This is a genomic window from Pseudomonas triticicola (genome assembly GCF_019145375.1).
Classification (GTDB): Bacteria; Pseudomonadota; Gammaproteobacteria; order Pseudomonadales; family Pseudomonadaceae; genus Aquipseudomonas; species Aquipseudomonas triticicola.
On the sequence record NZ_JAHSTX010000001.1, the window covers coordinates 2,540,018 to 2,770,703 of the forward strand.

Annotated in this window: 204 protein-coding genes, 5 tRNA genes, 1 pseudogene and 1 riboswitch (2 of these 211 cut by a window edge); of the genes and pseudogenes, 93 read left to right on the forward strand and 117 right to left on the reverse strand. The window is 59.9% G+C overall.

Translation table 11 applies throughout. From position 1 onward, the window contains the following. The 4 genes from xdhA to guaD all read left to right on the forward strand — a co-directional run. Window positions 1-23 carry the 3' portion of a xanthine dehydrogenase small subunit gene (gene xdhA / locus KVG85_RS11245; RefSeq protein ID WP_217863897.1) on the forward strand. The gene continues 1,432 nt to the left of window position 1, outside the view, so the window shows 23 of its 1,455 coding nt (coding positions 1,433-1,455); its start codon lies off the left edge, out of view; it ends in the stop codon at window positions 21-23. Continuing rightward, window positions 16-2,415 (forward strand): xanthine dehydrogenase molybdopterin binding subunit, encoded by a 2,400-nt coding sequence (xdhB, locus tag KVG85_RS11250; protein ID WP_217863898.1) that lies wholly within the window; start codon window positions 16-18, stop codon window positions 2,413-2,415. Before xdhA ends, xdhB begins: the two co-directional genes overlap by 8 nt. Window positions 2,416-2,533: 118 nt before the next feature. Continuing rightward, a complete protein-coding gene (xdhC, locus tag KVG85_RS11255) occupies window positions 2,534-3,391 on the forward strand; it encodes a xanthine dehydrogenase accessory protein XdhC (RefSeq protein WP_217863899.1) in 858 nt (285 codons plus the stop codon). Between the two features lie 13 nt (window positions 3,392-3,404). Further along, window positions 3,405-4,709, forward strand: coding sequence for a guanine deaminase (guaD, locus tag KVG85_RS11260; RefSeq protein ID WP_217863900.1), 1,305 nt, complete (start codon window positions 3,405-3,407; stop codon window positions 4,707-4,709). Window positions 4,710-4,959: 250 nt separating this feature from the next. On the opposite strand, the gene KVG85_RS11265 is transcribed toward guaD, so the two are convergent. Continuing rightward, window positions 4,960-5,724: a GntR family transcriptional regulator gene (locus KVG85_RS11265; protein ID WP_007918375.1), complete on the reverse strand. Its 765-nt coding sequence runs from the start codon at window positions 5,722-5,724 to the stop codon at window positions 4,960-4,962. 358 nt (window positions 5,725-6,082) lie between these two features. Between KVG85_RS11265 and KVG85_RS11270 the strand changes: the two genes are divergently transcribed. Beyond that, on the forward strand, window positions 6,083-7,273 hold the full coding sequence (locus KVG85_RS11270) for a benzoate/H(+) symporter BenE family transporter (protein ID WP_217863901.1): 1,191 nt from the start codon (window positions 6,083-6,085) through the stop codon (window positions 7,271-7,273). 243 nt (window positions 7,274-7,516) lie between these two features. On the opposite strand, the gene KVG85_RS11275 is transcribed toward KVG85_RS11270, so the two are convergent. Next, the gene (locus KVG85_RS11275; protein ID WP_016773843.1) at window positions 7,517-7,861 is read right to left on the reverse strand and encodes a YggL family protein; all 345 of its coding nucleotides are present in this window, start codon (window positions 7,859-7,861) and stop codon (window positions 7,517-7,519) included. Window positions 7,862-8,095: 234 nt separating this feature from the next. Here KVG85_RS11275 and dacB point away from each other — a divergent pair, with 234 nt between their 5' ends. Next, window positions 8,096-9,556 (forward strand): D-alanyl-D-alanine carboxypeptidase/D-alanyl-D-alanine endopeptidase, encoded by a 1,461-nt coding sequence (gene dacB / locus KVG85_RS11280; RefSeq protein WP_024012313.1) that lies wholly within the window; start codon window positions 8,096-8,098, stop codon window positions 9,554-9,556. A gap of 159 nt (window positions 9,557-9,715) precedes the next feature. Here the strand turns inward: dacB and KVG85_RS11285 are convergent, their stop codons facing one another. Together KVG85_RS11285 and rlmKL are read right to left on the reverse strand one after the other, a co-directional pair. Continuing rightward, on the reverse strand, window positions 9,716-12,100 hold the full coding sequence (locus KVG85_RS11285; RefSeq protein ID WP_217863902.1) for a sensor domain-containing diguanylate cyclase: 2,385 nt from the start codon (window positions 12,098-12,100) through the stop codon (window positions 9,716-9,718). 144 nt (window positions 12,101-12,244) lie between these two features. Next, the gene (rlmKL, locus tag KVG85_RS11290) at window positions 12,245-14,515 is read right to left on the reverse strand and encodes a bifunctional 23S rRNA (guanine(2069)-N(7))-methyltransferase RlmK/23S rRNA (guanine(2445)-N(2))-methyltransferase RlmL (protein WP_024012311.1); all 2,271 of its coding nucleotides are present in this window, start codon (window positions 14,513-14,515) and stop codon (window positions 12,245-12,247) included. A 529-nt stretch (window positions 14,516-15,044) separates the two neighbouring features. Between rlmKL and rmf the strand changes: the two genes are divergently transcribed. Then, entirely contained in the window at window positions 15,045-15,260 is a 216-nt protein-coding gene (gene rmf, locus KVG85_RS11295) for a ribosome modulation factor (RefSeq protein WP_003223300.1), read from the forward strand. Window positions 15,261-15,558: 298 nt separating this feature from the next. Here rmf and KVG85_RS11300 read toward each other — a convergent pair whose 3' ends face one another. After that, window positions 15,559-16,578, reverse strand: coding sequence for a quinone-dependent dihydroorotate dehydrogenase (locus tag KVG85_RS11300; RefSeq protein WP_071171588.1), 1,020 nt, complete (start codon window positions 16,576-16,578; stop codon window positions 15,559-15,561). A gap of 218 nt (window positions 16,579-16,796) precedes the next feature. On the opposite strand from KVG85_RS11300, the gene KVG85_RS11305 reads away from it, so the two are divergent. The 8 genes from KVG85_RS11305 (at window position 16,797) to cobA (ending at window position 28,593) form a co-directional block, all read left to right on the forward strand. Further along, the gene (locus KVG85_RS11305) at window positions 16,797-18,008 is read left to right on the forward strand and encodes a CmpA/NrtA family ABC transporter substrate-binding protein (RefSeq protein ID WP_217863903.1); all 1,212 of its coding nucleotides are present in this window, start codon (window positions 16,797-16,799) and stop codon (window positions 18,006-18,008) included. A gap of 15 nt (window positions 18,009-18,023) precedes the next feature. Continuing rightward, on the forward strand, window positions 18,024-18,599 hold the full coding sequence (locus KVG85_RS11310) for an ANTAR domain-containing response regulator (protein WP_217863904.1): 576 nt from the start codon (window positions 18,024-18,026) through the stop codon (window positions 18,597-18,599). Between the two features lie 434 nt (window positions 18,600-19,033). Next, the gene (locus tag KVG85_RS11315) at window positions 19,034-20,245 is read left to right on the forward strand and encodes a nitrate/nitrite transporter (RefSeq protein ID WP_016773839.1); all 1,212 of its coding nucleotides are present in this window, start codon (window positions 19,034-19,036) and stop codon (window positions 20,243-20,245) included. Between the two features lie 7 nt (window positions 20,246-20,252). Next, on the forward strand, window positions 20,253-21,923 hold the full coding sequence (locus KVG85_RS11320; protein WP_217863905.1) for a bifunctional protein-serine/threonine kinase/phosphatase: 1,671 nt from the start codon (window positions 20,253-20,255) through the stop codon (window positions 21,921-21,923). Window positions 21,924-22,339: 416 nt separating this feature from the next. Next, window positions 22,340-24,793, forward strand: coding sequence for a nitrite reductase large subunit NirB (gene nirB, locus KVG85_RS11325; protein ID WP_217863906.1), 2,454 nt, complete (start codon window positions 22,340-22,342; stop codon window positions 24,791-24,793). Then, a complete protein-coding gene (nirD, locus tag KVG85_RS11330) occupies window positions 24,790-25,107 on the forward strand; it encodes a nitrite reductase small subunit NirD (RefSeq protein ID WP_016773836.1) in 318 nt (105 codons plus the stop codon). Before nirB ends, nirD begins: the two co-directional genes overlap by 4 nt. After that, window positions 25,107-27,818 (forward strand): nitrate reductase, encoded by a 2,712-nt coding sequence (locus tag KVG85_RS11335; RefSeq protein WP_217863907.1) that lies wholly within the window; start codon window positions 25,107-25,109, stop codon window positions 27,816-27,818. Before nirD ends, KVG85_RS11335 begins: the two co-directional genes overlap by 1 nt. Window positions 27,819-27,831: 13 nt before the next feature. After that, window positions 27,832-28,593: a uroporphyrinogen-III C-methyltransferase gene (gene cobA / locus KVG85_RS11340; RefSeq protein ID WP_217863908.1), complete on the forward strand. Its 762-nt coding sequence runs from the start codon at window positions 27,832-27,834 to the stop codon at window positions 28,591-28,593. Between the two features lie 102 nt (window positions 28,594-28,695). Here cobA and KVG85_RS11345 read toward each other — a convergent pair whose 3' ends face one another. The 8 genes from KVG85_RS11345 to ppsA all read right to left on the reverse strand — a co-directional run bounded on the left by KVG85_RS11345 (window position 28,696) and on the right by ppsA (window position 36,834). Continuing rightward, window positions 28,696-29,730, reverse strand: a complete 1,035-nt coding sequence (locus KVG85_RS11345) for an OmpA family protein (protein ID WP_016773833.1) — start codon at window positions 29,728-29,730, stop codon at window positions 28,696-28,698. Window positions 29,731-29,837: 107 nt separating this feature from the next. Then, window positions 29,838-30,428: an RNA polymerase sigma factor SigX gene (gene sigX / locus KVG85_RS11350; RefSeq protein ID WP_016773832.1), complete on the reverse strand. Its 591-nt coding sequence runs from the start codon at window positions 30,426-30,428 to the stop codon at window positions 29,838-29,840. Window positions 30,429-30,518: 90 nt separating this feature from the next. Further along, entirely contained in the window at window positions 30,519-31,343 is an 825-nt protein-coding gene (locus KVG85_RS11355; protein ID WP_016773831.1) for a mechanosensitive ion channel family protein, read from the reverse strand. 2 nt (window positions 31,344-31,345) lie between these two features. Beyond that, window positions 31,346-31,594, reverse strand: coding sequence for a hypothetical protein (locus tag KVG85_RS11360; protein ID WP_003223293.1), 249 nt, complete (start codon window positions 31,592-31,594; stop codon window positions 31,346-31,348). A gap of 63 nt (window positions 31,595-31,657) precedes the next feature. Beyond that, complete coding sequence (gene cmaX, locus KVG85_RS11365) at window positions 31,658-32,653, reverse strand: divalent cation transporter CmaX (RefSeq protein WP_123443118.1); 996 nt, start codon at window positions 32,651-32,653, stop codon at window positions 31,658-31,660. 21 nt (window positions 32,654-32,674) lie between these two features. Then, window positions 32,675-33,166 carry a ribonuclease E activity regulator RraA gene (gene rraA / locus KVG85_RS11370; protein ID WP_016773829.1) on the reverse strand — a complete coding sequence of 164 codons (492 nt, stop codon included), beginning with the start codon at window positions 33,164-33,166 and terminating at the stop codon, window positions 32,675-32,677. A gap of 210 nt (window positions 33,167-33,376) precedes the next feature. Continuing rightward, a complete protein-coding gene (locus KVG85_RS11375; protein WP_217863909.1) occupies window positions 33,377-34,366 on the reverse strand; it encodes an alpha/beta fold hydrolase in 990 nt (329 codons plus the stop codon). Window positions 34,367-34,464: 98 nt separating this feature from the next. Beyond that, entirely contained in the window at window positions 34,465-36,834 is a 2,370-nt protein-coding gene (gene ppsA / locus KVG85_RS11380; RefSeq protein ID WP_217863910.1) for a phosphoenolpyruvate synthase, read from the reverse strand. A gap of 174 nt (window positions 36,835-37,008) precedes the next feature. On the opposite strand from ppsA, the gene ppsR reads away from it, so the two are divergent. Next, entirely contained in the window at window positions 37,009-37,827 is an 819-nt protein-coding gene (gene ppsR / locus KVG85_RS11385) for a posphoenolpyruvate synthetase regulatory kinase/phosphorylase PpsR (protein ID WP_016773826.1), read from the forward strand. Between the two features lie 111 nt (window positions 37,828-37,938). Here the strand turns inward: ppsR and prpD are convergent, their stop codons facing one another. From prpD to KVG85_RS11415, 6 genes are all read right to left on the reverse strand, one after another. Then, window positions 37,939-39,423 (reverse strand): 2-methylcitrate dehydratase, encoded by a 1,485-nt coding sequence (gene prpD / locus KVG85_RS11390; protein ID WP_217863911.1) that lies wholly within the window; start codon window positions 39,421-39,423, stop codon window positions 37,939-37,941. A 186-nt stretch (window positions 39,424-39,609) separates the two neighbouring features. Further along, window positions 39,610-40,800 (reverse strand): 2-methylaconitate cis-trans isomerase PrpF, encoded by a 1,191-nt coding sequence (prpF, locus tag KVG85_RS11395; protein WP_217863912.1) that lies wholly within the window; start codon window positions 40,798-40,800, stop codon window positions 39,610-39,612. Window positions 40,801-40,852: 52 nt separating this feature from the next. Further along, a complete protein-coding gene (gene acnD, locus KVG85_RS11400; RefSeq protein WP_217863913.1) occupies window positions 40,853-43,447 on the reverse strand; it encodes a Fe/S-dependent 2-methylisocitrate dehydratase AcnD in 2,595 nt (864 codons plus the stop codon). Window positions 43,448-43,645: 198 nt separating this feature from the next. After that, entirely contained in the window at window positions 43,646-44,773 is a 1,128-nt protein-coding gene (gene prpC, locus KVG85_RS11405; RefSeq protein WP_130900793.1) for a bifunctional 2-methylcitrate synthase/citrate synthase, read from the reverse strand. A 137-nt stretch (window positions 44,774-44,910) separates the two neighbouring features. Beyond that, window positions 44,911-45,804, reverse strand: coding sequence for a methylisocitrate lyase (prpB, locus tag KVG85_RS11410; RefSeq protein ID WP_122602820.1), 894 nt, complete (start codon window positions 45,802-45,804; stop codon window positions 44,911-44,913). Continuing rightward, on the reverse strand, window positions 45,801-46,523 hold the full coding sequence (locus KVG85_RS11415; RefSeq protein ID WP_177180867.1) for a GntR family transcriptional regulator: 723 nt from the start codon (window positions 46,521-46,523) through the stop codon (window positions 45,801-45,803). The genes prpB and KVG85_RS11415 overlap by 4 nt, the downstream gene beginning before the upstream one ends. Window positions 46,524-46,927: 404 nt before the next feature. Between KVG85_RS11415 and rloA the strand changes: the two genes are divergently transcribed. The 4 genes from rloA to pabB all read left to right on the forward strand — a co-directional run bounded on the left by rloA (window position 46,928) and on the right by pabB (window position 51,638). Continuing rightward, window positions 46,928-47,464 carry a retropepsin-like aspartic peptidase RloA gene (rloA, locus tag KVG85_RS11420; protein ID WP_039762988.1) on the forward strand — a complete coding sequence of 179 codons (537 nt, stop codon included), beginning with the start codon at window positions 46,928-46,930 and terminating at the stop codon, window positions 47,462-47,464. Window positions 47,465-47,469: 5 nt separating this feature from the next. Continuing rightward, window positions 47,470-49,005, forward strand: a complete 1,536-nt coding sequence (gene rloB, locus KVG85_RS11425) for an osmotic stress tolerance membrane protein RloB (RefSeq protein ID WP_217863914.1) — start codon at window positions 47,470-47,472, stop codon at window positions 49,003-49,005. Further along, entirely contained in the window at window positions 49,005-49,991 is a 987-nt protein-coding gene (locus KVG85_RS11430) for an alpha-L-glutamate ligase-like protein (RefSeq protein ID WP_217863915.1), read from the forward strand. The genes rloB and KVG85_RS11430 overlap by 1 nt, the downstream gene beginning before the upstream one ends. A gap of 303 nt (window positions 49,992-50,294) precedes the next feature. After that, a complete protein-coding gene (pabB, locus tag KVG85_RS11435; protein ID WP_217863916.1) occupies window positions 50,295-51,638 on the forward strand; it encodes an aminodeoxychorismate synthase component I in 1,344 nt (447 codons plus the stop codon). Window positions 51,639-51,821: 183 nt separating this feature from the next. Here the strand turns inward: pabB and thrH are convergent, their stop codons facing one another. Continuing rightward, a complete protein-coding gene (gene thrH, locus KVG85_RS11440; RefSeq protein WP_016773816.1) occupies window positions 51,822-52,439 on the reverse strand; it encodes a bifunctional phosphoserine phosphatase/homoserine phosphotransferase ThrH in 618 nt (205 codons plus the stop codon). A gap of 165 nt (window positions 52,440-52,604) precedes the next feature. Between thrH and KVG85_RS11445 the strand changes: the two genes are divergently transcribed. The 3 genes from KVG85_RS11445 to KVG85_RS11455 all read left to right on the forward strand — a co-directional run bounded on the left by KVG85_RS11445 (window position 52,605) and on the right by KVG85_RS11455 (window position 56,242). Next, window positions 52,605-53,345 carry a phosphoadenylyl-sulfate reductase gene (locus tag KVG85_RS11445; RefSeq protein WP_122611940.1) on the forward strand — a complete coding sequence of 247 codons (741 nt, stop codon included), beginning with the start codon at window positions 52,605-52,607 and terminating at the stop codon, window positions 53,343-53,345. 574 nt (window positions 53,346-53,919) lie between these two features. Beyond that, the gene (locus KVG85_RS11450; protein ID WP_217863917.1) at window positions 53,920-55,458 is read left to right on the forward strand and encodes an NCS1 family nucleobase:cation symporter-1; all 1,539 of its coding nucleotides are present in this window, start codon (window positions 53,920-53,922) and stop codon (window positions 55,456-55,458) included. A 55-nt stretch (window positions 55,459-55,513) separates the two neighbouring features. After that, entirely contained in the window at window positions 55,514-56,242 is a 729-nt protein-coding gene (locus KVG85_RS11455; RefSeq protein ID WP_212615714.1) for an aspartate/glutamate racemase family protein, read from the forward strand. Between the two features lie 106 nt (window positions 56,243-56,348). Here the strand turns inward: KVG85_RS11455 and KVG85_RS11460 are convergent, their stop codons facing one another. Then, entirely contained in the window at window positions 56,349-57,272 is a 924-nt protein-coding gene (locus KVG85_RS11460; RefSeq protein WP_122700639.1) for a LysR family transcriptional regulator, read from the reverse strand. A gap of 125 nt (window positions 57,273-57,397) precedes the next feature. Here KVG85_RS11460 and KVG85_RS11465 point away from each other — a divergent pair, with 125 nt between their 5' ends. Next, complete coding sequence (locus KVG85_RS11465; protein ID WP_217863918.1) at window positions 57,398-58,144, forward strand: 3-oxoacyl-ACP reductase family protein; 747 nt, start codon at window positions 57,398-57,400, stop codon at window positions 58,142-58,144. 61 nt (window positions 58,145-58,205) lie between these two features. Here KVG85_RS11465 and KVG85_RS11470 read toward each other — a convergent pair whose 3' ends face one another. Continuing rightward, on the reverse strand, window positions 58,206-58,901 hold the full coding sequence (locus KVG85_RS11470) for an HAD-IA family hydrolase (RefSeq protein WP_038861408.1): 696 nt from the start codon (window positions 58,899-58,901) through the stop codon (window positions 58,206-58,208). Window positions 58,902-59,140: 239 nt separating this feature from the next. On the opposite strand from KVG85_RS11470, the gene KVG85_RS11475 reads away from it, so the two are divergent. The 3 genes from KVG85_RS11475 (at window position 59,141) to KVG85_RS11485 (ending at window position 64,820) form a co-directional block, all read left to right on the forward strand. Next, window positions 59,141-63,934, forward strand: coding sequence for an RHS repeat-associated core domain-containing protein (locus KVG85_RS11475; RefSeq protein WP_217863919.1), 4,794 nt, complete (start codon window positions 59,141-59,143; stop codon window positions 63,932-63,934). A 38-nt stretch (window positions 63,935-63,972) separates the two neighbouring features. Then, entirely contained in the window at window positions 63,973-64,326 is a 354-nt protein-coding gene (locus KVG85_RS26150; RefSeq protein ID WP_225926800.1) for an Imm50 family immunity protein, read from the forward strand. A gap of 119 nt (window positions 64,327-64,445) precedes the next feature. Next, window positions 64,446-64,820 (forward strand): UCP019853 family protein, encoded by a 375-nt coding sequence (locus KVG85_RS11485; protein ID WP_217863921.1) that lies wholly within the window; start codon window positions 64,446-64,448, stop codon window positions 64,818-64,820. Window positions 64,821-64,888: 68 nt separating this feature from the next. On the opposite strand, the gene KVG85_RS11490 is transcribed toward KVG85_RS11485, so the two are convergent. The 4 genes from KVG85_RS11490 to KVG85_RS11505 form a co-directional block, all read right to left on the reverse strand. After that, entirely contained in the window at window positions 64,889-65,056 is a 168-nt protein-coding gene (locus KVG85_RS11490; protein WP_217863922.1) for a hypothetical protein, read from the reverse strand. A gap of 118 nt (window positions 65,057-65,174) precedes the next feature. Further along, entirely contained in the window at window positions 65,175-65,594 is a 420-nt protein-coding gene (locus KVG85_RS11495) for a glycine zipper domain-containing protein (RefSeq protein WP_217863923.1), read from the reverse strand. A 135-nt stretch (window positions 65,595-65,729) separates the two neighbouring features. After that, entirely contained in the window at window positions 65,730-66,101 is a 372-nt protein-coding gene (locus tag KVG85_RS11500; protein WP_123418714.1) for a bacteriocin, read from the reverse strand. A 300-nt stretch (window positions 66,102-66,401) separates the two neighbouring features. After that, window positions 66,402-66,590 (reverse strand): hypothetical protein, encoded by a 189-nt coding sequence (locus KVG85_RS11505; RefSeq protein ID WP_024012286.1) that lies wholly within the window; start codon window positions 66,588-66,590, stop codon window positions 66,402-66,404. A gap of 221 nt (window positions 66,591-66,811) precedes the next feature. Between KVG85_RS11505 and KVG85_RS11510 the strand changes: the two genes are divergently transcribed. Next, the gene (locus KVG85_RS11510; RefSeq protein ID WP_056784095.1) at window positions 66,812-67,090 is read left to right on the forward strand and encodes a hypothetical protein; all 279 of its coding nucleotides are present in this window, start codon (window positions 66,812-66,814) and stop codon (window positions 67,088-67,090) included. A gap of 56 nt (window positions 67,091-67,146) precedes the next feature. Here the strand turns inward: KVG85_RS11510 and KVG85_RS11515 are convergent, their stop codons facing one another. From KVG85_RS11515 to KVG85_RS11530, 4 genes are all read right to left on the reverse strand, one after another. Beyond that, the gene (locus KVG85_RS11515; protein WP_016773801.1) at window positions 67,147-67,467 is read right to left on the reverse strand and encodes a YbjQ family protein; all 321 of its coding nucleotides are present in this window, start codon (window positions 67,465-67,467) and stop codon (window positions 67,147-67,149) included. A gap of 70 nt (window positions 67,468-67,537) precedes the next feature. After that, window positions 67,538-68,818, reverse strand: coding sequence for a Y-family DNA polymerase (locus tag KVG85_RS11520; protein ID WP_217863924.1), 1,281 nt, complete (start codon window positions 68,816-68,818; stop codon window positions 67,538-67,540). Beyond that, window positions 68,805-69,236: a LexA family protein gene (locus tag KVG85_RS11525; protein ID WP_217863925.1), complete on the reverse strand. Its 432-nt coding sequence runs from the start codon at window positions 69,234-69,236 to the stop codon at window positions 68,805-68,807. Before KVG85_RS11525 ends, KVG85_RS11520 begins: the two co-directional genes overlap by 14 nt. 247 nt (window positions 69,237-69,483) lie before the next feature. Next, window positions 69,484-69,573: transfer RNA gene (locus KVG85_RS11530), tRNA-Ser, on the reverse strand. A gap of 297 nt (window positions 69,574-69,870) precedes the next feature. Between KVG85_RS11530 and KVG85_RS11535 the strand changes: the two genes are divergently transcribed. The 3 genes from KVG85_RS11535 (at window position 69,871) to KVG85_RS11545 (ending at window position 72,608) form a co-directional block, all read left to right on the forward strand. Then, complete coding sequence (locus KVG85_RS11535) at window positions 69,871-70,560, forward strand: crotonase/enoyl-CoA hydratase family protein (protein WP_076566844.1); 690 nt, start codon at window positions 69,871-69,873, stop codon at window positions 70,558-70,560. A gap of 221 nt (window positions 70,561-70,781) precedes the next feature. Next, window positions 70,782-71,504, forward strand: a complete 723-nt coding sequence (locus KVG85_RS11540; RefSeq protein WP_024012238.1) for a 1-acylglycerol-3-phosphate O-acyltransferase — start codon at window positions 70,782-70,784, stop codon at window positions 71,502-71,504. 132 nt (window positions 71,505-71,636) lie between these two features. Further along, a complete protein-coding gene (locus tag KVG85_RS11545; RefSeq protein ID WP_016773794.1) occupies window positions 71,637-72,608 on the forward strand; it encodes a magnesium and cobalt transport protein CorA in 972 nt (323 codons plus the stop codon). Between the two features lie 69 nt (window positions 72,609-72,677). Here KVG85_RS11545 and KVG85_RS11550 read toward each other — a convergent pair whose 3' ends face one another. The 3 genes from KVG85_RS11550 to KVG85_RS11560 all read right to left on the reverse strand — a co-directional run bounded on the left by KVG85_RS11550 (window position 72,678) and on the right by KVG85_RS11560 (window position 76,873). Further along, window positions 72,678-73,406, reverse strand: coding sequence for an amidotransferase (locus KVG85_RS11550; RefSeq protein WP_122699011.1), 729 nt, complete (start codon window positions 73,404-73,406; stop codon window positions 72,678-72,680). Window positions 73,407-73,498: 92 nt separating this feature from the next. Further along, window positions 73,499-75,643 (reverse strand): 3-hydroxyacyl-CoA dehydrogenase NAD-binding domain-containing protein, encoded by a 2,145-nt coding sequence (locus KVG85_RS11555; protein ID WP_217863926.1) that lies wholly within the window; start codon window positions 75,641-75,643, stop codon window positions 73,499-73,501. A gap of 24 nt (window positions 75,644-75,667) precedes the next feature. Continuing rightward, window positions 75,668-76,873: an acetyl-CoA C-acetyltransferase gene (locus KVG85_RS11560; protein WP_217863927.1), complete on the reverse strand. Its 1,206-nt coding sequence runs from the start codon at window positions 76,871-76,873 to the stop codon at window positions 75,668-75,670. 577 nt (window positions 76,874-77,450) lie between these two features. On the opposite strand from KVG85_RS11560, the gene KVG85_RS11565 reads away from it, so the two are divergent. Then, a complete protein-coding gene (locus KVG85_RS11565) occupies window positions 77,451-78,272 on the forward strand; it encodes a c-type cytochrome (protein WP_217864970.1) in 822 nt (273 codons plus the stop codon). Between the two features lie 120 nt (window positions 78,273-78,392). Here the strand turns inward: KVG85_RS11565 and KVG85_RS11570 are convergent, their stop codons facing one another. The 10 genes from KVG85_RS11570 to KVG85_RS11615 form a co-directional block, all read right to left on the reverse strand. Continuing rightward, window positions 78,393-79,196, reverse strand: coding sequence for a transglutaminase family protein (locus KVG85_RS11570; RefSeq protein WP_016773789.1), 804 nt, complete (start codon window positions 79,194-79,196; stop codon window positions 78,393-78,395). Then, window positions 79,193-80,143 carry an alpha-E domain-containing protein gene (locus tag KVG85_RS11575; RefSeq protein ID WP_016773788.1) on the reverse strand — a complete coding sequence of 317 codons (951 nt, stop codon included), beginning with the start codon at window positions 80,141-80,143 and terminating at the stop codon, window positions 79,193-79,195. The genes KVG85_RS11570 and KVG85_RS11575 overlap by 4 nt, the downstream gene beginning before the upstream one ends. 12 nt (window positions 80,144-80,155) lie before the next feature. Beyond that, window positions 80,156-81,565, reverse strand: a complete 1,410-nt coding sequence (locus KVG85_RS11580) for a circularly permuted type 2 ATP-grasp protein (protein WP_016773787.1) — start codon at window positions 81,563-81,565, stop codon at window positions 80,156-80,158. Window positions 81,566-82,042: 477 nt separating this feature from the next. Then, a complete protein-coding gene (locus KVG85_RS11585) occupies window positions 82,043-82,390 on the reverse strand; it encodes a ribonuclease E inhibitor RraB (protein ID WP_003223226.1) in 348 nt (115 codons plus the stop codon). Window positions 82,391-82,599: 209 nt separating this feature from the next. Beyond that, complete coding sequence (locus KVG85_RS11590) at window positions 82,600-82,833, reverse strand: hypothetical protein (RefSeq protein WP_122506536.1); 234 nt, start codon at window positions 82,831-82,833, stop codon at window positions 82,600-82,602. A 221-nt stretch (window positions 82,834-83,054) separates the two neighbouring features. Next, complete coding sequence (speE, locus tag KVG85_RS11595; protein ID WP_016773785.1) at window positions 83,055-83,930, reverse strand: polyamine aminopropyltransferase; 876 nt, start codon at window positions 83,928-83,930, stop codon at window positions 83,055-83,057. 240 nt (window positions 83,931-84,170) lie between these two features. Then, window positions 84,171-84,362: a PLDc N-terminal domain-containing protein gene (locus KVG85_RS11600; protein WP_016773784.1), complete on the reverse strand. Its 192-nt coding sequence runs from the start codon at window positions 84,360-84,362 to the stop codon at window positions 84,171-84,173. A 71-nt stretch (window positions 84,363-84,433) separates the two neighbouring features. Further along, entirely contained in the window at window positions 84,434-84,964 is a 531-nt protein-coding gene (locus KVG85_RS11605; protein WP_122699014.1) for a hypothetical protein, read from the reverse strand. An 80-nt stretch (window positions 84,965-85,044) separates the two neighbouring features. Beyond that, window positions 85,045-85,563 carry an ankyrin repeat domain-containing protein gene (locus tag KVG85_RS11610; RefSeq protein ID WP_039763836.1) on the reverse strand — a complete coding sequence of 173 codons (519 nt, stop codon included), beginning with the start codon at window positions 85,561-85,563 and terminating at the stop codon, window positions 85,045-85,047. Between the two features lie 95 nt (window positions 85,564-85,658). Continuing rightward, window positions 85,659-87,497, reverse strand: coding sequence for a long-chain-acyl-CoA synthetase (locus tag KVG85_RS11615; RefSeq protein WP_217863928.1), 1,839 nt, complete (start codon window positions 87,495-87,497; stop codon window positions 85,659-85,661). Between the two features lie 385 nt (window positions 87,498-87,882). Between KVG85_RS11615 and KVG85_RS11620 the strand changes: the two genes are divergently transcribed. Next, window positions 87,883-88,161: a DUF3509 domain-containing protein gene (locus KVG85_RS11620; RefSeq protein WP_016773780.1), complete on the forward strand. Its 279-nt coding sequence runs from the start codon at window positions 87,883-87,885 to the stop codon at window positions 88,159-88,161. Between the two features lie 178 nt (window positions 88,162-88,339). Here the strand turns inward: KVG85_RS11620 and mtnC are convergent, their stop codons facing one another. From mtnC to aroC, 5 genes are all read right to left on the reverse strand, one after another. After that, the gene (gene mtnC / locus KVG85_RS11625) at window positions 88,340-89,023 is read right to left on the reverse strand and encodes an acireductone synthase (RefSeq protein ID WP_217863929.1); all 684 of its coding nucleotides are present in this window, start codon (window positions 89,021-89,023) and stop codon (window positions 88,340-88,342) included. Window positions 89,024-89,027: 4 nt separating this feature from the next. Further along, entirely contained in the window at window positions 89,028-89,573 is a 546-nt protein-coding gene (locus KVG85_RS11630) for a 1,2-dihydroxy-3-keto-5-methylthiopentene dioxygenase (protein ID WP_217864971.1), read from the reverse strand. Between the two features lie 91 nt (window positions 89,574-89,664). Next, window positions 89,665-90,291, reverse strand: a complete 627-nt coding sequence (locus KVG85_RS11635; protein ID WP_024012225.1) for a methylthioribulose 1-phosphate dehydratase — start codon at window positions 90,289-90,291, stop codon at window positions 89,665-89,667. After that, a complete protein-coding gene (locus KVG85_RS11640; protein WP_073472596.1) occupies window positions 90,288-91,433 on the reverse strand; it encodes an MFS transporter in 1,146 nt (381 codons plus the stop codon). Before KVG85_RS11640 ends, KVG85_RS11635 begins: the two co-directional genes overlap by 4 nt. Window positions 91,434-91,467: 34 nt before the next feature. After that, window positions 91,468-92,559, reverse strand: a complete 1,092-nt coding sequence (gene aroC, locus KVG85_RS11645; protein WP_024012223.1) for a chorismate synthase — start codon at window positions 92,557-92,559, stop codon at window positions 91,468-91,470. 130 nt (window positions 92,560-92,689) lie between these two features. Here aroC and KVG85_RS11650 point away from each other — a divergent pair, with 130 nt between their 5' ends. Next, a complete protein-coding gene (locus tag KVG85_RS11650; protein WP_122602888.1) occupies window positions 92,690-93,643 on the forward strand; it encodes an alpha/beta hydrolase in 954 nt (317 codons plus the stop codon). Window positions 93,644-93,742: 99 nt separating this feature from the next. Then, window positions 93,743-94,534, forward strand: coding sequence for a hypothetical protein (locus KVG85_RS11655; protein WP_110601262.1), 792 nt, complete (start codon window positions 93,743-93,745; stop codon window positions 94,532-94,534). Between the two features lie 100 nt (window positions 94,535-94,634). Here the strand turns inward: KVG85_RS11655 and prmB are convergent, their stop codons facing one another. Beyond that, the gene (gene prmB, locus KVG85_RS11660) at window positions 94,635-95,543 is read right to left on the reverse strand and encodes a 50S ribosomal protein L3 N(5)-glutamine methyltransferase (RefSeq protein ID WP_217863930.1); all 909 of its coding nucleotides are present in this window, start codon (window positions 95,541-95,543) and stop codon (window positions 94,635-94,637) included. Between the two features lie 239 nt (window positions 95,544-95,782). On the opposite strand from prmB, the gene KVG85_RS11665 reads away from it, so the two are divergent. The 5 genes from KVG85_RS11665 to KVG85_RS11685 all read left to right on the forward strand — a co-directional run bounded on the left by KVG85_RS11665 (window position 95,783) and on the right by KVG85_RS11685 (window position 98,554). Further along, a complete protein-coding gene (locus KVG85_RS11665) occupies window positions 95,783-96,373 on the forward strand; it encodes a cysteine hydrolase family protein (RefSeq protein ID WP_016773772.1) in 591 nt (196 codons plus the stop codon). A 130-nt stretch (window positions 96,374-96,503) separates the two neighbouring features. After that, window positions 96,504-96,824 (forward strand): hypothetical protein, encoded by a 321-nt coding sequence (locus tag KVG85_RS11670; protein WP_016773771.1) that lies wholly within the window; start codon window positions 96,504-96,506, stop codon window positions 96,822-96,824. Window positions 96,825-96,898: 74 nt separating this feature from the next. Continuing rightward, on the forward strand, window positions 96,899-97,456 hold the full coding sequence (locus tag KVG85_RS11675) for a Smr/MutS family protein (protein WP_016773770.1): 558 nt from the start codon (window positions 96,899-96,901) through the stop codon (window positions 97,454-97,456). Window positions 97,457-97,533: 77 nt separating this feature from the next. After that, window positions 97,534-98,079 carry a GTP cyclohydrolase I FolE gene (gene folE, locus KVG85_RS11680; RefSeq protein WP_016773769.1) on the forward strand — a complete coding sequence of 182 codons (546 nt, stop codon included), beginning with the start codon at window positions 97,534-97,536 and terminating at the stop codon, window positions 98,077-98,079. A gap of 103 nt (window positions 98,080-98,182) precedes the next feature. After that, window positions 98,183-98,554 carry a glutathione S-transferase N-terminal domain-containing protein gene (locus tag KVG85_RS11685; protein ID WP_217863931.1) on the forward strand — a complete coding sequence of 124 codons (372 nt, stop codon included), beginning with the start codon at window positions 98,183-98,185 and terminating at the stop codon, window positions 98,552-98,554. 137 nt (window positions 98,555-98,691) lie between these two features. Here the strand turns inward: KVG85_RS11685 and KVG85_RS11690 are convergent, their stop codons facing one another. Then, a complete protein-coding gene (locus KVG85_RS11690) occupies window positions 98,692-99,858 on the reverse strand; it encodes an aminotransferase-like domain-containing protein (protein WP_217863932.1) in 1,167 nt (388 codons plus the stop codon). An 81-nt stretch (window positions 99,859-99,939) separates the two neighbouring features. On the opposite strand from KVG85_RS11690, the gene KVG85_RS11695 reads away from it, so the two are divergent. The 5 genes from KVG85_RS11695 (at window position 99,940) to KVG85_RS11715 (ending at window position 108,394) form a co-directional block, all read left to right on the forward strand. Next, a complete protein-coding gene (locus KVG85_RS11695; protein ID WP_217863933.1) occupies window positions 99,940-100,386 on the forward strand; it encodes a MarR family winged helix-turn-helix transcriptional regulator in 447 nt (148 codons plus the stop codon). 291 nt (window positions 100,387-100,677) lie between these two features. Continuing rightward, complete coding sequence (locus KVG85_RS11700) at window positions 100,678-102,027, forward strand: NCS2 family permease (protein WP_024012217.1); 1,350 nt, start codon at window positions 100,678-100,680, stop codon at window positions 102,025-102,027. An 85-nt stretch (window positions 102,028-102,112) separates the two neighbouring features. Next, window positions 102,113-102,742 (forward strand): LysE family translocator, encoded by a 630-nt coding sequence (locus tag KVG85_RS11705; protein ID WP_217863934.1) that lies wholly within the window; start codon window positions 102,113-102,115, stop codon window positions 102,740-102,742. Between the two features lie 195 nt (window positions 102,743-102,937). After that, window positions 102,938-106,459 carry a calcium-binding protein gene (locus tag KVG85_RS11710; protein ID WP_217863935.1) on the forward strand — a complete coding sequence of 1,174 codons (3,522 nt, stop codon included), beginning with the start codon at window positions 102,938-102,940 and terminating at the stop codon, window positions 106,457-106,459. Window positions 106,460-106,555: 96 nt separating this feature from the next. After that, window positions 106,556-108,394, forward strand: coding sequence for a hypothetical protein (locus tag KVG85_RS11715; RefSeq protein WP_217863936.1), 1,839 nt, complete (start codon window positions 106,556-106,558; stop codon window positions 108,392-108,394). A 127-nt stretch (window positions 108,395-108,521) separates the two neighbouring features. On the opposite strand, the gene uraH is transcribed toward KVG85_RS11715, so the two are convergent. After that, on the reverse strand, window positions 108,522-108,875 hold the full coding sequence (uraH, locus tag KVG85_RS11720; RefSeq protein ID WP_041479332.1) for a hydroxyisourate hydrolase: 354 nt from the start codon (window positions 108,873-108,875) through the stop codon (window positions 108,522-108,524). A gap of 420 nt (window positions 108,876-109,295) precedes the next feature. On the opposite strand from uraH, the gene puuE reads away from it, so the two are divergent. The 8 genes from puuE (at window position 109,296) to KVG85_RS11760 (ending at window position 117,447) form a co-directional block, all read left to right on the forward strand. Continuing rightward, on the forward strand, window positions 109,296-110,222 hold the full coding sequence (puuE, locus tag KVG85_RS11725; protein ID WP_042608504.1) for an allantoinase PuuE: 927 nt from the start codon (window positions 109,296-109,298) through the stop codon (window positions 110,220-110,222). Next, a complete protein-coding gene (gene uraD, locus KVG85_RS11730; RefSeq protein WP_016773760.1) occupies window positions 110,219-110,734 on the forward strand; it encodes a 2-oxo-4-hydroxy-4-carboxy-5-ureidoimidazoline decarboxylase in 516 nt (171 codons plus the stop codon). Before puuE ends, uraD begins: the two co-directional genes overlap by 4 nt. A gap of 87 nt (window positions 110,735-110,821) precedes the next feature. Next, window positions 110,822-111,817, forward strand: coding sequence for an allantoicase (alc, locus tag KVG85_RS11735; RefSeq protein WP_217863937.1), 996 nt, complete (start codon window positions 110,822-110,824; stop codon window positions 111,815-111,817). Window positions 111,818-111,958: 141 nt separating this feature from the next. Then, window positions 111,959-112,462, forward strand: coding sequence for an ureidoglycolate lyase (locus tag KVG85_RS11740; protein WP_016773758.1), 504 nt, complete (start codon window positions 111,959-111,961; stop codon window positions 112,460-112,462). Window positions 112,463-112,513: 51 nt separating this feature from the next. Beyond that, window positions 112,514-113,827, forward strand: a complete 1,314-nt coding sequence (locus KVG85_RS11745) for a urate hydroxylase PuuD (protein ID WP_217863938.1) — start codon at window positions 112,514-112,516, stop codon at window positions 113,825-113,827. A gap of 162 nt (window positions 113,828-113,989) precedes the next feature. Beyond that, entirely contained in the window at window positions 113,990-115,342 is a 1,353-nt protein-coding gene (locus KVG85_RS11750) for a nucleobase:cation symporter-2 family protein (protein WP_130929264.1), read from the forward strand. A 162-nt stretch (window positions 115,343-115,504) separates the two neighbouring features. Beyond that, window positions 115,505-116,290 (forward strand): outer membrane protein OmpK, encoded by a 786-nt coding sequence (locus KVG85_RS11755; protein ID WP_217863939.1) that lies wholly within the window; start codon window positions 115,505-115,507, stop codon window positions 116,288-116,290. 371 nt (window positions 116,291-116,661) lie between these two features. Beyond that, window positions 116,662-117,447, forward strand: a complete 786-nt coding sequence (locus KVG85_RS11760) for an outer membrane protein OmpK (protein ID WP_217863940.1) — start codon at window positions 116,662-116,664, stop codon at window positions 117,445-117,447. A 91-nt stretch (window positions 117,448-117,538) separates the two neighbouring features. Here KVG85_RS11760 and KVG85_RS11765 read toward each other — a convergent pair whose 3' ends face one another. Together KVG85_RS11765 and KVG85_RS11770 are read right to left on the reverse strand one after the other, a co-directional pair. Then, entirely contained in the window at window positions 117,539-118,708 is a 1,170-nt protein-coding gene (locus tag KVG85_RS11765) for a patatin-like phospholipase family protein (RefSeq protein ID WP_217863941.1), read from the reverse strand. 34 nt (window positions 118,709-118,742) lie between these two features. Continuing rightward, window positions 118,743-119,675 carry a lipid A biosynthesis lauroyl acyltransferase gene (locus KVG85_RS11770; RefSeq protein ID WP_122505993.1) on the reverse strand — a complete coding sequence of 311 codons (933 nt, stop codon included), beginning with the start codon at window positions 119,673-119,675 and terminating at the stop codon, window positions 118,743-118,745. Between the two features lie 117 nt (window positions 119,676-119,792). Here KVG85_RS11770 and minC point away from each other — a divergent pair, with 117 nt between their 5' ends. The 7 genes from minC to KVG85_RS11805 all read left to right on the forward strand — a co-directional run bounded on the left by minC (window position 119,793) and on the right by KVG85_RS11805 (window position 126,619). After that, complete coding sequence (minC, locus tag KVG85_RS11775; protein ID WP_038861964.1) at window positions 119,793-120,530, forward strand: septum site-determining protein MinC; 738 nt, start codon at window positions 119,793-119,795, stop codon at window positions 120,528-120,530. Between the two features lie 169 nt (window positions 120,531-120,699). Beyond that, window positions 120,700-121,512: a septum site-determining protein MinD gene (gene minD, locus KVG85_RS11780; protein WP_007913953.1), complete on the forward strand. Its 813-nt coding sequence runs from the start codon at window positions 120,700-120,702 to the stop codon at window positions 121,510-121,512. Then, window positions 121,512-121,766, forward strand: coding sequence for a cell division topological specificity factor MinE (minE, locus tag KVG85_RS11785; RefSeq protein WP_003223146.1), 255 nt, complete (start codon window positions 121,512-121,514; stop codon window positions 121,764-121,766). The genes minD and minE overlap by 1 nt, the downstream gene beginning before the upstream one ends. Window positions 121,767-121,935: 169 nt before the next feature. Further along, window positions 121,936-122,571, forward strand: coding sequence for an RluA family pseudouridine synthase (locus KVG85_RS11790; protein WP_217863942.1), 636 nt, complete (start codon window positions 121,936-121,938; stop codon window positions 122,569-122,571). A 118-nt stretch (window positions 122,572-122,689) separates the two neighbouring features. Further along, a complete protein-coding gene (locus KVG85_RS11795) occupies window positions 122,690-123,979 on the forward strand; it encodes a M18 family aminopeptidase (RefSeq protein WP_217863943.1) in 1,290 nt (429 codons plus the stop codon). 232 nt (window positions 123,980-124,211) lie between these two features. Continuing rightward, window positions 124,212-124,388, forward strand: coding sequence for a hypothetical protein (locus tag KVG85_RS11800; protein WP_016773747.1), 177 nt, complete (start codon window positions 124,212-124,214; stop codon window positions 124,386-124,388). A gap of 74 nt (window positions 124,389-124,462) precedes the next feature. After that, window positions 124,463-126,619 (forward strand): mechanosensitive ion channel family protein, encoded by a 2,157-nt coding sequence (locus tag KVG85_RS11805; RefSeq protein WP_217863944.1) that lies wholly within the window; start codon window positions 124,463-124,465, stop codon window positions 126,617-126,619. Between the two features lie 47 nt (window positions 126,620-126,666). Here the strand turns inward: KVG85_RS11805 and KVG85_RS11810 are convergent, their stop codons facing one another. After that, window positions 126,667-126,921 (reverse strand): bacteriocin immunity protein, encoded by a 255-nt coding sequence (locus KVG85_RS11810; protein ID WP_217863945.1) that lies wholly within the window; start codon window positions 126,919-126,921, stop codon window positions 126,667-126,669. Next, a complete protein-coding gene (locus KVG85_RS11815; protein ID WP_217863946.1) occupies window positions 126,921-128,831 on the reverse strand; it encodes a pyocin-S2/colicin E7-DNase domain-containing protein in 1,911 nt (636 codons plus the stop codon). The genes KVG85_RS11810 and KVG85_RS11815 overlap by 1 nt, the downstream gene beginning before the upstream one ends. A gap of 304 nt (window positions 128,832-129,135) precedes the next feature. On the opposite strand from KVG85_RS11815, the gene KVG85_RS11820 reads away from it, so the two are divergent. Next, on the forward strand, window positions 129,136-130,470 hold the full coding sequence (locus tag KVG85_RS11820) for an amidohydrolase (RefSeq protein WP_217863947.1): 1,335 nt from the start codon (window positions 129,136-129,138) through the stop codon (window positions 130,468-130,470). 582 nt (window positions 130,471-131,052) lie between these two features. Here KVG85_RS11820 and phnR read toward each other — a convergent pair. Then, on the reverse strand, window positions 131,053-131,766 hold the full coding sequence (phnR, locus tag KVG85_RS11825; RefSeq protein ID WP_122611956.1) for a phosphonate utilization transcriptional regulator PhnR: 714 nt from the start codon (window positions 131,764-131,766) through the stop codon (window positions 131,053-131,055). A 351-nt stretch (window positions 131,767-132,117) separates the two neighbouring features. On the opposite strand from phnR, the gene KVG85_RS11830 reads away from it, so the two are divergent. The 6 genes from KVG85_RS11830 (at window position 132,118) to KVG85_RS11855 (ending at window position 137,505) form a co-directional block, all read left to right on the forward strand. Then, complete coding sequence (locus KVG85_RS11830) at window positions 132,118-133,185, forward strand: ABC transporter substrate-binding protein (RefSeq protein WP_217863948.1); 1,068 nt, start codon at window positions 132,118-132,120, stop codon at window positions 133,183-133,185. Between the two features lie 133 nt (window positions 133,186-133,318). Beyond that, window positions 133,319-134,125: an alkaline phosphatase family protein gene (locus tag KVG85_RS11835; protein ID WP_217863949.1), complete on the forward strand. Its 807-nt coding sequence runs from the start codon at window positions 133,319-133,321 to the stop codon at window positions 134,123-134,125. 5 nt (window positions 134,126-134,130) lie between these two features. Beyond that, the gene (locus KVG85_RS11840; protein ID WP_161984092.1) at window positions 134,131-134,967 is read left to right on the forward strand and encodes an ABC transporter permease; all 837 of its coding nucleotides are present in this window, start codon (window positions 134,131-134,133) and stop codon (window positions 134,965-134,967) included. Next, on the forward strand, window positions 134,954-135,754 hold the full coding sequence (locus KVG85_RS11845) for an ABC transporter permease (protein ID WP_016773742.1): 801 nt from the start codon (window positions 134,954-134,956) through the stop codon (window positions 135,752-135,754). Before KVG85_RS11840 ends, KVG85_RS11845 begins: the two co-directional genes overlap by 14 nt. Further along, a complete protein-coding gene (locus KVG85_RS11850) occupies window positions 135,751-136,740 on the forward strand; it encodes an ABC transporter ATP-binding protein (RefSeq protein ID WP_016773741.1) in 990 nt (329 codons plus the stop codon). The genes KVG85_RS11845 and KVG85_RS11850 overlap by 4 nt, the downstream gene beginning before the upstream one ends. A gap of 111 nt (window positions 136,741-136,851) precedes the next feature. Continuing rightward, window positions 136,852-137,505: an HAD family hydrolase gene (locus tag KVG85_RS11855; RefSeq protein WP_217863950.1), complete on the forward strand. Its 654-nt coding sequence runs from the start codon at window positions 136,852-136,854 to the stop codon at window positions 137,503-137,505. A gap of 91 nt (window positions 137,506-137,596) precedes the next feature. Here the strand turns inward: KVG85_RS11855 and KVG85_RS11860 are convergent, their stop codons facing one another. Then, window positions 137,597-138,559 carry a zinc-binding dehydrogenase gene (locus KVG85_RS11860; protein WP_217863951.1) on the reverse strand — a complete coding sequence of 321 codons (963 nt, stop codon included), beginning with the start codon at window positions 138,557-138,559 and terminating at the stop codon, window positions 137,597-137,599. A 138-nt stretch (window positions 138,560-138,697) separates the two neighbouring features. Here KVG85_RS11860 and KVG85_RS11865 point away from each other — a divergent pair, with 138 nt between their 5' ends. Both KVG85_RS11865 and KVG85_RS11870 read left to right on the forward strand, forming a co-directional pair. Beyond that, window positions 138,698-140,782, forward strand: coding sequence for a carboxy terminal-processing peptidase (locus KVG85_RS11865; protein ID WP_163018905.1), 2,085 nt, complete (start codon window positions 138,698-138,700; stop codon window positions 140,780-140,782). 118 nt (window positions 140,783-140,900) lie between these two features. Continuing rightward, window positions 140,901-142,688: a bifunctional diguanylate cyclase/phosphodiesterase gene (locus tag KVG85_RS11870; RefSeq protein WP_122699033.1), complete on the forward strand. Its 1,788-nt coding sequence runs from the start codon at window positions 140,901-140,903 to the stop codon at window positions 142,686-142,688. Window positions 142,689-142,725: 37 nt separating this feature from the next. On the opposite strand, the gene KVG85_RS11875 is transcribed toward KVG85_RS11870, so the two are convergent. From KVG85_RS11875 to bamJ, 7 genes are all read right to left on the reverse strand, one after another. Then, entirely contained in the window at window positions 142,726-143,136 is a 411-nt protein-coding gene (locus KVG85_RS11875; RefSeq protein WP_309475210.1) for a hypothetical protein, read from the reverse strand. Between the two features lie 14 nt (window positions 143,137-143,150). Next, the gene (locus KVG85_RS11880; RefSeq protein WP_217863952.1) at window positions 143,151-147,914 is read right to left on the reverse strand and encodes an RHS repeat-associated core domain-containing protein; all 4,764 of its coding nucleotides are present in this window, start codon (window positions 147,912-147,914) and stop codon (window positions 143,151-143,153) included. A gap of 239 nt (window positions 147,915-148,153) precedes the next feature. After that, on the reverse strand, window positions 148,154-148,561 hold the full coding sequence (locus tag KVG85_RS11885; protein ID WP_217863953.1) for an SEL1-like repeat protein: 408 nt from the start codon (window positions 148,559-148,561) through the stop codon (window positions 148,154-148,156). Beyond that, on the reverse strand, window positions 148,562-148,933 hold the full coding sequence (locus tag KVG85_RS11890; protein WP_003223109.1) for a hypothetical protein: 372 nt from the start codon (window positions 148,931-148,933) through the stop codon (window positions 148,562-148,564). Then, window positions 148,930-149,271, reverse strand: coding sequence for a helix-turn-helix domain-containing protein (locus KVG85_RS11895; RefSeq protein WP_016773735.1), 342 nt, complete (start codon window positions 149,269-149,271; stop codon window positions 148,930-148,932). Before KVG85_RS11895 ends, KVG85_RS11890 begins: the two co-directional genes overlap by 4 nt. A 112-nt stretch (window positions 149,272-149,383) precedes the next feature. Beyond that, window positions 149,384-149,839, reverse strand: a complete 456-nt coding sequence (locus tag KVG85_RS11900; protein WP_016773733.1) for a YkvA family protein — start codon at window positions 149,837-149,839, stop codon at window positions 149,384-149,386. A 292-nt stretch (window positions 149,840-150,131) separates the two neighbouring features. Next, window positions 150,132-150,848: a BamJ family beta-barrel-assembly machinery protein gene (gene bamJ / locus KVG85_RS11905; RefSeq protein WP_016773732.1), complete on the reverse strand. Its 717-nt coding sequence runs from the start codon at window positions 150,846-150,848 to the stop codon at window positions 150,132-150,134. 269 nt (window positions 150,849-151,117) lie between these two features. On the opposite strand from bamJ, the gene KVG85_RS11910 reads away from it, so the two are divergent. Both KVG85_RS11910 and KVG85_RS11915 read left to right on the forward strand, forming a co-directional pair. After that, window positions 151,118-152,929, forward strand: coding sequence for a di-heme-cytochrome C peroxidase (locus KVG85_RS11910; RefSeq protein ID WP_217863954.1), 1,812 nt, complete (start codon window positions 151,118-151,120; stop codon window positions 152,927-152,929). After that, entirely contained in the window at window positions 152,926-154,095 is a 1,170-nt protein-coding gene (locus tag KVG85_RS11915; protein WP_122691583.1) for a catalase family protein, read from the forward strand. Before KVG85_RS11910 ends, KVG85_RS11915 begins: the two co-directional genes overlap by 4 nt. 89 nt (window positions 154,096-154,184) lie before the next feature. On the opposite strand, the gene KVG85_RS11920 is transcribed toward KVG85_RS11915, so the two are convergent. The 4 genes from KVG85_RS11920 to KVG85_RS11935 all read right to left on the reverse strand — a co-directional run bounded on the left by KVG85_RS11920 (window position 154,185) and on the right by KVG85_RS11935 (window position 154,718). Further along, a tRNA-Asp gene (locus tag KVG85_RS11920) sits at window positions 154,185-154,261 on the reverse strand. Window positions 154,262-154,280: 19 nt separating this feature from the next. Continuing rightward, window positions 154,281-154,356 (reverse strand) — tRNA-Val (locus KVG85_RS11925). 190 nt (window positions 154,357-154,546) lie between these two features. Next, window positions 154,547-154,623, reverse strand: a tRNA-Asp gene (locus tag KVG85_RS11930). Window positions 154,624-154,642: 19 nt separating this feature from the next. Beyond that, window positions 154,643-154,718 (reverse strand) — tRNA-Val (locus KVG85_RS11935). 159 nt (window positions 154,719-154,877) lie between these two features. Here KVG85_RS11935 and rdgC point away from each other — a divergent pair. From rdgC to sugE, 3 genes are all read left to right on the forward strand, one after another. Further along, entirely contained in the window at window positions 154,878-155,798 is a 921-nt protein-coding gene (gene rdgC / locus KVG85_RS11940) for a recombination-associated protein RdgC (protein ID WP_024012190.1), read from the forward strand. A gap of 141 nt (window positions 155,799-155,939) precedes the next feature. Further along, a complete protein-coding gene (locus KVG85_RS11945; RefSeq protein ID WP_041479525.1) occupies window positions 155,940-156,905 on the forward strand; it encodes a bile acid:sodium symporter family protein in 966 nt (321 codons plus the stop codon). A gap of 120 nt (window positions 156,906-157,025) precedes the next feature. Beyond that, entirely contained in the window at window positions 157,026-157,340 is a 315-nt protein-coding gene (gene sugE, locus KVG85_RS11950) for a quaternary ammonium compound efflux SMR transporter SugE (protein WP_041479526.1), read from the forward strand. A gap of 114 nt (window positions 157,341-157,454) precedes the next feature. On the opposite strand, the gene KVG85_RS11955 is transcribed toward sugE, so the two are convergent. The 3 genes from KVG85_RS11955 to KVG85_RS11965 form a co-directional block, all read right to left on the reverse strand. Further along, window positions 157,455-159,326 (reverse strand): MFS transporter, encoded by a 1,872-nt coding sequence (locus KVG85_RS11955; protein ID WP_217863955.1) that lies wholly within the window; start codon window positions 159,324-159,326, stop codon window positions 157,455-157,457. A 96-nt stretch (window positions 159,327-159,422) separates the two neighbouring features. After that, window positions 159,423-160,574: a TDT family transporter gene (locus tag KVG85_RS11960; protein ID WP_217864972.1), complete on the reverse strand. Its 1,152-nt coding sequence runs from the start codon at window positions 160,572-160,574 to the stop codon at window positions 159,423-159,425. A gap of 114 nt (window positions 160,575-160,688) precedes the next feature. Next, entirely contained in the window at window positions 160,689-161,876 is a 1,188-nt protein-coding gene (locus tag KVG85_RS11965; protein ID WP_217864973.1) for an MFS transporter, read from the reverse strand. Window positions 161,877-161,979: 103 nt separating this feature from the next. Between KVG85_RS11965 and KVG85_RS11970 the strand changes: the two genes are divergently transcribed. Together KVG85_RS11970 and KVG85_RS11975 are read left to right on the forward strand one after the other, a co-directional pair. Further along, a complete protein-coding gene (locus KVG85_RS11970; protein WP_217863956.1) occupies window positions 161,980-162,522 on the forward strand; it encodes a TetR/AcrR family transcriptional regulator in 543 nt (180 codons plus the stop codon). Between the two features lie 210 nt (window positions 162,523-162,732). Next, window positions 162,733-166,203: a hybrid sensor histidine kinase/response regulator gene (locus tag KVG85_RS11975; protein ID WP_217863957.1), complete on the forward strand. Its 3,471-nt coding sequence runs from the start codon at window positions 162,733-162,735 to the stop codon at window positions 166,201-166,203. 349 nt (window positions 166,204-166,552) lie between these two features. On the opposite strand, the gene KVG85_RS11980 is transcribed toward KVG85_RS11975, so the two are convergent. Beyond that, window positions 166,553-167,917 (reverse strand): DNA recombination protein RmuC, encoded by a 1,365-nt coding sequence (locus tag KVG85_RS11980; protein ID WP_217864974.1) that lies wholly within the window; start codon window positions 167,915-167,917, stop codon window positions 166,553-166,555. Between the two features lie 175 nt (window positions 167,918-168,092). Next, window positions 168,093-168,416 carry an SEL1-like repeat protein gene (locus KVG85_RS11985; protein WP_024012181.1) on the reverse strand — a complete coding sequence of 108 codons (324 nt, stop codon included), beginning with the start codon at window positions 168,414-168,416 and terminating at the stop codon, window positions 168,093-168,095. 912 nt (window positions 168,417-169,328) lie between these two features. Here KVG85_RS11985 and KVG85_RS11990 point away from each other — a divergent pair. From KVG85_RS11990 to KVG85_RS12000, 3 genes are all read left to right on the forward strand, one after another. Beyond that, entirely contained in the window at window positions 169,329-169,553 is a 225-nt protein-coding gene (locus tag KVG85_RS11990) for a hypothetical protein (RefSeq protein WP_016773719.1), read from the forward strand. Window positions 169,554-169,824: 271 nt separating this feature from the next. Further along, window positions 169,825-170,307 (forward strand): hypothetical protein, encoded by a 483-nt coding sequence (locus KVG85_RS11995; RefSeq protein ID WP_024012180.1) that lies wholly within the window; start codon window positions 169,825-169,827, stop codon window positions 170,305-170,307. A gap of 146 nt (window positions 170,308-170,453) precedes the next feature. Continuing rightward, entirely contained in the window at window positions 170,454-171,725 is a 1,272-nt protein-coding gene (locus KVG85_RS12000; RefSeq protein WP_217863958.1) for an OmpP1/FadL family transporter, read from the forward strand. 210 nt (window positions 171,726-171,935) lie between these two features. Here the strand turns inward: KVG85_RS12000 and KVG85_RS12005 are convergent, their stop codons facing one another. From KVG85_RS12005 to cobO, 14 genes are all read right to left on the reverse strand, one after another. Next, window positions 171,936-172,496, reverse strand: coding sequence for a glutathione peroxidase (locus KVG85_RS12005; protein ID WP_217863959.1), 561 nt, complete (start codon window positions 172,494-172,496; stop codon window positions 171,936-171,938). A gap of 54 nt (window positions 172,497-172,550) precedes the next feature. Then, entirely contained in the window at window positions 172,551-172,673 is a 123-nt protein-coding gene (locus KVG85_RS26060; protein WP_024012178.1) for a hypothetical protein, read from the reverse strand. Then, window positions 172,670-173,878, reverse strand: a complete 1,209-nt coding sequence (locus KVG85_RS12010; RefSeq protein WP_217863960.1) for an MFS transporter — start codon at window positions 173,876-173,878, stop codon at window positions 172,670-172,672. The genes KVG85_RS26060 and KVG85_RS12010 overlap by 4 nt, the downstream gene beginning before the upstream one ends. Window positions 173,879-173,930: 52 nt before the next feature. Next, on the reverse strand, window positions 173,931-174,335 hold the full coding sequence (locus KVG85_RS12015; RefSeq protein WP_016773714.1) for a MarR family winged helix-turn-helix transcriptional regulator: 405 nt from the start codon (window positions 174,333-174,335) through the stop codon (window positions 173,931-173,933). Between the two features lie 174 nt (window positions 174,336-174,509). Continuing rightward, a complete protein-coding gene (locus KVG85_RS12020; protein WP_217863961.1) occupies window positions 174,510-175,232 on the reverse strand; it encodes an adenosylcobinamide-GDP ribazoletransferase in 723 nt (240 codons plus the stop codon). Window position 175,233: 1 nt separating this feature from the next. Then, window positions 175,234-175,809 (reverse strand): alpha-ribazole phosphatase family protein, encoded by a 576-nt coding sequence (gene cobC / locus KVG85_RS12025; RefSeq protein WP_217863962.1) that lies wholly within the window; start codon window positions 175,807-175,809, stop codon window positions 175,234-175,236. Next, window positions 175,806-176,861, reverse strand: a complete 1,056-nt coding sequence (gene cobT / locus KVG85_RS12030; RefSeq protein WP_217863963.1) for a nicotinate-nucleotide--dimethylbenzimidazole phosphoribosyltransferase — start codon at window positions 176,859-176,861, stop codon at window positions 175,806-175,808. The genes cobC and cobT overlap by 4 nt, the downstream gene beginning before the upstream one ends. Beyond that, complete coding sequence (gene cobU / locus KVG85_RS12035) at window positions 176,858-177,379, reverse strand: bifunctional adenosylcobinamide kinase/adenosylcobinamide-phosphate guanylyltransferase (protein ID WP_217863964.1); 522 nt, start codon at window positions 177,377-177,379, stop codon at window positions 176,858-176,860. Before cobU ends, cobT begins: the two co-directional genes overlap by 4 nt. Window positions 177,380-177,499: 120 nt before the next feature. Next, window positions 177,500-178,951 (reverse strand): cobyric acid synthase, encoded by a 1,452-nt coding sequence (locus KVG85_RS12040; RefSeq protein WP_217863965.1) that lies wholly within the window; start codon window positions 178,949-178,951, stop codon window positions 177,500-177,502. Beyond that, window positions 178,948-179,940: a threonine-phosphate decarboxylase CobD gene (cobD, locus tag KVG85_RS12045; RefSeq protein WP_122505967.1), complete on the reverse strand. Its 993-nt coding sequence runs from the start codon at window positions 179,938-179,940 to the stop codon at window positions 178,948-178,950. Before cobD ends, KVG85_RS12040 begins: the two co-directional genes overlap by 4 nt. Continuing rightward, window positions 179,933-180,841 carry an adenosylcobinamide-phosphate synthase CbiB gene (gene cbiB / locus KVG85_RS12050; protein WP_122751375.1) on the reverse strand — a complete coding sequence of 303 codons (909 nt, stop codon included), beginning with the start codon at window positions 180,839-180,841 and terminating at the stop codon, window positions 179,933-179,935. The genes cobD and cbiB overlap by 8 nt, the downstream gene beginning before the upstream one ends. Then, complete coding sequence (gene bluB, locus KVG85_RS12055) at window positions 180,838-181,488, reverse strand: 5,6-dimethylbenzimidazole synthase (RefSeq protein ID WP_217863966.1); 651 nt, start codon at window positions 181,486-181,488, stop codon at window positions 180,838-180,840. Before bluB ends, cbiB begins: the two co-directional genes overlap by 4 nt. Further along, on the reverse strand, window positions 181,485-182,867 hold the full coding sequence (locus tag KVG85_RS12060) for a cobyrinic acid a,c-diamide synthase CobB (protein WP_217863967.1): 1,383 nt from the start codon (window positions 182,865-182,867) through the stop codon (window positions 181,485-181,487). Before KVG85_RS12060 ends, bluB begins: the two co-directional genes overlap by 4 nt. Next, the gene (gene cobO / locus KVG85_RS12065; RefSeq protein ID WP_217863968.1) at window positions 182,864-183,475 is read right to left on the reverse strand and encodes a cob(I)yrinic acid a,c-diamide adenosyltransferase; all 612 of its coding nucleotides are present in this window, start codon (window positions 183,473-183,475) and stop codon (window positions 182,864-182,866) included. Before cobO ends, KVG85_RS12060 begins: the two co-directional genes overlap by 4 nt. A gap of 82 nt (window positions 183,476-183,557) precedes the next feature. Beyond that, window positions 183,558-183,787: riboswitch (cobalamin riboswitch) on the reverse strand. Window positions 183,788-183,950: 163 nt separating this feature from the next. On the opposite strand from cobO, the gene KVG85_RS12070 reads away from it, so the two are divergent. Together KVG85_RS12070 and KVG85_RS12075 are read left to right on the forward strand one after the other, a co-directional pair. Further along, entirely contained in the window at window positions 183,951-184,535 is a 585-nt protein-coding gene (locus KVG85_RS12070; RefSeq protein WP_217863969.1) for a hypothetical protein, read from the forward strand. Between the two features lie 66 nt (window positions 184,536-184,601). After that, window positions 184,602-185,915 carry a PQQ-dependent sugar dehydrogenase gene (locus KVG85_RS12075; RefSeq protein ID WP_136492229.1) on the forward strand — a complete coding sequence of 438 codons (1,314 nt, stop codon included), beginning with the start codon at window positions 184,602-184,604 and terminating at the stop codon, window positions 185,913-185,915. Window positions 185,916-186,048: 133 nt separating this feature from the next. Here KVG85_RS12075 and KVG85_RS12080 read toward each other — a convergent pair whose 3' ends face one another. The 5 genes from KVG85_RS12080 to KVG85_RS12100 all read right to left on the reverse strand — a co-directional run bounded on the left by KVG85_RS12080 (window position 186,049) and on the right by KVG85_RS12100 (window position 190,687). Continuing rightward, window positions 186,049-186,585, reverse strand: coding sequence for a C40 family peptidase (locus KVG85_RS12080; RefSeq protein ID WP_041479547.1), 537 nt, complete (start codon window positions 186,583-186,585; stop codon window positions 186,049-186,051). A gap of 215 nt (window positions 186,586-186,800) precedes the next feature. Then, window positions 186,801-187,418: a C40 family peptidase gene (locus KVG85_RS12085; protein WP_016773699.1), complete on the reverse strand. Its 618-nt coding sequence runs from the start codon at window positions 187,416-187,418 to the stop codon at window positions 186,801-186,803. 191 nt (window positions 187,419-187,609) lie between these two features. Beyond that, window positions 187,610-188,314 carry a DnaA regulatory inactivator Hda gene (hda, locus tag KVG85_RS12090; RefSeq protein WP_007919828.1) on the reverse strand — a complete coding sequence of 235 codons (705 nt, stop codon included), beginning with the start codon at window positions 188,312-188,314 and terminating at the stop codon, window positions 187,610-187,612. 206 nt (window positions 188,315-188,520) lie between these two features. Beyond that, window positions 188,521-189,594: an AI-2E family transporter gene (locus tag KVG85_RS12095; RefSeq protein ID WP_016773697.1), complete on the reverse strand. Its 1,074-nt coding sequence runs from the start codon at window positions 189,592-189,594 to the stop codon at window positions 188,521-188,523. A gap of 34 nt (window positions 189,595-189,628) precedes the next feature. Next, a complete protein-coding gene (locus tag KVG85_RS12100; RefSeq protein WP_217863970.1) occupies window positions 189,629-190,687 on the reverse strand; it encodes a DUF2066 domain-containing protein in 1,059 nt (352 codons plus the stop codon). Window positions 190,688-191,060: 373 nt separating this feature from the next. Here KVG85_RS12100 and purM point away from each other — a divergent pair, with 373 nt between their 5' ends. From purM to KVG85_RS12115, 3 genes are read left to right on the forward strand one after another with little or no spacing between them, the layout of a single operon-like run. After that, a complete protein-coding gene (gene purM, locus KVG85_RS12105) occupies window positions 191,061-192,119 on the forward strand; it encodes a phosphoribosylformylglycinamidine cyclo-ligase (protein ID WP_016773695.1) in 1,059 nt (352 codons plus the stop codon). Continuing rightward, window positions 192,119-192,769, forward strand: coding sequence for a phosphoribosylglycinamide formyltransferase (gene purN, locus KVG85_RS12110; protein WP_122611621.1), 651 nt, complete (start codon window positions 192,119-192,121; stop codon window positions 192,767-192,769). Before purM ends, purN begins: the two co-directional genes overlap by 1 nt. Before the next feature lie 8 nt (window positions 192,770-192,777). Continuing rightward, the gene (locus KVG85_RS12115) at window positions 192,778-193,491 is read left to right on the forward strand and encodes a DUF3108 domain-containing protein (RefSeq protein ID WP_016773693.1); all 714 of its coding nucleotides are present in this window, start codon (window positions 192,778-192,780) and stop codon (window positions 193,489-193,491) included. Window positions 193,492-193,731: 240 nt separating this feature from the next. Here the strand turns inward: KVG85_RS12115 and KVG85_RS12120 are convergent, their stop codons facing one another. Both KVG85_RS12120 and KVG85_RS12125 read right to left on the reverse strand, forming a co-directional pair. Then, window positions 193,732-195,357 (reverse strand): methyl-accepting chemotaxis protein, encoded by a 1,626-nt coding sequence (locus KVG85_RS12120; RefSeq protein WP_217863971.1) that lies wholly within the window; start codon window positions 195,355-195,357, stop codon window positions 193,732-193,734. 138 nt (window positions 195,358-195,495) lie between these two features. Next, window positions 195,496-196,542, reverse strand: coding sequence for an amidohydrolase family protein (locus KVG85_RS12125; protein WP_150741312.1), 1,047 nt, complete (start codon window positions 196,540-196,542; stop codon window positions 195,496-195,498). Window positions 196,543-196,671: 129 nt separating this feature from the next. Between KVG85_RS12125 and KVG85_RS12130 the strand changes: the two genes are divergently transcribed. Then, on the forward strand, window positions 196,672-197,088 hold the full coding sequence (locus KVG85_RS12130) for an OsmC family protein (protein WP_217863972.1): 417 nt from the start codon (window positions 196,672-196,674) through the stop codon (window positions 197,086-197,088). 61 nt (window positions 197,089-197,149) lie between these two features. Then, window positions 197,150-198,016, forward strand: a complete 867-nt coding sequence (locus KVG85_RS12135) for a pirin family protein (protein WP_217863973.1) — start codon at window positions 197,150-197,152, stop codon at window positions 198,014-198,016. A 194-nt stretch (window positions 198,017-198,210) separates the two neighbouring features. Here the strand turns inward: KVG85_RS12135 and KVG85_RS12140 are convergent, their stop codons facing one another. The 4 genes from KVG85_RS12140 to KVG85_RS12155 form a co-directional block, all read right to left on the reverse strand. Further along, entirely contained in the window at window positions 198,211-198,939 is a 729-nt protein-coding gene (locus tag KVG85_RS12140; protein WP_217863974.1) for a dienelactone hydrolase family protein, read from the reverse strand. 69 nt (window positions 198,940-199,008) lie between these two features. Next, window positions 199,009-200,913: a molecular chaperone HtpG gene (gene htpG, locus KVG85_RS12145; RefSeq protein ID WP_071171478.1), complete on the reverse strand. Its 1,905-nt coding sequence runs from the start codon at window positions 200,911-200,913 to the stop codon at window positions 199,009-199,011. Between the two features lie 82 nt (window positions 200,914-200,995). Further along, window positions 200,996-201,448 (reverse strand): PaaI family thioesterase, encoded by a 453-nt coding sequence (locus tag KVG85_RS12150; RefSeq protein ID WP_217863975.1) that lies wholly within the window; start codon window positions 201,446-201,448, stop codon window positions 200,996-200,998. Further along, complete coding sequence (locus KVG85_RS12155) at window positions 201,445-201,921, reverse strand: PaaI family thioesterase (protein WP_217863976.1); 477 nt, start codon at window positions 201,919-201,921, stop codon at window positions 201,445-201,447. The genes KVG85_RS12150 and KVG85_RS12155 overlap by 4 nt, the downstream gene beginning before the upstream one ends. A gap of 158 nt (window positions 201,922-202,079) precedes the next feature. Here KVG85_RS12155 and KVG85_RS12160 point away from each other — a divergent pair, with 158 nt between their 5' ends. Further along, window positions 202,080-202,316, forward strand: a complete 237-nt coding sequence (locus tag KVG85_RS12160) for a hypothetical protein (protein ID WP_007959016.1) — start codon at window positions 202,080-202,082, stop codon at window positions 202,314-202,316. 62 nt (window positions 202,317-202,378) lie between these two features. Here KVG85_RS12160 and KVG85_RS12165 read toward each other — a convergent pair whose 3' ends face one another. The 12 genes from KVG85_RS12165 to sdhC all read right to left on the reverse strand — a co-directional run bounded on the left by KVG85_RS12165 (window position 202,379) and on the right by sdhC (window position 216,897). Then, window positions 202,379-202,780, reverse strand: coding sequence for an MAPEG family protein (locus KVG85_RS12165; RefSeq protein ID WP_056783897.1), 402 nt, complete (start codon window positions 202,778-202,780; stop codon window positions 202,379-202,381). Next, window positions 202,780-203,517 (reverse strand): DUF599 domain-containing protein, encoded by a 738-nt coding sequence (locus KVG85_RS12170; protein WP_217863977.1) that lies wholly within the window; start codon window positions 203,515-203,517, stop codon window positions 202,780-202,782. Before KVG85_RS12170 ends, KVG85_RS12165 begins: the two co-directional genes overlap by 1 nt. Window positions 203,518-203,784: 267 nt before the next feature. Beyond that, window positions 203,785-205,098 (reverse strand): branched-chain amino acid transport system II carrier protein, encoded by a 1,314-nt coding sequence (brnQ, locus tag KVG85_RS12175; RefSeq protein ID WP_016773681.1) that lies wholly within the window; start codon window positions 205,096-205,098, stop codon window positions 203,785-203,787. A gap of 438 nt (window positions 205,099-205,536) precedes the next feature. Beyond that, a complete protein-coding gene (sucD, locus tag KVG85_RS12180; RefSeq protein WP_016773680.1) occupies window positions 205,537-206,421 on the reverse strand; it encodes a succinate--CoA ligase subunit alpha in 885 nt (294 codons plus the stop codon). Next, the gene (sucC, locus tag KVG85_RS12185) at window positions 206,421-207,587 is read right to left on the reverse strand and encodes an ADP-forming succinate--CoA ligase subunit beta (protein ID WP_016773679.1); all 1,167 of its coding nucleotides are present in this window, start codon (window positions 207,585-207,587) and stop codon (window positions 206,421-206,423) included. The genes sucD and sucC overlap by 1 nt, the downstream gene beginning before the upstream one ends. A gap of 182 nt (window positions 207,588-207,769) precedes the next feature. After that, entirely contained in the window at window positions 207,770-209,206 is a 1,437-nt protein-coding gene (gene lpdA / locus KVG85_RS12190) for a dihydrolipoyl dehydrogenase (protein WP_016773678.1), read from the reverse strand. 108 nt (window positions 209,207-209,314) lie between these two features. Then, on the reverse strand, window positions 209,315-210,541 hold the full coding sequence (gene odhB / locus KVG85_RS12195) for a 2-oxoglutarate dehydrogenase complex dihydrolipoyllysine-residue succinyltransferase (RefSeq protein ID WP_217863978.1): 1,227 nt from the start codon (window positions 210,539-210,541) through the stop codon (window positions 209,315-209,317). 44 nt (window positions 210,542-210,585) lie between these two features. Beyond that, window positions 210,586-213,417: a 2-oxoglutarate dehydrogenase E1 component gene (locus tag KVG85_RS12200; RefSeq protein WP_042607586.1), complete on the reverse strand. Its 2,832-nt coding sequence runs from the start codon at window positions 213,415-213,417 to the stop codon at window positions 210,586-210,588. A gap of 251 nt (window positions 213,418-213,668) precedes the next feature. Beyond that, entirely contained in the window at window positions 213,669-214,373 is a 705-nt protein-coding gene (locus KVG85_RS12205) for a succinate dehydrogenase iron-sulfur subunit (RefSeq protein WP_016773675.1), read from the reverse strand. An 11-nt stretch (window positions 214,374-214,384) separates the two neighbouring features. Next, entirely contained in the window at window positions 214,385-216,157 is a 1,773-nt protein-coding gene (sdhA, locus tag KVG85_RS12210; RefSeq protein WP_042607585.1) for a succinate dehydrogenase flavoprotein subunit, read from the reverse strand. A 3-nt stretch (window positions 216,158-216,160) separates the two neighbouring features. Continuing rightward, window positions 216,161-216,529 (reverse strand): succinate dehydrogenase, hydrophobic membrane anchor protein, encoded by a 369-nt coding sequence (gene sdhD, locus KVG85_RS12215; protein WP_008049683.1) that lies wholly within the window; start codon window positions 216,527-216,529, stop codon window positions 216,161-216,163. Then, window positions 216,523-216,897, reverse strand: a complete 375-nt coding sequence (gene sdhC, locus KVG85_RS12220; protein ID WP_016773673.1) for a succinate dehydrogenase, cytochrome b556 subunit — start codon at window positions 216,895-216,897, stop codon at window positions 216,523-216,525. Before sdhC ends, sdhD begins: the two co-directional genes overlap by 7 nt. Before the next feature lie 363 nt (window positions 216,898-217,260). On the opposite strand from sdhC, the gene gltA reads away from it, so the two are divergent. Then, window positions 217,261-218,550 carry a citrate synthase gene (gene gltA / locus KVG85_RS12225; protein WP_217863979.1) on the forward strand — a complete coding sequence of 430 codons (1,290 nt, stop codon included), beginning with the start codon at window positions 217,261-217,263 and terminating at the stop codon, window positions 218,548-218,550. Between the two features lie 1,016 nt (window positions 218,551-219,566). Here the strand turns inward: gltA and KVG85_RS12230 are convergent. The 3 genes from KVG85_RS12230 to KVG85_RS12240 form a co-directional block, all read right to left on the reverse strand. Then, complete coding sequence (locus tag KVG85_RS12230) at window positions 219,567-221,225, reverse strand: cation acetate symporter (RefSeq protein ID WP_217863980.1); 1,659 nt, start codon at window positions 221,223-221,225, stop codon at window positions 219,567-219,569. After that, entirely contained in the window at window positions 221,222-221,533 is a 312-nt protein-coding gene (locus KVG85_RS12235) for a DUF485 domain-containing protein (RefSeq protein ID WP_016771016.1), read from the reverse strand. The genes KVG85_RS12230 and KVG85_RS12235 overlap by 4 nt, the downstream gene beginning before the upstream one ends. Window positions 221,534-221,774: 241 nt before the next feature. Next, window positions 221,775-222,626: a glycine betaine ABC transporter substrate-binding protein gene (locus KVG85_RS12240; RefSeq protein ID WP_024012148.1), complete on the reverse strand. Its 852-nt coding sequence runs from the start codon at window positions 222,624-222,626 to the stop codon at window positions 221,775-221,777. 297 nt (window positions 222,627-222,923) lie between these two features. Here KVG85_RS12240 and KVG85_RS12245 point away from each other — a divergent pair, with 297 nt between their 5' ends. Further along, window positions 222,924-224,519, forward strand: coding sequence for a glycoside hydrolase family 17 protein (locus KVG85_RS12245; protein WP_217863981.1), 1,596 nt, complete (start codon window positions 222,924-222,926; stop codon window positions 224,517-224,519). A gap of 120 nt (window positions 224,520-224,639) precedes the next feature. Here KVG85_RS12245 and KVG85_RS12250 read toward each other — a convergent pair whose 3' ends face one another. Continuing rightward, the gene (locus tag KVG85_RS12250; protein ID WP_217863982.1) at window positions 224,640-225,008 is read right to left on the reverse strand and encodes a hypothetical protein; all 369 of its coding nucleotides are present in this window, start codon (window positions 225,006-225,008) and stop codon (window positions 224,640-224,642) included. 224 nt (window positions 225,009-225,232) lie between these two features. Between KVG85_RS12250 and KVG85_RS12255 the strand changes: the two genes are divergently transcribed. Further along, entirely contained in the window at window positions 225,233-226,531 is a 1,299-nt protein-coding gene (locus tag KVG85_RS12255; RefSeq protein ID WP_016771020.1) for a serine protein kinase PrkA, read from the forward strand. Further along, complete coding sequence (locus KVG85_RS12260) at window positions 226,524-227,312, forward strand: MlaA family lipoprotein (protein WP_024012144.1); 789 nt, start codon at window positions 226,524-226,526, stop codon at window positions 227,310-227,312. The genes KVG85_RS12255 and KVG85_RS12260 overlap by 8 nt, the downstream gene beginning before the upstream one ends. 127 nt (window positions 227,313-227,439) lie before the next feature. On the opposite strand, the gene KVG85_RS12265 is transcribed toward KVG85_RS12260, so the two are convergent. Continuing rightward, window positions 227,440-228,354 (reverse strand): DUF808 domain-containing protein, encoded by a 915-nt coding sequence (locus KVG85_RS12265; RefSeq protein WP_217863983.1) that lies wholly within the window; start codon window positions 228,352-228,354, stop codon window positions 227,440-227,442. A gap of 135 nt (window positions 228,355-228,489) precedes the next feature. Here KVG85_RS12265 and KVG85_RS12270 point away from each other — a divergent pair, with 135 nt between their 5' ends. Beyond that, window positions 228,490-229,098: a TetR/AcrR family transcriptional regulator gene (locus tag KVG85_RS12270; protein WP_041479604.1), complete on the forward strand. Its 609-nt coding sequence runs from the start codon at window positions 228,490-228,492 to the stop codon at window positions 229,096-229,098. 102 nt (window positions 229,099-229,200) lie between these two features. Here the strand turns inward: KVG85_RS12270 and KVG85_RS12275 are convergent. Both KVG85_RS12275 and KVG85_RS12280 read right to left on the reverse strand, forming a co-directional pair. Next, window positions 229,201-229,659: pseudogene (locus KVG85_RS12275) on the reverse strand (REP-associated tyrosine transposase). 211 nt (window positions 229,660-229,870) lie between these two features. Then, complete coding sequence (locus KVG85_RS12280; RefSeq protein WP_217863984.1) at window positions 229,871-230,311, reverse strand: GlcG/HbpS family heme-binding protein; 441 nt, start codon at window positions 230,309-230,311, stop codon at window positions 229,871-229,873. 268 nt (window positions 230,312-230,579) lie between these two features. On the opposite strand from KVG85_RS12280, the gene gcl reads away from it, so the two are divergent. Next, on the forward strand, window positions 230,580-230,686 hold the start of the coding sequence (gene gcl, locus KVG85_RS12285; protein ID WP_042607573.1) for a glyoxylate carboligase. It continues 1,669 nt past the right edge of the window; only the first 107 of its 1,776 coding nucleotides appear in the window; it begins with the start codon at window positions 230,580-230,582; the stop codon falls past the right edge of the window.

A 230,686-nucleotide genomic window follows, 5' to 3' on the forward strand; every position in this document is an offset into this window, starting at 1 on the left:
CTCGGGTGACCGCTTATGTCTAATCATCACGCCGTAGAGAAGACCCAGGCTGAATTGGCCGAATTGTTCGCCAAGGATCTGACCACCGGTGTCGGTCGCAGCGTCAAGCACGACAGCGCCGCCAAGCATGTGTCCGGTGAAGCGCAGTACATCGATGATCGCCTGGAATTCCCCAACCAATTGCACCTGTATGCACGCCTGTCGGACCGCGCCCACGCGAAAATTCTCAGCATCGACACGTCGCCGTGCTACGCCTTCGAAGGCGTGCGCATCGTCATCACCCACGAAGACGTGCCGGGCCTGAAAGACATCGGCCCGCTGATGCCGGGCGATCCGCTGCTGGCCATCGATGATGTGCAGTTCGTCGGCCAACCGGTGCTGGCGGTAGCGGCGAAAGACCTGGAAACCGCGCGCAAGGCAGCAATGGCGGCGATCATCGAATACGAAGATCTGGAACCGGTGCTCGACGTCGTCGAAGCCCTGCGCAAGCGCCATTTCGTGCTCGACAGCCACACCCACCAGCGCGGCGACTCGGCCTCTGCACTGGCCACGGCTGAACACCGTATTCAGGGCACGCTGCACATCGGCGGCCAGGAGCACTTCTATCTGGAGACACAAATCTCCTCGGTGATGCCCACTGAAGACGGCGGCATGATCGTCTACTGCTCGACGCAGAACCCGACCGAAGTGCAGAAACTGGTCGCCGAAGTGCTCGACGTGTCGATGAACAAGATCGTTGTCGACATGCGCCGCATGGGTGGTGGTTTCGGTGGCAAGGAAACCCAGGCCGCGAGCCCGGCGTGCCTGTGCGCGGTGGTCGCGCACCTCACCGGCCAACCGACCAAGATGCGCCTGCCGCGCGTCGAAGACATGCTGATGACCGGCAAGCGCCACCCGTTCTACGTTGAGTACGACGTCGGTTTCGACAGCAGCGGCCGTCTGCACGGGATCAACATGGAGCTGGCCGGCAACTGCGGCTGCTCGCCGGACCTGTCCGCGTCGATCGTTGACCGGGCGATGTTCCACTCGGACAACTCCTACTACCTCGGCGATGCGACCATCAACGGTCACCGTTGCAAGACCAACACCGCCTCGAACACCGCTTATCGTGGTTTCGGTGGCCCGCAAGGCATGGTCGCCATCGAGGAAGTGATGGACGCGATTGCCCGGCACTTGAAGCTCGACCCGCTGGCGGTGCGCAAGGCCAACTACTACGGCAAGACCGAGCGCAACGTCACCCACTACTACCAGACCGTCGAGCACAACATGCTCGAAGAGATGACCGCCGAACTGGAAGAAAGCAGCCAGTACACCGAGCGCCGCGAAGCGATCCGTCGCTACAACGCCAACAGCCCGATCCTGAAAAAAGGCCTGGCGCTGACCCCGGTGAAATTCGGCATTTCCTTCACCGCCAGTTTCCTCAATCAGGCCGGTGCGCTGATCCACATCTACACCGACGGCAGCATCCACCTGAACCACGGCGGTACGGAAATGGGCCAGGGCCTGAATACCAAAGTCGCTCAGGTCGTGGCGGAAGTGTTCCAGGTCGAAATCGACCGTGTGCAGATCACCGCGACCAACACCGACAAAGTGCCGAACACCTCTCCGACCGCTGCCTCCAGCGGCGCCGACCTGAACGGCAAAGCCGCGCAGAACGCAGCACAGACCATCAAGCAACGCCTGGTCGAATTCGCCGCGCGGCACTACAAGGTCAGCGAAGAAGACGTCGAATTCCGCAACGGCCACGTGCGGGTGCGCGAGCAGATTCTGACCTTCGAAGCGCTGATCCAACAGGCGTATTTCAATCAGGTCTCGCTGTCGAGCACTGGCTTCTACAAGACCCCGAAAATCTATTACGACCGCAGTCAGGCCCGTGGGCGTCCGTTCTATTACTTCGCTTTCGGCGCAGCCTGCTGCGAAGTGATCGTCGACACCCTGACCGGCGAGTACAAGATGCTGCGCACCGACATCCTGCACGACGTCGGCGCCTCGCTGAACCCGTCGATCGACATCGGTCAGGTCGAGGGCGGTTTCGTCCAGGGCATGGGCTGGCTGACCATGGAAGAGCTGGTCTGGAACAACAAGGGCAAGCTGATGACCAACGGCCCGGCCAGCTACAAGATCCCGGCGGTGGCGGACATGCCGCTGGATCTGCGGGTGAAACTGGTGGAAAACCGCAAGAACCCGGAAGACACGGTGTTCCATTCCAAAGCCGTCGGTGAACCGCCGTTCATGCTCGGCATCGCCGCGTGGTGCGCGATCAAGGACGCGGTGGCGAGCCTCGGCGATTATCAGCATCAGCCGAAAATCGATGCGCCAGCCACGCCGGAGCGGGTGTTGTGGGGCTGCGAGCAGATGCGCCAGCTCAAAGCGGTGAAGGCTGTCGAAGCTGAAACCGAGCTGGCTCCGCTCTAGGACCGAGGCGCGGCCATTCGCGAGCAGGCTCGCTCCCACATTTGGAATGCATTGCCAATGTGGGAGCGAGCCTGCTCGCGAAGAGGCCGGCACAGACAACGAAGATGTCGAGGTGAACATGTACAACTGGATCGACGCCCTCGCCGACCTGCAGAATCAGGGCGAGCCCTGTGTGCTGGTGACGATCATCGAAGAACTTGGCTCGACGCCACGCAATGCCGGTTCGAAAATGGTCGTCAGTGCCGACCGCCTGTTCGACACCATCGGTGGCGGGCATCTGGAATTCAAAGCCATGCAGATCGCCCGCGAGATGCTCGCCAGCGGTAAGCAGGACACCCATCTGGAGCGCTTCAGCCTCGGTGCCAGCCTCGGCCAGTGTTGCGGCGGCGCCACGGTGTTGCTGTTCGAACCGATGGGCCGGGTGCAGGCACAGATTGCCGTGTTCGGTGCCGGCCATGTCGGTCGCGCCCTCGTGCCGCTGCTGGCCAGCCTGCCCTGCCGGGTGCGCTGGATCGATTCGCGCGAGGCCGAGTTCCCTGAACACGTCCCTAACGGCGTGCGTAAAATCGTCAGCGAAGAGCCGGTAGATGAAGTCGACGACCTGCCTGCCGGCAGCTACTGCATCGTCATGACCCACAACCATCAGCTCGATCTGGAACTGACCGCGGCGATTCTCAAGCGTAACGATTTCACTTGGTTCGGCCTGATCGGCTCGAAAACCAAACGCGCCAAATTCGAACACCGTCTGCGTGATCGTGGTTTCGACCCGAGCGTGGTGCAGCGCATGCGCTGCCCGATGGGCATCGGCGAAGTCAAAGGCAAACTGCCTGTGGAAATCGCCATCTCCATCGCCGGCGAAATCATCGCCACTTACAACGCCAATTTCGGCCAGCACAGCGCCCGCGCCGAACCGATTGCCCGATTGCTGCCCGCCTCGCGCCGCAGCCAGTCCGCCAAACTCAAAGCCTCAAACTGATTAGAGAACCCTCATGCCTCTGACTCGCAAAGCCTACCGCGCCGCCATTCTGCACAGCATTGCCGACCCTGCCGAAGTCGGCATCGAAGCCTCCTATGAATATTTCGAGGATGGCCTGCTGGTGATCGACGATGGCAAGATCAGCGCCCTCGGCCACGCCAGCGAACTGCTGCCGACCCTGCCGGCGGATATCGAGATCAACCATTATCAGGATGCGCTGATCACCCCGGGCTTCATCGACACGCACATTCACCTGCCGCAGACCGGCATGGTCGGCTCCTACGGCGAGCAACTGCTCGACTGGCTGAACACCTACACCTTTCCCTGCGAAAGCCAGTTTGGTGATAAGGCTCACGCCGACGAAGTGGCCGATATTTTCATCAAGGAACTGCTGCGCAACGGCACCACCACGGCGCTGGTGTTCGGCAGCGTGCATCCGCAGTCAGTCAATTCGTTTTTCGAAGCGGCGGAAAAGCTCGATCTGCGCATGATCGCCGGCAAGGTCATGATGGACCGCAATGCCCCGAACTATCTGGTCGATACCGCCGAATCCAGCTACGTCGACAGCAAGGCGCTGATCGAGCGCTGGCACGGCAAGGGCCGTTTGCACTATGCGGTGACGCCGCGCTTCGCCCCCACCAGCACCCCGGAACAACTGACCCTGGCCGGGCAATTGCTGACGGAATATCCGGATCTGTACATGCAGACCCACATCAGCGAGAACCTCAAGGAGATCGAGTGGGTCAAGGAGCTGTTCCCGGAGCGCAAGGGCTACCTCGACGTCTACGATCATTACCAATTGCTCGGCGAACGCTCGGTATTCGCCCACGGCGTGCACCTGTGTGACGAAGAATGCGCGCGACTGGCGGAAACCGGCTCGGCGATCTCGTTCTGCCCGACCTCGAACCTGTTCCTCGGCAGCGGCCTGTTCAACCTGCCGATGGCCGAGAAACACAAGCTCAATGTCGGCCTTGGCACCGACGTCGGCGGCGGTACCAGTTTCTCGCTGCTGCAGACGCTGAACGAAGCGTACAAGGTGATGCAACTGCAAGGCGCGCGCCTGAGTCCGTTCAAATCGTTGTATCTGGCGACCTTGGGTGGTGCGCGGGCGCTGCGCCTGGAAGACAGGATCGGTAACCTGCAACCGGGTTCCGATGCCGACTTCCTGGTACTGGATTACAACGCCACGCCGCTGCTGAGCTACCGCTTGAAACAGTCGAATAACATCGCCGAGACGTTGTTTGTGCTGATGACCCTGGGCGATGACCGCACCGTGGCGCAGACGTATGCAGCGGGGGCGCTGGTGCATCAGCGCTAGGTTTTCCTGCACTGATCGTTCCCACGCTCTGCGTGGGAATGCAGCCCGTGACGCTCCGCGTCACTGGACGCGGAGCGTCCCTAGAGGCATTCCCACGCGGAGCGTGGGAACGATCATCCCCGGTGGTGTTTACCCGTGGGATTTTTGTTGCCGGTCAGATTGTCTTCGCGAGCAGGCTCGCTCCCACCTTTGAAAATGCATTGCCCTGTGGGAGCGAGCCTGCTCGCGAAAGCCGCGACTCGGTTTCAGCTTAGAGCTTGGCCGCTGGACGCCCCGGCTTCTTGGTCTGCAACAAATGCGAGAACACCGCATGCAGATCATCCGACGCGCCTTCCTCGTCGAGGTTGAGCTTGCTGTCGATGTGATCCATGTGATGCATCATCAGGTTCACCGCCAGTTCGCCGTCGCGCTTTTCAATGGCGTCGATCAACTGCGTGTGTTCGTCGTACGAACAATGCGAGCGGTTGCCGCTTTCGTACTGGGCGATGATCAGCGAGGTCTGCGACACCAGGCTGCGCTGGAAGCTGATCAACGGTGCGTTCATTGCCGCTTCGGCCAGCTTCAGGTGGAATTCGCCCGACAGACGAATACCGGCACCACGATCGCCACGGGAGAAGCTGTCGCGCTCGTCGTTGACCATCTGCCGCAGTTCGGCGATCTGCTCGGCAGTGGCATGTTGCACCGCCAGTTCAGTGATCGCCCGCTCGACCAGACGCCGGGCGAGAAACACCTGACGCGCCTCTTCAACGCTCGGGCTGGCGACCACGGCACCACGATTGGGCCGCAACAGCACCACGCCTTCATGGGCCAGACGCGACAGCGCGCGACGAATGATGGTGCGGCTGACCCCGAAGATTTCCCCCAGCGCTTCTTCGCTCAACTTGGTACCGGGCGCCAGACGCTGTTCGAGGATGGCCTCGAAGATATGCGCGTAGACAATATCGTCCTGGGTTCCGCTGCGGCCGGCTTTGCCTGCTCGCGGTTGTTTCTTGAGGGGTTGCAACTGTTCGTTCATGGGCACTCGAGTCGGGAAAACTGCGGCGAATAGACCGTGACTGTAATACGGCACAGTAGGTCGCTGGCAAGTATCGCGTAAAAAACAGCGCGATTGTACACAATGAATGGTGGCAACACGACTGTACGGCTGTTTGCGCCTGCGGCTGTATTGCAACGGTGAGTTACGTTTGAGTTTAGGCTTGATCGCAGAATCCGCTGCATGACCGCAATCCCCCGTGGGAGCGAGCCTGCTCGCGAAAGCCATTTTACATTCACTATGAATGTTGACTGACCTACCGCTTTCGCGAGCAGGCTCGCTCCCACAGAGGTTCTGTGTTGTGGCGGACATCTCCATTGCTATAAGGAACATCGCCGTCATGACCGACGCCACCCACGCCCGCTTGCGCCCTCTGGCCGACACATCGCCTTCCGCCATCGTCGCCGGCTTCATCGCGATGATGACCGGTTACACCAGTTCGCTGGTGCTGATGTTCCAGGCCGGGCAAGCGGCCGGCCTGAGCAGCGGGCAGATTTCCTCGTGGATCTGGGCGATTTCGATTGGCATGGCGGTGTGCTCGATCGGCCTGTCGCTACGCTATCGCACACCGATCACCATTGCCTGGTCGACACCCGGCGCGGCGTTGCTGATCACCAGCCTGGGCGGTGTCAGTTATGGCGAGGCAATCGGCGCCTATGTCACCTGCGCGGTGCTGGTGACGATCTGCGGCCTGACCGGCAGCTTCGAACGGCTGGTAAAAAAGATCCCGGCCTCTCTGGCGGCGGCCTTACTGGCAGGGATCCTGTTCAAGATCGGCAGCGAAATCTTCGTCGCCGCGCAACACCGTACCGGGCTGGTGCTGGGGATGTTCTTCACCTATCTGCTGGTCAAGCGCCTGTCGCCACGCTATGCCGTGCTCGCGGCGCTGCTGATCGGCACCGCGCTGTCGGGCTTCATGGGGCTGCTTGATTTCAGCGCCTTTCATCTGGAAGTGGCCACCCCGGTGTGGACCACCCCGCACTTTTCACTGGCGGCGACCATCAGCATCGGCATTCCGCTGTTCGTGGTGGCGATGACCTCGCAGAACATGCCCGGCATCGCCGTGCTGCGCGCCGATGGCTATAACGTCCCGGCCTCGCCACTGATCACCACCACCGGCATCGCCTCGCTGCTGCTGGCGTCGTTCGGCTCCCACGGCATCAACCTCGCGGCGATCAGCGCAGCGATCTGCACCGGCCCGCATGCCCACGAAGATCGCAACAAGCGCTACACCGCAGCGGTGTGGTGCGGGGTGTTCTACGGCATTGCCGGGGTGTTCGGCGCGACGTTGGCGGCATTGTTTGCGGCGTTGCCGAAAGAACTGGTGCTGTCGATTGCCGCGCTGGCGCTGTTCGGCTCGATCATCAATGGCTTGAGCATCGCCATGAACGAGGTGAAGGAACGGGAAGCGGCGTTGATCACGTTTATGGTCACGGCGTCGGGGTTGACGCTGTTTTCCATTGGTTCGGCGTTTTGGGGGATTGTTGCGGGGGTTTTGACGCTAGTGATTTTGAATTGGCGCAGAGCTTAAGATCAAAAGCCCTCACCCTAGCCCTCTCCCAGAGGGAGAGGGAACCGACCGTGGTGTTTTGGAAGAGGTGCGCCGACATGGGATACCGAGTCGAACTCGAATCCTGAAAAGCCCAACAATCGGCTCCCTCTCCCTCGGGAGAGGGCTGGGGTGAGGGGCGAGTCCACCACCAAACCCAAGCCGTACCACCCAAACACCGGACGAAAAAAAACGGCGACCCTCAGGTCGCCGTTTTTTTCAGTATCACTTAGCCGCGTTGATCGGCTTTTCCGGATACCACACGTCCAGCAGCGGACTGACTTCGTACTTGGTCAGCTCGGAGCGGTTTTTCAGCCAGGCTTCAACGGCAGCGCGCTGCTCTTCGTTGACCGAGCCACGCTTCTGCAGGCACACCAGACCGAAGTCGTCGCCGCCAACATAACCCAGACCGTTGGCTTCCATGGCTTCTTTGATGAATGCTTCGAGGAAAGCGTCAATGGCTTCTTCGGACAAGTCTTCTTTGAAGTCCAGGTTCAGTTCGAAACCCAGCTCTTGAAATTCATCAACGCACAGTTTTTTGCGCAGACGCTGGGAACGGTTAGTCGCCATTGGAACAATCCTCTTAAGTAATAACGGCCGGCACTTTACCAGTTTAAGCCGGCGATTGCCCGACTCTCTGGTCGCTGCGGCCGACCGCCTGTAAAAAAATAAGCGATTGGCCGGGCCTGACACGGCACAAGCTGTTAAAGCTTGGGGCATAATGCCGACACTTTCATGACCACTGAGGGCCTTTTCATCCATGTCCTCGTCTTTTTTCCCCTCTTTTGCAGGGTTTTATTGCATATGATCAAATCGTTGCGTCCACTGTTTCTCGCCGGCCTTCTTCTGCCTCTGGCCCTGCCTGTCTCCGCTGCCACCATCAACACTTCCCTCACCCCGAACGTCGAAAAAGCCCTCAAGGCCAGCAAGCTGCAGCCCACCGCGCTGTCGCTGGTGATGGTGCCGCTTGACGGTCCGGGCACGCCGACCGTGTTCAATGCCGACGTCTCGGTCAACCCGGCCTCGACAATGAAACTGGTCACCACTTACGCGGCGCTGGAAATGCTCGGCCCCAACCATCAGTGGAAAACCGAGTTCTATACCGACGGCGATCTGAGCGGCGGCATTCTCAACGGCAACCTCTACCTCAAGGGCGGCGGTGACCCGAAGCTGAACATGGAAAAACTCTGGCTGCTGATGCGCGACCTGCGCGCCAACGGCGTGACCCAGATCACCGGCGACCTGATCCTCGACCGCAACTTCTTCGTGCAGCCGCAACTGCCGGAATTCAACGATGACGGTAACGACGACAACAAGCCGTTCCTGGTCAAACCCGACTCATTGCTGGTCAACCTCAAGGCCCTGCGCTTTGTTGCGCGCAATGACGGTGGCCGCGTACTGATTTCGGTTGAGCCGCCGATTGCCAGCATCCGCATCGAAAACACCGTCAAGGCGCTGCCGTCCAAGCAATGCACCGGCGGCGTGCGCTACAACCCGGTGCCGCAGGCCGATGGCAGCGTGACCGTGACCGTCGGCGGCCAGTTGGGCGAAGGCTGCAGCTCGCAGACTTACCTGTCGCTGCTCGACCATGCGACCTACACCGCCGGCGCCGTGCGGGCGATCTGGAAGGAGCTGGGTGGCAGCATTCAGGGCAAGGATCGTCTGGCACCGACGCCGAGCGGCGCCAAACTGCTCGCCCGCGCGTACTCGCCGGATCTGGCCGAGATCATCCGCGACATCAACAAATACAGTAACAACACCATGGCCCAGCAGCTGTTCCTCAGTCTTGGCCAGCGTTTCCGCAACGATGCCGATGGTGACGACGCCCGGGCTGCGCAGCGCGTGGTGCGGCAGTGGCTGGCGAAGAAAGGCATCACCGCGCCGCATCTGGTGATGGAAAACGGCTCTGGTCTGTCGCGGGCCGAGCGGGTCAGCGCGCGTGAGATGGCCAACATGCTGCAAGCCGCCTGGCACAGCCCGTACGCCGCCGAGTACATCAGCTCGCTGCCGATTGCCGGCACCGACGGCACCATGCGCAAACGTCTCAAAACCACGGCGATGCGCGGTGAGGCGCATGTCAAGACCGGCACCCTGAATACCGTGCGCGCGATCGCCGGTTTCAGCCGTGATGTGAATGGCAATACCTGGGCGGTGGTAGCGATCCTCAACGACAAGGCCCCGTTCGGCGCCTCGTCGGTGCTCGATCAGGTGCTGCTGGATCTGTACAAACAGCCGAAACTGCCGCAGACCGCTTCGGTGCTGTAAGCGCGGCAGATTCATTTGTGGGAGCGAGCCTGCTCGCGAAGGCGTCAGTTCAGGCAGCATGTTCAGTGACTGTCACACCGCTTTCGCGAGCAGGCTCGCTCCCACAGAAAATCAGCGCCAGGTCCCCTCTGCCCCACAGGGTCAGGTGTCAGGTTGGAATCAGCTCATCTCCCGCTCAACCCGATCCCGGCCATTCTGCTTCGCCGCGTAAACCCCTGAATCAGCGCGCAGCAACAACGCATCCGCGCCCTCCCCCGGGCGCCAGCTGGCGATGCCGAAACTCGCGGTGACCACGCCGACCACGTCCACCGGCGCGCTACGCAAACCTTCCCACAACTCCATCGCCAGCATATAGGCGTGTTCACCGTCAATGTCCGGGCACAGCACCATGAACTCTTCGCCGCCCAACCGACAGAACACGTCGGTGCGGCGCAGGCGATGGCCGATCCGCTCGCAGACTGCCTGCAGCACGCGGTCGCCGACGGCGTGGCCGAACTGATCGTTGATGCGTTTGAAGTGGTCGATGTCGAGCATGATCACCGACAACTCACCGCCGCCACGCTCGACCCGGGCCATTTCGGTGGTCAGGCGTTCCTGGAAATAGCGGCGGTTGTGAATGCCGGTCAGCGAGTCGGTGATCGACAACGCGCGCAATTCTTCTTCCACGCGCTTGAGATCGGAGATATCCGAGATATAACCGTGCCACAGCACTCCGCCGCCCGGCAGCTCTTCCGGTGTCGCCTCGCCGCGCACCCAGCGCAGACCGCGCTCGGGCAGTTGCACGCGGTACTCCTCGCGCCAGGGGCTGAGGTTTTCCGCCGATTCGCGGATCGAGCTGCGCACGCGAATCGCATCCTGCGGGTGGATACGACTGAAGATCGCCTCGGAGTCGAGCAGCAGCACATCCGGCTCCAGCTCGTAGATTTCGCGGATACCATCGCTGGCGTAGATCACGCTGAAGCGTCCGTCGAATTCCATCTTGAATTGGTAGATGCCACCGGGAACATGGGCGCTGAGCTTCTTCAGCAATGTGTCACGTGCTGCCAGCACTTCGTGCACGCGTTTGCGCTCGGTGATGTCGATGCAGATCGCCAGATGACCGACCCACAGGCCTTGCTCGTCAAGCACCGGGGTGGCGAGCATGTTCACCGGCAGGTGACTGCCATCGCTGCGCACCAGCGTCCACTCGCGCGCTTCATGGCCGCCGACTTCGCCGCCCTCGACCAGCATCGCGTGGCAAGTCGGAATACTTTTGCCGTAGCGCGCACTCAACTCTGCCGAACGCGCCGCCAATTCCCGGGGCAAATGCAGGTTCTCCAGGGTCATCCGCCCGACCACTTCGGCGCTGCTGTAGCCGAGCATCTGCTCGGCGCCGGGGTTGAAGGTGTTGATCACCCCGCGCAGATCTGTGGCGATGATCGCGACCTGAGTGGCGGCATTCAGCACGCCGCGCAACTGACCGTGGGTGCCGCGCAGTTCCTGCTCGCGCTCGTGCAATTCCTGGGTGCGCACCTCGACCAGCCGCACCGCGCGCTGGCGCTGGCTGACCAGCACGTAAAGCAAGGCGCTGAGCAGTGCGCTGAGCAAGCCGCCCAGAATGATCACGCTGCCCACCGACGAATGGTTGGCCTGCATGAACGCTTCGCTCGGCAGGATATCGACCTGATAGTCGTGATCGGCCATGCGCAGCAAACGCGTCGCCGCCAGATCGCCGGGCACCGCCTCGTTGCTCGATTCGAACAGCGCTTCGTGCTGATCCTGGGTCGACAGGTCGAGAATGCGCACCGACAGGTAATCGTGCAGGGCATCGGGCAGTCCGTCGGCGAGCAACTGGCGCATGCTGATCACCGCCATCACATAGCCGAATGGCTGCGACTCTCCAGCGCGACTGACCGGCGCCAGCAGCAGCACACCACGCGCATACGACGGCTCGATCCCGACCAGATGCATCGGTTGCGACACCGCCATGCTGCCGAGCTGGTCGGCGCGTTGCAGGGTTTCGCGGCGCAAGGGTTGGGCGAGCAAGTCGTAGCCCAGCGGTGGCGCCAGTCGGCTTTGGGTTTGCGTGTAGAGCACCGGCACGTATTCCTCGCGCGGCGCCGCCAGTTGCAGCTCGCCCTTGGCGTCCAGTTCGCGAATCGTGAACTCGCTCAGGCCTTCGTCACGCACGCGTTGTTCGAACGCGGCCCGATCGGCGCCAGCGACTCTCGGGGCGTAGGTGTAGGCCTGGGTGCGCAGCAACAAGGGGCGGGAGTAACCGTCGAATTCGGCGCGGGACACCGATTCGGAGTTGGCGAAGAACCGCCGCAGACCATCGAGACGTTGCTCCTGGTCCTGAAAACGTTCGGCGATGCGGCTGTAGCGTTCGTTGGCCAGCAGTTGAAAGCGCTGACGCGATTGTTGCTGAAACTGGTTGAAAGTGCCCCACGCGAGCAGCCCGGTGAGAATCCCGCCGGCAAGCAACACCAGCAAAGCGACCAGCCAGGCTGAGACGTCTTCACTGATGAAACCGAGGATTTTCGGGCGCACGGGGTGCAACGGCATAAGCACGACTCACTCCGCCAGATTTGCGGGAAAACCCCATTGGCGGTGTGTGAGTTATAGCTATTAGCCACTAATTTAGCTAGCACCGCTGGATCCACCGAGCCGTTAAAAATCAACGCTCTGTGGATCCAACCAGTGAAAGCGTCAACGAGCCGTGATTTTCCAGGCGCGGTGGATCTTGGTATTGCGGGCGAAATCCGGATCAATGGTCTGCGCACTGATTTCCTCGACCGCATAACGCTCGGCGAGGTTTTCCTCCAACTGGAACTTGCGGAAGTTGTTGGAGAAATACAGCACGCCACCCGGTGCCAGACGCGCCATCGCCAGATCGATCAACTGCACCTGATCGCGCTGCACATCGAAAATGCCTTCCATGCGCTTGGAGTTGGAGAACGTCGGCGGGTCGATGAAGATCAGGTCGTATTCGTCGCGACTGCTTTCCAGCCACGCCATCACATCGCCCTGCTCCAGACGGTTCTTGTCCGAGAAGCCGTTCAGCGACAGGTTGCGCCGCGCCCAGTCCAGATAGGTTTTCGACAGGTCGACGCTGGTGGTGCTGCGCGCCCCGCCCTTGGCCGCGTGCACGCTGGCGGTCGCGGTGTAGCAGAACAGATTGAGGAAGCGTTTGCCGGCCGCCTCTTTCTGAATGCGCATGCGCATCGGCCGGTGATCGAGGAACAGGCCGGTATCGAGGTAGTCGGTGAGGTTGACCAGCAACTTCACGCCACCTTCATTGACCTCGACGAACTTGCCCTGCGCCGCCTGACGCTCGTACTGCTTGGTGCCGCTCTGCCGCTCGCGGCGCTTGACCACCACGCGGTTCTTGTCGACGTTCAACGCTTGCGGAATGGCCGCCAGCGCATCGAACATGCGCGCCGAGGCTTTTTCCGGGTCGATGGATTTCGGCGCGGCGTATTCCTGAACGTGCACCCAGTCGTGGTACAGGTCGATGGCCATCGCGTATTCCGGCATGTCGGCATCATAGACGCGGTAGCAATCGATGCCTTCGCGCTTGACCCACTTGCCCATCGCCTTGAGATTTTTCTGCAAGCGATTGGCAAACATCTGCCCACCTTCGCTCAGGCGCGGCTGCTCGATCACTGGCGCCGGGGCTGGCGTCGGCTTGATCGGGTTGCCGTTCTTGTTGAACTTGCGCTCTTGCGGCTCGTCCGGGGTCTGATCGTAAGCCGCTTGCTCGCGCTCGGCCTGACGCTGTTCCGGAGTGCGGCGTTCGCCAGTGACGAACTGATCGGGCAGAACCTTGATCAGCAGCAGCTTGCACGGCAGCGCGCCGTTCCAGAACGAATACTGCTTATGGCTGCGGATACCCATGCGTTTGCCCAGATCCGGGGCGCCGGTGAACACCGCCGCTTCCCAGTTCAGGCAGGCCTGACGCAGACGCTCGCCCAGATTCTGGTAGAGATACAGCAGGCTGGCTTCGTCACCGAGACGCTCGCCGTACGGCGGGTTACAGATGACCAGACCTTTCTGGTTCTGATCCGGGCGCGGCTCGAAGGTTGCCACTTCGCCCTGGTAGATCTTGATCCACTCGCTGAGGCCGGCGCGCTCAACGTTGTTGCGGCCCGGCTGAATCAATCGTGGGTCGGCTTCGTAACCGCGAATCCACAGCGGTGGCTTGGCCAGACCGGCAGCGGCACGCTCGACGGCTTCTTCGTGGAGTTTTTTCCACAGTGCCGGCACATGACCGAGCCACGCGGTGAAACCCCACTGCTCGCGACGCAGGTTCGGCGCCATGTCGGCGGCAATCATCCCGGCTTCGACAAGGAACGTACCGACACCGCACATCGGGTCAGCCAGTGCGCCACCTTCGGCGGCAATGCGCGGCCAGCCGGAACGGATGAGGATGGCGGCGGCGAGGTTTTCCTTCAGCGGCGCCGCGCCCTGCTGCAAGCGATAGCCGCGCTGGTGCAGGCTGTGGCCGGAGAGGTCGAGGGACAGAATCGCTTCGCCGCGATCCAGACGCAGGTGAATGCGCAGGTCCGGGTTGAGTTTGTCGATGGATGGACGATCGCCCTGCGGCGTGCGCAGTTTGTCGACGATGGCGTCTTTGACTTTCAGCGCGCCGAAGTGGGTGTTGTCGATGCCCGAGCCGTGGCCGCTGAACTCGACGGCCAGGGTGCCGTCGCTGAGCATGTGATCCTGCCAGTCGATGTCGAGCACGCCGTGGTAGAGGTCTTCGGCGTCCTTCATCGGGAAACGCTTGAGCACCAGCAACACACGGTTGGCCAGACGCGACCAGAGGCACAGGCGATAGGCGGTTTCCATGGTCGCCATGCCACGCACGGCGGAGGTGTGCTCGCGCGCTTCTTCAAGGCCAAGCCCGACGGCTTCCTCGATGAGCAGGCCTTCAAGGCCTTTGGGGCAAGTGAGGAAGAGTTCGAAACGATCGGACATGGTAATTCCAGAGCCTTTGGCTAGTGGGCCGGCAACGCATTGCCGACCCGGTTTTCAATCAGGCGCTTTTCTGAAAGAGCGCCCGCGTGGCACGAAGGTGTGCCGTTCCACCCCGCTGCTCGGGTTAAAAGAGCTTAGATGCCGGGACAGATAAAAAAGTTGGTGCAACAAAAAGACTGAAAGCGACCCTTCGTCGAATAGTACCCAAGCGCAATCGTGGGTCATTCTCACTAAAGGATTAACCCGCTGACTCAGCGGGGCGCCGATCATACCGGGGTTTGTGCATTGAACGTTGAATAAATACGCGGTTACTTATCGCCATAGCATCCTTTACGTTACGTGCTTATGACAAAACGATCATTCCCTCGGTGTGACTCATTGGTTAGAACTGAGCACAGGTTGACGTCGCAACGGCGTCAACACCTTGGCTCGCCACGCCGGCAGCGAGCCGCACGATGGCAGGTTATTTCTGCCAGACCTCAATTGAGGTCAACGCGACACTACAGTCAACAAGTGAGGGAAACACCCTATGAGAAGACTTAAGCGTGATCCGTTGGAAAGAGCATTTTTGCGCGGATATCAATATGGCGTTGGTGGCAAATCCCGTGAGCTTTGCCCATTTACTCTACCGTCGGTACGTCAAGCCTGGATCAACGGCTGGCGAGAAGGACGCGGCGACAACTGGGACGGTATGACCGGCACTGCGGGAATCCACAGACTCAACGAACTTCACGCCGTCGGCTGACACAGGGCATTTATTCCGACACGACAATCTGAATTTGCAATGAATTAACCACGCACGTCCTTCCCGGACGGCGGGCTACGGCCCAGGGGCTCCTTCGAGGAGCCCTTTTTATTGCCTGAAAACAGGGTTAACAGAGATCCATGTGGCGAGGGGATTTATCCCCGCTCGGCTGCGCAGCAGTCGCGAAGTCCGAACTTCAATTTACCCGGCATATCAATGTGCAAGGTTTGGGGCTGCTGGGCAGCCCAGCGGGGATAAATCCCCTCGCCACAAAGGCTCCGACAAGCCTCGGCAATCCTCAGCGCAACGCAGCGATCGCATCCACCGATTCACGAATCAGCGCCGGGCCTTTGTAGATGAAGCCCGAATAGATCTGCACCAGGCTTGCACCGGCAGTGATTTTCTCTGCCGCGTGCTTGCCCTCGGTAATGCCGCCAGCGGCAATGATCGGCAAACGCCCGGCCAATTCGCCCGCCAGCACTTTCACGGTATGGGTGCTCTTCTCACGCACCGGCGCACCCGACAGACCGCCCGCCTCGTCGCCATGCTCCATGCCTTCAACACCGACACGGCTCAAAGTCGTATTGGTGGCGATGACCGCGTCCATGCCGGTTTCGATCAACGCCTGGGCAACCTGCGCAGTTTCTTCGTCGGTCATGTCCGGCGCGATCTTGATCGCCAGCGGCACATGCTTGCCGTGACGCAGGGCCAGTTCGGCGCGACGGGTGGCCAGATCAGCGAGCAATTGCTTGAGCGAGTCACCGAACTGCAGGCTGCGCAGGCCCGGGGTGTTTGGCGAGCTGACGTTGACGGTGACGTAGCTGGCGTGGGCGTAAACCTTGTCCAGGCAGATCAGGTAATCGTCGACCGCACGCTCGACCGGGGTATCGAAGTTCTTGCCGATGTTGATGCCCAGCACGCCTTGGTATTTTGCCGCAGCGACCCGCGCCAGCAGGTTATCCACACCGAGGTTGTTGAAGCCCATGCGGTTGATGATCGCCTCGGCTTCCGGCAGGCGGAAGATCCGTGGTTTCGGGTTACCCGGCTGCGGACGCGGGGTCACGGTGCCGATTTCGACAAAACCGAAACCCAGTTGCGCAAAGCCGTCGATGGCCGCGCCGTTCTTGTCCAGACCTGCCGCCAGCCCCACCGGGTTCGGGAACTCCAGCCCCATGACGGTCACCGGCATTTTCGCCGGCGCCTTGCACAGCAAGCCGTTGAGGCCCAAACGTCCACCCGCGCCGATCAGATCCAGCGACAGATCGTGGGAGGTTTCCGGAGAAAGTTTGAACAACAGCTGACGGGCCAGGGTGTACATGGGCGGCAATGACTCGGGCGGCGAAAAGAGGCGGCGATTATAGCCGGGCATCGTCCCCCGGCGCGAGGCGCCTGCGCGAATCAGGCGACTGGCATATGCCTTGCACCACCCCGCTCATCAGTCTGCCGACCAATGACGGCGCGCAGGCCAGGACAATGGCGTCGTCCCCGGGTTTTGCCTGCGCAGAATCCGCGACGACGTTTTTTTTGAGGTAGCGTATGAACGAAACGTCCTTGGGGCCTCTGGCCTGGGTCAATGGCAGCGATGCGCCGGAAAAGAGCGCGATCAATCTCGGCTTCATGGCGCTGAGCGACTGCGCCTCGGTGGTGGTCGCCGCCACTCAGGGCTTCGCCCAGCCCTACGGCCTGACCCTGAACCTCAAGCGTCAGGCATCATGGGCCAACCTGCGCGACAAACTGGTCAGCGGCGAACTGGATGCCGCGCACAGCCTGTACGGGCTGATTTATGCGGTGCACCTGGGCATCGGCGGCGTCGCCCCGACCGACATGGCGGTGCTGATGGGCCTGAACCAGAATGGCCAGAGCCTGAACCTGTCCCATGGTTTGCAACAGGCTGGCGTGAACAGTCCTGAAGCGCTCGATCGGCATGTGCACCAAAGCCGCGCAAAACTGACCTTCGCCCAGACCTTTCCCACCGGCACCCATGCGATGTGGCTTTATTACTGGCTGGCGAGCCAGGGCATTCATCCATTGCAGGACGTCGACAGCGTGGTGGTGCCGCCGCCGCAAATGGTTGCGCACCTGCAAGCCGGGCGCATCGACGGCTTTTGCGTCGGCGAACCGTGGGCGGCCAGCGCCGTGCAGCAGGATCTTGGCTTCACCCTGGCGACCAGCCAGAGCATCTGGCCCGACCACCCGGAAAAAGTCCTCGGCTGCACCCGGGAATTCGTCGAGCAATACCCAAACACCGCGCGGGCGCTGGTCATGGCCATTCTTGAGGCCAGTCGCTTCATCGAAGAAAGCCCGGAAAACCGCCGCAGTACCGCGCAATTGCTCAGCGCCACCGAATACCTCGACACCCCCGCCGCGTGCATCGAGCCGCGTTTTATGGGTGACTACGCCGATGGCCTCGGCAATCGCTGGCAGGATCCGCATGCGCTGCGTTTTCATGGCGATGGCGAGGTCAATCTGCCCTACCTTTCCGACGGCATGTGGTTCATGACCCAGTTCCGTCGCTGGGGTCTGTTGCGCGAGGATCCGGATTATCTGGCCGTCGCCCGCCAGGTTCAGCGTCTGGATCTGTATCGCGAGGCAGCGAGCGCTGTCGGTATTGCGGCTTCGCACGCCGACCTGCGCAGCAGCCAGTTGCTCGACGGCAAGGTCTGGGACGGCAGCGATCCGGCGGGCTATGCGCGCAGTTTCAAACTGCATGCCCTGAACGACGCCGCCCCCCTTCTCGCCCAGCGCTGACAGGAGACCGCGAACATGTTGCGCATTCTGCTGATCAACGACACCGCGAAAAAAGTCGGACGCCTCAAAGCGGCGCTGACCGAGGCCGGCTTCGAGGTAATCGACGAGTCCGGCCTGACCATCGACCTGCCGGCGCGCGTCGAAACGGTGCGCCCGGACGTGATCCTGATCGATACCGAGTCACCGAGCCGCGATGTCATGGAGCAAGTGGTACTGGTCAGCCGCGACCAGCCCCGGCCGATCGTGATGTTTACCGACGAACATGACCCGGGGGTGATGCGTCAGGCGATCAGGTCCGGGGTCAGTGCCTACATCGTCGAAGGCATTCACGCACAACGGTTGCAGCCGATTCTCGATGTGGCGATGGCGCGCTTCGAGAGTGACCAGGCTTTGCGCGCGCAATTGCAGGCCCGTGACCAGCAACTGGCCGAGCGCAAGCGCATTGAACTGGCCAAGGGTTTATTGATGAAGATGAAGGATTGCAACGAGGAAGAGGCCTATACGCTGATGCGCCGCCAGGCCATGAGCCGCCAGCAGAAGCTGATTCAGGTGGCGGAGCAGATCATTGCCATGAGTGAGTTGCTGGGCTGAAATCTTCGCTGCAAATCAAGAGTCCCCTCACCCTAGCCCTCTCCCGGGGGGAGAGGGGACCGATCGGGGGATGCTCTCGAAGTACGCCAACCAGTGATTTCTGCAGTGAATCCATAATCGACTCGGTCGTTCAGGTCGATGTTTGACGTCAGACACCTCAAGTCAGTCCCCTCTCCCTCAGGGAGAGGGTTAGGGTGAGGGGCTTTTGCTTTTCAGCTGTTGGCACAAATCTCGCTATGTAAACCGCACAGGTAACCAACGGCGGTTGCCCCACCTACGACAAAGACGTCGCTCACCCCGTTCGCCCCCCCGGCGAATCAGGTAGCGGCGTTTTTGCGTTTTGGCCCCACAGAGCGGGGCCGGTGGTGCGGCCGTGAGGCGCTCCACCTGCTGTGCATGACTCCTTTCGAGACTCTTTTCAGCCGAGGTGCGCGATGAATTCAAGCTTCTGGAAATCCGGCCATACCCCGACCCTGTTCGCGGCCTTCCTGTATTTCGACCTGAGCTTCATGGTCTGGTACCTGCTCGGCCCGCTGGCGGTGCAGATTGCCGCCGACCTGCACCTGACCACCCAGCAGCGCGGCCTCGTCGTCGCCACGCCGATTCTCGCCGGCGCGGTGTTGCGCTTCGCCATGGGCATGCTCGCCGATCGCTTGTCGCCGAAGACCGCCGGGCTGATCGGCCAGGTCATCGTCATCTGCGCGCTGTTCGGCGCCTGGAAACTGGGTATCCACAGTTATGAACAGGCGCTGATCCTCGGCCTGTTCCTCGGCATGGCCGGCGCGTCGTTCGCCGTGGCCCTGCCGCTGGCCTCGCAATGGTATCCGCCAGAGCACCAAGGCAAAGCCATGGGCATCGCCGGCGCGGGCAACTCCGGCACCGTGTTCGCCGCGCTGCTGGCGCCAGTGATTGCCGCCGCGTTCGGCTGGAGCAATGTCTTCGGTTTCGCCCTGATCCCGCTGGTTTTGACCTTGGTGCTGTTCGCCCTGTTGGCAAAAAACGCCCCGCAGCGGCCGAAACCGAAAGCCATGGCCGACTACTTCAAGGCCCTCGGTGATCGCGACAGCTGGTGGTTCATGTTTTTCTACAGCGTCACCTTCGGCGGCTTCATCGGCCTGGCCAGCGCCCTGCCCGGTTACTTCAACGATCAATACGGTCTGAGCCCGGTGACCGCCGGCTACTACACCGCTGCCTGCGTGTTCGGCGGTAGCCTGATGCGGCCATTGGGTGGCGCGCTGGCCGATCGCTTCGGCGGCATCCGCACTTTGCTGGCGATGTACACCGTCGCTGCCATCTGCATTGCAGCGGTGGGCTTCAATCTGCCAAGTTCCTACGCTGCGCTGGCGCTTTTCGTCTGCACCATGCTCGGCTTGGGCGCCGGCAACGGTGCGGTTTTCCAACTGGTGCCGCAGCGTTTTCGTCTGGAGATCGGCGTGATGACCGGGCTGATCGGCATGGCCGGCGGTATCGGCGGCTTCGCCCTCGCGGCGGGCATGGGCGCGATCAAGCAAAGCACCGGCAGCTATCAACTGGCGCTGTGGTTGTTCGCCAGCCTGGGTGTGTTGGCTTGGTTTGGCCTGCACGGCGTCAAGCGTCGCTGGAGAACCACCTGGGGCTCGGCGGCAGTCACAGCGGCGCGGGTCTGAGGCCTCAATGGCTCTGCAACTGAGCTTCGCCGAAGCCAGCGCCACCGGCCCGCGCGCGGAGAATCAGGACGCCCTGCGCTCGGTGACACCGGCGCCGGCACTGGCGGTGAGCAAGGGATATCTGTTCGCCATCGCCGACGGCGTCAGCCAGTGCGCCGATGGCGGCCTCGCCGCGCGTTCGACCTTGCAGGCGCTGGCGCTGGACTACTACGCGACATCGGAAACCTGGAGCGCGGCCCAAGCGCTGGATCGCCTGCTGCTCGCGCAAAATCGCTGGCTGCAGGCCAACGGCGGCGGGCAACCGTTGCTGACCACAGTCAGCGCGCTGGTGATGCGCGGTCGACGCTTCACCCTCGCCCACGTCGGCGATTGCCGGGTCTATCGCTGGCACGCCGAGCGCTTGCAGCGCATCAGCGAGGATCACGTCTGGGAGCAACCGGGCATGCAACACGTGCTCAAGCGTGCGCTCGGGCTCGATCAGCATCTGGTCCTGGATTTCCTCGACGGCGAACTGCGTGAGGGCGAAAGCTTCGTGCTGCTCAGCGACGGCGTCTGGTCGACCCTGGGCGATACCGCGATCGCCGCGATTCTGCGCGATCAAGTGGATCTGCCCAGCGCGGCGCAAACCTTGGTCAACGCCGCGCATCTGGCCGGCAGTCAGGACAACGCCAGTGCCCTGCTGGTGCGCGTCGATGCGCTGGGCGAAGCGAGCATCGGCGATGCGCTGGTGCAATTGCAGCAATGGCCACTGCCGCCAACGCTGAAACCCGGGCAAGCGTTTGAAGGCTGGCAGGTGCAAGGCATCATCGGCCAGAGCCAGCAATCACTGCTGTATCGCGTGCTCGATAGTCAGGGCCAGCCTTGGCTATTGAAGACGTTGCCGGCGCGGCTCGCCGACGACCCGCAGGCCGGGCAGGCGCTGCTGTCGGAAGAATGGTTCCTCAAGCGCGTGGCCGGCCGGCATTTTCCGCAAATCCATGCCTGCACTCAGCGTCAACATTTGTATTACGTGATGCGCGAATACGCCGGGACGACGCTGGCCGACGTGTTTCAACACAGCGGCCCGTTGCCTTTGGCGCAGTGGCTGGACATCGCCGAACGGCTATTGCGCGCGGTCGGGCTGCTGCATCGGCGGCAGATTCTGCATCGCGACATTAAACCGGAAAACCTGCTGCTGGATGACGACGGCGAGCTGCGCCTGCTGGATTTCGGCCTGGCTTATTGCCCGGGACTGTCCGAGGACGCGCCGTCGACCCTGCCAGGAACACCTAGTTTCATCGCCCCGGAAGCGTTTCGCGGCGAACCACCGAGTGCACAACAGGATTTGTATTCTGTCGGTGTCACTCTCTATTACCTGCTCACCGGGCATTTTCCCTATGGCGAAATCGAGGCGTTCCAGCGGCCCCGATTTGGCGTACCGGTGAATGCCAGTCGCTATCGCCCGGACCTGCCGGAATGGCTGGCGCAAAGTCTGGAACGCGGCGTCGCCGCCGATCCGCAGCAACGCTTTGAAACCGCCGAAGAGTGGCTGCTGGTGCTGGAACAGGGTGAGCGGCAAAGTTTGAGTGTGCGGCCCCGGCCTTTGTTGGAACGGGAGCCGTTGAAGGTCTGGCGGACCATGGCGCTTCTGGCATTGCTCGGGAATGTGGTGCTGCTGGTTTTGTTGTTTCACAGTTGAACCGCACCGCGCCATTCGCGAGCAGGCTCGCTCCCACAGAGGATTTGTGAACACCACAGCCCCCTGTGGGAGCGAGCTTGCTCGCGAAGGCGGCAGCCCAATCACCACAACTCTATGTGCCTGAACGCTCCACGAACGGGCAACCCGCTTCGATTCGGTGCAAAAAATCAACGCTATAACCGCGCCTAACCAATAAAACCGCGCTTCGCGTAGTTGGCACAACCACTGCATTACCCTTTTCACCATACATAAAGCCCAACCTTCAACGACGAAGGCTGCGCTTCCCGAGAGAACGGGACCAGGACAAAGGCGTCCTCGCTAGGCAACTAGCGGGACGCCTTTTTTTGTTTGCGCAAAATTTGTCGAGCAAGGCCCGACGGCCCACCAGAGGCCAGCCGCAGCTCCCGGAGAACCTGATGAAAAAACTCAAACTGGTGATGATCGGCAATGGCATGGCCGGGGTGCGTACCCTGGAAGAACTGCTCAAGCTGAGCGACGAGCTCTACGACATCACCGTCTTCGGCGCCGAACCGCACACCAACTACAACCGCATCCTGCTGTCGCCGGTGCTGGCCGGCGAGCAGACGTTCGAAGAGATCGTCCTCAACGACCTCGACTGGTACCTGGAAAACAACATCAAATTGCTGCTCAACCGCAAAGTGGTGGAGATCGACCGGGTCAAACGCCGAGTGATTGCCGAGGACGGCACCGAAGCCGAGTACGATCGCCTGCTGATCGCCACCGGCTCGACCCCGTTCATCCTGCCAATCCCCGGCAACACTTTGCAGGGCGTGATCGGTTACCGCGACATCGCCGACACCCAGGCCATGATCGACACCGCCAGGACCCACAAGCACGCCGTGGTCATCGGCGGCGGCCTGCTCGGCCTCGAAGCGGCCAACGGCCTGATGCTGCGCGGCATGCACGTCACCGTGGTGCACCTCGGCGAATGGCTGCTGGAGCGGCAACTGGACAAGACCAGCGGCCAGCTTCTCCAATCGGCGCTGGAATCCCGTGGCCTGCATTTTCGCCTGTGCGAACAGACCCAAGCCTTGCACGACGCCGGCAATGGCCGGGTCGGGTCGGTGCAGTTCAAGAACGGCGACATCATTCCTGCCGATCTGGTGGTGATGGCCGCCGGCATTCGCCCCAACACCGAACTGGCAGAAAAGGCCGGCATTCCGTGCAATCGCGGGATTCTGGTCAACGACACCCTGCAAACCTACGACCCGCGCATCTACGCAATCGGCGAATGCGCCAGCCATCGCGGCATCGCCTACGGTCTGGTTGCGCCGCTGTTCGAACAAGCCAAGGTCTGCGCCAATCACCTCGCGCAACTGGGTTTCGCTCGCTATCAGGGCTCGGTGACTTCGACCAAATTGAAAGTCACCGGCATCGACCTGTTCTCCGCTGGCGACTTCATGGGCGGCGAAGGTACCGAGACCATCACCCTCTCCGACCCGATCGGCGGCGTGTACAAAAAACTGGTGATCAAGGATGACGTGCTGGTCGGCGCCTGTCTGTATGGCGATACGGCAGATGGTGGTTGGTATTTCCGGCAGATTCGTGAGAATCACGCCATCGGCGAGATCCGCGATCACCTCATGTTCGGCGAAAACGCTTTAGGCGACGTAGGACATCAGGGCCAGGACAAAGCCATGGTCATGGCCGACAGCGCCGAAGTCTGCGGCTGCAACGGTGTGTGCAAGGGCACCATCGTCAAGGCGATTCAGGAACACGGCCTGTTCAGCGTCGATGAAGTCAAGAAACACACCAAGGCTGCCAGCTCCTGCGGTTCCTGCGCCGGCCTTGTTGAACAGATCCTGATCAATACGGTGGGTGGCGCGGCCGACGTCAAACCGAAAAGCGAAAAAGCCATCTGCGGTTGCAGCGACCTCAACCACGGGCAGATTCGTCAGGCGATCCGTGAGGAACACCTGCTGACCATCGCCGAGACGATGAGTTACCTGAACTGGCGCACACCCAATGGCTGCGCGACCTGTCGCCCGGCGCTCAACTACTACCTGATTTCCACCTGGCCGGGCGAGGCCAAGGATGATCCGCAATCGCGTCTGATCAACGAACGCGCCCACGCCAACATCCAGAAGGACGGCACCTATTCGGTGGTGCCGCGCATGTGGGGCGGCGTGACCAACCCATCGGAACTGCGGCGGATCGCCGATGTGGCCGACAAGTACAACGTGCCGATGGTCAAGGTCACCGGCGGTCAGCGCATCGACTTGCTGGGGATCAAGAAACAGGATCTGCCCGGCGTCTGGAAAGACCTCGACATGCCGTCCGGCCACGCCTACGGCAAATCCATCCGCACCGTGAAAACCTGCGTCGGCAGCGAGTTCTGCCGCTTCGGCACGCAGAACTCGACGCAACTGGGCATCGAACTCGAGCACGACCTGTTCAACATGTGGTCGCCGCACAAAGTGAAGCTGGCCGTGTCCGGTTGCCCCCGCAACTGCTCGGAAGCGGGCATCAAGGACGTAGGAATTATCGGCGTCGACTCCGGCTGGGAGATGTACATCGGTGGCAATGGCGGGATCAAGACCGAAGTCGCCGAGTTCTTCGTCAAGCTCAAGACTGCCGAAGAAGTCCGTGAATACAACGGCGCGTTTCTGCAGCTCTACCGCGAAGAAGCCTTCTACCTCGAGCGCACCGTGCATTACCTGCAACGGGTCGGCATGGAGCACATCAAGAAGAACGTGCTCGAAGACGCCGAGCGGCGCAAGGCCCTGAATGAGCGCCTGCAATTCTCCCTGTCGTTCGAACAGGACCCATGGAAAGAGCGCCTGGCGCAGCCGCAACTGAAGAAAGAATTCGACGTGATCCCCGTGAAAAACCTGGAGGTGCCCGCATGAACTGGCTCGATATCTGTGCGCTGGAAGAGATCAACGCCCTCGGTTCGCGGATCATTGCCGGGCCGAAAGGTGACATCGCGATTTTTCGTACAAGCGACGACGAGGTTTTCGCCCTCGATGACCGCTGCCCGCACAAGGGCGGCCCGCTGTCGCAGGGCCTGATCTATGGCAAGCGCGTGGCCTGCCCGCTGCACAACTGGCAGATCGACCTGGAAACCGGCGAAGCCCAGGCGCCGGACATCGGCTGTGCGCACCATCATCCGGCGCGGGTCGAGAATGGCCGGGTGCAACTGGCCCTGCGGGACGCCATCTGATGAACCGCCAGACGACCGCCTCGACCTGCTGTTACTGCGGGGTCGGCTGCGGCGTACTGATCGAGCATGACGGCGAGCGCATCCTCGGCGTCAGCGGCGATCCGGCGCACCCGGCCAACTTCGGCAAACTGTGCAGCAAAGGCTCGACGCTGCACCTGACCGGCGACCTCGCCGCCCGCGCCTTGTACCCGGAACTGCGCCTGGGCAAAGGCCTGGCGCGCAGCCGTACTGACTGGGATACCGCCCTCGACCACGCGACCAACGTGTTCGCCGAAACTATCGCCGAGCACGGCCCGGACAGCGTGGCGTTCTACATCTCCGGGCAGTTGCTCACCGAGGACTACTACGCCTTCAACAAACTGGCGCGGGCGCTGGTGGGCACCAACAACATCGACAGCAATTCGCGGCTGTGCATGTCTTCGGCGGTGGTCGGCTACAAACGCAGCCTCGGCGCCGACGCGCCGCCGTGCAGTTACGAGGATCTGGAGCTGAGCGACTGCGTGATGATCGTCGGCAGTAACATGGCCTACGCCCATCCGGTACTTTTCCGTCGGCTGGAGGAAGCCAAATCCCGTCGCCCGCAGATGAAAGTCATCGTGATCGACCCGCGTCGCACCGACACTTGCGATTTGGCTGACCTGCATCTGGCGATTCTTCCGGGCACCGATGTCGCGTTGTTCCATGGGATTTTGCATCTGCTGTTGTGGGAAGACTGGATCGATCGCGATTTCATCAAGGCGCACACCGAAGGCCTCGCCGAACTCAAGACGCTGGTCCGCGATTACACCCCGCAAATGGTTTCGCAGCTGTGCGGCATCAGCATCGAGCAACTGCAGCAATGCGCAGAATGGGTCGGCACTGCGCCGAGCTTCCTGTCGCTGTGGTGCATGGGCCTGAATCAGTCCAGCGCCGGCAGCGCAAAGAACAGCGCGCTGATCAATCTGCACCTGGCCACCGGGCAAATCGGCCGGCCCGGTGCAGGACCTTTCTCCCTCACCGGTCAGCCAAATGCCATGGGCGGGCGGGAAACCGGCAGTCTGTCCAATCTGCTGCCCGGTCACCGCGATGCCGCCAACCCGGAGCATCGCGCCGAGGTGGCGGCGTATTGGGGCGTGGAGAGCTTGCCCGAGGCGCCGGGCCTGAGCGCCATCGAGCTGTTCGAGAACTTGCGCAGCGGCAAAATCAAAGCGCTGTGGATTGCCTGTACCAACCCGGCGCAATCGATGCCCGATCAGAGCGCAGTCCGCGCAGCGCTTGAGGCCTGCCCGTTTGTGGTGTTGCAGGAAGCCTTTCGCACCACCGAAACCGCTGCGTTTGCCGATCTGCTATTGCCGGCCGCCAGTTGGGGCGAGAAGGAAGGTTCGGTGACCAACTCCGAGCGGCGCATTTCCCACGTGCGCAAAGCGGTTGTCGCACCGGGCGAAGCGCGACCGGACTGGGCCATCACGGTGGATTTCGCACAGCGTCTGGAGAAACGTCTGCGCCCCAAGCAGCCAAGCCTGTTCGCTTTCGATCAACCTTCGCAGTTGTTTGATGAATTCAAAGCGCTGACCCGTGGGCGAGACCTGGATCTGTCCGGGATCAGTCATGCCTTGATCGACGAGATCGGTCCGCAGCAATGGCCCTTCCCTGCCGGCGCCCGCCAAGGCACGCCACGCTTGTACGGCGACGGCATTTTTCCTACAGCCAATGGTCGCGCGCGGTTCATTGCCGATCCGTACCGCGCCGCCAAGGAACAACGCGACGCGCGCTTCCCGCTGACTTTGATCACCGGTCGCCTGCGTGACCAGTGGCACGGCATGAGCCGCACCGGCACCGCCGCGCAATTGTTCGGCCACGTCAGCGAAGCCGTGCTGAGCCTGCACCCTGACGAAATGCGTCGGCACCGCTTGCAGCCCGGCGATCTGGTCAATCTGAAAAGCCGCCGTGGCGCGGTGATTGTTGCGGTCGGCAACGACGACAGCGTGCGTCCGGGCCAGGCGTTTCTGCCGATGCACTGGGGCGATCGCTATCTCAAGGGCGGCGTCAACACGCTGACCTTGCCGGCGTTTGATCCGCTGTCCAAACAACCGGAGCTCAAGCACAGCGGCGTGCGTCTGGAGGCAGTCAATCTGCCGTGGCAACTGTTCGCCTTGATTGAGGGTGATGTTCAACGGCATTTCGAGACGCTACGACCGCTGTGCGAGGCGTTTTCCTACGTGAGCCTCAGCCTTGTCGGTCGTGAGCGGCCAGCGTTGCTGATACGCGCTGCACACGGCAAGGCGCCGGATCCACAGTTGCTGGGTGAGATCGACCAGTGCTTGTCACTGCTGGATGGCCCGGTTCTGGCCTATGACGATCCGCGTCGCGCCATTGGCAAGCGAGTGCGCATCGAAAACGGCCGTATCACTGCGATTCGCCTGGCCGGCGAAACCCTTGCGCAACACTGGTTGCAGAGCCTGTGGCTGGAGGGCCGCGCCGACCAACAACTGCGGCGCTGGCTGCTCGCACCGATGAGCGCGCCACCGGGCGCTGTCGGCGCCATTGCGAGCGACAAGACCTTGTGCAATTGCGAAAACGTCAGTCTCAACACGGTCTGCGCCGGCATTCGCCAAGGCCTGGATCTGCAAGGCCTGAAAAAAACTCTCCGATGCGGTACGCAATGCGGTTCCTGCGTGCCGGAAATCAAGCGTCTGCTGGCTGCCGAAGCGCGGCCGGTCGCGGTCATTTAACGAGGACAACACCATGAATGCGAAAGTCTGGCTGGTGGGCGCAGGCCCTGGCGATCCAGAGTTGCTGACGCTTAAAGCGGTGCGCGCATTGCGCGAGGCCGATGTGGTGATGATCGATGATCTGGTCAACGACGCCGTGCTGGAACACTGCCCGACTGCGCGGGTTATTCCCGTTGGCAAGCGCGGCGGCTGCCGCTCGACGCCGCAGGCATTCATTCATCGCCTGATGCTGCGTTATGCACGCCAGGGCAAATGCGTCGTGCGCCTCAAGGGCGGCGATCCGTGCATTTTCGGCCGAGGTGGCGAAGAAGCGCAGTGGTTGCGCGAGCGTGGCGTTGAAGTGGAACTGGTCAATGGCATCACCGCTGGGCTGGCCGGGGCGACCCAGTGCGATATTCCGCTGACGTTGCGGGGCGTGGCGCGCGGAGTAACGTTGGTGACTGCGCACACCCAGGATGACAGCCAGTTGAACTGGCAGGCGCTGGCGCAAGGCGGGACGACGCTGGTGATCTATATGGGGGTGGCCAAACTGGGCGAGATTCGTGATCAGCTGCTCGCCGGAGGGATGGCGGCGGATACGCCGGTGGCGATGATCGAAAACGCCTCTTTGGCGCATCAGCGTGAATGTCGCAGTGATTTGACTGCGATGGCTGAGGATGCCTCGGCGTTTGAATTGAAAAGCCCGGCGATTCTGGTGATTGGTGCGGTGGCTGCTGTCGTGGAAGAGCAAAAGATCGCAGCCTTCGGCAGCTCCTACAGGACACATATGATCTGAATGTAGGAGCTGCCGCAGGCTGCGATCTTTCAAGATTCAAAGCCAAATCGCAGACAAAGAAAAGCCCGGCCTGAGCCGGGCTTTTCCATCAGCGGCAGCTAATTACTTAGCTTGAGCTTCAACCTGCGCTTCTACGCGACGGTTTACAGCGCGGCCAGCGTCAGTTTTGTTGTCAGCAACTGGGCGGGATTCGCCGTAGCCAACAGACTGAACGCGGGACGATTCAACACCGTACTGGTTGGTCAGAACTTGCTTAACGGCGTTTGCACGACGCTCGGACAGTTTCTGGTTGTAAGCGTCAGGACCGACGGAGTCAGTGTGACCTTCAACAGTAGTGGTGGTGGATGGGTACTGCTTCATGAAGTCAGCCAGGTTCTTGATGTCGCCGTAGCTGTTAGGCTTGACTACCGACTTGTCGAAGTCGAATTTCACGTCCAGCTCAACACGAACAACTTCAGCAACTGCTGGGCAGCCATCAGCGTCAACGGTTACGTTGGCTGGGGTGTCCGGGCACTTGTCAACGTTGTCGCAAACGCCATCGTTGTCGCTGTCGGAGCAGACTTCAGCAGGTGCTGGAACTGGAGCAGCAGCTGGCTTGGAGCCGCCACCGAAGTTCACACCGATACCGACGCTAGGAGCCCACTCGGTGTCGCCCTGGTCGATGTTGTACTGAGCTTCAACGCCGGCACGGGCGTAGAAGTTCTCGGTGAAGTACAGCTTGGCACCGCCGCCAACGTTGGCGAAGGTGGAACGGTTACGACCGTTCGAACCGTTCTGGTCGATGCTCTGGTCAGAGAAACCGGCCGAAACGTATGGACGAATCATGTCGCCTGGGTTGTTGAAGTGGTACAGAGCGTCCAGAGCGGTGTTAGCGCCTTTGACGTTCTTGCCATCGTCGGCACGTACGTTGTGCACTTCGTCGTAGCCCAGACGCAGTTCAACGTCGTCGGTCAGGAAGTAACCGATCGAACCGCCGAACAGGTTGCCGTTGTTCTTGAAGTTACGAGCGCTGTCGAATTGTTCTTTCTTAGCGAAGCCTTCGATTTCAACTGCGCCTTGGCCTTGTGCCAGAGCGCCGAACGAAGTGGCGGCAATCAGAGAACCAATGGCCAAGCCCAAGGTGTTTTTCAGTTTCATCCGTTAAATCCCCATCTGGTGATTGTGAAGCAGTCCCGCAAACCGGGGGACAACTCGGCGGCAAGTCTATCAGAACTTGCCTACACGTAAGAGATATTTGCGCTGAACTAAGTTTCAGCAATGCCTGCAAATTTCTCACGCAATTTATCTAGAGCGCGTTTGTAACGCATTTTTGTCGCACTCAAACCCATGTGCATGATGTCTGCGATCTCCTGAAACTCCAGCTCTGCGACAAATCGTAGCACCAGAATTTCGCGGTCAATCGGATTCACATACACCAGCCAGCGATCAAGCCCACCCTTCTCCTCCGGCTTCGGCGCCTTTTCTTCAGACGCTTCTTCAAGAGGGTCCAGACTGAGAGCGTCCATCAAGCGACGCTTACGCCGTTCCTTCCGATACTGCGTGATGCATTCGTTGTAAGTGATGCTGTAAAGCCAGGTTTTGAACTTCGATTTCCCCTCGAAGTTCTTCAGGCCGTACAGCACCTTCAGCATCACTTCCTGACAGACATCGTCTGCGTCGCGATCGTTCCCGAGATATCTCGCGCAGACGTTAAATAATGTTCGCTGGTAACGCCGCATCAACTCTTCGTAGGCGCGCGTTACGTGAAACAGCTCGGTATGCGAGCGCGCGACCAACTCCTCATCAGAGAGCTCGCGGGGGTCGTAGCGCGTGGATAGCGGTTGGGCTTTATTCAAAACAAGTCGTGCCGACAGTCAGGTCAATGTCCGCCACAACCAGCCTCGGCTGGCATTTTGCGGCGGCATACATTAGCAGGGTTTGCCGGTTTAGCGGCTACTCACATGCTGTTCCAGCAGGATCCGATTGGAGAGAGAGACTAGCTCACCCTCATCGGTCAGCAATGTGGTTTTAACCGTGCCGATCTCTTCGATCTGGCCTTCGACCTCGCCAACACGCACTTGTTGCCCAACCTCGTACAGCTCACGCACATAGATTCCCGCAAGAATCTGACCGGCAATTTCCCGGCTTCCCAAACCCATGGCCAGCGCAACTGCCAGACCAACGGTAATCAATACGATGACGATCACATGGTTCAGCAGGTCGGTCTTGACCTCGAGCTGGCTGATCGCCACCGAGATGCTGATGATGATCACCAGTCCCTGCGCGATTCGTCCCAACCCCGAAGCGTAGTCCAGGCCTACGCCTTCTGCTGCGCCGCGCACCAGCCCGTTGGCCAGTTGCGCCAGCAGGACACCGACCAGCAGCACCAGCGCGGCGCCGAATACTTTCGGCAGATACAACGCCAGCATGTCCAGCGTAGCTGAAACTCGCTCAAGGCCAAGGGATTCTGCCGCAGATACCAGAAAAATCAGCAGAACGAACCAGTAGACGATTTTACCGATCAGCGTCGAGATCGGCACCTGCAGCCCGGCACGCGACATCAGCTTGGTCAGCCCGGTGCCGCCCATCAGGCGATCGAGGCCGAGTTTTGCGAGCAATTTGGAGAGCAAGGTGTCGAGCAGCTTGGCCACGACGAAACCCAACAGCAGCACAACCAGTGCGCCGAACAGATTCGGAATGAAGTTAGCGACTTTGGTCCACAACGCAGTCATTGCAGTGACGAGGCTCTGAGTCCAGAGATCAAGTTCCATATTCAATCAGCCTTATCAGCAGTGCGAGCAGTGGTTTTACGAAGACGGGAAACCGGCGAGACATGCGCCGAGCCATTGTTCAGGGCGATCATCAGCGCGGGCAGCCAGCGGCCCAGCAGGCTGAACAGATCACCGGCGCCGACCTGGCGGTTGGCGGTTTTGAGTACGCGGCCAAGGCACGCATCGTCGTCGCGGCTGGACGGCGAAGCGTTGAGCATGTCGCGCAAAGACTGTTCAAACGGATCGTGCATACGCACCTCTCGTGATGTCTGTGAAAGACGCGGGCAGATTTACTCGGGTCACATGCGCCATGTTCACACCCAGCGCAATCGACGGAACAACCACCACTGGCCGAATGCCAGGGCGAGCACCGTCAGACAGGCGATCAGGAAGCCATACGGGCTTTCGGCGAAGGGAATACCGCCGACATTTATCCCGAGCAGACCGGTGATGAAACTCATCGGCAAAAAGATGCAGGTAATGATGCCGAAGCGATACATGGTGCGGTTCATGTGCACGCTCAGACGCCGGTCTTCGGCCTCCAGCACAAGCCCCACGCGCTCTCGGGTCAATTCCAGCTCTTCCAGATAACGGGTCAGGCTGTTGTTCAATTCGTTCCAGTAGTCGGCGTCGTCTTCGACGAACCACGGCAGTTTGATCCGCGTCAGCTGTCCGAAAATATCCCGCTGTGGCGCGAGAAAACGCTTCAGCCCAGCGGCTCTGCGGCGGATGTGCAAAATCGCCCCATGCTCAGGCGTATACCGTTCGTCGGCGTCGAGCTTTTCTTCTTCCTCATCGACCACTTCCGACAGGCATGTGACCAGATCCTGCACTTTATTAGTGAGGAACTGCGCCAGATACAGCATCAATTCCGAGGAAGTTCTCGGCCCTTTGCCCTCACCCAGCAGCGCCAGCAACTCATCCGTAGCGCGCAACGGACGCAAGCGCAGGGAAATCACTCGCTGAGCCGAGGCGAAAATCCGCACCGAAACCATGTCTTCCGGCTCGGCGCCCGGGTTGAGATTGACCCCGCGCAGAAACAGCAACAGCTCGGAGTCGGGCAATGGCAACAGACGCGGGCGGGTATTCTCTTCCAGCAACAGATCGCAGGTGAATTCATTGAGCCCGCTGGATTTGCGCAGCCAGGTCTGGGTCTGCGGATGGCTGCGATCCCAGTGCAGCCACAGGCTTTCATGGGCCTGCAGCTGCAAATCGTCGAGCTCAGTCCGGGCTATCGAACGCGCACCGCCCTTGCCGTCCAGCACCAGGGCATGCACCAGCCCCCATTGCGCGTTTTCTTCCTCGAACATCCGCATCCCTTGTCGAAAAGCTTATTCAGGCATTTTCAGCGGGCTCGGCGACACGATCACGCCGTTGTTGTCCGCATAAATGTACTGGCCCGGGTGGAACGTCACGCCGGCGAAAGTCACCGGGACGTTGAGGTCGCCAATGCCGCGCTTGTCGGTTTTCATCGGATGGCTGGCCAGCGCCTGCACGCCGAGATCGGTCTGGGCGATGACGTCGACGTCACGGATGCAACCGTAGATGACCAGCCCTTCCCAGCCATTCTGCGCAGCCTTGGCGGCGATCATGTCGCCCAGCAGGGCGCGGCGCAGCGAACCGCCGCCATCAACCACCAACACCTTGCCCTTGCCATTGAGTTCGGCCTGCTCCTTGACCAGCGAATTGTCTTCGAAGCATTTGATGGTCACGATTTCGCCGCCGAAGGAATCCCGGCCGCCGAAATTGCTGAACATCGGTTCCAGCACCTGCACCAGCTCCGGGTAGGCGTCGCACAGGTCAGGCGTAAGGTAATGTTCCATCGAAAAACTCCTGTAACAAGGAAGACGATCAAGGATGCCGCATTCTGATGAGACGAGTTCCGGCGGTCGCTGTTTACCTTAGCCCATGCCATGGTCGCTGAGCGAACCTGAACCGCGGCTGAAACGTTATCGCTAAACAGTCACGAAATATGACCGGAACCGCACAATGCGTCATATCTTAGCCGCAAGCCAGGCTGAACGGAACGCCCCTCACACTGCAGCGGCCAGATCCGTCGTCTGCGCCAGCAATGGCGTCTGCTGATCGTTCAACCAGCGCGCCACCAGCGGCCACACCTCAGCCTGCGCCGCTTTGCTCACCAACATTTCGACATGGCCGAAATTGTCCGAGAAGCCCTGCTCGCGGCCCAGGTTGATGAACTGCTTGTGCTCGGAGCCGATCTGCTCGAACAGCTTGCGGCAGGCCCATGCCGGATCCTGATGATCGCCCGCTGCGGTCACGGCCAACACCGGCACCTGCACCTCGGCAAGCCCGGCCCACCAGTCCTTGTCCTTGTCGCCGAAGCGGCCGAACAAGCCGTACCAGCGCATGCTTTCGATGGCCAGGCCGATCGGCTCGTCTTCCGGGCCGCGTTTGAGGCGTGAGCCGGACAACTGCGCGAAACGCTTGAGAATAAAGCGCCCGCCCCACTCCACCGGTGGGATTTTCAACGGCCAGTAGGTGCGGCTGACCTGAGTGCCGAAAAACGCCGCCGAGGCCACGGCCGGTCCACCGAGATACTCGCCGCCGAGCGCTGCTGCCAGGGTGATGCCGCCCAGCGAATGGCCGATCCAGTGCGGGATCTGTCCGCTCTGTTCACGCACGAACGCGGCAATCGCCGGCAGATCGTAGCGGGCGTAGTCGGCCACACGATTGCGCCGGTAGTCCTCATTGCGCTGGGACAGGCCGTGACCGCGCATTTCCGGGATCCACACGTCGAAGCCCAGCCGCGTCAGATACGCGCCGAGCCCGAGGCCTTTGGGGGAAAACCAGAAGCGCCGATTGGAAAAGCTGCCGTGCAACAGAATCACCGGCACGCCGCGTGGCGCCGTGTCATCGGCCATGCCCAGGCGGGTGACGGCGATTTCCACGGACCAGTCCGGGCTGTTGCCGGGTTTCAATCGATAGACGTCTTCGCTCAGATCGCCGCGCCGCTCGGCGCTGATCAGCGCGACAGGAAACAGGTTGCTGCTGCTTTGCATAATGCTCTTGCACAAAAAAGGGCGGCATCCGCTGGAGCCCGCCCTACTTAAATCTCAAGGCCCGCTCCCACATGGGGCGCGGGCCAATTACATACTGATCAAGCCTGGCCTTCGGCGAGGAAGAACCAGGTTTCCAGCACGGTGTCCGGGTTCAGCGACACGCTTTCAATGCCCTGTTCCATCAGCCACTTGGCCAGATCCGGGTGGTCCGAAGGACCCTGACCGCAGATGCCGATGTACTTGCCGGCCTTGTTGCAGGCCTGAATGGCGTTGGCCAACAGCTTCTTCACCGCCGGATTCCGCTCGTCGAACAGGTGCGCGATGATCCCCGAATCGCGGTCCAGACCCAAAGTCAGTTGGGTCAGGTCGTTGGAGCCGATCGAGAAGCCGTCGAAGAATTCGAGGAATTCCTCAGCCAGAATCGCGTTGGATGGCAGTTCGCACATCATGATCACGCGCAGACCGTTCTCGCCGCGCTTCAAGCCGTTCTCGGCGAGCAGATCGACCACCTGGCTGGCTTCGCCGAGCGTACGGACGAACGGCACCATGATTTCAACGTTGGTCAGGCCCATCTCGTTGCGCACGCGTTTCAATGCGCGGCATTCGAGCTCGAAGCAATCGCGGAACGATTCGCTGATGTAACGCGAAGCACCACGGAAACCCAGCATCGGGTTCTCTTCTTCCGGCTCGTAGAGCTTGCCGCCGATCAGGTTGGCGTATTCGTTGGACTTGAAGTCCGACAGACGCACGATGACTTTCTTCGGCGTGAACGCTGCAGCCAGGGTGCTGATGCCTTCCACCAGTTTGTCGACGTAGAAGTCGACCGGGTCGCTGTAACCGGCAATACGCTTGTCGACGCTGTCCTTGATTTCCTGCGGCAGGCCGTCGTAGTTCAACAGCGCTTTCGGGTGCACGCCGATCATGCGGTTGATGATGAATTCCAGACGCGCCAGACCGACGCCGGCGTTCGGCAATTGGGCGAAGTCGAAGGCGCGATCCGGATTGCCGACGTTCATCATGATCTTGAACGGCAGCTCCGGCATGGCGTCGACGGAGTTCTTCTTGATGTCGAAGCCCAGTTCGCCTTCGAAGATGTAACCGGTGTCGCCTTCGGCGCAGGACACGGTCACGCCTTGGCCATCCTTCAGCAGTTGGGTGGCGTTGCCGCAACCAACCACTGCTGGAATGCCCAGCTCACGGGCGATGATCGCCGCGTGGCAGGTACGTCCGCCACGGTTGGTGACAATGGCGCTGGCGCGCTTCATCACTGGTTCCCAGTCCGGGTCGGTCATGTCGGATACCAGCACGTCGCCCGGCTGGACTTTGTCCATCTCCGAGACGTCTTTGATGATGCGTACTTTGCCGGCGCCGATGCGCTGGCCGATCGCACGGCCTTCCACCAGCACGGTGCCGGTTTCCTTGAGCAGGTAACGTTCCATCACGTTGGCCTGGGTGCGGCTTTTCACGGTTTCCGGACGCGCCTGGACGATGTACAGCTTGCCGTCGTCACCGTCCTTGGCCCACTCGATGTCCATCGGGCAGCCGTAGTGCTTCTCGATGATCATCGCTTGCTTGGCCAGCTCACTGACTTCGGCGTCGGTCAGGCAGAAACGCGCGCGTTCGGCTTTGTCGACATCGACGGTCTTGACCGAACGACCGGCCTTGGCCTCGTCGCCGTAGATCATCTTGATGGCTTTGCTGCCCAGGTTGCGGCGCAGGATGGCCGGACGCCCGGCTTCCAGCGTGCCTTTGTGTACGTAGAACTCATCCGGGTTGACCGCGCCTTGTACGACGGTTTCGCCCAGGCCGTAGGCGCCGGTGATGAACACCACGTCACGGAAACCGGATTCGGTATCGAGGGTGAACATCACGCCGGCGGTGCCGGTTTCCGAACGCACCATGCGCTGCACGCCCGCCGACAGCGCGACCAGTTTGTGGTCGAAGCCCTGGTGCACGCGGTAGGAAATCGCCCGGTCGTTGAACAGCGAAGCGAACACCTCTTTGGCGGCGCGGATTACGTTTTCCACACCACGGATGTTCAGGAAGGTTTCCTGCTGACCGGCGAAGGAAGCGTCCGGCAGGTCTTCGGCGGTGGCGGAAGAACGCACAGCCACGGCCACGTCAGGATTGCCGGCCGACAGCGCGGCGAACGCGGTGCGGATCTCGGTATTGAGCTTTTCAGGGAATTCGGCGTCCATGATCCATTGACGGATCTGCGCACCGGTCTTGGCCAGGGCATTGACGTTGTCGACGTCGAGCGCGTCGAGGGCCTTGTGGATCTGCTCGTTCAGGCCGCTCAGTTCGAGGAAGTCACGATAGGCCTGAGCCGTCGTGGCGAAGCCGCCGGGGACCGAAACACCGGCGCCTGCCAGGTTACTGATCATCTCGCCCAGGGATGCGTTCTTGCCCCCCACATGCTCAACATCGTGTTTGCCGAGCTTATCGAGGGAAACTACGTACTCTACCAAGGTGATCTCTCCACTAACTGTGTTGGAAAAGCTCAGAAACCGGCGGCCCGGGGGAGCCTTGGCCGGTTGTATGGCCTGGACCTGGAAAATAAGTGAGAATGCGGGCCAATGGCGGCCGGCAAATCGCGCCTATCATATCCAAGATTCGTTACTAGCTTAAGGCCCAAGGTGCAAATGAAACGATCTGCTTTCTTCATCTCCGATGGCACCGGCATTACCGCCGAAACCCTGGGTCAAAGCCTGTTGGCGCAGTTCGAAAACATTACCTTCAGCAAATTCACGCGGCCCTACATCGACAGCGTGGAAAAAGCGCGGGCCATGGTACAACAAATCAACAAAGCCGCTGAAACCGACGGCTTTCGCCCGATCATCTTCGACACCATCGTCAATCAGGACATTCGTGAGATTCTCGCAACGTCCAATGGTTTCATGATCGACATTTTCTCGACCTTCCTCGCGCCGCTCGAACAGGAGCTCACCGAGCACTCTTCCTACACCGTCGGCAAGTCCCATTCCATCGGGCACAACTCCAATTACATGGAGCGCATCGAGGCGGTGAACTTCGCCCTCGACAACGATGACGGCGCGCGCACCCACTATTACGACAAAGCCGATCTGATACTAGTGGGCGTGTCGCGATGCGGCAAAACGCCGACGTGTCTGTATATGGCCATGCAGTTCGGCATCCGCGCGGCCAACTATCCGCTGACCGAAGACGACATGGAGCGCCTGACCCTGCCGACGGCCCTGCGCGCCCATCAGCACAAGCTGTTCGGCCTGACCATCGACCCCGACCGCCTCACGGCGATCCGCAATGAGCGCAAGCCCAACAGCCGTTATTCGAGTTATGCCCAATGCGAATTCGAAGTGCGCGAAGTGGAGAACCTGTTCCGCCGCGAGAACATTCCGCACATCAATTCCACGCATTTCTCGGTGGAAGAGATTTCGGCGAAGATTCTCGTGGAAAAAGGCGTTGAGCGGCGGTTCAAGTAGTCCGGCGTCGCCTGATCTGACGCCTTCGCGAGCAGGCTCGCTCCCACAGTGGACCTGCATCGTAACGACTGTGGGAGCGAGCCTGCTCGCGAAGAACGATAACGCGGTCTGTCAGATCACAAACAGGTCGATGAATCGATTCACCGCTGTGGCTTCCAGCCGCGCCTGATCCTCACAGAGCGCAAATATTTCAGCGCAACGCTGCCCGGCAAACCGCGTGGCCAGATTGGCCTTGAATTTGTCCTCCAGCAACGGAATGCCCTCGGCGCGGCGGCGGCGATGGCCGATCGGGTACTCCACTACGACGTTGTCGGTGCTGCTGCCGTCCTTGAAAAACACCTGCACGGCGTTGGCAATCGAGCGTTTGTCAGGCTCAAGGTATTCGCGGGTGAAGCGCGGTTCTTCAACGATGAGCATTTTTTCGCGCAGCACATCGATGATCGGATGCGCCTTGTGGAAGTCGTCTTCGTAGTGCTCCGCCACCAGATTGCCGAATGCCAGCGGCACGGCGGTCATGTATTGCAGGCAATGATCGCGGTCGGCGGCGTTGGCGAGCGGGCCGACCTTGGAAATGATGCGGATCGCCGATTCATGAGTGGTGATGACGATGCCGTCGATCTCATGCAGCCGATTGCGAACCAGCGGATGCAAGGTCACCGCCGCCTCGCACGCCGTCTGCGCATGGAATTCGGCGGGGAAACTGATCTTGAACAGCACGTTTTCCATCACGTAACTGCCGAACGGCCGGGAAAAGCTGAAAGCGCGCTTGTCCTCGGGCTTGAGCGCCAGATCGTTGTTGCTGTGGCTGAACGATACGTCATAGAAACCCCACTGCTTCGCGCTCAACACACCGGGAATGCCCATCTCGCCGCGCATGGCGATGTCGGCCAGACGCACGCCGCGACTCGCCGCATCCCCCGCCGCCCAGGATTTGCGCGAGCCGGCGTTGGGCGCATGGCGATAGGTGCGCAGAGCCTGACCGTCGGCGAAGGCGTGGGACAGTGCCGACAACAGCTGCTCGCGATTGGCGCCCATCAGTCGGGCACTGACGGCCGTCGAGGCGACTTTCACCAGAATGACGTGATCCAGTCCTACCCGGTTAAAGGAGTTTTCCAGAGCGATCACGCCTTGAATCTCGTGGGCCATGATCATTGCTTCCAGCACATCGCGGACCCTCAGCGGTGCCTCACCGTTGGCGATGCGTTTCTGTGACAGGTGATCGGCCACGGCGAGGATGGCACCGAGGTTGTCCGATGGATGCCCCCATTCGGCGGCGAGCCAGGTGTCGTTGTAGTCGAGCCAGCGGACAATGCAGCCGATATCCCAAGCGGCTTTGACCGGATCGAGGCGATAAGGGGTACCTGGCACTCGTGCACCGAACGGTACAACCGTGCCTTCAACGATCGGGCCGAGGTGTTTCGTGCATTCGGGGAAACGCAGGGCCAGCAGACCGCAGCCCAGCGTGTCGATCAGGCAATTGCGCGCGGTGTTCAGCGCCTCGGCGGATTCGGGCTTGAAGGTGAGGACGTAGTCGGCGATGTCCTGCAGGACTGCGTCGTAATCGGGGCGGTTGTTCAGGTCGACGTTGGCGCTCATGTTCGATTCACTCGTGAAGTGGTTCGTTGATGGGACCTCGGTTCAGGGCTAACGATTTCTTATGATTGAAATGCAATCCCCTGTGGGAGCGAGCCTGCTCACGAAGGCTGAGCGTCAGTCAACATTTGCATGTCTGATGCATCGCTTTCGCGAGCAGGCTCGCTCCCACAAGAATATTGCTGTTGCTTAAAAGCAATCGCCGGGCACGCGGACATAGCCTTCCATTAGCACCCGCGCACTGCGGCTCATGATGGCTTTCTTCACCACCCATTCGCCATTCTCCAGCGTCGCCTCGGCGCCCACGCGCAACGTACCGGACGGATGTCCAAAGCGCACGGCATTGCGTTCAACGCCACCAGCAGCAAGATTGACCAACGTCCCGGAAATCGCCGCCGCCGTGCCGATCGCCACTGCTGCCGTGCCCATCATCGCGTGGTGCAGTTTGCCCATCGACAACGCGCGCACCAGCAGATCAACGTCACCAGCGGCAATCGCTTTTCCACTCGACGCTACGTAATCCGCTGGCTTGGCAACGAACGCAACTTTCGGCGTGTGTTGCCGCTTGGCGGCTTCTTCCAGATTGGCGATCAGGCCCATGCGCAACGCACCGTAAGCGCGAATGGTCTCGAACATCAGCAGCGCTTGCGGATCACTGTTGATTGCGCCTTGCAGTTCGGTGCCGGTGTAACCGATGTCTTCGGCGTTGACGAATATCGTCGGGATCCCGGCGTTGATCATCGTCGCCTTGAACGTGCCGACACCCGGTACTTCCAGCTCATCGACCAGATTGCCGGTGGGGAACATCGAGCCACCGCCGCCCTCTTCTTCCGCCGCCGGATCCATGAATTCGACCTGCACTTCGGCCGCCGGAAAGGTCACGCCGTCGAGTTCGAAATCACCGGTTTCCTGCACTTCGCCGTCGGTGATCGGCACGTGGGCGATGATGGTCTTGCCGATGTTGGCCTGCCACACGCGCACCACCGCGACACCGTTTTGCGGGATGCGGCTGGCGTCGACCAGACCGTTGCTGATGGCAAACGAACCGACCGCCGCCGAGAGGTTGCCGCAGTTGCCGCTCCAGTCGACGAACGGCTTGTCGATCGACACCTGACCGAACAGGTAGTCGACGTCGTGATCGGCACGGGTGCTTTTCGACAGGATCACGGTTTTGCTGGTGCTCGACGTCGCACCGCCCATGCCGTCGATCTGCTTGTCGTAGGGATCGGGGCTGCCGATCACTCGCAGCAACAAAGCGTCGCGCGCCGGGCCTGGAACCTGCGCTGCTTCGGGCAGATCCTTGAGGCTGAAGAACACGCCTTTGCTGGTGCCGCCGCGCATGTAGGTGGCAGCGATTCTGATTTGTGGTGCGTGAGCCATGGTGCTCCTTACCGAAGGCATGGGACTTGAAATCCCATGCCCACACGTTGATTTAAACGGCGACCGCCGATCCTTCGAGGAAGTCCTGAGCAAAGCGCTGCAACACGCCGCCGGCCTCGTAGATCGACACTTCTTCAGCGGTATCGAGACGGCACGTCACTGGCACTTCGACGCGCTCGCCGTTCTTGCGATGAATCACCAGCGTCAGATCCGCACGCGGCTTGCGCTCGCCGATCACGTCGTAGGTTTCGCTGCCATCGATGGCCAGGGTGTGGCGGTTGGTGCCGGGTTTGAATTCCAGCGGCAACACGCCCATGCCCACCAGGTTGGTGCGGTGAATGCGCTCGAAACCTTCAGCGGCAATCGCCTCGACACCGGCCAGGCGAACGCCTTTCGCCGCCCAGTCACGGGACGAACCCTGACCGTAGTCAGCGCCAGCGATGATGATCAGCGGCTGCTTGCGTTGCATGTAGGTTTCGATGGCTTCCCACATACGCATGACCTGGCCTTCCGGCTCGACACGCGCCAGCGAACCCTGCTTGACCTTGCCGTTTTCCACGACCATTTCGTTGAACAGTTTCGGGTTGGCGAACGTTGCGCGCTGGGCGGTCAGGTGGTCGCCACGGTGGGTGGCGTAGGAGTTGAAGTCCTCTTCCGGCAGGCCCATTTTCGCCAGGTATTCGCCGGCGGCGCTGTCGAGCATGATCGCGTTCGATGGCGACAGGTGATCAGTGGTGATGTTGTCCGGCAGCACCGCCAGCGGGCGCATGCCCTTCAGCGGACGGGCGCCGGCCAGCGCGCCTTCCCAGTACGGCGGACGGCGGATGTAGGTGCTCATCTCGCGCCAGTCGTACAGCGGCGCGACTTTCGGCCCGGTGTCTTCATGCACGGCGAACATCGGAATGTAGACCTGACGGAACTGCTCAGGCTTGACCGACGACTTCACCACCGCATCGATTTCTTCGTCGCTCGGCCAGATGTCTTTCAGGCGAATTTCCCGACCATCGACCACGCCCAGCACATCCTTCTCGATATCGAAACGGATGGTCCCGGCGATCGCGTAGGCAACCACCAGCGGCGGCGAAGCAAGGAATGCCTGTTTGGCGTACGGGTGAATGCGGCCGTCGAAGTTGCGGTTGCCGGAAAGCACGGCGGTTGCGTACAAATCGCGGTCGATGATCTCTTGCTGGATCAGCGGATCGAGGGCGCCGGACATGCCATTGCAGGTGGTGCAGGCAAACGCCACAACGCCGAAACCGAGCTGCTCCAGCTCAGTGGTCAGCCCCGCTTCATCGAGGTACAGCGCCACGGTTTTCGAACCGGGCGCCAGCGAGGATTTGACCCACGGCTTGCGCGTCAGGCCGAGCTTGTTGGCATTGCGCGCCAACAGGCCAGCGGCGATGACGTTGCGCGGGTTGCTGGTGTTGGTGCAACTGGTGATGGCGGCGATGATCACTGCGCCGTTGGGCATTTGCCCCGGCACGTCATCCCACTGGCCGGAGATGCCTTTGGCCGCCAGATCGGACACCGCGACGCGGGCGTGCGGGTTGCTCGGGCCGGCCATGTTGCGCACCACCGAGGACAGATCAAAAGTCAGGCCGCGCTCGTATTGCGCGCCTTTCAAGCTGTCAGCCCACAGGCCAGTCAACTTGGCGTATTGCTCGACCAATTGAACCTGCTGGTCTTCACGACCGGTCAGTTTCAGGTAATCGATGGTCTGCTGGTCGATGTAGAACATCGCCGCCGTGGCGCCGTATTCCGGGGCCATGTTGGAAATTGTGGCGCGGTCGCCGAGGGTCAGCGCTGCTGCACCTTCACCGAAGAACTCCAGCCAGGCACCGACGACTTTCTGTTTGCGCAGGTATTCGGTCAGGGCCAGGACCATGTCGGTAGCGGTGATGCCCGGCTGCAGCTTGCCGGTCAGTTCGACGCCAACGCTTTCCGGCAGACGCATCCACGACGCACGGCCGAGCATCACGCTCTCGGCTTCGAGGCCGCCAACGCCGATCGCGATCACACCGAGCGCATCGACGTGCGGCGTGTGGCTGTCGGTGCCGACGCAGGTGTCGGGGAACGCCACGCCTTCGCGCACCTGAATCACCGGGGACATTTTCTCCAGGTTGATCTGGTGCATGATGCCGTTGCCCGGCGGGATCACATCGACGTTCTTGAAGGCCTTTTTGGTCCAGTTGATGAAGTGGAAACGGTCTTCGTTGCGGCGATCTTCGATGGCGCGGTTCTTCTCGAAGGCCTGGGCATCGAAACCGCCCGCCTCGACGGCCAGCGAGTGGTCGACGATCAATTGCGTCGGCACTACCGGGTTGACCTGCGCCGGGTCGCCGCCCTGCAAAGCGATGGCATCGCGCAGGCCAGCGAGGTCGACCAGCGCGGTCTGGCCGAGGATGTCATGGCAGACCACCCGCGCCGGGAACCACGGGAAATCGAGATCGCGCTTGCGTTCGATCAGTTGCTTGAGCGAGTCGGTGAGCGTGGCCGGGTCGCAGCGACGCACGAGGTTTTCCGCCAGCACGCGTGAGGTGTACGGCAGGGTGTCGTAGCTGCCAGGCGCAATCGCCTCGACCGCCGCGCGGGTGTCGAAGTAATCCAGCGGCGTGCCGGGCAGGTTCTTGCGGAATTCTGTGTTCATCGGGTCAGGACTCGGGTCACGGTGATTTCAAAGGGTGAGGCCAGACACCTGAGTTGCACACCGTCCACTGTGGGAGCGAGCCTGCTCGCGAAAGCGGTAGATCAGTCGACATCAATGTTGAATGTCAGTCCGTCTTCGCGAGCAGGCTCGCTCCCACAGGGTCTAGCGGGGTTCTCTGGTTCCGGGTCAGCTCACCATTCAGCGACGTTCGATTGGCACGAACTTGCGCTGTTCGACGCCGGTGTATTCGGCGCTCGGGCGGATGATGCGGTTGTTGGCGCGTTGTTCGAACACGTGCGCGGCCCAGCCGGTCAGGCGCGAGCAGACGAAGATCGGCGTGAACAGCTTGGTCGGGATACCCATGAAGTGGTACGCCGAGGCATGGTAGAAGTCGGCATTCGGGAACAGTTTCTTCTGCTCCCACATGGTCTTGTCGATGGCTTCCGAGACTGGGAACAACACCTTGTCACCGACCTCGTCCGCGAGTTTTTTCGCCCAGCCCTTGATCACCTCGTTGCGCGGGTCGCTGTCCTTATAGATCGCGTGGCCGAAGCCCATGATCTTGTCCTTGCGCTCGAGCATGCCCAGGGTGCCTTTGATCGCCTCTTCCGGTGAACCGAAGCGCTCGATCATTTCCATCGCCGCTTCGTTGGCGCCACCGTGCAACGGGCCACGCAGCGAACCGATCGCCGCCGTCACGCACGAGTACAGATCCGACAAAGTCGAAGCGCAAACCCGTGCGGTGAAGGTTGAGGCATTGAATTCGTGTTCGGCGTAGAGGATCAGCGACACGTTCATGACTTTGACGTGCAGTTCGCTCGGCTTCTTGCCGTGCAGCAAATGCAGGAAGTGGCCGCCAATGGTCGGCTCGTCGCTGACGCAGTCGATGCGCTTGCCGTCGTGGCTGAAGCGATACCAGTAGCACATGATCGCCGGGAACGCGGCGAGCAGACGGTCGGTCTTGTCGCGCTGTTCGGAGAAGTCTTTCTCCGGTTCGATGTTGCCGAGGAATGAGCAACCGGTGCGCATGACGTCCATCGGATGCGCGTCAGCCGGGATGCGCTCAAGCACTTCCTTGAGCGCTTGCGGCAGGTCGCGCAGCTTGCTCAGTTTGCTTTGATAGTCGGCCAGTTGCGCTTTGGTCGGCAGTTCGCCGTACAGCAGCAGATAGGCGACTTCTTCAAATTGCGCGTCGGCGGCCAGTTCACGCACGTCGTAGCCGCGATAGGTCAGCCCGGCACCGGCCTGGCCCACGGTGGACAATGCGGTTTGCCCGGCAACCTGGCCACGGAGCCCGGCGCCACTGAGTACTTTTGCTTCGGCCATTGTTGTCTCCAATCTTCTTGAATTTGTATGGGGAAACTTGTGGGAGCGAGCCTGCTCGCGAAAGCGCTGGATCAGTCGACATCAATGTTGGATGTCAGTCCGTCTTCGCGAGCAGGCTCGCTCCCACAGGGTTTTGTTCAGCCTTTCTTCTGTGCAAACAACGCATCGAGCTTCTGCTCGAACGTGTGGTAATCGATACGATCGTAAAGCTCCATGCGAGTCTGCATGGTGTCGATGACATTCTGTTGCGTGCCGTCGCGGCGGATCGCCGTGTAGACATTTTCCGCCGCCTTGTTCATCGCGCGGAACGCCGACAGCGGGTACAGCACCAGCGACACATCGGCGCCGGCCAGTTGTTCGGTGGTGTACAGCGGCGTTGCGCCGAACTCGGTGATGTTGGCCAGGATCGGTGCTTTCACACGGTTGGCGAACAGCTTGTACATGTCCAGCTCGGTAATCGCCTCAGGGAAAATCATGTCAGCGCCGGCCTCGATGCACGCCGCCGCACGATCAAGTGCCGATTCCAGACCTTCCACTGCCAGTGCGTCGGTACGCGCCATGATCACGAAGCTGTCATCGGTACGGGCATCGACGGCGGCTTTGATGCGATCGACCATTTCCTGCTGGCTGACGATTTCTTTATTGGGGCGATGGCCGCAGCGCTTGGCGCCGACCTGATCCTCAATGTGAATTGCCGCCGCGCCGAACTTGATCATCGACTTGACCGTGCGCGCGACGTTGAAGGCCGACGAGCCAAAACCGGTGTCGACATCCACCAGCAGCGGCAGGTCGCAAACGTCGGTGATACGGCGCACGTCGGTCAGCACGTCGTCCAGCCCGGTGATGCCCAGATCCGGCACACCAAGCGAGCCTGCGGCCACGCCGCCGCCGGACAGGTAGATCGCCTTGAAACCGGCGCGCTTGGCCAGCAGCGCGTGGTTGGCGTTGATCGCGCCGACCACTTGCAAAGGATGCTCGCTGGCGACCGCATCGCGGAAGCGCTGGCCCGGCGTGTTCAGGATGGAAGTCATGCATCACCTCGTTCAGTGGCTGTCTTGTTGTGGGCGCCGTCCTCGTAGTGACGGGCGATGTTGCGTTTCGAGGCGCCGATGTGGCGGCGCATCAACAGTTCCGCGAGCTCGCCGTCACGGTCGGCGATGGCATCGAGAATGCGGTGGTGTTCGGCGAAGGCCTGGTGCGGGCGGTTCGGCGTGGTGGAAAACTGGATGCGGTACATGCGCACCAGTTGATACAGCTCGCCGCAGAGCATCTGCGTCAGCGTGCGATTGCCGCTACCCTGGATGATCCGGTAATGAAAGTCGAAATCGCCTTCCTGCTGGTAGTAACCGACGCCGGCCTGAAACGCCGCATCGCGCTCGTGGGTTTCCAGCACCCGGCGCAGTTCGTCGATCTCCTCGACGCTCATGCGCTCGGCGGCGAGGCGGCAGGCCATGCCTTCGAGGGATTCACGGATTTCATAGAGTTCGATCAATTCGGCATGGCTGAGGGAGACCACCCGCGCACCGACATGCGGCACACGCACCAGCAAGCGCTGGCCCTCAAGACGATGGATTGCCTCGCGCAACGGCCCGCGACTGATGCCATAGGTGCGCGCCAGTTCCGGCTCGGAGATCTTGCTGCCCGGGGCGATCTCGCCTTTGACGATGGCGGCCTGAATGCGCCGGAAGACGTTTTCCGATAGCGTCTCGGAATCGTCACCGCTGATGACCGGGGGATCGAGTTGATCCAGCATGATTGTCGACACCTTTAAATCCAATGCGGCAAAAACTAGCCAATAAGACCGAATCAGTCAAAGGATAAATAGGTATTGTCGACAATCGTCTAATAACCGCTGCCAATCGATCATCTATTACTGTGGGAGCGAGCCTGCTCGCGAAGGCGGCAGGTCAGTCGGCTTCTGCATCGAATGACACAGCGCATTCGCGAGCAGGCTCGCTCCCACAAGGGTGGCACCCCTTGCAGGTTTTGGGTCGGCGCAAGCGCTGGCGCCATAAAACCACCGTGCTAGAATGCCGCCCGCATTTGCGGGTCTTTAGTACGGCTTGCCATAAAAAGCTGCCAGGCACACGCGGGGGCTTGCGCACGGTTGCGCGGGCACCTGAACCGATAACGGAACGCTGCGCACCAGGATTTATGAGACTCAAGCCTTTCCCCACCTTTTTTGCTCTGTTTTGCCTGCCCGGCCTCGCCGCCGCGGGGGAAAAAACCGTGTACGGCCTCAACGAATACGCTTCGCTTGACGGCATCAATCTCGAAGTTGCGGCCAAACTCGACACCGGGGCGAAAACCGCCTCGCTGAGCGCCCGCGACATCAAACGCTTCAAACGCAACGGTGAATCCTGGGTACGTTTCTACCTGGCCATCGACGCCGCGCATTCACACCCCATCGAACGGCCGCTGGCGCGGGTCAGCAAGATCAAGCGCCGCGCCGGCGACTACGATCCGGAAGAAGGCAAGCAGTACACCGCCCGCCCGGTCATCGAGCTGGATATCTGCATGGGTTCGGCATTGCGCAGCATCGAAGTGAACCTCACCGACCGAAGTGCGTTCCAATACCCGCTTTTGATCGGCTCCGAGGCGCTGAAACGCTTCGACGCGCTGGTCGACCCCAGTCTTAAATACGCTGCCGGCAAACCTGCCTGCACCATCGCCGCTCACACCGCCGAGTAATTTCCATGCGTTCTCTAACCTTCCACCTGAAAATCCTGATCGCCGTACTGGTGCTGCTGGGCGTTTCGGTTACGGCCTATCAGATTTTCGTGCTTGGCATCCCGGTGACCGAAGACGCCACCGACGACCTGTGGAACATCGATGCCAAGGTCGAGTTCGTCGCCAGCACCAAGGATCCGGTGAAGATCCAGATGTTCGTGCCGCCGTTGAGCCGCGACTACGTCAGCCTCAACGAAAGCTTCATCTCCAATAACTACGGCGTCGCGGTGAACCGCATCGACGGCAACCGCAAGGTGACCTGGTCGGCCCGCCGCGCCAAGGGCAACCAGACCTTGTATTACCGTCTGGTGCTGACCAAGCGCTACACCGCGGAAAAATCCAAGATCAAAGGCCCGACCTTCCGTGACAGCATGGTCATCGAAGGCCCGGAAAAAATCGCCGCCGAAGCCCTGCTCGCGCCGATCCGCCAACACTCGGCCGACGTCGAAACCTTTATTGGCGAGGCGATCAAGCGCGTCAACAATGTCAACGACGACAACGTCAAATTGCTGCTGGCCGGCGATCCGTCGACTTCGCACAAAGCCAAGATCGTCGAACTGCTGCTGTCGATTGCCCACGTTCCGGTAGAAAAAGTCCACACCATCCGCCTCGTCGCCGATCAGCCCCAGACACCCGAACTGTGGCTGCGCAGCTTCAACGGCAACGACTGGCTGTACTTCAATCCGGAAACCGGTGAGCAAGGCCTGCCGACCGACCGCCTGCTGTGGTGGACCGGCGATGAAAACCTGATCACCGTCGACGGCGGCAAGAAAGCCAACGTGACCTTCAGCCTGAACAACAGCGAGATGAACGCGATTCGTCTGGCCAAGCTGACCGACGAAAACACTGACGCCAACTTCCTCGATTATTCGCTGTACGGCTTGCCGCTGCAGACCCAGCAGACCTTCATGATCATGGTGATGATCCCGATCGGCGTGCTGGTGATCCTGATCCTGCGCAACCTGGTCGGCCTGCAGACGCTGGGCACATTCACCCCGGTGCTGATCGCCCTCGCCTTCCGCGAAACGCAACTGGGCTTCGGCATTCTGCTGTTCACTGTCATTACCGCGCTGGGCCTGTCGCTGCGCTCGTATCTCGAACATCTGAAACTGCAAATGCTGCCGCGCCTGTCGGTGGTGCTGACGTTCGTTGTGGTGTTGATTGCGGCGATCAGTCTGTTCAGCCACAAGCTGGGGCTTGAGCGTGGCTTGTCGGTAGCGCTGTTCCCGATGGTGATTTTGACCATGACCATCGAACGCCTGTCGATCACCTGGGAAGAACGCGGCGCCAACCATGCGCTGAAAGTCGCCATCGGCACGCTGTTCGCCGCCTCCCTGGCGCACCTGATCATGACTGTGCCGGAGCTGGTGTACTTCGTGTTTACCTTCCCGGCGATCCTGCTGATTCTGGTCGGTTTCATGCTGGCGATGGGTCGCTATCGCGGCTACCGCCTGACCGAACTGGTACGTTTCAAGGCCTTCCTGAAGAAGGCTGACGCCTGATGTTCGGTTTCTGGAAGACCTGGAAGGCCCTCGAGGCGCGCGGCATCATGGGCATCAACCGCCGAAACGCGGACTACGTGCTCAAGTACAACAAGCGCAGCCTGTACCCGATCGTCGATGACAAGATCCTCACCAAGGAACGCGCCATCGCCGCCGGCATCCACGTGCCGGAGCTGTACGGGGTGATCTCCACCGAGAAGGAAATCGACAAGCTCGACGAGATCATCGGCGGGCGCAGCGACTTCGTGATCAAACCGGCGCAGGGCGCGGGTGGCGACGGCATCATCGTCATCGCCGACCGTTTCGAAGGCCGCTATCGCACGGTGTCGGGCAAGATCCTCGCCCACGAAGAGCTGGAGCATCACATCTCCAGCATCCTCACCGGCCTGTACTCGCTGGGCGGCCACCGCGACCGCGCACTGATCGAATACCGCGTGACCCCGGACCAGATCTTCAAAAGCATCAGCTACGAAGGCGTGCCGGACATCCGCATCATCGTGCTGATGGGTTACCCGGTGATGGCGATGTTGCGTCTGCCGACCCGCCAGTCCGGCGGCAAGGCCAACCTGCACCAGGGCGCCATTGGCGTTGGTGTGGATCTGGCCACCGGATTGACCCTGCGCGGCACCTGGCTGAACAACATCATCACCAAACACCCCGACACCACCAACGCGGTGGATGGCGTGCAACTGCCCTACTGGGACGGTTTCATGAAACTCGCCGCCGGCTGCTATGAGCTGTGCGGGCTGGGTTATATCGGTGTGGACATGGTGCTCGATCAGGAAAAGGGTCCGTTGATTCTCGAACTGAATGCACGGCCGGGGCTGAACATTCAGATCGCCAACGATTGCGGCCTGACCTTGCGCACTCACTCGGTTGAAGCGCGGCTGGAAGAGCTGAAGGCGCGGGGCGTTAAGGAATCGGTAGAAGAGCGGGTGGCGTTTACCCAGGAGATGTTTGGGCATATTCCTGCGGTCGAGGGCTAAAAGCTGAAAAGCCCCTCACCCTAGCCCTCTCCCGGAGGGAGAGGGGACTGACCGTGGTGGATGCGAGAGCTGCGCCGACCTGAAATACCCGGTCGAACTCCGGCCTTGAAAAGCATGAAGATCGGCTCCCTTTCCCGAAATAACGAGCGGATTTGGGATCTTGAAAAGCATGCAGATCGGCTCCCTTTCCCCCTCGCCCCCTTGGGGGAGAGGGCTGGGGTGAGGGGGAGGCTTTTGACTTTGATCTGGCAGCGCAGAGGACTACAATCCCCACCCCGCCTCAACGGCCGATCTGCCCCGCCCATGCTGACCTGCTCCGTACACCCACTGCCCTACCGCGCCAACCCCGCCGACTATTTCGCGGCCATTCGCAACGCACCCGGCGCCGTGCTGCTCGACAGCGGCCGGCCGAGCGCTGAACGCGGCCGTTATGACTTGCTCAGCGCCTGGCCGCTGGAACAACTGGCGGTGTTGCCGGAGGAAAGCGGTGCGAATTTCCTCCAGCGCCTGCGTGACCATCTCAGCCGCCTGGGCGAAGCTCAGTTGCCTACCGGGTATGAATTACCATTCGCCGGCGGATTGATCGGTTATCTGAGCTACGACTTCGGCCGCCATCTGGAAAACCTGCCAAGTCAGGCGCTGGATGACCTGCAACTGCCCGATGCGCGTTTTGGCCTGTACGACTGGGCGTTGATCAGTGATCACCACGGGCAAACCAGCCAATTGGTCTTTCATCCAACGCTTGTCGACAGTGAACGGCAGCGATTGGTCGCGCTGTTCACTCAGCCTCAAGTTGACGCGCTGGCGCCCTTCAAACTGAACGCCCCGATGGCCGCTGATCTCTCGGCCGACGATTACCGTCAGGCCTTCGAACGCATTCAGGACTACATCCAGGCCGGCGACTGCTATCAGGTCAACTTCGCGCAACGCTTTCGTGCGGAATGCCAGGGCGATCCGTGGCTGGCTTACTGCGCTTTGCGTCAGGCCTGCCCGACGCCGTTCTCCGGGTTCCAGAGCCTGCCCGACGGCGGCGCAGTGCTGAGCCTGTCACCGGAACGTTTCGTCAGAGTCAGCCAGCGCCAAGTCGAAACCCGTCCGATCAAGGGCACCCGCCCCCGTGGCGTCACCCCAGCCGAGGACGCTGCCAACGCCGCCGAACTGCTGGCCAGCCCCAAGGACCGCGCGGAAAACCTGATGATCGTCGACCTGCTGCGCAACGACCTCGGGCGCACCTGCCGCATCGGCTCGGTGCGGGTGCCGGAGTTGTTCAGTCTGGAAAGCTATCCGAACGTGCATCACCTGGTCAGCAGCGTGACCGGTGTACTGGCGGCGGATCGTGATGCGCTGGACCTGATCGCTGGCAGTTTCCCCGGCGGCTCGATCACCGGCGCACCGAAGATTCGGGCGATGCAGATCATCGACGAGCTGGAGCCGACCCGGCGCGGTCTGTATTGCGGCTCGTTGCTGTATCTGGACGTGCGCGGCGAGATGGACAGCTCCATCGCCATTCGCAGTCTGCTGGTCAAGGATGGCCAGGTGTGCTGCTGGGGCGGCGGCGGGATCGTCGCTGATTCGGACTGGCAGGCGGAGTATCAGGAGTCGATGACCAAAGTGCGGATCCTGCTCGATACCCTGCAGAACCTCTGAAGCATCGCGAGCAGCCTCCCACACCGATCGTTCCCACGCTCCTGCGTGGGAATGCAGCCCGGGACGCTCCGCGTCCCTTTCAGAAGCCGAACGCGGAGCGTCCGATGAGGCGTTCCCACGCAGAGCGTGGGAACGATCATCGTGTGGGAGCGAGCCTGCTCGCGAAGACGTCCTTCCAGACGACTACAAACTCAACTCTCTATTAGAGGCCTTGAGAAATTCCTGCTTCAGCTCTTCAAACGTATGCACCGCCGGAAACTGCGGAAACTCGCGAATCACGTTGTCCGGCGCGTGAAACAGAATCCCCGCATCCGCCTCGCCGAGCATGGTCGTGTCGTTGTACGAATCACCCGCCGCGATCACCCGGTAGTACAGGCTCTTGAACGCCAGCACCGACTGGCGCTTCGGGTCTTTCTGGCGCAGTTGATAGCCCGTCACCCGACCGCTTTCGTCAGTGATCAAGCGATGGCAGAGCAAAGTCGGGAAGCCCAGCTGGCGCATCAACGGCTGCGAGAATTCATAGAAAGTGTCCGAGAGAATCACCACCTGGAAACGCTCGCGCAGCCAGTTGACGAACTCCACCGCGCCATCCAGCGGTTTCAGCGTGGCGATGACTTCCTGAATGTCCGAGAGCTTGAGGCCGTGCTCATCGAGTATGCGCAGGCGCTGCTTCATCAGGACGTCGTAATCGGGAATGTCCCGAGTGGTGGCCTTGAGGGAGTCGATTCCGGTTTTTTCGGCGAAGGCGATCCAGATTTCCGGTACCAGTACCCCTTCAAGATCCAGGCAAGCAATTTCCACAAGACACTCCCGTTTGTAGTGATTATTTGAGTCAAGCGAGGCCGAACTCTAGCGTCTGCACCAGACGCGCGCAACGCAGAGGACGCCCCGGCCCCGGCAGCTTTTTGTTACCATCGGCCCCCTATAGAGCGCCCGAGCGCCATTGACCTGTAGGAAGCCGCCCTGATGAGCCCATCGTTCGACGTCGTGGAACTCGCCACGACCTATGCCAACAAATCCGCCCAGGACATCCTCAAGCTCGCCTTCGCCGAGTTCGGCGATGACTTGTGGATATCTTTCAGCGGCGCCGAGGACGTGGTGCTGGTGGACATGGCGTGGAAGCTGAACAAGAACGTCAAAGTGTTCAGCCTCGACACCGGCCGCCTGCATCCGGAGACCTACCGCTTCATCGAGCAGGTGCGCGAGCATTACCAGATCGACATCGAAATCGTCTCGCCGGACTACACGAAACTCGAACCGTTCGTGAAGGAAAAAGGCCTGTTCAGTTTCTACAAGGACGGCCACGGCGAATGCTGCGGCATCCGCAAGATCGAGCCGCTGCGCCGTAAGCTGTCCGACGTCAAAGCCTGGGCCACCGGCCAGCGCCGCGACCAGAGCCCGGGCACCCGCAGCGCTGTGGCGGTGCTGGAAATCGACACGGCGTTCTCGACACCGGAACGCACCCTGTACAAGTTCAACCCGTTGGCGCAGATGACCAGCGAGGAGATCTGGGGTTACATCCGCATGCTCGAACTGCCCTACAACAGCCTGCACGAGCGCGGTTTCATCAGCATCGGCTGCGAACCCTGCACCCGCCCGGTGCTGCCGAACCAGCACGAGCGCGAAGGCCGCTGGTGGTGGGAAGAAGCCACGCAGAAAGAATGCGGGCTGCATGCCGGGAATATCATCAGCAAAAGCAAGGTTTGATCCCCCATTTATAGAAGGACCTGTGCGAGCGAGCCTGCTCGCGAAAGCGCCGTTCCAGTCAACGTTTCAGTTGCCTGATCCACCGCATTCGCGAGCAGGCTCGCTCCCACATTGATAGGTGCCAGGCACATAAAAGGTGTACACAAGGTTGTCACCATCGGTGCCATTTATGTGTGCACTTTCAGTTCTGACGCCCTGAAAAGTTACACTCCCCAGCAGAATCCCCATCTGCTTGCCTCTCTGCAAACTCCCTCCCCTGAAAAAAATTCCTGCCCGATCGATCAATTTATATCGCCTGTTTTTCAGCCACTTATGCCGCATTGATAACTATTCGAAATGAGCCCTGCCGCTTATAGATTGGCAACTGGCACAAATCTGGCTTTATCGCATACATGTTTTGTATACAAAACTGCGAAACATGCACACTTTCGATCCGCAAGCCTGAAGCGCCCTATCCCGTACAGGCTGCAGATGCCCCGTAACCAGTGATGCCTTCACCGTCGCGACGAAGAGTTGTCGAGCCTGAGCGCTCATGCACAGTCATCGCGGGAGTGAACGTCAGGAGCCTGCCGGAATGCGTACAAGTCTTTCGAATAACATCGCGCTGAATCTGCCCTCCGCCACGCTCGATCAACCGTTGCCCGATGACGGACTGAACGAGCCGCTGCAACTGAGCCCGCGTCTGCACAACAGCGATCTGGCGCCGACCAAAGCCGAAGGCCGGCGTTGGGGCCAGTACAGCATCTTCGCCCTGTGGACGAACGACGTACACAACATCGCCAACTACTCGTTCGCCATCGGCCTGTATGCGTTGGGCCTGGGCGGCTGGCAGATTCTGCTGTCGCTGGGGATCGGCGCGGCGCTGGTGTACTTCTTCATGAACCTGTCCGGGTACATGGGGCAGAAAACCGGGGTGCCGTTTCCGGTGATCAGCCGGATCAGTTTCGGCATCCACGGTGCGCAAATCCCTGCATTGATCAGGGCGGTGATCGCCATCGCCTGGTTCGGTATTCAGACGTACCTCGCCTCGGTGGTCTTCCGCGTCTTGCTGACTGCCGTGCATCCGGGCTTCGCTGAATACGATCACAACTCGATTCTCGGCTTGTCGACTCTGGGCTGGGTGTGCTTCGTTGCCATCTGGCTGGTGCAACTGGCGATCCTCGCCTACGGCATGGAGATGGTGCGTCGTTACGAGGCATTTGCCGGGCCGGTGATTCTGCTGACCGTTGCTGCCCTTGCCGGGTGGATGTATTTCCAGGCCAACGCGACCATTGCCTGGTCGATCCGCGAGCCGCTGACCGGTGGCGAGATGTGGCGCAACATCTTTGCCGGCGGCGCGTTGTGGCTGGCGATTTACGGCACGCTGATCCTCAACTTCTGCGACTTCGCCCGTTCTTCGCCGTGCCGCAAAACCATCAAGGTAGGAAATTTCTGGGGCTTGCCGGTGAACATTCTGGTATTCGCCGCGATTACCGTGTTGCTGTGTGGCGCGCAGTTCCAGATCAACGGGCGAATCATCGAAAGCCCGACCGAGATCATCGCCTCGATCCCCAACACGTTCTTCCTGGTACTCGGCTGCCTGGCTTTTCTGATCGTCACCGTCGCGGTGAACATCATGGCCAACTTCGTCGCCCCGGCGTTCGTCCTCAGCAACCTGGCGCCGAAGTACCTGACCTTCCGCCGCGCCGGGTTGATCAGCGCGACCATCGCTGTACTGATCCTGCCGTGGAACCTCTACAACAGCCCGCTGGTGATCGTGTATTTCCTGTCGGGCCTCGGCGCCCTGCTCGGCCCGCTCTACGGGGTGATCATGGTCGACTACTGGCTGATCCGCAAAGGCCGGATCAATGTGCCGCAGCTCTACAGCGAAGACCCCAACGGCGCTTATTACTACAGCCGCGGCATCAATTTCCGCGCGGTGGCGGCGTTTATTCCTGCAGCGCTGATCGCCATCGTCCTGGCCCTGGTACCTGGTTTCCACAGCGTTTCGCCGTTCTCCTGGCTGATCGGTGCCGGTATCGCCGGCATGCTTTACCTGATCATCGCCAAACGCCAGACGCATTACGCCGAAGTCAGCGGCGAGTGCATCGCTGTGGATAACGTCAGCCACTGATCCCTTCGCGGCCCGGTTTTTCGGGCCGCACCACTGCCCGCAATAAGGATTTTCCATGCGTATTCTCGTGGTCAACGTCAACACCACTGAATCCATCACCGACGCCATCGCCCGCTCGGCACAGGCCGTCGCTTCGCCCGGTACCGAAATCGTCGGCCTGACGCCGTACTTCGGCGCCGAATCGATTGAAGGCAATTTCGAAAGCTACCTGGCCGCCATCGCCGTGATGGACCGAGTGATGGCCTATGACCAACCCTTCGATGCGGTGATCCAGGCCGGCTACGGCGAACATGGCCGCGAAGGCTTGCAGGAATTGCTCAACGTGCCAGTGGTAGATATCACTGATGCGGCGGCCAGCACCGCGATGTTCCTCGGCCATGCCTACTCGGTGGTGACCACGCTGGATCGCACCGTGCCGCTGATCGAGGATCGACTGAAATTGTCCGGCCTGTGGGATCGCTGTGCCTCGGTGCGCGCCAGTGGTCTGGCGGTTCTGGAGCTGGAACACGAACCGCAGCGCGCACTGGAAGCGATCGTGCAGCAGGCCGAACTGGCGGTGACCCAGGACAAGGCCGAGGTGATTTGCCTGGGCTGCGGCGGCATGGCCGGACTGGACGAGCAGATCCGCCGGCGCACCGGCGTGCCGGTGGTGGATGGCGTGACGGCGGCGGTGACGATTGCCGAATCGCTGGTGCGCTTGAAGTTGTCGACGTCGAAGGTGCGCACATATGCCACGCCACGGCCGAAGAATATTGTTGGCTGGGCGCAGCGCTTTGCTCGATAGACCGAGTTGCCTTTTTCGCGAGCAGGCTCGCTCCCACATTTGCACCGCGTCTCCCTGTGGGAGCGAGCCTGCTCGCGAATGAAAACGACTCGGTCCCAAGCCCTACTCAAATAGCACTAAACCGCCGCCCCAGTCCCTGCTCAGCAAACTGTTCAATCACGAAATCCACAAACGCCCGGGTCTTCCCCGGCAACAATTTATGCTCGGCGTAATAGATCGAAATGTTGCCGTCGTCGACAAACCAGTCCGGCAGCACCCGCTGTAACGTCCCTGCCTGAAGGTACGGCACCGCAAAGGGCATGCTCACCAGCGCAATGCCCAAACCTTGCATCGCCGTTGCACAGGCAGCCTCGGAATCACTCATGGTCATCCGTGCCCGCAACGTCAGCGGGCTGTGTTGCTGATCGCGGTGAGTCAGTTGCCAGGAGCGCACGCGCCCGGTCTGCGGTGAGCGAATCAGAATGCCGTCGTGTTGCCTGAGGTCATCGGGATGGCTGATCGGCGCATGTTTTTGCAGATAGTCCTCAGATGCCACCAACACCCGATGTGCCGGCGTAAGCTTGCGCGCAACCACGCCTTGCGGCAGTTCAAAGCCGCCGCCAATCGCCGCGTCGAAGCCCTGCCCGATCAGATCGACCTGGCGGTTATCGAAATGCCAGTCCGGGTTGATCGCCGGATAGCGCCGCAGAAACTCACCAAGCAGCGGCACGATATACAGACGGCCGAACACCGTGCCCATGCTGACTTTCAGCGTGCCGGCGGGTTGTCCTCCGGCACTGGCCAGATTGGCCACGGCATTCTGGATGGTGGTCAGGCTGGCGCTGACTTCACTCAAAAACAGCTGCCCCGCTTCGGTCAGGGTCAGGCTGCGTGTACTACGCTGGAACAGCCGCACGCCAAGCCGCGCCTCCAGTTTCGCCACGCTTTTGCCCACTGCCGCCGGGGTCAGGCTCAAGCGTCGCGCGGCTTCGGCAAAGCTGCCGACTTCGGCGCTGCGCACAAAGCATTCGATACTGCTGAATGTTTCCATGGTCGCCACTATAAACTTTTGGTTTACACAGACTATAGCAATCATGGTCTACCCGGTTGTCGATGCCACGCCGATACTCGGCACCAACACCAAGGCATTCCGCCTTGAACACTTGGAGATCGAACATGACCACTCAACACCTCAGCGGCAAAGTCGCTCTGATTCAAGGCGGTTCGCGCGGCATCGGCGCAGCCATCGTCAAACGCCTGGCCGCTGAAGGCGCCGCCGTCGCTTTCACTTACGTCAGCTCCGCCGCCAAAGCCGAAGAACTGCAGAACAGCATCACCGGCAACGGCGGCAATGCCTTGGCGATCAAGGCTGACAGCGCCGATGCCGGCGCGATTCGCCACGCCGTCAGCGCCACCGTCGAAGCGTTTGGCCGGCTGGACATTCTGGTCAACAACGCCGGCGTACTGGCCATCGCGCCGCTGGAAGATTTCAAACTCGAAGATTTCGATCAGACTTTGGCCATCAACGTGCGCAGCGTGTTCATTGCTTCGCAGGAAGCGGCGAAACACATGGGCGAAGGCTCGCGGATCATCAACATCGGCAGCACCAACGCCGACCGCATGCCCTTCGGCGGTGGCGGCGTGTACGCGATGAGCAAATCGGCACTGGTCGGCCTGACCAAAGGCCTTGCCCGCGATCTCGGCCCTCGCGGCATCACCATCAACAACGTGCAACCTGGCCCGGTCGACACCGACATGAACCCGGCCCATGGCGAATTCGCCGACAGCCTGATCCCGCTGATGGCCGTCGGTCGGTACGGCACCGCCGATGAAATCGCCAGCTTCGTCGCCTACCTGGCCGGGCCGGAAGCCGGTTACATCACCGGTGCCAGCCTGACCATCGACGGTGGTTTCGGCGCCTGACAGACCGGCAAAAAAAAACGCCGCCCTTCTTTATAGAAGGACGGCGTTTGTGTTTAAGCGGTCAAGCCAGTTCCAGCATCGGCAGGCCAAATACGCTGGGCGTGAAATCTTTCAGCGAGCGGATAATGCCGTCAGCGTGGGCATATTTCTCGTCTGCCATTGCTGCGTCGGGGATGGCGATTGCGGTCATGCCTGCCGCTTTCGCTGCGGTGACGCCAAACGGCGAATCCTCGAACACCAGACAATCCTTGGGCGCAACGCCCAAACGCCGGGCGGCGGTGAGGAAAATATCCGGCGCCGGTTTGGCCGCGCCGACTTCCGGATCGTCCGCCGTGACGATGAAATCGAACAGCGCAAACCACTCACGGTGCAAGGTGGTTTTCTGCCCGAACGACTGGCGCGACGAACTGGTGCCCACCGCGATCGGGATGTTGTGCGCTTTGAGGTGACGCACCAGCGCTTCGGCCCCCGGCATCGCCTGCGCCTTGGGGAAACGCTCGCGCATCAGCGGCTCGCGGATCTGCAGAAATTCTTCCGGAGTGATCGGTAACTCCAGCGCCTGCACCACGTAGTTGGCCAGGTCATTGGCACCGCGACCAATGATGTTTTGTTTGACGCTCCAGTCGAAGGTTTTCCCGTAGCGCCCGGCAATCAGCGAGGTGACCTCGGTGTAAATGCCCTCGGTATCGAGCAGCAAACCGTCCATATCGAAAATCACGGCCTTGATCGGGCCGAACGTCTTCAGCGGTGCATTCATCATCGGATCCGTTAACAAAGACATCCCGGGCGACAGGCAACGTGCCGCAACGCGGATCTGATTAATGGGTTCAGCAGCATAGCGAGGCCGATGGACATTGAGCAACGGGCAATGCCATCGACGCCTTTTCGCATTTAGCGAAAACTCCTACAGACACTGCCTACTTCCCCGACTTCTTTCCTTTTTGATCCCCCGCAAAGTCCGCGCTCCCGTTTTTTCACATGCGCGAGCGACTGCGAATGTTTCAACCCGATCAGCTCCTGGCCCTGAACAACAGCATCGGACTGCTGGTTGTGGCCGCCCTGAATCCCCAGCAGCCCGATTTCGAAGCGCTGATCGATGAGTTCCGCCTGTGCCTGAACAACTACGACGCCTGGGCCGAGCAGTTCTGGACCGGGACCGCGCTGGACATCGAGCAGGTGTTCAAGGTTGGCAATGACGTACAACTGAGCGCGCCGATCACCTCGCGCGCACCTGTCAGCTCATCGGTGGTCATGTGTCCGGCCAGCGGGCCGCTGACCTTGGTGCACCTGTTTGAAGCGGCGCGCTTTGTGCCGATCGGCGACACCCCGGTGACCCTCGAACCGCTGCTCAGCGACGTCGACGGTGTGCTGACCTTCGGCGAACCACTGCGCTACACCATCGGCCCGAGCGGGATCCTCGAGGTGACCGATTGCGTGCGGAGCCAGCGCTACCGCGTCACCTTCTTTCCCGATGTTTCTACCGACCATGTCCGCGCCCTGTATGCCTCATATGAAGGCGTGATTGCCGGTCTTGAAGGCTGGCTGCGCAGCGAATGGACAGGCTTCCAACCGCAATGGACGGAGTTTTCCAGCGCCGGTTTTCTTGATCGTTACGGGCAGTTGCAACGAGCCGATTGGCGCGGTCTGGAAAAAGCTTTGAATGGCGTATGGGATGACATTCAACAACTGTTCGCCCTGCTCGCCGATCTGCAGGAGCACAGCGCGAAGCTCCTGGAATACCTCAGCGAAGTCGAACTTGAGGCGCTGCTGGCGGCTTCCAGCGAGGCGATTGCCAACGCTTTGTTGATGCTCAGCGACGAGCCGTTGCTGTTCATTCATCTGGCCGCGTTCACCAGTTGGCTGAAGATGCTGCCGCCGCAATACCTCGCCGAGGTGGTGGCCGAAGTTCGCACCGAGTTGCTGATCAGCTTCCTGTTGATGCGCGTGGCGGGCGGTGCCGGCGTATCGCTGCGTTTGAGCAGCAAGGTCCTGGCGAAGATCAAGTCGCCACGGGCGCGGGAATGGCTGGCGGCTTCTGCTTTACGCCTGGCGGAACTGACTTCGACGCCGGAGCTCAAGCAGCACGCGAGCGCGCTGAAGCCGCTAATGTTTCATGCCCGCGAGGTGGAGCTGAAGCCGACTCCATCGATTCCGCTGAACATTCGCCAAGCCGATGAAGTTGTGTTGAGCGTGCCGAATCCGGCGCCACTCGCGCGGGACAAATCTCAAAACATGGCGCGCCTTGAGCGCCATGAGCCACACGACGACGTCCCCGACCAATCGAAAAACCCCAACGGCGACGCCGCCGATTGCGTGCCCAAAACCTGTACCAATGGCTGCCCGGTGTCGATGGTCACCGGCGAAGAACTGCTGACCCTGACCGACGCGGTGCTCGACGGCGTGCTGCCGTTCGAGTTCACCCGCTTGTACCGCAGCAGCGCCGTCGAGATCGACATCGGTCTGGGTTTCGGCTGGAGCCACACGCTCGCCCATCGCCTGGCCTTCGACGGCGATGGCGTGATCTGGATCGACCACGAGAACCGCCGCACCCGCTTTCCCCTGCCCAACGTCGCGCGCCCGGCGATTCACAACAGCCTGTCGCGGGCGGCGATCTTTCTCGGTGATGAGCCGGAAGAACTGATTCTGGCGTTGGCCGGCGACAACGCGCGCTTCTATCACTTTCGCGCCGGCCGGCTGACGGCAATCAGCGATGTCTACGGCAATCGTCTGACCCTGCAACGCGATCGCTCCGACCGCATTCAGCGTCTGGACAACGGCGCCGGCCGCGCCCTGCTGTTGCGCTATGACCGCACGCAACTGGTGGCGGTCGATTATCAGGTGTTCGTCCAAGGCGAGTGGACCACCGAGCAAAATCTTGCCACCTACAGCTTCGATGCCCGGCAACGCCTACTGGTCGCGACCAACGCGGTCGGCGACAGCGAACGCTACGACTACGACGATCAACACGTCATCCTCCAGCGCCAGTTGACCGGCGGCGCGAGCTTCTTCTGGGAGTGGCAGCGTGAGGGCAAAGCCGCCCGCTGCGTGAGGCACTGGGCTTCGTTCTCGCAGATGAACACCCGTTACGTCTGGAACGATGACAACGCCAGCGTGACCGTGCATTACGTCGACGGCACCGAAGAAGTCTACGTCCACGACGAACGTGCGCGGCTGGTGCGGCAGGTCGCGGCCGATGGCGGCGAGCAGCACAAGGCCTATGACCAGCAGGGCCGCTTGATCGCCGAGCAGGATGCGTTGGGTGCGGTCACCGAATATCGCTACGACGAAGTCGGACGGCTGATCGCGCTGATTCCGCCGGACGATGCACCAACGTCCTACGAGTACCGCAACGGTTTTCTCTACAAGCGTTGCCGAGGCGACGCGGTGTGGATCTATCGGCGCAACGCTGAAGGTGCCGTTACCGAAGCGGTCGATCCCGACGGCCAGGTCACCCATTACTACTACAACCTGCGCGGGCAATTGCTGTCGCTGCGTTATCCGGACAGCAGCCGCCACCGCTGGGTGTGGAACGAGCTGGGTCAGCTCATCGAAGAAACCCTGCCCGATGGCGGCGTGCGGCGCTTTTCCTACGATGCGCTGGGCCGGCGGATTACCACCCAGGACGAATTTGGTGTTGTCAGTCGTCAGCAGTGGGACGCGGCCGGCCGACTGATCCTGACGACTTCTCCTACGGGCAGCACGCGCGCCTACAGCTACGGCGCCTACGGCCAGATCACCGCCGAACGCGATGAACTGGGGCGCATCACCCGCTATGAATATGACGATGATTTGCACCTGGTCTCGCGGCGGATCAACCCCGACGGCACCCGCGTGCAGTACCGCTACGACCATGCGCGGCTGTTGCTGACCGAGATCGAAAACGAGTCAGGGGAAAAATACTGCCTGGATTACACGCCGACCGGATTGATCCGACAGGAAACCGGGTTTGATGGGCGGCGTACGGCTTACGTCTACGACCTCAACGGGCACCTGCTGGAGAAGACCGAGTTTGGTGATTTCGGCCCCAGTCTGGTCACCCACTACGAGCGCGATAAGGCCGGGCGTTTGCTGGTCAAAACCCTGCCCGATGGCGCCAAGATCCGCTACGACTACGACCGCCTCGGTCGGTTGGTTGCCGTTGATGACGGGCAGAACCATCCGCTGGCCTTCGAGTATGACCGTCAGAACCGGCTGATCACCGAGCATCAGGGCTGGGGCACCTTGCGCTACGCCTATGACGCCTGCGGTCAGCTCAAACGCCTGCGTCTGCCGGACAACAGCAAGCTCGATTATCACTACGCCAAGGGCGGTGCGCTGTCGGCCATCGACCTCAATGGCACGCCCCTCACGCGTCACGTCTACCAGTCCGGTCGCGAACAGCAACGCCAGCAAGGTCTGCTGCTCAGCGAATACTCCTACGACGATCAGGGCCGTTTGCTCGCGCACGCTGTGGGCCATCGCCACGCTTCGCTGTACCGCCGCGATTATGCCTACAGCGCCAACGGCAATCTCGAGCACATCGCCGACAGCCGCCACGGCCAGCGCACCTACGGCTACGACGCCCTCGACCGGTTGATCCGCGTACGTCACTCGCGCGACGAACTGCCCGAATCCTTCGCCCACGACCCGGCCGGCAACCTGCTGATGCAGGATCGCCCCGGTCCCGCGCAGATCAAAGGCAATCGCCTGCTGATGCAGGGCGACCGCCATTACGACTACGACGCCTTCGGCAACCTGATCCGCGAACGCCGAGGCCACGGCCAGACCCTGGTCACCGAATACCACTACGACTGCCAGCACCGCCTGATCGGCCTGACCCGCCCGGATGGCCAGACCGCCACTTATCACTACGACGCCTTCGGCCGGCGCATCCGCAAAACCGTCGACGGCGCCGTCACCGAATTTTTCTGGCAAGGCGAGCACCTCGTCGCCGAAAGCAGCGCCACGCAATACCGAAGCTTCCTCTACGAACCCGGCACCTTCCGCCCACTGGCGATGCTCGACGGCAAAGGCCCGAAAAAGGCCTGCCCGTTCTACTACCAACTCGACCACCTCGGCACCCCGCAAGAGCTCACCGACTACAGCGGCGAAATCGTCTGGTCCGCGCAATACGACGCCTACGGCAAAGTCGCCGCCGTCACCCTCGCTGGCGAGGATTACCTCGACCAACCGCTGCGGTTTCAGGGGCAGTATTTCGATGTTGAAAGTGGGCTGCACTACAACCGCCATCGGTATTACGACCCGAGATTGGGGCGGTATCTGACACCGGACCCGGTGAAGCTCGCGGGCGGGTTGAATCAGTACCAGTACGTGCCGAATCCGACGGGGTGGGTGGATCCGTTGGGGTTGACGTCCAATTGCCCTCCAAAAGGCCGAAAAACGATTGGCTGCCCAAAATCTGATGAAGTCGAGCCCCCGCAGGTTTCTAGACGAGGCGCATTTAGGCAGGCAAAACTTGATGCGGGAATACCAAAAGGACAGCAGCCCGACATTCAAGTCGACGAGGTGAGCGGCAAGCAGAAGCAATTCACCTATGCCAACATGACGGATAGGAAAGGCAATAACATCCTGAACAGTCGTGGAATGCCCATCATAACTAGAGAATATAGATACACCAGAGAGGATGGATTTATATTGGTACTCCAAGATCATTCCGCTGGCCACAAGTTTGGCGATACAAATAATCGAGGAGACCAAGGGCCTCACATAAATGTGCGGCCTGCGGATGACACGCGAAACGGCAAAGTAAAAAACACAAGTGATCATTATCCATTCAGGAGGGCCCGATGAAGTATTGGAATGAGCTAGAGGGCAGCAAACTTTTCAATATGGTATTTAGCCGAAACATACCTATCGGAGAGATTAAGCTATTCGCCCTGAACATTGACAACAATCTATCCACACTGACCTTGGCATTTGACATCAGGGAAATCCCCGACACCCCTCCCAAGAAATGGGACCTCATAGGGTACAATGCTTGCCGGATTGGAATAACGTGCAATAAAGTTAAGAATCTAACAACATCCAACATCCCAACTCAACAAATATTAAACCTGTCCATCCAACTCATTGGGAATGAGTACTCAGTTTCAGCCACCTCCAATACTTCAGAGGTAAAATTCATTACATCAGCATTAAGATTGAGAGAGCCTAGTGTGTATTTAACAGAATCTTCTTTTTAGAGTTTTGGACCAAAGGCCTGCTGACCCAGGCCCTATGCCAAAATGCAACTCTCGGCTCACCGCCCCCTTCACCCATCATTTGCATCCTAAGATGAAAATACAAACAGTGAGTCCCACCGATGACTAAAAAATACTCAGCGCATATTGTCGAGATCGACCCAATCATTGAGGAAATGATCCTGCTCAGCGTCAACGGTGTGACTGTGAGATGTTTCGCAGGCCACTGCCCCTCAGTCATTGAAGTAGGTGAGAACTACTCAGCCGAGTTCGAAATGGTACTGCCGGACGAAATTGACATCGCAAAATGTGAAAACAGCGAAACATATGTCGAGATGCTTGACGACGGTTTCTCATGCGAGATCCAGGGGCGCTTAGAAGGCGATACGCTCAAGTCGTTCGTCGAATTTGCGGATCAAGATATCCACTTCGATTTTCCGCACCTCAATGGTCAGTTTGTAAAAATCAGAGCACAAAGAATCGACGTCTCATTCTGAGGAACAGATTTTCTGTAGGGCCTGCGGAGTCAGGCCCTTAAACCATCATTCAAAACCTCAACCCCACCTCACTGCTCATCCCCATCCTCCTCATACTCCATATCCGCCTCATCCGCATCACTCAACGGCACCGTCGCATCATCCATCAGCGAGCCCGGATCTTCATTCCCCGGATCATTGATAAACGGCACCCCATTAGGGCCCTTCTCTTCTTTGCCTTCGGTTTCAGGAGTCATGGCGCACCTCTTGAGCGTGTGGGATGTATGACGTTCGAAAAGCCCTGCCGCCAATCGTTCCTCTGCCTGACGGCCAGACACAAAAAACCCGGCACCAGACCGGGTTTCCGTTGATCAATCAGCGATTTTTATTTTTGTGTTTGTTCTTGTGCTTGTGGCCGCCGGAATGAGATCCGCCGTCGTCGCCGCCAAGATTGTTACCTACCGCGCCGCCTGCTGCGCCGCCCAGGCCCGCTCCGATGGCGGAGCCGGTGGAGCCGCCGAGGCTGTTGCCGACGACCGAGCCGCCTGCTGCGCCAAGACCGCCGCCGATCGCGGCTTCGGTGCGGTTGCGTTTGTTCGCGCCGACGGCACTGCCGGCCGCGCCGCCAACACCTGCGCCGACCGCTGCGCCCGTGCTGCCGCCGAGTTGTCCGCCAACCACATTACCCAGCGCACCGCCGAGACCACCGCCTACGGCAGCGGTGCCATCTCCGGCCGCCATCGCGCCCTGCGCCACGACCAAGCCAAAAAACAGTGCAGATAATGACAATCGCATATGAACCTCGCAGTTCCCGAAACGGGACAATCCGCCCAAGCGGGGCGTATGCAGATTGGAGATGATTTCGCACGAAACGTTCAGCCATGAAAAAGCCCGACATCGAGTCGGGCTTTTTCTGACAGGCAATCAGTCTCAGTGGCGCTTGTGACCTTTGCCCAGGTTGCTGCCGACGGCACCGCCGGCCGCGCCGCCCAGACCTGCACCGATGGTGGCGCCGTTGCGGCCACCCAGGCTGTTGCCGATCACCGAACCACCGGCTGCACCGACACCGCCGCCGATCGCCGCTTTGGTGCGGCTACCCTTGCGTGCTGCGACTGCGCTGCCCGCTGCGCCCGCAACGCCAGCGCCAATTACGGCGCCGGTGCTGCCGCCCATTTTCTGACCGACCACGTTACCCAGCGCGCCACCCAGGCCACCGCCCAGCGCCGCGGTGCCATCACCGGCAGCCATCGCACCTTGAGCAACCAAAAGGCCAAGAACCAGAGCAGGCAGTGTTAAACGCATGACGAAAACCTCAAATAAACGGGATGACGAGAAGGAGCCGGATTTAATGCGCTCGGCGCAGGAAAGTCCAGACGCCGGCGACAGCGTCGATTGGACCGCGATCAGGGAAAAGGTTTTATGCCGGGCAAAAAAAAGCCCGCTGGGGAGACGGGCTGGAGACTTGCTTTCTAACGGATGGCTTCACACTACGTTGGCCAACGTGAAAAGTTTGTGAAAAAAAACCGACATTAATGTCAACGCCCGCCCCCTCATTCCTGCGCCCATAAAAAACCCCGTTCAGTGACGGGGTGCGGGATGAAATCACTTTCTGGTCCTTGCCGTGACCTTGGGCAGGAATTTCGCTTTCGGCCCTTTGGGGGCTGTGGATTTGATTTTGCCGATGCTGACCGGATCCTCGCCAAATCCCGACTGATACTCCGACTGACCGCAGCGCACACAGTTGTTGAATGAAAACTCAGCGCCATCATCTTCGATAAATGGACCTGACATAGACTCTCCCCTACGCAACCGGGCCGACACCGGCAAAACAGTTTTGCCTGGAAAATATCGTCCCTCAGTGCTTTTGAGACTAGCTGGTCACTACTGGACTTGCTGTTCAGAAAGACTGATCACCGACGAATGGAAAAAAGTGTCGCGAGCGATCATTCGCTAAAGATTTCCATCGAACGGCCGCTGCCCTTACTCCTACAAATGAATCTCAAGGAGAGATCATGCAGATCAATGGATTCCCGAACATGCCAGTCGTAAAACTCACGGACGAGCAGATCGCTGCCGGCAAGGCCGGTGCGGAAAAACTCAAGGAAAAGATCGCCTCGGGTGAAATCACCATCAAATACCCGGACAAACCGCTTCTGCAGCCGGGCGTCGTCTACCATCCCAGCGAGCCCGCACCATCGGCGCAGCCTGACGGGACACCGCCCCTCGTTGCCATCGATACACCGCTGACCTATGACTCAAGAGGCGCTGTGTTGCTCAAGCCTCAAGGCTGATAGACGCGAAAAAAGCCCATTCCTCGTGCGAGTGGGCTTTGTCTTCATAGCAATGATCAGCGCAGCTTCACCGCCGTTCCGGTGACAAACACCACGACCATGCCACCCTTGCCTGCCGGCATGCTGATCTCAAAATCCACGCCAACCACAGCATCAGCCTGCAATGCCCGCGCCCGATCTTTCAATTCATCGGTTGCCTGAATGCGTGCTTCTTTAAGAGCCCGCTCCAACGTCTGCGACCGCCCGCCAAAGAAGTCGCGCATGCCGGCGAACATATCGCGGATCACGTTGACCCCTTGCACAGACTCGGCGCTGACAATGTCCAGATAGGCCGTGATCTGCCGCCCCTCGACGGAATGAGTGGTGGAAATGATCATGAAAGTCGTCCTTTTACTGCAAAAGTGAAGGCGGCGATTGTAGCGCGGCACCAGGCCTGGCGCCCGTGCCTCAATTGGATTTAACGACCCACAATTGATCCAGCTTCGTCGTAAAACTCGAGCTCATCATCTCCCGCCGCATGCCCCAGGCCGGATCAGCCGGCACACTCCCCGCTCGCAACGTTCCATGCCCCCAGCGCTGATTGATCTGGTCCAGCACGCCCATCACCCTCTCCGCCGCTTGAGGTTGGGACTGTGCAAACAGGTCTTCGGTAAATTCTCCGGGCTGTCGCAGATCCATCAACAGCACCTCAGCCTTGCTGTACTTGAACCCCGGCCGGAACAATCGATCAACCGCCTCGCTCGCCACCTTGCTCAGCAATCGCACATCATTGGTCGGATAAGGCAACTCGATCAGCGCGCCATTGGCGTACTTCGCCTCTTCCGGATTGAACATGCCGGTGCGGATACTCACGCGGATCTTTTTGCACAGCGAATTCTGCGCACGCAGCTTTTCCGCCGCTCGATGCACATAAGTAGCAACGGCTTCCTTGATCGGTTCGATGGTAGTCAAACGATTGCCAAACATGCGGCTGCTGCAAATTTCCTGCTTCGGCGGTTCCGTCTCGGACAGTTCCAGACAGGATGTGCCACCCAGTTCGCGCGCGGTCTTCTCGATCACCACGCTGAACTTGCGCCGCAGCGTCCACGGATCGGCCTTCGCCAGGTCCATCGCACTTCTGATCTGCATGCTTTCCAGATGAGCTTTCATCCGCCGCCCGACGCCCCACACTTCACCGACATCGGTATTGCGCAACACCCAGTCGCGTTTGGACGGATCGCAGATGTCGACCACGCCACCGGTATGCGCTTGCAAGCGTTTGGCAGTGTGGTTGGCGAGCTTGGCCAGCGTTTTCGTAGGGGCGATGCCGACGCCGACCGGGATGCCGGTGCGCTTATAAACAGCAGAGCGGATGGTGCGGCCAAACGCGGTCAGGTCCCCAGGGATGCCGCTGAGATCGGCGAACGCCTCATCAATGCTGTACACCTCGACGGCCGGCACCATGGATTCGATGATCGTCATCACCCGTTCGCTCATGTCGCCGTACAAGGCGTAATTACTGCTGAACACCTGAATGCCGTGGCGGCGCAAATCATCGCGAATCTGGAAATACGGCGCGCCCATTTTCACAAAGGGCTTGGCGTCATAACTCCGGGCAATCACGCAGCCATCGTTATTGCTCAGCACGACAATCGGCGTCTTCGCCAGATCGCGCCGGAACACTCGCTCACAGCTGGCATAGAAGCTGTTGCAATCGATCAGCGCGAAGACCTGCTCACGGTTTGCCATGGTCGCGCACGCTGTAAGTCACCACACCCCAGATCACCAGCTCATCCCCTTCCATCACGTAGCGAGGCGGATATTTGCTGTTGGCCGAAAGAAGGATGATGGTGTTGTCGCGCATGTGCAGGCGCTTGCAGATGGGTTCGGAGTTGAGACCGGCGATGACGATATCGCCGTGCTCGGCATTCAGGCTGCGATCGACGATCACCAGATCACCGCAAAATATCCCGGCGTCCTGCATGCTCTCGCCTTCGATCTTCGCCAGATAAACGTGCGGCGCACGAATATCGAAGATCTCATCAAGCGAAATGTGCTTTTCAATGTGATCAGCCGCCGGCGAAGGGAAACCGGCGGGAATCCGAAACGAATACAGCGCAAGCTTTTCGCCCGCACCTGACAAAGGGCCGAGGATGGTGACGCTCATGATACGAACCTGATAGTGAATTTACTGTATGCGCATACAGTAAACTCGGGACGGTTCGGAGGGTCAATGAGGCGTGTAGGAGATTTCGACGGGTGACAGGGTTTTGTATAGCTTTGGAGAGAATGATCGCCAAGACACATTCATAGATGCCGAACATCAACGGTCCCACGTCACCATTTTCCAGACGCCAAAAACCACAAACCCCCGACTTTCTCTAGGAAAATCAGGGGTTTGTGTTTACTGAATGTGGCGGTGAAGGAGAGATTCGAACTCTCGATACAGTTTCCTGTATACACACTTTCCAGGCGTGCTCCTTAAGCCACTCGGACACTTCACCGTATCTCTGCAGACATGTTCTGTCTGTCGAGGCGCGCTAATGTAGTCGAAAGCTTTTGCGATGGCAAACTTTTTTTCAGAATTTTCATGCGCTTAAGAGAGCACGCTTCATTCTGCCAAAGCGGGTAATGGCAAACCCGCCAATCTCGGGTAAGCCGCCACGCTTCCTTTATAGCAGGCAACACGCGCGCGACGCTGGCCGAAGCGCAAAACGGTGACTGGCAGGTCAGTCACGGCGCTTTACCTGGCCTGCGGCGGTGGGTAACGTCTGCCCATCTTTCTAATAAGGAATAGCGTCATGAGCGAGTTGATTGCCTACCACCTCGAAGACGGTATCGCGACCCTGACCCTGAACAATGGCAAGGTCAACGCGATTTCTCCGGATGTGATTGCGGCGTTTAACGCGGCGCTGGATCAGGCGGTGGCGGATCGCGCGGTGGTGATCATTACCGGGCAGCCGGGGATTCTCTCCGGTGGTTATGACCTGAAGGTGATGACCGCCGGCCCGAAAGAGGCGGTTGCGCTAGTGACGGCCGGTTCGACCCTGGCCCGCCGCCTGCTCTCTCACCCGTTCCCGGTGATCGTTGCTTGCCCGGGGCACGCTGTGGCCAAGGGCGCTTTCCTGCTGTTGTCCGCCGATTACCGCATCGGTGTCGACGGCCCGTTCAGCATCGGCCTGAACGAAGTGCAGATCGGCATGACCATGCACCACGCCGGTATCGAGCTGGCGCGTGATCGCTTGCGGCGTTCGGCTTTCCATCGTTCGGTGATCAATGGCGAGATGTTCGATCCGCAAAGTGCCGTTGATGCAGGCTTCCTCGACAAAGTCGTCACTGCCGAAGAATTGCAGGGCGCCGCGCTGGCTGCCGCGCGGCAGTTGAAGAAGATCAACATGCTCGCGCACAAGAACACCAAGCTGAAAGTGCGCAAGCAACTGCTGGAAACTCTTGACGATGCCATCCTGCAGGATCAGCAACATCTGGGCTGACTCGTCCAGGATCTGCCGGTAAGTGAATAGCCCGACCCTCGTGTCGGGCTTTTTCTTACGTCACACGTCGAAGATTCGCGGAAAGCTCTAGGACGCGCCTGACAGGCAAGACTGAAACATGCGCTTAAACATCGGCCATCTCCGGACTCTATAGCGGCAATTGCCGAAAACAGTGCACATCCGTACACTGCGCCACCTTTTGTCCCGGTGGGCCTGCAAAAATGCTGTTTGTGTTTCGTATGTTGTTGATGGGCCTGCACTTTATTCTGGCGGGCGTGCTCGGTGTGATCCTCGGATTGTGCCGCCCGTTCAACCCGGACAACAGCCGACTCTGCGCCCGCCTCTACGCTTTGCCGGCGATGTGTATCTTGCGTTTGAGGGTCAGGTCCGAGGTCAACGGCTTGATGAACAAGCCCGACAGTTGCGTGATCATTGCCAACCATCAGTCCAACTACGATCTGTTCGTGTTCGGCAATGTCGTCCCCCGCCGCACCGTGTGTATCGGCAAGAAAAGCCTGAAGTGGGTGCCGTTGTTCGGCCAGTTGTTCTGGCTGGCCGGCAATGTGTTGATCGACCGTGGCAATGCGCACAAGGCGCGGCAGTCGATGCTGACGACGACCCACACCTTGCAGAACGAAGACACCTCGATCTGGGTGTTTCCGGAAGGCACCCGCAACCTCGGTGAAGATTTGTTGCCGTTCAAGAAAGGCGCGTTCCAGATGGCGATTGCCGCCGGCGTGCCGATCGTTCCGGTGTGCGTGAGCAGCTATATAAAGCACATGCGCCTGAATCGCTGGCGCAGCGGCAACGTTCTCATACGTTCCTTGCCGGCGATTCCTACAGTCGGATTGACCATGGACGACATGCCCATGCTGATCGAGCGATGCCGCGAGCAGATGCGCGAGTGCATCGAATCGATGGATCGGCAACTGCAAGCCGCTTGAAACAAGACCCGCCCTGCGCGGGTTTTCTTTTGCCGGGTGAACTGTAGAAGTTTCACTGACTCTCAAGCAGCGACACGGCTAAGCTGAAGCCTTGTTCCCCTGCCATCTGCCAAGAAGAAGTGAATCACCACCATGGGTCGAGTTGTTGCCGCTGCGGTGTACAGCGAGGGTAAGAAAGTCACCAATATTGCGCTGGACGAAGGTGCTGCCTGGGCGGCCAAACCCGGCCACTTCGTGTGGATCGGCCTGGAAGAACCGGACGCACAGGAATTATCCAACCTGCAACGTCAGTTCAACCTGCATGAACTGGCCATCGAAGATGCGCTGGAAAAACACAGCCGGCCAAAACTGGAAACCTTTGGTGACGCTCTGTTTATCGTCACCTACTCGCCGGTGCGCGAAAACGGCGTTTTGCAATTCATCGAAACGCATATCTTCGCCGGCAGGGGTTACATCATCACCGCACGCAACGGCCATTCCGCGTCTTACGCCTATGTGCGGCAGCGCTGTGAAGCGCGCCCGCTGTTGCTCGAGCACGGGGAGGATTTCGTCCTGTATGCGCTGCTCGATTTCGTCATCGAGAACTATCAGCCGGTAGGCGAAGCGATCCACGCCGAGATCGATGAGCTGGAGCGCAACGTCTTGTGTAGCGCCCTCAACGAGCGTGACATTCAGAAGCTGCACGGTCTGCGCCGTGACGTGGTGCGCTTGCGTCGATATGCGGCGCCGATGGTGGAAATCGGCGAAGAGCTGCAAAAGCTCAGCTTCCCGTTCATCGACAAGAACATGCGTCCGTACTTCCGCGATGTGCAGATTCACGTGACGCGGCAAATGGAGGACCTGAGCACGCTGGCGGACATTGCCAGCCAGACCATCGAGATTGGCGTGTTGCTCGAGGCATCACGGCAGAGCGTGGTGCAGCGCAAATTTGCGGCGTGGGCGGCGATTCTGGCGTTCCCGACAGCGGTGGCGGGGATCTACGGGATGAATTTCCAGAACATGCCGGAATTGACCTGGCATTACGGTTATTTTGCGGTGCTGGGGTTTATTGCGGTGGGGTGTGTGAGTTTGTGGGCGAGCTTCAAGCGGTCGGGGTGGTTATAGCCGGGACCGCGTTGACCCGGCGATTCGCGATCAGCCTCGCTCCCACAGAGATTGTGGGAGCAGGCCCTTTCAGCGTTGAGCCGCTTCTGGCTTGTGCGCCACGAAGCGCATCATCCACTCCGCAACCGTAGCGCCATGATGCTCCTGCTCAAGGCTCGCGACCCCCTTGCTGTAGATCTGCGAACCCAGCGCTTCCTGGCGCAGATCAAGCAACGCGCGCGAGTAGTCGTGAATGAATTCCGGATGTCCCTGGAAGCACAGCACCTGATCGTTGATGTGATACGCCGCGAACGGGCAGAAATCGCTGGAGGCGATCACCGTCGCATTCTCTGGTAGCTCAGTTACCTGATCCTGGTGGCTGATCAACAGTGTCAGCTCTTCACGCACCGGACTCATCCACGGTGCCTTGGCCGCCAGCTGGTAGCTGTGCGTGCCGACACCCCAGCCTTGGGACGCACGCTCACTCTTACCACCGAGCAGCAGCGCCAGCAATTGATGGCCGAAGCACACGCCTAGCAGTTTGTCGCCGCGTTCGTAGCGATTCAAAAGGTAGGTCTTGAGGGTCTGGATCCACGGATCCGTGCCGAACGAATCGGCCTTGCTGCCAGTGACCAAGTACGCATCGAAAGTCTCATCGTCACTTGGATACTCACCCTTCACCACGTTATAGACAGTGAACTCAGCGGCAATCGGTTGCTGCGAGAACAGCCGCTGGAACATCTGCCCATAGCCCTGATATTGGTCAATCAATTCGGGTCGCAGGATGTCGGTTTCGAGAATGCAGATGCGCAGCGACATAAAAAATACCTGACACGTGATGGGAATAATGAACACCCCAGAGCCTGCCTTGAAACACGTGGCCAAGGCAAGCCCCGAAATGCTCGCCGGCCCTAGAACATTTCACCTTTCGCCGCTTTGTCCAGCAGCAGCGCTGGCGGGGTAAAGCGTTCGCCGTATTGCTCGGCCAGATACTGCGCGCGGGCGATGAAGTCCTTCAGGCCATACTGGTTGATGAACTGCAGCGCCCCGCCGGTCCATGCGGCGAAACCGATGCCGAAGATCGAGCCGACGTTGGCATCCGCCGTCGAGGTCAGCACACCCTCCTCCACGCAACGCACAGTATCGATGGCTTGTACAAACAACAGACGATCACGCACATCCTTCGCAGAGATCTGTCCGTCGGCCTTCTCGAAGCGCGTTTTCAGCTCCGGCCATAAATGCTTCTGGGCACCGGCTGGATACTCATAAAAACCGCCTCCGGCAGCTTTGCCTGGTCGCTTGAATTCATTGAGCATCAAGTCAATCACGGCGAAGGCCGGATGCTCAATCAGCGGTTTCCCTTCAGCCTGTAGGTCCTTGGCCGTCTGTTGACGGATATGGCTCATCAGGCTGAGGGAAACCTCGTCTGAGATTGCCAGAGGCCCGACCGGCATCCCGGCCTTGCGCGCTTCGGTCTCGATCATCGGCGCACTGACGCCCTCGCCGAGCATGGCAATGCCTTCGTTGGTGAATGTGCCGAAAACCCGTGAGGTGAAGAAGCCGCGACTGTCGTTGACCACGATCGGAGTTTTCTTGATCTGCAGAACGAAATCGAAACCGCGAGCGAGAGTTTCGGCGCTGGTCTGCGCACCCTTGATGATTTCCACCAGCGGCATTTTTTCTACCGGACTGAAGAAATGCAGGCCGATGAATTTGCTTTGATCGGCCACCGCCGTCGCTAGACCGGTGATCGGTAGCGTCGACGTATTGGAAGCAATCACCGCTTCGCCGCCCACGACCTGTTGCGCGGCGGCGGACACCCTGGCTTTGAGTTGGCGATCCTCGAACACCGCTTCGATGATCAGATCGCAACCGGCCAGATCGGCATCGCTTTCGCTCGCAACGATTCGCGCCAGCACCGCTTCGCGCTGTTCGGCTGTCATTTGGCCACGGGCAACTTTCTTGTCCAGCAGCGCTGCGGAATGCGCTTTGCCCTTCTCGGCAGAGGCAAGGTTGATGTCCTTGAGGACGACGTCGATACCGGCCGAGGCGCTGACGAACGCGATGCCTGCGCCCATCATTCCGGCGCCGAGCACACCGACTTTGCGGGTTTTATAGGGCGCAAAACCTTGCGGTCTTGAACCGCCGCCGTTGATCTCGTTCAACTGGAACCAGAACGTACCGATCAGGTTTTTCGAGATTTGCCCGGTCGTCAGCTCGGTGAAGTAGCGGGTTTCGATCAGGTGCGCGGTGTCGAAATCGACCTGAGCGCCCTCCACCGCCGCGCACAGAATCTTCTCCGGCGCCGGCAGGGTGCCGTGGGTTTTCGCGCGCAGGATCGACGGCGCAATCGCCAGCATTTGCGCCACTTTCGGGTTCGATGGCGTGCCGCCAGGAATCTGGTAACCCTTGACGTCCCAGCGCTGCACTGGCGCCGGATTGGCGAGAATCCAGGCGCGCGCCTTGGCCAACAGCTCATCGCGATCCGCTGCCAGGTCATCAATCAGCCCGGCCTGCAACGCCTGTGGCGGGCGCACCTTCTTGCCTTCAAGCAAGTACGGCAGCGCTTTTTCGATGCCGAGCATGCGCACCATGCGCACCACCCCGCCGCCGCCCGGCAAAAGACCCAAGGTCACTTCCGGCAGACCGAGTTGCACCGAGGCGTCATCAACAGCAATGCGATGGTGACAGGCCAGACAGATTTCCCAGCCGCCGCCCAGCGCAGCACCGTTGATCGCCGCGACCACCGGTTTGCCGAAGGTTTCAAGGCTGCGCAATTGCGCCTTGAGGGTCAGCACCATGTCGTAGAAAGCTTTGGCTTCGGGTTTGCCGACCTTGATCAGCTCATTGAGATCGCCGCCGGCGAAAAAGGTTTTCTTCGCGGAGGTGATGATTACTCCGGCAATGCTGTCTTTCTCTCCCAGCAAGCGGGCGACGCAAGCGGCCATGGCCTCGCGGTACACGGCGTTCATGGTGTTGGCGCTCTGGCCCGGCATGTCCATGGTCAGCACGACGATACCGTCATGGCCTTTTTCGTAACGAATGGCTTCGCTCATAACAAGGTTCCTTGAAGTCGGGGCTCAGAGGCGTTCGATGATGGTGGCAATGCCCATGCCGCCGCCGACACACAGCGTCGCCAGGCCGTAGCGCAGATGCCGCGCTTCCAGTTCATCAAGCAGGGTGCCGAGGATCGCGCAACCGGTGGCGCCCAGCGGGTGGCCCATGGCGATCGAGCCGCCGTTGACGTTGACCTTGCCGGGATCGACGGCCATGTCCTTGATGAATTTCAACACCACCGAAGCAAATGCTTCGTTGACCTCGAACAGATCGATGTCCTCCACCCGCAGTCCGGCCTTGGCCAGCGCTTTGCGGGTCGCCGGCGCCGGGCCGGTGAGCATGATGGTCGGGTCGGTACTGGTGACGGCCGTGGCAACGATGCGCGCACGAGGCTGCAGCCCCAACGCGCGGCCCTTGGCTTCGGAGCCGATGAGCATCAGCGCCGCACCGTCGACAATTCCGGAACTGTTGCCCGGCGTGTGCACATGGTTGATCCGCTCGACATGGCTGTAGACCCGCAACGCCGTGGCGTCAAAGCCCATCTGCCCGATCATTTCGAAACTCGGCTTGAGCTTGCCCAGGCCTTCGAGGGTCGATTCGGCGCGGATGAACTCATCGTGATCAAGCAGGATGATGCCGTTCTGATCCTGCACTGGCACCAGCGACTTGTTGAAGGAGCCGTCGGCCCGCGCTCGTGCGGCTTTTTGCTGCGAGTACAGCGCGTAGGCATCGACGTCCTGCCGGCTGAAGCCTTCGAGGGTGGCGATGAGATCGGCGCCGACCCCTTGCGGGGTGAAATGGCTGTGCAGGTTGGTCTGCGGGTCCAGCGCCCAGGCGCCGCCATCGCTGCCCATTGGCACCCGCGACATCGACTCGACGCCGCCAACCACCACCAGATCCTCGAAGCCCGAGCGCACTTTCATCGCGCCAAGATTCACCGCTTCCAGACCCGAAGCGCAGAAACGGTTGATCTGCACACCGGCGACGCTGACGTCCCAGTCGGCCACTTGAACCGCCGTCTTGGCGATGTCCGAGCCTTGATCGCCAATCGGCGTGACGCAGCCGAGGACAACATCATCGACCTGACTGGTGTCCAGCGCGGTGCGCGTCTGCAAGGCGCTCAGCAAACCGGCCACCAGGTTGACCGGCTTCACGCTGTGCAGCGCGCCATCGGCCTTGCCTTTGCCACGCGGGGTGCGCAACGCATCGAAAATCAAAGCTTCAGTCATGACGTCCTCGGACCTGATTAATTGTCACTTCACTTTCGCCCTGCGCCGACTGGCAAGCAATGACCACATTGCTCAAAGCGCTTGACGCACACGCTCAGACGGACGGTCATCCGTCATCAGGTGAACCGGTTCAGGTCACCGAGTTGTCTAGCCAGCGGGCGGCAAAGAAGCTGGCAATACGCCTCATGCTTTTTTAAAAGCTTTTTTTAAGATCACCATATGAAATGGATCTAAGCGAAGGCTGACGTGGGCTCTAAGGTGAAGATGTACGCCATCGTCGTCGGGTTTTGCCGAGACGGGCGTCCTTCAACAGGAAGTGCAACGCGTGCCGTCAGGGATATGCAGTCAGGCATGCATCAGGAAATAACAATAAAGGCGGTCAAGCCATGTTCAAACAACCGAAAGTACGTCAAGCAGGACTCATTCTTTTCGCCACGACGCTGTTGTTGATCTTGCCGAATCTGACCAAGGTCATCGGCTGATTCAAACGTCGCGTGCTGTATATCGCCACTGAAAATGTGACTGGCCCGCTACCCGGGCCAGCGTGGTTGTGCCAACCTTTGCGCACTCCCACGACATGGACGGCGATCATTTGAAAACGCTCATTGCGCTCGGTGCCTTGCTGCTGAGCTTGCCCTTGTCCGCCGCACAACTGGATCTGCAGTTGGGCGCAAACAGCCGCACCTGGCAGACCGAAGAGCTGCTCAAGCATCCTCAGCTGCAAACTCTCACGATCAACAATGATGTTTCCTACAAGAAGGACATGACCTATCAGGCGGTGCCGCTGGCCGCATTGCTGACGGGGGTCAAGCCGGAGGATCACTTGCAGGCGGTGGCGCTGGATGGCTTTGCCGCAGAGTTGGCCGCCGCGCCCTTGCTGAACAAGGACGGAGCACGCGCATGGCTGGCAATCGAGGACCCGGCGCGGCCGTGGCCACCGCTGTCAGCCGGCAAGCACAGCGCCGGGCCGTTCTATCTGGTCTGGACCGATCCGCAGGCCGGTAATATCAGCCCCGAACAGTGGCCGTTCGAAGTCGCCAGCATCAAGCTGATGGCGCCGGTGGCCCAACGATTCCCTGCCCTGCTGCCCGATCCTGCCTTGAAGGCCGATGATCCGGTGAACAAGGGTTTTGCCCTGTTTCAGAAAAACTGCCTGGCCTGTCACCGGTTGAATGGTGCCGGAGACGCGCAGTTCGGTCCGGATCTGAATATTCCGTATAGCCCGACCGAGTATTTTGGGGCGGATTACTTGAAGCGCTACATCCGCGATCCGCAGAGTTTGCGTCAGTGGCCGCAGGCGAAGATGCCGGGGTTTTCCGCGCAGGTGTTGCCGGATGTAGACCTGGAAATGCTGGTGGGCTATCTCAAGCACATGGCCGGCCGCAAAGCCAAGCCTTGATGCAGTCAACCTGGTGGGAGCGAGCCTGCTCGCGAAGGCGGAGTGTCAGTCGCTGACTGGCTGGCTGATGAACCGCTTTCGCGAGCAGGCTCGCTCCCACAGGGCTTTGCGTGCGTCGATCTATTGTTGCTGCACGGAAATAACCGGCGTCGGCGAGACGAACACCTTCGCATGCATCTGCTCGCAGCCGCCGCCCCGGCGCATGCCGCGGACCGGGCAGGCATCGAGATAATCCAGACCCACCGCCAGCTTCAAGTGTCGCTCCGGGCGCGCCAGTTGGTTGGTCACGTCGAAGCTGTACCACGCGTCATCCAGCCACGCTTCTGCCCAGGCATGACTGGCCAGATGCTCGCAATCTTCGCTATACAGATAACCCGACACGTAACGCGACGGCACGCCGAGGCTGCGCGCGCAGGCCAGAAACGCATGGGTATGATCCTGACAAACCCCGGCGCGACCGGCGAAAGCTTCGGCGGCGCTGGTGTCGACTTCGGTGGAGCCCGGTGTGTAGGTCATGTGCTGATTCAGACCGTGCATCAAGTCGATCAGCGCGGTGCGATCACGCCGTTGCTTGCAGTTCTTCGCGGCAAACTCGCGCAAGGCTTCGTCGGCTTCGGTCAGGCGCGTGAAGCGCAGGAACGGCAGCGCCGACTGGCTCTCATGTTCGGCCTCGCGCAATTCGTCAATATCGACCTGACCACGGGCGCCGATGATGATCGCTTCGTGGGGCTCGTCCATGGTCAGCACATGCAGGATGTTGCCGAACGGATCGAGCTGCGCACGCACCGGACGCGGCAGGTCGAGTTGCCAACTGAGGACATGCTGGCGCTCGCTGTCGTGGGGCGTCAGGCGCAGGTACTGGATGCTCGCGCGCACCTGATCTTCGTAGTGATAGGTGGTCTCGTGGCTTATGGAAAGTCTCATGCAGCCTCCAGGTAGGAACTGTGAATGGCGTTGCCCAACTGGCGCACCAGCGGGATGAATTCGGTCAGCCAGGCGTGCAGGCCTTCTTCGAGGATTTCGTTGATGCCGGTGTAGCGCAGGCGCGCGTCCATTTCCGCCGCCAGGCGTTGTGCCGGTCGGCCGTTGGCGCCTGGCAGTTGCGCGAGGATCTGGTCGATCTCTTCGGTACAGGCACGCAGCGAACGCGGCACGTCGGCGCGTAACAGCAGCAGTTCGGCGACATGCCGGGCGCCGGGCGCGTCGCGGTAGATTTCGGTGTAGGCCTCGAATGAGGACAAGGCGCGCAGCAGCGCACTCCATTGGTAATAGGCGTGCGCCGTGCCGTCGCTGACTGCTTCGGCCTGATCGCCGGCCATTTCGTAACGGGCATCGAGCAGGCGCAGCGTGTTGTCCGCGCGCTCGATAAACGTGCCCAGACGAATAAAGCGAAACGCGTCGTTGCGCATGATCGTGCCGTATGAGGCGCCACGAAACAGGTGCGAACGCTCCTTGATCCATTCGCAGAAACGGCTCATGCCATAACGACTCAGGCCCTGTTCGGCGATGCCGCGAATCTCCAGCCAGGTCGCGTTGATGTTTTCCCACATATCCGCAGTGATTCGCCCGCGTACCGCATGAGCACTGGCCCGCGCTGCACCAAGGCAGCTGTAGATACTGGCCGGGTTGGCCGCATCCAGTGCGAAGAAATGCAGCAGACGCTCTGCGTGCAGGTCGCCGTGGCGTTCAAGGTAATCGTCCAGGGTGCCGGTGATCAGCAACGGCATGGCGAGTTCATGCAGACCATCGCCGCGCCCGTCCTGCGGCATCAGCGACAGCGAATAACTGATATCGAGCATGCGCGCGAGATTCTCCGCACGCTCCAGGTAACGCGACATCCAGTACAGATCCGAGGCAGTTCTACTTAACATGGCAAGCTTCCTTCAATCCTCGACTACCCAGGTGTCCTTGGTGCCGCCGCCCTGGGAGGAATTCACCACCAGGGAGCCTTCACGCAACGCGACACGGGTCAAACCGCCGGGCACGACCCGGGTTTCGCGACCGGACAACACAAACGGACGCAAGTCGATATGGCGCGGCGCGATGCCGTTTTCGACAAAGGTCGGACAGGTCGACAGCGATAGCGTCGGTTGCGCAATGTAGGCATGGGGTTTGGCTTTGATGCGCTCACGAAAGGCATCGATTTCCGCCGTCGTCGCGGCCGGCCCGACCAGCATCCCGTAACCGCCGGAACCTTGGGTTTCCTTGACCACCAGTTCCGGAAGATTGGCCAGCACGTGGGACAGCTCGGACGGGTTGCGGCACTGCCAGGTCGGGACGTTTTTCAGAATCGGCTCTTCGTCGAGGTAGAAACGGATCATGTCGGTGACAAACGGGTACACCGATTTATCGTCCGCCACGCCGGTGCCGATGGCGTTGGCCAGCACCACGTTGCCGGAACGATAGGACGACAGCAGCCCCGGCACGCCGAGCATTGAGTCCGGGTTGAATGCCAGCGGATCGAGGAAGGCATCGTCGAGGCGACGATAGATCACGTCGACCGCTTTCGGGCCATCGGTGGTGCGCATGAACACCTTGTCGTCACGCACGAACAGATCCGCACCTTCGACCAGTTCCACGCCCATTTCCCGAGCAAGAAACGCGTGTTCGAAGAACGCGCTGTTGAAGCGTCCCGGCGTCAACACCACCACGCTCGGATTGTCGATCGGGCTTGAGCTTTTCAGGGTGTCGAGCAGCAGATTGGGATAGTGATCGATCGGGGCGATGCGCTGGGCGGAGAACAGTTCGGGGAACAGGCGCATCATCATCTTGCGGTCCTCGAGCATGTAGCTGACGCCGCTGGGTGTGCGCAGGTTGTCTTCGAGAACGTAATAAGTGCCATCGCCATCGCGCACCAGATCGACGCCGGAGATATGCGAGTAGATGTCGCGGTGCAGATCCAGGCCCTGCATTGCCAACTGGTATTGCTCGTTGGCGAGCACCTGTTCGGCGGGAATGATCCCGGCCTTGATAATGCGCTGCTCGTGGTAGAGGTCGGCGAGAAACATGTTCAACGCCTTGACCCGCTGAATGCAGCCGCGCTCGACAATCCGCCATTCACTGGCGGGAATGCTGCGGGGAATGGTATCGAACGGAATCAGGCGCTCGGTGCCCTGCTCGTCGCCATAGAGCGTGAAGGTGATCCCGGCACGGTGGAACAGCAGATCGGCCTCGCGGCGGCGCTGCGCGAGCAGCTCGTCGGGCGTCTCGGCCAGCCAGCGGGCAAATTCCCGGTAATGCGGGCGGACCAGGCCGCCGGCATCGTACATCTCGTCAAAATAGGTGCGGATCATGCCGTACTCCTTGTCACTCCGGACATACAGGCCTTCGCAAGGCCCGTGCCATCGGCATAAACGCTTTGATTTCAATCGGTTGTAGATCCACGCCGAAGGCTGCGCACCATTCCTGTGCGGCAAATGCCCCGGCCCGATTGCCCCCGCTTCATTGCGACGCACTGCATCGCCTATCACCAGCATAGTCAGAGTTGATTTCACTGGCCGGCCGCGACTGCGGATAATCCGCGCATTCGCTGCAAAACTTCCCCGGCACGCCGCCGCGAAGTAGACAGCTCAACTGATCTGAACTGCCTTGGCAGCCCCGTCCCGACAGGACTTTACTGCATACCCGTCTTCCCTTTTAGCCACCCTCTCCGGTGGCTTTTTTTTGCCCTGGATTCTTGTTTCAGGGTTTTGCCACTGCGATATGCAGAAGCCAGAAACGACAACGGCCGACCCGAAGGTCAGCCGTTGCCCGACAGACAATGCGCAATATCAATTCAACCGGTAACGATTGCGCACCTCCTGCTTCACGCCCCAACCCTCGATAATGCCGCCCAGCGGTTCGACCACGGCTGAAAAGCCTTGCTCGAAATCGCCGATGTCGTCATAGGTTGCGTACATCACTTTGCTCAATTCCAGCGACCAGGCGCCGTCGTCGCGCGCACTGACCTGGGCATTGATGGATTCACCACGAAATTTGCCTGCTGCCCTGCGCGCCCGCTCCTCGTCCGGGAAAATCGCGTAGAACTCGATGGGATGGAACCGGGAAAAATCGAAACCGCCTTCTTTCATGCGGCGCAGAACGTTGCTGCTGATGTCTTCTTGATAGGCTGTGCTCATGAATCGTCCCCCTCGATTGATGGATAGACTTTCCGTATTCCCGCCCCGGGCCTTTTGGCCTAAGTACTACGGCAACGTGGTTGCGCGCGGGAAACAAGCATGTAGCTGACAAGACCAGACCTTAGCGATCCATTCGCTGATCTCGCTTGCAGAGTAGCCCCAAGAGAGCGCCGCTGCCAAGGCCTGGTTTACGAGATGACAGGAAGTGTTCAGACAGGGGTGATGCTGCGGATTTCGATGCCGTTCTGGGTCTTGAGGTTTTTCACCTCGGCATCGGTGGTGCGCCCTTGCAGGTCGTTGAGATCCAGCTTCGCGGCGACTGGAAGAAGCCGCTCCTTGATCAGCCGTGCGGCTTCATCATCGGACGGGCATTCCTCACGTTCGAAGACTTCATCAATAATTACGCCGTGATCATCCACGAAAGTGACTTTCCACTTTTGCATCAGTGCCTCCTCGATCAACCCGTAGATGGGCTTACCTCTATCTCGACTTTTTTCCGCGATAGTTGGTTCAAAAGGATTACAGCACTTAGTCAGGAAAAACCGATGAGCATTGTGGGAGCGAGCCTGCTCGCGAAGCCGGCGTGCCTGTCGACATTCAGTTGGCTGACACGGCGCTTTCGCGATCAGGCTCGCTCCCACAAGGAGGTTTTTGCGGGGAAGCCTTAGTCGTTGCTTGGCTTGTTGACCGCTTGCAGTACGTATTGCGGCAGAGCGAACGCGCCGATGTGAATTTCCGGGTTGTAGTAGCGGGTAACGATGCCGCTGCCGATGAAGCGCTGTTGCAGGGTTTCACGGCTGAGCTTGCGGTAGGCCGGGTTGGTCGAGCCCCAGGCGAAGGTCATCGAACCACCGATGTAAGTCGGCACGGCGGCCTGATAGAAATGCCAGTCCGGGAACAGGCTGCGCAGGCGGCCAGCGGTAGTTTTGACTTCGTCGATCTGCATGAACGGCGTGCCGTTCTGCGTAACGAGGATGCCGCCTTCGTTCAGGCAGCGGTGGCACGCCTGGTAGAAATTCTCCGAGAACAGCACTTCGCCCGGGCCGATCGGGTCGGTGGAGTCGGAGATGATCACGTCGAATTTTTCAGTGGTGGTGGCGACGAAACGCATGCCGTCATCAATCACCAGGTTCAGGCGCGGGTCATCGTAGGCACCGGCGGAATGGTTCGGCAGGAATTCCTTGCACATGTCGACCACGGTGCCGTCGATTTCAACCATGGTGATGTGCTCGACGCCGGCGTGCTTGGTCACTTCGCGCAGCATACCGCCGTCACCGCCACCGATGATCAGCACGCGCTTGGCGGTGCCATGGGCGAGGATCGGCACGTGGGTGAGCATCTCGTGGTAGATGAATTCGTCGGCTTCGGTGGTCTGGATCACGCCGTCCAGCGCCATGACGCGGCCCATGCGCGGGTTCTGGAAGATCACCAGGTGCTGGTGTTCGGTGCGCACTTCGTGCAGCAGTTTTTCCATGCGAAAACGCTGGCCGTAGCCTTCGTAGAGGGTTTCCAGGTACTCGCTGGTCTTGGTGACGGTCATGGTCAAGTGCTCCGATAAATGCGCGGGCGCCATCGTGGGGACGATTGCCCGGGAAAGGCGCGCATTCTACGTTGCCGAAGATGACAGGTCGAACCTCAGCTTGTTTTTACCAGCGCAAACCAATGTGGGAGCGAGCCTGCTCGCGAAAGCGGAGCGTCGGTTGCCGTTGATGGCGACTGACACAACGTCTTCGCGAGCAGGGTCGCTCCCACAGGGATAACAGTGTGATCGAAAATCAGCTCAGATCCGGACGTTGCCCCGCGGTCCGGCAATCGCCCAGATGATCAGGCCCAGCACCGGCAGGAGGATAATCAGCAACACCCAGACGATTTTCATCCCGGTGGAGGCGCCGCTTTTCAGCACGTTGATGATGGCCCAGATGTCGAGGGCAAGGATGATCAGGCCAATCAGACCGTTGAACGTGGAACCCATGGTGTCGCTCCAGAATAGTGGCATGCACTTTTAGGATAGACGGTCGCGCGCAGGGTTCCCTTTTATTGCGTTCAGACGTGAACGGCGACCTTCAAGGCTTCCAGCGCTGGCGCGGCGGCGATGCCAACCTCGGCGCATAACTCCAGCACGCGGGGCACATCGTTGCCGTAGACCAGGACCATTTGCAGTTCATCGTCGAGCAACTGGCTGAAATTCATCAACGTGTAACCGCCGTTTTCCTTGTTCAGGCTGCTCATCTGCACCTGGATGCGGTTGAGTGCAGTCAGCGCTTCGGTCTTGGCCAGTTGCTTGGGTTTGAGGTTGAAATCCACACCCGGTCCGAACGAAGCAACGATTTGTGCGAACAGATCGACGTAGGTGTCGGCCTGAAATAGCACAGTTTCCGGCAGGCTGCCGACCACTACCCACTCACCCAGCGGGATGGGGAAAGTATCGTCGTAGTTGATGTCCGGATTGGCGGCCAGAAAAGCCTCGGCATCGGCGTAGGCCTGAGCGGCTTCGTCGGCCACTTTCAGAATCTCATCCTCGCCCATGCAGCCGGAGCTGATTTTGCTGATGAGTTCGACGAGTGCGGCTTTCATGAGGGCGGATCCTGTGGCGGAGGTGAATTTTCAGGGCGCGAAGGATAGCGCATTCTGCCCTTCGCCACAGTCCGTGGACTTTACGCCAGCAACTTTTCCAGCTGCGCGGTGGTATCGACTGCGCCCATGGTCCGCGCCGCATCCAGCGCGGTCACGCCGTTGGCGTCCTTGGCTTTCGGGTCTGCGCCCTGGCCGATCAGGTAGTCGACGATTTCAACGCGGTTGAACATTGCCGCCATCATCAGCGCGGTACGGCCGTCGAAGGAAGAGCCTTCGATTTCGGCGCCCGCCTCGACCAGCGCCTTGACCACCGCCAGATCGCCTTTGAACGCAGCGCCGGCAATCGGGCTCTGGCCGTTGCCGTTACGCATTTCCGGATCGGCCTTGTGTTTAAGCAGGACCTTCACCGCATCAACATGGCCGTAGTAGCTGGCGAGCATCAGCAATGTGTCGCCCTTGCTGTTTTTCAGATTCACCGGCAGCCCGGCGGTGACCAGGCGATCAAGCATCTCGGCATCACCGTCGCGCGCCTTGTTGAAAACCTGCTCGGTGAATTCGGCAGCTTCTTCAGGGGTCATCTGGCGGCTTTGGTCGGACATGGGGCACTCCATTTCGGTCTATCGGAAAGCCGACAGTTTCCCGAGCGCGACGGTGGCTGTCACTCGGTTTTTTCCGAGCGTCCCGATAGCCACACTCAATATCGATGTTTGCCCTGTTGAATTTCAGCGAGGATTTGCTCACTGACATGCACGTAAGTTTCGCTGCCGGGCAACCAGGCGAAGATCGGGTCATCTCCGGTGAGCCCGGGGTCAAAGCCTTCCGTTTTCAGGCGAGTCTTCTGGTATTTGAAGGTCCCGGTGGTTTCCATTTTCACTTTCACCCGCAAGAACAACGGCACGGCATAAGCCGGCATGCGTTGCCGGGCGAAACTCAGCAGTTCGGCGAAATCCAGCGTGGCCAAGGATTCGGCGGGAGTGATTGCAGCCATCCCCGCACGCCCGTTGGTGTTGGGAATTTCCACACCGTAGGCCACGGCTTCAGCAATCAATGGATGTTGCAGCAACAGGTTTTCGACTTCGGTGGTCGACACGTTTTCACCCTTCCAGCGATAGGTATCGCCGAGGCGATCAACAAATTGCGCATGGCCGAAACCGATATTGCGCAGCAGGTCGCCGGTGTTGAAAAAGCGATCGCCCTTGTTGAACACATCGTGGAGGACGACGCGGGCGGTTTTCTGCGGGTCGGTGTAACCGTCCAGCGGTGCCTTGTCGTCGATCCGCGCCAGCAGCAGGCCCTGCTCGCCCTTGCCGACCTTGCGCATGAAACCATCATCGCCGCGCAATGGCTCGCCACTGTCATGGTCGTAAGCGACCAGTTCCCACGCCATCAGCGAAAACCCGACGGTGTTGTCGAAATTGAGGATGTTGGTGAAACCGATGTTGCCGTCGCTCGCCGCGTACAGCTCACAAATGTGCTCGACGGCAAAACGCGTCTTGAACTCGGCCCAGGCGCCAGGACGCAAACCATTGCCAATCATCTTGCGCACGTCGTGGCGGCTGTCATCGGCGCTGACCGGTTGCTCGACCAGGTAGCGACACAGCTCACCGACATAGCCGATGGTGGTTGCGCGATAGCGGCGCACATCATTCCAGAACTGGCTGGCGCTGAATTTGCGGCGGATGGCGAAACCCGAGGCGCCGTTGATCGCCGATCCCCAGCACACGCACAGGCCCGTGGCGTGATACAGCGGCAAGGTGCAGTAAACGACATCATCCGGGCGCATATCGAGGGCGATCATGCCGAAGCTCGCCGAACTGCGCATCCAGCGTCCATGCTTGAATACCCCGGCCTTGGGCAGGCCGGTGGTACCGGAGGTGTAGATGTAGAAACACGGATCGTCGAAGAATACTTGCGCGCTGCTCGGCGGGTTATCGCTGCTGGCGTCGGCACTGGCGCTGATCAGATTGACGTAACCCTCGGGCGCGATGCCCGGATGGCTGTATGTGTCCTGATCCGCGACAAACCAGGTGCGGGGCGCTGCGATCGCTACCTGATCACGCACGCCGGCATAGGCAGCGGTCAGTTCTTCGCCGACCACGATGGCCACAGGCGCAACCAGATTGATGCTGTGAACAAGCGTGTCGCGCATCAACGAGGTATTGAGCAGCGCACTGACCGCGCCGAGCTTGGCCAGCGCCAGGATTGTCACCAGCAATTCCGCACGGTTCTCGATGAACACCGCGACCACATCGCCTTTGCCGATGCCCTGCTCGCTCAGGTAATGCGCAATGCGATTGGCCCACTGGTTGACCTGCGTGTAGGTCAACGCAACATCGCCCTGCAACAACGCCACACCATCGGGATTGCGCAGCGTCGCCTGCTCGAACGTCCAGCCCAGGCCGCACGTTTGGGTCGGATCCGTGACGTTGGCCACCTTCATGCCTTTGACCACCCGGGGGATGGCCTTGGCGATCATCGGCAGTTTGCGGAGCATCATGCCCCAGGTAATCGTGTCGCTTGGTGCGTGACGCATGAAAGCTCCCCGTTCGATCTTGACGTGCAGACCGCTGTTCTTGTTATCGGGTAATGACTGCGACCGACGCGTTTACACCGTGGGTCGAGAAGGAAAGTACGTCAGTGCTCGCGGGGCTGTACACGCGGTTTTTGCAATGATTTGTATCCCGTCGCGCCTTCGGGGAAGAGCGGATTCTGGTACGGACGTTTGGTTCCGTTGTACGGAGAAAAATCACGCAAAATGCAGGATGCACGATGGCCATTCATGCAGATTGCACGACGCCTGCAAAATGCAATGCCTTCAACTTATTGATTTTAAAGGGATTTTATTCGCATCAATACTGGCACAAACGCTGCAACTACCTCCGCATGCTTGCCATTCAAGTACATACGGAGCTGATGACATGAGCCTGATTCAAGAAAAATTTACATCGCTGTTCTCCAACTACGAAGTCAGCACTGCCCCACGTCCTGACGGTGGCATCCTGCTCACTCTGCGTAGCAGCGACGGCAAAGTCTTCAAACGCGCCCTCTCGTATCAGCAACTGCATGCCGGTGACCAACTGTCGTGGGCGATCAGCGCGATCCGCCGCGACCTGGCCGAACAAGCCAGCGAGCTGCCGCAAATTGCAATGCTGCAGAGCCAGCAGCGTTTTGCTCTGCCGACCTATCACTCGCTGTAATTTGCTTTAAACAAAAACAGGCCGGGGAGCATGTGCTTCACGGCCTGTTTGTTTATGTCTGCCACATATTTACTGTGGGAGCGAGCCTGCTCGCGAATGCGGTATTGTCAGATACAAATTACTTTACTGACACACCGCTTTCGCGAGCAGGCTCGCTCCTACATTTTCCACTTCAGGGTCAGAACGCTTCCGGTTCGATTCCGGTAAAGCTGTCCACCGTCACGTGCCCTGCCAACTCCCCGCCTTCACGCGCCAGACCGCAGGTTTTCATGCCGGCCGACTGGGCAGCGTCGAGCTCTTCGACGATGTCGGACAGGAACAGGATTTCATCTGCCTCAACACCCACCGCCTGCTGAATATTGCGATAGGACTGCGCCTCACGCTTGGGCCCCGACGTGGTGTCGAAATAGCCGCTGAACAGCGGTGTCAGATCCCCCGCCTCCGAGCAACCGAAAATCAGTTTCTGCGCCTGGATCGAGCCGGACGAGTAAACGAACAGTTGATAACCCACCGCATGCCAGCGTTGCAGCGCTTCAACGGCATCAGGATAGACATGCCCCTTCAACTGCCCGGCCTGATAGCCCTGCGCCCAGACCATGCCTTGCAATGCCTTGAGCGGCGTGGCCTTGCGGTCTTCGGCGATCCAGCTCAAGAGGATTTCAACAACCCGTTCAACATCGGCCTGCGCCTCGTTGCTCTCGCGACGCACGGCGTCGAGCTGTTCGGCGACGTCAGCGCGGGACGCGTTCTGGCGCACGAAATCCGGCAAGTGTCTGGCGGCGTAGGGAAACAGCACATCGAAGACGAAACTCACCGCGCTGGTGGTGCCTTCGATGTCGGTGAGGATAGCTTTGATCGACACGGTTTCAGTCCTCCAGACGCGGGAAGCGGCCGGCGATGTCTTCGCCGGTAAAATTGGCAACCCAGCCTTCCGGGTTGTTGAACAGACGGATCGCCACGAAATGTGGATGCTCGCCCATGTCGAACCAGTGCTTGGTTCCGGCCGGAACCGAGATCAGGTCGTTCTTCTCGCAGAGCACGGCATAGACGTAATCGTCGATGTGCAGGGTAAACAAGCCACGACCGGCGACGAAAAATCGCACTTCGTCCTCGCCATGGCGATGTTCTTCGAGAAACTTGGCGCGCAGCTCGGCTTTTTGCGGGTGATCGCTGTTGAGGCTGATCACATCGACGGTGATGTAACCGCGCTCGGTCATCAATTTGTCGATCTGCTCTTTATAAGCGCTGATGACTTCTTCCTGACTGGCGCCGGGCTGGATCTTCGCGGCGGCTTGCCAGCGGTCGAACCGCACGCCCTGCTCGGCCAGCGTCGAAGCGATGTCTTCGAAATGGGTCAGCACCTTGTTGGGAACCTCAGGGCTGGAAACGTGATAAACGGACAGGCTGCTCATGGGCAATTCCTCGGTAGCGGCGGCGCCGTCCGGCTCTTGCAGACCGGTCGGGCGCAGCGTGTCATCAGGCAAACGGGCTGTTCGGGTGAATTCAGCCTTGGCGGTTCATGACGCTGCGGGTTTTCAACTCGCATTCAAACAGGAATTCAAAGGCCTCGATCTGCCGCAGCGCGTCGCTCATCTGCGCGCCCCAGGTGTACAGGCCATGGCCGCGAATCAGATAACCGACGCAGTCGGGATGGGCGTCGAGCCAAGGCTGCACCTTGGCGGCGAGGCGCGCAATGTCCTGATCGTTGTCGAAAATCGGCACGCGCACCCGCGATTCGTGAGTCGAAATGCCGCTGAAGGCCTTTTGCAGTTCGTAGTCTTCGAACTCGATGAAATCTTCCGGGGTCAGGCGCGACAGCACCGTGGCGTTGACCGAATGGGTGTGCAGCACCGCGCCGATTTCCGCGCGCCAGCTGTAGAGCTGGGTGTGCAGCAAGGTTTCGGCGGAAGGTTTCTTGCCCGGCTCCAGGCTATTGCCGGACAGATCGGTGGCGAGCACGTCATCCACACCCAACTGGCCTTTGTGCTTGCCCGATACGGTCAACAGCGCTTCGCTCGGCGACAGGCGCGTCGAATAGTTGCTGCTGGTGGCTGGCGACCAGCCACGGCCATATAGAAAACGCCCGGCGTCAACGATCTGCTGGGCGAGCTGTTCACGGCTAAGGCTCATGGCCTGTCCTCTTGCATACATGTGGCAATGATAACGGCAGCGGCAAGCGCTGCGAGACTGGCAATACTAAAGGTCAATGTCGCGCCGAGGGCATTCCAGCTGTAGCCGGAATACAGCGCACCGAGCGCCCCGCCGGTGCCGGCCAGTGCCGCATACAGCGCCTGGCCCTGGCCTTGCTGGCGGGCGCCGAAACTACGTTGCACGAAAGCGATGGCAGCCGCATGAAAGCTGCCGAAAGTCGCTGCGTGCAGCACTTGGGCGAACAACAGCACCCAGAGAAATTCAGCGAACGACCCAAGCAGCACCCAGCGCAACGCCGCCAGCAGGAAACTCGCCAGCAGCACCCGACGCAGGGAAAAGCGCGCCAGAATGCGGCTCATGGCCATGAACATCAGCACTTCCGCCACCACACCCACGGCCCAGAGCATGCCGATGACGCCACGGCTGTAACCGAGGCGTTCAAGGTGCAGAGTCAGAAAGGTGTAATACGGCCCGTGGCTGACCTGCATCAGCGCGACGCAGGCATAAAACGCCAACACGCCGGGATGGCGCAATTGCTTGAGAAAGCCCTCGCCCGCCGGCCGATTGCCTTGCGCCGGCTGCGCATTCGGCACCCACAAACTGCTGAGGACGATACCCGCCATGATCAGCACCAGCGCCGCCGGATAAATGTCCAGACTGAGCCATTCGAACAGCCGCCCCAGCACCACCACGGTGATAATGAACCCGATCGAGCCCCACAGGCGAATCTGGCTGTAGCGCGACGTTTGTCCTTGCAGATGCGCGAGTGTGATGACTTCGAACTGCGGCAGCACCGCGTGCCAGAAGAACGCATGCAGGGCCATGACCATCGCCAGCCAGGCGTAGGTCTGGCTGACGAAGATCAGCGAAAAGGTCAGCAACGTACAGACCGCGCCAAAGCGCACGATGGCCAGGCGTCTGCCGGTGTAATCGCCGAGCCAGCCCCAGATGTTCGGCGCCACGCAGCGCATCAGCATCGGAATCGCCACCAGCTCGCCGATGCGCGCAGCACTGAAGCCGAGGTGATCGAAGTACAGCGCCAGAAACGGCGCTGTCGAACCGAGCAAGGCGAAATAGAACAGATAGAAACTGGACAGCCGCCAGTAAGGAAGCGCCGCCACGCCGGTTATGCCGCGACGGCTTTGAGCGCAGCCATCAGAGCTGGCCCAGCACCGGCGTGCTCACGCGCACATCGGCGTTCTGCCCACGGTGGCGCAGCAGGTGATCCATCAGCACGATGGCCATCATCGCTTCGGCGATCGGTGTCGCGCGGATGCCGACGCATGGGTCGTGACGACCCTTGGTGATCACATCGACCGGGTTGCCATTCACGTCGATCGAGCGGCCCGGGGTGGTGATGCTCGAGGTCGGTTTCAATGCCAGATGCGCAACGATTGGCTGGCCGGACGAGATGCCACCGAGGATGCCGCCGGCGTTGTTGCTGAGGAATCCTTCCGGCGTCAGTTCATCGCGATGCTCGGTGCCGCGCTGGGCGACACAGGCGAAACCGGCGCCGATCTCCACGCCTTTGACCGCGTTGATGCTCATCAGCGCGTGGGCCAGTTCGGCGTCGAGGCGATCGAAGATCGGCTCGCCAAGGCCCGGCATGACCCCTTCGGCGACCACGGTGATCTTCGCCCCGACCGAGTCCTGATCGCGGCGCAACTGATCCATGTAGGCTTCCAGCTCCGGCACCTTGTCCGGGTCAGGGCTGAAAAAGGCGTTTTCTTCGACCGAATCCCAGGTCTTGAACGGTATTTCGATCGGGCCGAGTTGGCTCATGTAACCGCGAATGACGATGCCCTGACTGGCCAGATACTTCTTGGCGATCGCACCGGCCGCCACGCGCATGGCGGTTTCCCGCGCCGAACTGCGGCCACCGCCGCGATAATCGCGCTCGCCGTATTTGTGGTGATAGGTGTAGTCGGCGTGGGCCGGGCGGAACAGGTCCTTGATCGCCGAGTAGTCCTTGGACTTCTGGTCGGTATTGCGAATCAGCAGGCCGATCGAGCAACCGGTGGTGCGGCCCTCGAACACGCCGGAAAGGATTTCGACTTCATCGGCTTCCTGGCGCTGGGTCGTGTGGCGGCTGGTGCCAGGCTTGCGGCGATCGAGGTCGCGCTGCAGATCTTCCAGGGAAATCTCCAGACCCGGCGGGCAGCCGTCGACAATGGCGACCAACGCCGGACCATGGCTTTCGCCAGCGGTGGTGACAGTGAACAACTTGCCGTAGGTATTGCCGGACATGCAGGACGCTCCGTGAAATCAAACCCGAATTCTTGATGCGCGCCAGTATACGCAGGCTAACCGAGTAGTTCATCCTCGAACCTTAGTGGTGCCGGCGAGTCCAACCGGCACCTTGACCAATGATGGCGTGATGATGCTGCGAGTTCTGATCTTGAGTCTTACCCTCTTTACCGGCTTTGCCCAAGCGACAGTCCTACAGCGCCCGGTCACTCTGGACACCGGCAGTGGCGAACTTTTCGGTTCGCTGTTGCTGCCCAAGTCCGACAGCCCGGTGCCGATTGTTCTGATGATTTCTGGCTCGGGTCCTACAGATCGCGACGGAAACAACCCCGACGGCGGGCGCAACGACAGTCTCAAGCGCTTGGCCTGGGTGCTGGCCAAACACAACATCGCCAGCGTGCGCTACGACAAGCGCGGTGTTGCGGCGAGCCTGGCGGCCGCTCCCGATGAACGTGAGCTGTCAGTCGAGGGCTATGCGGCGGATGCCGTGGCCTGGGGGCAGAAACTCAAGGCTGATCCGCGTTTCGGCAAACTGATTCTGCTCGGCCACAGCGAAGGCGCGCTGATTGCCAGCCTCGCTGCGCCGAAGCTGGACGCAGCGGCGGTGATCTCGCTGTCCGGCAGTGCGCGGCCGGTCGATGAAGTGATCCGCGAACAGTTGGCGCGCAGCCTGCCGCCGCCACTGATGCTGCGCAGCAACGAACTGCTCGACAGCCTCAAGGCCGGCCACACCGATGACAACGTGCCGCAACCGTTGCAGGTGATCTTTCGCCCGAGCGTGCAGCCGTACCTGATTTCGCTGTTCCGTCAGGACCCGGCGCAAGCCTTTGCCCAACTGAAAATGCCGGCACTGATTGTCCAGGGCAGCAACGACATTCAGGTCGGCACCGAGGACGCGAAGCTGCTCAAGGCGGCGAAACCGGACGCGCAACTGACGGTGATCGAAGGCATGAATCATGTGCTGCGCATCGTCCACAACGATATGAAGCGGCAATTGGCCTCCTACAAGGACCCGAATTTGCCCCTGGCCGCCGAACTGGGCGCCGCCGTCATCGAATTTATTGACGGAATTCGTGCAAGTTAACTGCGTTTTACCCTCCAGCCTCACAGAAAACGGCCGATAAGCCTTTGTCGCCAGCGCAACGTCTGGCGGCAAGCAGGGCTTGGACAGGATCTCGCCGTTATGACTGAAACCCAGACTTCACCCGACACCAGCGCTGAAAAAGACGCACCGCCAGCGGTCGAACTGCCGTGGGCGGATGTTCAGGCCGAGCACCACAAGATGCTTCGCCTGGCGCCGTTGCAGACCGACCGCAACACCGGCGGCCGGCCGTTGCGCTTTGTCGAATTCGGTTACGCCGAGCGCAACAGCAAAGAGCGCAGCCTGATGCGCATGGCGATCAAGCTGCCCAACCAGCGCGTGCGCAAAGAGCAGAATCATCTCGATGTGTGGGTCGACCACGCGAGCAAACGAGTGAGTTTCGGTCCCGACAGTGGCTTGCAGATCGAACCGCTGAATCGCGGTATCGGCCGCTTCATGGCTGCGCAAGGCATCAATTGGGCGAAAAAGCGCTGGCCCGGCTACACCGTCGAAGGCATGGACCTGAACAACAAGGATGCGCTCAACGAAGACACTCGCTTGCGCCGCGACCATTTCCTGCGCGTGCACGGTTTCGATGTGGCTTACGCCGACGCCCAGCATTTGAAAGGCAGCATCAAGGCTGTGCAGGTCGGTGACCTGCTGGGTGACTGGAACAGCGAAAAACTGCAGATCGTCGAGATTCTTGAAGCCGCGCAGATGCTGCAGCAGGCCGAACAGAATCTCGCCGAGCAGGAAGTGAAACTGAAGAAGCAGGAAGAGAAAGTCAGCAAGTTCAAGCGTGAAGACGCCGGGTTGCGCTTCACCATTACGTGTCTGGTGGCGTTTGCGGTGTTTCAGGCGGGGTTGTTGATCTGGATTGCTACGCACCGTTGATGGCTTGAGACCGCGTCGCGGCCATTCGCGAGCAGGCTCGCTCCCACAAGGGAATGCATTCCAATGTGGGAGCGAGCCTGCTCGCGAAGCTTTTAACCGGTCAGACGCGGGACGCGAAAAGGGCCTGATGCGCGCGGCACTGCTCGGCTGTCAGCATGAACACGCCATGCCCGCCGCGCTGGAACTCCAGCCAGGCGAAATCGACTTCCGGGTACAACGCCTCGACATGCACCTGGCTGTTGCCCACCTCGACAATCAACAAACCTTTCTCGGTCAGGTGATCCGCCGCTTCGGCGAGCATGCGCCGGACCAGATTCAGACCATCATCACCGCAGGCCAGGCCCAGTTCCGGCTCGTGCTGATATTCGTCCGGCATGTCGGCGAAATCTTCCGCGTCGACGTAGGGCGGGTTCGACACGATCAGGTCGAAACGCTGACCCGGCAAGCCATCGAAACCATCACCCTGCACGGTATAGACGCGCTCATCGACGCCATGGCGCTCGATGTTCTGGTTGGCTACTTCCAGCGCTTCGAACGACAGGTCCGCGAGCACCACTTCGGCGTTCTGGAATTCGTAAGCACAGGCAATACCGATGCAACCGGAACCCGTGCACAGGTCGAGAATTCGCGCCGGCTCGCTGCCGATCCACGGCGCAAAGCGGTTTTCGATCAGCTCACCGATCGGCGAACGCGGGATCAGCACGCGCTGGTCGACGATGAACGACATGCCGCAGAACCATGCTTCACCGAGCAGGTAGGCGGTGGGAACGCGATCTTCGATGCGGCGCTTGAGCAAGCGCTGCAGATTGACCAGTTCGTCATCTTCCAGCGCGCAATCAAGATAGCTGTCGGCAATTTCCCAAGGCAGGTGCAAAGCGCCCAGCACCAGCTGACGCGCCTCGTCCCAGGCGTTGTCGGTGCCATGACCGAAAAACAGATCCTCCCCATGGAAGCGGCTGACGGCCCAACGGATGTGGTCACGCAGGGTACGAAGTCGGGAAGTGATCACGGCGTAGAACTCCAGAAAAAACGACTGGCGATTCTATCAGCCAAAACGCGCGACGACGACGCAGGAAAAACCGTGCGGCAACGGTAGGAGTTTTCTTTTTTTTGCATCAGGCATTGAACGGAACGTGTAACTTGACAAGGCTGCAGGCCAAGAACGACGGCGCCTACGATGGTAGCGATTCACAGAACCGCTCAGCCAGAGGACAATGTCGCAAAAGCCCCACCCCGAGGAGCCCCAGAATGTCCGTTCCAAAAACGATGTTTCAACTCAGCGGTCGCGGTTACGCAGCGGCCACCCTGAGCCATGCCACCGTGGTCATCATCGATGCCCAGAAGGAATACCTCAGTGGCCCGCTGGCCCTGAGCGGCATGGACGCGGCCGTCGCGAACATCAAACAAGTGGTTGCCGCAGCCCGTGCCGCCGGTCGGCCGATCGTGCACGTGCGTCATCTCGGCACCGTTGGTGGCCTGTTCGACCCGCAGGGCGAACGTGGCGAATTCATCCCCGGTCTGGAACCGCAAGGCGATGAAACCATTATCGGCAAACTGCTGCCGAGCGCGTTCCATGGCACCGAACTGCTCGAGCGCCTGCAGAACCTCGGCTCTTTGGATCTGATCGTTTGCGGGTTCATGAGTCACTCCAGCGTCAGCACCACCGTACGCGCGGCGAAGAACCTCGGTTTCCGCTGCACCCTGGTCGAAGACGCCTGCGCGACCCGCGATCTGCCGTTCAAGGGCGGCGTGCTCAGCGCCGAACGCGTGCAGGAAGCGGAAATGGCGATCATGGCTGACAACTTCGCCACGCTGGCCAAGACTCAGGACCTGATCTGATCCTGCCCTTGTGAGCGGTGCACGGCGCCGCTCATCCGCTATATCCGCTGATTTGCCGTAAATGCCATAGCCTCAGGAACAACCCGGTCAACTCCCGGTCGAAGGGCCGATACCATTGAGGAAGGTCGGAATGAAGTTATCCGATGGATTTGACGCACGCCGTTTGCGGCCCAAAGGCCAAAGCAACTGGCGTTTTCGATTTGGCGCGGCGATCTCGGCCATTCTGGCGACGTTCGGCGTGCTGCTGGCGATGGCCGGCGCCGCCAGCCTGCTCGGCCGCCCGCCGGCGCTGGGTGACCTGAACGCGTCGCCGCTGGGTTCGGCAATCATGCTCGCCGTCGGCTTGCTGTTTCTGTATTTCGGCGTTGCCCTGTGGCGCCGCTGCCGCCGTCGCGCACGGCAATCGCGGGAACTGAACATGTCCCCGCATCTGATGAAAAAACACGACTGACCCAACGGCCTGGCTTTTTGCCGGGCCGTTTTCTGTCGACTTGGGTAAACTGGCCGCCCTTCGCGGAGGCTGACATGCAAGACGACGATTTTTCTCTGTTCAAAAGTGCGATCCAGGGCGTCAAGCCGATCAAGCACGACCGCGCCGACACCGGCAAACCCAAGGCTGACCGCGCGCAGATCGCCAAGCTGCGTCAGTCCGCCACCGTGCGCAGCGACACCACCATCATTGACGGCTTGTCCGACCAGTTCGTGATCGACGTCGGCCCGGAAGACGAGCTGATGTGGTCCCGCGATGGCGTGCAGGAAAGCCAGATGCGCAAGCTCAAGGTCGGGCAGATCCCGTTCGAAGGCAGTCTCGACCTGCACGGCATGAGCGTGGAAAAGGCCCGGGAGACGCTTTGGGCCTTTCTCGCCGAAGCAACCAAATTCGAAATCCGCTGCGTGCGCGTGACGCACGGCAAGGCTGTGCGCCTGGATGGCAAGCGGCCGATGATCAAAAGCCACGTCAACACCTGGCTGCGCCAGCATGCGCAAGTGCTCGGCTTCTGCTCCTGCCAGGCCCGTCACGGCGGTGCTGGCGCGGTTTATGTGATGCTGAAACGGACGATGATGGAAGGTCGCGACGAATAAAGCCGTCACACCGAACTTGCAGGGTTGTGTCCGCCACCGTACCCTTGCCCTTTGCGAAAATCCCCACAGGTAGTTTCATGTCCCTGGAACAGAATTACACCGCGATTCTCGGCCAATTGGGCGAGGACGTGTCCCGCGAGGGCCTGCTCGACACGCCAAAGCGTGCCGCCAAAGCCATGCAGTACCTCTGCCGCGGTTATGCACAGACGCTCGAAGAGGTCACCAACGGTGCCCTGTTCAGCTCCGACAACAGCGAAATGGTGCTGGTCAAGGACATCGAGCTGTATTCGTTGTGCGAACACCATCTGCTGCCGTTCATCGGCAAGGCGCATGTCGCCTATATCCCGAGCGGCAAAGTGCTGGGCCTGTCGAAGGTTGCGCGGATCGTCGATATGTACGCCCGCCGCCTGCAGATTCAGGAAAACCTCAGCCGCCAGATCGCCGATGCGGTGATGCAAGTCACCGGCGCGCTGGGCGTGGCCGTGGTGATCGAAGCCAAGCACATGTGCATGATGATGCGCGGCGTCGAAAAGCAGAATTCGTCGATGATCACTTCGGTGATGCTCGGCGAGTTCCGCGAAAACGCGGCAACCCGTAGCGAATTCCTCAGCCTCATCAAGTAATTCACTACAGAGAAGAGCCGGCGTTGATCGCCGGTTTTTTTTCGCCCGTGAAAAATCGGGTAAGCTGCGCGCCTTTCTTCATTTGCACCGTGAGGCTTTCAACGTGTTCGTCAAAGCGCTTCGTGTCGGCCTCGGCCAACTGGTTATCTTCATCGACTTCATTACCCGCCCGGGCAAGAAAAAGCGCCCCGCTGCTGCTCAGGCGCAAGTCGACGCTGCCGCGAAAGATCTGACGCTGTATCAGTTTCACGCCTGCCCGTTCTGCGTGAAAACCCGCCGCGCCCTGCATCGTCTGAATGTGCCGGTGGCGCTCAAAGACGCGAAGAACAACGAGCAGGATCGCCAGACCCTGCTGGAAGAGGGTGGCCGAATCAAAGTGCCTTGCCTGCGTATCGAAGAGAATGGGCAAACCACCTGGATGTATGAATCCAAGGTGATAATCGATTATCTGGATAAGCGGTTTGCGGCGGTCTGATTTTAATGGGTTGGAGCGCTAGCCGCCTTGGCGAGCAGGCTCGCTCCCACCCTTGAAACGCATCCCGCCCTGTGGGAGCGAGCCTGCTCGCGATGAGGCCCACACTGACAACGCCGGCCCTTTAGCCGGCGTTTTTGCTAGGCCGCCCTCTCCATCTGCGCCCGCCGCACCACCGCCGCCAACCGCTTCAACCCCTCATCCAGCCGCGCCGGATCAATGTGGCTGAAGTTCAAGCGCAAATGCCCATGATGCTTGTCCGGCTCGGGAAAGAACGGCTCACCGGGCATGAATGCCACATCATTGGCCAACGCCTCATTGAGCAATGACCGGGTGTCCAGCGGTTGCTTCAACGTCAGCCAGAAGAACAGCCCGCCCTGGGGCATGTTCCACTCAGCCAGATCGGCAAAATGCTCCTCCAGCGCCAACTGAAACGCATCGCGCCGCTGCCGATAGAAATCCCGCAGCTCGCTCAAATGCTGTTGATACTTCTGCGAGCCGATCCATTGCAGCGCCTGCCACTGGCCGATGCGATTGGTGTGCAGGTCCGCCGATTGCTTGAGTTTGAGCAGGTGCGGGAACAGATCCGCACTGGCGATCAAGTAGCCGACACGCAGACCCGGGAGCAAGGTTTTCGACACGGTCCCGGTGTAGATCCAGCTGGCTTTTTTCAGGCGCGCCGCAATCGGCTTGGCACTGCCACCATCGAAGGTCAGTTCGCGGTATGGCTCGTCTTCAATCAGCGTGACGCCAAATTCATCGAGCAATGCCGCGACTGCGGCGCGCTTGGCCTCGCTGTAGCGCACGGCGGAAGGATTCTGGAAAGTCGGGATCAGGTAGATAAACGCAGGACGATGCTGTTCTAAACGGTTACGCAATTGCGCGAGGTTGGGGCCGTCAGCTTCCTGCGCCACAGTCAGGCAATCGGCGCCGAACAGTTGAAAGATTTGCAGCGCAGCCAGATAAGTCGGCGCCTCCAGCAAAATTTCCGTGCCCTTGTCGATGTACAGCTTGGCCGCCAGATCCAGGGTTTGCTGCGAGCCGCTGACCACCAGCACTTGACTCGCCTCGCATTCAAGGCCCAGCGCCCTCGCCTCTGCCGCCAAAGCCTCGCGCAAGACCGGCTCGCCTTCGCTCATGCCGTACTGCCCCAGCGACAGCGGCATCTCGTCCCACTCCACCTTCGGCAACATCACCTCAGCGGGCAAACCGCCGGCAAACGACATCACCTCTGGACGCTGGGCCGCGGCGAGGATTTCTCGGATCAAAGAACTTTTCAGGCGCGAGACACGTTCGGAAAAAGCCATGGAGGTCACCGTAGCGAGGCAGGTAAAAAATGAGTCAAACTGGTTGACTGAAACTACGACAGCTTGCGCGAGTACGTCAACATGCTTGACCTTAAAAACCCCTCCAGTCAGCAGCAGGCCATGGAAGCGTTCTTCTTCGGCTATCAGGCGTTCACGGCCAAGGCAGATGAAATGCTCGAGCGCCGCGGACTCTCGCGGGTGCATCAGCGCATCGTGTTTTTCATCGCGCGCTATCCGAACCTGAGTGTGAAAGAGTTGCTGGCCCTGCTGGGCGTGAGCAAACAGGCGTTGAACATGCCCCTGCGCCAGTTGCAGGAGATGCATCTGGTCGACAGCGTCGCTTCACAGACGGACAAACGTAGGCGCCTGCTTGAGTTGACAGCGGAAGGTGCGAAGTTCGAGCAAGCGTTGCGCCGCGAGCAGGTGAAATTGCTTGAGCGGGTGTTTGCAGAAGCAGGAGAAGCGGCGGTGAATGGGTGGTTGGCGGTGAATCTGGCGCTTGGGGGCAGTCAGACGCCTCTCGATTGACAGGACCGCCCTCTTCGCGAGCAGGCTCGCTCCCAAAGGGGAACGCTTTACAAAGGTGGGAGCGAACCTGCTCGCGAAGCCATCCTGGATGGCCATATATCCCTATCAGCAAAAAAATCGGCGACAAAAACCAAAACAATATTTGCTTTATTTGTACACAAAAGCATAATCCACTGCGTGCGAGTTCCTGACTACACGGTCAACAAATTCGCGTATGCCTCAAAGGGCCGCTGCCACCCCTCATGGGTCCGGCCCTGGAAATAACAATAAAACTCTTGAGGAGTACTCGCTGTGGAAAGCCGCAAATCCGAAGCACCGCCGCTCGAGCTCACGCCGCCATTACGCAATGGCCTGCTGGAGCGTCTGTTCAAACTCAGCTTGCATGGCACCACGGTGAAGACCGAGCTGATTGCCGGTCTGACAACCTTCATCACCATGGCTTACATCATTTTCGTCAACCCGAACATCATGGCCGATGCCGGGATCGATCACGGTGCAGCCTTCGTCGCCACCTGCATCGCCGCCGCGCTCGGCTGCCTGTTGATGGGGCTCTACGCCAACTGGCCGGTCGGCCTGGCGCCGGGCATGGGCCTCAATGCTTTCTTCACCTACACCGTGGTCGGCACCATGGGCTACAACTGGGAAACCGCCCTCGGCGCGGTGTTCGTCTCGGGCGTGCTGTTCATGTTCCTGACCTTTTCGCGGATTCGCGAGTGGCTGCTCAACAGCATTCCGGTCAGCCTGCGGTTTGCCATGGGCGCCGGTGTCGGTCTGTTCCTGGGCCTGATCGGGCTGAAGACTGCCGGTATCGTCGTCGACAGCCCGGCCACCCTGATCAAACTTGGCTCGCTGCGCGAACCCGGCCCACTGCTCGCCGCGATCTGCTTCCTGATGATCGCGATCCTCAGTTACCACCGCGTGTTCGGTGCGATTCTGATCAGCATCATCACCGTCACCCTCGCCGGTTGGGGCCTGGGTCTGGTCCACTACGAGGGCATCATGTCCGCGCCGCCGAGCCTGGCGCCAACCTGGATGGCAATGAACGTCGCCGGCGTGTTCAACGTCAGCATGATCAGCGTAGTGCTGGCCTTCCTCTTCGTGCACATGTTCGACACCGCCGGCACCTTGATGGGCGTCGCCCAACGCGCCAACCTTGTCGCCGCTGACGGCCGCATCGAAAACCTCTCGCGGGCGATGAAGGCCGACAGCGCGTCCAGCGTATTCGGCGCCGTGGTTGGCGTGCCCCCGGTGACAAGTTACGTGGAAAGTGCCGCTGGCGTCGCCGCTGGTGGTCGGACTGGTCTTACCGCCGTCACCGTGGGTGTGCTATTTATAGCGGCCATGTTTTTCGCACCGCTGGCTGGCATGATTCCCGCTTATGCCACTGCGGGCGCCTTGATTTACGTGGCGATGCTGATGATGGGCGGCATGGCTCACATTGAATGGGACGAAGCGACTGACGCGATTCCGGCGATCGTCACAGCGATCATGATGCCGCTGACCTTCTCCGTCGCCGACGGCATCGCGCTGGGCTTCATCACTTACGTCGCGTTGAAGGCCGGCACCGGCAAGTACAAGGAAATTTCCGTGAGCCTGTGGGTGCTCTGCGCGATCTTCATCGCCAAGTTCATCTTCCTGTAAGCGCTGCGCGGTTCAGGCATCAAACCAGCCTCACCCTCACGGGTGGGGCTTTTGCACATCTCGATAACAACAAAGGAGCAAAACGATGAGTCTGGAAACCTGGCTGCTGTTCAGTGGCGCTGCACTGGTGGTGATCCTGATCCCGGGACCACTGTCATTGTTGATGATCAGCAACAGTCTGAATTACGGTTTGCGCCGGTCGTACCCCGCGTTCCTGGGTGGCGTGATCGCCTCGATCTGCCTGCTCAGTGCTTCGGCACTGGGGCTTGGCGCTCTGTTGCTGGCCTCGGAACAGTTGTTCAGCGCATTGAAAATCGTCGGCGCGCTGTACCTGTTCTACCTCGCCTGGCAGAGCTGGCAGCAATCGCGCCAGCCTTCAACCGGGGCCGAAGTACCTGAGGCTGCACCGGTGCCGCGCTTTCGCACGTTGTTCGGGCGCGCTTTTGTACTCGGCGCAAGCAATCCGAAGGACATCCTGTTTTTCGCCGCGTTTCTGCCGCAATTTCTTCGCGCAGAACAACCTTTTCTGCCGCAATTGCTGATCATGATTGCGACCTGGGTGGTGCTCGATCTGTGCTGCAAACTTGCCTACGGTCTGGGCGCCCACGGCGCCGCACGTTATCTGCGCAGCGGCAAAGGCCAGAGTTGGTTCAATCGGGTCAGTGCCGGACTGTTTGGTGGTGCTGGCGCTGCCTCGTTGCTTGGCAGCCACTGACTGAAAAGCGCCACTATTGATCATCCTGCCGGAACGGACTTCGCGCAGGATGATGTTGTTCTGTATCCACCCAAATCGAACAACACTCCATGTTTGATATGCAATAGATAGCAACAACCCACCGATATACAGCTCTTCAAAGGCCAACGTAGTATTCCCGGCCTAAACAACAATTGCCGGAACAAGGAAGTTCTAATGGCCACCCTGATACGCGAAGCAGCAGTACAAACCGACCCTGCAATACATGCGGACATACAACCTGTTTCCGATACGGTTGTAATCATGGATTTGGAATTCGAATCCAACGCATACAAGTCCTCAACCATCGTTCAACACCGAACCAATGACAAATCCAATCAATTGCAGATGGTCGACGAAGTATTCGGCCCCTTTGAAATTGGCGACATTTCGATCACCCGTACAGCGCTCGACGGACTAGGCGCGACCATTGACGGCCAACCGTTGAATGGCAAGAACAGCTTCTTTCGGCGACCCAAACGTTCTTTTATCAATGGCCTGCAGTTCGACGCCAATAAAGTTGAGCACTTTCTGAAAACTTCAACGGGCAGCGATAGCTACTTGTTGCCCACGCTCCTGTTTGAAATGGCCAGCCAGCGCCCACTCACCGCTCCCCGGCTATTGAGGGAGAATGCTACAGAGACTGTATCCGGCAATTACCGCGACAAACTTGTCAAACTTCTGAGTGCAGCACAGTCGCTTGATCTGCAACACGTGCACGTCCCCAAACATCATCCCCGCTGGGCCGCATTGACCAAAAGTTACGCGACGCTGGGCTCCAGCGTGGGCATTCAGGGCTTCGGCATCTTCATGGGGATTCGCGGCGTTGTCGATGCGATCAAAGCCGAAAACACTGCTGAAATAGCGATAAACAGCGCAGGCATTGTATCGGAGCTGGGTTCCATCGCGGCCGATGTCGCGGTGAGCAAAATAGCCACGCAGATGCTCGAAGCCGGGCAAAGCGCTTATCGGGACTTCGCCAGAACCCGCTTTGCACTCAGATTGGGTCGATCGGGAGGATTGGTCGGCGGCATGCTGACACTGCCCTTCGACATCTTTACCGCCGTAAGGTCGATGAACGCCGCTCAGAATGCCACCGGCAAAGAAGCGATGGATCATTACGTCAGCGCAGGCCTGAGCATTACCAGTGCAGCCATGACTGTCATTCTCGGCACTGCCGCGATGGCCGGTTTCTCGTTTGCCGGCCCCGTCGGGCTTGCAGCCGGCGCAATTCTCGCCATTGGCTCGCAGGTCTACGGTGCGGTTCGTATCGTTGACGATATAGATGACTACATTGAATTGACCGTCGATGAACGGTGGCGTAGCGGATGGTTTTCGTTCTGCATGATGGACGTCGATCAAAGCGTTCAAAATCGCTACATCAAAGCAAAGACGCTGTTGCAGCACTCCCTGCAACTAAAGAAGACCGCCAGATCGCTGCTTGATGGTCCATTGAAAGAGACCACTGAAGCCATCGTCAATGGCAAGTTCGATGTGCGGCTGAAACCAACGCGGGTCTGGAAACGCAACTGGTGGACCAAACAGGATGCGTGGGAATCGGTCAATGTTCCTGAAGTGATAGGCACCGATGACATCATTGATGCACGCGCGGGGGTTACAAAAGATACCCCTGGCGCGGAGTTGGGGGTTGCCGCCGAGGGCAAGAACGTTCTCTGGTTTATCAGCGAGGGCAACGACTCGATCAAAGGGGTCGAAAAAAAACCCAATACCTTCCATTACAAGTCAGGAAAAAAACAACTTTCGGGAGGCGAAGAAAATGACCAGTTCCTGTTCGAGAACGCAGCGGACTTCCTTGAAAGGGATAGCCATGTCGCAGATTATTCGACGCTGAGCGGCGGTGCAGGAAATGACACACTGGTACTCGGCGGCCATTACTCCTCTCGGAATACCAACAGAACTGGCTATGACGTAGATTTGCTGGCTGGAACATTGCAGATCATCACCACCGATGTCGATGCCGACAACAACAGGATATCTATCCTGCACAGTTTGCTGGACAGCATCGAAAACGTTGAGACAGTCCATCGCGCGGCAAGCGTGGTAACGGGCTCCGCGCAAAACAACATCATCAAATCCCGGGGCAGCGACGTCATTGAAGCTGGCGCCGGGGACGACCAGATATTTCTCTCCCACGAAAGAGCAAAAGCGTCGGGAGGCGCCGGCACCGATCAATATTACATCGCGCATGTGGCGGGGCGTTTTTCCATTGTCGATGATGGTGAACAGACCAGCTACATCGTCATGAACTGGCGCAAGGATCTGATTGAATCCTGGGATATCGAGGGTAACGACCTGGTCATCCGTTCGGGCTTCGAAATGTCTGACCACCTCAAAAACGTGTTGACGATTCATGACGTTTATACGAACACCGAACACACTAGAAAGCTGAGCAACAAAAACCTGGTTTTCGTAACCAGCGATGATTTCCATTTCAGACTTGATCTGCCAGACACCGTCCCGGACGGCCAAACCGTAGAAATAACCGAAATTTTCCTCAAACGTGGAAAACCGGTAAACCCGATCATTATTTATGCACCGGAATGCTGGATCCGCCACCGCAAACCCGCTGCCTATTACGTCCCAAGAACCGGTAATACAACCACTTTTTACGCAGTTTTACGTTCTGATGTCATTACCCGGATATATCTGGATTTCAGCAGCGATGAGCTGACAAAAGCGGAGGCGCATTTTTTCTCGGACAAACCCAAGTCATATCACCTGACTGTTGGTTGCCATCTCGTCTATCACTTCGGCGCGAAAAGCATCAAGCTCAATTATTACTCCGCTGCCCGTAACGAAGACGATCACGACAATATTACGAAGATCCTGCGCACCATGGCTGTTCGCCCCTTCAGCCGTTACGTATTTATCTTCAAGGATGGCGTTGTGGCGGATGCCGAGCTTACAGCGCAAACCGAAATCGCACCTGCCTTTACGGACTTCACGGTATCGCGCGATTGGGTAACCCAGATGGAAGTGCCGCTCAAGGTTCGCTCTCGGCGCTACATTCATAATCTCGCTGAAAAAGCAGCTGAGCCAATGGGCCGTACGAGGGTTTGCGCAACGCCAATTCGACTGGCCGTGCAAACCGACATGGACAACTACGAAGGAGAAGGTTCGAGTTATCTCATCCACGTACTTCCTGACATGACCATCAAACTCTCGACTCCCGGCGCACTTGCCGATGCCAAAGTTCGCCTGCCCTATTCATCCACTTGGGAACTTGATGCAACGCAACTCGGCAATGTCGAAATAAGACTGGAAGAAAACCGGCTCTCCATCGGCACGACCACTTTTTATCTGCCGGTCTATGGAAGCGAAGATCTGATAGATCAAATCCGCGTTATTACAACCGGTGGAGTTGTGCACACGGTCGATCTGGTCTTTGATCGTATTTATCTGGATGGGCTCGATGCACGTTTTTTCGAAGAGCCCGACGCTTCAAAAGCGCTCCCGCCACATCTTGCCGCATTGGCCAACGAGGAAGTCAAAGTCTGGAACGTTATCTGCGTCACTGACGAAACCGCGCGCGTGGGCTATAACCTGGCCGCCCATGGCTGGGTATTGCGTGCCGACAAATCCCGCATCGAAAAATCTGCTTTAAGAGTAGTGAATCGCTGCAGTCACCAGACCAACATTTTCCGCCCCGTTTCGCTGATGAAAGTGCCTCCCGCGTAATTCGCGTTAACCCGTCAACAAACACCCTTTTTTTATCAGCGTACTGTCTACGCGGCACCCGCACGCGTCTGCGCGCTCTTTTTCCGAGTATTTCCCATGGCCAAATCACCCAAAAAAATCCCGACCATTAAATCGCCCGATTCGCCCGATGCCACACATCCCGTATCACCGCCCCTCGTCAAAAATGTGGGCCTGGACATGCCTGACGCCCTGCTCCTGGGCATTGATTCGCCGGCGATCAGCCAAGCGGCAGGCACCTCTGCCGCAGCCAACGCAGTGCCCACGGTCAGCCTTCATGCGTTGCCAGATGCAGCGCATGATTTCAGCGCCACTCGCAACGCAATCGCCTGGCCGCAAGAGCGTTTTCACGAACTGGTACCTGTGGCGCAGGACGATGGCTTGTTCACTGGACCGGATCAGCGCACTTACGCTCAAATCGCCCATGAAGGCCAGTTTGTCGTCGAGCAGGACGGGCAAGGCAATTATCATCTGCCTTTGACCTTTGCGCCCGGCGTGCCCGGCCTGCCCCTGACGCGAACCGAGGGTCAGGCGATCTGGCAAATCCAGCGGCCCGAGAGGCCCTCCAACCGGCCTGCTTCCTCCACGCCACACCTGCCCTCATACATCTCGCCGGCCGACGCCATGACGTTGACCAAGCCGGAAATGGCGACAGAAGGCCTTCGTTACAACCGACTCAGGCAGACCTTCGTGACCACGGTCGACGGCACAGTCATGGTGCGCAAAAACAAGGACGGTGAATATCAACAAGCGTTTTCCTCAACGACCAATGCACCCGACGTTTTCTTTGAGCAAATCCCCGGCACCGTTTTCTGGCGACGAAAAACACTCGGGTCAAAGCCATCCGATACCAAGCCCGAAGCCAGCCAGTCCGACGAAGCAGTACCCGGCCCGAGCAAGCGTCCACGACTTGTCGAGGCCACAGAAACGCTAACCGCGTCGAAAGCCACGACTCCACCTGACGAGCTGACCCCGTATTTCTGGCTTCCCTGGGGGCACCTCAACAAACCTGCGCACATCGAATCGGTACAGCTTGGCTGGCTGCATTATCCAATTGTCCCTGTTGGTTCGAATCCGACACCCCGAGTGTATTTCGTATGTCATCCCGAGTTTGTCCCGACAGATTTCAATACTTTCGAAAGCATGCTGACAAACATGCCCGAGCGACAGCCAGTAGCGACTTTTCGCATCGGCAGTGATCCGGGTGAAGTCCATCCGGGCAAACGCTTTTTTGAAGAACCGATATCAACGTCCGTCGCTCGGGCGTTCCCCGATTTCTCTGAAGCAACAGCAAGGGCCGTCGCCCGCAGGTTGTTCGAACTCGCCGATCATTCCCCGACGATTACCGGCACCGGCCTGATCAACGTTCAGGCCGTCTTGCATCAATGGAAACAACTGCCGTTTTCCACAGCGCCTGATTTTGCCGACCCGCTGAATATGCTCGCCATCGCGCCGGACATCGACCTGGGAAGCAAACGGCTTATTCCGATGCCTTCCCAGACCGACAGCGAATTGCAACGCCTGAGCTTCGATCCGCAGCATTTCCCCTCTGCCTGGAATCATTACAAGACCTATCCGTCGGATCTGAATCTGCGGCGATTGCTCGGCGCGTTGCTGGTCGGCTGTGGTTACGAGCTGTTTCCACTGACTTATGAGCACAGAATGCCGACGCTGGTCTTCAAACGAGCCGGTCGCGATCAGATCTTCTTTTTGAAACTGGGAGCAATCAGTCAGGCCGGCCTGACTCATGTGCCTGGCAACGAACTGACGGAACCGGGCTTGCCCGCCAGAATCGGTGAGGACGCCTTCAAGGCACTGACCGATGCAGCGGCGCAGAACAAAGTGGTATGGCTGATCGGGGGTGTATTGAAGGTCGCGTCCACGCCAGATTCGGTATTCATTATCCGCGAGCGATGAGCCGCTACCCACCTGCACCGGCGGTTGAGCTGTAAACAGGCATAAAAAAAGCCCGCAGTGTGAGCGGGCGAAAGACCAAAGAAGCTATATGCGCAGTCGCTTCCCGGTGGGGGCAGCTGCTTGGGGGTCAGCTGCCCCGATACGTGGAATAGCTGTAAGGCGAAATCAGCAGGGGCACGTGATAGTGCTCCTGCTCGGCGGAAATGCCGAAACGCAGTACGACGACATCGAGAAACGCCGGCTCGGGCAGTTGTACGCCACGGGCGCGGTAGTAATCGCCGGCATGAAACTGCACCTGATAAACCCCGGTGCGATAATCGTCGCCTTGCAGCAACGGCGCATCGACCCGGCCATCGCTGTTGGTTGTCGCACTGGCGACCAATTCCAGGTGCGATCCTTCAACGCGGTACAGCTCGACCTTGATCGAGCTGCCCGGGCAACCGTGTGCAGCGTCCAAAACGTGTGTTGTCAAACGTCCCATTGATTCTGCGCGCCTGCCCGCAACAAACGGTCAGACTTCGCGCCTCCCGAAGTCAGTTGAAAAGGAGACCGCACCGTTTCAGAGCACGAAACGCTGCGGCGAGCGACTGATTAAGACACTTTTCAAAAAAATTGTACACAATAAAAACGACATTTTTCGCCTCACCCCCGCCACCCGGGCGTTTATCGCCAATCAACCAGCAAAGCGCCTGATCATTGAACCTTCTATTCATTAGCTGACTGGCCAGGCAGGTTTCTTGCAGGCTTGAACCATTAGCAGCAAAAGATGACGGCCGGTGAAAAATGCGAAAATTCAGGCTTACAAAATGTAAATAAAGTTGTATACAATCAGCCCATCGCTGTGACGCCAGCCTGCCAGGCCGCCACACCAATCTGTCAACGTACAAGAAGGAAGACTGCAGTGAGCGCTGACTACCCACGCGACCTGATCGGTTACGGCAGTAACCCTCCTCACCCACACTGGCCGGGCAATGCCCGGATCGCCCTGTCCTTCGTGCTCAATTACGAAGAAGGTGGCGAGCGCAACATTCTGCACGGCGACAAGGAATCCGAAGCCTTCCTCTCCGAAATGGTCGCCGCTCAGCCGCTGCAAGGCGCGCGCAACATGAGCATGGAATCGCTTTACGAGTATGGCAGCCGTGCCGGCGTCTGGCGGATTTTGAAGCTGTTCAAGGAATTCGACATTCCGCTGACCATCTTCGCCGTGGCCATGGCCGCCCAGCGTCACCCGGACGTGATCCGTGCGATGGTCGAGGCCGGCCACGAAATCTGCAGCCATGGCTACCGCTGGATCGACTATCAGTACATGGATGAAGCGCAGGAACGCGAGCACATGCTCGAAGCGATCCGCATCCTCACCGAACTGACCGGCGAACGTCCGCTGGGCTGGTACACCGGCCGCACCGGGCCGAACACCCGCCGGCTGGTGATGGAAGAAGGCGGTTTCCTCTACGACTGCGACACCTACGACGACGACCTGCCCTACTGGGAACCGAACAACCCCACCGGCAAACCGCATCTGGTGATCCCCTACACCCTCGACACCAACGACATGCGCTTCACGCAAGTGCAGGGTTTCAACAAGGGTGACGATTTCTTCGAATACCTCAAAGACGCGTTCGACGTGCTTTACGCCGAAGGTGCCGAGGCGCCGAAAATGCTTTCGATTGGTCTGCATTGCCGCCTGATCGGCCGCCCTGGTCGCCTCGCTTCGCTCAAGCGCTTTATCGAATACGCCAAAAGTCATGAACAGGTGTGGTTCAGCCGTCGCGTCGACATCGCGCGTCACTGGCAGCAAACCCACCCGTACCAAGGGACTGCAAAATGAGCCGCTTTCAAACCCTGCAACCGTCGACCCTGAGCCGCGACGCTTTCGTCAAAGCCTTCGCCGACATCTACGAACATTCGCCATGGGTGGCCGAAAAGGCCTACGACCTCGGTGCGGACGCTTCGATCGACGAGATCGAAACCCTGCACCAGCGCATGAGCGATATCCTGTTGAGCGCCGATCATGCCAGCCAGCTGGCCCTGATCAACGCTCACCCGGACCTGGCCGGCAAAGCCGCCGTCCAGGGCCAACTGACCGAAGCCAGCACCAATGAACAGGCTGGCGCCGGTATTCACCAATGCACGGCCGAAGAGTTCCAGCGCTTCACCGAGCTGAACGACGCCTACAAAGCCAAGTTCAAGTTTCCCTTCATCATGGCGGTAAAAGGCAGCAACCGGCATCAGATCCTCGCGGCGTTCGAAACGCGCATCAACAATTCGGTGGAAGCCGAGTTCAAATGCGCGTTGGCGGAGATCAACAAGATTGCCCTGTTCCGTTTACTGACTCTTTAGCAAGCCTGGCCCGAGCGTGAATGAACGCGCAAACGCCCAGGGCCCTGCGAGCATCCCCAGCCAACTTATCAAAGGCAGACAAGAAGAATGAAAGCTTACGCCGTACCTTTCGAAAAATACGTCAACCTGGCCGACGCCCGTCTGGGCACCAAGATCATTTCGGTCACCGATGACTGGTTCGCAGACGCCAATCGTCTGTTCCAACCGACCCCGGCCGTATGGAAGGAGGGCGTGTTCGATGACAACGGCAAGTGGATGGACGGCTGGGAGTCGCGCCGCAAGCGCTTCGAAGGTTACGACAGCGCGGTGATCCGTCTGGGCGTACCGGGCTCGATCAAAGGCGTGGACATCGACACTTCATTCTTCACCGGCAACTACCCGCCATCGGCCTCGCTGGAAGCGTGCTTCCTGGCCTCGGGCGAGCCCGATGAAAACACTCAGTGGACCGAAGTGCTGTCGGCCGTCGAGCTGCAGGGCAACAGCCACCACTACCATGAAATCAGCAACGACCAGGCGTTCAGTCACCTGCGTTTCAACATCTACCCGGATGGCGGTGTGGCCCGTCTGCGCGTGTACGGCATTCCGTTCCGCGACTGGTCCGCTGTGGGCGACAACGAGCAAGTGGACTTGGCCGCAGCCCTCAATGGTGGCCGCGCCCTCGCCTGCTCCGACGAACACTTCGGCCGCATGAGCAACATCCTCAACCCGGGCCGTGGCATCAACATGGGCGACGGCTGGGAAACCGCACGTCGTCGTACGCCGGGCAATGACTGGGTAATCGTCGCCCTGGGTCATCCGGGCGAGATCGAGAAGATCGTCGTCGATACCCTGCACTTCAAAGGCAACTACCCGGACACCTGCTCGATCCAGGGCGCGTTCGTCAAGGGCGGCACCGACAGCCAGATCGAAACCCAGTCGCTGTTCTGGCGCGAACTGCTGCCAAGCCAGAAGCTGGAAATGCACGCCGAACACACCTTCGTCGAGCAGATCAAGGCACTCGGCCTGATCACCCACATCCGCCTGAACGTGTTCCCGGATGGTGGCGTGAGTCGCCTGCGTGTATTGGGCAAGGTCGCTAAATAACACCGCAATGATCGTTCCCACGCTCTGCGTGGGAACGCATCACTGGACGCTCTGCGTCCGCTTTGGATGTGACGCGGAGCGTCACGGGCTGCACTCCCACGCAGAGCGTGGGAACGATCTCTCAACGAAAAGAAGAACAGCATGCGCACATTGACGATTGAACCGCTGACCAAAGAAGCCTTCGCCCCTTTCGGTGACGTGATCGAAACCGACGGCAGCGATCACTTCATGATCAACAACGGTTCGACCATGCGCTTCCACAAACTGGCGACGGTCGAAACCGCTACGCCTGAGGACAACGCAATCATCAGCATTTTCCGCGCCGACGCGCAGGACATGCCGCTGACCGTTTGCATGCTGGAACGCCATCCGCTGGGCAGCCAGGCTTTCATTCCGCTGCTCGGCAACCCCTTTCTGATCGTGGTCGCGCCAGTTGGCGATGAACCTGTATCAGGCTTGGTCCGCGCCTTCGTCACCAACGGCAGGCAGGGCATCAATTACCATCGCGGCGTCTGGCACCACCCGGTGCTGACGATCGAAAAGCGGGATGACTTCCTGGTGGTTGATCGCAGTGGCACAGGCAATAACTGCGATGAGCATTTTTTCAAAGAGGATGAGCGGTTGATCCTCGCCCCCCACCAATAAGAGAAGGTCTGATCACTCGACAACAAGAGTGACAGGCGAGAGGTAAAGACTGTGGAAGCACATCTGTTGGAATGGCTGAACCTGAGCGTGCGCTGGGTTCACATGATCACTGGCGTGGCCTGGATCGGCGCGTCGTTCTACTTCGTCTGGCTGGAGAACAACCTCAACCGCGTCAACCCGAAAACCGGTCTGGCCGGTGATCTGTGGGCAATCCACGGCGGCGGCATCTACCACCTGGAAAAATACAAACTGGCCCCACCGTCCATGCCGGACAACCTGCACTGGTTCAAGTGGGAAGCCTACTTCACCTGGATGTCGGGGATCGCGCTGCTGTGCGTGGTGTTCTACTCCAATCCGGTGCTCTACCTCGTCGCACCCGGCAGCGGCCTCAGCGGTCCTGAAGGCGTGGCCATCGGTATCGGCTCGCTGATCGTCGGCTGGTTCGTCTACGACTTCCTCTGCGATTCGGCCCTGGGCAAGAAACCCGCCCTGCTCGGCTTTATCCTGTTCGTCCTGATCATTGCCGCCGCCTATGGCTTCAGCAAAGTGTTCAGCGGTCGTGGTGCGTACCTGCACGTCGGCGCGATCATCGGCACCATCATGGTCGGCAACGTGTTCCGCATCATCATGCCGGCGCAACGGGCACTGGTCGCGGCGATCGCCGAGAACCGTACGCCTGATCCGGCCCTGCCGGCCAAGGGCCTGCTGCGTTCGCGTCACAACAACTACTTCACCCTGCCAGTGCTGTTCATCATGATCAGCAACCACTTCCCGAGCACTTACGGCAGCCAGTACAACTGGTTGATCCTCGCCGGGATCGCGGTGTTGGCGGTATTGGTGCGTCACTACTTCAACACTCGTCACGACAGCCACAAGTTTGCCTGGACCCTGCCGGTGGCAGCGGTGGGCATGATCTGCCTGGCCTACGTCACCGGCCCGACGCCGATGTCGACTGCACCTGAAGTGGCCAAGGCACCGGCGAAAATCGAGTACCAACCGCTGCCGGAAACGGCACTGGGCGGTGGCGCGAAACCGGCCGAAGCGGCGCAATCTGCGGCACCCGCAGCCCCTGCGGCGGCACCCGCGCAAGCCTCGAATGCCGGCCCCGGTTTCGACAAAGTGCACAACGTGATTCAGGAGCGTTGCACGGTGTGCCACTCGTCCAAGCCAACCAGCCCGTTGTTCAGCGCAGCCCCGGCCGGTGTGATGTTCGACACCCCCGAGCAGATTCGCCAGAACGCGGCGCGCATTCAGGCGCAAGCCATCACCACGCAGATCATGCCACTGGGCAACATCACCCAGATGACCCAGCAGGAACGTGACCTGATCGGTGCCTGGATTGCCCAGGGAGCGCAGACCAATTAATCGTTGAAAGCATCGCGAGCAGGCTCACGCCTACAGAGATCCTGTGGGAGCGAGCCTGCTCGCGAATGGCCGCCGCAACGCGGTCTCCCCTGATGCAAAGAAACAGCTGCAAGCAACCCGGCAGCTGTTAATCACAAGAATAAAAAAGATCCGAGGTGTTGCATGTCCGAGCTGTCCAAAGCGCGCATCCCCGACGCACCCGCCATTCAGCGTTTGCCCCTTTTGCAACTGATCCTGGTCGGTCTGCAACATGTTCTGCTGATGTACGGCGGTGCCATCGCGGTGCCGCTGATCATCGGACAGGCCGCTGGCCTGAGTCGTGAAGAAATCGCCTTCCTGATCAACGCCGACCTGCTCGTCGCCGGCATCGCCACTATCGTGCAGTCGCTCGGCATCGGCCCGATGGGCATTCGCATGCCGGTGATGATGGGTGCCAGTTTCGCTGCGGTCGGCAGCATGGTGGCCATGGCCGGCATGCCCGGCATCGGTCTGCAAGGCATCTTTGGTGCGACGATAGCTGCCGGTTTCTTCGGCATGCTGATCGCGCCGTTCATGTCCAAGGTCGTGCGTTTCTTCCCGCCGCTGGTGACCGGCACGGTCATCACCTCGATCGGTTTATCGTTGTTCCCCGTGGCCGTGAACTGGGCCGGAGGCGGTGTCGAAGCCGCGCAATTCGGTTCGCCGATTTACCTGGCCATCGCCGCGCTGGTGTTGGCCACCATCCTGTTGGTTCACCGCTTCATGCGCGGATTCTGGGTCAACATTTCGGTGCTGATCGGCATGTGCCTGGGCTATGTATTGTGCGGCGTGATCGGCATGGTCGACCTCAGCGGCATGGCCAGCGCACCGTGGATTCAGTTCGTCACCCCGTTGCATTTCGGCATGCCGAAATTCGAGCTGGCGCCGATTCTGTCGATGTGTCTGGTGGTGGTGATCATCTTCGTCGAGTCCACCGGGATGTTCCTCGCGCTGGGCAAGATCACCGGCCAGGAAGTCTGCCCGCGCATGCTCCGTCGTGGCTTGTTGTGCGACGCCGGCGCCTCGTTCTTCGCCGGTTTCTTCAACACCTTCACCCACTCCTCGTTCGCGCAGAACATCGGCCTGGTGCAGATGACCGGTGTGCGCTGCCGTTCGGTGACCATCGTTGCCGGCGGTCTACTGATCGTCCTCAGCCTGTTGCCGAAAGCGGCGTTTCTGGTGGCATCGATTCCACCGGCGGTGCTGGGCGGCGCGGCGATTGCGATGTTCGGCATGGTCGCCGCGACTGGCATCAAGATCCTCCAGGAGGCGGACATCGGTGACCGCCGCAATCAGCTGCTGGTCGCGGTGAGCATCGGTATGGGCCTGATCCCGGTGGTACGTCCGGAATTCTTCGCCCACCTGCCGCTGTGGATGAGCCCGATCACCCACAGCGGCATCGCCATGGCCACCCTTAGCGCGCTGACGCTGAACCTGCTGTTCAACATCCTCGGCGGCAAGGAGCGTGCGGCGATCAATGATTGCCATGCGCACTGATTGAAACCACCACACCACCTGTGGGAGCGAGCCTGCTCGCGAAAGCGCTGTGTCATTCAACATTGATGGCGACTGACACAACCGCTTCGCGAGCAGGCTCGCTCCCACAGGGACTACGCAACTGCTTGTGCCTCAAACAATAAAAACAACAGGGAGCAACAGATGATCCGCACGCAAAGCAACGTTCTGTTGAGTGGCGGCCTGCTGGCCGCGAGTCAGGCCATGGCCGGCGATCTGCTGCTGTGGCAGAGCAACAGCCTCAGCTATCTGTACGGCAAGAACTTCGCGATCAACCCGTCGTATCAGCAGACGGTCACCTTCGAGTACGCCGACAAGTGGAAGTACGGCGACAACTTTCTGTTCGTCGACAAGATCTTCTACAACGGCAAGGAGGACCCGAACAAAGGTCCGCACACCTTCTACGGCGAGTTCACCCCGCGCCTGTCGTTCGGCAAGATCCTTGATCGCAAGATCGAGTTCGGCCCGATCAAGGATGTGCTGCTGGCAATGACCTACGAGTACGGCGAAGGCGAAAGCGAGGCCTACCTGATCGGTCCCGGCTTCGACCTCAAAGTGCCCGGCTTCAACTACGTCACCCTGAACATTTTCCGCCGCCAGACCGAAGGCCCGCGGCCCGGCGACGGTGTCTGGCAGATCACCCCCGCATGGTCCTACAGTTTCCCGCTGGGCAATTCCGATGTGCTGATCGACGGCTACCTCGACTGGGTCGTCGACAACGACGAAAACTCACGCGGCACCTACCACGCTAACCTGCACATCAATCCGCAGATCAAATACGACCTCGGCAAAGCCCTGGGCTGGAGTCAGAAGCAAGTGTACGTCGGCACTGAGTACAGCTTCTGGAAGAACAAATACGGCATTGAAAACAGCCACTCGTTCGATACCAACCAGAACACTGCCAGCCTGCTGCTGAAGGTGCACTTCTGAAATGGCCCGCAACCGTGCGCCATGCCTGTCGTCGGTGCTCTGTTGCGGGGCACTTGAGCCTTGGCCGAGGAGTCAGTATTCTCCGCGGCCTTCCGAATTCGCTCTAAAAAAAAGCCCGAATTCAATTTCTGACCGAAAAGCCAACTTATCCCGGCTGCGGTCAGTCCTGAGGCATCCCGAAAACACGCTCGTCGACTGTTTTTCAGCAGCCGAACGGGCGTTTTTTGGTTTTTCGAAAGCCTTGGCGCAGCTTTTGCTACCAGCATTCAAAGCTGACCGATCGGATGAAATTTGCGGTACGAAAAAAGGCGCCACATCAGAGCGCCGAACTTAAAAAAATAACGTGGAACACCTACTTTGGGAGCAACCGAATGAAACGTATGTGCACCAGCCTGATGCTGGCCGGATCGATGTTCGCCGGCGGCCAGGCGATGGCCGAAGGCCTGCTGCAGTGGCAGAACAACAGCCTGACCTACCTGTATGGCAAGGACTTCCAGGTCAACCCGCGCATTCAGCAGACCGTGACCTTCGAGCACGCCGATGCCTGGAAGTATGGGGACAACTTCCTGTTCATCGACAAGATCTTCTACAACGGCAAGGATGATGGCGGCGTCGGCTCCAACACCTACTACGGCGAGCTCAGCCCGCGCCTGTCGTTCGGCAAGATCTTCGATCAGAAACTGGCCTTCGGCCCGGTGACTGACGTGTTGCTGGCCATGACCTACGAGTTCGGTGAAGGCGATACCGAGTCGTACCTGATCGGTCCGGGCTTCGACCTGGCGATTCCAGGCTTCGACTACTTCCAGCTGAACTTCTACCAGCGTCACACCCAGGGCGCACGCGCCGGTGACAATGTCTGGCAGATCACCCCGGTCTGGTCCTACACCATCCCGGTGGGCAAATCGAACATCCTCATCGACGGCTTCATGGACTGGGTGGTCGACAACGACTCCAATTCCAAGGGCGACTACCACGCCAACCTGCACTTCAACCCGCAGGTCAAATACGACCTGGGCAAGGCGCTGAATTTCGGCGAGAAGCAGTTGTATGTCGGTGTGGAGTACGACTACTGGTCGGACAAGTACGGGATCAAGGACAGCCGGTACTTCAAGACCGATCAGAGCACCACAAGCTTCCTGGTGAAGTTCCACTTCTGACCCTGAAAGCTTCGCGAGCAGGCTCGCTCCCACATTCAGACCGAGTTCCAATGTGGGAGCGAGCCTGCTCGCGAAGGCCGCGCCGCAAATGTCAGGCTGAAACCGCTTCGGAAATCCGCAAAAACCGGCAAAGCTCCTCGCGCTTGGCCAGCGCATCCCGCCGCCCCAACTCGATCAACTCGCTGCAATACCCCGCCTCGAACAGCAGGTAACTGAGCACCCCCGCCCCGCTCGTCTTCGTCGCCCCCGGACCGCGCAGAAACAGGCGCAACGCTGCTGGCAGTTCCTGGCGATGCCGCGCGGCGATTTCGTCGATCGGCTGACTCGGCGCAATCACCAGCACTTCCACCGGCGCCACACCCAACGCGCGGGTTGGCGTGCCGGCCGGGAGCAAATGACTGAACTGATTCAGACGCTGCAGCAGCTCGATATCGCTCTCCAGACTGTCGATAAACGTGCTGTTGAGCATGTGCCCGCCAATCTGCGCCAGCGTCGGTTGCTGGCCGCTGTAGGCGCGCTCCAGCGGCTGCTGCGGATCAACGCCGCGCGGGTTGCCGCTGACGCCCACCACCAACACGCGACTGGCACCCAGATGCAGCGCCGGGCTGATCGGCGCCGACTGGCGCACGGCGCCGTCACCGAAATACTCCTCACCGATTTTCACCGGCGCGAACAAAAGCGGGATCGCCGAACTGGCCAACAGGTGATCGACCGACAATTGCGTCGGCACACCAATGCGGCGGTGCCGCAGCCAGGCGTCAATCGTGCCGCCGCCCTGATAGAACGTCACCGCTTGCCCCGATTCGTAGCCGAACGCGGTCACCGCCACCGCATGCAATTGCTTGCGCGCGATGGATTCGGCGATGCCGGGCAGGTGCAGTTTTTCCTCGAGCAGTTCGCGCAGCGGCGAACTGTTGAGCAGTGCCACCGGCATCTGCCGACCGAGGCCGAGCAGGCTGTGGCTGACGAAACGGCTGGCCTGATGGACCACGCCCGGCCAGTCGCTGCGCAGCACGCGGTGGCTGCGAAAGCCCTGCCAGAACTGGGTCAGGCGTTCGATGGCGGCGCGAAAATCCGTGGCGCCACTGGCCAGGCTGACCGCATTGATCGCCCCGGCCGAGGTGCCGACGATCACCGGAAACGGATTGTCCGCGCCGACCGGCAGCAACTCGGCAATCGCCGCCAGCACCCCGACCTGATAAGCCGCCCGAGCCCCGCCGCCGGAAAGAATCAAACCTGTGACCGGTTCAGCAGGACTCATCGCAACACTCCACGGTGCTTGTCAGATCGGCTAATCAACGACGCTTGGGATAAAGTTTCGGCTCACCCGGCGGGCGACTCTTGAAGCGCCGATGCGCCCACAGGTATTGCTCGGGGCAGGCACGCAAAGCGCTCTCGACCCACTGATTGATGCGGATGCAATCGGCCTCCTCGCTCTCGCCGGGGAAGTCATCCAGCGGCGGATGGATCACCAGGCGATAACCACTGCCGTCGGCCAGACGTTCCTGCGTGAACGGCACCACCAAGGCTTTACCCAGGCGCGCGAACTTGGTCGTCGCAGTGACAGTGGCGGCCTGAATGCCGAACAGCGGCACGAAGATGCTCTGCTTGGCGCCGTAATCCTGATCCGGCGCATACCAGATCGCCCGTCCCGAGCGCAGCAGTTTGAGCATGCCGCGTACGTCATCGCGCTCCACCGCCAGCGAATCGAGATTGTGCCGCTCGCGGCCACGGCGCTGGACGAAGTCGAACAAGGGATTTTTGTGTTCGCGGTACATGCCGTCGATGGTGTGCTGCTGGCCGAGCAGCGCCGCGCCGATTTCCAGCGTGGTGAAATGCGCGGCCATGAGGATCACGCCTTTGCCTTCGCGCTGGGCTTTTTGCAGATGTTCAAGGCCTTCGACGTGGGCCAGTTTCGCCAGACGCTCGCGCGACCACCACCAGCTCATCGCCATTTCAAAAAAGGCGATCCCGGTGGAGGCGAAGTTTTCCTTGAGCAGGCGTTTGCGCTCGGCGGCGGATTTTTCCGGGAAGCACAATTCCAGATTGCGCCGGGCGATGGTTCGCCGGTCGCTGGCGACGCGATACATCAACGCGCCCAAAACTCGACCGATGGTCAGCAGCGCCGGATACGGCAACTGCACGATCAGCCACAAAAGCCCCAGGCCGCACCAGAGCGGCCAGAAGCGCGGAGCAAGATATGCTTTTCGAAAACGCGGGCGATCCATTAAAGCTTCCGTAAATACAGTGGCCGCGCATTCTACATCGTTCGACCCGGCTTGCGGCTCGCGGGCGTTCTCGTTATAAGTCTCGGCACTTTTAGTGACAAGCCGTTGTATGCCGACATGAGCCAAACCGACCCGTTAGACCAAGATCCCGTATTCCAGCTCAAGGGCAGCATGCTGGCCATCACTGTGCTGGAACTGGCCCGTAACGACCTCGAAAGCCTCGATCGGCAATTGGCCGCCAAAGTCGCCCAGGCGCCGAATTTTTTCAGCAATGCACCGCTGGTCCTGGCGCTGGACAAACTGCCGCCGAACCAGGGCGCGGTTGACCTGCCGGGGCTGATGCGCGTCTGCCGTCAGCACGGTCTGCGTACCCTGGCCATTCGCGCCAGCCGCATCGAAGACATCGCCGCTGCCATCGCCATCGACATCCCTGTGCTACCGCCCTCGGGTGCCCGCGAGCGTCCGCTGGAGACGCCGGAAGTCGAAGTCAAAAAGAAGCCGGAAAAGCCACCTGAGCCGACGGTCAAACCGACCCGCGTAATCACCACGCCAGTACGTGGTGGCCAACAGATATATGCCCAGGGTGGCGATCTGGTCGTGGTCTCATCGGTCAGTCCGGGGGCGGAACTTCTCGCCGATGGCAACATCCATGTATACGGCCCGATGCGCGGCCGTGCGCTGGCCGGCGTCAAAGGTGACACCAAGGCACGGATTTTCTGTCAGCAATTGAGCGCTGAACTGATCTCCATCGCCGGTCATTACAAGGTCTCCGAGGATTTGCGTCGCGATCCGATGTGGGGCTCGGGCGTCCAGGTCAGCCTGTCAGGCGACGTGTTGAACATCATTCGGCTTTAACGGATACTGCCGCATTTTCCAAGCATCTCTAAAACGTAGCGAAAACGGCTCAAACGAAGTAGGAAAAAGGCTTAAAGCCAAATTCCAGCCAAGGCTGTCCGACTGCAGTAGTTTTCAAGAGATGTTTTTCAGGGGCTGAACAGTCCTTCTTCCTTAGGGGTGAAACACCTTGGCCAAGATTCTCGTGGTTACATCCGGCAAGGGTGGTGTGGGTAAGACCACCACCAGCGCCGCTATCGGTACCGGTCTCGCTCTGCGCGGCCACAAAACAGTGATCGTCGACTTCGACGTGGGCTTGCGTAACCTCGACCTGATCATGGGTTGCGAGCGCCGCGTGGTGTATGACTTCGTCAACGTGGTAAACGGCGAAGCCAACCTGCAACAGGCACTGATCAAAGACAAGCGCCTGGAAAACCTCTACGTACTGGCGGCCAGCCAGACCCGCGACAAAGACGCGCTGACCGTCGAAGGCGTGGAAAAAGTCCTGATGGAGCTCAAGGAACAATTCGAGTTCGTCGTCTGCGACTCCCCGGCGGGCATCGAGAAAGGTGCGCACCTGGCCATGTATTTCGCCGATGAAGCGATCGTCGTGACCAACCCGGAAGTGTCCTCGGTACGTGACTCGGACCGCATGCTCGGCCTGCTGGCGAGCAAATCGCGCCGCGCCGAACGTGGCGAAGACCCGATCAAGGAACACCTGCTGATCACCCGCTACCACCCGGAGCGTGTTGAAAAGGGCGAGATGCTCGGCGTTGAAGACGTCAAGGAAATCCTCTCGGTGACCCTGCTCGGCGTCATCCCGGAATCCCAGGCGGTGCTCAAGGCTTCCAACCAGGGCGTGCCCGTTATTCTCGACGACCAGAGCGATGCCGGTCAGGCTTACAGCGATACCGTCGACCGCCTGCTGGGCAAAGAAAAAGCCCACCGATTCCTCGATGTCGAGAAGAAGGGATTCTTCGAGCGCCTGTTTGGAGGTAGGTAATGAACCTTTTTGACTTCTTTCGTGCCAACAAAAAGCCAAGTACCGCCTCGGTAGCGAAAGAGCGTCTACAGATCATCGTGGCGCATGAGCGCGGCCAGCGCAGCACGCCGGATTACCTGCCAGCCTTGCAGAAGGAACTGGTCGACGTGATCCGCAAGTACGTCAACATCGGCAACGACGACGTACATGTTGCACTGGAAAGCCAGGGCAGTTGCTCGATTCTGGAACTCAACATCACCCTGCCCGATCGCTGAGTCGATTTGGCAGTCGCTACGGCGGCTCGGACTGTTGATGCTCGTGTAGGAGCTGCCGAAGGCTGCGATCTTTTGATCTTCAAAGTCAAAAGATCGCAGCCTTCGGCAGCTCCTACAGGGTTATCGGCAGCTCCGAGCCGCCGTTGGCATTTGTTACGAGGCTGTTTTAATGCCGCTGTCCAACATCCGTATCATCCATCAGGACGCCGCCGTACTGGTGGTCGACAAACCGACCCTGCTGCTCTCGGTGCCCGGTCGCGCTGACGACAACAAGGACTGCCTGATTACCCGCCTGCAGGAAAACGGCTACCCGGAAGCGCGCATCGTCCATCGTCTGGACTGGGAAACCTCCGGCATCATCCTGCTGGCCCGGGATGCCGACACCCATCGCGAGCTGTCGCGGCAGTTTCATGACCGCGAAACCGAAAAGGCCTACACCGCTTTGGCCTGGGGTCAGCCGGAGCTGGACAGCGGCAGCATCGACCTGCCCCTGCGCTACGATCCGCCGACCAAACCACGGCATGTGGTCGATCACGAATTCGGCAAGCATGCAATGACGTTCTGGAAGGTGCTGGAACGTTGCGGCGACTGGTGCCGGGTCGAATTGACACCGATCACCGGGCGCTCGCACCAGTTGCGCGTGCACATGTTGTCAATCGGCCATCCGCTGCTCGGTGACGGACTCTACGCCCACGAGCAAGCGCTGGCGGCCTGGCCCCGTCTGTGCCTGCACGCGAGCATGCTCAGCTTCACTCATCCGCAAACCGGCGAACGCCTGCGCTTCGAGTGCCCGGCACCGTTCTGACAGCCAGCACCGGCCCCATGGGTGAGCGAGCCTGCTCGCTCACCCATGGGGATCCGGTCCGGATTCAATTCCCCGGCCAATACGTTAAACTCCCGCCCATTGCTGTCTGGAGTTTCTTATGCGCGCAGAGTTGAACCAGGGCCTGATCGACTTTCTCAAGGCCTCCCCTACCCCGTTCCACGCCACCGCCAGCCTCGTTCAGCGTCTGGAGGCCGCCGGTTATGTGCGCCTCGACGAGCGCGAGCCATGGTCCACCGAGGCCAACGGCCGCTATTACGTCACCCGTAACGACTCCTCTATCGTCGCGATCAAAATGGGCCGCAACTCGCCACTGCACGACGGTATCCGTATGGTCGGCGCGCATACCGACAGCCCGTGCCTGCGGGTCAAGCCGCAACCGGAACTGCAGCGTCAGGGTTTCTGGCAGCTGGGCGTCGAAGTCTACGGCGGCGCGCTGCTGGCGCCGTGGTTTGACCGCGATCTGTCGCTCGCCGGCCGCGTGACCTTCCGCCGTGACGGCAAGGTCGAGAGCCAGTTGATCGACTTCAAGGCACCGATCGCGATCATTCCCAACCTGGCCATTCACCTCAACCGTGAAGCCAACCAGGGCTGGGCGATCAACGCGCAGACCGAACTACCGCCGATCCTGGCGCAATTCGCCGGTGACGAGCGCGTCGATTTCCGCGCCGTGCTCACTGATCAATTGGCCCGCGAACACGGCCTGAACGCCGACGTGGTGCTGGATTACGAGCTGAGTTTCTACGACACGCAAAGCGCGGCGGTGATCGGCCTGAACGGCGATTTCATTGCCGGTGCGCGTCTGGACAACCTGCTGTCGTGCTACGCCGGCCTGCAAGCGTTGCTCACCGCCGAGACCGACGAAACCTGCGTACTGGTCTGTAATGACCACGAAGAAGTCGGCTCCTGCTCGGCATGCGGTGCCGACGGCCCGATGCTCGAACAGACCCTGCGCCGCCTGTTGCCGGAAGGCGACGAGTTCGTCCGCACCATTCAGAAATCCCTGCTGGTGTCGGCCGACAACGCCCACGGCGTGCATCCCAACTACGCGGACAAGCACGATGCCAACCATGGCCCGAAACTCAACGCCGGCCCGGTGATCAAGGTCAACAGCAACCAGCGCTACGCCACCAACAGCGAAACCGCCGGCTTCTTCCGCCATCTGTGCATGGCCGAAGAAGTCCCGGTGCAAAGCTTCGTGGTGCGCAGCGATATGGGCTGCGGTTCGACCATTGGCCCGATCACCGCCAGCCATCTGGGTGTGCGCACCGTCGACATTGGCCTGCCGACCTTTGCCATGCACTCGATTCGCGAACTGTGCGGCAGCCATGATCTGGCGCATCTGGTCAAAGTGCTCAGCGCGTTTTATGCCAGCCGTGAATTGCCGTAAAGGCTGAAAAGCTTCGCGAGCAGGCTCGCTCCGACAATTGAACTGCATTTCATTGTGGGAGCCAGTCACCTCCCCTTGGAATGCCAATCAACCTGTGGGAGCGAGCCTGCTCGCGAAAGCGCCTGTGCAGACAGCAGAATCCTCTCGGCCTGATGCATTCCTGAGCCACATCACACCCTGCCTCGAAAACCCGCCTAGACTGCAAGAATCCTCTACAGACAAGGCAGTCTTCATGATCTCGATGTCCTCCTTCCACGCCATGCTCATTCCCATCCTCAGCGGAATGATCCTGCTGGCCATCGGCTTCAACTTCCGCGACAAGAACGCCGGGGTGTTCGCCATGTGGATCGGCATGCTGATGATCCTCGCCACGGTGGTCTACAAGATCCTCGCCAAACTCAACGAATGACCGCGCCCGGCTCGCATTGCGCCAAGGGGCCTCGTACACTCCAGCGCATCCGCCTATCGCGAGGTTGTCTTCTGGTGTTTGCTCGTCTTTTTGCTTTGCCCGGTCTGCTGCTTGTCTGCCTGATGACGCTGCTGCCGCTGGCGCCCGCCCAGGCAGTCGGTCTGCCCGGCCTGCTCAACACTTCCAAACCGCAGCCTGAAGCCGTGGAACCCCTCGGCCAGTCGCTGGACGAAGTGATCAAGTCGCTGGAAAACGACAAGCAACGCGCGCAGCTGCTCAGTGATCTGAAGAAGCTGCGCGACGCCACGAAGAAAGCTCAGACCACCCCCGAAGAAGGCGTGCTGGGCCTGATCGGCGGCACCCTCGCCAGCTTCGAAAAACAGTTTTCCGGCGCCGACAGCCCGATTACCCGCTGGTCCAACGAATTCGATCTGGCCAAGGACGAACTGACCAGCAAGCTGCTGCCGGCCAATGAATGGCTGCCGATCATCTTCGGTTTCGCGGTGATCCTGATGGTCTGGAGCCTGCTCGCCGCCGCGCTGATCTGGCTTGGCCACCGCGTGCGTCTGCGCTTCGGCCTCACCGAAGAACTGCCGCAACACCCCAAGGCCCTCGACATGCTGCGTTTTGCCCTGCGCAAGCTCGGGCCGTGGCTGATCGCGTTGGTGATGACGGTGTACATGAGCTACGTGCTGCCGTCGTCACTGGGCAAAAGCCTGGCGATGGTGCTGGCCTATGCGTTGGTGGTCGGCACCTGTTTCTCGGCGATCTGCGTGATCGCCTTCTCTCTGCTCGACGGCCCGCACCGTCATCGCGCGCTGTACATCCTGCGTCATCAGGCGTTTCGGCCGCTGTGGCTGATCGGCAGCTTTGCCGCGTTCGGTGAAGCGTTGAGCGATCCGCGCTTGGTCGAGAGTCTCGGCGTGCATCTGGCGCACACCGCCGCGACTACCGCCAACGTGCTGGCGGCGCTGTCGACCGGCCTGTTCATTCTGCGATTCCGCCGACCGATCGCGCACCTGATCCGCAACCAACCGCTGTCGCGGCGCCTGACGCGCCGCGCCCTTAGCGACACCATCGAAATCCTCGGCACCTTCTGGTACGTGCCGGCACTGGTGCTGGTCGGCATCTCGCTGTTCGCCACGTTTGTCTCCGCCGGCGACACCAGCACCGCGCTGCGCCAGTCGCTGATCTGCACGGTGCTGCTGGTGTTGTGCATGGTGATCAACGGCCTGGTGCGCCGCCATTCACTGAAACCGCAACGCGGGCCGAAACGCCATGCGCTGTACTCGGAGCGATTGAAAAACTTCTTCTATACCCTGACGCATTTGCTGGTGTGGCTGATCTTCATCGAACTGGGCCTGCGCGTGTGGGGCCATTCGCTGATCGCGTTCGCCGAAGGCGATGGCCATGACATCAGCGTCAAACTGTTCAGCCTGATCGGCACGCTGATTTTCTCCTGGCTGATCTGGATCCTCGCCGACACCGCCGTGCACCACGCCCTCACCCGCTCGCGCAAAGGCCTGGCGAATGCGCGGGCGCAGACGATGATGCCGCTGATCCGCAACGTGCTGTTCGTGGCGATCTTCATCATTGCGCTGATCGTCGCCCTGGCGAACATGGGCATGAACGTCACGCCGCTGCTGGCCGGTGCCGGCGTGATCGGTCTGGCTATCGGCTTCGGCGCGCAGTCGCTGGTCGCCGACTTGATCACCGGCCTGTTCATCATCATCGAAGACTCGCTGGCCATTGATGATTACGTCGACGTTGGCGGCCACCTCGGCACCGTCGAAGGCCTGACCATTCGCACCGTACGCCTGCGCGACATCGACGGCATCGTCCACACCATCCCGTTCAGCGAGATCAAAAGCATCAAGAACTACTCGCGGGAATTCGGCTACGCCATCTTCCGCGTCGCCGTGCCGTACAACATGGAAATCGACGACGCGATCAAACTGATGCGCGACGTCGGCCAGAAGATGCGCAGCGATCCGCTACAACGCCGCAACATCTGGTCGCCGCTGGAGATTCAGGGTGTAGAAAGTTTCGAGTCCGGCAGCGCGATTCTGCGGGCACGGTTCAAGACTGCGCCGATCAAGCAGTGGGAAGTTTCCCGGGCGTTCAATTTGTCGTTGAAAAGGCAACTGGATGAGGCGGGATTGGATCTGGCGACGCCGCGGATGAGTGTCCAGGTGATTACGCCTGGGGTGGAAATCAAAAAGGAAAGCTGAACAGAGATGGCCCCCTATTGGCAGGTAATACCAATAGGGGGCTAGTTTTATCTGGCTTTGAAACCAGGTTTTCCTGCGGCGGTCCGCCACCTTTTTACTTCCGCCACAATATTTTCCGGACCGCTTTTCCCCGATTCTGGGTAGTAGATTAAATCGGAACCCGCTGGATGTTCGCTCAGTCGTTCAAACTCCATTACAGCTGAGGTTTGCCCCTTCTCAGTCGCGTAATCCGATTGGTATATCTTTTGTACGAAATGCAAGAATTGCTCTTCGGACATTTCATTGATCATTATTTTTTTCATTACTCGCCTCCCTTATGGACTGCCAAATGCTGTTTCGGAGTTAGCAACCGCAGGTTGTCAATATCGTACAACTGCCCACCATCCGATAACGATGAGACGTGGTGCAACTCAAACTTCACTCGTTTACCAACCCGATCGCCCGCTTTCACATACGGTGATCGGCCTTTGCTCATTGCACTGAGACTACCTGGATCAAACGACATCGCCAGTTCCGCATCAGCGGCCACCGCTTTCCAGAAAGTCTCCCTGAATGCCCTGAAATCCTTGAAACTCTTGCCTCGCAATTGATCTGCAATTTTTGAGGGAATTGCCGCCCCCTCACCTTGCGTAGCCGCCTCCAGCCATCCACCCGCAACCGGCGCTCCATGACCACTCGCCACCCCTGGATCATTGCGTCGATCCCGGAACATGACGTACTGCGGTGGCAGGCCCGATTCCGACGGGAAGACCAGAATGAAGTCGTCGAAACGAATGTTGCCCCGCCCTGGGTAAGCGTCGATCCGTCCTTCAATCGGCACGAGGTTGCCGCCGATATATCGCGGTGGGGACGGATTCTCGATGGGGAATAGCGTTGAACTGTCTGCCGGCGTTACTGCGGGAGTCCAGACCGCGGTTGTCGGCGGGATGTCAGTGAGGGTCGCGCTGTAAGTGTTGTTCCCTGCGTTGAAACCAGCTGCAACCACGCGAACGCCGGAAGGCCGTTTTGTCCCCGCTACCGGAACGACAAGCAGTTCGGCGAGAGCGCCCGTCAGCGGCCGGGCGCTCAAACGCACCGGCAGATTCAGTCGTGCCCTTTCGCTTGCCAGCCTGTCCAGATCAGGCAGTTGACCGGGCAGCAGATCTGCCAGTGGGAGGCTGAGCAGAAAGCGTTCAGGCAATTCCCCATTGCCCAACACCGGGGAGTAGACAAACGCACTTACCCCCACCATCAGACCGGACGCCGTGCCAGCAGCCAGCCCCGATAAACCGGCCACCGCCGAGCGAATCGAGGCGGAAAAACCCGCCATCAGGTTGTCGGCAATCGCGACCGCACCAGCGGACGTCGCAAATACCAGTTGGGCGTGGCTGGTATTGCCCTGAAAGCGCAACAGGCTACTGTGCCCACCGGAGGTGTCCTGCCGGCGCTTTTCCTCAGCAACCCTGCGTGCTTCGGCTTCAGCCTCAAGCGCTGCCTGTTCCTCGGCACGCTTGCGTTCTAGTGCCTCAGCCGCCAAACGGGCATGTTCCTCTTCGAGCCGCCTGAGTTCATCGGCGGCGGCCTGCCGCGCCAGCTCCTCCGCCAGCCGCCGCGCTTGCTCCTGAGCAACGCGGGCCTGTTCCTGTGCAACCTGCCTGGCGTGTTCCGCCGCCAACCGCGCCTGCTCCTGAGCGATCCGCTCGGCTTCCTGCGCTTGCACCACGGCAATCATGCCCTTGACCGTGGCCGACTGGCTGTTCAACACGCCAATGCCTTCAACCAGTAACTTGGCGTTGAACAAGGCGCTATAGGCCTGCCGTACGCTGACGCTGGCGCTTCGCCGATTGACTTGCGGTAAACGACCTCCGTTGAAGAAAGTTTCAACCTGGGCGTGGCCAAAACGTTCGATGGCCACGTCCTTGGCCACCAAAAGCGCACCAAACTTCCTGGCGATCAGGGAATCCCTGAATCGCATCTCCCGCGCCAGCGCATCCAAAGGCGGCAATACACTTTGGTCGCCTGCTGCCCGCACTTCTGCCAGTTCATGTTCGATGACTTGAGCAATATTTCTGGAAGTATCTTTGTAGATACTTTCCATATCGAGTATGTCACCCAACGGCGCAAAGTTAATGCCTGGTCCCGAGCCGTCCCCTGCACCTAAGTAATGTAAATATTCATCTTGTTTATCCGGACGCACAACAATCGGCGGAAGCGTTATTCCATTACGCTGCATTTATAAGTCCTCCATGGACAATAGTTTTGTCGCACTGACCCGTTATCCTCAAACAGCCAATAACGTGACCGGTACCTGGAGAAATTTATGGAGATAGATGTTGTGCGGTGCGGTACATGGTTATCGCCCGCGTTTTATCTGTCACGCCGGACGGAACTGATAAAGCGGTAGGAGTTTTCGCTGATAACTTATGCTCAAACGTAAATCTGTCGGAGCGCATAGCGTTTTCCGGACCCGATCGCACTTGCGTGCAAAGCCTTTGTCACAGGCAAGGAAGCCAACAACAATAATCAAGGAGAAGCCCATGCAACTGACGCGCATTGCCCAGGCCCTATTGCTCACCCTGGTCGCCAGCCACGCCAGCGCCGCGACGATGGACAGCGCCCGCGCACGCATCGCCGAGCAGGCGCAGAAGCTCGAACCGGAGCTGCTGGAAACTCGCCGCGACCTTCACGCTCATCCAGAACTTGGCAACACTGAAAAACGCACCTCTGAACTGGTCGCCAAACAGCTGCAAGCCATGGGCCTGGAAGTGAAAACCGGCGTCGCCCGCACCGGCGTAGTCGCCATTCTCAAAGGCGCCCTGCCCGGCCCGACCGTCGCCCTGCGCGCCGACATGGACGCGCTGCCGGTCAAGGAAGGCTCCGACTTGCCGTTCGCTTCGAAAGCCAAAGGCACGTATCTCGACAAGGAAGTCGACGTCATGCACGCCTGCGGCCACGACGCCCACACCGCAATCCTGCTCAGCGCAGCGAAAATTCTGACCGGCATGCGCGACACCCTGCCCGGCACCGTGGTGTTCTACTTCCAGCCCGCCGAGGAAGGTCCGAGCGATTTTATTCCCGACGGCAAAAATACCTGGGGCGCGAAGATGATGGTCGAGGAAGGCGTGATGAAATCGCCGAAACCCGACGCGGTGTTCGGCCTGCACGTCTGGGCCGGCGTCCCCGCCCGCCAGATCGCCTACCGCCCCGGCCCGACCCTGGCCAGCTCTGACGACCTGCGCATCAAGATCCACGGCAAACAAACCCACGCCGGCCGCCCCTGGGACGGCATCGACCCGATCACCGTCGGCGCCCAAACCATCGTCGGCCTGCAAACCGTGGTCAGCCGCCGCACCGACATTTCCTCTTACCCGTCAGTCGTCAGCATCGGCACCATCAACGGCGGCACCCGCTACAACATCATCCCCGAATCGCTCGACATGGCCGGCACCATCCGCTCCTACGACTACGGCATCCGCCAGAAACTGCACAGCGACGTGCGCCAGACCATCGAGAAAATAGCGGAAAGCGGCGGCGCGAAGGCCGACGTCACCATCATCGAAAAATACGACCCGACGATTAACAACCCGGCACTGACCGAAAAAATGCTGCCGACGTTGAAGTGGGCTGCCAAGGATGACGTGGTGCAGGGACCGCTGGTGGGTGGGGCGGAAGATTTCTCGTTCTTCGCCAAAGAAGCGCCGGGGTTGTTTGTGTTTCTTGGGGTGACGCCGCAGGATCAGGACATGAGCAAAGCTGCACCGAATCATAATCCGGGGTTCTTCGTCGATGAGTCGGCGTTAGTGGTCGGGGTGAGGACATTGGCTTCGTTGGCGTCGGATTATTTGTATGGGAATGCGGGGGTGGGCAAGTAAATCCCAGGTGGCTGGAATCCTGAAGATCAAAAGCCCCTCACCCTAGCCCTCTCCCGGAGGGAGAGGGGACTGACCGCGGTGATCGCCAGAGCTTCGCCGTCCTGAAATATCGAGTCGAACTCAGGTTTTGAACGGCCCACAAATCGGCCCCCTCTCCAGGGGGAGAGGGCTGGGGTGAGGGGAAGCCACACCACAAAACCAAAGCCAACCACCCGCTTCTAACCACTCAACAATGAGCGCAAGCTTGAGTGCCCTTGATCTTGATCTTGCCTAACCAGCGACATCGGAAGGCTGAGTGGAGGGATCGATCCGGGCGTGGGAGCGCAGCGACCGTCTGGCGCAGCCAGACACAGCGCAAGGAGGTGCAGCGAAGCAAACCGTAACCGCTGCGCCCGGATCGGTCCCGGAGCGAAGGGACCCGAGCCTGCGAGGGCCGAACACAGGAGCAAAGCCTTTTGGTTCCTTTTTGGCGTTTGAAAAAGGGACTCGCCGTAAGGGCGAAACCGCCATCAGCACCACCCGAAGCAACGGATAAACACCCGAAAACAACCAGAACCTGGTCGGCCCAGAGGCCGCCAAGGATCAAACCACATCAACCCCTACGTGAATCGCATCATGCCGCCAAAACTCCAGATCACAATCAATCAACCGCCCATGCTGATCATAATTGACCCGAGCAATCCTCAGTCCCGGACTCCCCACCGACACCCGTAAAGCCGCCGCCGCATCGACAGATAAAGACGTAGGCACGATCTCGAACCGCACCCGCCCATAGTGCAAATCGAAATGCCGCGCATACAACTCGGTGATCGACTGATTCAAATCGAAATCAAGAATCCCCGGAAAAAACTGCGGATTCAGATAGTGCTCCACATACAACACCAGTCGCCCATCAATGCGCCGCGAGCGGCAAATCTGAATCACGCTCGACAACGCCGGCAACTGCAACCACGCACACACCGCCGCCGAAGCCGGCTGCAACCGCGCCGAAATCACCTCGGTCGAAGGTTCGCGCCCCTGCGCACTGACCATGGCGTGAAAGTGACTGCGCTGCATCAGGTTGTACGCCAGACGCGGCGGCGACACGAACCAGCCGCGCCGCTCCTCACGGTAAATCTGCCCCTGCGCCTCAAGCTGCAACAGCGCTTCACGCACAGTGATCCGCGTCGTCCCGAACAACTCGCTCAGCTTGCGTTCAGCGGGCAACTTGCTCCCGGCCGCCAGCAAACCGTGATCGATCTGCTCCTGCAGCACCTGGCCAATCGCTGTCACCGCTTTCGTTGCCTCATCGCGCATCAACGTTACCTATCTGGACTAGACCAGCACTGTTTCGGGGCAAATCCGAACGCCGATCAAAGCGCCTTCGTATGTTGCAAGCCTAGGCAGTGCAGATGACCGACAGATGACAAAACTACCGAACGGTCGCTTTCACGGCTTGCAATACATCGGCCAAGTCCCCTGCTCCACGGGCTTTTGAGCATGGTCTACGCTGATCTGGCACCTTCCTGACAATGGATGATAAAAGATCAGCCACGAGGCCATCGACATCAAAATGTCATCCAGCCGACCTAAATTGGCTCAGGTATTGCTGACCTAGACCAACACCAACCGCAATCGCAGCGTTGAACACGACCAAGGAGCTTCGGAATGAAACAGCTTTTCCTGGCAACACTGTTAGGCTCGACCATCGCTATGTGCACCGCCGCCATGGCGGCCGGCACCGATCTGAAAACCCTCGAAGCCGCTGCGAAGGCGGAAGGCGCCGTGAACAGCGTCGGCATGCCCGATGACTGGGCCAACTGGAAAGGCACCTGGGAAGATCTGGCCAAGAAATACGGCCTGAAACACATCGACACCGACATGAGCTCGGCCCAGGAGATCGCCAAGTTCGCTGCTGAAAAAGACAACGCCACCGCTGATATCGGCGACGTCGGTGCCGCCTTCGGCCCGATCGCGGTCAAGCAAGGCGTGGTGCAACCGTACAAACCAAGCACCTGGGATCAGGTGCCGGACTGGGCCAAGGACAAGGACGGCAACTGGGCACTGGCATACACCGGCACCATCGCCTTCATCGTCAACAAGAAGCTGCTGCACGGCTCCGACGTACCGACCAAATGGGCTGACCTGAAAACCGGTAAATACAAAGTCTCCATCGGCGATGTAAGCACCGCCGCCCAGGCTGCCAACGGTGTCCTCGCTGCCGCACTGGCCAATGGCGGTGACGAGAAAAACATCAAGCCTGCCCTGCTGTTGTTCGCCGATCTAGCCAAACAGGGTCGTCTGTCGATGGCCAACCCGACCATCGCCACCATGGAAAAAGGCGAGATCGAAGTCGGCGTGGTATGGGACTTCAATGGTCTGAGCTACAAGGCCAAGATGGCCAACCCGGATGATTACGCAGTGCTGATTCCATCGGACGGCTCGGTGATTTCCGGCTACACCACGATCATCAACAAGTACGCGAAAAACCCCAACGCCGCCAAACTGACCCGCGAATACATCTTCAGCGACGCCGGCCAGACCAACCTCGCCCGCGGCAACGCCCGGCCGATCCGCGCCGAACACCTGCAACTGCCGGAAGACGTGAAAGCCAAACTGCTGCCAAACGAGCAGTACAAGAAGGTCACGCCGGTCAAGGACGCCGAGGCGTGGGAAAAGACCTCCAAAGCCCTGCCACAGCAGTGGAACGAAGAAGTCATCGTCGAGATGAAGTAATCCTTCATCTGTAGGAGCTGCCGAAGGCTGCGATCTTTTGATCTTGCCCTTTAAAAGCAACATCAAAAGATCGCAGCCTCCGGCAGCTCCTACACAGATTGGTTCCAGATTTGCTTTCGGAGTTCTCGCCCATATGAAGCACACCGTCATCCTTGTCGTGCTCGACGGCCTCAACTACGAGGTTGCGTGTTACGCCATGGGGCATCTGCAGGCTTATGTTGGCGCAGGACGCGCGGCGCTCTATCAACTGGAGTGCGAACTGCCGGCCCTGTCCCGACCGCTTTACGAATGTATTCTCACCGGCGTGCCGCCGATCGACAGCGGCATCGTCCACAACAATGTCTCGCGCTTGTCCAACCAGCGCAGCATCTATCACTACGCCCGCGATGCCGGATTGAAAACCGCCGCTGCGGCGTATCACTGGGTCAGCGAGTTGTATAACCGCTCACCGTTCGTGGCTGCGCGCGACCGCCACACCAACGATCCGACGCTGCCGATCCAATACGGTCACTTCTACTGGAACGATCATTATCCGGATTCGCACCTGTTCGCCGACGCCGAAAGCCTGCGCCTGCGCCACGCGCCGGATTTCCTCCTGATCCACCCGATGAACATCGACGACGCCGGGCACAAGCACGGCCTCGACAGCTCGCAATACCGCAACAGCGCGCGCTCGGCTGACGTCATCCTCGCCGACTATCTGCAGAGCTGGCTCGACGCTGGTTATCAGGTATTGGTGACCGCCGACCACGGTATGAACAACGATCGTTCGCACAACGGCCTGCTGGCGGAAGAACGTCAGGTGCCGCTGTTCGTCCTCGGTGAGGCGTTCAGCCTCAACCCTGACGCCACGCCGACGCAGACCGAGCTCTGCGGCACAATTTGCGAACTGCTCGGCGTACCCCACGACAAACCTGTGTGCCGGGAGCTGCTCAAGTGAATGCCATGAATCGCGGCAAATGGCTCGCGGCGCTGTGTCTGGTGCCCTTCGCGCTGTTCTTTATCGTCTTCGAAATCGCCCCGCTGGTCTGGGTGATGATCAACAGCCTGCAATCGGAAGAGTCCGGCTGGGGCCTGGCCAACTTCAGCAAGATCTTCGGTTCGAAGTTCTATCGGCAGGCGATCCAGTACAGCCTGGAGATCAGTTTCTGGTCGAGCGTATTCGGCATCATCATCGCCGTGCTCGGTGCGTACTCGTTGCGTCGAGTGGATTCGAAGCTGCGCAACTTCGTGAATGCCTTCGCCAACATGACCAGCAATTTCGCCGGCGTGCCGCTGGCGTTCGCCTTCATCATCCTGCTCGGTTTCAACGGCAGCATCACCATCATGCTCAAGCAGTCGGGGATCATTCAGGACTTCAATCTGTATTCGAAAACCGGCCTGATCATCCTCTACACCTACTTCCAGATCCCGCTCGGCGTGTTGCTGCTCTACCCGGCTTTCGACGCTCTGCGTGAAGACTGGCGCGAGTCCGCCGCATTGCTCGGCGCCAACGGCTGGCAGTTCTGGCGGCACATCGGCCTGCCGGTATTGACCCCTGCGTTGCTCGGCACGTTCGTGATCCTGCTGGCCAACGCCCTCGGCGCCTACGCCACGGTTTATGCGCTGACCACCGGCAACTTCAATGTTCTGCCGATCCGTATTGCGGCGATGGTCTCCGGCGACATTTCCCTTGACCCGAACCTGGCCAGCGCCCTGGCCGTGGTGCTCGTGGCGCTGATGACCATCGTCACTGTCGTGCATCAACTGCTGTTGAAGAGGAGCTACCATGTCTCGCGCTGAATCCGGGCCGGCCGGCCTCTACCACCGCGTCGTGGTTTATCTGCTGTTCGCCATTCTGCTGTTGCCGCTGCTGGGCACGCTGGTCTATTCGATCGCCAGCAGTTGGTCGGCAACGATTCTGCCCAGCGGTTTCACCTTCAAGTGGTACATCCAGCTGTGGAGCGATCCGCGCTTTCTGCATGCATTCGGTCAGTCGCTGATCGTCTGCGTCGGCGCGCTGGTGTTATCGGTGGTGCTGATCCTGCCGTTGCTGTTCGTCGTGCATTACTACTTTCCGAAACTCGATGCGCTGATGAACATCCTCATCCTGCTGCCCTTCGCGGTGCCGCCGGTGGTGTCCTCGGTGGGTCTGTTGCAGTTGTATGGTTCCGGGCCGATGGCGATGGTCGGCACGCCGTGGATTCTGATCGGTTGCTACTTCACCGTGGCCCTGCCGTTCATGTACCGGGCAATCACCAATAATCTGCAAGCGATCAACCTGCGAGACCTGATGGACGCCGCGCAACTGCTCGGCGCCAGCACCTTTCAGGCGGCGTTTCTGGTGGTGCTGCCGAATCTGCGCAAAGGCCTGATGGTGGCGCTGCTACTGTCGTTCTCGTTCCTCTTCGGTGAATTCGTGTTCGCCAACATCCTCGTCGGCACGCGCTACGAAACCCTGCAGGTGTACCTGAACAACATGCGTAACAGCAGCGGCCACTTCACCAGTGCGCTGGTCATTTCGTATTTTTTTTTCGTGCTGGTCCTGACCTGGATCGCCAACATCTTGAACAAGGACAAAAGCGAATGAGCTACGTCAGCGTCCAACACCTGCAGAAAAGTTATGCCGGCACCACGGTGTTCAGCGACATCGATTGCGAAATCAACAAAGGCGAGTTCGTCACCCTGCTCGGCCCGTCCGGGTGCGGCAAGTCGACTTTGCTGCGTTGCATCGCCGGGTTGACCCCGGTGGATGGCGGCAAGATTTTGCTCGATGGCGTCGACATCGTGCCGTTGAGCCCACAGAAACGTGGCATCGGTATGGTCTTTCAAAGCTATGCGCTATTTCCAAATATGACCGTCGAACAGAACGTCGCCTTCGGCCTGCGCATGCAAAAGGTCAACGCCGATGACAGCCACAAGCGCGTGGCAGAAGTGTTGAAACTGGTTGAACTGCACGACTTCGCCAGCCGCTATCCGCATCAACTGTCCGGTGGTCAATGCCAGCGCGTCGCCCTCGCCCGCTCACTGGTAACCCGCCCGCGCTTGTTGCTGCTGGATGAGCCGCTGTCGGCGCTCGACGCACGGATTCGCAAACACCTGCGCGAACAGATTCGTCAGATCCAGCGCGAACTCGGCCTGACCACGATCTTCGTGACACACGATCAGGAAGAAGCGCTGACCATGTCGGACCGGATTTTCCTGATGAATCAGGGAAAGATCGTCCAGAGCGGCGACGCCGAAACCCTCTACACCGCGCCGGTTGATGTCTTTGCCGCCGGCTTCATCGGCAACTACAACCTGCTCGACGCCGATGCCGCCTCAAAGCTGTTGCAACGGCCGATCAACCACCGCATCGCCATCCGCCCGGAAGCCATCGAACTGAGCCTCGACGGCGAACTCGATGCGCAGATCCGCAGTCACAGCCTGCTCGGCAACGTCATTCGCTATCGCGTCGAAGCGCGCGGGGTGGAACTGGTGGTCGACGTACTCAACCGCTCCGCCGCCGATCTGCATCCGGACGGACAACGCCTGGCACTTTCCATCGATCCGACGGCCTTGTGCGAAGTAGCATAAAAGCAGCTGCAAGCTTCGAGCTACAAGCTTCAAGTTGTAGACTGCGGTCCACCTGATTTTAATTCTTGCAGCTTGAGGCTTGTAGCTTGCAGCTGTTCTCGGAGAGAACCGATGGCTTTGGCAATTTTTGATCTGGACGAAACGTTGATCCACGGCGACTGCTCCTCGCTATGGAGTGAGCAGATGGTCCGCCTCGGCTGGGTCGATGGCGAGTCGTTCATGCAGCGCGACAAGGAACTGATGGATGCCTACGGCCGCGGACATCTGGCGATGGAAGACTATATGGCTTTCAGTCTCGAACCATTGATAGGCCGCACCCCTGAGGAAATCGAGCACTTGGTTGGCCCGTGGGTGGAAGATTTCATCGAGCCGATCATCTTCAGCGACGCGACCAAAACCATCGCCGCCCACCGCAAGGCCGGTGACCGGATTCTGGTGATCTCGGCGTCGGGTATCCATCTGGTCAAGCCGATCGCCGAACGATTAGGTATTGATGAGGTTCTCGCCATCGAACTGGAAGTAGCCCACGGCGCATACAGCGGTAAAACCGTCGGCACCCTGACTTACCGCGAAGGCAAAATCACCCGTTTGCTGGAATGGCTGGACGCCGAAGAAGAAAACCTCGAAGGCGCGAGTTTTTATTCCGATTCGCGCAACGATCTGCCGTTGTTGCTTAAGGTGGACTTCCCCCACGTGGTCAATCCGGATCCGGTGCTGCTTGAGCACGCAGAAAAGGCCCGCTGGCCGATCCACCTCTGGAAATAAAAGCAAAAGATCGCAGCCTTCGGCAGCTCCTACTTTTGGAATGCGTGCCTCTGTAGGAGCTGCCGAAGGCTGCGATCTTTTGACCTTGCTGTCAGCTCAAGCCCTCATCGATCACCAACACCAACTTGCCCGCCACCGTATTGCTCGCCAGTTCGGCAAACGCTGCTTCGGCATCCTTCACCGCAAACGCTTTGGCCAATTGCGGACGCAAGCGGCCCTCGGCAAACAGCGGCCAGACATGCTGGCCCAGATCACTGAGCAGATCGGCCTTGAACTGATCGTCACGGCTGCGCAACGTCGAACCGAGCAGTTGCACACGCTTGGCCAACACCTGCGCCAGATCCAGTTTCGCCTCGCGCCCGCCCATCAAACCGATCAGCACCCAACGCCCGTCCAGCGCCACCAGCTTGAGGTTCAATGCTGAATAATTGCCGCCCACCGGATCGAGAATCACGTCGAACGGCCCGAAGTCGCGCAGGCTCTCCAGATCATCGGTGCGCACCACGCCGCCCTGCGCACCCAGCGCTTCGCAGTAAGCCAGGCGCTCGGCGGAACCGACGCTGACCCAGCACGGGTTACCGAAGGCTTTGCACAGCTGAATGGCGGCTGAACCGATTCCACTTGCGCCGGCGTGCAGGAGAATTTTCTCACCGGGCTTCAACGCTGCAAGTTGAAACACATTCAGCCAAACGGTGGCGTACACCTCGGGCAATGCCGCCGCCTCGATCAGCGAAACACCTTCGGGCACCGGCAGCACGTGCCGTCCGTCGACGACCACCTCTTCGGCCATGCCGCCCCCGGCCAGCAAGGCGCAAACCCGATCGCCGACCTGCCAGGACGAGCCCGCACCGACTTCGCTGATCACCCCGGAGCACTCAAGACCGAGCACGTGGCTGGCACCGGGGGGCGGCGGATAAAGTCCTGCCTTCTGTAATAAATCGGCGCGATTGAGGCCGGCTGCCGCCACCCGGATGCGGACTTGTCCTACATCGCAGGTAGGACTCGGCTCTTCAACCCATGCCACTTGACCTTCAACGCCTTGCAATGCCTTCACACTGCCTCCATAGTGAGTCTGGACTGAGCCCGAAGCTGTAGCGCCGGGCTTTTTGCATTATGCGACCGGCTCTCAAAGAACCGGCGACTTCAAAGACGGCCTAATATGCGTTATCAATTGTCCCCGCGTCGAATCAGCATGAAGCATCTGCTCCCCAGCACCGCCCTCGCTCTTTTCATCGGTATCGGTCTGTTGCCGGTGTCGGGCACCACATTCGCAGCCAACAGCTGGGACAAGTTGCAGCCTGATCGCGATGAAGTCATCGCCAGCCTGAACGTCGTCGAGTTGCTCAAGCGTCACCACTACAGCAAGCCGCCGCTCGACGATGCGCGCTCGGTGATCATCTACGACAGCTACATCAAGCTGCTCGACCCGTCGCGCAGCTATTTCATGGCCAGCGATATCGCCGAATTCGACAAGTGGAAGACGCAGTTCGACGACTTCCTCAAAAGCGGCGACCTCAACGCCGGGTTCACCATCTACAAGCGCTACCTGGACCGCGTCAAGGCGCGTCTGGACTTCGCCCTTGCCGAGCTGAACAAAGGCGTCGACAAGATGGACTTCAACACCAAGGAGACCTTGCTGATCGATCGCAAGGACGCGCCTTGGCTCAAGTCCACCGCGGAACTGGACGACCTGTGGCGCAAACGCGTCAAGGACGAAGTGCTGCGCCAGAAGATCGCCGGCAAAGACCCGAAGCAGATCCAGGAAACCCTGACCAAGCGCTACAAGAATCAGTTGGCGCGTCTGGACCAGACCCGTGCCGAGGACATCTTCCAGGCGTACATCAACACCTTCGCCATGTCCTACGACCCGCACACCAACTATCTGTCGCCGGATAACGCGGAAAACTTCGACATCAACATGAGCCTGTCCCTCGAGGGCATTGGCGCCGTGTTGCAGAGCGACAACGATCAAGTGAAAGTCGTGCGTCTGGTGCCCGCAGGCCCGGCGGACAAGACCAAGCAAGTCGCTCCGGCCGACAAGATCATCGGCGTTGCCCAGGGCAATAAAGAGATGGTCGACGTGGTCGGCTGGCGCCTGGACGAAGTGGTCAAACTGATTCGCGGTCCGAAAGGCACCGTGGTGCGCCTGGAAGTGATCCCGGCGAGCAATGCGCCGAACGACCAGACCACCAAGATCGTGCCGATCACCCGTGAAGCGGTGAAGCTCGAAGACCAGGCCGTGAAGAAGTCGATTCTCAGCCTGAAACAGGACGGCAAGGACTACAAACTCGGCGTGATCGAGATCCCGGCCTTCTACCTCGACTTCAAGGCCTTCCGTGCCGGTGACCCGGATTACAAGAGCACCACCCGCGACGTCAAGAAGCTGCTGACCGAGCTGCAAAAGGAAAAAGTCGACGGTGTGGTCATCGACCTGCGCAACAACGGCGGCGGCTCCCTGCAGGAGGCCACCGAACTGACCAGCCTGTTTATCGACAAAGGTCCGACCGTGCTGGTGCGTAATGCCGATGGCCGTGTCGACGTCCTCGAGGACGAAAACCCGGGCGCGTTCTACAAAGGCCCGATGGCGCTGCTGGTCAACCGCCTGTCCGCCTCGGCCTCGGAAATCTTCGCCGGCGCCATGCAGGACTACCACCGCGCGCTGATCATCGGTGGTCAGACCTTCGGCAAAGGCACCGTGCAGACTATTCAGCCGCTGAACCATGGCGAACTGAAACTGACCCTGGCCAAGTTCTACCGTGTCTCCGGGCAGAGCACCCAGCATCAGGGCGTACTGCCGGACATCGACTACCCGTCGCTGATCGACACCAAGGAAATCGGTGAAAGCGCCCTGCCGGAAGCCATGCCGTGGGACACCATCCGCGCGGCGATCAAACCAGCGGCCGATCCGTTCAAGCCGTTCCTCGCCCAGCTGAAGTCCGAACATGACGCGCGCACCAACAAGGATGCCGAGTTCGTGTTCATCCGCGACAAGCTGGCCCTGGCGCAGAAACTGATGGAAGAAAAAACCGTCAGCCTCAACGAAGCCGATCGTCGTGCCCAGCACGCCGACATCGACGCCAAGCAGCTGGCGATGGAGAACATCCGTCGCAAGGCCAAAGGCGAAGAACCGCTCAAAGAGCTGAAGAAAGAAGACGAAGACGCACTGGCCGCTGCCGAGCCGGACAAGGTCAAACCGGAAGACGATGCCTACCTGAGCGAAACCGGGCGCGTGCTGCTGGATTACCTGAAACTGAGCAATCAAGTGGCCAAGAAGTAAGTGATGGCAATTTAGTGCTGACGATCCCCGGATCGTCATCAAACAGTCATCATTCTGTCGTGCAATAAAGGACCGGGAGCAAGCGCTCCCGGTCCTTTTTTTATCGCCAGAGACTGCCATGACCACGACCGAACAGCTGAGCGCGTTGAGCTCGATCCTGACTCAAAGCGGTTTACACAGCCTGTTCCAGCCGATCATCTGTCTTTCCGAACGCCGCATTCTCGGTTACGAAGCCCTGACCCGTGGCCCGTCCAACAGCCCTCTTCACTCGCCGATTGCCCTGTTCGCCGTCGCGCGGCAGGCTGGACGATTGAGTGAACTGGAAATCGCCTGCCGACAAAGCGCCTGCCGCCGGTTCAATGAGCAGCAACTGCCGGGCAAGCTGTTCCTTAACGTGTCTCCAGAATCCTTGCTCGAAGCCGCGCACCAACCCGGACGAACGTTGCAACTGCTGCAGGACTTGGGCATTGCGCCGAGCCAGGTGGTCATCGAGCTCACCGAGCAGACCCCGATCGATGACTTTCAGTTGCTGCAAACCGCTCTGCATCACTATCGGGCGATGGGTTTTTCCATTGCGCTGGACGACTTGGGTGCAGGGTATTCGAGCCTGCGCCTGTGGTCGGAATTGCGTCCGGATTACGTGAAGATCGACCGGCATTTCATTGATGGCATTCATCAGGATGCATTGAAAAGAGAGTTTGTCGGTTCGATTCTGCAAATCGCCAAAGCCTCGCGCGCGCAGGTGATTGCCGAGGGGATCGAGTTGCCGGAAGAACTCGCGGTGCTGACTGAAATGGGCGTCGACCTGGTGCAGGGCTACCTGCTCGGCCGCCCTCAGGAACATCCGTCCCGCGACGCTCGCGCCTTGATGCCCAAACACGATAGCAGCGCTGTCGCGCTGAATGACGAAGGCAGCGACCTCAGCGCCCTGCTCAACGACCAGCCCGCCGTGCAACGCGATACGCCCACCGCGACGGTACTGGAAGCCTTCCGCCGCCAGGCCAACCTCAATTCGCTCGCCGTGCTCGACGAACAAGGCCAGCCCTGCGGCATCGTCCATCGCCACTCGCTGTCGGACGCACTGCTCAAACCGTTTGCCACGGACTTGTTTGCACGCAAACCGATCAGCCGCCTGATGAACGATGATTTCCTCGCCGTGGAAATCAGCCAGTCGCTGCAGCAAGTCAGCCGCCTGATCACCAGCCGCGCCCGCCAGCGCATCGAAGAAGACTTCATCATCACCCTCAACGGCAGTTACCTCGGCCTCGGCCGGGTGATCGACGTGCTGAAACTGATCACCGAACTGAAAATCCAGCAGGCACGCTACGCAAATCCCCTCACCCTGCTACCGGGCAACGTACCGATCCAGCAATGCCTCACGCGCCTGCTGCAACAGGCCCGCGAGTCGATTATCTGCTACGTCGACATCGACAGCTTCAAACCCTTCAACGACATCTACGGCTACGGCCGTGGCGACGAAGTCCTGCTCTGCCTCGCGCAATGCCTCAACGAACGCATCGACCCCACCCGCGACTTTGTCGGCCACATCGGCGGCGACGACTTCCTCCTCGTCCTCGGCCCCGAAGACTGGCGCAAACGCCTCAACCAACTGCTCGACGACTTCCAAAGCCAATGCCGCCGCTTCTATCGGCCTGAACACCTTGAGGCGGGATGTTTTATTGCGCCGAATCGCCAGGGTGTGCGGCAGGAGTTTGCGTTGTTGTCGTTATCGATTGGGGTAGTGCATTTGCGACCTGAGGCTTGTGCAGCGCTTGATGCCAGCCAACTTGCGGAGATGGCTTCGCAGGCTAAGCATCATGCGAAGGGGGTTGTGGGGTTTAGTGTGCACCTGATTGATAGTTTCGCCTTGGGCGATCAACAACTGCAGTTAGTGGAGCAATGTTAATCTGTTCAAATTTACGAAACGACGAGACAACTCAACGTCACCATTGACTCTGATCCTCAAGGCTCGCCCGAACCAGATCATCCTTCCACGACTCACTCGCGATCTCGAATACATGTTCAAAAAAACCACGAGCATCCATTATTTCCGTCTCATCCCATGCCAGTGTTCTGGGATCTTCATAGTCGCTCTCAAATTCTTTAGAAAAATCAAAATCAGCATCATGCAAATGGCTTTCAAGAAGTTTAAAAATCACAAACCTATGGCGATAGGTTAAATAATCAAAATCGGGAATAATGAAGTCATTAATTATTTTTTTTTGGTCTTCATAACTATTAGGATTGTAAATCCACAACGCCTCACCAAGCGTTTCTTCTCGATCGTAGATCGATATTCCACCCAAAACATGAGAGAGTTTTGGCTCATATGGAAAGTTTGTGAATGGCTGCATCAACATAATTCCACCTATCTCGGAAAGCCAGTAAACGGCCGCTTAACATCTCGTTTATCAAATTTTACTTCCGCCCCATCCAAGCTTTCTACGTAACGAGGATTACTTGGATTTCTTTCATTGGGCTTGTACCCACGACCCGCTCCTGGCAGTTTCATCCTAACAATAGGGTTTCCGTCTGCATCATATCCTGTCGGCTCAGGTATTTTTTTATGCATTCTGGATAAAGCGAAATGCAACGCTCTAAATTGCATCATCCAACTACTGAATTGCGAACTCGGGCCCACTGGGCCTCTAACGCCTTTTTTTGTTGGATGTGAGCCGTCTATTGATCTTTGCTTTAAAGCTGAATCATCGATCTCTGGGCCATGTTTTTCTACTGAGTGCATTCTGTATTGTCTGTTCCAAGCTAATACCCGGCGCTTAGCTTCAGCTTCATTTTGCGGTCCATCTTTGCCAACATCCGGAACGGTCGGTAACCCTTGATTTACATTCGGCCTGTTAGCTAGAGTCGGTGCTTGGCACCTCTCGGGCCTATTAGTTTTCGGCGGCGGGCAGTTCGACGTCAACCCCAACGGATCCACCCACCCCGTCGGATTCGGCACGTACTGGTACTGATTCAACCCGCCCGCGAGCTTCACCGGGTCCGGGGTCAGATACCGCCCAAGCCTCGGGTCGTAATACCGATGCCGGTTGTAATGCAGCCCACTTTCAACATCGAAATACTGCCCCTGAAAGCGCAGCGGTTGATCCAGATAGTCTTCGCCGGCCAAGGTGACGGCGGCGACTTTGCCGTAGGCGTCGTATTGCGCGGACCAGACGATTTCGCCGCTGTAGTCGGTCAGTTCCTGCGGGGTGCCGAGGTGGTCGAGTTGGTAGTAGAACGGGCAGGCTTTTTTCGGGCCTTTGCCATCCAGCATCGCGAGTGGGCGGAAGGTGCCGGGTTCGTAGAGGAAGCTGCGGTATTGCGTGGTGCTGCTTTCGGCGACGAGGTGTTCGCCTTGCCAGAAGAATTCGGTGACGGCGCTGTCGACGGTTTTGCGGATGCGCCGGCCGAAGGCGTCGTAGTGATACGTGGCGGTCTGGCCGTCGGGGCGGGTCAGGCCGATCAGGCGGTGCTGGCAGTCGTAGCGGTATTCAGTGACCAGGGTCTGGCCGTGGCCTCGGCGTTCGCGGATCAGGTTGCCGAAGGCGTCGTAGTCGTAATGGCGGTCGCCTTGCATCAGCAGGCGATTGCCCTTGATCTGCGCAGGGCCGGGGCGGTCCTGCATCAGTAGGTTGCCCGCCGGGTCGTGGGCGAAGGATTCGGGCAGTTCGTCGCGCGAGTGGCGGACGCGAATCAATCGGTCGAGGGCGTCGTAGCCGTAGGTGCGCTGGCCGTGGCGGCTGTCGGCGATGTGCTCGAGATTGCCGTTGGCGCTGTAGGCATAATCGCGGCGGTACAGCGAAGCGTGGCGATGGCCTACAGCGTGGGCGAGCAAACGGCCCTGATCGTCGTAGGCATATTCGCTGAGCAGCAGACCTTGCTGGCGTTGCTGTTCACGACCGCAGTGGTAGACGTGGCGCGTGAGCGGCGTGCCGTTGAGGTCGATGGCGCTCAGCGCACCGCCCTTGGCGTAGTGATAATCGAGCTTGCTGTTGTCCGGCAGACGCAGGCGTTTGAGCTGACCGCAGGCGTCATAGGCGTAGCGCAAGGTGCCCCAGCCCTGATGCTCGGTGATCAGCCGGTTCTGACGGTCATACTCGAAGGCCAGCGGATGGTTCTGCCCGTCATCAACGGCAACCAACCGACCGAGGCGGTCGTAGTCGTAGCGGATCTTGGCGCCATCGGGCAGGGTTTTGACCAGCAAACGCCCGGCCTTATCGCGCTCGTAGTGGGTGACCAGACTGGGGCCGAAATCACCAAACTCGGTCTTCTCCAGCAGGTGCCCGTTGAGGTCGTAGACGTAAGCCGTACGCCGCCCATCAAACCCGGTTTCCTGTCGGATCAATCCGGTCGGCGTGTAATCCAGGCAGTATTTTTCCCCTGACTCGTTTTCGATCTCGGTCAGCAACAGCCGCGCATGGTCGTAGCGGTACTGCACGCGGGTGCCGTCGGGGTTGATCCGCCGCGAGACCAGGTGCAAATCATCGTCATATTCATAGCGGGTGATGCGCCCCAGTTCATCGCGTTCGGCGGTGATCTGGCCGTAGGCGCCGTAGCTGTAGGCGCGCGTGCTGCCCGTAGGAGAAGTCGTCAGGATCAGTCGGCCGGCCGCGTCCCACTGCTGACGACTGACGACACCAAATTCGTCCTGGGTGGTAATCCGCCGTCCCAGCGCATCGTAGGAAAAGCGCCGTGCGCCACCATCGGGCAGGGTTTCTTCGATGAGCTGACCGAGCTCGTTCCACACCCAGCGATGGCGGCTGCTGTCCGGATAGCGCAGCGACAGCAATTGGCCGCGCAGGTTGTAGTAGTAATGGGTGACCTGGCCGTCGGGATCGACCGCTTCGGTGACGGCGCCTTCAGCGTTGCGCCGGTAGATCCACACCGCATCACCACGGCAACGCTTGTAGAGAAAACCGTTGCGGTACTCGTAGGACGTTGGTGCATCGTCCGGCGGAATCAGCGCGATCAGCCGTCCAAGTTCGTCGTAGCGGTATTCAGTGACCGCGCCCAACGCATCCTGCTCGGCGATCAAACGACCCTGCTGGTCATAGGCCTTGAGCTGCTCGCCGCCATCGGCCGCAACCTGGCGCACCAGCCGCGCGCGCTCGTCGTGGACGTAGACTTCTTCGGTACCGTCGACGTAATGCACGGTCACGCTGGCGTCGTCATCGTTCCAGACGTAACGGGTGTTCATCTGCGAGAACGACGCCCAGTGGCGCACGCAGCGCGCCGCTTTGCCCTCGCGCTGCCACTCCCAGAAGAAGCTCGCACCGCCAGTCAGCTGGCGCTGGAGGATGACGTGGTGATCGTCGTAGTCGTAGCGCTCGCTGTCGCCGACCGCGTTGGTCGCCACCAGCAGGCGTTGCCGGGCATCGAAGCTGTAGGTGGCAAGATTTTGCTCGGTGATCCACTCGCCCTGAACAAACACCTGATAATCGACCGCCACCAGTTGCGCGCGGTCATACCGCAACAGCAGCGCGCGCCCGGCGCCGTTGTCCAGACGCTGAATGCGGTCGGAGCGATCGCGTTGCAGGGTCAGACGATTACCGTAGACATCGCTGATCGCCGTCAGCCGGCCGGCGCGAAAGTGATAGAACCGCGCGGTTTCCCCGGCCAGGGCCAGAATCAGTTCTTCCGGCTCGTCGCCAAGAAAGATCGCCGCCCGCGACAGGCTGTTGTGAATCGCTGGGCGCGCGACATTGGGCAGGGGAAAACGGGTGCGGCGGTTTTCGTGGTCGATCCAGATCACGCCATCGCCGTCGAAGGCCAGCCGATGCGCGAGCGTGTGGCTCCAGCCGAACCCCAGGCCGATATCGATCTCGACCGCGCTGCTGCGGTACAAGCGGGTGAATTCGAAGGGCAGCACGCCATCGAGCACCGCGTCGGTCAGGGTCAGCAGTTCTTCGCCGGTGACCATCGACACCGGGCAGCCGTTTTTGCAGGTATTGGGCACGCAGTCGGCGGCATCGCCGTTGGGGTTCTTTGCTTGGTCGGGCGCGTCGTCGTGTGGCTCGTCTTTCTTCAACATGGCGTTGCGCTTGGCATCCCAGCGCAATTGCATCCGGCCCTTTTTCACCCCGGCGGCGATGCCCCGCGCGGCAACGGCTTTGTAGCGGTCGACGTATTCAATAAAGGCGTTGACGATGCTGAACAGCGCCTTGACCAGACGCTTGGCGACGTTGAACAGCTGCGTTGCGCGGTCAGCCAGACGCAGCGTCAGATAAGCGATCCCCGCCCCCGCTCCGACAAACGTCAGCACCACGCTGATCAAGACATCGATGATCAGTTGCACGATCATCATCGACGCCACTTCAGCAGACTTGCCGGCAACCTCGCTGGGCGGCAGCATGTCCAGCCACAGACTCGCCGACCGTAGCAGCAAGCACATCGCCGCTTCGTCACTGACCAGCAACTGCAGCTTTTCCATGAGATCCGGAGCGGTCTGCGCCAGCTCGATCAGCTCAGCCGCGCCACTGCCCAAACGCTCGGCAAACTTGCCGGGATCCTGGAGAATTTCCGAGAGCAGACCGAGGCTGTCCCATACCCCCTCGATGGCCGCCCAACTGCCGGCGAGCATGCCGTTGCTGGCTGCGATCGCCACCGACTGTGACCACTGCGGCTTGAAACCTTGCCACTCGCTACGCAGCCAGCGCTCAAGTTCGCCGGTCAAACCGTCGTAGGATTTGAACAGCTCGTCGACTTGACTGGAGGTGACAGCGCTGTGGACCAGAACGCGGTAGAACTTGCCCTCGTCGCCTCTGAACTCGCCCTTGCCCTGCTGATCAAGGGTGACCGGCGCGGTTTTGCCGCTATCCACGTCGACCACATCGACGGAAATGTTGCCCAGCGGGATGTCGTAGACCGATTCGAACTTGCTCTCGATTTGCATCAGCCCGCCGTGCGGGCACTGGACGACGCTGGAGGAAAATTCGTCGTCGCTGCTGCTGACCGACGTACTGCTATCGCCGAAGCGGATGATGCGCTCCATACCCACAAGCGATGGCAGGTCTACTGCCTCGCTGATCTGGTCCACTCTGCGACTGAGCCAGTGATCGAGCTGTTTGCGGTAGAGGCTGAGCGTTTGCGGAAAGCTGTCGAGTTCCTGCTCGATGCGCGCGATGGCTTCCATCAACACACGCGAGCAAACAAGGTGGACTGAAAAACGGGCTGAAGCATGAGCGGTCCCTCGCGCAAGAAATTAGTCGCGGGAACTGTGCGGGGGATCAAAGAGGAAAGAAGTCAGGCGAGTAGGCAAAGGATGTAGGACTAATCTGCAATCCAGCATCAAGCGAAAAACGTGCAGGCAAAAACGTAAACGCGGCGTGAGGAAAACCTCACGCCGCGTTTACTTAGAAGACATACATGGAATTACTGCTTTGAATCACCAGCCTTCAGCTGTTGCAGCTTCAGCTCGGCCAACGGGTGGCCGGTCTTGGCGGCCATGCTCCACCAACGAGCGGCCTCAGCGGGATCCGGCGCCTTGCTCGGCGTACCCGCGAGGCTGATCACGCCGACTTGATAAGCGGCTTTACCGTCGCCGGCCAACGCCGCCAGACGCAGCAGACGCACGCCTTCTTCACGCGCGCCTAGCCCGACGCCGCGAAAAGTCAGAATGTGCCCATAAAAGCTTTGAGCATCGACATCGCCGAGGTTGGCCATGCGCGCAAACTGGCCTTCAAGCCAGCGCCAGCCACGCGGCTGGCGAACGAACCACGACCAATGAAACAGCCGGCGGGCCAGCCAGTAACCGGCCCGCGCGTTGAGCCGCAGAAACACTCAGGCTTCCGCCGATTCCGGGTATTCGTATTCGAAGACCCGCACCACTTCCGACGCATGCCAGGACGCCGCCGCAACGCCATCCGAAGGCCCGGAAAAACGTCCCAGACGCTCGACACATTCAAAGAACCCGGTACGCGGCAAACGACTGGCGCCCTGACTGATGACCAGCGAACTGCGCAACGGCTGCTCGGCTTTGGCATCCAGTGCGGCCAGATGCTCCAGCGCAGCCGTCAATGTCTGCATGGCCGGCGTCGGCAGCTGCAAACGCTCAAGCAAGGCTCGATAGGTCAGAAGATGGCGCTGACGGCGCGCCTGGTCCAATTCCCCCAGCAATCCGTCCCAATGTTGACGGCTGATGCGTACGCTCACGATTCATCCCTCCAACCCGGCACCGTCAGTTCCCAGGCCAGGCTGCGGCGAATCGCGGCGTCGGGCTGACGCTCACCACTTTCGATCATGGCCAGGTAAGACGGGCTGATGCCTACCGTGCGGGCCAGCGCCTCGATGGCGATGCCCTTCCCTTCGCGCAAACTGCGTAATTGATCCAGACCCGGAAGAATCGGCTCCGGCGAGGTGGCGAGCGGCGCTGCTGGCTGCGGCGCCGGTGTTGCGTTGATCCCTGCTGCTTTCAGTAAAGCCTGATATTGAGCCCACGGCAGAACCGCGTATTCGGGTTCGCCATCGCGTGCAATTATCTGAATATCCATGACTACCCCGTAGGACAACACCACTTAGCGAGTCGGCACTTTTCCCTAGAAGTGTAATCCTAACAGCGGCTAAGGTCGCGAGGGGTATCTATCTGTAGGCAGACTTGGTCAGTCAGGGTTTTTTCGGGCCTTGCAGCTGCAATTGTTCAGGGGTATCAGGGAGGCGTTCAACCACCGCCAGCTTTTCGGGCTGCTGGCGTTTGCGCCACAGGCGAAAGGCGTTGAGCTCGTCATCGAGGGTTTTCATCAGCCAGGCGAGGACAGCGATGTCATCGAGCATGCCGAACATGGGAATGAAATCCGGAATGGCATCGACCGGGCTGAGGAAATACATCAGGCCCGCCACCACCGAAATCAGCGACTTGGCACTGATCGCGCGATACTCGCCACGCCAGTAGGCCAGGCATAACGACTGCAGCAAGCGCAGATCATCCTTGAGTTTGCCCAAGCGATTGCCTTGCGCGGCGCCTTTGCTGGCCACGGCAAACAACAGGGTCGGCAGGCGTCCACGGGCCAGCAGGCGACCGGCCAACGGCAGGAATCGAGCGAAATTCCACGGAGCTTTCATCTATTCTTCCCGTTGAAATGTTATCCACACAAATTGTGGATAACCTTGTGAACAGAGCTGCATTTCAGCGCTGAGAGCCCCGTTTCATAAGGGCTGCGCTCAGATCGGGCGTTTTTTACTCACATAAAAAAGCCCAATATTTCATTGACTTGGCAGCTCAGGGCGTCTAGCGCGGGCAGCCTCAAAGCTATGACTGTGCTGATCGCCGTCAGTTCGCTCTGTTTACCTTCCCTGACCTGCAGATGCAACAACGCCCCGCATAAGCGAGGCGTTGTTTTCGAGCCGTTGCGTGTTACTTGGCAGCGGCGTCTTCTTTGGCCGGATCCTTGATGGCCAACAGTTCCAGGTCGAAAACCAGAACCGAGTTGGCCGGGATTGCCGGGCTTGGCGACTGAGCGCCGTAAGCCAGATCGCTAGGGATGTACAGTTTGTACTTCTCGCCAACGTGCATCAGTTGCAGACCTTCAACCCAACCCGGGATCACGCCACTGACTGGCAGATCGATCGGGCTGCCGCGCTCGACGGAGCTGTCGAACACGGTGCCGTTGGTCAGCTTGCCGGTGTAGTGAACAGTGACGACGTCGGTCGGCTTAGGCTGTGGGCCATCGGCTTTCTTCACTACTTCGTACTGCAGGCCCGAAGCGGTGGTGGTGACACCGGCCTTCTTGCCGTTTTCTTCGAGGAATTTCTTGCCGGCGGCTGCCGACTCTTCACTCATCTTGGCCATACGCTCTTCGGCGCGCTTTTGCAGCGAGGCGAAGGCTTCGACCAGTTCTTCATCTTTCAGCTTCTGTTCTTTCTTGCCAACGGCATCTTCGATGCCCTGGGCTACCGCTTTGGAGTCCAGATCATCCATGCCTTCCTGGGCAAGGCTTTTGCCCATGTTCAGGCCGATGCCGTAGGAAGCTTTTTGCGCCGGGGTTTTCAGCTCTACGCTGGTCTGCGAGTCACAACCCGCGAGTACCAGGCTAACCAGGGCTACCGCCGCCGCCAACCGATGCTGTTTCATGCTATTTCCTTGTTCATGCGCCGAATGGGCAATCGAGTAAAGCCGCGAGCTTATCAGGCCGCCACGACCAATGGCTACCGGCATGAGAGCAGGAATCTTCCGATAAGTTCAGGGATTAAAACGCATTTGGGCAACGGCTGGATGAAGCTTCTGTCATTCACGGACGACAAGGCTCGTCGGCTCCTGACTCAGTATCTGGCGTAATGGCCACTTGCCCAGCCAGCGGCGCTCAGGCATAACAGCGCAACAATTCGACAAGGATGTTCAACTTGCGCCTCTTATCCCGCATTCTCGCTCTGCTGATCGTGCTGGCGGTAATCGCCCTCGCGGTGATCGTCTATTACGTCGCCAATCCGAAATTGCCCTTCTACATCCCGCCGCAACAGGTACGTTACCTGGATCAATGGAGCGAAGAGCAACGGCAGACCTACTACTTCACGCCCCAAGGTACGCAAGTCAAAGGCCTGCGTTACGAGTGGTTCCAGGCATTGGAATTGCCCTTCTCCGAGCAGCGCTTCGCCTCCCCTGAATATCTCGCCCGTTTCGGCTTCCTGGTCGACCCGCAGCAGAAATCTAGCCCGAACAACCCCGGCAACCTCCCCGTCGGTTTTGCCCGGCACCAGAATCCCGGCAACGCCTCCGAGCATTATCTGGACATCACCTGCGCCGCTTGCCACACCGGCGAGTTGCGCTTCAAAGGCCAAGCCGTGCGTATCGATGGCGGCACCGCACAGCACGTGTTGCCTTCCAGCGTTCCTACTTTGCGCGGTGGCAGTTTCGGACAGGCCCTGGTCGCCAGTCTCGCCTCGACTTACTACAACCCATGGAAGTTCGAGCGCTTCGCCCGCCAGGTGCTCGGAGATGATTACGAAGCGCGCCGCGAACAATTGCGCAAGGAGTTCAAGACCTCGCTGAACACCTTCGTCAAAGTGGCGTGGAACGACACCCATCGCGGCCTGTACCCGACCGAGGAAGGCCCGGGGCGTACCGACGCGTTTGGACGAATTGCCAACGCGACGTTTGGCGATGCGATTTCCCCTGCCAACTACCGCGTGGCCGATGCCCCGGTGGATTACCCGCAGCTGTGGGACATGTGGACGTTCGACTGGGTGCAGTGGAACGGCTCGGCTCAACAGCCAATGGCGCGCAACATCGGCGAGGCGCTCGGCGTCGGTGCCACGCTGAATTTCTTCGACGCCAATGGCCAGCCGCTGCAAGGCGCTGAGCGCTACCCCTCCAGCGTGCGCGTGCGCGATCTGCACGCCATCGAAGAAACCTTGCAGCAGCTGAAGCCGCCAACCTGGCCGGAAGATCTGTTCGGTGCGATCGACAAGCCGCTGGCCGCCAGAGGCCGCGCGCTGTTCGCGGAAAACTGCGCCGGCTGCCATGTCCCGCGCCAATCGCAGGAAGGCAAACGCTGGGTGCAGCACTTGCACATGCTTCCCGTGGAGGTGATCGGCACCGATCCGAATGCGGCCAACAACATTGCCAGTCACCGTTTCGACCTGAGCGCACTGCAATGGGATGTCAAAGAGCTGGAAAAAATGGACGTCAAACTGCACCCCGAACCCAAGGAGCCGCTTGATCTGAGCCAATTGTCGGTGGCCAAGGGCCTGGCTTACGTCACCGCATTCGTGGAAAACCGTGCCTATCGCGACGCGCAGATCACGCCGGAAGAAAAACCGCGCATGGATGGTTTCGGCCTGCCGATCGGCGTGCGCGAGAAAGTCGCTTACAAGGCCCGACCGCTGGCTGGCGTGTGGGCGACTGCGCCGTTTCTGCACAACGGTTCGGTGCCGAGCATCTATCAGTTGCTGTCACCGCAGGATGAGCGCGCCACTACTTTCTATAAAGGCACGCTCGAATACGATCCGCGCCACCTCGGCTATCGCACCGAGCCTTTCACCAACGGTTTTCTGTTCGACACGCGCATCAGCGGCAACCACAACAGCGGCCACGAATTCCGCGCCGGCGCTCGCGGCAACGGGGTGATCGGCCGACTCCTGCAACCCGAGGAGCGCTGGGCGCTGCTCGAATACCTGAAAGTACTGGGCGGACCACTGGAGGCGCAGTTGCCATGATCATGCCGACATTCAAAAAAGAACTGCCGCCACTGGCTCGCTTCTGGCTGTGGTTGGGGCGTTTGCTTGGCAAGACGCTGCTGATCCTGCTGGTCATCGCCCTGCTCGGCTGGGCCATCGCCACCGCATGGTTTGCCTGGCAGCATCGCGGGCCGGTGTCCGCGCAGGAACAGATTCCAGCAGGCGAAGCGGCGATGACCCAGGACGTCATCCAAACCGCAGTGCGCATCGTCGACCAGCACCGCGAACCCACGCGTTATCTGCGCGATGCTCACGCCAAGGCGCATGGCTGCGTGAAGGCGCAAGTGCAGGTGTTACCGGAACTGGCGCAATCGCTGCGACAGGGTGTGTTCAGCGAGTCGGGCAAGACCTGGCAGGCGCTGATCCGGTTGTCCAACGGCAATGCCTATCCGCAATTCGACAGCATTCGCGACGCGCGCGGAATGGCGATCAAGTTGCTTGAGGTTCCTGGCACGCAACTGCTCGGCAACCGCCAGGACCAGCATGAACAGGATTTCGTGATGTTCAGCCATCCGAATTTCTTTGTCAGCAATGTCGCAGAGTATCGTCAGAATGTGGCGGCGCAGGCTGACGGCAAGAAGGTCATGGCGTTTTTTCCGACATGGGATCCGCGCACCTGGCAGGTCCGTCATCTATTCATCGCGCTGGCTACGCTGTCAGCGCCGCCGGACAGTCCGACCGAGACCACATATTTCTCGGTATCGCCCTACAAGTTCGGTGAGGCCAATGCGAAATTCCGCGTCGTGCCGGATCCCGAGCGTTGCCCGGCGTATACGCTGCCCAAACAAAATCACGACTTGCCGAATTTCCTGCGCAGCGCACTGAATCAGCAGTTGTCGACGGATCGGGTGCCGGCGTGTTTTGCCCTGCAGATCCAGCGCCAGGACGCGAACAAGTACATGCCGATCGAGGACACGAGCATTGAGTGGCGTGAGCAGGATGCACCGTTTGAAACGGTGGCGCGGATCACACTGCCCGCGCAGGACTTCGACACGCCGGCGCTGAATCTGCAATGCGACAACCTGTCGTTCAATCCGTGGTTCGGCATCGAGGCGCATCGGCCGATTGGCGGGATCAATCGCTTGCGCAAGGCAGTGTACGAGGCGGTGAGCGATTATCGGCATGCCCGCAATGCGGCGCAGTAGCGCGGCGATTCTATAAATCGCAGACAGCAAAAAGCCCGCACAAGGCGGGCTTTTTGTGGTGTCTGGCGTTCAGTTCCAGATACCGAATATGGCGCAGCGGACGGGACTCGAACCCGCGACCCCCGGCGTGACAGGCCGGTATTCTAACCGACTGAACTACCGCTGCGCGAAACGCTTGAAACGAATGGTGGGTGATGACGGGATCGAACCGCCGACATTCTGCTTGTAAGGCAGACGCTCTCCCAGCTGAGCTAATCACCCTTCGCTTCGTTACGGGGCGTATTATGCCACATGTTTTCGTAAAGTGTTGATTTAATTGAATATTTTTCAAAAAAATCTGAAAACCGGTGAAACGATACATCCCGCGGGTACAACCTTGAGACAGAAAAAAACCCGCTTCAGCGGGTTTTTCCGTGGTGACCTGGCGTTCAGTGGTCCAGGTTACCGAATATGGCGCAGCGGACGGGACTCGAACCCGCGACCCCCGGCGTGACAGGCCGGTATTCTAACCGACTGAACTACCGCTGCGCTAAACACTTGAAACGAATGGTGGGTGATGACGGGATCGAACCGCCGACATTCTGCTTGTAAGGCAGACGCTCTCCCAGCTGAGCTAATCACCCTTCGCTTCGGTGTGGCGCGCATTCTACGGAGCACCCCAACCTCTGGCAAGCACTTTTTTAAATAATTTTCCGAGGCCTTCCAAAGGCTTAGAGAAGGGTTGGCCTATGCCCCGGCGAAGACAATAATGCCCCCCTTTGTATAAAGGAGTGACTCGCCCCATGTGGTTCAAGAACCTGCTGATCTATCGCCTGACCCAAGACCTGCCTGTCGACGCCGAGGCGCTGGAAACTGCACTGGCGACCAAACTGGCGCGGCCGTGTGCAAGCCAGGAGCTGACCACTTACGGTTTCGTCGCACCGTTCGGCAAGGGCGAAGATGCGCCGCTGGTACACGTCAGCGGCGATTTCCTGCTGATCTCTGCGCGCAAGGAAGAACGTATTCTGCCGGGCAGCGTCGTGCGTGACGCGGTCAAGGAAAAGGTCGAGGAGATCGAAGCCGAGCAGATGCGCAAGGTCTATAAGAAGGAACGCGACCAGATCAAGGATGAAATCATTCAGGCGTTTCTGCCGCGCGCGTTCATTCGTCGTTCGTCGACCTTCGCCGCGATCGCGCCGAAACAGGGCCTGATCCTGGTCAACTCGGCCAGCCCGAAACGTGCTGAAGACCTGCTGTCGACCCTGCGCGAAGTGATCGGCACCCTGCCCGTGCGTCCGCTCACCGTGAAAATGGCACCGACTGCGGTGATGACCGAGTGGGTCACCACGCAGAAAGCCGCCGACGATTTCTATGTGCTGGACGAGTGCGAACTGCGCGACACCCACGAAGACGGCGGCATCGTCCGTTGCAAGCGTCAGGACCTGACCAGCGAAGAAATCCAGCTGCACCTGAGCACCGGCAAAGTCGTCACTCAGCTGTCGCTGGCCTGGCAGGACAAACTGTCGTTCATGCTCGACGACAAGATGACCGTCAAGCGTCTGAAGTTCGAAGATCTGTTGCAGGATCAGGCGGAACAGGACGGTGGCGACGAAGCCCTGGGCCAACTGGATGCCAGTTTCACCCTGATGATGCTGACCTTCGGCGACTTCCTGCCCGCACTGGTTGAAGCGTTGGGTGGGGAAGAGATGCCGCAGGGGATCTGACTCTGTCGAGTATTTAACCTGTGGGAGCGAGCCTGCTCGCGGATGCGGTGTGCCAGCAACATTAATGTGTCTGGCTCACCGCATTCGCGAGCAGGCTCGCTCCCACAATGTTTTGTGGTGTAACCAAATAAGGATCAAGCCATGCGCGCACTGGCTGCACTCAGCCGCTTTGTCGGCAATACCTTCGCTTACTGGGTTCTGATATTCGCCGTCGTGGCCTTCCTGCAACCGGCGTGGTTCATCGGCCTGAAAAGCGCGATCGTACCGCTGCTGGGTCTGGTGATGTTCGGCATGGGCCTGACCCTCAAACTCGACGACTTCGCTGCCGTCGCTCGCCATCCGTGGCGGGTGGCGCTGGGCGTGGTTGCGCATTTCGTGATCATGCCCGGTGTGGCGTGGTTGCTCTGCCAGGTGTTTCACCTGCCGCCGGAAATCGCCGTCGGGGTGATTCTGGTCGGCTGCTGCCCGAGCGGCACCTCTTCGAACGTGATGACCTGGCTGGCACGCGGTGATCTGGCGCTTTCAGTGGCCATTGCTGCGGTCACTACCCTCCTCGCTCCGCTGCTGACCCCGGCACTGATCTGGCTGCTGGCCTCGGCGTGGTTGCCGGTATCGTTCATGGAGCTGTTCTGGTCGATCCTGCAAGTGGTGCTGTTGCCGATCGTCCTCGGCGTGGTCGCGCAGCGCCTGCTCGGTGACAAGGTGCGGCATGCGGTGGATGTGTTGCCGCTGGTGTCGGTGGTCAGCATCGTGATTATTGTCACCGCCGTGGTGGCGGCGAGTCAGGCGAAAATCGCCGAGTCCGGCCTGCTGATCATGGCCGTGGTCATGCTGCATAACAGCTTCGGTTATCTGCTCGGTTACTTCACCGGGCGCCTGTTCGGCCTGCCGCTGGCTCAGCGCAAGTCGCTGGCACTGGAAGTCGGCATGCAGAATTCGGGCTTGGGCGCGGCATTGGCCAGTGCGCACTTCTCGCCACTGGCGGCGGTGCCGAGCGCGCTGTTCAGCGTTTGGCACAATATTTCCGGAGCACTGCTGTCGACGTACTTCAGGCGCATGAGCGAAAAAGAAGACCGCGACAACCTCGCGCAACGGGCTGCCGATTGAGGCTGAAAACTTGATCCCCGGGTTAATGCTCGTCAGTATATTGCGCAACGCGGGGACGACCCTGCGGCTCGATCGAGTCATTAATCTGGGGACGACCCCGTCAATCGATGGAGGTCCTGCATGTCCTGGATCATTCTGTTTTGCGCCGGCCTGTTCGAAGTCGGCTGGGCCGTTGGCCTGAAATACACCGACGGTTTCACCCGCCCGCTTCCGACCGCCCTGACCGTTGCCGCGATGGCTATCAGTCTGGGTCTATTGGGCTTGGCGATGAAGGAATTGCCGTTGGGTACGGCTTATGCGATCTGGACCGGCGTCGGTGCCGTGGGCACGGTGATCGCCGGGATCATTCTGTTTGGTGAATCGATGGCGTTGATTCGGCTGGCCAGTGTGGCGTTGATCGTCACGGGTTTGATTGGCCTTAAAGTCAGCGCTTAAGCCGATACCGTCTTCGCGAGCAGGCTCGCTCCCACATCCAACCGCGTTCCGTCATTGGAACAGGGTCAACTGTGGGAGCGAGCCTGCTCGCGAAGGGGCCTTTTGATACACCGACTATCTAACAGCCCCGCGCAACTCCCCCACCAACACCTGCAACTTCGCCGGCTCCGTCCCTCCGGTAATCGCCGGCCCCGCCACCAGCGTCACCCGCGACCACAAGCGATGGAACAAACCCTTGTTCGGATCGCGACTGAAGAAACTCCCCCACAGTCCTTGCAGCGCAAGCGGAATCACCGGCACCGGCGTCTCCTCCAGAATGCGCGTCACGCCGCCGCGAAACTCGTTGATCTCGCCATCGGCGGTCAATTTGCCTTCCGGGAAAATGCACACCAGCTCACCGTCCTTCAGATACTGAGCGATGCGTGTGAAGGCTTTTTCGTAGATCTGGATATCTTCCTGGCGTCCGGCAATCGGAATAGCGCCCGCCGTGCGGAAGATAAAGTTCAGGACCGGCAAGTTGTAGATCTTGTAGTACATGACAAAGCGAATCGGCCTACGCACCGCCCCGCCGATCAGCAAGGCGTCGACGAACGACACGTGGTTGCACACCAGCAGCGCCGCGCCCTCGTCCGGGATCGCTTCAAGGTTGCGGTGCTCGACGCGGTACATGGAATGGCTGAGCAGCCAGATCATGAAGCGCATGCTGAATTCCGGAACGATCTTGAAGATGTAGGCGTTGACGCCGATGTTCAGCAGCGACACCACCAGGAACAGTTGCGGGATCGACAGCTTGGCGACGCTTAACAAGACGATCGAAACAATCGCCGACACCACCATAAACAGCGCGTTGAGAATGTTGTTGGCGGCAATCACCCGCGCCCGTTCGTTTTCAGCCGTGCGCGACTGGATCAGCGCGTACAGCGGGACAATATAGAAGCCACCGAAAATGCCCAGGCCAAGGATGTCGATCAACACCGCCCAGGTGTGAACGAAGCCGAGCACGGCAATCCAGCTATGGCCGCTGACGCTGTCCGGGATCCCACCGGAATGCCACCACAGCAACAGGCCGAACACGGTCAGGCCAAACGAGCCAAACGGCACCAGACCGATCTCGACTTTGCGCCCGGAGAGCTTTTCGCAGAGCATCGAACCCAGCGCGATGCCCACCGAGAACACGGTCAGGATCAGCGTGACCACGGTTTCGTCACCGTGCATCCATTCCTTGGCGTAGGCCGGGATCTGCGTCAGGTAAATCGCCCCGACAAACCAGAACCACGAGTTACCGACAATCGAGCGCGACACCGCAGGCGTCTGGCCCAGACCGAGTTTCAGCGTCGCCCAGGACTGGCTGAAGATATTCCAGTTCAGGCGCATTTCCGGCGACGAGGCCGCCGCGCGCGGAATGCTGCGGCTGGCCAGATAACCCAGCACGGCAATGCCGACGATCGCTGCGGAGACTACCGGCGCGTAGTGCTCGGACGACATCATGATCCCGGCGCCGATGGTGCCGGCGAGAATCGCCAGAAACGTGCCCATTTCCACCAGACCGTTGCCGCCGACCAGTTCATCGTCGCGCAAGGCCTGCGGCAGGATCGAATACTTCACCGGGCCGAACAACGCCGAGTGAGTGCCCATGGCGAACAGTGCCACCAGCATCAGCGACAGATGATCGAAGAGGAAGCCGATCGACCCTACGGCCATGATGGCGATTTCCGCGAGTTTGATCAGACGGATCAGCGCGTCCTTGGCGAATTTTTCCCCGAACTGCCCGGCCAGCGCCGAGAACAGGAAAAACGGCAGGATAAACAGCAGCGCGCAGAGGTTGACCCAGATCGAGCGATCACCCTCGATGGTCAACCGATAGAGGATGGCGAGGATCAACGACTGCTTGAACACGTTGTCGTTGAACGCGCCGAGCGACTGGGTAATAAAGAAGGGCAAAAAGCGCCGGGTGCGCAACAGGTTGAACTGTGAGGGGTGACTCATCTTCCGTGTTTCCTGATGTTAGGTAGTGAGGCCTGGGTGCTTGTTATTGGAATCCCGCACCACGATCCAGGCCACACCTTACCTAAACTTTTCGGATTATTTCTTCAAACCTGCAATACACGGCGAGACAAACAGCTCGCCTCGCCACGCGCCCTGCACGGTGCGCTTGCCGACGATCAGCCACATTGCCGCCAACAAAATCACCAGCGCCGTACCGAACACACTGAAAAATGTCAGGTTGAGGATACTTGCCAGTTTCAGCGTCGCCAGCGAATACACGCCCAATGGGAAGGTGAAGCCCCACCAGCCGAGGTTGAACGGAATGCCGTCACGCAGATAACGTACGGTGATCAACAGTGCCATCAACATCCACCACAGACCAAAACCCCACAGCGTGATCCCAGCGACCAGACCCAGGCCCGAAGCGATTTCACCGACGCCGGGCAGACCATTCGCGGCAAAAATCGCTGGCGCCTCACCGCCCAACAGCAACATGCCAAGGGCACCGGTGCCGATCGGACCCAGCGCCAGCCAGCTCGACGCGGCCATGTTTTCGTGGGGCAGTTTGTGCAAGGCCATGCGCAACAACAGGATGGTCAGAATGCTGAACGCCACCGGCAGGGAGAATGCCCAGAGCACATAGCTGGTAGTCAGCACGATCAGTTGCCCATGGGCGTCGGTCAGATGCGGCGCGAGCAGGCCGCCGCTGGCCGCTGCCACTTCCGCCGCCACTACCGGCAGCAACCAGACCGCGGTCATCTGATCGATGCTGTGTTCCTGACGGGTAAACATCATGTACGGAATCAACACACCACAGGCCAGCGACATCGCTACATCGATCCACCACAACACTTCAGCGAGCTGAATGACACCGTCGCCCCAGCGCGGCAGCCCGAACAACAGAAAGCCGTTGATGATCGTCGCCAGGCCCATGGGAATGGTGCCGAAGAACATCGATACGGTGGAATGACCGAAAATCCGCCGCGCCTCGTCAAAGAACAAAATCCAGCGCGCGGCGTAGGCAGCGGTAAACAGGCTGAACAACAGAATGTTGAACAACCACAGCCCCTCGGCCACGGCGCGCAATCCGGGAATGGCCAGCGGCAACTGGGCCAGCGCCAATGCCAGCACACCGGTACCCATGGTCGCGGCGAACCAGTTCGGCGTGAACTGGCGGATCACTTCGCGCGGATGCTGAAGCTGTCTGAAAGGTTTGTAGCCAGGGGTGACGCTGTTGGGGCAAATCATCATGAACTCCTGTCCTCTGGTGAGGTGGAACCCATGGTAGATCCGAATCGAATATCGATATAACGGGTAATATCTCTAACTGTTATCTGTTTTGCAGATAAGCGTCCACACGCGCTAAGGAGCGCTGCAAACTCTGCCCGCCTGCGGACGCAGACTGAGCAGCAGTGCAGCCACGGCCAGCACAATCAAAACAGTACCGTAACCATCGGTGGTCGCCAGCAGTCCAAAGTTGCGCGCCAGATACCCGGCCAGCAACGCCGGCAGACAGAACGCCAGATAACTGAGCACGTAATACGCCGACATCAACCCGGCTCGTTCATGCGGCAAAGCCAGCGGTACCAGGCTGCGCACCGCGCCGAGAAATCCCGAACCGAAGCCGCAACCGGCGACCAGTGTGCCAAAGAAAAACAACGACAGACTGGCGCCATGCACGCCGAGCAGAATCAGCACTAGCCCGACCGGCAGCAGGCTCGCGCCCAGCCGCAGCGCCTGAGCGGCAGGACGATTGCGCATCATGAAAATCATCAACGCGCCGGTCACGGTGAGCGCCGCGACCGTAGCGCCGCCGATCAGATTGGAGGTAGAGCCAGTGGCCGTGCGCACCAACGACGGTGCCAACGAGGCGTAAAAACCACCGAGCGCCCAGGTTGCGGTGTTCAGTGGCAGCAAGTGCCACAACGTTGAACGCGCTTGCACTGGTACGTGCAAAGTCGGTCGCAACGACGCCAGCGCCCCACCTTGCCGCGAAACACTCTCCGGCAGGCGCCAGACATACACGCTTTGCAACACGAACAGTGCCAACAGTAACCAGTAAGTCAGCTGTAACGGCGCCGGCGCGAATTCCGCCAGCAAGCCACAACCCAAACCGCCCAGAGCCATCCCGAGTAACGGCGCGACACTGTTGATCAGCGGCCCCTGCTGCCGGTCGGTGTCGAGCAGCGTTGCGCTCAATACGGCAGTGGCCATGCCGGTGGCGAAACCTTGCAACACCCGTGCGCCGATCAACCAAGCCACGCTATCGGCATAGATGAACAGCAACATGGCCAGCGCATTGAGCAACACGGCGGTAAAGATCACCGGTTTGCGGCCCAAATGGTCGGAAAGCGAGCCCACCGTCAGCAATGCCGCCAACAGACTCAAAGCGTATACGGCAAAAATCAGCGTGAGCATCGCTGCCGAGAAATGCAGTTGATCCTGATACAAGTGATACAACGGCGTCGGCGCGGTGGAAGCGGCGAGAAAACTGAGTAAGGTGATCGCCAGAAACCACAAGCTCGACCGGTGGGAAGCGAAATTATTCAAGGGGCTGGTCATGGGCACACTCCGCAAAAGCTAATTTTTTGCTTTTGCGCAGTGTGCTACCGCCTAGCGCTTAAAGCAAATTCTTTGTGTTAAGGTCTGCCGCATGGCTATTAAAGAAGGTTTACGCCCCGGCGGCCGCAGTGCCCGGGTGCAGGAGTCGATTCATTCGGCGGTCAATGCGCTGCTGCAAGAGCAGGAACGTTCCACCGTGACCGTTCCGCAAATCGCCGCCCGCGCGGGGGTTACGCCGTCGACGATTTATCGACGCTGGGGTGATCTGGCGGCGTTGCTGGCGGACGTCGCCCTCGCCCGCATGCGCCCGGACAGCGAGCCGGCGAACACTGGCAGCCTGCGCGGCGATATCCGTGCGTGGGCCGAGCAGTATCTTGACGAGATGAGTTCAGAGGTCGGGCGCAACATGATGCGCGACGTGCAGGCCAGCGCTACGCCGGGCTATTGCGTGGCGATCATTGGTGCGCAGTTGCAGACCATTGTTGATCGCCATCGGCATGAGAAGGCGCCGAGTGTCGATCGCTTGATCAATCTGGTGGTGGCGCCGGTGGTGTTCCGGATTCTGTTTTCGGCGGCGGCGCTGGAGGTTGATGAGCTCCATCGCCTGATCGATATTGCGCTGCGTCTGGACTGACGCGCTCGCTCCCACAAGGAAATGCATTCCAATTGTGGGAGCGAGCCTGTTCGCGAAGAGGTCCTCCCAGTCACCACAAGAACCACCCGGTACCCCGCCTGCGACACCCCGCCACGCCACGACCTTGGTCGACACTGACTAACCGCCGCGCGCGTGCGAGACTGTCCGCCCGGGCAGGAGTGCCGGGGAGTCTTTTGTCGGGAGTGCTGCATGTCGTTGTCCACCGGGCTGATTGCCGTCGTTGCCCTGGCCTACATGGCCATCATGTTCGCCATCGCCTTCTACGGCGACCGTCGCAGCACGCCGTTGCCGCCGCGGGTGCGCGCCTGGGTGTACAGCCTGTCGCTGGCAGTCTACTGCACCAGTTGGACTTTCTTCGGCGCGGTGGGTCAGGCGGCGGAACAACTGTGGTCATTCCTGCCGATCTACCTCGGGCCGATCCTGCTGCTGGTCGGCGCGCCGTGGGTCCTGCAGAAAATGGTGATGATCAGCAAACAGGAGAACATCACCTCCATCGCCGACTTCATCGCCGCGCGCTACGGCAAATCGCAATCGCTGGCGGTAGTCGTGGCGCTGATCTGTCTGGTCGGCGTGTTGCCCTATATTGCCCTGCAACTCAAAGGCATCGTCCTCGGCGTGAACCTGCTGATCGGCGCCGGCGCCGATGCCATGGGCACCCGCGCTCAAGACACGGCGCTGATCGTGTCGCTGGTGCTGGCGTTGTTCACCATCGTCTTCGGTACGCGCAACCTCGACGCCACCGAACACCACCGTGGCATGGTGCTGGCGATTGCCTTCGAATCGCTGGTCAAGCTGTTCGCCTTTCTCGCCGTCGGCGCCTTCGTCACGTACGGCCTGTATGACGGTTTCGACGACCTGTTCAATCAGGCAATGCTCGCCCCGCGCCTTGAGGCGTACTGGAAGGAAACCATCAACTGGCCATCGATGGTGGTGCAAACCGGCGTGGCTATGATGGCGATCATTTGCCTGCCCCGGCAATTTCACGTGACCGTAGTGGAGAACATCGACCCGCAGGATCTGCGTCTGGCGAAATGGGTGTTCCCCGCCTATCTGGCTTTGGCCGCATTGTTTGTAGTCCCTATCGCCCTTGCCGGTCAAATGATGCTGCCCAGCGATGTGCTGCCCGACTCGTTCGTGATCAGCCTGCCGCTGGCCCAGGCCCATCCGGCGCTGGCGATGCTGGCGTTTATTGGTGGCGCATCGGCAGCGACCGGCATGGTGATTGTCGCCAGCGTCGCCCTGTCGACCATGGTTTCCAACGACATGCTGTTGCCGTGGCTGTTGCGCCGCAACAATGCCGAGCGCCCGTTCGAAGTGTTCCGCCAGTGGATGCTCTCGGTGCGCCGCGTGAGTATTGTGGTGATTCTGCTGCTGGCCTATGTCAGTTATCGCTTGCTCGGCTCGACCGCAAGCCTGGCGACCATCGGCCAGATCGCCTTCGCCGCGGTGACGCAACTGGCGCCGGCCATGCTCGGCGCGCTGTACTGGAAACAGGCCAACCGCCGGGGCGTGTTCGCCGGCCTCGCCACCGGCACCTTCCTCTGGTTCTACACGCTGGTGCTGCCGATTGCCGCGCACAGTCTCGGCTGGTCGCTGGCGAGTTTCCCCGGCTTGGCGTGGCTGCACAGCAATCCGCTGAACCTGCCGATCACCCCGCTGACCCAAGGCGTGGTGCTGTCGCTGGCGGGTAACTTCACCCTGTTCGCCTGGGTCTCGGTGCTGTCGCGCACGCGGGTTTCCGAGCACTGGCAGGCCGGGCGTTTCATCGGTCAGGAAATCAGCGCACGACCTAATGCTCGTTCGATGCTGGCGGTACAGATCGACGATCTGCTGCAACTGGCGGCGCGTTTCGTCGGCGAAGAACGTGCGCGACAGAGCTTCATTCGCTTCGCCTACCGTCAGGGCAAGGGCTTCAACCCCAACCAGAACGCCGACAGCGAATGGATTGCCCACACTGAACGCTTGCTCGCCGGTGTCCTCGGCGCTTCTTCGACACGGGCCGTAGTAAAAGCCGCCATCGAAGGTCGGGAAATGCAGTTGGAGGACGTAGTCCGAATCGCTGACGAAGCCTCGGAAGTGCTGCAGTTCAACCGCGCCCTGCTGCAAGGCGCGATCGAGAACATCACCCAGGGCATCAGCGTGGTCGACCAGTCGCTGAAACTGGTGGCGTGGAACCGTCGTTATCTGGAGCTGTTCAACTACCCCGACGGCCTGATCAGCGTCGGCCGGCCGATTGCCGACATCATTCGCTACAACGCCGAACGCGGTTTGTGCGGCCCCGGCGAAGCGGAAGTGCACGTCGCGCGACGCTTGCACTGGATGCGTCAGGGCCGCGCGCACACTTCCGAACGGCTGTTCCCCAATGGCCGGGTGATCGAGCTGATCGGCAACCCGATGCCCGGCGGCGGATTTGTCATGAGTTTCACCGACATTACCGCGTTCCGCGAAGCCGAACAGGCGCTGACCGAGGCGAACGAAGGGCTGGAACAACGGGTCAGCGAACGCACCCAGGAACTGTCGCAACTCAACGTTGCGCTCACCGAAGCCAAGGGCAATGCCGAGGCGGCCAACCAGTCGAAAACCCGCTTCCTCGCCGCCGTCAGCCACGACTTGATGCAACCGCTGAACGCCGCGCGACTGTTCTCCGCCGCCCTCTCCCATCAGAACGAAGGCTTGAGCGCAGAGGCGCAACAACTGGTGCAACACCTCGACAGCTCGCTGCGTTCGGCGGAAGACCTGATCAGCGATCTGCTGGACATCTCGCGCCTGGAAAACGGCAAGATCAACCCGGACCGCAAAGCCTTCGCCGTCAATGAACTGTTCGACACCCTCGGCGCGGAATTCAAGGCACTGGCCCAAGAGCAAAAACTCACGTTCCGGGTGCGTGGCAGTCAATTGCGCATCGACAGCGACATCAAACTGCTGCGGCGGATTCTGCAAAACTTCCTCACCAACGCGTTCCGCTACGCCAAAGGCCCGGTGCTGCTGGGCGTGCGTCGGCGCGGTGGTGAGTTATGTCTGGAAGTCTGGGATCGCGGCCCGGGCATTCCGGAAGACAAACAACAAGTGATTTTCGAAGAATTCAAACGCCTCGACAGCCACCAGACCCGCGCCGAAAAAGGCCTGGGCCTGGGACTGGCGATCGCCGATGGCTTGTGCCGCGTGCTCGGGCACACCCTGCGCGTTCGCTCCTGGCCGGGGCGCGGCAGTGTGTTCAGCGTGACGGTGCCCATTGCCCGTACACAAACGCCTCCGGCAAGTGCCACCGTGGAACTGAACGGCAAACTGCTCAGCGGCGCGCAGGTACTGTGCATTGATAACGAAGACAGCATCCTGATCGGCATGAACAGCCTGTTGAGCCGCTGGGGCTGCCAAGTGTGGACGGCGCGCAATCGCGAAGAATGCGCAGCGATATTGAATGAAGGTGTGCGGCCACAACTGGCGCTGGTCGACTATCACCTCGACCACGGCGACACCGGCACAGAGCTGATGGCCTGGTTGCGCACGCGCCTGGGTGAACCCGTGCCCGGCGTGGTGATCAGCGCGGATGGACGCCCGGAGACCGTGGCGCAAGTGCATGCGGCGGGCCTGGATTACCTGGCCAAACCGGTGAAGCCGGCGGCGTTGCGGGCGCTTTTGAGTCGGTATTTGCCGTTGTAGAAGGTGACCTTGCAGGCGCCTTCGCGAGCAGGCTCGCTCCCACATAAAAGCAAAAGCAAAATCAAAAGATCGCAGCCTTCGGCAGCTCCTACACAATGAGCGTTAGCTCGAGTACCGCTTTTGATCTTGATTCACCGGCGACGTCGGAAGGCTGAGCGGATTGATCCCGGAGCGAAGGGACCCGAGCTTGCGAGGGCCGAACGTAGGAGCAAGCGTTTTTTTGCTTATTTTTTTACTGGGCCGGCATTCCGGGCGTTTGTAAAAAAGTGAGTCGCCGTAAGGGCGAAACCGCCAGCCGCCATCACCGCAGCAACGGATATGCCCCCAAAATCAGCCCAAAAAACGACGCCTATTCAGGCAACTCAACCAACCCATCAACATCCGTCATCGCCCGTTCGAGCAAATCCGCCGGCAAGCTCTTGCTTGCCCGCGCACCGAGCAACTTCAACTGCTCACTGCGGCTGACCAGATTACCGCGCCCCTCTGTCAGCTTGTTGCGCGCTGAGCTGTAAGCCTTGTCCAGTTGCTGCAGACGATTGCCCACTTCGTCCAGATCCTGAATAAACAACACGAACTTGTCGTACAGCCAGCCCGCGCGCTCGGCGATTTCCCGGGCGTTCTGGCTCTGCCGCTCCTGCTTCCACAGACTGTCGATCACCCGCAGCGTGGCCAACAGCGTAGTCGGGCTGACGATCACGATATTGCGGTCGAAAGCGTCCTGAAACAGCGACGGCTCAGCCTGTAACGCAGCCGAAAATGCCGCCTCAATCGGCACGAACAGCAAAACGAAATCGAGGCTGTGCAGGCCTTCCAGACGTTTGTAATCCTTGCCGGCCAGACCTTTCACATGATTGCGCAGCGACAACACGTGCTGCTTGATCGCGATCTGCCCCAACGTGTCGTCATCAGCCGCAACATATTGTTGATAGGCCGTGAGACTGACTTTCGAGTCGACCACCACCTGCTTGTCGCCGGGCAGGTAAATGATCACATCGGGCTGGAAGCGTTCACCGTCCGGGCCTTTGAGATTGACCTGAGTCTGATACTCGCGGCCCTTCTCCAGACCCGCGTGCTCAAGAACGCGCTCGAGAATCAGCTCGCCCCAATTGCCTTGGGTTTTCTGGCCCTTGAGCGCGCGAGTCAGGTTGGTGGCTTCGTCGCTCAGACGCAGGTTCAACGCCTGCAAACGCTCCAGCTCCTTGGCCAGCGAAAAACGCTCGCGGGCTTCGGCCTGATAGCTTTCTTCAACGCGTTTTTCAAAGGACTGGATGCGCTCTTTCAACGGATCAAGCAACTGCCCGAGCCGCTGCTGGCTGGTTTCGGCAAAGCGCTGCTCCCGCTCATCGAAGATCTTGCCGGCCAGCTCGGCGAACTGCGCGCGCAGTTCATCGCGTGAGCCTTGCAGGTCGTTGAGACGTTGTTGATGGCTTTCCTGTTGCTCGCGCAGTTCGGCACTCAGCGAGGCAGCGCGGGCGTCGAGGCGGCGCAACTCAGCATCCTTGTTGGCGCGTTCGAGGTTCCAGGCGTGGGAGGCGTCGCGGGCATCGTCGCGCTCGATCTGCAGCAATTCGACTTCGCGGCGCAGCGCGGCGAGGTCTGCCTGTTTGGCGGCGTTGGCCTGGCCAAGATCGGCGATTTCATCGCGGCTCGCTTCAAGCTGCGCGGTGAGGCCGTCCTGGGCCAGTTGCGCCATGGCCAGGCGCTCTTCGAGCAAGGCCAGATCAGCCTGGGCGTTGCTGGCCCTGCGTTGCAGTTGCCAGGCCAGCGCCAACAGCGGCAACCCTGCCGCCGCAAGACCGAGCAATACGCTGGTCAAGTCCATAGCCATAGCGACTCCTGCCAATCGGATAAAGCCTGAAGGTTAACCAAGGTGTCAGGGCTTGGACAGCTCAGTCTTCGATCAGACCGAGTTCCTGCTGCGCGCGGCGGTCACCGGCGCGGGCGGCCTGACGCAGCAACTCTTGGCCGATACGCCGGTCACGGGCATTGCCGCACTCCCGGCAAATCAATTGGCCGAGGCGGCTTTGTGCGGCGACCACGCCTTCTCGGGCCGGTTGCTTGAGCAGACGGCCGGCCAGGTGCTTGGCGCTGGGACTGTCGCTCAGCCGCGGCGCATCGAGCAGCCATTCGGCCACACGCACGGAAAAACGCTTGGGAGCGGTAACAGAGGTCGGGTTGGAGGTAACAGAGTCTGATACTGAGCGAAACTTCATAAAGCACTGCGGGACAGATCGGAAGGCGCGCCACTTTACTCTCTTTTTCTTACAGGTAAAGTCGAAAAAAACCCGGCACGCCCGTCCTAGAGCAAGCGCTAGGGACAATCCACAGAAGCTGTGGATAAGTCAGTGGACAACCGCTCTCCGATCCCCGCAAAGCCTTATGGAATGGGGCTCGCAGTCAAACTGACGATTTTTTCACCAACAAAAAAAGACGATATTTTTCATTGACTTAAACTTTTGATACAGGCAGCGACTGGAGTCAGGATCGATGTGACAGTTGCGTTACGCTCTGCGCAACTAATGTGCACAAGTACCTGTGCGCCGGTTATATGCGTGCGCTTTTTCGGCTCATTTTGCGCAGCTGCGAGCGACCGAAAGGCTCTGCGAAAAGCATGCACGCCGACGGACGGTGCGACACGGACCTTTCCCTGTGATCCTTTTTTTGGTCAGGGGGTTTGCTTCGCCCGAACGGATCCGTTACTATCCGCGGCGTTAGTACCAAGCTGAAAGTCAATTCCGGTCGAATATCTCCCCACGGTCAACTTCCAACAGGAAGACACTGCCGAAAAAAGCGGGAACGACCCCTCGATGGTTTCCAGGTAAATCTTTTGACGACGCTGCCTTTGAACGAAAACAAAGGGCGTTGCGAAGAACACTTACTCTGACCGAACCAACCTGCAAATTGATCAGGATCTTCACCCCGGGCCCAGAACCTTTGCCCTCGCTGTGATGCCTGTCCTCCTAAGTACCTACCTGCCAGCCCAAGCGCGCTCACTTATCAGCGCTTCAAACTGGCTGCTTTGTTCCAGTCGGGTTCTTCGTTCGATCAATGGTGATCAACGTTACTGGAACGTTTTAACGTTGCACGGTTCTTATCCGTGTCATTTGTAGGAACACCTAATAACTATGTCTACTCAAATCCAGACTCAGGATGCCATTCGCACCCTAACCAACGCTTTTGCTCCAATGAACTGCCTGATCATGGCCGCTCGCAAAGGCTGCTTCAGCTTCACCGTGGTCAATGAACACGGCATCGCTCGTCACAGCGAGCGTTTGTACCCCGATCAATACTCCAGCGCCGAACCGCTGCAGGCCGTGATCGAGCGTACCCGTCAGGCACTGGTTGCCTGAAAGCCGGACAGGCTGCAAAAGCAAAGCCCTGCTGAAAAGCGGGGCTTTTTATTGCCTGATATTTCACTTTTAGCGCTGCGCTTCTAAGCATGTTCCGATCTAAGGCCCGGGATGCGATGACGGAAATATTTTAAAAACAGGCCTTTACACGCTGAATATGACACTACACTTCAACTCAAGCGGCTTGACCCGCTTGCGGCGAGCCTGAGTCGATCCACTGCTGCCAAGGCCCCTTCAGGACTCGCCCTCAACAACAAGAACCGAGGGTGTTATGGGTATCGCTGCCAGCGAACTGTGCCGCTATGTGATCCGTCCCACGCTGATTTATCTGGGACGCCACTGCGCAACTGCCGAATCCCTGCTGCTGGGTATCGCCGCCAGCCAGTCCGCCCTCGGGTCTGCCCTGCATGACCGCCGCGGCCACGGCCTCTACCGGATTGCCGAGCATCGGCATCAGGCCCTCTGGGATGATTATCTGGCGCTCGATCCGGAGCGCGCCAGCCTGGTGCGCGGCCTGGCCAGTCAGCACGCGTTCCTCAGCGGCCCGCATCTGGAACTGACCGTCAACCTGCGTTACGCCACGGCCATCGCCTGGCTGCTGGTAGAAGAACAAAACCCCACCCTCCCCGCTCCGACCGACCTGCTCGGCATGGCGCGTATCTGGCGCCAGACCTTTCAACCGCAAGGTCGTCTGCGCGACTTCACCTATGCCTGGCAAACCTGTGTTTCACCGCTGAATCAGGTCGCTTGCTGACCGGGCGGTTTCACAAGTTCTCCCATCAGGTCGCCATTTTGGTCGGATTGTCCTACAAAACCGCTCTAACTCAAGGCATACAGGCTATAGCGCTGGGACGAAAATGTTGGTAATTTTCGCCCCGGTGATCACCAGGAGTTCTAATAATGAAAAAAGTCATGCTCAAAACCACCCTTAGCCTCGCCGTTACCCTTGCCTCCACACAAATCTTCGCGGCAGGTTTTGCCCTCAACGAACAAAGCATCAGTGGGATGGGGACTGGTTTTGCCGGGCGATCTTCTTCTGCCGACGACGCAAGCACTGTTTATGGCAACCCGGCCGGCATGGCGCGCATCAAGCGCGAACAAGTCACCGGCGGTGTCGCCGTTGTCGATGCACACACCGATATCAGCAACGCCAGCTCCAGCCCTAACGGCGGCAGCAACAAAGGCGACATGGTGCCCTTCACCGCTGTACCTATGGGTTTCTATGTAAAACCGATCGATGATCACTGGGCATTCGGTCTCGGTGTGTACGTGCCGTTCGGTCTGATCACTGATTACGAAAACGGCTTCGCCGGTCGTTACTTCGGCAGCAAGTCCGAAGTGCAAGTCATCACTTTCCAGCCAACCGTCAGCTACGCCTTCAACGACAAGGTGTCGATCGGTTTCGGCCCGACCATCAACCGCATCGACGGCTCGCTGGAATCCAACCTGTCGATTACCCAGGCACTGCCGGATGGCAAGGTCAAGATCAAGGGTGACGACACCGCGCTGGGTTACAACGTCGGCTTGCTGGTCCAGGCCACTGACACCACCCGTGTCGGCCTGACCTACCACTCCAAGGTCGACTACAAGCTCGAAGGCGACACCAAGGTCAACTACGGCGCACTGGCCGCTGTTGGTTTGGGCGCCAACCAGAAGTACGACGCTTCGCTGAAGATCACCACGCCGGAATCCGTCGACCTGTCGGTCACCCAGGCGATCAACGATCGCTGGAACGTCTACGCCGGCACCACCTGGACTCGCTGGAGCCAGCTGGACAAGATCACCGTGAAGAACTCCGGCGTGCAGCCTCTGCTGGCCGGTCAGTTCGGTTCGATCAACGAAGACCAGAACTGGCATGACTCCTGGGCCTATGCCGTGGGTACCTCGTACCAGTTGAACAAGGAATGGGTACTGCGTACCGGTCTGACCTTCGACCAGTCGCCAACCAATAACGAAGACCGCTCGCCGCGTATCCCGACTGGCGACCGCACCATCTTCAGTATCGGTGCCGGCTGGAGCCCGACGGACGACCTGACCATCGACGTCGCGTACTCGTACCTGAAAGAAGAGTCGGTCAACATCCGCAACGAAAACGCGCGCGGCCAGACCTACGATTCCAAGTATGAAAACTCGGCAAACGGCTTCGGTGTCGGCGCGACATACCGCTTCTGATACACCGAGGCGAGGCTAACCCCTCGCACACGAAAAAGCCCCGCTCTCTTTGCAGAGGCGGGGCTTTTTCTTGCCTGCAACTTTTCACTGGAACGACAAAATCACCATTGTGGGAGCGAGCCTGCTCGCGAAGGCGGTATGTCAGATGTAGATATGCTGGCTGACACACCGCTTCGCGGGCAGGCTCGCTCCCACAGGGAACAGCATGAATCAGGGCTTCAGCGGCTTGGAGGCAATGGCCTTTTCGATCGCGGCGATAAACTCGGGATCATCCGGTTTGGTCAAGCTGGAAAAACTCGCCACCACCTTGCCCTGCCGGTCGACCACGTACTTGTAGAAATTCCACTTCGGCGCATTGCTCTGCGCGGCCAGCACCTGGAACAGATGCGTGGCGTCGTCGCCGCGAACCTTCTGCGGCTCGGTCATGTTGAAGGTCACGCCATAGTTGGCGTAGCAGACCTTGGCGGTTTCGGCGCTGTCCTTGGACTCCTGCTTGAAGTCATTCGACGGCACGCCAAGCATCTCCAGCCCTTGCGCCTTGTAGCGTTTGTTCAGCGCCTCGAGCCCTTCGAACTGTGGAGCGAAACCGCAGAAGCTGGCGGTATTGACCACCACCAGCGGCTTGTCGGCGTACTGCTTGCACAGATCGATGGATTCCTTGGCGCGCAGCTTGGGCAGCGAGCCTTGCAGCAGCTCAGGACAATCGGCGGCCTGGGCCAGGCCAGTCAACGCCATCAGCAACGCGGGAACAGCACAACAGCGCATCAACATGTCGAATTTCCTTGGGCAGTCATCAGGCTTCGACGTTACTCGCCACGCTGGCATCTAGCAAATACTCATGCCCAACTGCATCAGCGCCAGACCGCCGCGCTGCCAGCCCCACCACACCAGCGCCAACAGCGCAGCAGCCAGCGCGGTCACGGCGAATCGCGCGCAGATCCGGCTCATGCTGCGCTCGCCGCAGCTTGCAGGCGCGCCACCGGACGCTCGCGCACCGGCCAGTTCAGCGCCGCCGCCAGCAGACTCAAAAGCACCGCCACTTGCCAGATCAAGTCATAACTCCCGGTTCGGTCGTACACCACCCCGCCCAGCCAGCCGCCAAGGAACGAGCCGAGCTGATGGAACAGAAAGACAATGCCACCGAGCATGGACAAATTGCGCACGCCGAACAAGGTCGCCACCGTACCGTTGGTCAACGGCACCGTCGACAGCCACAGGAAGCCCATGGCCATGCCGAACAGATACGCCGTGGTGGTCGTCACCGGCAACCACAGGAACAGCACGATCACCACCGCGCGCAAGAGATACAGCGCAGTCAACAGACGCGGTTTCGACATGCGGCCACCGAGCCAGCCGGCGGTGTAAGTGCCGAAGATATTGAACAGCCCGATCAATGCCAGCACCGTGGTGCCGACGGTCGCCGGCAGATGCTGATCGACCAGATACGCCGGCAGGTGCACACCGATGAACACCACCTGGAAACCGCAGACAAAAAAGCCGAACGCCAGCAGCCAGAATCCGGAATGCGAGCAGGCCTCCCGCAGCGCTTCGCCAAGGGATTGCTCATGGCCGAGAACCGGCAATGGCTTGTCCTTGAGCATGCTCACCAGCGGCACAATCATCGCCACCAACAGGCCCAGCACCAACAGCGCGGTCGACCAGCCGAGCCAGCCGATCAGGCCCAGCGTGCCCGGTAACATCGCAAACTGGCCGAACGAACCGGCGGCGCTGGCAATACCCATGCCCATGCTGCGTTTCTCTGGCGGCACAGCGCGACCCACAACACCAAGAATGACCGAAAACGAAGTGCCCGAAAGACCGATACCGATCAGCAGGCCGGCACTGAGTGACAGAGTCACTGCCGAATCAGACAGGCCCATGCACACCAGGCCCGCCGCGTAGAGGATCCCACCGACCAGCACCACTTTCGCCGCGCCGAAGCGGTCAGCCAGCGCGCCGGTGAACGGCTGCGCCAGGCCCCAGATCAGGTTCTGCAGGGCGATGGCGAAGGCAAACACCTCGCGCCCCCAGCCGAATTGCGCGCTCATCGGCGACAGGAACAAACCAAAACCGTGGCGCACGCCCAATGACAACGCCAGGATCAGCGCACTCCCCATCAACACCCAACCGCACGTACGCCACATCGATGTCATTGTTATTCTCCAGTCGCGGGTATATACCCGCTTGAGCGCGAAGAAACCGGCGTCAGGCCAGTTCGTCGAGCAATTTGAGCAAGGTTTCGCGCTTCTCGGCACCGAGCCGGTCGATCAGCCGCTGTTGCGCCGCTTCCCACGCCGGCAATGCCGCTGCCAAGCGCTGCACACCGGTTTCGGTGAGGCGCACGATACGGTTGCGCATGTCCTCGCCTTCGGCCAGCGCCACCAGACCTTCGCCCTCGAGCACGCGTAAATTGCGCCCGAGCGTGCTGCGATCCAGGCCCATGGCCTCAGCCAGTTCGGAAATGCTCGGTTGCTCCAGCCGCTGCAGATTGCACAGCAGAGAATACTGGGCAACGTTGATCCCGAAGCCATCGAGAGCGCCGTCGTAATGCCTGCTGACGCCACGCGCGGCGCGACGCAGGTTGGTGCACAAACACTGAGAAGGAAGCATGATGCGTGTATATACCCGCGAGTGTGTTAAATCAAGTTACAGATGAGTTTACTCTGAACATCATTGTTGCCGGTGAGGCCGCCTTCGCGAGCAGGCTCGCTCCCACAGGGGATTGCATCCGGAGGTGGGAGCGAGCCTGCTCGCGAAGGGGCCGGCATCATCTCCGCAAATCCTTCAGACCAAAGCGAGCCCCACCAACACCCCCATCTCCAGCAATTCCAGCAACGCCCCCGCCGTGTCCCCGGTAGTCCCGCCCAACCGCCGCATCATCAAACGCCGCAGCCAGACAAACCCGACCAGCGAAATCAGCACCGCGCCAATACCGGCGATGAACACGCAGCCCAGCGCACTCAACCCCAGCACCCACCACCCCGCTCTACGCGGCAGATGATCGGCCAGTGCCTGACCCAAGCCACCCGCACGCACATACGGCGTGGTCAGAAACAACCCCAACAGCGCCGCTCGCCCGAGCACCGGCACGATGATCAGCGCCAGGGTATGCCCTTGTTCGATCAGTGCCAGCAGCGCGGCAAATTTGAGCAACAACACCAGCACCAGCGTGACCACCGCAATCGGCCCGCTGCGCGGATCTTTCATGATCTCCAGCGTGCGCTCGCGATCACCAAAACCGCCGAGCCAGGCATCGGCGCTGTCGGCCAGGCCATCGAGATGCAGCGCGCCGCTGAGCAATACCCACACGGTCAGCAACAGCGCCGCATGCAGCAACAACGGGGCGCCGGCCAACAACAGATTCAACGCGAAGAGGATCAGCCCGAACAGCAATCCCACCAGCGGATAAAACAGCAGCGAACGGCCAAGCTGTTGCGGCTCGGGCATGCCCGGCAGGCGAATCGGCAGGTTGCTGAGAAACTGCAAGGCGATCCACAGCGGCAACATCTCAGTGACCTTCCTTGAGCGCGCCGTCCGCAGCGACCGTTAGCGCAAACAGCGCGCCGTGGCCGACCTCGACATTGAGCAGTTGCTCGCGGGGCAAACTTCGGGCCTGCGCCAACAACAAACGCATTACGCCGCCGTGGCTGACCAGCAGAATCCGTTCACGGGCGTAAGCCGCGTGCAATCGCGCGACCGCCGCCAACACCCGCGCGGAAAACGCGCTGACCGGCTCCCCCTGCGGTGGCGTGAAGCCATAGGGATCAGCCCAGAACAGCCCCAGCGCTTCAGCATCCGTTTCCATCAACGCCGCCGCGCTTTGCCCTTCCCACGCGCCGAAATGCAGTTCCTGCAGATCCTTGTCCAGATGCACGGACAGGTTCAGTTGCTCGCCGAGTTCAGCGGCGAAGCGCGCGCAGCGCTGCAATGGCGAACTGACGATACGATCCCACGGCCCGCCGTCGACCACCGCCGCACGCATCTGCGTCCAGCCGTTTGCGGTCAGCGCATCGTCGAGGCTGCCGCGCAAGCCGCCGCCGAGTTCCGTTTCGCCGTGGCGCAGCAGATCCAGGCGCAGGCTCATGCCGGGCGATCCGCCACGGCTGCTTCGGCGAACGTCGCCATTTGCCCGTGCAGGTCACAGGCCAGACGCAACAACGGCACCGCCAACGCCGCGCCACTGCCCTCGCCCAGGCGCAGGCCGAGCTCGAGCAGCGGCTCGGCGCTCAAGGTTTCCAGCACATGACGATGGCCCGGCTCGGCACCGCGATGGCCGAACAACAGCCACTCGCGACAGGCCGGATTCAAGCGCACCGCGACCAGCGCGGCGACCGTGCAGATAAAGCCGTCAACCAGCACCGCGATGCCTTCCTGCGCGCAGGCCAGATAGGCGCCGACCAACGCGGCAATCTCGAACCCGCCGAGATTGAACAGCGTTTGCAAGGCATCGCCACGCTGTGCGGCATGCAGCGCCAGAGCGCGTTCGATCACTTGCGCCTTGTGGCTGACGCCAGCGGCATTCAGCCCGGTGCCGGGACCGGTCAGGTGTGCCACCGGGCAATCGAGCAAGGCGCAGGCCAGCGCACTGGCCGCCGTGGTGTTGCCGATGCCCATCTCGCCGCCGATGAACAACTGCGTGCCGGCGGCTTTCGCGCGCAAGACACTGTCGCGACCGGCCTGCAAGGCCGATTCGCCCTGCGCCTGAGCCATCGCTGCGCCCTGAGCGAAGTTCGCCGTTCCCGCGCCGATGTTCAGATGGCGCACGCCGGGCAGATTCAGCGTCGGATTCACCGTGCCCAGATCGACCACTTCCAGTTGCGCGCCGAGCTGACGTGCCAGCACGCTGATCGCCGCGCCGCCGCTGACAAAATTCAGCAGCATCTGCCCGGTGACTTCCTGCGGATAAGCCGAAACGCCCTCAGCCACTACGCCATGGTCGCCAGCGAAAATCGCGATCCAGACTTGCTCCAGCGTTGGCTTGAGCTGACCTTGCAGACCGGCCAGTTGCACGGCCACCGATTCAAGGCGCCCCAGCGAACCGGCCGGTTTGGTCAGTTGCTGCTGACGCTCGGTCGCTTGCGCGATGATGTCCGAGTTCACGGTTTTGCACGGATTCAGCCACCAGGTCGGGCTCATAACGCAGGTCCTTTCAAAGTCAGGGGCAGGCCGGCGACGGTCAGGACAACTCGCTGACAGCGCTCGGCCAGAGCTTGATGCAGCCAACCGGCTTCATCGACATAGCGGCGGGTTAATTCGCCCAGCGGCACGACACCCATTCCGGTCTCGTTGCTGACAAAAATGATTTCACCCGGCAACGACGCCAGGCAATCGAGCAACGCTTCACGCTCGGCGGCGAGACGTTCGGCGTCGTCGAGCATCAGCAGATTGGTCAGCCACAGGGTCAGGCAATCGACCAGCAGGCAGCGCTCGGCGCCAGCGGATTCGCGCAGTACGCGGGCCAGTTCCAGCGGCTCTTCGATCAAAGCCCATTCGACCGGGCGACGTGCGCGATGATGGGCGACGCGTTGATTCATTTCGCCGTCCAGCGGTTGGCTGGTGGCGATGTAGGTCACCGGCAGATGGCTGTCGCTGGCGAGTTTTTCCGCCAGACGACTCTTGCCGGAGCGGGCGCCGCCGAGGATCAGTTGGAGCATGGGTTCATCCAAAAATGTGTGGTTAGACAACCGGCCCCTTCGCGAGCAGGCTCGCTCCCACCGTTGATCGAGTCTCCCTGTGGGAGCGAGCCTGCTCGCGAAGAGGACAGCCCGGACAACTCAAATCCCACAGAGCTGACGCAACAGCCCGGTATCCAGATGCTTCTCCACCAGATCCGCCAGCCGCTCGATGTCGCGTTCGCGCAAGCCGTGGTAATCGACTTCCTGCACATCACTCAACCCGGCCCAGCGCAGCAACGCCGCGCTCGCCTCGGGGGATTCGAACAAGCCGTGCAGATAGGTGCCGAACACCTGGCCATCGGCACTCTGCGCACCATCGCAGCGACCGTCGTCCAGATGCACCGCCGGGGTTTCCAGCCCCGGCCCGCTGGTTACGCCAGCATGAATTTCGTAACCGCTGACTGCGGCGTTTTCCAGTGCCAGCCGCCCGCGCACGTTGCGCAGTTGCTTGTCGGCTTCGAGCTGCGTTTCGAACGCCAGCAGACCCAGCCCCGCGCTGGAGCCGGCAGCGCCTTCCAGCCCGAGCGGGTCGTGCACCTGCTCGCCGAGCATCTGCAGACCGCCGCAAATCCCCAGCACCTTGCCGCCGTAGCGCAGATGCCGATTGATTGCCGCGTCCCAGCCGTTGGCGCGCAGATAAGCCAGATCACTGCGCACACTTTTCGAGCCCGGCAGGATGATCAGATCGGCGGAGGGAATTGCCTGCCCCGGGCCAACAAATTGCAGATCCACCTGCGGATGCAGACGCAGCGGGTCGAAGTCGGTGTGATTGCTGATGCGCGGCAGCACCGGCACCACCACTTTCAACACCTGCTCGGCCTTGTCGGTCTGGCGTTGGTCGATGCCGTCCTCGGCTTCAAGGTGCAGGTCCATCACGTACGGCAACACGCCGACCACCGGTTTGCCGGTGCGCTGCTCCAGCCAGTCGAGGCCCGGTTGCAGCAAGGCGATATCGCCGCGAAAGCGGTTGATGATGAAGCCTTTGACCCGCGCCTGTTCGCTCGGTGAAAGCAATTCCAGCGTGCCGACCAAATGCGCAAACACGCCGCCGCGATTGATGTCGGCGATCAGCAAAACCGGGCAGTCCACCGCTTCGGCAAAGCCCATGTTGGCAATGTCGCCGGCGCGCAGATTGATCTCCGCCGGCGAACCGGCGCCCTCGACCATTACCAGCGGATAGGCAGCGCTGAGTCGCTCGTGCGAGGCGAGCACCGCTTGCATCGCGATGGCCTTGTAATCGTGATAGGCGACGGCGTTCATCGTCGTCACCGCGCGGCCATGAATGATCACCTGCGCGCCGGTGTCGCTGTTGGGCTTGAGCAGCACCGGGTTCATGTCGGTGTGGGGTTCGAGAAAGGCCGCTTGCGCCTGCACTGCCTGCGCGCGGCCGATCTCGCCGCCGTCAGCGGTGACTGCGCTGTTGAGCGCCATGTTCTGCGGTTTGAACGGCACCACCGCCACGCCCTGGCGGGTGGCCCAGCGGCACAACGCCGTCACCAGAGTGCTTTTGCCAGCATCGGACGTGGTGCCTTGCACCATCAGAGTGGTCATGGATTGTCCTTGGTGAAAGCTTGCAAAGCCTGTTCGAGACGCAGCTCTTGCGCGGCATCCGCTGGCAGGCCGAAACGCACGCTGCTGTTGTGGCTGAACAGGCGCAGGAGGATGCCACGCCGAGCGAGGAATTCGTGCAGCGCTTCGGCGTGCTCGGTGATCAGCCACTGAAACAGTGCGCAGCCACCCTGCGGTGCAAAACCGCAACGGGTCAGCAGCGCCGCCAACCGTTCGCTCGCTTCATCGCTGCGGATCCGCTGACGGGTATGGCCCTCGGTGTCTTGCAGGCACGCCGTACCGAGCACCCGCGTCGGCCCGCTCACCGCCCACGGCCCGACCTGTTCGGCGAGCAGTTTGAGCAACTTGCGTTCGGCCAGCACAAAGCCGAGGCGCACCCCGGCCAGACCGAAAAACTTGCCGAACGAACGCAATACCACCAGCCCGACCTGATGCGCATAGGGCGCCAGGCTCAGTTGCGGCGTGTTGTCCATGAACGCTTCGTCGACTACCAGCCAGCCGCCACGTTGCGCCAGCCGCGCATGCCAGTCGAGCAGGCGTGCCGGGGTCAGGCTGAGGCCGGTCGGATTGTTCGGATTGACCACCACCAGCACATCAAGACTGTCGAGAAAGAACTCGACTTCCTGCTCGAGCACTTCACGGACGATGTAACCGCTGCGCCTCCAGGCTTCGGCATGCTCGGCATAGCACGGCGACAACACGCCGACCTTGCCGGCCCGGCGCAGACGCGGCAGCAACTGGATGGCCATTTGCGAGCCGGCGACCGGCAGCACCTGCGCGGCACCGTAGTAATCGCAGGCGGCCTGTTCCAGACCGTCATCGGTTTCCGGCAAACGCGCCCAGGCGCGTAGCGGGATCTCCGGGATCGGGAACGGCCACGGCGCGAGGCCGCTGGACAGGTCAAGCCAATCGGCTTCGGCAATCCCGTAATCGAGTGCAGCCTTGCGCAACCGGCCACCGTGCTCAAGCATAAAATTCCGCCCCCAGGCAAAGCATCAGCAGCCACAACCATACGCCGCGCTGGACCAATTGCCAGCCACGGTCGATGGAATCGGCATCAGCCGGCGCACCTTCGCCCAGTTGCGGACGTTCATGCAGTTCGCCGTGATAGATCGCCGGGCCACCCAACTCGACGCCCAGCGCACCGGCACCGGCCGCCATCACCGGGCCGGCGTTGGGGCTGTCCCACTTTGGCGCCTGGGTGCGCCAGCACTTGAGCGCGAGTCGGGTTTTGCCGAGCAGCGCGTAGGTCAATGCCACCAGACGCGCAGGAATGTAGTTCAACACGTCGTCGATTTTCGCCGCCGCCCAGCCGAAACGCTCGAAGCGTTCGTTGCGATAACCCCACATCGCATCGAGGGTATTGCTCAAGCGATACAGGACCACGCCCGGCGCGCCGGCAACGACAAACCAGAACAGCGCAGCGAACACCGCATCGCTGCCGTTCTCCAGCACCGATTCCGTGGCGGCACGGGCCACGGCGTTGCTGTCCAGTTCATTGGTCTGGCGGCTGACCAAATAACCGACGCGCTTGCGTGCCTCGTCCAGATCATCGGCGCGCAACGCCGCCGCGACAGGCGCGACATGTTCGCCGAGGCTGCGCATGCCGAGTGCACAATACAACGCGAGAATCTCGACGATCCAGCCGACATAGGGCGCCCAGGAAAATGCTGTGGCGAGCAAGGTCAGCGGCAGTACCGCGATAACCCACGCGGTGACGCCATGACTGCGCCAGCCACGACCGCCGGCGTTGAAGCGTTGCTCGATGCGCCCGGCAAAATTGCCGAACGCCACCAGCGGATGCCAGCGTTTCGGTTCACCGAGCAGCGCATCCAGCGCTACCGCGGCGACACTCAGCAACGCCACACTCATTGACTCACTCCCCAATAATTTTCGTACAGCAACTCGTTCAGCGGTCGCGCCTGCGCCCAGCCTTCAAGCACCAGCATCGGCGCCGGATAGAACTCCTTGACCGGGCCCAGACACAACACCGCCAGCGGTTTCGCACCGGCCGGCAATTTGAGCAAATCCGCCAAGGCCTGCGGCTCGAACAGCGAGACCCAACCCATGCCGAGGCCTTCGGCGCGGGAAGCCAGCCACAAATTCTGGATCGCGCAAGACAACGAGGCCATATCCATTTCCGGCAACGTGCGCCGACCGAAAATGTGTCTTTCGCGATCGTCCATCAGCGCTGCGACCAGCACTTCGGCGCAGTCGTTGATGCCTTCGACCTTGAGCTGCATGAACTCATCGCTGCGCTCGCCGAGGGCCTCGGCGGTGCGGATGCGTTCTTCTTCCACCAGATCGCGGATCTGCCCGCGCAGAGCACGATCGCTGATACGAATGAAGCGCCAGGGCTGCATCAGGCCGACGCTCGGCGCTTGATGAGCGGCTTCGAGCAGACGGCGCAGCAGCTGCGGCTCGACGCTGCCACCGGTGAAGTGGCGCATGTCGCGGCGTTCGGCGATGGCCTTGTAGACCGCTGCGCGTTCGGCTTCGGAGAATGTGTTGTCGGTCATGGCCCTTTCGCGAGCAGGCTCGCTCCCACAGGGTTCAGGTCATCCATTGTGGGAGCGAGCCCGCTCGCGAACGCGGCCTCACGATCTGGCGCAAACAATGCCGCAATCGCAGTCGGATTCGATGGGAAATAAAAGTGCACGTACGACGCCGTCATCCGTCCCTCGCGATAAACCGCCTCGGCCCCACGCCCGCCATTGGGACTCAGCCCACGGGCAATCGGCGTCAGCTCGGTGGTGGTCAGGGAATGATGATAGGTATGCCCACGCAACTCCCCTTCCGGCAGCTCAACCGCCTGCAACGCCAGCGCCGCCAGACGCTTCTGCATCACCGCATCGCCCTTGAGCAAACCGACCAGCTCAGCACGATTACCTTCGACATCAGTCAGCGAATCCAGCAGATAAAGCATGCCGCCACATTCGGCGAGCAACGGCTTGCCCGCCGCGTGGTGCGCGCGGATTGCTGCAAGCATCGTGGTGTTTTGCGCCAGCGCGACGTGGTGCAGTTCCGGATAACCGCCCGGCAAATACAGGCTGTCCGCCTCGGGCAATTGCGTGTCGCGGATCGGCGAGAAAAACTGCAGTTCGGCGCCCATCGCCCGCAGCAGATCGAGACTGGCGCCATAGGTGAAGGCAAAGGCTTCATCGCGGGCAACGGCGATGCGCACACCTTTTAATAGAGGCTCGGCGGCGATGAGGTCAGGCGCGGCGAATTCAACGGCGGGGGGCAGCGCAACCTGGCAACTGCTGGCCAGCGCATCGGCGGCCGCGTCGAGGCGCAGATCCAGATCATTCAATTCGCTGGCCTGGACCAGGCCGAGGTGGCGGCTCGGCAATTCGATGCCGGTCTCGCGGGACAGCGCACCGTACCAGCGCAAACCTTCGGTGAGGCTGCCTTCGAGCAATTGCGCATGGCGCAAGGTGCCGACGCGGTTGGCCAGCACGCCAGCGAACGGCAAGTCCGGCTGATACTTCGCCAGGCCCAGCGCCAAGGCGCCAAAGGTCTGCGCCATGGCGGTGCCGTCGATCACGCCGAGCACCGGCACACCGAAGTGGCGCGCCAGATCAGCGCTGGATGGCGTGCCGTCGAACAGGCCCATCACGCCCTCGATCAGAATCAGGTCGGCTTCGGCGGCGGCTTCCCACAACAGCCGGCGACTTTCCTGCTCGCCGACCATCCACATGTCCAATTGATACACCGGCGCACCGCTGGCGCGCTCGAGGATCATCGGGTCGAGAAAGTCCGGCCCGCATTTGAACACGCGCACCTTGCGCCCTTGGTTGCGATGCAAACGGGCGAGTGCGGCGGTGACGGTGGTCTTGCCCTGACCGGAGGCCGGAGCGGCGATCAGCACCGCCGGGCAGTGACGTGGTTGCTTCAAAGTTCGACGCCTTTCTGCGCTTTGATCCCGGCTTGAAAGGCGTGCTTGAGCATGCCCATTTCGGTGACCGTGTCGCCCATTTCGATCATTTCCGGCTTGGCGCCGCGACCGGTGACGACCACATGCTGCATCGGCGGGCGCGCCTGCAAATCACTGAGCACCTGATCGAGATCGAGGTAGCCGTGCTTGAGGGCGATGTTCAATTCGTCGAACACCACCAGACCGATCGAAGGGTCGCGCAACAATTCGCGCGAGACTTCCCAAGCGGCGGTGGCAGCGGCGATGTCACGCTGGCGATCCTGGGTTTCCCAAGTGAAGCCTTCGCCCATGACGTGGAAACGCACCTGCTCGGGAAAGCGGCGGAAAAACAATTCTTCGCCAGTGCTGTTGCGGCCCTTGATGAACTGCACCACGCCGCACTGCATGCCGTGGCCCATTGCGCGGGCGAGCATGCCGAATGCCGAGCTGCTCTTGCCTTTGCCGTTGCCGGTCAGCACCAGCACCAGGCCACATTCGTCGGGCGAGTTGGCGATGCGTTCGTCGATCACGGCTTTCTTGCGCTGCATGCGCGCCAGATGGCGTTCGTCACGCTCGGGGGAATCAATCATGGGGGAGCTCTCCGTTGAGGCTGGATAACGGCGGGCAGGCACAAGAATAGACGGCAAAAAGCCTGGCATCGCCCACCGTGATGCCGCTGAGATGGATCAGGCCGGTCTCCGGGCTCATGAGCGGCGTTTCGCCGGACTGCGCGCCTTCCCGCTTCTTTCGAGGCAGTGGCTCAAGGCGCAGTTTTCACTCATTTACCGTTGCGGGGGCAGCGCCGGGATCATCGTGGCTTCGCTTGAAGACCACCCTCACCGGCTTCCCTGTTTCACTCTGTCGACGCGGGGCCACAGAGCACCTGAAACAAGCGGCGAAGGTTAGAGGGTTGGGGGTGGAGCGTCAATTGAAGAGGCGCTTTGCGCGCGAATAACTGCCGCTGATCAATTGTGCAGCGGCAATCTTGTGCCAGACTGTGACAAGTGATATCAAAGGGCCATGCTTTTTTCCAAAAAGCCCACTACAACAATAAGGATGACGACGATGCAAGGCATGATCATCAGCAACCCGCGCCTGGAATTCCTGCGCCCGGTGCTGGAACGCTGGTTTGACTGTATCGATCGCTACAACACCGTACGCGGCGACAACGACACGCCATATTGGCACGACGAGAAAGCCAATCTCGGTCTGCTCGCGGCAGCGGCGTGGATGGCTGAAATGGTCACGCTGAATGACACGGCCACGCGCAAACAGAACGAAGAAGGCGAGCGCAATGCCCGTGCCGATCTGCTGATCGCCGGCAGCGACGACCGCGCGTTCATTCAGGCCACGCAACGCTGGCCACGGGTCAACAACCTCAACCTGACCCAAGCCCTGCTCGACATCACCATTGATGCCAAGCGCATCAGCTACACCAGCGATCTCAAGCTCGGGTGCCTGTTCGTTGCTCCGCAAAAAGCCCAGCACAGCGCCAGCCCCGAAGAACTGCAGGACATGGTCGACGACCTGCAAAAGGAACACACCTGCGCAGTCGCCTGGTATTTCCCCTACGCCTATCGCAAATTGCACAGCGACGCTGGCAACTATCATCCGGGCATCGCCGTGCTGTTCAAGGAAGCCCGCGGTTGAGCAGTTGAACCATCGGGCCTGCGCCCTCCTCTATGTTTAGGAATGCATTCATAGGGAAGATCAGCAATGCGCAAGGCCCAACTCGCTCTCATCATCGCCGTCGCTGGCGGGCTCGCTGCCTGCGGTGAAACCTCCAGCCTGCAAGTCTCCGACGGCACCGGCCCATCGCCGAAACTGCCCGAACCGAACAAGACGCTGATCCCGACAGTCAACATCGCCCCGGCGGTGGGCTGGCCGGACGGCGCGAAACCGACCGCAGCGGCCGGCACCCAGGTCGCCGCGTTTGCCGAAGGCCTTGATCACCCGCGCTGGCTCTACGTGCTGCCCAACGGCGATGTGCTGGTGGCGGAAACCAATGCGCCGCCCAAGCCCGATGACAGCAAAGGCATTCGTGGCTGGGTGATGAAGAAAGTCATGGGCAAGGCCGGTGCCGGCGTACCCAGCCCGAACCGCATCACCCTGCTGCGTGATGCCGACCACGATGGCGTCGCGGAAACCCGCACGGTGTTTCTGCAGAACCTCAATTCGCCGTTTGGCATGACGCTCGTCGGCAATGATTTGTATGTGGCCGACACCGACCGCCTGCTGCGCTTCAACTACGAGCCGGGCGCCACCGAGATCAAGACCCAACCGATCAAAGTCGTAGACTTGCCTGGCGGCACGCTGAATCACCACTGGACCAAGAACGTCATCGCCAGCAAGGACGGCAACAAGCTCTACGTCACCGTCGGCTCGAACAGTAACGTTGGCGAAAACGGTCTGGATCAGGAAGAAGGCCGCGCGGCGATCTGGGAAGTGGATCGTGCGACCGGCAATCACCGGATCTTCGCCTCGGGCATCCGCAACCCCAACGGCCTCGCCTGGGAACCTACCAGCGGCGCATTGTGGACAGCGGTCAACGAGCGTGACGAAATCGGCAGCGATCTGGTGCCGGACTACATCACCTCGGTCAAGGACGGCGGCTTCTATGGCTGGCCGTTCAGCTACTACGGCCAGCACGTCGATGTGCGGGTCAAACCGCAGAATCCAGATCTGGTGGCCAAGGCCATCGCTCCGGATTACGCGGTCGGTCCGCACACCGCTTCGCTGGGCCTGACCTTCGCCGAGGGCAACAGCCTGCCGGCGCAATTCAAGGAAGGCGCATTCATTGGCCAACACGGCTCGTGGAACCGCAAACCGCACAGCGGCTACAAGGTGATTTTCGTGCCGTTCACTGGTGGCAAGCCGACCGGGCAGCCGGTGGATGTGCTGACCGGTTTCCTCGACAAGGACGAGAATGCGCTGGGCCGCCCGGTGGGCGTAGTGATCGATCAGCAAGGTGGCTTGCTGGTGGCGGATGATGTCGGGAACAAGGTGTGGCGTGTGTCGGCCACGAAGTGATGTTGAATGTGACTTGAAACAACTGTGGGAGCGAGCCTGCTCGCGAATGCGTAGTGTCAGCCTCCATTGAATTGGCTGATACACCGCTTTCGCGAGCAGGCTCGCTCCCACATTAGAATGTATGCGATTTTTACTACGGGTTATGCGCCAACTGCCCCGGCTGCAACACTCGCTTGGCGCTCAGATACGCCTTCTGCCAATAGGCCTTCGACAGGCTATCGAGCTTGACTGTGCCGCCTGTGGCCGGCGCGTGCACGAAGCGCCCCTCACCGACGTAAATCCCCGCATGACTGACCTGCGAGCCGCCATTGGTGGCGAAGAAAATCAGGTCGCCGGTCTGCAAGCCTTCCTTGCCGACATTCGGCGCCTGCATGACGATCATTTCGCGGGTCGAGCGTGGCAGCGAAATTCCCGCCGCGTCGCGGTAGACGAAACCGATCAGACCACTGCAATCGAAACCGGAATCTGGCGTGTTGCCGCCCCAGCGATACGGCGTACCGACCAGGCCGAGGGCACGGAACAGCACGTCTTCAGCAACGGGGGAAAAAGCCTGGGAGGGAGCGAACACGATCGGCGCGCGAACCACGGGGGCTGGCGGCGGTGTACGGCTGGCGCAGGCGCTGAGCAGCGCGGCGCAAAGGATCAAGGTGAGGCGGGCCGACATCGTCATAAGCAGAACATCCTGATCTGGCTGCGGCTTTCTCTGCCGAATGGACAGAAACAAAACCGCCTGCGTCATCACGCAGGCGGTTTGCCATCAATATAGATTCAGGATTCTAGCGGCTACGCGGCAAACTTCAAGTAAGACTTTAACTTCACCTTGTAAAGTTTACGTCTACTCCATTGCCGTGCCGTTGTGTCGCCGCGAACGCAGCGACATCGGGCTTACTTGCGAGCGGTGACCACGGTCGGCGCCATGGCGAGTGCACGCTTGGCTTCGATGAAAGTCTTGCTCCAGTAGCTGTCACCCAGGCTGTCGATGCGAACACCGCCGCTGCGACGACTGCTGGAGTGAATGAACTGGTTGTCACCCAGGTAGATACCGGCGTGACTGACACGACCGCGACGACCATTGGTGGCGAAGAACAGCAGATCACCCGGCTCAAGGTTGCTGCGCGAAACCAGCGGCGCATCAACGTTGATCATTTCGCGAGTGGAGCGCGGCAGGTTCATGCCCGCCTCTTCGCGGAACAGGTAACCGATGAAACCGCTGCAATCGAAGCCGGCTTCAGAGGTACCGCCGAAACGGTAACGGGTACCGATCAGGGACATGCCGCGTTCGAGGATGCTGTCAGCCAGTACAGGAAGCTGATATGGCTTGCTGCCGTTGAACTGGTTGAGTTCTTTTTCGGTGTCCAGCTCTTCCTGATAAATAACGGAAGACTGGGCGGTAGCAGAATTCTTGACCTGTTGCGGCGGCTCTTGAACCGGAGAATGAGCAGCACAACCGAATAACAGGGTAACGAGTGCGAGAGGCACGAGGGGTGCGAAGCGCTTTAGCATGGGCACGACCGTGGCTGATAGTTGTAAAGAAGCCGAGACTATGCCCGCTATCGTCCTCATTTGCAAATTCAATCGAACTTTATGTGACTTCCCGGTTTCGCGTTTACATCTAAGCGCGTAACTCGTCTGGCCGGTGGATCGCCGCAGATACGCGGGTTTTCTGGCGCCTGAAAGCTGGCAAAGGCCCACTACTACCAGCCCAGGGTTTCCTTGAGAAAGGGGATAGTCAGCTTGCGTTGCGCCTGCAAAGAAGCCTGATCGAGCTGCTCGAGCAGATCGAATAGCGCGCTCATGCTGCGCGTGCCGCGAGTGAGAATGAAGTGCCCGACTTCATCGGTCAGGTGCAGGCCGCGACGCGAGGCGCGCAATTGCAGCGCACGCAATTTGTCTTCATCGGAGAGTGGGCGCATCTGGAAGATCAGCGCCAGGGTCAGACGGGATTTCAGGTCAGCCAGCTTCACAGGCAGTTCGCGCGGTGAAGTGGACGCGGCGATCAGCAGGCGCCGGCCGCTGTCACGCAGACGGTTGAACAGATGAAACATAGCCTCTTCCCAGTCGGCCTTGCCGGCAATCACCTGCAAGTCATCCAGGCAGACCAGTTCGTACTGCTCAAGGTTGTCGAGGATTTCCACGCCGCGATCCATCAACTCGGCCAGCGGCAGATACACCGCCGGTTCGCCCATCTGCTCGAAGCGCAGGCACGCGGCCTGCAACAGATGCGTGCGCCCGACGCCGTGCTTGCCCCACAGGTAGATCAGGCTCTCCGTCCACCCGGCGTCGGCTTCGCAGAGACGCTCGACATAGCCGAGTGCAGCGGCATTGGCGCCTGGGTAGTAGTTGATGAAGGTGGCGTCGTCACGCAGACGCACACCTAGGGGCAGCTGAATCGGTTTCATGCTGACTGAACAGTTCTCAAAGGAACCGTTAGTGGCCTCTGTGTAAAGTTGGCGAAGTTTATACCCGTGAGGCTGAGCGCACAATGCGACAGACCCCAAGCAAAATCAAAGGTTTGCGTTGACGCAGCGGTTTGACGACAGATTCTCTGTTGCCCTCGCTCGAACGCAACGGGGCAGCCCGGCCAAGCGCCGGGCGGCCCGCGCCATCACAGCTCAGGTTCGTCAACGCCGCTGTAGATCCCGGAATCCTTATACAAGTCGTGGACATGACGCACCAGCACCATGATCACCGCCGCCACCGGCAACGCCAGCAGAACGCCGGTGAAACCGAACAGCTCGCCGCCAGCAAGGATCGCGAAGATCACCGCCACCGGGTGCAGACCAATGCGATCCCCGACCAGGAGCGGCGTCAACACCATGCCTTCCAGTGCCTGACCGACCATGAACACTGCGACGATCCCGACCATCGGGTACAGATCGCCACCGAACTGGAACAACCCGGCGATCAATGCCGCGCCGATGCCGATGACAAAACCCATGTACGGCACGATCGCCGCGAGCCCGGCAATCAGGCCGATCAACAGCCCCAGTTCCAGACCGACGATCATCAGGCCTGCCGCGTAGATCACCCCCAACGCAACCATCACCAGCAACTGCCCGCGCACGAACGCGCCGAGCACTTCGTGGCACTCGCCCGCCAGCGCAACCACGCGCTCTTCGCGATCACGTGGGAGCAGGCTGCGGATCTTGCCCATCATCACGTCCCAGTCGCGCAACAGATAGAAGCTCACCACCGGAATCAGCACCAGATTCGCCAACCAGCCGATCAGCGCCAGGCTCGACGCCGTCGCCTGACTCAGCACCACGCCGACGATGTCGGTGGTCTGGCCCATGTGCTCGCTGATCGCAGCTTTGACTTTATCGAACTTCCAGAAGCCGTCCGACAGCCCCAGTTTCGCTTGCGCCCACGGCACAGCGGTGTGCTGCAACCAGTCGAGCATCTGCGGCGCCAGCTCGTACAGACGCAGCAACTGCTTGGCGAGCATCGGTACCAGCACCAGCAGCAACGCCGTGACGATCAAGGTGAACAAGGCAAACACGGCAATCACGCCCCAGGTTCGCGACAGCCCGAGCCGTTCCAGACGATCCACCAACGGGTCGAACAGATAAGCCAGCAACAACGCGACCAGAAACGGCGTGAGGATCGGGTGCAGCAACCATACAAACGCGCAAAGCAGGACTACCCCACCGAGCCAGAACCAACGCCGCGTATCGGCCATTTACCACTCCTGATGCTTCTATATAAGGAAAGACTTACCAGCGAAACCGCAACGACGGTGCCGCCGCTGCCGGGGTTGGCGCTGCGACCGCAGGCGCACCATCCGCCGCTGGCTGGGCAGGCGCCACCGGGGCCGGCGCTTCGGCCGGCAGTTCCTGCAACTTCGCCAGCGACAATTGCGCGCGCAATTGATCGACGCTGCCATTGACCCGGTAGACGATGCGATCACCCTGCACGCTTTGCAGACGCACGCCGAACGGTTCGAGTAACCGCAGCAGCGCCGAATAGTGCTCCAGATTCATGCCCTGCACTTCCAGGGTCTGCTGACCGGATGCGCCGGGCTTGGCGACAAATCGCGGCGCCAGACGCTCGGCCACCGCCAGCATCACCGCATCGGCAACCGCAGCCTGATCGGCGCCCTGTACGCTGCCGGCCTCTTTCTGATCACCGAGCCACAAGCGCCATTTTGCCTGCCACTGCCCGCCCTCTTCGCGGGCATGCACCGCCAGCAAGGCGTCGGCGTTGTAGCGCTCCGAAGCACTGCGCAGGGGCGCGGGATCAGCGCTTTCCAGCGCGGGTGCGGTGGCAACCAATTGCTCGCTGAGATCAGCCAGCGGCAAGCGCAGTGGCAAACCACGATGTTGTGCGGCCGTGCGTAATGCTGAGGCTGCGGCCTGACCATCACCGACCAGGCTCGCACCTTCAGTTGAATCGTTCAGCCACCAGCCGAGGATCGACGGTCGACTGGCGCCCCACACCGGCAACCCGGCCCGGCGCAAGGCCTGCTCGGTGGTTGCCGGATCGAAGTCGACTTTCAGCACTTCCGGTGGCCCGGCGTCGAAGCCGAACTGGCTGATGATCTGCTGCGGATCCTTGCGAATCGGCGCCAGCCCCGGGCTCTGCACGGCTTTCGGGTCGCCGGTCAGGCGCAGCACCAGGGTATCGAGCGCCGCCTGCGTGGCGCGATCGCGCTCTTGCGGCGCCTGGCCGTTGACTGGCTGACGCACCTGATACAGGCCTTTGAGGTTTTCGGCATGGCTCGCCAGGCTGACCAGCGTCAGGCAGCCTACAAATAACAATTTACAAAAACGCATGGAAAATTCCCGTCGACAGGAGCGGCTGGAACACGCCGCGTGAACCGTTTGAGCAAGGCTGTGACCCCCACCCCTGGCAAAACATTCACACGGTGGCGGTAAGTTTTTGCACAGTCCTAACGATAGACGGTTAATCGCCACACCTTATACAGGCAGTCATACCCTGCGATTGCAAAAAATTTCCGCCGATATGGCCCTGCCCGTCGGTGCGAGGATGGCCGCTGCCCCTCAAGCCTGATAAAATCGCGCGCCTTCGCAGACCGGCAACGGCCGGGCCCCTCGAAACTCGCGTGAGGCGATCGCCCATCGAGTTCGATGTTCCCGCTGAACTCGGTCGTTACCCCCTGAATCCCCTCCCCTAAAGGCCTGGATCATGAGCAAGCAACCCTCCCTGAGCTACAAGGACGCCGGTGTAGACATCGACGCCGGTGAAGCATTGGTCGAACGCATCAAGAGCGTCGCCAAGCGCACTGCGCGCCCGGAAGTCATGGGCGGCCTGGGCGGTTTCGGCGCCCTCTGCGAAATCCCGGCCGGCTACAAGCAGCCAGTGCTGGTCTCCGGCACCGACGGCGTCGGCACCAAGCTGCGCCTGGCGCTGAACCTGAACAAGCACGACAGCATCGGCATCGACCTGGTCGCCATGTGCGTCAACGATCTGGTGGTGTGCGGCGCCGAGCCGCTGTTCTTCCTCGACTACTACGCCACCGGCAAACTGAACGTCGACACCGCTGCCCAGGTTGTCACCGGCATCGGCGCTGGCTGCGAACTGTCGGGTTGCTCGCTGGTCGGCGGCGAAACCGCTGAAATGCCAGGCATGTACGAAGGCGAAGACTACGACCTGGCCGGCTTCTGCGTCGGCGTGGTGGAAAAGGCGGAAATCATCGACGGCTCGAAAGTCGCCACCGGTGACGCGCTGATCGCCCTGCCATCGTCCGGCCCGCACTCCAACGGCTACTCGCTGATCCGCAAGATCATCGAAGTCTCCGGCGCCGACATCGAAAACACCCAGCTCGACGGCAAACCGCTGACCGACCTGCTGATGGCCCCGACCCGCATCTACGTCAAGCCACTGCTCAAGCTGATCAAGGACACTGGCGCTGTGAAGGCCATGGCCCACATCACCGGTGGCGGCCTGCTCGACAACATCCCGCGCGTACTGCCAAAAGGCGCTCAGGCTGTAGTTGATGTGGCCAGCTGGACTCGCCCGGCCGTGTTCGACTGGCTGCAAGAGAAAGGCAACGTTGACGAAACCGAGATGCACCGCGTGCTCAACTGCGGCGTCGGCATGGTCATCTGCGTGGCTCAGGAGCACGTCGAAGTGGCCCTGAACACTCTGCGTGACGCTGGCGAGCAGCCTTGGGTCATCGGTCAGATCGCCGTGGCCGCCGAGGGCGCTGCGCAGGTCGAGCTGAAGAACCTCAAGGCTCACTGATGCCAAAGCCCTGTGATGTCGTGGTGCTGTTGTCCGGCACCGGCAGTAACTTGCAGGCTCTGATCGACAGCACGCGGACCGGCGACAGCCCGGTCCGCATCGCTGCGGTGATTTCCAACCGCGCCGACGCCTACGGCCTGCAACGCGCCCGCGACGCGGGTATCGCCACCCGCTCGCTGGATCACAAGGCATTCGAGGGCCGCGAGGCCTTCGATGCCGCGCTGATCGAACTGATCGACCAATTCAACCCCAAACTCGTGGTACTGGCCGGCTTCATGCGCATTCTCAGCGCTGATTTCGTGCGTCATTACCAGGGTCGCCTGCTCAATATCCACCCGTCGCTGCTGCCCAAATACAAAGGGTTACACACTCATCAGCGCGCGCTGGAGGCCGGCGACACGGAACATGGCTGCTCCGTGCACTTTGTCACCGAGGAACTCGATGGCGGACCACTGGTCGTACAAGCAGTATTACCGGTAGAGTTGCATGACACGCCGCAGAGTCTGGCGCAACGAGTCCACGTCCAGGAACACCTGATCTACCCGATGGCAGTACGCTGGTTTGCCGAAGGCAGGCTGACACTCGGTGACCAGGGTGCTTTACTCGACGGCCAGTTACTCGCCGCCAGCGGCCACTTGATTCGACACTAGGAGATATTATGCGTCGCGCCCTGCTCTTCGCTTGCGCTCTGCTCGCCCTGCCCTTCGCGCAGGCAGCGGACCTTCAACCGTTCTCCGCCAGCTACACCGCCGACTGGAAGCAGTTGCCCATGAGCGGCACCGCCGAACGCAGCCTGACCAAGGAAGCCAACGGCGTCTGGAAACTCAGCTTCAAGGCGTCGATGATGATCGCCAGCCTGACTGAAGAAAGCACCCTGAAGCTGGACAAGGACACCCTGCTGCCGCAGTCCTACCACTTTGAACGTGGCGGTCTGGGCAAAGCGAAAAAGGCTGATCTGGACTTCGACTGGGCCAACAAACTGGTCACCGGCACCGACCGTGGCGACGCGGTGAAAATCCCGCTGAACCGTGGCATGGTCGACAAGTCGACCTATCAACTGGCGCTGCAACATGACGTCGCCGCCGGCAAGAAAAGCATGAGCTATCAGGTCGTCGATGATGGCGAAGTCGATACCTATGACTTCCGCGTGCTGGGTTCGGAGAAGGTCGACACCAAGGCCGGCCAGATCGATGCGATCAAGGTCGAGCGCGTGCGCGATCCGACACAAAGCAAACGCATCACCGTGCTGTGGTTCGCCAAAGACTGGGATTACCTGCTGGTGCGTCTGCAACAGGTCGAGACTGACGGCAAGGAGTACAACATCATGCTCCAGGACGGTACGGTCAACGGCAAGACTGTCAAAGGCAGCTGATCGACCGCAACAGCAAAGAGCCCCGCGAATGCGGGGCTTTTGTTTATCTGTTCGATGATACTGCGCGGCGGCCCTACCCCTCACCCCAGCCCTCTCCCGAGGGAGAGGGAGCCGACCGAGGTGTCTGCCGCTAACCATCGACCTGAGAAACCGAGTCGAATATGGATTCCAAAGCATCGCACGATTAGTCCCCTCTCCCTCCGGGAGAGGGTTAAGGTGAGGGGCTTTTGAAGGTCAAACTCACACCGAAAACCGCGCCACCATCCCGTTCAGATCCACCGCCAACTTCGACAACTCCTGACTCGCCGCACTGGTCTGATTGGCCCCAGCCGATGTCTGCATTGCCAGATCACGAATATTCATCAGATTGCGATCCACCTCCCGCGCCACCGCTGCCTGCTCTTCCGAGGCACTGGCGATGACCAGATTGCGCTCGTTGATCAAGGTAAACGCCGAGGCAATTTCCTCCAGGGCCGAGCCTGCGCTCTTCGCCAGCTCGAGGGTCGAGCGCGCCCTTGAGTTGCTTTGCTGCATCGAACTGACCGCTGAATCGGTGCCCTGCTGGATCCCGCCGATCATTTGCTCGATTTCCTGGGTCGACTGCTGGGTGCGATGCGCCAGCGCCCGCACTTCATCTGCCACTACTGCAAAGCCACGCCCGGCATCACCGGCGCGCGCCGCTTCGATCGCGGCGTTGAGGGCGAGCAGATTGGTCTGTTCGGCAATCGAGCGAATCACATCCAGCACTTTGCTGATGCCATGAACCTTTTGCGCCAGCGCCTCGACCTGCGCGGCATTATTGGTGACATCGCCAGCGAGAAACTCGATCGACGTCACCGTCTGCTGCACTTGCTCGCGCCCTTGCCGGGCGATGCGGTCGGACTCGCGGGAGGCTTCGGACGTGGCCACGGCGTTGTTCGCCACCTCTTCCACCGCTGCTGTCATCTGGTTGACCGCAGTGGCGGCCTGTTCGATTTCCTGACTCTGCTGATGCAAGCCGCGAGTGGCATCTTCGGTGACGCTGCTGAGTTCTTCGGCGGCCGAGGCCAACTGCGTCGACGACTCGGAGATGCGCCGGATCGTGTCGCGCAGATTGTGCTGCATGCTTTTCAACGCTTGCAGCAGACGCGCCGGCTCGTCTTTGCCAGTGATGTGAATGTCACCGGTCAAATCCCCACCGGCCACCACCTCGGCCACGCTGAGCGATTGCGACAATGGCACGACAATGCTGCGCGTCAGCAGCAATGCCAGGCCAATGGTAATCAGCGCAGCCATGGCGATCATTACTCCGACCCACAGTCGCGATTGTTTGAACACCAGCCGCGCGGCCTCAGTGGCCAGACCGGCATTCTGTTTATTCAACTCGACCAGCTCACGCAGAGTAGCGGCGATTTCATCGGCCAGCGGGCTCATCTGATCATTGAGAATCGTCGAAGCCTCAGCGACCCTATTCTGCGCCGACAGCTGTAGGACTTGTGCCTGAAGCTCAAGGTATTTGTGCTCGGCGCCCTTGAAGCGTTCGAACAACACGCGCTCTTCAGGCAGCACGATCAGACCGTCATAACGCTGCTGCGCTTCGCTCAAGCCACTGCGCAGCTCGTCGAGCTTGGCGACATTCTGCTCCAGTGCCTTGGGGTCACGGTTGAGCAACAGGCGCATGGTCAGCGCACGCAGGCGCAGCATGTCCTGACTCATTTCACCGACCGCCATCACGCTTGGCAGCCAGTTGTTGTCGACTTCATCGGACTGCGCACGCATGTTCGACATTTGCAGCAAGGCGAACGCGCCGAGGGCAAACACTATAAGGGCCAGCAGGCCGAAACCGAGACCGGCGCGCGGGGCAATATTGAGACTACGGATATTCATTACTCTGGCTCCTTCCAAAAGCGCTGCATCAGCCTGCAGCGGGTTGCTTTAGAAGGTATCGGCATTGCCGTGAAATTGCGTAAGACGAAAAAGCGATAGGCAAACGAGCGGCTAGTCCGAACTCATGGCTTTGACGTTTCAGCGCGGAGCAGCGGGTTTTTCTGTGTTGCGCGGCAGTATTGCCAGGAAGTTATCCCGCGCGACTTTGCGCGCCACCCCTTCCGGCAGCGCATCGAGAAACGGCTTGTAGCTGTGCATTTCCTGACCAAGTTTGTTGAACCGTCCTACCACGTCAGAGCCGAGCATGAAGCGCTCGGGATACTTTTCCACAAGCGCCAGCCATTCGGCGCGCGGCTTGCCCTGCTCGTCCAGCAGATACGGCGTGAGCATGCTCCACGACAGGTCGATAAACAGATTCGGATAAGCCTCAAGCATGCGCGTCAGGGTTGGCAGGAGAAACGGCAACTGGGTCTGATGCCGATGGATCTCGGCGCTGGTGCCGGCATGCGCCCAGATGAATCGCGTGTGCGGATGGTTGCGCAGCGGCTCTTCGACTTCCTTCAGGTACAGCGGATTTTTCTCACGCTTGGAAGTGATGTTGGAATGCAGCATCACCGGCAGATCGTTTTCCGCAGCGAGGTGATAGATCTTGGTCATTGCCTCGTTGTTGGCTCGGGGCGTGTCGCCGGAGGTCAGCGCCGTCAGGTCATCGTGCCGGGTGAACACCTCGCCGATGCCCTGCCACAACCCCGGATACAGGTCGAGCATGCGCTGGATGTGCGCGGCGGAATTCTTGTCATTGGGATTGAAGCCGGACAGGAACGGATGAAAGTACTGGCGCTGCTCCGGCGCAAGTTTTTCCACCGCATCGGCAATGATCACATCGGTGGCGCTGTACCAATAGGCATCGGCGTCATCACCGGCGTAATAACGCGGGCGCTTGGGTTCGTCTTCGTGCCATTTCTTTGCCACGGGAATGCCGGAAATCATCACGTGCTCGATGGAATTGTCCTTCATGGCCGTGAGCAATTTCTGCATGCCGGCGCTTTCCTGGAAAAAATCCACGTAATGCAGGTGCGCATCGCTGTAGGTGTATTCGCGGGCACTGGCGCTGCCAGCGAACAGCAGCAGACAGGCAAGACTCAGACGAGACAAGGACACAAGTAATCTCCGGCAGATGGGCATAGCCTAGACCGCGCCCGAACGACAAGGGTTCATCCCTGCCGAAAAGCGGAACGCCCACTGCCGGGAATGCTCTATAACTGCAAGGTCTGCTTTGATCGAACGATTTTTCCTGCCGCCTGTGAGGTTTCCATGACTGTTACCGTCAATACCGTCTCTGCCGAAGGTTTTCGTCACACCGTCCAGATCGACGACCACGAATTGTTTGCCGATGTACCGAAAACCGTCGGGGGTGAAGGCACCGCGCCAGAGCCACACGATTACTTCGACGCTGCGCTGGGCGCCTGCAAAGCGCTGACCGTGAAAATGTATGCGAAGAAAAAAGACATCCCGCTGACTGGCGTGGGCGTCGAAGTGAAGCGCGACAACAGCCAGGAACAGAAAGGCAAATACGCCCTGCATGTCACCCTCACCCTTAAAGGTGTACTGACCGACGCTCAGCGCGAGGAACTGCTGCGCGTGGCCGATCGCTGCCCGATTCACAAATTGATGACCACCAGCGAAGTCAGCATCGAAACGCACGCACCACAAGGCTTCGACAGCCAATAATCCTCCTGATGCCAGCGGCGGGTTATGCTTCTGGCATCACCCGCTCAGCCTGGAATGCACCATGGACACGCCACTCCTGATCATCCGCCCGCGCGCCGAAGACGTCGAAGGCCAGCCGATTCTGCGCCCGCTGCCGTCAGCCAAATGCCGCAACGTCGGGCCTTTCGTGTTTTTCGACCACATGCTCGAAACGATTTATCCGACGGGCAAAGGTATGGACATCCGACAGCATCCGCACATTGGTCTGTCGACGCTTACCTATCTGTTCGAAGGGCAATTGCAGCACAAGGACAGCCTGGGCTCCGATCAGGTGGTCGGTGCCGGCGATGTCAGCTGGATGACCGCTGGCAGCGCCATCGCCCACGTCGAGCGCACGCCTGCGCCGCTGCTTGCCGAGACCTTCACTCTGCACGGCCTGCAAGTCTGGCTCGCCTCGCCCAAGGCACACGAAGAAGGCCCGGGGCATTACAGTCATCACCCGGCAGCGACGTTGCCGGTCAGCGATAACCTCGGCGTGCAGATTCGCATGATTGCCGGGTCAGGCTTTTGCCTCGAATCGCCGGTGCCGGTGCTTTCTCCTACGCTGTATGCGGAAGTGAAGATGCAGACCGCGACCACATTGCTGATTCCCACCGAGCATGAAGAACGCGCGGTGTATGTGTTGAGCGGTGATGCGCAGTTGAATGGCGAGGCGATCGAGCCGCATGCGCTGGTGGTGTTGCCAGCCGGCGAAGAGATGAGCCTGTTTGCCGAAAGCGATGTGCACGCGGTGGTGTTCGGCGGCGCGCCGCTGGACGGTCCGAGACGGATCAACTGGAATTTTGTTGCCAGTGATCCGGCGGCGATTGATGAGGCACGGCGCAAGTGGGCGGCCAAGGATTGGCCGACGGTGCCGGGGGAAGTCGAGCGGATCGAACTACCGCGCTAGGCCGCTTACCCTCACCCCAGCCCTCTCCCAGAGGGAGAGGGAGCCGACCGAGGCGTCTTGCGTTATATATCGACCTGAAAAATCCCGGCGATTATGGATTCGCCTATTCACGTTCAGGTCGACGCCACTCCCGAGCAACCCCCAATCAGTCCCCTCTCCCTCCGGGAGAGGGCTAGGGTGAGGGGCTTTCGCTTTTAACCGTTGAACACTTCATCCAGCAGATCATGCATCGACTTGAACGCGCGCTTGGCGGTCTTTTCGTCGTACATCATCTTGCCCGGTACGTTGGCGTGTGGATCGGTAAACGAGTGCACCGCACCGCCGTAGCTGAGCAGTTGCCAGTCGATCTTCGCCGCGTTCATTTCATCTTCGAACGCAGGCAATTGCTCCTTCGGCACCAACGGATCGGACGCGCCGTGCAGCACCAGCACCGAGCCCTTGATGTTCTGCGCATCCGCCGGATTCGGCGAATCCAGCGTGCCGTGGAACGACACCGCCGCTTTCACCGGCGCGCCGGTGCGCGCCAGGTCCAGCGCACAGCAACCACCGAAGCAGAAACCGAACACCGCCAGTTTCGAAGTATCCACCGTGGCTTCGCCCTGGCTCTGCAATTGCTCGAAAGCCACTTGCAGACGTTTGCGCAACAGCGCGCGGTCGTCCTTGAGCGGCATCATTGCTGCCAGCGCCTCATCAGCGTTCTGCGGACGCACGCTCTGGCCGTAGACATCCGCGATCAGCACCACGTAACCCTTGGCCGCTACCGCTTTGGCGATGTCTTCGGCACCGGCGCTGACGCCCATCCAGTTCGGCGCCATCAGCAAACCCGGGCGCGCAGCCTTGTGCTCGGCGTCGAACGCCAGGCGACCTTCATAGGTCTGGCGGTCAATCTGATAGACCACGGAACGTACAGTGACTTGGCTCATTTCTGACTCCTGATTGAGTAAACACCAGAACGAAAAAACCCGCCGAAGCGGGTTTTTCCTACAACGTGATCAAACCGACAGTTCAACCAGCAGCTTGTTCAGACGGCGCACATAAGCGGCCGGATCCTTCAAGCTGTCGCCAGCCGCCAGGGCAGCCTGATCGAAGAGGATGTGCGACAGATCGCCAAAACGCTCTTCGCTCTGCTCGCCATCGAGTTTCTCGATCAGCGGGTGGCTCGGGTTGAATTCGAAAATCGGCTTCGAATCCGGGACTTTCTGCCCGCTGGCTTCGAGAATCTGGCGCATTTGCAGACCCAGGTCCTGTTCGCCGATGGCCAGAATGGCCGGCGAATCGGTCAGACGATGGGATACGCGGACTTCAGCCACGGAATCACCCAGCGCAGTTTTCAGACGCTCGACCAGGCCTTCTTTGGACTTGGCGACTTCTTCTGCGGCTTTCTTGTCCTCTTCCGAGTCCAGGTTGCCCAGATCGAGGTCACCGCGCGCCACGTCGACAAACGTCTTGCCGTCGAACTCGCTGAGGTAGCTCATCAGCCACTCGTCGATGCGATCGGTCAGCAGCAGCACTTCGATGCCTTTCTTGCGGAAGACTTCCAGGTGCGGGCTGTTCTTGACCTGCGCGTAAGTTTCGCCGGTGAGGTAGTAGATCTTGTCCTGACCTTCCTTGGCGCGGGCCAGGTAGTCAGCCAGACCGACAACCTGCTCGCCGTCGTCGCCCTGGGTCGATGCGAAACGCAGCAGACCGGCAATCTTCTCTTTGTTGGCGAAGTCTTCTGCCGGGCCTTCTTTCATGACCTGACCGAAGTTCTTCCAGAAGCCTTTGTATTGCTCAGGCTCGTTCTTCGCCAGTTTTTCCAGCATGTCCAGAACGCGCTTGGTCAGCGCGGTTTTCATCGAATCGATGATCGGGTCTTTCTGCAGGATCTCACGCGACACGTTCAGCGACAGGTCGTTGGAATCGACCACGCCTTTGATGAAGCGCAGGTACAGCGGCAGGAACGACTCGGCCTGATCCATTACAAACACACGCTGCACGTAAAGCTTCAGGCCCTTCGGCGCTTCACGCTGGTACAGGTCGAACGGCGCGCGGGCCGGCACATACAGCAGCGAGCTATACTCGAGCTTGCCTTCAACCTTGTTGTGGCTCCACGACAGCGGATTCTCGAAGTCGTGAGCGATGTGTTTGTAGAACTCCTGGTATTCCTCGTCTTTGACTTCAGTGCGCGGACGGGTCCACAGGGCGCTGGCGCGGTTGACGGTTTCCCATTCAACGGCCGGAGCCTCTTCGCCTTCGGCCGGAGTGACTTCCTTCGGCAGTTCGATCGGCAAAGCGATGTGGTCGGAGTACTTCTTGATGATGTTGCGCAGACGCCAGCCATCCGCGAATTCGTCTTCACCGGATTTCAGGTGCAGGACGATGCGGGTACCGCGCTCTGGCTTGTCGATGGTGGCGACTTCGAACTCGCCCTCGCCTTTCGACGACCAGTGCACGCCTTCGCTGGCGGCAGTGCCGGCGCGACGGCTGTATACATCAACCTTGTCGGCGACGATAAAGGCCGAATAGAAGCCGACACCGAACTGGCCGATTAGGTGCGAATCTTTCTTCTGATCGCCGGACAGGTTTTTCATGAAATCGGCGGTGCCGGATTTGGCGATGGTCCCCAGGTGAGTGATCACATCGTCACGGTTCATGCCGATACCGTTGTCTTCGAGGGTGACGGTCTTGGCGTCCTTGTCGAAGCTCACACGGATTTTCAGGTCAGCGCCACCTTCGAGCAACTCAGGCTTGGCCAGGGCTTCGAAGCGCAGCTTGTCGACAGCGTCAGAGGCGTTCGAGATCAATTCGCGAAGGAAAATTTCCTTATTCGAATACAGCGAATGGATCATGAGGTGCAGCAGCTGCTTTACCTCGGTCTGGAAGCCCAGGGTTTCCTTTTGAGTTTCCACACTCATGGTCATCAAACTCCAATCAGATGGCAGTGGCCGCGACCCGAAATGGTCTGCGGCGGGTTGTCATCTGAGTTGGGGGCGCTGTTCAGGATTTCAAGGGCTCATCAATTTTGAAGTGCGCGCGGGCGGTGGCGATCGGTTCGCCCTCGGTACTCTGCCACGCAGTGACCGCAACGTTGGCCACGCGACGCCCCTGACGGCAGACCTGACACGTGGCCCACGTGTCGCGAAACTGCCCGGCGCGCAGGTAATCGAGGGAAAAATCGATGATCTTCGGCACGCCCGGCGTGCCGGTAAAAATCAGCAGATGCAGGGCCGCGGCCAGCTCCATGAAGCCGGCAATCACCCCGCCATGGATCGCCGGCAATAAAGGGTTACCAATGTTGTCCTTGTTCGCCGGCAGCTTGAACAGCAACTCATCGCCGACTCGCGAGCACTCGATACCGATCAGCCCGGCATAAGGAATCAGTGCCAGCAGCGGCGTGTAATCGCCCTGCGCGTGGGCCTGTTGCAGCTGCTCCCTGAGATCGTCGCTCATTGGCTCGCCCCCTTGATCGCGCCCGCGAAACCCTTGCTGCCCTTCAGACCGATGCCCATGCGCATGAATGTGCCGACGACGTGGGCAATCGGTTGCTCGGGATCGTCCTGGTATGCAAAACCACGGGCAAAGATCACGTCGGTGGTGACGCGGTAGCACTGGGCAAATCCGTACACGGCTTTGTTCGGTTTGGCGGCGTGCATGTAGTCGATGCGCAGATCGAGGGTCGGACAGACTTCGAACTCCGGCAGCACGCACAGGGTCGACATGCCGCAGGCGGTGTCCATCAGCGAAGTGATGGCACCGCCGTGGATGACTCCGGTTTCGGGATTGCCGACGATTTTTTCGCTGTACGGCAGGATCACCGTCAGCCCTTCGCTGGAGGCACTGTGCACCTGCAAACCCAAGACCTGACAGTGGCGCAATGCCGATAAAAAGCGCGTCGCGCGCTCAAAAACGGGGTTTTCGACCATGTGATAATTACTCGCGTTTGGGCCTTGTGCCAGTAGTGAGAAAAGCGGTAAAAGTTCCGTGACAAAACAAACTTATATATCTGAAACAATTGAGGAACTTAACCCGTAGCGCCGAGTTCTTAAGGCCAGTAGTTATTTTCCATAAGGAGATACACCCCATGCGTAAGACTTTAGCTATTGCCTTGATGTTGACCGCTTCCCTCGGTCTCGCTGCCTGCGATAAAAAATCCGAGGACAAAGCTCAAGATGCAAACCAACATGCTGAGCAAGCTCAGCAAGACATGAACAAAGCTCAGGATAAAGTGAACGACGCAGCAAAAGAAAACGCCGAAGCTGCCAAAGCTCAGGCTGAATCGAACGCCGCTGCTCAAGAAGAAGCCGCCAAAAAGCAATAAGCTTTGTGGTGTGAAAGGAAAACCCGCCAAGTGCGGGTTTTCTTTTGCCTGCGATTTACCGGTTAGAGCAACACTGTCCTAAAAGTCGGACTAATCATCAGTAACAACGAACAGATGAAGCCAACTAGCCACATCAGGCTGCGCAACTTCGCCAGATCGGCCAGATAGAACCACAGATAGAAAATCCGCGAGATCACGAAGATGATCGCCAGCGCATCGATCAGCCAACCCGCGGTTTGCGTGGTATGCGCCATCAGCACGCCGACGGCGAAGAGGATGAAGGCTTCGATGCTGTTCTGATGGGCCGCCAGCGCCCTCGCACCGAAGCCAGTCAACTGCGCCTGCTGCTGCCGCGGCAAGTGATTGTCATACCCGCCCTGCTCTTTCATGGCCTTGGCCACCGGCATACGCGCCACATAGATCAATAAAGCACTGATAAACACACACCAGAACGGAATACTCATCAAACAGCCTCTTTGTTCGCCTCAGGGACGGGCGCCTCTGTAGGGGTATAGACCATGACATCGAGAACGTCGGAATGAAACTCGCGGCGATACAAAACCACCACGACTCCCGCGCTCATGATCATGAACAGCCACGGGCTGACGAACCACGCCAGCATGCTCATGCCGAAGTAATAAGAACGCAGGCCGAAGTTGAACTGGTTGGCCGCCATCGAAATCACCCGCGCCGCCCGCGAAGCGAAGGCCTTGCGTTCCTGCTCGGTCACTTGGCGCTCACCGATCATCGGCGCCGACCCGACCAGAATCGCCGCGAAATTGTACTGCCGCATGCACCAGCTGAACGTGAAGAACGCATAGACGAACACCAGTGCCAGACACAGCAACTTGATCTCCGACATGCCCTGCGACGCCTGCTGCACCATCGGAATATCCGCCAACAACGACACGGCTCGGTCGGACGCACCGAGCACGGTGAGGATACCGGCGAGGATGATCAGCGTGCTGGACGCGAAGAACGACGCGTTGCGTTCCAGATTGCCGATCACGCTGGCATCGGCGATGCGGTTGTCACGCAGTAGCATGCGGCGCATCCAGTCTTCGCGGTAAAGGTGCAACACGCTGGCCAGACACGCCGTATCACGGGCCTTCCAGGTGGCATAACGGGTGTAACCGCCCCAGCAGACGACAAACCAGACGGCGGCGAGCAAGTGGATCAGATTGGCTTGGACGAACGACATGCAATTCCTTGTGAGATGTGATCACGGTACAAATTACCTGTGGGAGCGAGCCTGCTCGCGAAAGCGGCGTACCACGCAACACTCATGGCGGCTGACATAACGCATTCGCGAGCAGGCTCGCTCCCACATAACGATTTCGGCAACCCTTCGACGTTAGCTCAGCAAAAAAGACACTGCCTCCCGCGCATAAAAAATGCCCCGTATCGATTGATACGGGGCATTTCTGTTTAACCGGGGCTGACCCACTTGTGGCGGGTCCGAACCACGTCAGGCAGTCACTTCGCTGCGCTTGCCCAGCAGGCGATCACAGACTACGGCGACCACCAGGGTCATCACGCACGGCACCAGCCATGCCAGCCCTTGCTCGCTCAGTGGCAGATGGGTCAGCTGAGTTGGCATCCAGTCGGCCAGACCAGCGCCTTTCAGGGCGTCGATGGTGCCGAAAACGAAGGAAACCAGCATCACCGGGCCAAGAATACGCCCGTGCTCATGCCAGAAATCCTTACAGAAGCTCAGCGCGACCAGAACGATGCACGGCGGGTAGATCGCAGTGAGCACCGGAATCGAGAAGGCGATCAGTTTGGTCAGACCGAGGTTGGAGACCAGCAGCGAGAACGCCGCGAGGATAATCACCAGCGTCTTGTAGGACAGTGGCAGCACACGGCTGAAGTATTCAGCACAGGCACAGGTCAGACCAACCGCCGTGACCAGACACGCCAGCGAGATCAGTACCGCAAGGAAACCGCTGCCCAGCGAACCGAAAGTGTGTTGCACGTAGGCATGCAACACTGCCGCGCCGTTGGTGGCGCCGACCGCGACTTCATGGCTGCCGGAACCGAGGCGGAACAGGCTGACGTAGACCAGTGCCAGACCCACGCCGGCAATCAGCCCGGCGATGATCGCGTAACGTGTGATCAGCGCCGGCGACTCGACGCCACGGGAGCGGATCGCGTTGACGATAACGATGCCGAATACCAGTGCGCCGAGGGTATCCATGGTCAGGTAACCGTTGATGAAGCCTTGGGAAAACGGTGCCGCCACATACTCTGGAGTGCCGTGACCGATGTCACCCGCCGGCAAGGCGAACGCGGCAATGCCCAGTACTGCCAGTGCAATGATTTTCAGCGGCGCGAGGAAGCGGCCAACGGTATCCAGCAAACGCCCAGGGTAGAGCGAAATGAAGAACACCAAGAGGAAGTACACCGAGCTGTAAAGGAACAGCGCCAGCGGGCTCTCGCCGGTCAACGGCGCCAGACCTACCTCGAAGGATACGGTTGCGGTACGCGGGGTGGCGAACAGCGGACCCACGGCCAGGTAGCATGCCGCCGCGAGGATACCGCCAGCGATCTTGCCGATAGGGCTGCTCAACGCATCCATCGCACCGCCGACCTTGGCCAGCGCCACCACCGTAACCACCGGCAAACCGACGGCGGTGATCAGAAAGCCCAGTGCGGCCATCCAGACGTGAGGTCCGGCCTGCAAGCCGACGATCGGCGGGAAAATGATGTTACCGGCCCCGACAAACAGGGCAAACGTCATAAAACCAAGTGCCAGGATGTCCTGACCTTTCAAAACTTTCATTAAGGTAATACCACACTACTGAAATCGGAATTTAGAGGGGGATTGCCCTGTTGGATTAGGGAAATGCTGTCGATCCGTATGGGACTGACCCTTAAAGCGCGTAGCTGCCTTGTGGGCGGCGGACGCAAAAATGGCGGCCAGCCTAACGAATTTGGCTGACAAACGCACTGTTGGAGGGCGAACTATCCGATACGCGACGTTTCCGTGTCGCGTTTACATAAGAAAAGGAGCTGCAAGCTACAAGTTTCAAGCTGCAAGCTGCAAGCTGCAAGCTGCAAGCTGCAAGCTGCAAGCTGCAAGCTGCAAGCTGCAAGCTACAAGCGGCAAGCTGCAAGCTTCTATCTTGCAGCTAGCCGCTTGAAGCTTGCCGCTGCTCTGAAACGACAAAGGCCACCCGAAGGTGGCCTTTGTTGCTGGAGCTAAAAAGTCAGCCGTAGCTTACTTCTTCACTTCCCAGCCAGTCAGCTCGGCCAGGGCCTTGCCGATGTCTGCCAGCGAACGCACGGTTTTTACGCCTGCGTCTTGCAGCGCAGCGAATTTCTCGTCTGCAGTGCCTTTGCCGCCAGAGATGATTGCGCCAGCATGGCCCATGCGCTTGCCCGGAGGAGCAGTCACACCAGCGATGTAGGAAACAACCGGCTTGGTCACGTTAGCCTTGATGTAGGCAGCCGCTTCTTCTTCAGCCGAACCGCCGATCTCGCCGATCATCACGATCGCCTCAGTCTTCGGGTCTTCCTGGAACAGCTTCAGGATGTCGATGAAGTTCGAACCCGGGATCGGGTCACCGCCGATGCCGACGCAAGTCGACTGACCGAAACCGGCGTCAGTGGTCTGCTTCACAGCTTCGTAGGTCAGGGTGCCGGAACGCGAAACGATACCGACCTTGCCTGGCAAGTGAATGTGACCTGGCATGATGCCGATCTTGCATTCGCCTGGGGTGATCACGCCTGGGCAGTTAGGGCCGATCAGGACTACGCCCAGCTCGTCACACTTAACTTTGGCGTCCAGCATGTCCAGGGTAGGAATGCCTTCGGTGATGCAGACGATCAGCTTGATGCCGCCGAATGCCGCTTCCAGGATCGAGTCCTTGCAGAACGGAGCCGGAACGTAGATCACGCTGGCGGTAGCGCCAGTGGCAGCTACTGCGTCTTTTACGGTGTTGAACACTGGCAGACCCAGGTGCTCGGTGCCGCCCTTGCCTGGAGTTACGCCGCCAACCATCTTGGTGCCGTATTCGATGGCTTGCTGGGTGTGGAAACTACCTTGCGAACCGGTAATACCCTGGCAGATAACTTTGGTGTCTTTATTGATCAGGACGCTCATTATTTGCCCTCCGCAGCTTTGACAACTTGTTGAGCAGCGTCGGTCAGGCTGGTAGCAGCGATGATGTTCAAACCGCTTTCTGCCAGTACTTTAGCGCCCAGCTCAGCGTTGTTGCCTTCAAGGCGAACAACAACCGGGATTTTCACGCCGACTTCTTTCACAGCGCCGATGATGCCTTCGGCAATCATGTCGCAGCGAACGATGCCGCCGAAGATGTTGACCAGTACTGCCGCGACGTTCTGGTCGGACAGGATGATCTTGAACGCTTCAGTAACGCGTTCCTTGGTAGCGCCACCACCTACGTCGAGGAAGTTGGCTGGCTTGCCGCCATGCAGGTTGACGATGTCCATGGTACCCATGGCCAGACCGGCACCGTTGACCATGCAGCCGATGTTGCCTTCCAGGGCTACGTAGTTCAGTTCGAACTTGGCAGCGTGCGCTTCGCGCGGATCGTCCTGCGACGGATCGTGGAAAGCCTTCAGCTTAGGCTGACGGTACATGGCGTTGGCGTCGATGTTGATCTTCGCGTCGAGGCAGTGCAGATCGCCGTCAGCCTTGATCACCAGCGGGTTCACTTCCAGCAGAGCCAGGTCGTGGTCTTTGAACAGCTTGGCCAGACCTACGAAGATCTTGGCGAACTGAGTGACCTGCTTGCCTTCCAGGCCCAGCTGGAATGCCAGCTCGCGACCCTGGGATGGCTGAGCGCCAACCAGTGGATCGATAGTGGCCTTGAGAATTTTTTCTGGAGTGTCGTGAGCGATTTTCTCGATGTCCACGCCACCTTCGGTGGAAGCCATGAACACGATGCGACGGCTCGAACGGTCAACGACAGCGCCCAGGTACAGCTCTTTAGCGATATCAGTGCACGATTCAACCAGGATCTTGGTGACTGGCTGGCCATTGGCGTCAGTCTGGTAAGTCACCAGACGCTTGCCCAGCCACTGCTGTGCGAAGGCTTTGGCGTCTTCTTTGCTGCGAACCAGCTTTACGCCGCCCGCTTTACCGCGACCACCGGCGTGAACCTGGGCTTTGACGACCCACTCGTTGCCGCCGATCTTGTCGCAAGCTTCTGCTGCTGCTTCCGGGGTGTCTACTGCGTAACCAGTGGAAACTGGCAGGCCGTATTCAGCGAACAGCTGCTTACCCTGATACTCGTGAAGATTCATGCTTTTTACCGTCTTCGTTAGGTACTGCGCATTCGGCGCTGCGCTCGTTTGAGTGCCGCGCCACCTGTGACTGCTGCTTGCGTAGCTGGGCTACGCAAGACTGCGTCCGGCGGACATTCCGCGGTGAGTCTTGCTCGCAAGGCTCACGACGGGCCGTTGCCGCCGTGGTTTCTTATTATGTCTTAACGCTTCTTGCGGTTGGCAATGTGAATGGCGCCGCCATTCACTGCCAGAGCAGCTTCGTGCAAGGCTTCGGACAGGGTCGGATGGGAGAAAACCATCATGCCCAGGTCTTCAGCGCTGGTGCCGAACTCCATACCGATCGCGCCCTGCTGAACCAGTTCTGCAGCGCTCGGGCCAATCACGTGCACGCCCAATACGCGGTCGGTCTTGGCATCGGCGATGACCTTGACGAAACCACCGGTATCGTTGGCAGCCATGGCACGGCCGGAAGCGGCGAACGGGAAGGTGCCGACGTTGACTTCAACGCCTTCGGCCTTCAGCGCCTGCTCGGTTTTGCCAACCCACGCGATTTCCGGGTGAGTATAAATAACCGAAGGGATCAAATCATAGTTCATCTGAGCCTTGTGGCCCTTGATGCGCTCGACAACCATGATGCCTTCTTCCGAAGCCTTGTGGGCCAGCATCATGCCGCGAACCACGTCACCGATGGCGAAAACGCCCGGTACAGCTGTGACGCAATGGTCATCGACCGCGATGAAACCGCGCTCGTCGATTTCCACGCCGCAGTCGGCAGACAGCAGATCAGTGGTCACCGGACGGCGACCAACGGCTACGATCAGCTTGTCGAAAGTGATGGTCTGTTCGCCGTTGGCATCGGTGTAGTTGACGACGACTTCTTCGCCGTTGACTTTCGAACCGGTAACGCGAGCGCCCAGCTTGATGTCCAGACCCTGTTTGGTCAGGGTTTTCAGCGCTTCCTTGGAAACGGCGGTGTCCGCTGCCATCAGGAAAGTGTCCAGTGCTTCGAGCACAGTCACTTCTGCACCCAGACGCGACCATACCGAACCCAGTTCCAGACCGATCACGCCAGCGCCGATCACGCCCAGACGTTTAGGTACGGACTGGAACTCCAGAGCGCCAGTCGAATCGACGATGACTTTCTGGTCAACCGGAGCCGGTGGAATGTCGATCGGACGCGAACCTGGCGCGAGGATGACGTTTTCCGCTTCGATGACTTCAACCGAACCGTCCGGCTTGGTGACTTCGACTTTCTTGCCGGCCAGCAGCTTGCCGTGGCCCTGGATCGAAGTAACACCGTTGGCCTTGAACAGGGTGGCAACGCCGCCAGTCAGGTTCTTGACGATGCCAGCCTTGCGGCCAACCATCGCAGCGACGTCCATTTTGACTTCGCCGGTCGAGATACCGTGAACGTTGAAGCTCTCTTTGGCTTCCTTGTATTTCCACGAGCTGTCGAGCAGCGCCTTGGAAGGAATGCAACCCACGTTCAGGCAGGTACCGCCCAGGGCTTGCTTGCCCTCTGCGTCGGTGTACTTCTCGATGCAGGCAGTGGTCAGGCCCAACTGAGCAGCCTTGATGGCCGCTACATAGCCACCAGGGCCGGCACCGATCACTACTACGTCAAATTTCTGCGACATTCAAAAAATCCTCTTTAGCAATAAAGCTACAAGCCGCAAGCTTCAAGCTGCAAGCCCACCTGCTCGCCTTGAGCTTGAGGCTTGTAGCTGAAAGCTTGCAGCTGCTTTTTAGATATCCAGCAACAGACGAGCCGGATCTTCCAGCAGGTTCTTGATGGTCACCAGGAAGGTCACAGCTTCTTTGCCATCGATCAGACGGTGATCGTAGGACAGAGCCAGGTACATCATCGGGCGGATCACGACCTGACCGTTGATGGCCATCGGACGCTGGATGATGTTGTGCATGCCCAGGATCGCTGCCTGCGGCGGGTTGACAATCGGCGTCGACATCATCGAACCGAAGGTACCACCGTTGGTGATGGTGAAGGTACCACCGGTCATCTCGTCCATCGACAGTTTGCCGTCACGGGCTTTCTTGCCAAATGTTGCGATGCCGCCTTCGATTTCAGCCAGGCTCATCAGCTCGGCGTTACGCAGAACCGGTACCACCAGGCCACGGTCGCTGGAAACGGCAACGCCGATGTCCGCATAGCCGTGGTAAACGATGTCGCCGCCGTCGATCGACGCGTTGACAGCCGGGAAGCGTTTCAGCGCTTCGGTGGCCGCTTTCACGAAGAACGACATGAAGCCCAGGCGTACGCCGTTGTGGGACTTCTCGAACAGATCCTTGTACTTCGAACGCAGAGCCATGACTTCGGTCATGTCGACTTCGTTGAACGTGGTCAGCATCGCCATGTTCGACTGGGCTTCAACCAGACGCTTGGCCACAGTGGCACGTACGCGAGTCATCGGTACGCGCTTCTCGATGCGGTCGCCAGCAGCGAACACAGGCGCAGCAGCCGAAGGAGCAGCAGCCTTGGCAGGCGCGGCAGCCGGAGCGGCTTTCTTCGCAGCAACAGCAGCAACCACGTCTTCCTTGGTCACACGACCACCTTTGCCGGTGCCGGCAACGGAAGCGATGTTGATGCCGTTCTCTTCAGCCAGCTTGCGCGCGGCAGGAGCTGCGATCGGGTCATCTTCGCCATCGGCAGCAGCTGGTGCGGCAGCGGCAGTAGCAGCCGGAGCAGCAGCGGCGGCAGGAGCGGCAGGAGCAGCGCCGCCCTCTTCGATCGAGCCCAGGACCTGGTTCGACAGAACGGTAGCGCCCTCTTCGGCAACGATTGCGCCCAGCACGCCGTCTGCTTCAGCCAACACTTCGAGCACGACTTTGTCGGTTTCGATGTCGACGATCAGGTCGTCACGCTTGACGGCCTCACCTGGTTTCTTGTGCCAGGTGGCAACGGTGCCATCGGCAACCGATTCCGGGAATGACGGGGCTTTGATTTCGATAGCCATTATCTGTGGGTCCTTAAAATTCGGTTTCAGTCAGCGCGAAGGCGTTAAACAGTGAAAGCGTCTTGCAGCAGTTTTTCCTGCTGCTCGGCGTGCATCGATGCGTAACCACAAGCTGGCGCAGCCGAAGCCTCACGGCCCGCGTACTCAAGTACGAGAGTCTTGTCGAGGTTGGCGATGCTGCGACGCAAGTGATGCTGGCTGCAGTACCAGGCACCCTGGTTCATCGGCTCTTCCTGACACCAAACGGCGTGTTTGACGTTGGTGTACGGAGCCAGGACTTCTTTCAAGTCGTCCTCAGGGAACGGATACAGCTGCTCGATACGCACGATGGCGATATCTTCGCGGCCTTCGGCACGGCGTTTTTCCAGCAGGTCGTAGTAGACCTTGCCGCTGCACAGAACCACGCGCTCGACCTTTTTCGGGTCCAGTGCGTCGATTTCCGGGATCACGGTCTGGAACGAACCTTCGGCCAGATCTTCCAGCGTCGAGATGGCCAGCTTGTGGCGCAGCAGCGACTTCGGCGTCAGCACGACCAGCGGCTTGCGCAGCGGACGAATCACCTGACGACGCAGCAAGTGGTAGATCTGCGCTGGCGTGGTCGGCATGCACACCTGAATGTTGTGCTCGGCGCACAGCTGCAGGTAACGCTCAAGACGAGCCGAGCTGTGCTCAGGGCCCTGACCTTCGTAACCGTGTGGCAGCAGCATGGTCAGACCGCAGAGACGGCCCCACTTGTGCTCGCCGCTGGTGATGAACTGGTCGATCACGACCTGAGCACCGTTGGCGAAGTCGCCGAACTGGGCTTCCCAGATCACCAGCGCGTTTGGCGTGGTGGTCGAGTAACCGTATTCGAATGCCAGTACCGCTTCTTCCGAGAGGAACGAGTCGTACAGGTCGAAACGTGGCTGACCGTCGTACAGGTTCTGCAGCGGAATGTAGGTGCCCGCGTCTTTCTGGTTGTGCAACACAGCGTGACGGTGCGAGAACGTACCGCGGCCGATGTCCTGACCGGTCATGCGAATCGGGTGACCTTCGAACGCCAGGGTCGCGTACGCCATGGTTTCGGCGTAACCCCAGTTGATCGGCAGGCCGCCGGCTTGCATCTTCTGACGGTCTTCGTAGATCTTCGCGACCTGGCGCTGAACGACGAAGCCTTCCGGAATTTCCAGCAGCTTGGCGGACAGTTCTTGCAGGGTCTTGAGATCGAAACGCGTGTCGTGACGCGCGGTCCAGGCGTGGCCCAGGTATGGACGCCAATCGACGAACAGCTCTTTGTTCGGCTCTTTGACCAGCGACTTCACTACGTGCAGACCGTTGTCCAGCGCGTTGCGGTATTCGTCGACCTTGGCCTGAACACGTTCAGCATCGAGCACACCGGCCTGGGTCAGGCGCTCAGCGTACAGCTCACGGGTAGTGCGCTGCTTGGTGATCTGCTGATACATCAGAGGCTGGGTGCCGCTAGGCTCGTCGGCCTCGTTGTGGCCGCGACGACGGTAGCAGACCAGATCGATCACCACGTCACGCTTGAACTGCATGCGGTAGTCGATGGCCAGCTGGGTCACGAACAGCACGGCTTCCGGATCATCACCATTCACATGGAGGATCGGCGCCTGGATCATCTTGGCAACGTCGGTGGCATACTCGGTGGAACGCGAGTCCAGCGGGTTGCTGATGGTGAAACCAACCTGGTTGTTGATCACGATGTGCACGGTACCGCCGGTCTTGAAACCGCGGGTCTGCGACATCTGGAAGGTTTCCATGACCACGCCCTGACCGGCGAATGCCGCGTCACCGTGGATGGAGATCGGCAAAACTTTCTCACCGGTCAGGTCGTTGCGACGGTCCTGACGGGCGCGCACCGAACCTTCGACCACCGGGGAAACGATTTCCAGGTGGGACGGGTTGAACGCCATGGCCAGGTGAACTTCACCGCCGGTGGTCATCACGTTGGACGAGAAGCCCTGGTGGTATTTGACGTCACCGGAACCGAGCTCGACCTTTTTCTTGCCTTCGAACTCGTCGAACAGCTCGCGCGGGTTCTTGCCGAAGGTGTTGACCAGAACGTTCAGACGGCCACGGTGGGCCATGCCGATGACGACTTCCTTGGTGCCGTACGAGCCGGAACGCTGGATCAGTTCGTCGAGCATCGGAATCAGGCTTTCGCCGCCTTCCAGACCGAAACGCTTGGTGCCCGGGTATTTGGTACCCAGGTATTTTTCCAGGCCTTCACCGGCAGTCACGCGCTCAAGCAGGTGGCTCTTGATGTCGGCGGAGTACGTCGGACGGCCACGCACGCTTTCCAGACGCTGCTGGAACCACTGGCGCTGCTCGGAATCGGTGATGTGCGTGAATTCAGCGCCGATGGTGCGGCAATATGTCTGCTGCAACGCTTCGTGAATTTCGCGTAGGCTCGCTTCCTCTTTGCCGATGAACAGGTCGCCGGCACGGAAGGTCGTATCAAGATCGGCATTGGTCAAGCCGTAATGATTGATCGACAGGTCTGCAGGTGCAGGACGCTGCCACAGCCCCAGCGGGTCAAGCTGGGCTGCCTGGTGGCCACGCATACGGTAGGCCTGGATCAATCGCAGCACTTCAACTTGCTTCTTCTCGTGCTCACTGCTCACGCTGCCGGCGGAAACCGGTTGGGCGCGGCGCTGGTTCTTTGCCAGCAGCACGAAATGATCGCGAATCGTCGAGTGCGAAACATCAGTGGCAGAGTTGCCGTCGGCTGGCAACTTCTGAAAGTAGGTGCGCCACTCTTCTGGCACAGCGTTAGGGTCGTGCAGGTAGAGCTCATAAAGCTCTTCCACATAGGCAGCGTTTCCACCTGAAAGGTAGGCGCTGTTCCACATGCGCTGCATCACGCTTTCTTGCATGCTTGGTCACCCTCGGTTAGGGGAACACCATCGGTGTCGACACCGAGCAAACTTGCAGAAGTCCGAATGCAGCGACTAAAACAAGCCACCTAGGATCACACTGATAGTCCGGGTACCAGCCCGGATGCCCCTGCTTGTCTCATTTCTTCAAAAGAAGAGCTGCAGCTTATGGCTACGGCTCTGGTTATAGCCATGACGCGGGTTGAAGCCCGCGCCACAGCCTCTACGGTGCAACGGTTACAGCAGCTGAATCACACACCGCTCGAAAGCAGCATGTTACGGATGTGACCGATGGCCTTAGTCGGGTTCAGGCCTTTCGGACATACGTTGACGCAGTTCATGATGCCCCGGCAGCGGAAAACGCTGAACGGGTCGTCAAGTGAAGCCAGACGTTCGCTGGTCTTGGTGTCGCGGCTGTCTGCCAGGAAGCGGTAGGCTTGCAGCAGCGCAGCAGGACCCAGGAACTTGTCCGGGTTCCACCAGAAGGACGGGCAAGAGGTCGAGCAGCAGGCGCACAGGATGCACTCGTACAGACCGTCGAGCTTTTCGCGCTCTTCTGGCGACTGCAGACGCTCGATGGCCGGAGCCGGCGTGTCGTTCTGCAGGTAAGGCTTCACCTTCTCGTATTGCTTGTAGAAGATGCTCATATCGACGACCAGGTCACGGATAACCGGCAAACCTGGCAGCGGACGAACGATCAGTTTGTTGCCTTTTACAACGGCAGACAGCGGCGTGATGCAGGCCAGACCGTTCTTGCCGTTGATGTTCATGCCGTCGGAGCCGCAGACGCCTTCACGGCAGGAGCGACGATAGGAGAAACCTTCGTCCTGCTCTTTGATCAGGGCCAGCACGTCCAGCACCATCAGGTCTTTACCACCGGTATCGACCTGGAAATCCTGCATGAACGGCGCAGCGTCCTGATCAGGGTTGTAGCGATAAACACTGACTTGCAACATGGCGGTCACCCTTAATAAGTCCGGACTTTAGGTTCGAAAGTCGGAACAGTCTTCGGCGAGAAGTTCACGGCACGCTTGGTGACGCGCTTGTCACCCGGGAAGTACAGGGTGTGGCACAGCCAGTTTTCGTCATCACGGTCTTCGAAGTCTTCACGGGCGTGAGCGCCGCGAGACTCTTTACGTACTTCGGCCGCGATGGCGGTAGCTTCAGCCACTTCCAGCAGGTTCTGCAGTTCCAGCGCTTCGATACGTGCAGTGTTGAACGCTTGCGACTTGTCGTTGATCTTCACGTTGGCGATGCGAGCACGCAGGTCAGCGAGCTGAGCGATGCCCTTCTGCATGTATTCGCCGGTACGGAATACACCGAAGTAGTTCTGCATGCAGCTTTGCAGCTCGCGACGCAGGGTGGCAACGTCTTCACCGTCGGTACGGTTATTCAGCGCGTTCAGACGCGACAGTGCAGCTTCGATGTCGGACTCGGTAGCGTCGTCGTATTCGATGCCATCGGTCAACGCCTTTTCCAGGTGCAGGCCGGCAGCGCGACCGAATACCACCAGGTCGAGCAGCGAGTTGCCGCCCAGACGGTTGGCACCGTGTACCGATACGCAAGCCACTTCACCTACCGCGAACAGACCAGGAATGATCTGGTCCTGACCTTCGGCGTTCTGGGTGATCGCCTGGCCATGAATGTTGGTGGCAACGCCGCCCATCATGTAGTGGCAGGTCGGCACAACCGGAACGGGAGCAACGACCGGGTCAACGTGGGCGAAAGTCTTCGACAGTTCGCAGATGCCTGGCAGACGGCTGTGCAGCACTTCCTCGCCCAGGTGGTCGAGTTTGAGCATTACGTGGTCGCCATTCGGACCGCAACCGTTGCCGGCGATGATTTCTTTAACCATCGAACGGGCAACCACGTCACGACCTGCAAGGTCTTTCGCGTTCGGAGCATAACGCTCCATGAAACGCTCGCCGTGCTTGTTGATCAGGTAACCACCTTCACCACGGCAACCTTCGGTAACCAGTACACCGGCGCCGGCGATGCCGGTCGGGTGGAACTGCCACATTTCGATGTCCTGTACCGGCACGCCAGCACGCAGAGCCATGCCGACGCCGTCACCGGTGTTGATCAGGGCGTTGGTGGTGGATGCGTAGATACGGCCTGCACCGCCAGTCGCCAGAACGGTGGCCTTGGCACGGATGTAGGAGGTTTCGCCGGTTTCGATGCAGATCGCGATCACGCCAACGAATTCGCCTTCCTGGTTTTTCACCAGATCAACAGCGTAGTACTCGTTGAGGAACGTGGTGCCGGCTTTCAGGTTGCCCTGATAAAGCGTGTGCAGCAGCGCGTGACCGGTACGGTCGGACGCAGCGCAAGTACGTGCAGCCTGACCGCCCTTGCCGTAGTCCTTGGACTGGCCACCGAACGGACGCTGATAGATGCGGCCTTGCTCGGTACGCGAGAACGGCAGACCCATGTGGTCCAGCTCGAACACGGCAGCCGGGCCTTCCTGACACATGTATTCGATAGCGTCCTGGTCACCGATGTAGTCGGAACCCTTGACGGTATCGTACATGTGCCAGCGCCAGTCATCGTTCGGGTCGGCGGAAGCGATGGCGCAAGTGATACCACCCTGTGCGGATACAGTGTGCGAACGGGTCGGGAAAACCTTGGTGATCACCGCAGTCTTGTGGCCGCCCTGTGCCAGCTGCAGCGCAGCGCGCATGCCGGCACCGCCACCACCAATAATGATGGCGTCGAAAGAAATCGTTGGAATGTTAGCCATGAATCAGATACCCCAGAGAATCTGCACACCCCAGACGAAGTAAGCGAACATCGCAACGCCGCATACTGCCTGGAAAAGGAAACGTATCGCCGTTGCGGACTTGCCGAACGCCATTGGCGTCAGGTAGTCGGTCGCGATGGTCCACATGCCGACCCAGGCGTGAGCGCCCAGAGCAACAAGGGCCAGCAGGCTGAAAATACGCATTCCGTTGTGAGCGAACAGTTCATGCCACTGGGCATACTCGAGGCCAGGGTTGGCGACGATGTATCCGATCAGAAAGATGAAGTAAGCCGCGAGAACGACCGCAGACACACGCTGTGCCATCCAGTCATAGAGGCCCGAACGCGACAGGTTAGTGACGTTAGTTACCATATCCAGACTCCTGCCAGAACGATTACCACCACGGAAACGGCGATAACGATTTTCGAGCCCAGTTTGCCGCCTTCCAGCGTCTCACCGATGCCCATGTCCATGATCAAGTGGCGCACACCGGCTACCAGGTGATACAGCAGAGCGGACAGGATGCCCCAAATCACTAGCTTGGCTAGCGGACTGGTCAGACACGCTTTCACCTGACCGAAGCCTTCCTCGGAGCTCAGCGACTTGTCCAATGCGTAAAGCATGATGGCAAGGCACACGAAGAGGATGACACCGGAGATACGGTGAAGAATGGACGTGTAAGCAGTGACTGGGAGTTTGATGGTCCTTAGGTCTAGGTTTACAGGTCGTTGGCTTTTCACGGCTTTTTTTTCACACTGAAGAGCCCCTAACAATCAGGGCAAAGTTGTTGGGGAGTGCACTGGTCAGGTAACCACCACCCAGGGATGCGACCCCCAATGAAAGCAAGCCCAAAAGCCCTTGGCGGTCGGTGGCCGAGTATAGACAGTTAGGCTACTAATGACAACGCGTTCACCTACCCCCAATAGCGGATTGCACAAGTTGCATAAAAGGCGTAAATGGCAGGCAATTTCGAGGAAAAAGTCGGCTTAAAGCCTTCTGGAGCAAGACTTTAGGCAAATTGACATTCGAATTTATCTCACTATAGTGGTGCGGGCCCTGCGTGGGGGGTCTGTCTGATGGTTCAAGCATAAATAGGAGGCCACATGGCTGACAAAAAAGCGCAGTTGATCATCGAGGGCGCAGCCCCCGTCGAGCTGCCCATTTTAACCGGCACCGTTGGTCCCGATGTAATCGATGTTCGGGGCCTGACGGCCACGGGCCGCTTCACTTTCGACCCGGGTTTCATGTCGACCGCTTCGTGCGAATCGAAAATCACCTATATCGACGGCGACAACGGCATTCTGTTGCACCGCGGCTACCCGATCGAACAGCTGGCTGAGCAGTCGGACTACCTGGAAACCTGCTACCTGCTGCTCAACGGCGAATTGCCGACCGCAGAACAGAAGGCCCAGTTCGTCAGCACCGTGAAAAACCACACCATGGTTCACGAGCAGCTGAAAACCTTCTTTAACGGTTTCCGTCGCGACGCCCACCCGATGGCCGTCATGTGCGGTGTAGTCGGCGCCCTCTCGGCCTTCTACCACGACTCCCTGGACATCAATAACCCGCAGCATCGCGAAATTTCCGCGATCCGTCTGGTTGCGAAGATGCCGACCCTGGCAGCGATGGTTTACAAGTACTCCATGGGCCAACCCATGATGTACCCGCGCAACGACCTGACGTACGCGGAAAACTTCCTGCACATGATGTTCAACACCCCGTGCGAGATCAAACCGATCAGTCCGGTACTCGCCAAAGCCATGGACCGGATCTTCATCCTCCACGCCGACCACGAGCAGAACGCTTCGACCTCCACCGTGCGTCTGGCCGGCTCTTCGGGTGCCAACCCGTTCGCCTGCATCGCCGCCGGTATCGCCGCACTGTGGGGCCCTGCCCACGGCGGTGCGAACGAAGCCGTGCTGACCATGCTCGACGAGATTGGCGATGTGTCGAACATCGACAAGTTCATCGCCAAGGCCAAGGACAAGAACGATCCGTTCAAGTTGATGGGCTTCGGTCACCGCGTCTACAAGAACCGCGACCCTCGCGCGACTGTCATGAAGCAGACCTGCGACGAAGTGCTGAAGGAACTGGGCATCAACAACGATCCGCAACTCGAACTGGCCATGCGCCTGGAAGAGATCGCGTTGACCGACCCGTACTTCATCGAGCGCTCGCTGTACCCGAACGTCGACTTCTACTCGGGGATCATCCTCAAGGCGATCGGCATTCCGACCAGCATGTTCACGGTGATTTTCGCCCTGGCGCGTACTGTGGGCTGGATTTCGCACTGGAAGGAAATGCTCTCGAGCCCGTACAAGATTGGCCGTCCGCGCCAGCTGTACACCGGTTACGAGTCGCGTGACATCACCAAGCTGGAAGATCGCAAATAAGGGTTTTTCTTTTTTTGTGATGGTTTAGTGGTGTGTCAGGAACGGCCTCTTATATAGAGGCCGTTTTTGTTTGTGGTCTCAGCGGCCTTCGGGCCGACTGGTTCTTGGATTCTGGGGGCATATCCGTTGCTGCGGGTGCTGCCGCTGGCGGTTTCGCTCTTACAGCGAGTCACCTTTTTCAGACGCCAAAAAGGTAACCCAAAAGGCTTTGCCCCGGCGTACGGCCCGCTCGCTGGGGCTCGGGGTACCTTCGTTACGGGACCGATCCGGGCGCAGCGGCTACGGTTTGCTTCGCTGCACCTCCTTCCGCTGTGTACGACTGCGTCGTACGGTCGCTGCGCTCCCACACCCGGATCGATCCCGTAACGAAGCCTGCCGAAAGGGCAAAAGATCAAAAGCAAAAGCCAGATCAAGAGTCCCTCACCCTAGCCCTCTCCCAGAGGGAGAGGGGACTGACCGAGGTGTTTGGGCGAAACACGCCGACTTGCGATACCGAGTCGAATGCAGGTTTTGAACACCACACAAATCGGCTCCCTCTCCCTCGGGAGAGGGCTGGGGTGAGGGGCGAATCCACCGAAAATCTCAAGCCATGCGACGCTTCTAACCACTCAACAATGAGCGCAAGCTCGAGTGCTCTTGATTTTGATCCACCGGCGACGTCGGAAGGCTGAGTGGAGGGATTGATCCGGGGGTGGGAGCGCAGCGACCGTACGACGCAGTCGTACACAGCGGAAGGAGGTGCAGCGAAGCAAACCGTAGCCGCTGCGCCCGGATCGATCCCGCAGCGAAGGAACCCGAGCCTGCGAGGGCCAAACGCAGGAGCTAGCGTTTTTTGCTTACTTTTTTTGGCGCTTGTAAAAAAGTAAGTCGCCGTAAGGGCGAAACCCTAAGCCGCCGTTACCGCAGCAACGGATATACACACCAAACCAACCGATAACCGCCCACAAAAAAACGCCCCAATCTCTCAATCAGGGCGTTTTCTTGAAGCTTGCAGCTTGCAGCTTACATCTGATCTCTTAGTGCGAAACCGCCCCACTCGCCCCCAAGCCGGTCTGCGAACGCACAAACTGCGGGAAGAACAGCGCCCGCTCGTTATCCGCAGCCGCCGACTTGTCAGTGATTGAGAAGAACCAGATCCCGATAAAGGCAATCATCATCGAGAACAGCGCCGGATATTCGTAAGGGAAGATCGCCTTTTCGTGATGCAGAATCTGCACCCAGATGGTCGGGCCAAGGATCATCAGACCAACAGCACTCACCAGACCCAGCCAGCCGCCGATCATCGCGCCGCGAGTAGTCAGCTTCTTCCAGTACATCGAAAGCAGCAGCACCGGGAAGTTGCAGCTCGCCGCGATCGAGAACGCCAGACCGACCATGAACGCAATGTTCTGGCTTTCGAACAGAATGCCCAGACCAATCGCCAGCACCGCCAGGGCGATGGTGGTGATCTTCGACACGCGAATCTCATCCTTCTCGTTGGCTTTGCCCTTCTTGATCACACTGGCGTACAGGTCGTGCGACACCGCCGAAGCACCCGCCAGCGTCAGACCGGCTACCACCGCCAGAATGGTTGCGAACGCCACTGCCGAGATGAAGCCAAGGAAGATGCTGCCGCCCACCGCATTGGCCAGGTGCACCGCCGCCATGTTGTTGCCGCCGAGCAAGGCGCCCGCTGCATCTTTGAAGGCCGGGTTGGTGCTGACCAGCAGGATCGCGCCGAAGCCGATGATGAAGGTCAGGATGTAGAAGTAGCCAATGAAACCGGTAGCGTACAGCACGCTCTTGCGCGCTTCTTTTGCGTCACTCACGGTGAAGAAGCGCATCAGAATGTGCGGCAGGCCAGCGGTGCCGAACATCAGCGCCAGACCCAGCGAGAATGCCGAGATCGGATCCTTGACCAGACCGCCGGGACTCATGATTGCCTCACCCTTGGCGTGAACCTTGATCGCTTCGGAGAACAGCGTGTTGAAGTCGAAGCCGACGTGCTTCATCACCATCAGCGCCATGAACGAGGCACCGGACAGCAGCAACACTGCCTTGATGATCTGCACCCAAGTGGTGGCGAGCATGCCGCCGAACAGCACGTACATGCACATCAGCACGCCAACCAGAATCACCGCAACGTGGTAATCGAGGCCAAACAGCAGCTGGATCAGCTTGCCGGCACCGACCATTTGCGCGATCAGGTAGAACGCCACCACCACCAGCGAACCGCAGGCCGACAGCGTGCGAATTTGGGTTTGCCCGAGGCGGTAGGACGCCACGTCGGCAAAGGTGTATTTACCCAGGTTGCGCAGGCGTTCGGCGATCAGAAACAGAATGATCGGCCAGCCCACGAGGAAGCCGATCGAGTAGATCAGGCCGTCGTAGCCGGAGGTGAACACCAGCGCGGAGATCCCTAGGAAGGACGCCGCCGACATGTAGTCGCCGGCAATCGCCAGGCCGTTCTGGAAACCGGTGATCTTGCCGCCCGCCGCGTAGTAGTCGGCGGCCGAATTGTTTTTCTTCGAAGCCCAGTAGGTGATGTACAACGTCGCGCCGACGAAGGCCACGAACATCAGGATCGCCGGGATGTTCAGCGGCTGTTTGGCCACCTCCCCCGTTAACGCGTCAGCCGCCCAGACACTCGGCGCGAAAGCCGCAACACTAAATAGAGCCAGTAGACGCCGGATCATTGCTGAGCCTCCTTGAGAATCGCATTGTTCAGGTCGTCGAACTCGCCATTGGCGCGGCGCACGTAGATGCCGGTCAGGACGAAGGCTGAAATGATCAGGCCGACACCGATCGGGATGCCCCAGGTGATCGAGGATTCAGGACTGAGTTTCGCCCCGAGCACGTGCGGCCCGTATGCGATCAGCAGGATGAATGCGGAGTACAGCCCGAGCATGATTGCCGAGAGAATCCAGGCGAATCGTTCCCTTTTCTGAACCAGCTCCTTGAATCGGGGACTGTTTTGAATCGAGAGGTAAATGCTGTCGTTCATTGTTTTTATCCTCGCAGCACAAATTATTGTTGGAACGTAGCTAATGTATGCGGCTGCGAGAGAGGTTCCAGACGACCTTAGTAGTAGATGGCCATGATGTTCTGGCCATTTTCAAGCACACACAAAAACAACTGTAGGAACGAGCCTGCTCGCGAAGGCATCCTATCGGTCGATATTGCATCAACTGACAGATTGCATTCGCGAGCAGGCTCGCTCCCACAGGTGCGTGGCGGTGTTTAAATTATTTGGTCCAGTCAGCTACACGTTCCGGGTGTTTGGCCACCCAGTCCTTGGCCGCTGCATCAGGCTTGGCGCCGTCCTGAATCGCCAGCATGACCTCGCCGATTTCGTCTTTCGAGGCCCACTGGAAGTTTTTCAGGAACTTGGCCACTTCCGGCGCCTTGGCGTCCAGGCCTTTGCTGCCGATGCTGTTCACGGTTTCAGCCTGGCCATACACGCCTTTCGGGTCGTCGAGGAAGCGCAGTTTCCACTTGGCGAACATCCAGTGCGGCACCCAACCGGTGACAGCGATGGATTCGTTCTTCTTCTCGGCGCGGGTCAGTTCGGCAATCATGCCGGCGCCGGAACTCGCCTTAAGGCTATATTTGTCCAGACCATAATCCTTGATCGCCTGATCGGTCTTGAGCATTACGCCTGAACCGGCGTCGATGCCGACAATGCGGTTTTTGAAGGTGTCGTCGGTTTTCAGGTCTTCGATCGATTTGGCTTTGACGTACTCCGGCACGATCAGGCCAATCTTCGCGTCCTTGAAGTTCGGGCCGTAATCGACGACCTGATCCTTGTTTTTCGTCCAGTAGTCACCGTGGGTCACGGGCAGCCAGGCCGAGAGCATCGCGTCGAGTTTGCCGGTGGCCACGCCCTGCCACATGATCCCGGTGGCGACGGCTTGCAGCTTCACGTCATAACCGAGTTTCTGTTTGATCACTTCGGCCGCCACGTGAGTGGTCGCGACGCTGTCGGACCAGCCGTCAACGTAACCGATGTTCAGGGTCTGTTTTTCAGCGTTGGCGAAAGTGGAACTCATCGCAAGCGCCAGAACGGCACCTGCGCCTAAAAGTCGTCGCATCTTCATCGTTTACTTCCCCGAAATGCTGCGCCCGACGGATGCCGGGCATCGTCAACGTATTGTTATGGTGCACAGCGCCCCCATCACGCCGGACCTCACACACCGAACATCAGCCGATTTTTCAAAAAGGGTACTGATGGTTTGATCATCAACCTCAAGCGACCGGCGACCTGCTCTGTCAGCGACCTCAAGGCAGCGAGAAACGACATCAGAAAGCCATTAATCAAGCGCGATTAATTGACGCCAGACAATCCGCCCGAACTTTGCATGTACAACGCCTGCGAGCCACCTGCCCTTCTATAAATGCAGGTAACATGCGTCGCTTTGCAGCCACTCGGCCTGACCATGTCCGCGACGTACCGATTTCCTTTTCTGCCTTATCTGTCCGCCTGCCTGCTCGGGCTCCTGGCCCTTGGCGGTTTCTGGTATAGCCTCGGCCAACCGGTGATCCTGCCTGACGCCGCGACGCCGACGCACAAGTTGCAATGCGCCTCCTACACACCGTTCGACAAAGACCAATCGCCGTTCGACGTGCCGTTCAAATTGCGCCCCGAGCGCATGGACGCCGATCTCGCGCTGCTGGCGACGCGCTTTGAATGCATCCGCACCTACTCGATGACCGGGCTCGAAGCCCTGCCCGATCTGGCGCGCAAACACGGTCTGAAGTTGATGATCGGCGCCTGGGTCAACAGCAACCCGGTCGACACCGAGCAGGAAGTCGAGCTGCTGATCAAATCGGCCAATGCCAACCCCGACGTGGTCACTGCCGTAATCGTCGGCAACGAAGCGCTGCTGCGCAAAGAGGTCACTGGCGCACAACTGGCCCGGCTGATCAACAAGGTCAAAAGCCAGGTCAAGCAACCGGTGACCTACGCCGACGTCTGGGAATTCTGGCTCAAGCACCCGGAAATCGCCCCGGCCGTGGACTTTCTGACCATTCACTTGCTGCCGTACTGGGAAGACGATCCGTCGAACATCGACGTGGCGCTGCGGCATGTGGCGGATGTGCGCCAGGTATTCGGCAACAAATTCGCTCCGAAAGACGTGATGATTGGCGAAACCGGCTGGCCGAGCGAAGGCCGCCAGCGTGAAACGGCAGTGCCAAGCCGGGTCAACGAGGCGAAATTCATTCGTGGCTTTGTGGCGATGGCCGAGCAGGAAGGCTGGCGTTACAACCTGATCGAAGCCTTCGACCAACCGTGGAAGCGCGGCAGTGAAGGCGCGGTCGGCGGCTATTGGGGGCTGTTCGATGCCGATCGGCAGGACAAGGGCGTGCTCGCCGGGCCGGTGAGCAATGTGCCGTACTGGAAAGAATGGCTGGCGGTCGGTGCCTTGATTTTCCTTGGGACGCTGATGCTTGGTGGACGCGTGCGCACCACACGTTCGGCGCTTGTGCTGCCACTGCTGGGCGCTGTCGCTGCTTGCTCGATTGGCGCTTGGGGCGATCTGGCGCGGCTGACCACGCGCTTTGCCGGTGAATGGCTGTGGGTCGGTTTGCTCACCGGGTTGAATTTGCTGGTGCTCGCGCATGCCGCGCTGACGCTAAGCGCACGCACAGGTTGGCGCGCGCGAGCATTCGATTTGCTTGAGCGGCGCGCCGGCTGGCTGGTCGCGGCGGCCGGTTTTGCCGCGGCGGTGATGATGCTGGAGATGGTCTTCGATCCGCGCTATCGCAGTTTCGCCAGCATGGCGTTCGTGCTGCCGGCGCTGGTTTACCTGTGCCGCCCGGTGAGCGTGCCGCGTCGGGAGATTGCGCTGCTGACCTTTGTCATCGGTGCGGGGATTGCACCGCAGTTGTATCAGGAAGGGATGCTGAACCAGCAGGCGTGGGGTTGGGCGCTGGTCGGTGGCTTGATGGTGGTGGCGTTGTGGCGCTGCCTGCGGGTTCGCAAGGCCTGATTTCAGCGCCTTCGAAATCGCCATCGCTGGCAAGCCAGCTCCCACAGGATTTCTGCTGCACACAAATGCTGTGTTCACCTCAATTCCTGTGGGAGCGGGCTTGCCCGCGATGACTGACTGTCAGGCGCTGCGGGACTCGCGGACCAGGCGCAACCCGGCAATCACCACCGCAAACACCGCTAATGTAGTGTTGTACAACGCCAGCGCCGGCAGGCCGAACACCAGCGCCAGCACCGCCAGCCACCACCCTGCCCGTCCCGGCACGACAAACGCCAATACCGCAGCACCCACCGCCGCCCAGCCCAATACCTTGAAATGGATCATCAGCCCCATATTCGAACGCACCACGCATTCCCAACGACTGGCCTCGTCAACGCAGATGCCCACCCACTGCCCGTCTTCCATGAAGCCATAGCGCGCGGCATAACTGGCGGCCAGCCACAGCGGCAACAAAACAAGCAGCACAATCACGGGCAAGCGGCGGGACATGGAGCACTCCAATCTGCGGAAATCGGCGGCCAGCTTAATCTGCCGACCGGCATTCGCAAGCACTAACAACTGTTAACTGTTCAGCAAGCCCTCGCAACGTGTATCGTCCAGCTACTATTACCCCGAATTCCGCCTGTTTGGTGCCGCAGCATGGCACTTTGGCGCACGGCCGGTGGTCATAGCCTGCGAACTTCAATCGGCACCTTCCTCTAAGGGATCTAGTCATGCTCCGTTCCTTGCGCTTCGCCGCGCTGTTCAGCGGCCTTATCTTGAGTGCGTCCGCGCTGGCGGTGGATATCGACGCCGCCAGTTATGGCTACCCGCTGACCAACCCGTTCGAGGCGACGATCGCCACGACACCACCGGATCTGCGTCCGGAGTTGCCGTTGGACGACGACATCAATCAAACGGACCGCAGCCTCACCCTGCGCCCGGAGCGTGAATTCCAACTGCCGGACAATTTCTGGGCAGTCAAAAAACTCACCTACCGCATCGCCACCCAGGACAAACCGGCGCCGCTGATCTTCCTGATCGCCGGCACCGGTGCGCGCTTTGACAGCACGCTCAACGAATACCTGAAAAAGCTGTATTACAAGGCCGGCTACCACGTCGTGCAGTTGTCGTCGCCGACCAGCTTCGACTTCATCAGCGCCGCCTCGCGTTTCGCCACTCCGGGCGTGACCAAGGAAGATGCCGAAGACATGTATCGGGTGATGCAGGCCGTGCGGGCGCAGAACCCGAAACTGCCGGTCACCGAGTATTACCTGACCGGTTACAGCCTCGGCGCCCTCGATGCCGCGTTCGTCGCGCATCTGGACGAAACGCGCCGCAGCTTCAACTTCAAGAAAGTCCTGCTGCTCAACCCGCCGGTCAACCTCTACACCTCGGTGACCAACCTCGACAAGCTGGTACAGACCGAGGTCAAGGGCATCAACAACAGCACCACGTTCTATGAACTGGTACTGAGCAAGCTGACCCGTTACTTCCAACAGAAAGGCTACATCGATCTCAACGATGCGCTGCTGTATGACTTCCAGCAGTCCAAACAGCACCTGACCAACGAACAGATGGCCATGCTCATCGGCACGTCGTTCCGTTTCTCGGCGGCCGACATTGCCTATACCTCGGACCTGGTCAACCGTCGCGGCCTGATCACCCCGCCGAAATTCCCGATCACCGAAGGCACCAGCCTCACGCCGTTCCTCAAGCGCGCGCTGCAATGCGATTTCGACTGCTACATCACCGAACAGGTTATTCCGATGTGGCGCGCGCGCACCGACGGCGGCAGCCTGCTGCAACTGATCGATCAGGTCAGCCTGTATGCGCTCAAGGATTACCTGCACGACAGCCCGAAAATCGCCGTCATGCACAACGCCGACGACGTCATCCTCGGCCCTGGCGACCTGGGCTTCCTGCGTAAAACCTTCGGTGATCGCCTGACCGTTTATCCACTGGGCGGCCACTGCGGCAACCTTAACTATCGCGTCAACAGCGACGCCATGCTGGAGTTCTTCCGTGGCTAAATATCTCCTGCTGATTGCAGCGTTCCTCTGTGCAGGCGTGGCCCAGGCCGACAACAGTAAAGCCGATGCCCCGGTAGTGGTCGACAGCGACGGCTTCAAGGAACCGCTGACCAAACTCAAGTTCAACCCGGGCCTGGACCAGCGCGAGTTCGAACGTTCGACGCTCAACGCGCTGAACGTCTATGACCCGCTGGAATCGTGGAACCGCCGGGTCTACCACTTCAACTATCGCTTCGACCAGTGGGTGTTCCTGCCGGTAGTCGATGGCTATCGCTACATCACGCCAAGCTTTGTGCGTACCGGGGTGAGCAACTTCTTCAACAACATTGGCGACGTGCCGAACCTGGTCAACAGCCTGTTGCAGTTCAAGGGCCAGCGCTCGATGGAAACCACCGCGCGCCTGCTGCTCAACACCACGATCGGCATCGCCGGCCTGTGGGACCCGGCCACCGCCATGGGCCTGCCACGCCAGAACGAAGACTTCGGTCAGACCCTGGGCTTCTACGGCGTACCGGGCGGTGCCTACTTCGTACTGCCGATCTTCGGTCCGTCGAACATCCGCGACACCGCAGGTCTGGCCGTGGATTACACCGCCGACACTGCGATCAACTTCCTCAACGTCGCCGAAGTCAGCTCCAACCACCCGGAAGTCTGGGCCTTGCGTGCGATCGACAAGCGCTACCAGACCAGCTTCCGCTACGGCCAGATGAACTCGCCGTTCGAGTACGAGAAAGTGCGGTACGTGTACACCGAAGCGCGCAAGTTGCAGATCGCCGAGTAAATCGGCTGCCGCAAAACACTGTGGGAGCGAGCCTGCTCGCGAACGCGGAGTTTCAGTCAACATCGATATTGACTGGACTACCGCATTCGCGAGCAGGCTCGCTCCCACATTTGTTATGTGTTGCTGATTAACCCTTCAGCGCTTTCCAGAGCCTGCCTACGACCGAAACCACCGCCAACACCGCTGCGCCAGCAATAATCCCCGCAACACCATTGAGCAGCATCGGCACGGCGAACCCGGCGCTCCCTGCCGCTGCGCCGACGCCTTCGATCCAGTGATGCAGCACCGGCACGCCATGGGTGAGGATGCCGCCGCCGACCAGGAACATCGCCGCCGTGCCGACCACCGACAGGGTTTTCATCATGTACGGCGCGGCGCTGAGGATGCCGCCGCCGATCTTTTTCGCCATCTGCCCGGGCTTCTGTGTCAGCCACAGCCCCAGATCGTCGAGCTTGACGATGCCCGCCACCAAACCGTAGACGCCCACGGTCATGACAATGGCGATGCCGGACATGACCACCACTTGCTGCGTCAGCGAGGCATCTGCCACGGTGCCGAGGGTGATCGCAATGATTTCTGCCGAGAGAATGAAGTCAGTGCGGATCGCGCCTTTGATCTTGTCCTTTTCGTACGCCACCAGATCGGTGGCGGGATCGGCCACTGCTTCGGTCAACTGCGTGTGCTCTGCCTCGTCTTCCTCTTTGCTGTGCAGAAACTTGTGCGCGAGCTTCTCGAAACCCTCGAAGCACAGGTACGCGCCGCCGACCATCAACAGCGGCGTCACCAGCCACGGTACGAAAGCGCTGATCGCCAATGCCGACGGCACGAGGATCAGCTTGTTGACGAACGAGCCCTTGGCCACCGCCCAGACCACGGGAATTTCCCGCTCGGCGCGCACGCCCGAAACCTGCTGGGCATTGAGCGCCAGATCATCACCGAGCACCCCGGCGGTCTTCTTCGCGGCCATCTTGGTCATCAATGCAACGTCATCCAGAACGGTGGCGATGTCATCGATCAGCACCAGCAAACTGCTTCCTGCCATGAATCCTGTTTCCTTCTGTGTATGAATGTTGCCAAGCATAACGCGACCGCCGGCCACAGGCTGCATTGTTGAGCGCCGCTCAAGGCCGGTGCTACCATGCGCCACCGCCAGAACAGGCAAGGAACCACCGGGTTTATGAGCACAATCCGCGAGCGTAACAAAGAACTGATCCTGCGCGCCGCCAGCGAAGAGTTTGCCGACAAGGGCTTCGCGGCGACCAAAACCAGCGACATCGCCGCCAAGGCGGGATTGCCCAAGCCCAACGTCTACTACTACTTCAAATCCAAGGAAAACCTCTATCGCGAGGTGCTGGAAAGCATCATCGAGCCGATTCTGCAGGCCTCGACCCCGTTCAACCCGGACGGTGTACCGAGCGAGGTGTTGAGCGGCTACATCCGCTCGAAGATCCGCATCTCCCGCGACCTGCCATACGCCTCCAAGGTGTTCGCCAGCGAAATCATGCACGGCGCCCCGCACCTGAGCGCCGACCTGGTCGAGCAGCTCAACGCCCAGGCCAAGCACAACATCGCCTGCATCCAGAGCTGGATCGACCGCGGCCAGATCGCCCCGATCGACCCCAACCACCTGATGTTCAGCATCTGGGCCGCGACCCAGACCTACGCCGATTTCGACTGGCAGATTTCCGCAGTGACCGGGAAGGACAAGCTTGATGAGGCCGATTATGAAGCGGCGGCGCAGACGATTATCCGGTTGGTGTTGAAGGGGTGTGAGCCGGATCGGTGATATCGGGGGAACCGCTTCGCGAGCAGGCTCGCTCCCACATTTGGAATGCATTCTCCTGTGGGAGCGAGCCTGCTCGCGAATAGCCGCACCGCAGACCTCAACTCATAACCAGATCGAATCCCACAACGGATAGTCGCCAAGGCTTTTGACCAGCCCTGCCCGCAATGGGTTGGCAATGACATACCGCGCCATCTTCACCAGATTCTCGTCTTTACGCAGTGCCCGGTCATGGAAACCAGGTTGCCAAAGGCTGGTCTTTCGGCCGGTCGAAAGCTTTACCGCTTTGGTGCTGAGGGATTTGGTTCGCTGCATCAATTCGCCGAGCGAGCCACTCTTCAATTCAATCAGCCAGTGAAAATGATCTGGCATTACGACCCAAGCCAGAGAATTAGCCAATCCCGTTTCCTCAGCTGCCCGGAATTGGCTTACAAGCATTCTGCCAAGGAAGAAATCGCTGAATACGGGTTATCTCCCGGCGGTATTGGCGGTCAGAAGGTAAATGCGGTTGTGTTCTGAATAGCGTCCGATGCGCAAGCGATGTGAAGCAGATAAACCCGGCATTCCGTTGCCTTTTCATATGTTGATCATAAGAAGGCTAGCCGTGGAGATGGCGAAGGGAGTGCCAAGTTTTTAGCAAGATGTGTAGCGAGATCGTATTCGCGAGCAGGCTCGCTCCCACAGGGGATTTTTGGGGTTCAGACATTTTGTGTCCAACCCAGATCCAGTGTGGGAGCGAGCCTGCTCGCGAAAGCGCCTATTCAGACACTGACATTCAAACAGCCACCCCGCCATCCGCCCTCAAATCCAGCGCCTCCACGGCTTTAATCGCCACCTGCTCATCCACGTCCGACAAGTCCCCACTGATCCCGATCGCGCCGAGCACTTCACCGGCCTGGTTGCGAATCAGCACGCCACCCGGTGCCGGCACAACGCTGCCCTGCCCCATGCTGTTCAGCGAAGAAAAAAACGCCGGGCGTTGTTGGGCGTCCTGGGCGAGCAGGCGTGAGCCTTTACCTAAGGCGATGGCGCCCCAGGCTTTGCCGATGGCGATGTCGGGGCGCAGCAGGCTGGCGCCGTCTTCGCGTTGCAGGGCGATCAGGTGGCCGCCGGTATCGAGTACAGCGATGGTCAGCGGTGCGGCGTTGATGCCACGTCCTGCGTTGATGGCTTCGCTGACCAGGTTGACTGCGACTTTCAAGGTTAAAGCGCTCATGGTGCCGTCCTCATTTTGTTATAGGGAAAGTCGTGGGACTGCGCGTTTGTGCCGCAGTCCGATGACACAAATAGAACACAATGAGTTATTTTTTTGTATACAATAATTCTCGAAAAGCGCCACATGCGACGAAAAGCCACAGCACATCGGGCTTCCGACGAATGAAACAGACGCTTGAGAAAATGGATTGACCTGCGCCGTCCGCCGTGAATACACTCTGCGCAAAGCCACTTGTATACAATTACAAAACGTAAAGAGGCACAAAACCATGAGCAAAATGAGAGCAATCGAAGCCGCCGTTCTGGTGATGCGCCGCGAAGGGGTTGATACCGCTTTTGGCATCCCGGGCGCAGCGATCAACCCGCTGTACTCCGC

Excerpts from the sequence above, each read along its gene's own strand:
- xdhB (WP_217863898.1), top strand. The coding sequence starts at position 16 with ATGTCTAATCATCACGCCGTAGAGAAGACCCAGGCTGAATTGGCCGAA.
- xdhC (WP_217863899.1), top strand. The coding sequence starts at position 2,534 with ATGTACAACTGGATCGACGCCCTCGCCGACCTGCAGAATCAGGGCGAG.
- guaD (WP_217863900.1), top strand. The coding sequence starts at position 3,405 with ATGCCTCTGACTCGCAAAGCCTACCGCGCCGCCATTCTGCACAGCATT.
- KVG85_RS11265 (WP_007918375.1), bottom strand. The coding sequence starts at position 5,724 with ATGAACGAACAGTTGCAACCCCTCAAGAAACAACCGCGAGCAGGCAAA.
- KVG85_RS11270 (WP_217863901.1), top strand. The coding sequence starts at position 6,083 with ATGACCGACGCCACCCACGCCCGCTTGCGCCCTCTGGCCGACACATCG.
- KVG85_RS11275 (WP_016773843.1), bottom strand. The coding sequence starts at position 7,861 with ATGGCGACTAACCGTTCCCAGCGTCTGCGCAAAAAACTGTGCGTTGAT.
- dacB (WP_024012313.1), top strand. The coding sequence starts at position 8,096 with ATGATCAAATCGTTGCGTCCACTGTTTCTCGCCGGCCTTCTTCTGCCT.
- KVG85_RS11285 (WP_217863902.1), bottom strand. The coding sequence starts at position 12,100 with ATGCCGTTGCACCCCGTGCGCCCGAAAATCCTCGGTTTCATCAGTGAA.
- rlmKL (WP_024012311.1), bottom strand. The coding sequence starts at position 14,515 with ATGTCCGATCGTTTCGAACTCTTCCTCACTTGCCCCAAAGGCCTTGAA.
- rmf (WP_003223300.1), top strand. The coding sequence starts at position 15,045 with ATGAGAAGACTTAAGCGTGATCCGTTGGAAAGAGCATTTTTGCGCGGA.
- KVG85_RS11300 (WP_071171588.1), bottom strand. The coding sequence starts at position 16,578 with ATGTACACCCTGGCCCGTCAGCTGTTGTTCAAACTTTCTCCGGAAACC.
- KVG85_RS11305 (WP_217863903.1), top strand. The coding sequence starts at position 16,797 with ATGAACGAAACGTCCTTGGGGCCTCTGGCCTGGGTCAATGGCAGCGAT.
- KVG85_RS11310 (WP_217863904.1), top strand. The coding sequence starts at position 18,024 with ATGTTGCGCATTCTGCTGATCAACGACACCGCGAAAAAAGTCGGACGC.
- KVG85_RS11315 (WP_016773839.1), top strand. The coding sequence starts at position 19,034 with ATGAATTCAAGCTTCTGGAAATCCGGCCATACCCCGACCCTGTTCGCG.
- KVG85_RS11320 (WP_217863905.1), top strand. The coding sequence starts at position 20,253 with ATGGCTCTGCAACTGAGCTTCGCCGAAGCCAGCGCCACCGGCCCGCGC.
- nirB (WP_217863906.1), top strand. The coding sequence starts at position 22,340 with ATGAAAAAACTCAAACTGGTGATGATCGGCAATGGCATGGCCGGGGTG.
- nirD (WP_016773836.1), top strand. The coding sequence starts at position 24,790 with ATGAACTGGCTCGATATCTGTGCGCTGGAAGAGATCAACGCCCTCGGT.
- KVG85_RS11335 (WP_217863907.1), top strand. The coding sequence starts at position 25,107 with ATGAACCGCCAGACGACCGCCTCGACCTGCTGTTACTGCGGGGTCGGC.
- cobA (WP_217863908.1), top strand. The coding sequence starts at position 27,832 with ATGAATGCGAAAGTCTGGCTGGTGGGCGCAGGCCCTGGCGATCCAGAG.
- KVG85_RS11345 (WP_016773833.1), bottom strand. The coding sequence starts at position 29,730 with ATGAAACTGAAAAACACCTTGGGCTTGGCCATTGGTTCTCTGATTGCC.
- KVG85_RS11355 (WP_016773831.1), bottom strand. The coding sequence starts at position 31,343 with ATGGAACTTGATCTCTGGACTCAGAGCCTCGTCACTGCAATGACTGCG.
- KVG85_RS11360 (WP_003223293.1), bottom strand. The coding sequence starts at position 31,594 with ATGCACGATCCGTTTGAACAGTCTTTGCGCGACATGCTCAACGCTTCG.
- cmaX (WP_123443118.1), bottom strand. The coding sequence starts at position 32,653 with ATGTTCGAGGAAGAAAACGCGCAATGGGGGCTGGTGCATGCCCTGGTG.
- rraA (WP_016773829.1), bottom strand. The coding sequence starts at position 33,166 with ATGGAACATTACCTTACGCCTGACCTGTGCGACGCCTACCCGGAGCTG.
- KVG85_RS11375 (WP_217863909.1), bottom strand. The coding sequence starts at position 34,366 with ATGCAAAGCAGCAGCAACCTGTTTCCTGTCGCGCTGATCAGCGCCGAG.
- ppsR (WP_016773826.1), top strand. The coding sequence starts at position 37,009 with ATGAAACGATCTGCTTTCTTCATCTCCGATGGCACCGGCATTACCGCC.
- prpD (WP_217863911.1), bottom strand. The coding sequence starts at position 39,423 with ATGAGCGCCAACGTCGACCTGAACAACCGCCCCGATTACGACGCAGTC.
- prpF (WP_217863912.1), bottom strand. The coding sequence starts at position 40,800 with ATGGCTCACGCACCACAAATCAGAATCGCTGCCACCTACATGCGCGGC.
- acnD (WP_217863913.1), bottom strand. The coding sequence starts at position 43,447 with ATGAACACAGAATTCCGCAAGAACCTGCCCGGCACGCCGCTGGATTAC.
- prpC (WP_130900793.1), bottom strand. The coding sequence starts at position 44,773 with ATGGCCGAAGCAAAAGTACTCAGTGGCGCCGGGCTCCGTGGCCAGGTT.
- prpB (WP_122602820.1), bottom strand. The coding sequence starts at position 45,804 with ATGACTTCCATCCTGAACACGCCGGGCCAGCGCTTCCGCGATGCGGTC.
- rloA (WP_039762988.1), top strand. The coding sequence starts at position 46,928 with ATGAGACTCAAGCCTTTCCCCACCTTTTTTGCTCTGTTTTGCCTGCCC.
- rloB (WP_217863914.1), top strand. The coding sequence starts at position 47,470 with ATGCGTTCTCTAACCTTCCACCTGAAAATCCTGATCGCCGTACTGGTG.
- KVG85_RS11430 (WP_217863915.1), top strand. The coding sequence starts at position 49,005 with ATGTTCGGTTTCTGGAAGACCTGGAAGGCCCTCGAGGCGCGCGGCATC.
- pabB (WP_217863916.1), top strand. The coding sequence starts at position 50,295 with ATGCTGACCTGCTCCGTACACCCACTGCCCTACCGCGCCAACCCCGCC.
- KVG85_RS11445 (WP_122611940.1), top strand. The coding sequence starts at position 52,605 with ATGAGCCCATCGTTCGACGTCGTGGAACTCGCCACGACCTATGCCAAC.
- KVG85_RS11450 (WP_217863917.1), top strand. The coding sequence starts at position 53,920 with ATGCGTACAAGTCTTTCGAATAACATCGCGCTGAATCTGCCCTCCGCC.
- KVG85_RS11455 (WP_212615714.1), top strand. The coding sequence starts at position 55,514 with ATGCGTATTCTCGTGGTCAACGTCAACACCACTGAATCCATCACCGAC.
- KVG85_RS11460 (WP_122700639.1), bottom strand. The coding sequence starts at position 57,272 with ATGGAAACATTCAGCAGTATCGAATGCTTTGTGCGCAGCGCCGAAGTC.
- KVG85_RS11465 (WP_217863918.1), top strand. The coding sequence starts at position 57,398 with ATGACCACTCAACACCTCAGCGGCAAAGTCGCTCTGATTCAAGGCGGT.
- KVG85_RS11470 (WP_038861408.1), bottom strand. The coding sequence starts at position 58,901 with ATGAATGCACCGCTGAAGACGTTCGGCCCGATCAAGGCCGTGATTTTC.
- KVG85_RS11475 (WP_217863919.1), top strand. The coding sequence starts at position 59,141 with ATGTTTCAACCCGATCAGCTCCTGGCCCTGAACAACAGCATCGGACTG.
- KVG85_RS26150 (WP_225926800.1), top strand. The coding sequence starts at position 63,973 with ATGGTATTTAGCCGAAACATACCTATCGGAGAGATTAAGCTATTCGCC.
- KVG85_RS11485 (WP_217863921.1), top strand. The coding sequence starts at position 64,446 with ATGACTAAAAAATACTCAGCGCATATTGTCGAGATCGACCCAATCATT.
- KVG85_RS11490 (WP_217863922.1), bottom strand. The coding sequence starts at position 65,056 with ATGACTCCTGAAACCGAAGGCAAAGAAGAGAAGGGCCCTAATGGGGTG.
- KVG85_RS11495 (WP_217863923.1), bottom strand. The coding sequence starts at position 65,594 with ATGCGATTGTCATTATCTGCACTGTTTTTTGGCTTGGTCGTGGCGCAG.
- KVG85_RS11500 (WP_123418714.1), bottom strand. The coding sequence starts at position 66,101 with ATGCGTTTAACACTGCCTGCTCTGGTTCTTGGCCTTTTGGTTGCTCAA.
- KVG85_RS11505 (WP_024012286.1), bottom strand. The coding sequence starts at position 66,590 with ATGTCAGGTCCATTTATCGAAGATGATGGCGCTGAGTTTTCATTCAAC.
- KVG85_RS11510 (WP_056784095.1), top strand. The coding sequence starts at position 66,812 with ATGCAGATCAATGGATTCCCGAACATGCCAGTCGTAAAACTCACGGAC.
- KVG85_RS11515 (WP_016773801.1), bottom strand. The coding sequence starts at position 67,467 with ATGATCATTTCCACCACTCATTCCGTCGAGGGGCGGCAGATCACGGCC.
- KVG85_RS11520 (WP_217863924.1), bottom strand. The coding sequence starts at position 68,818 with ATGGCAAACCGTGAGCAGGTCTTCGCGCTGATCGATTGCAACAGCTTC.
- KVG85_RS11525 (WP_217863925.1), bottom strand. The coding sequence starts at position 69,236 with ATGAGCGTCACCATCCTCGGCCCTTTGTCAGGTGCGGGCGAAAAGCTT.
- KVG85_RS11535 (WP_076566844.1), top strand. The coding sequence starts at position 69,871 with ATGAGCGAGTTGATTGCCTACCACCTCGAAGACGGTATCGCGACCCTG.
- KVG85_RS11540 (WP_024012238.1), top strand. The coding sequence starts at position 70,782 with ATGCTGTTTGTGTTTCGTATGTTGTTGATGGGCCTGCACTTTATTCTG.
- KVG85_RS11545 (WP_016773794.1), top strand. The coding sequence starts at position 71,637 with ATGGGTCGAGTTGTTGCCGCTGCGGTGTACAGCGAGGGTAAGAAAGTC.
- KVG85_RS11550 (WP_122699011.1), bottom strand. The coding sequence starts at position 73,406 with ATGTCGCTGCGCATCTGCATTCTCGAAACCGACATCCTGCGACCCGAA.
- KVG85_RS11555 (WP_217863926.1), bottom strand. The coding sequence starts at position 75,643 with ATGAGCGAAGCCATTCGTTACGAAAAAGGCCATGACGGTATCGTCGTG.
- KVG85_RS11560 (WP_217863927.1), bottom strand. The coding sequence starts at position 76,873 with ATGACTGAAGCTTTGATTTTCGATGCGTTGCGCACCCCGCGTGGCAAA.
- KVG85_RS11565 (WP_217864970.1), top strand. The coding sequence starts at position 77,451 with ATGGACGGCGATCATTTGAAAACGCTCATTGCGCTCGGTGCCTTGCTG.
- KVG85_RS11570 (WP_016773789.1), bottom strand. The coding sequence starts at position 79,196 with ATGAGACTTTCCATAAGCCACGAGACCACCTATCACTACGAAGATCAG.
- KVG85_RS11575 (WP_016773788.1), bottom strand. The coding sequence starts at position 80,143 with ATGTTAAGTAGAACTGCCTCGGATCTGTACTGGATGTCGCGTTACCTG.
- KVG85_RS11580 (WP_016773787.1), bottom strand. The coding sequence starts at position 81,565 with ATGATCCGCACCTATTTTGACGAGATGTACGATGCCGGCGGCCTGGTC.
- KVG85_RS11585 (WP_003223226.1), bottom strand. The coding sequence starts at position 82,390 with ATGAGCACAGCCTATCAAGAAGACATCAGCAGCAACGTTCTGCGCCGC.
- KVG85_RS11590 (WP_122506536.1), bottom strand. The coding sequence starts at position 82,833 with ATGCAAAAGTGGAAAGTCACTTTCGTGGATGATCACGGCGTAATTATT.
- speE (WP_016773785.1), bottom strand. The coding sequence starts at position 83,930 with ATGACCGTCACCAAGACCAGCGAGTACCTGGAAACCCTCTACGAAGGC.
- KVG85_RS11600 (WP_016773784.1), bottom strand. The coding sequence starts at position 84,362 with ATGGGTTCCACGTTCAACGGTCTGATTGGCCTGATCATCCTTGCCCTC.
- KVG85_RS11605 (WP_122699014.1), bottom strand. The coding sequence starts at position 84,964 with ATGAAAGCCGCACTCGTCGAACTCATCAGCAAAATCAGCTCCGGCTGC.
- KVG85_RS11610 (WP_039763836.1), bottom strand. The coding sequence starts at position 85,563 with ATGTCCGACCAAAGCCGCCAGATGACCCCTGAAGAAGCTGCCGAATTC.
- KVG85_RS11615 (WP_217863928.1), bottom strand. The coding sequence starts at position 87,497 with ATGCGTCACGCACCAAGCGACACGATTACCTGGGGCATGATGCTCCGC.
- KVG85_RS11620 (WP_016773780.1), top strand. The coding sequence starts at position 87,883 with ATGAGCCTGATTCAAGAAAAATTTACATCGCTGTTCTCCAACTACGAA.
- KVG85_RS11630 (WP_217864971.1), bottom strand. The coding sequence starts at position 89,573 with ATGAGCAGCCTGTCCGTTTATCACGTTTCCAGCCCTGAGGTTCCCAAC.
- KVG85_RS11635 (WP_024012225.1), bottom strand. The coding sequence starts at position 90,291 with ATGAGCCTTAGCCGTGAACAGCTCGCCCAGCAGATCGTTGACGCCGGG.
- aroC (WP_024012223.1), bottom strand. The coding sequence starts at position 92,559 with ATGTCCGGCAATACCTACGGCAAGTTGTTCACTGTCACCACCGCTGGC.
- KVG85_RS11650 (WP_122602888.1), top strand. The coding sequence starts at position 92,690 with ATGATGCTGCGAGTTCTGATCTTGAGTCTTACCCTCTTTACCGGCTTT.
- KVG85_RS11655 (WP_110601262.1), top strand. The coding sequence starts at position 93,743 with ATGACTGAAACCCAGACTTCACCCGACACCAGCGCTGAAAAAGACGCA.
- KVG85_RS11665 (WP_016773772.1), top strand. The coding sequence starts at position 95,783 with ATGTCCGTTCCAAAAACGATGTTTCAACTCAGCGGTCGCGGTTACGCA.
- KVG85_RS11670 (WP_016773771.1), top strand. The coding sequence starts at position 96,504 with ATGAAGTTATCCGATGGATTTGACGCACGCCGTTTGCGGCCCAAAGGC.
- KVG85_RS11675 (WP_016773770.1), top strand. The coding sequence starts at position 96,899 with ATGCAAGACGACGATTTTTCTCTGTTCAAAAGTGCGATCCAGGGCGTC.
- folE (WP_016773769.1), top strand. The coding sequence starts at position 97,534 with ATGTCCCTGGAACAGAATTACACCGCGATTCTCGGCCAATTGGGCGAG.
- KVG85_RS11690 (WP_217863932.1), bottom strand. The coding sequence starts at position 99,858 with ATGGCTTTTTCCGAACGTGTCTCGCGCCTGAAAAGTTCTTTGATCCGA.
- KVG85_RS11695 (WP_217863933.1), top strand. The coding sequence starts at position 99,940 with ATGCTTGACCTTAAAAACCCCTCCAGTCAGCAGCAGGCCATGGAAGCG.
- KVG85_RS11705 (WP_217863934.1), top strand. The coding sequence starts at position 102,113 with ATGAGTCTGGAAACCTGGCTGCTGTTCAGTGGCGCTGCACTGGTGGTG.
- KVG85_RS11710 (WP_217863935.1), top strand. The coding sequence starts at position 102,938 with ATGGCCACCCTGATACGCGAAGCAGCAGTACAAACCGACCCTGCAATA.
- KVG85_RS11715 (WP_217863936.1), top strand. The coding sequence starts at position 106,556 with ATGGCCAAATCACCCAAAAAAATCCCGACCATTAAATCGCCCGATTCG.
- uraH (WP_041479332.1), bottom strand. The coding sequence starts at position 108,875 with ATGGGACGTTTGACAACACACGTTTTGGACGCTGCACACGGTTGCCCG.
- uraD (WP_016773760.1), top strand. The coding sequence starts at position 110,219 with ATGAGCCGCTTTCAAACCCTGCAACCGTCGACCCTGAGCCGCGACGCT.
- alc (WP_217863937.1), top strand. The coding sequence starts at position 110,822 with ATGAAAGCTTACGCCGTACCTTTCGAAAAATACGTCAACCTGGCCGAC.
- KVG85_RS11740 (WP_016773758.1), top strand. The coding sequence starts at position 111,959 with ATGCGCACATTGACGATTGAACCGCTGACCAAAGAAGCCTTCGCCCCT.
- KVG85_RS11750 (WP_130929264.1), top strand. The coding sequence starts at position 113,990 with ATGTCCGAGCTGTCCAAAGCGCGCATCCCCGACGCACCCGCCATTCAG.
- KVG85_RS11755 (WP_217863939.1), top strand. The coding sequence starts at position 115,505 with ATGATCCGCACGCAAAGCAACGTTCTGTTGAGTGGCGGCCTGCTGGCC.
- KVG85_RS11760 (WP_217863940.1), top strand. The coding sequence starts at position 116,662 with ATGAAACGTATGTGCACCAGCCTGATGCTGGCCGGATCGATGTTCGCC.
- KVG85_RS11765 (WP_217863941.1), bottom strand. The coding sequence starts at position 118,708 with ATGAGTCCTGCTGAACCGGTCACAGGTTTGATTCTTTCCGGCGGCGGG.
- KVG85_RS11770 (WP_122505993.1), bottom strand. The coding sequence starts at position 119,675 with ATGGATCGCCCGCGTTTTCGAAAAGCATATCTTGCTCCGCGCTTCTGG.
- minC (WP_038861964.1), top strand. The coding sequence starts at position 119,793 with ATGAGCCAAACCGACCCGTTAGACCAAGATCCCGTATTCCAGCTCAAG.
- minE (WP_003223146.1), top strand. The coding sequence starts at position 121,512 with ATGAACCTTTTTGACTTCTTTCGTGCCAACAAAAAGCCAAGTACCGCC.
- KVG85_RS11790 (WP_217863942.1), top strand. The coding sequence starts at position 121,936 with ATGCCGCTGTCCAACATCCGTATCATCCATCAGGACGCCGCCGTACTG.
- KVG85_RS11795 (WP_217863943.1), top strand. The coding sequence starts at position 122,690 with ATGCGCGCAGAGTTGAACCAGGGCCTGATCGACTTTCTCAAGGCCTCC.
- KVG85_RS11800 (WP_016773747.1), top strand. The coding sequence starts at position 124,212 with ATGATCTCGATGTCCTCCTTCCACGCCATGCTCATTCCCATCCTCAGC.
- KVG85_RS11810 (WP_217863945.1), bottom strand. The coding sequence starts at position 126,921 with ATGAAAAAAATAATGATCAATGAAATGTCCGAAGAGCAATTCTTGCAT.
- KVG85_RS11815 (WP_217863946.1), bottom strand. The coding sequence starts at position 128,831 with ATGCAGCGTAATGGAATAACGCTTCCGCCGATTGTTGTGCGTCCGGAT.
- KVG85_RS11820 (WP_217863947.1), top strand. The coding sequence starts at position 129,136 with ATGCAACTGACGCGCATTGCCCAGGCCCTATTGCTCACCCTGGTCGCC.
- phnR (WP_122611956.1), bottom strand. The coding sequence starts at position 131,766 with ATGCGCGATGAGGCAACGAAAGCGGTGACAGCGATTGGCCAGGTGCTG.
- KVG85_RS11830 (WP_217863948.1), top strand. The coding sequence starts at position 132,118 with ATGAAACAGCTTTTCCTGGCAACACTGTTAGGCTCGACCATCGCTATG.
- KVG85_RS11835 (WP_217863949.1), top strand. The coding sequence starts at position 133,319 with ATGAAGCACACCGTCATCCTTGTCGTGCTCGACGGCCTCAACTACGAG.
- KVG85_RS11840 (WP_161984092.1), top strand. The coding sequence starts at position 134,131 with ATGAATCGCGGCAAATGGCTCGCGGCGCTGTGTCTGGTGCCCTTCGCG.
- KVG85_RS11845 (WP_016773742.1), top strand. The coding sequence starts at position 134,954 with ATGTCTCGCGCTGAATCCGGGCCGGCCGGCCTCTACCACCGCGTCGTG.
- KVG85_RS11850 (WP_016773741.1), top strand. The coding sequence starts at position 135,751 with ATGAGCTACGTCAGCGTCCAACACCTGCAGAAAAGTTATGCCGGCACC.
- KVG85_RS11855 (WP_217863950.1), top strand. The coding sequence starts at position 136,852 with ATGGCTTTGGCAATTTTTGATCTGGACGAAACGTTGATCCACGGCGAC.
- KVG85_RS11865 (WP_163018905.1), top strand. The coding sequence starts at position 138,698 with ATGAAGCATCTGCTCCCCAGCACCGCCCTCGCTCTTTTCATCGGTATC.
- KVG85_RS11870 (WP_122699033.1), top strand. The coding sequence starts at position 140,901 with ATGACCACGACCGAACAGCTGAGCGCGTTGAGCTCGATCCTGACTCAA.
- KVG85_RS11875 (WP_309475210.1), bottom strand. The coding sequence starts at position 143,136 with ATGCAGCCATTCACAAACTTTCCATATGAGCCAAAACTCTCTCATGTT.
- KVG85_RS11880 (WP_217863952.1), bottom strand. The coding sequence starts at position 147,914 with ATGGAAGCCATCGCGCGCATCGAGCAGGAACTCGACAGCTTTCCGCAA.
- KVG85_RS11895 (WP_016773735.1), bottom strand. The coding sequence starts at position 149,271 with ATGGATATTCAGATAATTGCACGCGATGGCGAACCCGAATACGCGGTT.
- KVG85_RS11900 (WP_016773733.1), bottom strand. The coding sequence starts at position 149,839 with ATGAAAGCTCCGTGGAATTTCGCTCGATTCCTGCCGTTGGCCGGTCGC.
- bamJ (WP_016773732.1), bottom strand. The coding sequence starts at position 150,848 with ATGAAACAGCATCGGTTGGCGGCGGCGGTAGCCCTGGTTAGCCTGGTA.
- KVG85_RS11915 (WP_122691583.1), top strand. The coding sequence starts at position 152,926 with ATGATCATGCCGACATTCAAAAAAGAACTGCCGCCACTGGCTCGCTTC.
- rdgC (WP_024012190.1), top strand. The coding sequence starts at position 154,878 with ATGTGGTTCAAGAACCTGCTGATCTATCGCCTGACCCAAGACCTGCCT.
- KVG85_RS11945 (WP_041479525.1), top strand. The coding sequence starts at position 155,940 with ATGCGCGCACTGGCTGCACTCAGCCGCTTTGTCGGCAATACCTTCGCT.
- sugE (WP_041479526.1), top strand. The coding sequence starts at position 157,026 with ATGTCCTGGATCATTCTGTTTTGCGCCGGCCTGTTCGAAGTCGGCTGG.
- KVG85_RS11955 (WP_217863955.1), bottom strand. The coding sequence starts at position 159,326 with ATGAGTCACCCCTCACAGTTCAACCTGTTGCGCACCCGGCGCTTTTTG.
- KVG85_RS11960 (WP_217864972.1), bottom strand. The coding sequence starts at position 160,574 with ATGATTTGCCCCAACAGCGTCACCCCTGGCTACAAACCTTTCAGACAG.
- KVG85_RS11970 (WP_217863956.1), top strand. The coding sequence starts at position 161,980 with ATGGCTATTAAAGAAGGTTTACGCCCCGGCGGCCGCAGTGCCCGGGTG.
- KVG85_RS11975 (WP_217863957.1), top strand. The coding sequence starts at position 162,733 with ATGTCGTTGTCCACCGGGCTGATTGCCGTCGTTGCCCTGGCCTACATG.
- KVG85_RS11985 (WP_024012181.1), bottom strand. The coding sequence starts at position 168,416 with ATGAAGTTTCGCTCAGTATCAGACTCTGTTACCTCCAACCCGACCTCT.
- KVG85_RS11990 (WP_016773719.1), top strand. The coding sequence starts at position 169,329 with ATGTCTACTCAAATCCAGACTCAGGATGCCATTCGCACCCTAACCAAC.
- KVG85_RS11995 (WP_024012180.1), top strand. The coding sequence starts at position 169,825 with ATGGGTATCGCTGCCAGCGAACTGTGCCGCTATGTGATCCGTCCCACG.
- KVG85_RS12000 (WP_217863958.1), top strand. The coding sequence starts at position 170,454 with ATGAAAAAAGTCATGCTCAAAACCACCCTTAGCCTCGCCGTTACCCTT.
- KVG85_RS12005 (WP_217863959.1), bottom strand. The coding sequence starts at position 172,496 with ATGTTGATGCGCTGTTGTGCTGTTCCCGCGTTGCTGATGGCGTTGACT.
- KVG85_RS26060 (WP_024012178.1), bottom strand. The coding sequence starts at position 172,673 with ATGAGCCGGATCTGCGCGCGATTCGCCGTGACCGCGCTGGCTGCTGCG.
- KVG85_RS12010 (WP_217863960.1), bottom strand. The coding sequence starts at position 173,878 with ATGACATCGATGTGGCGTACGTGCGGTTGGGTGTTGATGGGGAGTGCG.
- KVG85_RS12015 (WP_016773714.1), bottom strand. The coding sequence starts at position 174,335 with ATGCTTCCTTCTCAGTGTTTGTGCACCAACCTGCGTCGCGCCGCGCGT.
- KVG85_RS12020 (WP_217863961.1), bottom strand. The coding sequence starts at position 175,232 with ATGTTGCCGCTGTGGATCGCCTTGCAGTTTCTCAGCAACCTGCCGATT.
- cobC (WP_217863962.1), bottom strand. The coding sequence starts at position 175,809 with ATGAGCCTGCGCCTGGATCTGCTGCGCCACGGCGAAACGGAACTCGGC.
- cobT (WP_217863963.1), bottom strand. The coding sequence starts at position 176,861 with ATGAGCCCGACCTGGTGGCTGAATCCGTGCAAAACCGTGAACTCGGAC.
- cobU (WP_217863964.1), bottom strand. The coding sequence starts at position 177,379 with ATGCTCCAACTGATCCTCGGCGGCGCCCGCTCCGGCAAGAGTCGTCTG.
- KVG85_RS12040 (WP_217863965.1), bottom strand. The coding sequence starts at position 178,951 with ATGACCACTCTGATGGTGCAAGGCACCACGTCCGATGCTGGCAAAAGC.
- cobD (WP_122505967.1), bottom strand. The coding sequence starts at position 179,940 with ATGCTTGAGCACGGTGGCCGGTTGCGCAAGGCTGCACTCGATTACGGG.
- cbiB (WP_122751375.1), bottom strand. The coding sequence starts at position 180,841 with ATGAGTGTGGCGTTGCTGAGTGTCGCCGCGGTAGCGCTGGATGCGCTG.
- bluB (WP_217863966.1), bottom strand. The coding sequence starts at position 181,488 with ATGACCGACAACACATTCTCCGAAGCCGAACGCGCAGCGGTCTACAAG.
- cobO (WP_217863968.1), bottom strand. The coding sequence starts at position 183,475 with ATGATTGATTCCCCCGAGCGTGACGAACGCCATCTGGCGCGCATGCAG.
- KVG85_RS12070 (WP_217863969.1), top strand. The coding sequence starts at position 183,951 with ATGCAAGGCATGATCATCAGCAACCCGCGCCTGGAATTCCTGCGCCCG.
- KVG85_RS12075 (WP_136492229.1), top strand. The coding sequence starts at position 184,602 with ATGCGCAAGGCCCAACTCGCTCTCATCATCGCCGTCGCTGGCGGGCTC.
- KVG85_RS12080 (WP_041479547.1), bottom strand. The coding sequence starts at position 186,585 with ATGACGATGTCGGCCCGCCTCACCTTGATCCTTTGCGCCGCGCTGCTC.
- KVG85_RS12085 (WP_016773699.1), bottom strand. The coding sequence starts at position 187,418 with ATGCTAAAGCGCTTCGCACCCCTCGTGCCTCTCGCACTCGTTACCCTG.
- hda (WP_007919828.1), bottom strand. The coding sequence starts at position 188,314 with ATGAAACCGATTCAGCTGCCCCTAGGTGTGCGTCTGCGTGACGACGCC.
- KVG85_RS12095 (WP_016773697.1), bottom strand. The coding sequence starts at position 189,594 with ATGGCCGATACGCGGCGTTGGTTCTGGCTCGGTGGGGTAGTCCTGCTT.
- KVG85_RS12100 (WP_217863970.1), bottom strand. The coding sequence starts at position 190,687 with ATGCGTTTTTGTAAATTGTTATTTGTAGGCTGCCTGACGCTGGTCAGC.
- purM (WP_016773695.1), top strand. The coding sequence starts at position 191,061 with ATGAGCAAGCAACCCTCCCTGAGCTACAAGGACGCCGGTGTAGACATC.
- purN (WP_122611621.1), top strand. The coding sequence starts at position 192,119 with ATGCCAAAGCCCTGTGATGTCGTGGTGCTGTTGTCCGGCACCGGCAGT.
- KVG85_RS12115 (WP_016773693.1), top strand. The coding sequence starts at position 192,778 with ATGCGTCGCGCCCTGCTCTTCGCTTGCGCTCTGCTCGCCCTGCCCTTC.
- KVG85_RS12120 (WP_217863971.1), bottom strand. The coding sequence starts at position 195,357 with ATGAATATCCGTAGTCTCAATATTGCCCCGCGCGCCGGTCTCGGTTTC.
- KVG85_RS12125 (WP_150741312.1), bottom strand. The coding sequence starts at position 196,542 with ATGCCCATCTGCCGGAGATTACTTGTGTCCTTGTCTCGTCTGAGTCTT.
- KVG85_RS12130 (WP_217863972.1), top strand. The coding sequence starts at position 196,672 with ATGACTGTTACCGTCAATACCGTCTCTGCCGAAGGTTTTCGTCACACC.
- KVG85_RS12135 (WP_217863973.1), top strand. The coding sequence starts at position 197,150 with ATGGACACGCCACTCCTGATCATCCGCCCGCGCGCCGAAGACGTCGAA.
- KVG85_RS12140 (WP_217863974.1), bottom strand. The coding sequence starts at position 198,939 with ATGAGCCAAGTCACTGTACGTTCCGTGGTCTATCAGATTGACCGCCAG.
- htpG (WP_071171478.1), bottom strand. The coding sequence starts at position 200,913 with ATGAGTGTGGAAACTCAAAAGGAAACCCTGGGCTTCCAGACCGAGGTA.
- KVG85_RS12150 (WP_217863975.1), bottom strand. The coding sequence starts at position 201,448 with ATGAGCGACGATCTCAGGGAGCAGCTGCAACAGGCCCACGCGCAGGGC.
- KVG85_RS12155 (WP_217863976.1), bottom strand. The coding sequence starts at position 201,921 with ATGGTCGAAAACCCCGTTTTTGAGCGCGCGACGCGCTTTTTATCGGCA.
- KVG85_RS12160 (WP_007959016.1), top strand. The coding sequence starts at position 202,080 with ATGCGTAAGACTTTAGCTATTGCCTTGATGTTGACCGCTTCCCTCGGT.
- KVG85_RS12165 (WP_056783897.1), bottom strand. The coding sequence starts at position 202,780 with ATGAGTATTCCGTTCTGGTGTGTGTTTATCAGTGCTTTATTGATCTAT.
- KVG85_RS12170 (WP_217863977.1), bottom strand. The coding sequence starts at position 203,517 with ATGTCGTTCGTCCAAGCCAATCTGATCCACTTGCTCGCCGCCGTCTGG.
- brnQ (WP_016773681.1), bottom strand. The coding sequence starts at position 205,098 with ATGAAAGTTTTGAAAGGTCAGGACATCCTGGCACTTGGTTTTATGACG.
- sucD (WP_016773680.1), bottom strand. The coding sequence starts at position 206,421 with ATGAGCGTCCTGATCAATAAAGACACCAAAGTTATCTGCCAGGGTATT.
- sucC (WP_016773679.1), bottom strand. The coding sequence starts at position 207,587 with ATGAATCTTCACGAGTATCAGGGTAAGCAGCTGTTCGCTGAATACGGC.
- lpdA (WP_016773678.1), bottom strand. The coding sequence starts at position 209,206 with ATGTCGCAGAAATTTGACGTAGTAGTGATCGGTGCCGGCCCTGGTGGC.
- odhB (WP_217863978.1), bottom strand. The coding sequence starts at position 210,541 with ATGGCTATCGAAATCAAAGCCCCGTCATTCCCGGAATCGGTTGCCGAT.
- KVG85_RS12200 (WP_042607586.1), bottom strand. The coding sequence starts at position 213,417 with ATGCAAGAAAGCGTGATGCAGCGCATGTGGAACAGCGCCTACCTTTCA.
- KVG85_RS12205 (WP_016773675.1), bottom strand. The coding sequence starts at position 214,373 with ATGTTGCAAGTCAGTGTTTATCGCTACAACCCTGATCAGGACGCTGCG.
- sdhA (WP_042607585.1), bottom strand. The coding sequence starts at position 216,157 with ATGGCTAACATTCCAACGATTTCTTTCGACGCCATCATTATTGGTGGT.
- sdhD (WP_008049683.1), bottom strand. The coding sequence starts at position 216,529 with ATGGTAACTAACGTCACTAACCTGTCGCGTTCGGGCCTCTATGACTGG.
- gltA (WP_217863979.1), top strand. The coding sequence starts at position 217,261 with ATGGCTGACAAAAAAGCGCAGTTGATCATCGAGGGCGCAGCCCCCGTC.
- KVG85_RS12230 (WP_217863980.1), bottom strand. The coding sequence starts at position 221,225 with ATGATCCGGCGTCTACTGGCTCTATTTAGTGTTGCGGCTTTCGCGCCG.
- KVG85_RS12235 (WP_016771016.1), bottom strand. The coding sequence starts at position 221,533 with ATGAACGACAGCATTTACCTCTCGATTCAAAACAGTCCCCGATTCAAG.
- KVG85_RS12240 (WP_024012148.1), bottom strand. The coding sequence starts at position 222,626 with ATGAAGATGCGACGACTTTTAGGCGCAGGTGCCGTTCTGGCGCTTGCG.
- KVG85_RS12245 (WP_217863981.1), top strand. The coding sequence starts at position 222,924 with ATGCAGGTAACATGCGTCGCTTTGCAGCCACTCGGCCTGACCATGTCC.
- KVG85_RS12250 (WP_217863982.1), bottom strand. The coding sequence starts at position 225,008 with ATGTCCCGCCGCTTGCCCGTGATTGTGCTGCTTGTTTTGTTGCCGCTG.
- KVG85_RS12255 (WP_016771020.1), top strand. The coding sequence starts at position 225,233 with ATGCTCCGTTCCTTGCGCTTCGCCGCGCTGTTCAGCGGCCTTATCTTG.
- KVG85_RS12265 (WP_217863983.1), bottom strand. The coding sequence starts at position 228,354 with ATGGCAGGAAGCAGTTTGCTGGTGCTGATCGATGACATCGCCACCGTT.
- KVG85_RS12270 (WP_041479604.1), top strand. The coding sequence starts at position 228,490 with ATGAGCACAATCCGCGAGCGTAACAAAGAACTGATCCTGCGCGCCGCC.
- KVG85_RS12280 (WP_217863984.1), bottom strand. The coding sequence starts at position 230,311 with ATGAGCGCTTTAACCTTGAAAGTCGCAGTCAACCTGGTCAGCGAAGCC.